The sequence below is a fragment of the Desulfovibrio simplex genome (assembly GCF_055387835.1).
Window position 1 is genome coordinate 1733015 of the sequence record NZ_AP042377.1, and the last position, 230686, is coordinate 1963700.

The following is a 230686-nucleotide window of genomic DNA, read 5'->3' on the forward strand; positions in this document are numbered from 1 at the left end:
TTGAATGGGTCTACAGCCATCGCCGCCAGCTTGGAGAAAGAAAGATTTTTTTCAACACTATCTCCACGCATTTTTTCAATCCGGCTAAATTGCGCACCATCCATCCGAAATATAAAGCCATATGCAAAAACATAGTCTTTGAAATCCTTGAAACGGCCACGGTGGAAAGCTCGCTGGCGCAGCAGGTCAAAGACTTTCGTACAGAAATGTCCACCCAGGTGGCCCTGGACGATTTTGGCTGCGGGCATTCAAACATCCTCAGGCTCATCAATCTTTCACCCGACATTCTGAAAATCGACCGGTTTTTTATCAAATCCATCCACAACACGTCAGCGTCGCAGAAAGACCTTCTCTCTGGCCTGCTGAACTATTGCCGTTCAAAAGGGATTCTGAGCCTTGCAGAGGGCGTGGAAACCTCTGATGAACTTGCCAGCGTCATGCGCATGGGCTTTGACTATGTACAGGGGTACTATCTTGGCCGCCCCGAGATGCACCTCAACGAGCTTGATATGAAAATCCAGGACGAAATAATGGATTTTCGTGAAAGATTTTCACCGCTTCGCCGTACCTGACGCGGCATGGCGGCGGATCTGCCGCTGTCCCCCCCAATTTTACGGCCCGAAACGCGCTGGCGTTCCGGTTTTTTTCATTGGCATGGTTCGAAGCGGCTTCACGTTGAAATGCTTTGCGGGAGAGAACCCTTTTGCAAAAGAGTCCCTCCCCCACGCCCCCACCCCCTAAAACTTTTAATGTATTTTAGAGCATTTTGATTTTGAAAAAGGTCAAATACTTTAAGGGCCACGGCGCGCCCGAAAACTTCCAGCAAGCCGCGAACCGCACCCTTTGTATATGTCTGGCCCCGCCGCTACCGTCAGATGACACCCAACCGCAAGGCGGCATCTTCAAGGCAGGTTTGCGCATAGGGCATCTTTTCCTTGATATGGGCCGTATACTGCGCCTTGACCGAAGCAGTAAGCGCCGGTGAAGCCACTGCGGGCGAACCGCTTGAAAATGGCGGAGCCGGATCGTACTCCAGAACCAGCTGTTTCGCTGCGGCAGCCTCCTGCCCGGCAATGAGCGAAAGCAGCGTCAATCCAAAGTCTATGCCCGACGTCACCCCGGCCCCGGTGACGCGGTTGCGGTCATGAACAACACGCGCGTTTTCAGGGATAGCCCCAAAATAAGACAGCTGATCCAAAAGCGTCCAGTGGGTCGTGGCCCTGTACCCCTTCAGCAGTCCGGCAGCGCCAAGCAGAAAAGATCCGGTGCAGACGCTGGTCACCCATGTGGCGTTGCGCCCCACAGCGGCCAGCCACTCCAGCATGTCTTTCTGCAACATCTGTTTGTACGGATCGCTCGTGCCGGGCACGCACAGAATGTCTGTTTCGCTGATGTCGGCAAAGGTGGCTGTGGGCAACAGGCGCAGCTCCTTGTCGGCCTGGCTTTCGGCTCGGACCGGGTCTTTGCTTCGCCAGACATAGTCGACCCTGAATTGCGCCCCGGCAAGCACCTCTGCCGGGCCGATCAGGTCCAGCGCGGTCATTCCGTCATAGAGCACGAAAGATATGTGCGGGAGCCTTGTCACGGCCTGAGAATCAGCGAAAAGCCGGCCTGCTTCACCTTGTGCGGCAGAAGCTCCCGGCAGGGACGTTTCTGTGCCAGGGGTTGTGGAAAGGGCAGCATCGTTTTTTGTCATGGGTCCTTCCTTTATTGGAGTAATGATTAAAGAAAATACCACAGGTTCGGGCATGAAAAAGCTCCTGTCGTGCCAATCAGCGACGGGATATTGCCACCGGCCGCCCCGCTGGTTGGCTTATTCCTTCTTCCGGAGTACAGAAGCAACGCTTTTACACACCGCACACCACCAGAGGCATTGCCATGAGACCACATTGCTCAAGACATCGCATAGGCATCCTTGCGCTTGATGGTTTTGTTCCTTTTGACTGCAGCGTTCCTTACGAAATGTTTTCCATGGCGACAGCAGCAGATGGAAAAGAAGCCTACGAAATATCGTTTGTTGGAGACAAGAAAGCCGTTGCCTCCGAACAATTCAACATCACAAGAATACTGTCGCTTTCTTCCATGCAGGATATGGATACCATTATCATTCCCGGCATTGTCCAGCCATTTTCCTTCAATAACCCTTCTGTGCTTGAGGCCCTCGGCCATGCGTATTCGGCAGGCGTCAGGCTGGCGTCCATCTGCACCGGGGCCTGTATTCTGGCTGCGGCGGGCCTGCTGAACGGCATATCCGCGACAACGCACTGGGCGCTTGTTAAAGAACTTGCCGCAAGATACCCGCTGGTAAAGGTTGAACCGGACATATTGTATTGCGATAACGGCCAGATACTTACATCAGCCGGGCTTTCTTCCGGCATTGATCTTTGTTTGCATATGGTACGAAAAGACTTGGGCGCCACTGCCGCGGAAAGACTTGCCACATTGTTTGTTGTGCCCATTGAAAGAGACGGCGGGCACCGGCAATTCATACGGCACGCCGCTCCGGATTCCGATGGCAGTCTGTCGGCCCTGTTGCTGTGGCTGCAGGAAAACATGCACCGGAATCTGACCGTGCGGCGGATATGCCGGGAGGCGCACATGAGCGCGAGAACCCTGAACAGAAAATTTCAGGAGCAGACAGGCGTACCGCCCATGGCCTGGCTGACCATGGCGCGCATCCGGCGCTCGCAGGTGCTTCTTGAATCAAGCGCGCTCTCTGTGGAAGAGATTGCTTCCATCACGGGGTTTGGTTCAGCAACATCACTTAGAGAGCACTTTCGCCGCATCGTGGGTACAAGCCCCACAGCCTGGAGAAAAACGCATGCCGTTTGCCCCACAGAGCCCAACCGGCCCCAGGCGTCCAGTGCAGCGCTGCCGCCGCCTGGACTTCTGCGGTCACGTTGAAATGGCTTGTGGGGGAGGAGACCCTTTTGCAAAAGGATCTCCTCCCCCATGCCCCCACCCTCTATAGCAGATTAACTTTTAATTGCTTCATATTCCAAAGTTTTCATCAGCCGAAAAATGCGATTTTCGGCTGAATCCACGCCACGTTGTGGCGCGCTGCACTCTCGTGCAGCGTCAGAGCATGTACACTTTTTCAAAGTTACAATGCTCTAAAATCTTTATTGTATGTCAGAGCAATGTAACTTTTAAATTGCTCTGACTGCTGCGTGAGCAGACGTTCGCTACGGAGGCGTAAGCGCAAGTTTATCTGCGCGGTTAAACGCCGAAGTGAGCGTGTCGTAAACTTTGAGAATGTATATTCGCAAAGGTAATCTGCTCCAGCAGTGTACAACGTGTTTTCTGATATGAAGCGGGGGTTCCAGGGCCAACGTCTTTCAGGCAGAACTCCATCGCGGAATGTATCTTATCTGGAGTGTGCACCTGCAATTGACAGATCCATAAATAAAACATGGCCCGCGGTGTCGCTACACCGCGGGCCACGAAGAGCATCTTGCGAAAAATGCCTATTTTGTGTCTTCCGTATCCCGCACCACTTCCAGAATGGGGGGCAGAGCCCTGATGGCCTCGATGAGCTGGTAGAGCTGCGTGGTGTCAAGCACCTCGACTGTGAACCGCAGTTTAGCGCGGCCATCCACCAGGTTGTCCATGCTCAGGCCGGTAATGTTCACGTTATTTTTGGCAAGTATCTGCGCCACCAGGGCCAGCACGCCATGTTCATTCTTGGCAATGATGAAGATACCGGATTCATAGGGCTTTTCTTCAGCACCGTCCCAATGGACGGAAATGAGCCGTTCCGGCTCCATATTGGCCACATTGGGGCAGTCCGCCCGGTGCACGCTGATGCCGAGCCCCCGGCTGATATAGCCTATGATGGGGTCGCCGGGCACAGGGTTACAGCACTTGGCAAAGCGCATGAGCACGCCGTCCACGCCGGAAATTCCCACGCCCTCGGTCTTGCGGGTCGCGGCCTCCTTGCTTTCCTTGACAGTGGGAGTGGCGGGCGCGGCTGCGACTTCATCAGGATGCAGAACAGCGTACAGCTTGTTGAGCACCTTGCGCGGCGTGGTGTGGGCGTAGCCCACCGAGGCCACCAGATCATCCACTCCTTCAAAATTCATTTCCTGGGCCACCAGGGCCATATGCCCTTCCTTGATGGCCTTGTTCACATTAAGGCTGACCTTGCGACCTTCTTTTTCCAGCATGTCACGCCCAAGGCTTACGGCATGGGCGCGTTCCTCGGTGCGCAGGTAGTGTTGAATACGGCTGCGCGCCCTGGCGGTCTTGACTATCTTGAGCCAGTCCCGGTTGGGATTACGGCTCGGGTCAGTAACAATTTCAACAATATCGCCGTTTTTCAGCTCCGTACCCAGAGGCATGAGACGGCCGTTGACCTTTGCGCCCGCACAGTGCTGCCCGACCTTGGAGTGGATGATAAAGGCAAAATCCAGAGGCGTCGCGCCTTCAGGCAGTTCCTTTACATCACCCGCCGGGGTATAGACATATACCTCGTCTTTAAAGAGATCCATTTTGAGCGAATGCATGAACTCGCGCGAGTCGGTTTCTTCGCTCTGCCGTTCAAAAATTTCTCGTAGCCAGCCAAACTGCTCCAGGTCTTTACTGTTGACGCGGCCTTTTTCCTTGTACAGCCAGTGCGCGGCCACACCGTGTTCAGCCTGTCGGTGCATGTCTTCAGTACGAATCTGGATTTCGATGCGCTCACCCTCGGGACCGATGACGGTTGTGTGCAGGCTCTGATATCCGTTGGTTTTGGGCATCGAGATATAGTCTTTGAACCGTCCGTGTACTGGCCGCCACTGCGAATGCACGAGCCCCAGCGCAGCGTAGCAGTCCTTGATATCCTTAACAAGCACACGAAACGCCATAATATCGTGCATTTCGTCCAGGCTGAGAGACTGCGACTGCATCTTTTTGTAGATGCTGTACTTGTGTTTGATGCGCCCGTACACCTGTCCATCAATGCCGTTGGAGGCCAACAGATCCCTGATGAGGTCAACAACCTTGGCAATGATCTGTTTTTCCACTACCTGATGCTTGTCCAGCCAGTGGTCGATCTGATTGTAAATGTCTGGCCGCAGATATTTGAAGCTCAGGTCTTCCAGGTCGCGTTTAAGAACATACAGCCCCAGGCGGTTGGCCAGCGGGGCGTAAATATCCATGGTTTCCTGGGCGATACGCTTTTGTTTGTGAGCTTTCTGAAAATCAAGGGTGCGCATGTTGTGCAGGCGGTCGGCAAGCTTGACCATGAGAACCCGCATGTCGTGGCTCATGGCCAGGATCATCTTGCGGATGTTCTCTGCCTGCGCTTCCTCCTTGTTTTCAAAGGGAATCATGCTGATCTTGGTGACGCCGTCAACAATATCGGCCACATCCTCGCCAAAATTTTCATCCAGCTCTTCGATGGTGGCCTTGGTGTCCTCCACCGTATCGTGCAGCAGGCCAGCGGCCACCGTGGCCTCGTCAAATCCCATTTCAGCCAGGGTATCGGCCACGGCCAGAGGATGGGACAGATAGGGCTCGCCGGAAAGGCGCGTCTGCCCGACATGGGCGGTAGCGGCAAACACGTAGGCCTTCTGGATAAGCTCCAGATCAGCGCTGGGGTTATGCGCCGCAACCTTGTCGAGAATTTCCTGTATACGAATCATGCGTAAGTCCCATCCGGGGCGTAATATCTTTATAATGTTTTTGACTATGTTCTTAGTTGCTCAGCCTTGTCAACGTCACAAGCGGCGCGAAAAAACGCGCGCTTCCTCAAACCCGGCTAAAAGCCCGGCAAGGTTGAAACCTTGCCGGGCCGAAATACAGTCGCGCTGTCACCGTACAGTCACAAAACAGGACTACTCTGGCGTCAGGCTGTACCCCTGCAATTTTTTGGGCACCCACCACTTTTCAAAGTTGTACATTATGCCTGCAAGCGCAGGTTTAACGCCCTGAAAGCGCTTTTGCACAACGGGCAGGGCATAGGGCACAAAGAGAAAACAGTAAGGCTGCTCCGCATCCAGTATTTCCTGCATGCGAAAATACAATTTCGCACGCGTATCCTGATCTGGCGTTGAACGCGCCTCTTCCAGCAGTCTGTCCACTTCGGGATTTTTGTAGTAGGTAAAGTTAAGGCCACCCTCAAAAGCCTGCGACGAATGCCAGACCTGATAGATATCCGGGTCCTGCGGGATGGTCCAGCCGAGGATTATGGCGTCAAAACGGCCTTTGTTGACAAACTCTCTGATAAATGCGGCCCATTCAACCGTGCGGATGCGCACGTCAATGCCCACGGCCCGCAACTGCGACTGCATGACCGTGGCGGTAAGGATACGCTGCTCGTTGCCCTGATTGGTCAGAATGGTGAAAGAAAAAGGCTTGCCGTCCTTGTCCAGCAGGCCGTCGCCGTCACTGTCCGTAAAACCGGCCTCGGCCAGCAGGGCGCGCGCGGCGGCGACATTTTGCGGCATGGGCTTCAGGGTGGGGTGGTAGGCCCAGACCCCGGGCTTGAAGGGCCCAAAGGCAGGTATGCCCTGCCCCATCAGCACACCCTGAATGATGCTCTCACGGTCGATGGCCTGCGATATGGCCCGGCGCACCCGCACATCCTTGAAAAAGGGATGTTGCAGGTTGAACCCCAAAAAAACATAAGAAGAATCCAGATAGCGGAATTTGTTGAACTCACGCTCAAAGACCGGGCCGGACGTCTGCCGCAGGTATTGCAGCGGCGAGAGGCCCATGACGTCAAGCCGCCCGGCGCGGGTTTCCATAAACATAGTGGCGTTGTCGGGAATGATGCGGTATACGACCTCGTTTATATGGGGCTTGCCCGCAAAATAGCTTGGCGAGGCTTCAAGAATGATGCGGCTGCCCGGTTCCCAGGATTTCAGGCGGTACGGCCCCGCCCCCACAGGCCTGCGCGAAAAGGGCGTATTGCGAATGTTCTGTCCTTCCAGCAAATGACGTGGCAGTATGGGTTGCATCCAGGTGGAGACGGAGCGCGCAAAAAAATGCTCATACTCGACCTCAAAGGTATACCGGTCGATAATGCGAAAATCCTTGATGCGTGAAAAATCTTCGGCGTACGGGCTGCCGGTGGCCGGATCAGCCACAACCTTGCAGGTATAGGCCACATCTGCGGTGGTGAGCTCCACGCCGTCTTCCCACAGGATGCCCCTACGCAGGGTAAACCGCATGAGCCTCCCCTCGTCTTCCATGCTCCAGCTCTCGGCGGCCCACGGCTCAACCTGAAGGTCTTTATTATAGCGCAGGGGCGCCACATAAATAAGGTCGGCCACCTCATGCGAGGCCGAATCCGCGGTAAGATACGGTATCAGATTCGAGGCTTCGCCTATGCTGCCAAAAAGGATGCGGCCGCCGTCAACAGGGCTGCCCCACTTGTTTTCTTCGGAAATGACTTCGTCCGCCAAGCAAGCCGAGGCAAAAAAAGATCCCGTGAAAACAGCTAGTAAGAATGCTCCCACAACCCTGGCAATTATACCCAACATACTGTTTGCCCACTCAAAATTTATTTTTTCCATAATCCTGAAGCTTCATATTGCTTTCGACCCCCCACCTGTGCTATTTATCGCAAACATCATAACAGCGCCCTGTCATTGAAAAATTCAAAATGTCTGACAGAGGTTTTTTGGGGAACGCATGAGCCGATCAGAACAAAGCGTCGTTCGCGAAATGTGCCAAGCTTTTTTGCACGACAGCGTGCCGGAATACATACGCGACGCAGCGTACTATATACTGTCCGAAGGCGAGGTGCAAAAAATAAATATTCAGGAAGGCGAGACCTGGGACGTGCAAGGCGTTATCCAGGGCGATGACCTGCAGGTCTACACGCCCAGCCTGAGCCTGACCATCACCGACCGCAGCACGCGCCACCAGTGCAACTGCTCCGACGCTTTCACCGGCATATGCCGTCATGTGGCGGCCCTCGGCCTGCGCCTTGTGGAAGAGCTGCGCAAAGAACAGGGCGACGCTGAAGAAAGCCCGCCGCCAAGCACAGACTGGAAGCAGAGCTTCCGGAACTTTTTTTCTACCGATATGGAGGCCGAGCCGGGCCGTCACTATCTGATCTTTCGCTTTGAACCGGAACAGGGCCGCCTTCTGGTGTCCTTCTTTCGCGGACGTCAGAACAAGTCCGGTTTGTCCAGCGTACACAATGAGGTGACGCTGGAGCAGATCATCAACAACCCCGAATGGTGCGAATTTTCCCCGCAATTGCCCCATGTGGCCCGCCAGATCGGCCAGCACCTCGACTATTACGGTCACAGGGTTGAAATTCCGCAGGGCCTTACCTCGTGGTTTTTCTGGTCAGTGCGCAAGGAATACTATCTGCTCTGGAAAGATACGGACATGCCCTGCCGCATAGAGAGCACGCCCTTTGCTCTCAAGCTCAAGCCCATTCTGGATGATTCGGGCTTCAGCTTTGAGGTGCTGCTCAAGCGTGAAGGCCGCCCCCCTCTGCCCATCCGGGCAGGCGCGGCCAGCCGCGCTGCCGCTGAAAGCCGCAACCCGCAGAACGAAAGCTCCGCCCCGGAAGACGCGCCCATCACGTTTCACGGGCAAATGCCCCTATGGGTCTGCTACCAGCACAATTTCTACCCTGTGCAGACGGGTCTTTACCCCTCGCTTGTGCGCAACCTCATCTATGAGCGCCCTGTTGTGCCGCACGAGGAAATTTCTGAATTTCTTGACCGCGTGTGGACGCGCCTGCCCGCTTCCGAGCTGTACGAGCCGCAGCAGTTCCTCACGCAGATGGAGCCGGTGTTTCAGCCCGCCACGTATAATCCCAAGCTCTTCCTGGATGAAGAAGGCAGCCTGCTCACGCTTGAGATCGACAATATCTATGAGACCCGCCACGGGGAATTCACGCTCAACGGGCCCAACCCCGACTTCCAGACCGGCAGTTATACCTATGACAGCCAGACCTTCCTGGTGCGCCGCCATCAGGATGAGGAAGCCCAGCTCATGTCGGACCTTGCGAGCATGGATTTTCAGGCCCGCTCCAGCAAGCTGTGGTTTCTTGAGCCGGAAGAAGCCATTGCCTTTCTGCTGGACCACTACCCAAAGCTGGTCGAAAACTACCGCGTTTACGGCGAAAAAGCGCTTTCGCGCTACAAGGTGCGCACGGCCACGTCCAATATTACTGCCGAAGTTGTCAGTAATGAAAAGGAAAAGTGGTTCTCGCTGGATATCACCGTTGATTACGAAGGCCAGTCCCTGCCCCTGGAAAAAATCTGGAAGGCATGGACGCGCGGCAAGCGCTATGTGCAGTTGAAGGACGGCTCCTACACAAGCCTGCCCGAAGCGTGGCTTGAAAAGCTTTCGCACAAGCTGACCGCCCTCGGCCTCGACCCCTCCAAGCCGCCGCAGCACAAATTCAAGCAGTTTGAAGCCCCGGTGCTGGACAGTCTGCTTGAAGACCTGCCCGGCGCTGCCACCGATTCCTTCTGGAACAACCTGCGGGAAAAGATACGCTCTTTCCGTGAGGTGCGTCCCATTGAACCGCCCAAGGGCCTCAACGCAAACCTGCGCGCCTATCAGGTGCAGGGCCTTTCGTACCTCAACTTTTTGTCGGAATACGGCTTTGGCGGCATCCTGGCTGACGAAATGGGCCTGGGCAAAACTGTGCAGACCCTCGCCTTCATTCAGCACATGGTGCAGCACAGCCACGGCGGCCCCAACCTCATTGTGGTGCCCACCTCCGTTTTGCCCAACTGGGAACGCGAAGCGGAAAAATTCGTACCCAGCCTCAAGCTTCTGACCATCTACGGCACGCGCCGCGAAGGCATGTTCAAGCATATCGCCGCATCTGACCTCGTCATCACCACCTACGCCCTGCTGCGTCGTGACCTTGAGGAGATGGAGAAGTACGAATTCAACACCGTCATTCTTGATGAAGCTCAAAATATCAAGAATCCCAATACGATAACTGCAAGAGCCGTGCGGCGGATCAACGCGCGCATGCGGTTGTGCCTGTCAGGCACGCCCATCGAGAACAACCTTTTCGAGCTGTGGTCCCTGTTCGAATTTCTCATGCCGGGCTTCCTCGGCTCGCAGCACGCATTCCAGCGCGGCATCGTCAAACCCATCAAGGATGGCGACGCGGAAACTCTGGATTACCTGCGCACCCGCGTACGCCCGTTCATTCTGCGCCGCACCAAGGCCGAAGTGGCCAAAGACCTGCCGCCCAAGGTCGAAAGCGTCACCTGCTGCGCCCTCGAAGACGCCCAGGCAGAACTGTACGCGGCTCTCGCCCGCAAGCTGCGCGCCCAGGTACTGGCGGATGTGGACGAAAAAGGCTTGGCCAAAAGCCAGATGTCCATTCTGGACGCCCTGCTCAAGCTCCGCCAGATCTGCTGCCACCCCCGGCTGCTCAAGCTGGATCTGCCCGGTTTTTCCAACAACCTGCCTTCCGGCAAGTTCGATGCTTTCAAGGACATGATTATGGAAATTGTGGAAGGCGGGCACAAGGTGCTGGTCTTCTCGCAGTTTGTCCAGATGTTGCAGATCATCAAGCAGTGGCTTGAGTTCTCGCAGGTGCCCTTCTGCTACCTCGACGGCGCGAGCAAGGACCGCTTTGACCAGGTGGACCGCTTCAACAACAGCCCCGACATCCCCATCTTTCTTATCTCGCTCAAGGCGGGTGGCACGGGCCTCAACCTTACCTCGGCGGACTACGTTATCCACTACGACCCGTGGTGGAACCCCGCTGTCGAAAGTCAGGCCACGGACCGTACCCACCGCATCGGCCAGACACGACAGGTCTTTTCCTACAAGCTCATCTGCCAGAACACGGTGGAGGAAAAGATACTCAAGCTTCAGGAAGCAAAGCGCGGCGTGGCCGAGGCCATTATTCCCGGCCAGGACACCTGGAAGTCCCTTACCCGCGAAGACCTGGAAATGCTGTTTGATGTCTAGAGCAGATTAACTTTGAAATGTTTCACATTTCAAAGTGTTCATTCAGCCGAAAAATGTGATTTTCGGCTGAATCCACGCCACGTTGTGGCGCGCTGCACTTTCGTGCAGCGTCAGAGCATTTACACTTTTTCAAAGTTGAAATGCTCTAACTGACCTGGAAATGCTTTGTGGGGGAGGGACCCTTTTGCAAAAGGGTCCCTCCCCCACGCCCCCACCCCCTAAAACCTTTATTGTTTTTTTGAGCATTCTATTTTGAAAAAGGTTAAATGCTCTGTGGCTTTTGCCCACGATCTGACGATACCTGTTCCGTAATAAAAGCCCCGGCCTTGCCGGGGCTTTTATTACATCCTGCACGTCTGGTATGTTTCAGGACCACGCCGCAGGCGTACGACCTGCAATCAGGCTGCCAGCGCAGAAAACCGGGCACCTCCTTTACTTTTCGCGTCAAATGTCGCATGGTACCCGGATTATAACAAACAGACTCAGGTATTCGCCGCATGATCCAGGTAAGCAATCTTCTCAAGCGCTACGGCAGCAATGTTGTTTTGCAGAACATCAACATGCAGGTACGGCAGGGCGAAATTTTCGGCATTGTCGGCCATTCCGGCGCTGGCAAATCCACACTGTTGCGGTGTCTCAACGGCCTTGAGGCCTATGATGAGGGAAGCGTCAGGGTTATGGACGTGGAAGTGGCCTCGCTTGAGCCCCGCGCCCTGCGCCTGCTGCAAAGCAAGATGGGCATGATCTTTCAGAATTTCAATCTGATGGCCCGCAAGAACGTTTTTGACAACGTGGCCTTTCCCCTCCAGCTCTGGCACAAATCCGACCGTGAGAAGCGCGTTATGGAACTGCTGGACCTCGTCGGCCTCACGGACAAGGCGCGCCAAAGGGTGCAAAGCCTGAGCGGCGGCCAGAAGCAGCGCGTGGGCATTGCCCGCGCCCTGGCCCTGAACCCCAGCATTCTGCTTTGCGACGAGGCAACCTCCGCCCTTGATCCCAAGACCACCTCATCCATCCTTGACCTGCTGGAAGACATCAACAAGCGGCTTAACCTGACCATCATCATGGTCACGCACCAGATGGAAGTGGTAAAACGCCTCTGCCACAGCCTGCTGCTGCTCGACGGCGGCAAAACCGTGGCCATGGGCAAGACCGAAGACCTTTTTCTTTCGCCCACCAAGGATATGCAGGCCATTGTGGAGAATGAGTACACGCTCATTCCCGGCGGCACCAACATCAGGCTCATGTTCCCGCGCGTCATCTCGCAGCAGAGCGTCATCACGCAGATGGCAAGGACCCTTGGCATCGATTTTTCCATTGTGGGCGGCAAGCTGGAGCGGTACCTGGACGATGTCTTCGGCTTTCTGATCATCAATGTGCAGGATCAGGACATTGAGGCCGTACTGCGCTACCTTGAAGAGCAGCACCTCTATTGGGAAATACTGGAATACCCGGTGAAACAAGCTTTGGATGCGAGCCATGAGTGATCTGAGTACCCTCGCGCAACTGGCGCAGGACTTCGCCCCCCTGTGGGATCGTCTTCAGGACAAAACGCCCGAAATTCTCCTGGCCACCTGGGAAACCCTCCAGATGGTGATGCTCTCCACGTTCTTTTCACTGCTCATCGGCTTTGCCCTGGCCATCCTCATGATCGTGACCAACCCCATTGGCCTGAGCCCCTGCCGCTCGGTTTACAGGGTGGTGGATTTTGTGGTGAACTTGGTGCGCTCCTTTCCCTTTATCATTCTGTTGATCGCCATCATCCCCTTTACCCGCCTTGTAGTGGGCACCTCCATCGGCAGCGCGGCGGCCATTGTACCCCTCACCATCGCGGCGGCCCCCTTTGTGGCCCGCCTCATCGAAACCTGCTTTCTTGAGGTGGACAGGGGCGTGATCGAAGCGGCCCGGTCCTTCGGAGCCAGCAATTCTCAGATCATTTTTCGCGTGCTCTTTCCCGAGGCGCTGCCTTCCATAGTGCTCAATATCGCGGTCATTGCCATTACCCTGCTTGGATATTCCGCCATGGCCGGCACCGTGGGCGGCGGCGGCCTGGGCGATCTGGCCGTAAAATACGGCTACAACCGCTTTCAGGTTGATATAATGGTCTATTCCGTTATCATTCTGTGTGTGCTGGTGCTGCTTATACAGGGCATCTGCAACGTTTTGTACAAGATACTGCGATAAAGCCCCGCCATTTCCATCGCGGGCCTTGATTCTTCAACCGGCACAGTCTTACCCAAGCGAGGAGCCATCATGAAACGCCTGCTTCTGTCTCTGGCCATGATTCTGACCCTGGCCGTTCCTTCCTTTGCCGCCGAAGACATCGTCATCGGCGTCACCCCCTTCCCGCACAAGGACATCATGCTTGTGGCCAAGCCCCTGCTGGCCAAGGACGGCTACAACCTGGTCATCAAGGAATTCACGGACTACGTGCAGCCCAACATGGCCCTGGCCAATGGTCAGCTCTTCGCCAACTTCTTCCAGCATGCCCCCTACCTCGACAACATGAACAAGGAAAAAAACCTCGGTCTTGTGTCCATCGGCAAGGTGCATATCGAACCGCTGGGCGTGTATTCCAAAAAAATCAAGAAGCTGGCCGACCTCAAGAAGGGTGACGCCGTTTCCGTGCCCAATGACCCCACCAACGAAGCCCGCGCCCTGCGCCTGCTTGAAGCCAACGGCATCATCAAGATCAAGCCCGGCGCTCTCGTGACCGTGGCCGACATCACTGAAAATCCCCTTGGCCTCAAGTTTCATGAACTTGACGCCGCGCAGCTGCCCCGCACGCTGGACGACGTGACCGCCTCCGTCATCAATACCAACTTTGCTGGCGAAGCCGGTCTTATCCCCGCGCGCGACGCCCTTGTTATTGAAGGCAGCGAATCGCCGTACGCCAACATCATCGTGGTGCGCGAAGCCGACAAGGACAGCCCCAAGGCCAAGGCCCTCATCAAGGCCGCCCAGTCGCCCGAAGTCAAGGCGTACATTGAAAAGGAACTGGTGGGCAAAGGCATCATGCCCTCGTTCTAGCACAGCGCTGTTTTGCGTCCTGGGGCCTCTGCGCGGGCAGCGCCCGCCAGGGCCTGGGACGACCTCCGGCACTGAAACAGGCAGTTTCAATGCTGGCGCGCTCAAAAAATTCTGCATGCCGCTACGGGCGCCTGTCTTGCCAGGCATGACATAACCCCAGGGAAGCCAAGACAAAAAAGCTTTCGTAGTGTTCAAAACGCATGACATCATAAAGACGGCTCAGACGGGATGTACCTTTTTCCGTCCGGGCCGTCTTTGCCTCGGGCTGCCGATGCGCTATCATAAACACATACGCCGACACGGCAGAAAGGATACAGAGGATACCCATGCTGACGATTGATACATGGCGAGGAAAAAAGGCCCCTGAAAATCAGAGAGCCTTTATGGGATGGGGCGGCCTGACGGTCAACGACAATACGGTTGATGTTCTTGACATGCTGCGCGCATATTATGCCGTGGCGTCGGGCGAATCCTGCGGCCAGTGCTTCCCCTGCCGTAGCGGTCTCAAACGCATTGCCGCGCGCCTTGACGATATGTGCCAGGGACAGGAACGCGCCGATGACCTGGAATATCTGCGCGAACTGGCCGCCATGGTTCGTGCCAGCGCCCGTTGCGACATAGGTCAGACCTCGCCCCAGCCCCTGCTGGATGTGCTGGAACAGGCCCCGCAACTGCTCAAGGCCAGAAAGACCTCTGGCGGCAACTATACAAGCATGGTTACCGCCCCCTGCGTCAACGCCTGCCCAGGGCACGTCACTATTCCTGATTATATTGAAGACATCCGTTTTCGCCGTTTTGACAAAGGTCTTGAGCGGGTTATGAACAACTGCCCCATGCCCGGCACCATTGGCCGCGTGTGTGAGCGCCCCTGTGAATCCGCCTGCAAGCGTGGCCTCAAGGGCAAGCCTGTGGCCATTCGCAACCTCAAGCGTTTTCTTTTTGACCACAACGCCGCGCTCAATCAGCCCTCTGTTTCCAAAAATCCCCCTGCCAGTGGCAAAAAAGTGGCCATCATCGGCGGCGGGCCTGCCGGGCTGTCCTGCGCGTACTACCTCGCCCATTTGGGAGCCGCGCCCACCATTTTCGAACGGCACGACGTCTGCGGCGGCATGGCCAAATTCGGCATTCCCGATTTTCGCCTGCCGCCATCCGTACTGACGCGGGAAATAAACGTGGTGGCTGCCGCCGGCAGTGAAATCCGCACCGGCGTTGAAATTGGACGCGACATTTCGGTAGACCAGTTGCACGATGAGGGTTTTGAAGCGGTCTTTATTGCAGCAGGCGCGCCCCACGCCCCCGGTATGCGTTGCGAAGGCGAAGATAGCTGCCCTCAGGGCTACCTCAGCGGCATCCATTACCTTCATGAAGCCACCATGGGCAGACAGGCCGTAAGCGGCACCCGCCTTGTGGTGGTGGGCGGCGGCAACGTGGCCATGGACTGCGCGCGCACGGCGCTGCGCCACGGCTTCAAGGAAGTGCGCGTGGTCTACCGCCGCACCGAGGCGGAAATGCCCGCCGACCCCGTGGAAATTGAAGAAGCCAAGGAAGAAGGCACTCTTTTCACCTTTCTGGCAGCCCCGCTGCGCATAGAAAACAGAGACGGCCGCGTTACCGGCCTTGTGTGTCAGAAAATGGAGCTTGGCCCTGCGGACGACTCCGGCCGCCGCCGCCCTGTTCCCGTTGAAGGGGCCGACTTTGAACTGCCCTGTGACGCCATTGTCTATGCCATCGGTCAGAAGGTGGCTCTGGAAGTGATTCTCAAAGGCAAGGACGGGGCCCTGAACAAGTACCGCACGCTGGACGCGCACGACATCACTGGCGAAGTCAGCGCCCTGCCCCGCTTTTTCGGCGGCGGAGACTGCGTTACAGGCCCAAGTTCGCTTATAGCCGCCCTTGCCGCCGGCAAACGTGCGGCCGCTCACATAGCCGCCCACCTGAACGGCACGGATGAAGGCCCCACCGTGCGTGAAAAGCTGGAACAGGCGCTCATGTCCATCAATATGCTGGATACGGAAGACTCCGTTCCCCTTGAAGACCCGACGCCGCCCATGCCCATTCACGCCATTCCCCTGCGCGAACGCCTGCACGGCTTTACAGAGGTGGAAACAGACCCGCTGGAGTGGGAAGCCGTACGCGAATCGTCGCGCTGCCTGCGCTGCCTGCGCGTCGTCATGACTGCACATTGAGTATGCGCGCAGAGTTCATTGATTTTTACAGATGCGCGCAAAACCTGCTGACGTAATTGTCCATAGTTATTCAGGCGCAAAACCCTGCGGGCCACGTGCCGGAAACGCACAGCCCAAGGGCAGGCCGCAAAAATTTAAATATAGAGCGTACGCGCCACTGGCCGCGTCGTGCAAATATGTAGGACGGGCCGACTCTGGCCCAAACGGGAGTTTCTATGTTTGTCACCATTAATGGAAAGCAGGCTGCCTTTCAGCCTGGGCAGACCATACTGGATGTCGCTGCGGCCCACGGCGTCTTTATTCCCACGCTGTGCTGGCTGCCCAAGACCGGTCACGGCAAGGTCTGCCGCATCTGCTCCGTCGAGGTAAAGGGGCGCGACCGTCTGCTGCCGGCCTGCTCTTCACCTGCCGAGGACGGCATGGTCATTGAGACGGATTCCCCGGTGGTGCTTGCCACGCGTAAGAACATTCTATCCCTGCTGGTGGCAGAAGGCCGTCACGACTGCTTTTTGCGCAAACTGCCTCCCGACCTCTGGCCCGCCTATCAAAAAGCCGCAGGGGCCATGCCCCATCGTGAGCATCCCTGCCCTGCCGAAGGCAAATGCCAGCTCCAGGCATTGACCATGAAGTGCAATGTGCCCGTCAAGGACCTTGTGCCGGAACCGGGGCATTTTCCCCTGGATGACGACCATCCGATGATCACGCGCGACTTCAGCCGCTGTGTGCAATGCGGACGCTGCGCCTCGGTCTGCTCGGCCATTCAGGTCAATGACGCCATCCCGCCGCAGTTCGGCCGCAGGGCTGAAAAAGAATCCTGGTGGCCCCTGGTGGACTACACACGCTGCACCCATTGCGGCGAGTGCGTTCAGGCATGCCCCACCGGGGCGCTTACGGCAAAGAAGTCCTATGGCCTTGCCGTGCGTGAAGACAAAATAGACACGGTGCGCACCACCTGCCCCTACTGCGGCGTGGGCTGCCAGCTGAACCTGTCCGTCAAGGACGGGCGCATAATTGAGGTCAACGGCGTTGAAGACGGCAGCCCCAACAAGGGCAGCCTGTGCGTCAAGGGGCGCTTCGGCTATGACTTCATCTACAGCAAGGAACGGCTCACCGAGCCCCTTATCCGCCGTCAGGACGGCTCGTTCAGGACGGCCTCATGGGACGAGGCTCTGGACCTCATAGCTGCCAAATTTTCTGAGGCGATTGAAAATCACGGCCCGGACTCTGTGGCCGGTGTGGCATGCGCCCGTAGTATCAACGAAGATAACTACCAGATGCAAAAACTCTTTCGCGCGGTGTTCAAGACCAATAATATTGATCACTGCGCGCGTACCTGACACGCCCCCACTGTGGCCGGTCTGGCCACATCGTTTGGTTCAGGTGCGATGACCAACAGCTTTGCCCACCTGGGCGAAGCCAAGATGATTCTACTCATTGGTTCCAATATCACGGAGGCGCATCCCGTGGCCGGAACCCTCGTCAAACGGGCCGTGCGCAATGGGTGCCGACTCATTGTCGTGGATCCGCGCCGCACCGACATCGCCAAGGAGGCGGAAACCCACCTGCAGCTGCGTGTGGGTTCGGATATCGCCCTGCTCAACGCCATCATGCATGTGCTCATCAGGGATGACCTGTATGACAAGCACTTTGTGGCGCGGCACACTCTGGGCTTTGAAGAACTGCGGCGCAACGTGGCCGACTGCACGCCGGAGCGGGCCGCGCCCATTTGCGGCATCGCGCCTGAAATCATTGAGCGTACCGCCCGCGACCTGGCCTCGGTTAAACCCGCCATGCTGGCCTATACCCTTGGCATTACAGAGCATACCTGCGGCGTTAACAACGTGCTGACCTGCGCGGCGCTGCAAATGCTTCTGGGCAATGTGGGCAAGCCATTGGGCGGCGTGAACCCTCTGCGCGGGCAGAACAATGTGCAGGGTTCCTGCGATATGGGCGCTCTGCCGGACACCTATCCCGGCTACGGCAAGGTTGCCGACAAGGCCGCCAGGGAAAGCCTGGAACGATTCTGGGGAACGTCCCTGCCCGCGGGCCCGGGCATGATGCTGCCCGACATGCTTGATGGCCTCAAATCAAAGAAAATCAGAGCGATGTATATATTTGGCGAAAACCTTGCCAATACGGAACCCGATATCGGCCATGTGGAAAGCTGCCTGGCCTCTGCGGAGTTTCTGGTGGTGCAGGATATTTTTCCCAACGAAACAACGCGCTTCGCCCATGTGATCCTGCCTGCCGCGGCCTGGGGCGAAAAGGACGGCACGTTCAGCAACAGCGAACGCCGCGTCAGCCGGGTACGCGCCGCCAGCACCGCGCCGGGGCAGGCCAGGATGGATTGGTGGATTTTCAGGCAACTGGCTGCCCGTTTTGGCCATCACTGGGAATCGGATTCTGCCCAGGACCTGTGGGACAACGAAATATCGGCAGTGGCCGAAATATTCCGCGGCATCAAGTATCACCGCATCGAGGGCGATGGCCTGCAATGGCCCTGCCCGCATGAAGACCATCCCGGAACCCCGGTGCTGCACTTGGACGGGGCATTCACACGCGGCAAAGGACTGTTTGTGTCCGTCAACTGGACACCGGCGGCAGAAGTCGCCGATGCGGAATACCCCTTTGTTCTCAGTTCCGGCAGGCGGCTCTACCACTACCACACCAGAACGCAAACGGGCCGCAGCAAGGGCCTCAACACGCTTATGGGCCACGACACGGCGGACATATCCACCGCAGACGCCGCCCGGTTGCAGATAGCCGACGGCGAGACCATCCGCGTGTCTTCACGCCGGGGATCAGTGACGGTGCGGGCAAAGGTCACGGACGACATGCCTGCCGGAATGGTCTGGATGGCCTTTCACTTCCGTGAAAGCAACGCCAACTGGCTTACCAACCCCGCCATGGACCCTGTTACCAAGACGGCTGAATACAAAGCCTGCGCCGTAAAGATCGAAAAAATCTGACACGGCCCGACAGCCCGATATAATCTGATCAACAAGATCAGACCCGACGAGATCATGCCGCGCACTCAGGCCACCCCTGAGTACTGTCGGCATGGTCTCGTCTTTTTTGCCGATGCTTTGCCGCCGCAGAGAAACAAAACCTGTTGCCGTAAAGAAAGCACGTTCACGTGAAATACTTTGTGGGGGAATGAGTTAAGGAAGCACTGATTAAAGATCCTCCTGGAAACGCGCAGTTGTTTCGTTTGGCAAGACGCGATCTTTTTTTGAAGCAGGAGTGGACTCTTCCGTCCTCGACTGTTTCAAAAAAAGTGAAGCAACGCCGCCAAACGGAATAAATCAGCGTTTCCTTAAATGCGCGCGGCATGCTTGCTATGGCAGCATTCCTGCCTGGCGTTGCCGGTGCTTGTATCGTTTCTGCCATTCAAGAACCTGGCGAAGGAGCAACCCTTCTGTTTGCTATGAAAAATTAGTAAATAAGCTCATATCATACCATAAATATTGTATTTTCACTTCGACTCCTAGCGTTTTGCCTAACTTTTCCACTAGCGATTTTTATTAACAATAGGTAATTTGGTTACTGCTATCCGTAAATCATCGCAGGTTCGCCCTGCCCTGGAGGACTCCTGATGCTGACATCACCCCACAAAGAATTTCATGACGCCATTTTGGCCTTTATCCCTAAAAATCGGATATATACTGATCCACTGCGCCTGTTTGCCTACGGCACAGACGCCAGCGTCTACCGCCTTACCCCCAAGCTTGTGGTGGACGTGCTTAATGAAGAAGAAATTATTGAGCTTATGGGCGTGGCGGATCGCATGCGTGTGCCCGTAACCTTTCGCGCGGCAGGCACCAGCCTTTCAGGCCAGGCCGTGACGGATTCCGTGCTGGTACGCATCAGCCAGGGCTGGCGCGACTGGCGCGTGGGTGAGCACGCCGAAAAAATCACGCTTCAGCCCGGCATAATCGGCTCCGGGGCCAACAAAATACTGGCGGAATTCGGCAAAAAAATCGGGCCGGACCCGGCCTCCATCGACAGCTGTTTTATCGGCGGCATTTTTGCCAACAACGCCAGCGGGATGTGCTGCGGAACTTCCGACAACTCATACAAAACAGTACTGTCCACCCGCATGGTCCTGTCAGACGGCACCCTGCTGGACACCGCCGACGCCAAGAGCCGCGCGGCCTTTGCCAGAACGCACGGGCACATCCTTGACGGCCTCGCCGCTCTCAGAAACAAGATCATGAGCGACGCAGCCCTGGCCGACCGCATCCGCCGCAAGTTCAAGATCAAAAACACCACGGGCTACAGCATCAACGCCCTGGTTGATTACGAAGACCCCTTTGAAATCCTGCAACACCTCATGGTGGGTTCTGAAGGCACCCTGGGCTTTATCGCCGAAGTGACCTACCGCACCGTGGAAGAAGCGCCGTTCAAGGCATCGGCCCTCATGCTGCTGCCCACGGTCAAGGATGCCTGTGACCTGGCTTCTGCCGTGGCCACCCTGCCCGTCTCCTCCGCCGAACTTATGGACAGGGCTTCTCTGCGCTCTGTTGAAGGCACGCCGGGCCTGCCCGACGGTCTTGATACCCTTGACGACAACGTCTGCTCCCTGCTGGTGGAGACGCGCGCTTCTACCCAGGAAGAGCTGGACAAAAACATCGCCACCATCAACGCCGCCTTCAAGGACGTAAAATTCGTGCGGCCGCACGCATTTACCGACAAGCCTGAAGAATACACCAAGCTGTGGCTGATCCGTAAGGGTATTCTGGCCTCCGTGGGCGGTATGCGCCCTGTGGGCACCTCCATTGTTATTGAAGACGTGGCCTTTCCCCTTGAGCGCCTGGGCGAAGCCGCCACTGACCTGCAAGCCCTGTTTGCCCGCCACGGGTATACAGTGGCCCCCCTGTTCGGCCATGCCAGGGACGGCAACCTGCATTTCGTTTTCTGGCAGGACTTTGGCTCGCCCACTGAAGTGGCCCGCTATGCTGCCTTTATGGACGATTTCTGCAAGCTTATCACCGAAAAATATGACGGTTCCCTCAAGGCCGAACACGGCACGGGCCGCAACGTGGCCCCCTTTGTCGAGCTCGAATGGGGCGCGGCCGCCTACAGCATCATGAAATCCGTCAAGGACCTGCTGGACCCCAAGAGCATTCTCAACCCCGGCGTGCTTATAAATCCCGATCCGCAGGGGCACATCAAGAACCTCAAGCCCCTGCATCCGGCTGACGAGCTTGTGGACAAGTGTATGGAGTGCGGTTTTTGCGAATCGGTCTGTCCGTCCCGCAATCTCACCCTTACCCCGCGCCAGCGCATCACGGCCTACCGCGAAATATGCCGCCTGCGTGAGGTTGCCCCTGGCGGCAAGGAACTCAAAAACCTTGAAAAGCAGTACGACTATATGGGCAACGCCACCTGCGCAACCGACAGCCTGTGCCGCCCCCGCTGCCCCGCTGGAGTGGATACCGGCGTCTTCATCAAGAGCCTGCGCAAAAGAGAGGCTGGCAACCTGAGCAAAAAAGTCGCCAACAGCATTGCCGACCACTTTGCCGGAACCTGCCGGGCCATGTCCTTTGCGCTCAACAGTGTGGACAAGCTGCACCGCGCCCTGGGCACCACCTTTATGGAAAACGGCTCCAGACTGCTGCGCTGCGTCACCTTCAACAAGGCTCCTCTCTGGAACAGGGACATGCCCAAGGGCGGCAGCAAGATACGCCTGCCTGAAACCCACAGCGCCAATCCCAAAAGAGTGGTGTACTTTCCAAGCTGCATAGCCCGCAACATGGGCCCCGGCGAAGAGCACACCGATCGCCGCACTGAGCCGGAAGCGGTCATCAGTGTTCTGCTCAAGGGCGGTTACGATGTCATTCTGCCCAAGGATATGGACAAGCTCTGCTGCGGCATGGCCTTTGCCAGCAAGGGGCTTGTCGACGCCGCCCACAAAAAGGAAAAGGAACTGGAGGCCGCCCTGAAGGAGGCCAGCAACAACGGGCAATACCCCGTGCTTTGCGAAACCAGCCCCTGCCTGCTGCACATGAAGCAAACCCTTGATCCGTCGCTGACCTTGATGGAGCCCATCGAGTTCATTCTTGAAAAGATGGATGGCTGCCTCAAGTTCACCAAGCTGCCCAAAACCATCGCCCTGCACGCCACCTGCTCGGTGCGCAAAATGGGCCTTGAGGGCAAACTTGAAAAGCTCGCCAAAATGTGCGCCGAAAACGTCATCGTTCCGGACGGCATCAATTGCTGCGGCTGGGCGGGCGACCGGGGCTTTACACACCCGGAACTCAATGAATCCGCGCTCAAGAGCCTGCGCATGCAGGTCAGCACGTGCGAGGTCGGGTACTCCTCAAGCCGTACATGCCAGATCGGCCTTTCGCTGCACGGCGGCATTCCCTACTATTCCATCGTCTTCCTGGTAGATGAGGCCAGCGCGTAAGCGCAACAGGCCACATAAGGCAAACAATATAAAAACGTCACAGGGACCGCCGCCAAACGCAGCGGTCCCTGTGACGTTTTTCGGGCCTTTTTAGCGAACCCTGGGCACGGTCAGCAGGAAAGTTACTCCGACGGCATCGGGGCCGCCCGCAAAGGCCCGCCAACGGCGGCGGCCAACAGATAACGGCCAGTGCCCCTGTTGTTGCACGGGGCTTTACTTTGCCACCCAATCACGTATGGTGCCGGGGACGTAACAGCCCGCGAAGATCATTCGCTGTCCGGCGTCCCGGCTTGCCGGGTTGCCGCAAGGGCCGGATGCCGGAAATAGCGGATGTGCGGATACTTTTTTAACCATATAATTTACTGTTATTTTATATGGTTATAAAAAAATATAAAAAAATTCCACACAACCCCTTTTCAACCCGCCAGCATGTCTTATTTCTATGCCGGTGCGGGGCCGGATTGGACAGTCTGTTCAACATGGCTTGTTACGCGCAATATTTCCAGCGTGTACGCTATTTTGCGTCCACAGCTGTGTCCCTGAGGGACGATAATAACATTTCCGGGAGGATCTGACGTCATGAAGCTGAAACCCCTCAACGACCGTGTTCTGGTCAAACGCCTTGAATCCGAAGAAAAGACCGCCGGTGGCCTGTTCATCCCTGATACGGCTAAAGAAAAGCCTTCCAAGGGTCAGGTTGTGGCTGTGGGTCCCGGCAAGGTAGGGGATAATGGCGAGCGCACCCCTCTGGCCGTCAAGGCTGGCGATGAAGTGCTGTTCAACAAGTACGCCGGTACTGAAGTGAAGCTTGACGGCGTTGACCATTTGGTCATGCGCGAAGAAGACATTCTCGCCATCATCGACTAACTCCCACCTTTGCCGAATTACCACTAGGAGGAAATGTCCCAATGTCTGCTAAAGAAATTTTTTTTGATGTTAAAGCCCGTGAAAAACTTTCCCGTGGCGTGGATAAGCTTGCCAATGCCGTCAAGGTCACCCTTGGCCCCAAAGGCCGCAACGTGGTCATTGAAAAGTCGTTTGGCGCTCCCGTCATCACCAAGGACGGCGTGACGGTTGCCAAGGAAATCGAACTGTCCGACAAGTTTGAAAACATGGGCGCTCAGCTCGTCAAGGAAGTGGCCTCCAAAACTTCCGATGCCGCTGGCGACGGTACCACCACCGCCACCATTCTGGCTCAGGCCATTTACCGCGAAGGCATCAAGCTTGTGGCCGCTGGCCGCAACCCCATGGCCATCAAGCGCGGCATCGACAAGGCTGTTGAAGGCCTGATCGCCGAACTGGCCAATCTTGCCAAGCCTACCCGCGACCAGAAAGAAATCGCCCAGATCGGCACCATTTCCGCCAACTCCGACACCACCATCGGCAACATCATTGCTGAAGCCATGTCCAAAGTGGGCAAGGAAGGCGTCATCACCGTTGAAGAAGCCAAGGGCCTCGAAACCACCATGGACGTGGTGGAAGGCATGCGCTTTGACCGCGGCTACCTTTCCCCCTATTTCGTGACCAATCCCGAAAAGATGGTTTGCGAAATGGACAATCCCTACATCCTCTGCACGGAAAAGAAAATCTCCAGCATGAAAGACATGCTGCCCGTGCTTGAGCAGGTTGCCAAGGTGAACCGTCCGCTCATGATCATCGCTGAAGACGTGGAAGGCGAAGCCCTGGCCACCCTGGTGGTCAACAAGCTGCGCGGCGCCCTCCAGGTTGTTGCCGTGAAGGCTCCTGGCTTTGGTGATCGCCGCAAGGCCATGCTTCAGGACATCGCCGTGCTGACCGGCGGCCAGGTGGCTTCCGACGACACCGGCTCCAAGCTTGAAAACATGAGCCTGGCCGAACTTGGCACCGCCAAGCGCATCGTCATCGACAAGGAAAACACCACTGTTGTTGACGGCGCTGGCAAGAGCGAAGACATCAAGGCCCGCGTGAAGCAGATCCGCGCCCAGATCGAAGACAGCACCTCTGACTATGACCGCGAAAAGCTGCAGGAACGCCTTGCCAAGCTGGTGGGCGGCGTGGCCGTGGTGCATGTGGGCGCTGCCACTGAAGTGGAAATGAAGGAAAAGAAAGACCGCGTTGAAGACGCCCTCAATGCCACCCGCGCTGCCGTGGAAGAAGGCATTGTGCCTGGCGGCGGTACCGCCCTCATCCGCGTGGCCAAGATTCTTTGCGACATCAAGCCCGCTGACGACGATGAACTGGCTGGCGTGAACATCATCCGCCGCGCCATTGAAGAACCCCTGCGCCAGATCGCCCACAATGCCGGATTTGAAGGCTCCATCGTGGTCGAAAGGGTGCGTGAAGGCAAGGACGGCTTCGGTTTCAACGCCGCCACCGGCGACTACGAAGACCTCATCAAGGCTGGCGTCATCGACCCCAAAAAGGTCACCCGTACGGCTCTGCAGAATGCCGCTTCCGTGGCTTCCCTGCTGCTGACCACCGAATGCGCCATTGCCGAAAAGCCCGAACCCAAGAAAGATGCTGCCATGCCTGACATGGGCGGCATGGGTGGAATGGGCGGCATGGGCGGCATGTACTAAGCCAGCCCGGCGCTTCCCGATTTGTAGAATGACAAAGCCCCCGCGCAAGCGGGGGCTTTTTTGCACCAGAGGTATTTTTATGATCCGCTACGGCTTTGCCTGCAAAACCATTGGCCTGCCCGGGGCGGCGCAAAGCAGCCTTACCCTGTCGCGCGCAAGCCGTGACAATCTCCTGGCCGTCAGCCGCAACAATCTGGGCGCGCTGGCAACCATGCTGCGCTATTGCCGCAGTGAGTCCCTTGCGCTCATGCGCATCAGCTCCGACTGTATCCCGCTGGCTTCGCATGAGGCGATTGATTTTGACTGGCAGGCCGAATTGCGGCCGGAGTTTGAAAACCTGGCCGCCCTTGCGCGCCAAAGTGGCGTGCGCCTTTCTATGCATCCCGGCCAGTACACGGTGCTCAACTCCCCTCGTGAGGATGTGGTGCGTAAGGCCGTGGCCGACCTTGCCTACCACGCGTCCTTTCTCGACGCTCTGCAAACCGGCCCTGAGTGCCGCATAATCCTGCACCTTGGCGGGGGCTATGGCGACAAAACCGCCGCGTTACAAAGGCTGCGCGACAATCTGTCTGCTTTGCCCGATGGTATCCTGCAACGACTGGCTCTGGAAAATGACGAGCGCATCTACACCATTGAAGATGTTCTGGCAGTGTGTCGAGACTTTGAACTGCCTGCCATTTTTGACGTCTTTCATCATGAGTTGAACCCGCCCCCGCACGGCGACATGCAGCACTGGCTTGACCGCGCAGGGGCCACCTGGAGCGCACGCAGCGGACGCCAGAAAATCCATTATTCGCAACAGCTCGCGGGCGGCAAACCGGGCATGCACTCCCTCACCATCGCCATGCGCCCCTTTATGCAGCTGCACAGCCTGCTTGAAAAGCGCGAGCTGGATGTCATGCTGGAGGTTAAGGACAAAAATCTCTCTGTGGTCAAATGCGCAAACCTGGCCCAGCCGTGCCTGCCGCGCAAAAACCTCACGGAAGAGTGGGCCCGCTACAAATATCTTGTGCTGGAACGCAGCCCGAGCGCATATACCGCCATACGCCGGTTGCTCAAAAATGAGAATCCGGCAGCGGAAGCGTTTTACGCGCTTCTCGAAGATGCCCTTACCTGCGACCTTGAGCCAGGCAAGGCCAGAAACGCCGCTGAGCACGTTTGGGGCTATGTAAGCAAAAAGGCGACGCCCGGCGAATCAGCCCGTATGCTCGACGACCTTGAACTTCTGGGCAATGATCTTGCGCCGCTGCCCCGCATCAAGCGCAAGATATTGGCTCTGGCGACGAGCAACGGCGAAGGATACCTGTTGCGCAGCCTCTATTTTTATTTGAACTGACTTAAACTCCCCTTTGAAAATGCATCTTCGCAAAGGTTGAAGATGCCCGCCTGGGCGTTTGCCACTACAAGAAATGCGCGCGTAACCCGCGCCCCCGCACCTTCATGGCGAGCGCCGTGTCACGCGGCCGCCAGAGTTCGTTCACAGCGAAATTCCCCGGCGTCTGCCGTTGCCGGAAAGAGCCGCCGGGCCAACAAACCCGGAAGCAGTTGCCGCATCCAGGGCAAAAAACGCTACAACGGCCCGAAACCAGACTGGTTTCGGGCCGTTGCGCTGTCCAGGCTCTAAAGCCCGCAAGGTATGTTGTTGCTAATCTTTTATCGAACGGGCGGCTTCAAGGGCCTTGGCCTGTTCCTCAAAGTTCTGGAAGCCGGCATGGTGCAGGGCGTCCAGCACGGTATCATCCCAGTTCCATGTGGCGTAGATCACAGGCTTGTGGAAGGTGGAGCGGAAGCTTTGCAGCTCCGACCGGTAGAAGTCTTCCTTGGGAGTGTCAAGATGCTCGCGGAACTGCTCGTGGCGGCGCTGCAACTCCCCTTCGTACCATTCCTGGATATCCTGCGGATTTTTGTATTTCTTGAGGATATGCCCGTAACCGGCCTTTTCCATAAGCGTCGCCAGACGCTGGTGGTGCTGCTGGCCGAGCCACTTGCCAAGATCGGAAGTGGGGATTTTTTCCTCTTCCACAGCGGCGATGTCGAACACGGTCTGGTAATAGGTGTCAGGCACCACCGAGGCGGACGTAATGCCCGCAATGGCAACCAGACCGCGCAGGATAAGGCTGTTGGACACGCCCTGACCGCAGAAGCCCACCTTCTTGCCGTATTTGAGGCCGGTGAAGATGCTCACCAGAATGGCCCAGACAACGGCGGGATCCTCTTCATCATAAATGTGCGCAAGGCGCGCATTATCGCGGTCGGTAGCCAGCACCATCTGTGTCATGTCATTGGAGCCGATGGAGAAACCGTCGAACTCCGAAATGAACTGCTTGGCCAGAATGGCGTTGGAAGGCAACTCGGACATGAGGATAATCTTGAGGCCGTCCTGGCCGCTCTTGAGCTTGTGTACCTGCTCCAGGTAGCTGCGCATGGAGCGGGCTTCTTCAAGGGTGCGCACAAAGGGCAGCATCATCCGCAGATTGGAGCCGCCGTATACGCCTCGCGCCAGCTTGAAGGACTCAATTTCCCAGTCATGGATGTTACGCGAAACGCCGCGATAGCCGAGCATGGGGTTGTCTTCAAAATGTTCGAAGAGGTTGCCGCCAAGCAGGTTGCGGTATTCGTTGCTCTTGAAGTCCGTCGTGCGGTAGGTGATGGGCTTGCCGTAGAAGGCCATGGCAAAGAGCGCCAGGTTCTGTGCAAGGGTTTGCACATAATGCTCCTTGCCGGTACGGAAGCCGCGAGCCTTGATGATGCTGTGGATTTTTGCCGGCAGGTTGCGCACATCGTCCATCTCTTTCTTGAGGCCGGAGCGCAGCCCCACCTCTTCACGCAGGTGGGCGATGTTGGCCATAAGGCGCGTCACGCCCGGCAGGTCCTGGATGCGCTTCACATGGGCTTCGACGCTGGCCTCAATTTCGGCAATGCGCTTGCCGGACTCGGGGTCATTGCTGTTTTGCAGGGCAAGTTCGTCGTCGTAGCCCATAATAATGCGCACATGGTCAGCCAGGTCGGGCGAGGTTTTAAGAACTTCGATACGGCGTGAGGCCATCTCCATGTGCTGGTCGATCTTGTGGTCCAGTTCGCGCATTTTGCGGTGCTGCAACAGCACGTCTTCGGCATTGAGATTTTTGCCGGAGTCGGCCAGGGCAGCCAGTTCGGCGGCAAGGCCTGTGACCTCGCCCACGTGTTCGCGCAGATTAAGATTAAAGACGATGAGCCCGGCGGACATCTGCTCGCGCAGGACCTTGGAAAGGCGGTCTTCCAGCTCCTTCAGCTTGGCATGCACCACCCCCTCAAGCTCGCCCTTGTCAAAGGCTTCCAGGGCTTGCGGGTGGATACTGATGTTGCCAAGCATGAATTCCGCGCGCAACAGGCCCACTTCAAACTGGTCGAAATTGCGCAGACGGGAAAGAAAGAGCGCCTGACCCACGTCGGCAAGCACAAGACCGACCTTGGTCTTGGTGGCAGGCAGCTTGGCCACGTCCATTTCGCCGCCAACCTCGTGCAGCGGCAACAGGCCGCGGTACACACGTCCGCGTGTGCCGTCAACCGTGATCTCGGCGCCGTCCAGGGCGCGCAGCACGTCAAGGCGCTGAATACCGATAACGGCGGCAATGCCAAGCTCACGCGAGGTGATGGCGGCGTGGCTTGTGTCGCCGCCCACATCGGCCATAATGGCGGAGGCCACGCGCATTCCCGGCACCATGTCCGGGTCGGTGCGCTCGGCGGCAAGCACGTCGCCCTTGGCTATCTTGTTCAGTTCCAGGGCCGAACGCAAAAAGCGCACCGTGCCCTGACCCGCCCCGCGTGAAGCCCCATTGCCCTCAACCAGCACTTCGGCTTCAGCGGCGGCCTTGGGATCAACTTCACGGCGACGCATGAAGATGGTCGTGGGGTGCATTTCCAGGTCTTCATTCCAGCGGGTTTCAGGCCGCGCCTGCACGAACCAGAGCTTGTCGTTGGCGTCAATGCAGAATTCCGTGTCCATGATCATGCCGTCGTAAGCCTTGCTTACGGCGCGCACGCCCTGGGCCACACGCTCTGCCTGGCTGAGCGAAAGCGCCCAGCGCAACGCCTCAAGCTCGGGCACTTCAACTTCCTTGGTGCCGCCCCTTTCGTCATAAACGATCTTCATATCCTTGCAGCCCATCTGACGGATGACAACCTCGCCGCCGTCGTCGCGCTGGAAGACATAAAGTTTGTCGGGCGTAACCTTGCCGCCCACCACGGCCTCACCAAGGCCGTAGCTGGCGTCAATGCTCACCAGATCCCTGCGGCTGGTGCCGCGGCATCCGGTTGCAGTGTCAGCGGAAAATGCCGTACCGGAAATGACGGGGTTGATCATCTGCATCATGCACACAGAAAGAGACGTGTGCTCGATGGCCCACTCTTTCTTGGCGCTTTCAGCAATGGACTCATCACCCGTTTCCTCGGCCTTGGCCAGCGCGTCCAGAATAGCCTCACGGCGATAGGTCATGGAGCGCAGGTTGTAGGCTGATGCACAGTCCCAGTGGTACGCTTCAACGACCTTGTCTTCGCCCACCATGTTCAGATAGGTGTCCTGAAGGCCGGCAAAAGCTTTTTTGCGCGAATCTTCGCCAGCGGCGGAAGAACGCACGGCCACAGGGGTCATGTCGTCGGAATTGTCCTGGCAGATCTCGCGGTAAGCCCCGCGCACGGCCTCACTGACCTCGGCGGGAACCTCCACGGAAAGAATGGCCGCCTGAACAATGACAGAGCGCTTGCGCAACTGGTCAATGCCCTCGGGAGAGGTGGCAAAGCCTTCAACGATATTATTGATAAAGGTACGCAGTTTGGTATGCGACTGCTCGCCTTCGGCCTTGGCGGCCTGATTAATCTGCTTGCCGAGCTGGCGCACAAATTTTTGCAGAAAGTCCGGGTCCTGGTTGATTTCGGGGTCGTTCCAGTCAATGCGTCCGTATTCACGGTCCACAACACTGCGTACCACGCGCCCGTTCACCTTGGTTTCATCCAGAAGCTGGTGAAAGGCCAGAGAGGATATGGCGCGAAAATAAGGCGCCTGAATGCCCTCGATCTGGCTGATTAACGCCGTGTTATAGTTTTTACCACCAACAAGCAATTCCGCTTCGGGTCCAAGCTGCACAATGTCGGCGCCGGTAAGCACCAGTTTTTTCTGAATGGCTTCAGGGGTATGCCCCTTGGCCTTGTTCTGCGCAGGTTTGGCGGCGGTACTCTTACCCATGTCTTCCTCCGGTTTGGGAAACAGAAGCATTGCAACCTAGGAAATTGTATATCGGCATCAGCAAACTGTCTACAAATTACCGCATGGCAGAAGGCCCTTCGGCGGTTAGGGCAGAATTACTGATGAGCCGGCGCATCGGGGTTGCCGGCATTAGCGGATTTGGCTTCCGGAAGACAACCCTCCGGAAGCCAAAAAGCGTCAATGTCGTGTCACCTAACTGACTTTTGAACCACAATAGGGGCAGAAGGTGATATTTTCCATGGGAATGGGCTGCCCGCAGGCTTCATTGGCGCACACACGCGGCACAGGGCCGAGCTCCACAATGAGTTCGCCCTCGCGCACAGAAACCATTTGCTTGCTTTCTTTGAAATCAGCGGTTTTCAGCACACGTTTGACCATGCCGTCCACAGGGGCGAGCACGGCTTTTTCCTGCTTCATGATGGACACGTTGAACAGTTCCTCGCCAGCCTTGACCACATCGCCGGGGTGCACATACATGACCCAGAGATCTCCATTGCTTGGCGCGGCCACATGGTACTGGTTGGAAGGATCGGCCATAAGAGCGCCCTTGGCGGCAGCCCCCACGTGTTGACGCACCTGCACCTCGCTGCTCATGAACTCGGAATCCAGCACATAGCGGCAGATGGATATCCCGGTCTCATTGGGCGAGGAGATGCTCAACAACTGGAGGTGATGCGGCTTGCCGCTGCTGTCATTGAAGTACAGGTCCTGACCTGCCTTCAACCCCTCAAACCACACGTGCAGGGGCAGGTTGTTGGGATCGCCGAACCTGGCCTTGAACTGTATGGTCTTGAGGGCGTCCGCCGGGTGATTGAGGTAGAGCACAAATTCTTCATCATTGGGCTTGCGCTTCAGAATGTCGGCGCAGGCCTTTTCTTCCGCAGACAGGTTTATATCCGTCAGCGATTCCAGAGGCGAAGCCTCGGTGCGGCTGGCAATGGCGTTTTTCCACTCCGCGCCGAAAGCGCTCATGTAGACCCAGTCCGCGGGGAAGCCCAGGGGCAGCTTGCCGAACTTGCCGAGCAGAAGATTGCGGAAGGCATCGTTGCAGTCACGGTAGATGTGCAGGCGGGCCTTCCGCATTTCCTGGGACAATTCTTCTTCGGGCGTGCGCGTCACTTCCGCAAGCACCTGAAGCAGGTAGCGCACTTCGTCTTCGCCGCCGCGCTTCCAGGCCCCGGTTACGGCCAGGAACGCCGTGTTCCAGGTAATCTGCGAACCGGGCGTCACGTCATGATACCGCACGATCTGGCGCGTGCTTTCAAGGAATTTGAGCATGTAGGGCAACAGGTGAATGTACCCCTGCTTCATGGCCCCTTCCTGCGAGGAAGAAGTGGCCCCGCCGGGCATGCCATGCAGGGTGACGTCATAGTCTATGCCCTGAAAGTACGGCGCGCAGTAGCGGTCATAGTACGGCATGATCTGCTTGCAGACGAAGTTGGCGTCACGGATGGCGCCCTTGTCCAGATGACACTTGAGCCCAAGTTCGTCCTCAATATAGGCCATGGTGGCCAGCACGTCGCCCTGGCCGTACGAACGCACGGCTGAACCCAGGCCCACATCTATAATATGGGCTCCGGCCTTGGCCGCCGCGCCGCAGGCGGGCACAAAAAGGCCGTCGGTGTAGTGGCGGTGATAGTGCAGCACAAGTTCGGGCCAGGCTTTGCGTATGGCCGTGACCAGTTCCGTCATGAAGCGCGGCGGGCATACTCCGGCCATGTCCTTGAGGCCCAGAATGATGTGCCGTGAAGCTTCCTTGGGGTCCACGCCCATGACGCTGCCAACCATGCGCATCATGGCTTCCGTGACGCCAAGGTAGTGCGGCACGTCAAAGCCCTTGGCCCAGGACATGGAAATGGCGGGCTCAAAAATGACGTCATTGCGGTTAAGAACCACTTCGGCCATGGGCCGCATGTTTTCAATATGGTTCAGGAAGTCAAAGCAGCGGATGATCTGGTAATGGTCGCAGATCATTTCCCCGGTCTTGAGCATGAGGTTGCGGGGCTGCGGCGTATACCCGAGCACGTTGGTGGAGCGCACCAGCAGCTGCTTCATGGTCTTGGGGGCAAAGCGGTTCCACTCCTTCGCCTCGGTGAAGGGGTACGTCATATTGGCCAGCATGGCCACGTGGAAGTGCGCGCCGCCGCCATTTTCGATGGAGAAATACCCCACGTTGTCCAGATACGGGCCAATGAGCCTGTCTTCGGCAAGACGGAAGCGGTTGCCGGAGTTGGACTGGGTGAAATCGCGCGGTGTGGTGTCGGTAAAATGCACCTTCCCGGAATCACGGATGTAATCCAGGGTGGCCAGACGGTCGCCCTGCGGATAGGGCGAAGGCTGCCGCCGCTGCGCCGAAGTGATGGCGGGCATTACCGGCTCAAAGGGGCCAAGACAAGGCGTGGTATCAGAGCGGTATTCCCCAAGCTGCACATAGGGATTGTAGCCCTTGGCGGATATTTCTGCCACCAGCTTGGACAGGCGTTCGCCCTCGGGAGCAAGGTCGGTATAAACCATGAGCTCCGGATGATCGGCGATAAAGTTGGTGTTGATGTTGCCCTGGCGGAACAGGGGATTCTTTATGACCTGACGGTAGAAAGGAATGGTGGTCTTGATGCCGCCGATGACATATTCGCTGAGCGCGCGCTCCATAATGCCAAGGGTCTTTTCCCAGTCATGGGCATAGGAAATGAGCAGAGCGCCAGCCGAGTCGTAGTTGGCAGGAAACTCGTACCCGGCGCTGATGTTGGAGTCCAGCCGGACGCCGGGGCCGCCGGGCGACACGTAGCGCGAAATAAGACCGGAATTGGGTGTGAAGTTGTCCTGTGGGTTCTCGCAGTTGATGCGCACCTGCATGGCGCAGTACGAAGGACGCAGATTTTCTTCGCGGTAGCGCAGTTCCGCGCCAAAGGCCACGGCGATCTGCTCTTCAACCAGGTCGATGCCGTAGCGGCATTCGGTGATGCCGTGCTCCACCTGAAGCCGGGTATTGACCTCAATAAGATAGGGCGTGCCGTCGGGCGTGACCAGAAACTCCACCGTTGCGAGGCTATGATAGCCCACCGCGCGCACCAGACGGCGCGAGTAGTCCTTGAGCCGCTCGCGCAGGTTGCGCGAAAGCCCCGGCCAGGGCGAGGGCGTTATCTCAATGAGCTTCTGGTGGTTGCGCTGCACGGTACAGTCGCGTTCATCAAATGCAAAGACATTACCGTACATATCGGCAATGACCTGGATTTCAATGTGCCGCACGTCAGCAAGGAATTTTTCCACAAACAGGCGCGGGTTGCCAAAAGAAGCCTGAGCCATGGTAGAAGCCTTGAAAAAAGCGTCCTCAAGCTCGGCTTCATTGTGAATGGCAAAAATACCGCGACCGCCGCCGCCGCCTTCAGCCTTGAGCATGATGGGCAGCCCCATCTCGCTGATGAGCTTTTTGGCAGTGGGAACATCAACTGCGCCGTCCGAACCGGGTACCACGGGAATGCCGAGCTTTCGTGCGACTTCCCGCGCCTGAACCTTGTTGCCGAGCAGGTTCATGGCTTCGGCGGTGGCGCCGATAAAGGTAATGCCCGCTTCCTTGCACCGCGCGGGAAAACGCGTGTCTTCAGAGGCGAATCCCCAGCCTGGATGGATGCCAACGACGCCGCGTTGCTTGGCCTTGGCAATGACTCCGTCTATGTCCAGATAGGCGCGCGGTTCCGCGCCGAGCAGGACCAATTCCTGGGCGGTGGAAGCCGCCGGAGCGGTTTTGTCCACATCAGTGGCGGTCATGGCTGCCACGGCGTCGAACCGTTCCCGGATGGAGCGGCAGATGCGCCTGCCCGGAATACCCCGGTTGGCGACAAGTATTACCTTACCCTTCAAAAAATCTTGCACTTCCGCGAATGTCTTGTTGCCCATGCCTTTTAACCCTTTACTGCTGCTCTGCCGGTTAGCAGAAGGCTTCCGCTGAAAAATTCCTCAAGCCGTCCGTTTTGGTTAAGACAAAGGCCGCCTGCCGGGCTCAAACCCGTCAACCAGCCGCGCACAATGCGCCCATCGTCGCGCAGCTCCACATCTTTTCCACGCCACAGCAAAAGACTGTCGGCGCGCTTTTTCCACTGCCCGGAAAATGAGTGGCAGTCAATATAAGCTGAATGCATGCGCATTACAAGCCGTTGCCATATGGCTTCCGCTGTAGAAATATACCGCCCCCCCGCATGCCCGAAAGCCTCACGCAGACAGGTGGCCTCCATGGCGGCGTCTGCCCGTAACATGGCGGCGGGCGGGGAAAATTCCACGTTGATGCCCATACCCGCCAGCAGTATGCCGCCGCGCTCTTCAAGCAGAATGCCAGCCAGTTTTTTGGGCTGCCCGTCAGTGTCCTCAATAACAATATCATTGGGCCACTTGAGTTGCACGGGCCAGCCCTCGCTCCGCAGGGCTTTTGCCAGTAAAAACGCTGTGGCCGGGGCCGCTGCGGAACCGTCAAAGGGCGGAGTCACAGGCATCCGCATGGCCACATAGACATTGCCCGGCGGCGAATACCAGGAACGCCGCAACTGACCACGCCCGGCAGTCTGGGCGGCGCACTGCACGCTGTCCCACGGCGCAAGCAGGCCATTGGCGGCCATATGCATGGCGGTATCAAGGCAAGAGACCAGATGTCCGAACCGCCAGATGACGGGCGAGCGCGAATCCGGCATTGAACAAGCCCTCTCGCTTCCCTCATGTGGATGACTGTGACATACTGTGACCATGGAACTTTACCTCGTTGGCGGCGCGGTGCGCGACATGCTGGTGGGCCGGACGCCCAAGGAACTGGATTTCGCCTTTGACGGCACTGTGGAAGATTTTCTGCATCTTCATCCTGATGCCCGGCGTGTGGGCAAAAGCGTGCACGTTTGCCTTTGGCGCGGGCGGGAATGCATGCCCCTGCGCGGCAGCAGCCCTGAAAACGACCTCATGGCGCGTGACCTCACGGTCAATGCCCTGGCGCTGGACAGCGCGGGAAGACTGTATGCGCACCCCCAGGCCCTTCACGATCTGCGACAGCGTGTTCTGCGTCCGGCCTCTCCCATTTCTTTTGCCAGTGATCCCACAAGAATCTTCCGACTAGCGCGCTTTGCAGCCGCCTGGCCTGACTGGAGCATCGACAGAAGCGCCTTTGAGCAGATGCGCGCCCTTTCGACAGCGGATCTTGCCGCTCTGCCCGCCGAACGTGTGGGGCGCGAAATCATCAAGGCTCTGGGGGCTCCGGCTCCTGCACGCTTTTTTCGCGTGCTGGCCCAGGGGCAAGCCTTGCGCCCCTGGCTGGCGGAACTGGACGAAGCAAGTCGAATTCCGGCGGGCCCAGAGCAATGGCACAGCAATTCGGTTCTCGGCCACAGCCTGCGTATTATGGACATGGTCGCTGGCGACGCTTTGACGGCCTGGATGGCCCTTTGTCATGATCTGGGAAAAATCCAGACCGATCCCGCCCTGTTGCCGCATCACTACGGCCATGAAAAACGCGGTATTGCCCTGAGCGCGGAACTGGCGCGCCGCCTGCGCCTGCCAGCCCGTTTTGCCAAGGCCGGAGTGCTTGCGGCGGCGGAACATATGAAAGGCGGCATGTACTCAATGCTCCGTCCCGGAACCCGCCGCGACCTGCTCTGGCGGGTTCACGCATCAGGCCTTGACCAGCGCTTCTGGCGTCTGGTGGACGCGGACAGCGGCAGTCCTGTCAGCACTGTGGCTCTTGCGCATCTGGCTGTGCTTCTTGGTTTGCGTCTGCCCGATGCGTGGCGCGACAAAGGGGAAATTTCAGCCCGAAAGCTGCGAGACATGCATTGCCGTGCACTGGCAAAACTCTAGAGCATTTACACTTGAAATGCTCGTGTAACGGCAGGCAAAAGCCCGCCTGCTCGCATTTCGTGGCAAGGATTTTCAGGAAAATCCTTGCAGAGCAGGTAACTCATTTCATTCGTAAACTGCTCTGGGGCAGATTAGAGCATTTTAACTTTGAAAAAGTGTAACTGCTCTAGTATTCAGTAGTACGGATATCCCCAGGGTCACGGCACACTCGCGACAACGTTTTTCCGCACAAACAAGCTGCGCTTGCGCCTTCACCGGCAGGCGTCCGCCCACGAGCCGCAGCTCATATCAAAAAAACACGGCGCAAGCAGGCTCCGCTCCCTTTAACTGCACAAAGCGGCACAGCCCGCGTCCATGTAGCGTTCACAGAGGGCGTCCATGGCCGGGCCATGATCCAGTCCGCTCAGATGCCCCATACCGTGGGCCAGAAGCCGCACGGCGTGCTCAGCCGGGTCCTGCCCGTACAGCAGGCATTCCCTGCGCAGCGTGTCCAGCGAAAGCAGTAAAACTCCGGGAGCGTCCGCTCCGCCGGGAAAGGAAAGAATATTGGTGGGGCCTGAGCAGCCGAGATGGCTGGCATTGGCGCCCGCAATGGCGGCATCGTCCAGCAAAAAAAGCTCCACTTCCGCCGGAACCTGAAGTTCTTCAGCGACACGCAGGGCCGCATCCGGAGACACTTCAAGCATGGCCTCAAGAGCTGTTTTCATCTGACGCCAGTGGAGCGGCGTGAAGGCAGCGCCCTGAGGGTAATGGCAGAAGACGCGAACCCGTCCGCCGCCTTTTGCGCGCGCGAGGAATGAAGAAAACGATGTCACCGTGCGTCGTTGCCCGAAGTTTTTTGCGACGCGCCCTGCCCTGGCTGACCTGTGCGGCCGTCCTGGCCCGATTGTCCCGCTTGGCCTGCCTGCTCTGGCTGGCCCGACTGCCCCGCCTGCGGCCCAGTGGCGGAAAAACCCGAAGTATTGCCGTTTGTGGGCGTATCGGACATCTTTTCAGATTTCACATTTTCCGTACCGCCGTTTTTCGCCCCGCCCTGCGCCGCGGAATAGGGCGCAACAACGGGAACATAAGGAAGCACAGGCATAACCGCAGCCGGGGAAGCAGCGCCGCCGGCCGCGCCCCTGGGTTCCTCGGTGCCAACCCTATTTTCCGACCGGGCTTCAGCTTTGCCATTGGGCTTGCCGTCAGATTTGGCGTCCGGCTTGCCGTCAACCTTGCCCCCGACCTTGCTGGCGACGTCACGGATCTTGGCGTCGGGATAGGCAATGCGCTGGTGAAAAATGCCAGTAAGGATGCGCTGGAAATTCTCGCTGAGATAATGCAGATCCTTGAACGTCAGTTCAGATTCGTCCAGCTGCCCTTCGGAGAAAATCCCCTTGATTATGGCGTCAATATGGCTCTTGATGCGCGCCGGGGTGGGGTCGGTGAGCGTGCGGCTTGAAGCCTCCACCGAGTCGGCCAGCATGAGAATGGCGGCTTCCTTGGTCTGCGGCCTTGGCCCCAGGTAGCTGTAATCGGACTCTCTGGGCTTTTCGCCCATATTGAGGGCTTTCTGGTAGAAATAGCGAATGATGCGCGTACCGTGGTGCTGGCTGATAATATCCACAATATCCTGCCCCAGCTTGTAGCGTTCGGCCAGTTCCGTGCCTTTTTTGACATGGGACAGCAGGATGAGCGCGCTCATGGACGGCGCGAGCTTGTCGTGCTTGTTGGGACCGCCAAACTGGTTTTCGATGAAATATTCGGGATAGGACAGTTTGCCCACGTCATGATAGAGCGCGGCCACCTTGCACAGCAGGCTGTTGGCGCCGATGGCCTTGGCCCCGGCCTCCACCATGTTGGATACCACCAGGGAATGGTGATAGGTGCCGGGCACCGTCACCATGAGCTCCTGCATGAGCGGCTGCTCAAGACTCATGAGTTCCATCAGGCGGAAGCGCGTACTGTAGCCAAAGCTCAGTTCCAGCACGGGGCTGACGGCAAAAAGCAGGATGAGCGACAGCAGGCTGTTGATGGCCACAGCGGCAAGCTGTACAGGCAGTTCGGCCGGGGCCGTCTGCGACAGCAGGGCCGTGCCGAACCAGATGAGCGACTGGCCTATGGTCAGGGGCACGATGCTCCACACCACGTCCTGACGGCTCTGGGCATTGGTCACAAGCCATGTGGCCAGCATGCCCCCAAGAAACTGGAACAGAAAGAAGTAAAAATCTTCCTGAAACATGAGCATGGTGAAGAACGACAGCAACAGCCCCATGGTGCAGTAGCGCCGGGCCGCAAAGACCATGGCCACAAGCCCCACGGCGCCCGCCACGGGAAAGCCCAGGCACAGGGTATTGAGAAAGGTCACGCTGTCCATGCGCAGGCCCAGCACATAAACAATCTTCGCCCCTGCGCCAAAAAGCAGAAGCAGCAGCGAAATCAGCAGCATATCCTTACAGCGCAACGGTGTTCCGGGTTTGCCGCTTGGCGCGACAAAAAAACCGACGCTCAGGACCAGGGAACACAAAAAGGCTCCCATTGCCGTGCCCCAATGCATGGGGTCAGACGCGGATTTATACAGGGTTTGCAGTTTTATCTGCTGCTCGCGGCTGACGCGCTCACCCTTGCGTATCAGCAGTTCACCCTTGAGAATTTGATAGTATACCGGCTCCACCATGCTCATGACGGCGTTACCGCGCTTTTGCGTGGCTTCGCGGTTAAGCGTGAGCGAGGCGGGCACGGTGGCGGAAAGCAGAATATTGATGGCCCGCCGTGACTGCGCGTTCAGGGAGGGAACCTGCCGGACAATGGAGGAAACCTCGGCCAGAAACGATTGCACGTCTGGCAGACTGGTCACTTCGGGGCGCAGGATTTCCGTATTATTATCAAGATTGCGGATGATGACGCCGCTGCGTCCGACCCTGGCCGAACGGATATCGCCCACAAGCCCTTCGGCCATGTGCTCGCGGATGCTGGGCAGCAGTGTTTTCAGCAGATAGGACTGAACCTCGGGATGCGACAGTTCAGGCAGCACTTCATCAGCCACGGGCGGGGTCAGCTCGTCCGCCAGACGTTGCAGGGGGCCCTCATGGGTTTTGTAGTCCACCCCGTTATTCAGGCTGCGCAAAATCTCCACAATGCGGTTTTGAAAAGCCACATAGGGTTCCAGGCTCAGGTCATACACAGGAGGCTGCAAGAACAGCACCTGCTTACGGCGCGCCTTGGTGGCCTGCGTATCTTCCACCAGAATGTCGCGGTCGGCGATAACATCCGAATCCGCCACCTGCCCGGCCACGTAGATCCTGGGCACCACTTCAAAATTGGCCCCGACCAGAAGCGACAGGGCAAAAAAAGTAATGATGAGGGCCGCTAGCCCCCAACCGCAGTGATGCCGCGCCCTCAACGCATGGATGAGCGCCAGGAAGCTAGCTGGCCGTGCCGTCTTTTTCTGCGTTATCATAAGCGTTTACAATGGCTCCCACCAAAGGATGGCGCACAACGTCAGCTTTGCTGAAGCGGTGTACGGCCAAGCCAGGCACATCAGGAAGAATATTCAGCGCATGAATGAGCCCTGAACGCGGACGCTGGCCCCCAGGCTGCATAGGCAGATCAATCTGCGTAATATCGCCGGTGACGACCATCCGCGAGCCAAAACCCATGCGCGTGAGAAACATTTTCATCTGTTCCTGAGTGGTGTTCTGGGCTTCGTCCAAAATTATGAAGGCGTCATTGAGTGTACGCCCCCGCATAAAGGCAAGGGGGGCCACTTCAATGGAGCCAACCTCCATCATGGAAGCTACCTTGGGCTGGGGCATCATATCGTGCAGGGCGTCATAGAGAGGCCTAAGGTAGGGATTGACTTTTTCCGCCAGATCGCCGGGCAGAAAACCCAGACGTTCCCCCGCTTCCACCGCCGGACGGGTAAGCACAATACGTTTGACCTTGTGCTGCTGGAACATGGACAGGGCCATGGCCACAGCCAGATAGGTTTTGCCCGTGCCGGCCGGGCCAACGGCAAAAACCAGCTCATGACGCCGTAAAAGATCAAGATAGGTGCGCTGGGCCACATTGCGGGCTGTGACCGTTTTGCGGGGCGTATTCACAAAAACCGCATCACGAAAAATCTGCGACAGATTCAGCCCAGGGTCTGCCCCGAGCATCTCATACGCGCGCGTAAAGTCCTGCTGGCTCAGAACAAGACCGCCCCGCAGCAATTCATACAGTTGCACAAAAACATTGCACAATACCTGACGAACATCCGCGTCTGGCGATTCGATCAGAATACGGGCCCCACGACTTGTGATGCGCGCCCCGCTGGCGACCGCCAGCAGGTCAAGATGCGCATTGTGTGGCCCAAATAGCTGATTTGCCAGGGTTGAATCGTCAAATTCAACGGTTTCATTCATGGACGATCGTACTGCCATGCTCGCTCTCTAGCCTATTTTATGTGGGCTGTCCATCATTGCAACGGGTACGTGCCATCATCTCTTTCGGCAAGTTTTTCCCGCACGTGCGCGCACCCTTCCATTGGTGGACCGGGCGGAGTGAAAACTCAATATGGCCCATATATTGCAAAAGCGCAGGCAGATATTTTACGGCAATTATTGCCGGGAGGAACCATGAGCATATCCAGCGTCAACAGCTATAGTACAGCCCAGTTGCAATGGCAGGGGCAGCAGTTGAAGAGCACGGGAACCGGCAGCGCCTCCAGCAGTTCGTCCAATAGCCTGAGCACCCTCTTCAACTCCAGCACGTCCATGACCAGCCAGCTTTCCAGCATGGTTGAACTGACCAAGTACGCCATGGAATCCATGGGACTTTCCGACAACAGCCGCGTGACGTTCAGCCAGATCACCAAATATCGGGAACAGCTGCTTACAGGCTTTAATGACAGCGTCAAGAGCGGCCTTTCCAAGATCGGGGTCAGCAATCCTCAAGACATCACCTTCGCACTGGACAAGGACGGCAAACTGACCGCCTCAAGCTCCAACGCCGCCGACCAGAAAACAGCCCAGGCATGGCTTGACTCCAACCCCAGCCTCGGCAAGGATCTGCGCGCGTCCCTCACATCTGCCGGTATTGACTCCGGCACGACCGTGAGCATGAAAGTAAGCAGCACGGGCAAGCTCAGCGTGGTCAACACCGCGCAGATCGCCATACAGGACGGTCTTGACGCAAGCAGCGACCAGAGCGCGAAACTGCGCGCCGCCTTGAGCGAAATAGGCGTTGACCTGTCCACACCCATGAATTTTACGCTTACCGCCGAAGGACGCCTTGTGGTCAGCGGCGAAGGCGAACAGACCTCTGCGGTCAACAAATGGCTTGAGGAAAATACGGCTCTGGCCGATAACCTCACGGCTCAACTGAAAAAACAGAATGTGGATTCTTCTGCCGTCAGCCTCAGGCTGGGCGCAACGGGCAATGTTCAGGTTACGGTCAACAACAGCGATCTCACAGACGCCCAGGAAGCACTCAACAAAAGCAGCCTGGGGCAGACCCTGTACAGTGGCCTGAACAGTCTTGGCGTGGACGCCAACGTAAAATTCACCCTTCAGGTCAATACCGACGGCAGCGTCACCGTCATCAGCGACAGCGCAGACCAGGCCAAGATACAGCAGTTTTTTGACGACAACCCCAGTCTGGTCAAACAATACCAGCAGATCGAGGCTCTTTCCGGCCTTGATGATGCGCGCAAGGCCATGCAGATATCGCCGTCAGAAATGCGCAAACGCATACAGGTGGAGTCCATGGCCGCCTGGTGGTCTGGTTCTGATAACGCCAGTTCATATTTCGGCAGTTATTCAGAAGGCAATATGAGCATTCTTGCGGGCCTCAATCGCAGCGTGTGACAAAAAAATCCCCTGCCGTCTTTCAGGCAGCAGCGCCAGACTTTTTGCCTGGCGCTTTTTTATGGCGTGAGGCACGCTGTCGCCCCATGCGCAGTCTGGTTTTCTTGCACTTTACTGGATAATTACGGCCCGTTTTGCGGCAATTTCATAACCTGTTGACAAGAAGTTCATTATTTATAAAACTAGCAGAGTTATAAGGGGCAATAACATAAATTTCATGCCAAATCACTGGTTCTCTTCATGAGCGGCAGCCTACCCCCCAAACAAGCCGTCGAGCAATGAGGCCATGTCGACAGTCCCGCCACAGGCGCGCTGTCGGCAGCGGACGTCTTTCCTTTTTTGGAAACATCTTCAGCGCTTGGCCATGCAGGTCGGCTGCCCTCTATTTTGTTAATTTCCGCCAGGTTTCGGTCCCGCGCCGATGCTGACGGTTTACATTGGTTAAGGACCACAACCTTTCCCGCAAGGGACTTTGGGGACGTTTATCGAACAAATCCAAAAGTTTGCTCCCTGCAATGCACCTTTTTAGGAGGAAACCATGACCCTGAAAAAAACCATTTTGTCCGCGCTGGCAGGCCTGCTGCTGCTTACCTCCGCCCATTCAGTTGCCCAAGCAGAAGAACTGACCGGCACGCTGAAAAAAATTAAGGAAACCGGCGTAATCGTTGTAGGGCATCGCGAATCCTCCGTACCTTTTTCGTACTATGACTTGCAGCAAAACGTCATCGGGTATGCGCAAGACTACTCCAACAAGATTGTTGACGCTGTGAAAAAGCAGCTTAACATGCCCGACCTGAAAGTGCGTTTTGTGCCCATTACCTCGCAAAACCGCATTCCCCTTCTCCAGAACGGCACCTATGACTTTGAGTGTGGTTCAACCACCAACAATCTTGACCGTCAACAGCAGGTGGACTTTTCCAACACGTTCTTTGTTGTCGGCACCCGCCTGCTTACGCATAAAAACTCCGGCATCAAAGATTTTGACGACCTCAAGGGCAAAAATGTGGCCGTCACCGCCGGAACCACTTCCGAAATGCTGCTGAACAAGATGAACGACGAAAAGAAGCTCGGCGTCAACGTCATCAGCGTTAAAGACCATGGCGATGCCTTCCGCACTGTGGAATCGGGCCGCGCCGTAGCGTTCTTTATTGACGACGCCCTGTTGGCTGGCGAACGCGCCAAGGCCAAAAAACCCGCCGACTGGGTTATCGTGGGCACCCCCCAGAGCTTTGAAGCCTACGGCTGCATGGTTCGCAAGGGTGACGCCCCCTTCAAGAAGCTGGTGGACGGCACCATTGCCGAACTGCAACTGAGCGGCGAAGCTGAAAAGTCCTATGAGCGCTGGTTCAAACAGCCCATCCCCCCCAAGGGCATGAACATGAACTTTGACATGTCCGACGAAATGAAGAACCTGTTCAAGGCCCCCAACGACAAGGCCCTGAATTAATCTTTATTTGACATTGGGTTGCAATGCGGAGCGCCAGCCGAACAGCCGCTGGCGCTTCGCCATCAGACATGCCATACGCTACGAGGCATAATGAATCACGCTTTATCTTTATGGATGGAACTTTCTGATGCAGGCTAACTGGAACTGGGGCATTTTCTTTGAACAAGCGCCGTTCGGAAACGTCACCTACCTTAACTGGTTGATTGACGGCTTTCTCACTACCGCGGCACTTTTTATCTGTGCCTGGATTGTAGCCTTCATTACAGGCTCATTTTTCGGTATCTTGCGTACGTTGCCCAACAAATTCCTGCGGGCCGTGGGCGCCACGTACGTTGCCATTTTTCGAAACATTCCCCTTATAGTACAGTTTTTTATCTGGTATCTGGCGGCCCCCGATCTTCTGCCGCGCGACCTCAGTGTCTGGTTCAAATCCGAGCTGAATCCCAATGCGCAGTTTTTCATTCTTTCCACCTGTGCGCTCGGGCTGTTTACAGGCGCGCGCGTCTGTGAGCAGGTACGGTCGGGCATTCTGGCTCTTTCACGCGGGCAGCGCTATGCGGCCCTTGCCCTGGGCCTCACCCTGCCCCAGACCTACTTTCACGTGCTGCTTCCCAATGCCTACCGCATTATCATACCCCCACTGACCTCAGAAATGCTCAATATGGTCAAGAACACGGCTGTGGCCTCCACTATCGGACTGGTGGAACTCACGTCGCAGGCAAACCGTCTGCTGGAATTTTCGGGTTTTGCCTACGAATCCTTCATTGCCGTTACCCTGGCCTATGTATTTCTGAACTTCGTCGTCATGCGTCTCATGAAGATGCTTGAAAAGAAAATGCGGCTGCCCTCCACAGGCATGGGAGGCAAAAATGTTTGATTTTGACTGGAGCATCATTGACCAGAGCCTGCCCCTGCTGAGCCAGGGCGTTATGGTCACGCTCAAGATAACGCTGACTTCCATTGTACTTGGCATGGCGATTGGCACCATTTTGGCCGTGGCGCGCATATCCGTTTATGCCCCCTTGCGCTGGCTTTCAGCGGCGTACGTCAACTGTTTCCGCTCTGTGCCGCTGGTCATGGTTCTGTTGTGGTTTTATCTTATTGTGCCACAATTTCTGACCAAATTTCTCAATCTTTCGCCTTTGACGGACATACGCCTTGTTTCGGCCATGGTTGCCTTTACCGCGTTTGAGGCCGCCTATTACGCTGAAATCATACGCGCGGGCATGAACAGCGTGTCCAGAGGGCAGAACTATGCGGCCCTTGCCTTGGGCATGACCAAGTCGCAAACCCTCATCTATGTCATCCTGCCGCAGGCTTTTCGCGTTATGACGCCCCTGCTGCTGACGCAGGGCGTGATTCTGTTTCAGGATACGGCCCTCGTATACATCATAGGCCTTGCAGATTTTTTCCGCACCGCCACCAATATTGGCAAGACCACCGGCTATGAAATAGAAATGGTGCTCTTTGCGGGCGCTGGCTACTTCGTGGTCTGCTTCTGCGTTTCCCTGGCCGTAACCGTGGTAAAAAAGAGACTCAAGCTATGAATACCCCTACCGAAGATCCAATGATTATTCTGAACAACGTATCCAAGTGGTACGGTGATTTTAATGTGCTGCGCGACTGCACCACCAGCATCCACAAGGGCGAAGTGGTGATTGTATGCGGGCCTTCCGGGTCGGGTAAGTCAACGCTTATCAAGACCGTCAACGGCCTTGAACGCGTGCAGAGCGGCCAGATATTCGTCAATGGCACAGAAGTGACCAGCAAGCATACCAACCTTGCGGAGCTTCGCAGCCGTGTGGGTATGGTCTTTCAGCACTTTGAACTTTTTCCCCATCTGAACATCATTCATAACCTTGTTCTCGCGCAGGAAAAAGTACTTAAAAGAAATCATGAGGAAGCCAGAGAAAAGGCCCTCGCTCTGCTGCGCCGGGTAGGACTTGACCAGCATACGGAAAAGTACCCCTCGCAGCTTTCAGGCGGCCAGCAGCAGCGTGTGGCCATTGCCCGCGCTTTGTGCATGGATCCCGTGGCCATGCTTTTTGACGAACCCACCTCCGCCCTTGATCCGGAAATGATCAATGAAGTTCTGGATGTTATGGTGGAGCTCGCCTACGAGGGCATGACCATGATGGTGGTCTCGCACGAAATGGGCTTTGCCCGCAAGGTTGCGCACAGGGTGCTCTTTATGGAAGAAGGACTTATTCTTGAAGACACTCCCAAGGAGCAGTTCTTCGACAGCCCGCAGACCCAGCGCGCCAAAGAATTTCTGGCCAGCATCATCTCACACTGATTTTCGCTGGGGCACAGCCCGCTCATGATGGAATGCGTCATGAGTTCAAGATGTTCTGTCCACTGCAAGAAGGCCGCCCCTCACGGGGCGGCCTTCTTGCAGTCTGGTCGCGACGCGCTGCACTCTTGTACAGCGCAAAACCACAATAAGAATTTTAGGGGGGGCGTGGGGGAGAAGACCCTTTTGCAAAAGGGTCTTCTCCCCCACCAAGCCTCGATTTTCAATGTGAAGCTAAGCTACACCACGCTGGGTTTGCGCGCCTGGGGATTCAGGCAGTCTTGCGGCATCCTGCCTTCCAGAGCGTCAAATATTTTTCGCGCCGAGGACTCTCCCATATCAATATGTGAATCAATGGTGGCAACACCCCGGTGGGGAGTCATGAGCACAGTGTTCATGGTCCGCAACTCCGGATGCGCATGCGGCTCGTGCTCAAAAACATCCAGCCCTGCCCCGGCAATGCGGCCCTCTTTCAGGGCGACCACCAGGGCTTCTTCATCCACTACCGGGCCGCGCGCGGTATTGATCAAAATGGCGTTGGGACGCATGAGCGACAGCTCCGACGTGCTGATGTAGTGCCGCGTAGCATCAGTCAAGGGAATGTGCAGACTCACAAAGTCAGAAGAAGCCAGCAGTTCTTCCTTGCTCAGGTACTGCGCACCAGTGGCTGCCTCAAATACTTCATTTCTATGCCGACTCGTATAACTGAGACGCATGTTAAAACCCTGAGCGCGCTTTGCCACAGCAAGGGCTATGCGCCCGCTGCCCACAATCCCCAGGTTTTTGCCACTCACCCGCAAGCCCATATGAACCGTGACACCCCACGGGGTCACGTCATTGCGTACCGTCAGATCGCACTCACGCATTTTGCGGGCCACGCCAAGCATCAATGCCCAGGCAAGATCAGCCGTATCAGTTGTGACTGCATCAGGATTGTGCGTCACCCACATGCCAAGGCGTGTGGCCTCTGCCACCGGGATATGGTCATAGCCGACGCCATAGCTGGAAATGATCTTGCAAGTGGGGGCAAGGGCTTCCAAAACCGCAGAGTCCAGTTGCAGCAATGTGGCCACAACGGCATCTGCCCCTCGTACGGCCTCGATCAAATCTGTTCCGGACAATCCGTCCGTCGGTCCCACATCCACATGGCAACGTGAACGCAAAAGGGTCAGGGCTTCAGGCAGCACACTACGTGTTACGTATACGCGAGGCTTGGTCATAATTTCTCCATTCATGCAAAACAAGCATGGAATACCGTATTAGGCAGCTTTCTGAGGAAATGCAAGATTTGGAGACGGTGCCCGCCAGCAATGCTGCACCCGGCAATCAGGCAGTGGCGTGACGGCAGCAGGAAATTTACGGCGTTTTTCGGGGCGTATCCGTGTTGCGCACGGCCGGCAACGCCAGGAACGGCAGTTGCCTCGCCCCAAAAGCGGCCAAACGTCTATGTGCCAGGGACATGGCAGTTTTATTTGGAATGGTACGCTGCCTGAACGACGCGGCTTCTTGGCCCGCGCCTCAGCTTATACTATATTAAGAAGTAATAAAGATTTCAGGGGGGCGTGGGGGAGGAGACCCTTTTGCAAAAGGGTCCCTCCCCCACAAAAAAACTGTTTATCCACGCAGTACGTCCTAGAGCATTTTAACTTTGAAAAAGTGTAAATGCTCTAACGCTGCACGAACGTGCAGCGCGCCACAACGTGGCGTGGATTCAGCCGAAAATCACATTTTTCGGCTGAATGAAAACTTTGAAATGTGAAGCATTTCAAAGTTAATCTACTCTAAAGAGCACACCCCATAAGCGGCTTGGCGTTTAACGATTCCATATCCGCCACCATTTTATTTTTTAACGCCGTTGCCCTTTCTGTCTCCAGCATGACCATATCCACCTGGCGGGTATGGATGAGCAGGTAGCCCAAGAGGCGCGTTTTCAGCAGTGTTTCTGTGGCGCTGTAGCCTTCGGCAACGGCAAAGACCGAGTCGTCCTTCACATCCGCGCGGAACCCATGCTGCTCCAGCAGGTCAGCCACCATGCGGGCGCGCAGCCGACGGCGCTCCCTGTCTGCTGCTCCGCCCTTGAACTGAAAGTTCACGAAGTTTTCGTGGCTGTTCTCGCCCGCAAGACTTTCCACAGTGCAGAAGTGATAGCCATAGCGAGCCTGTAATATCATATAGATATCAGAAATTATAAAAAAGTTCTTGTTGGACATGCTATTGGGCGCGGTACTTTCAAGCTCGGGCTTCATCGTGCTCTCAAGCATGATGGTCATAAAACCCGATGCGCTGGCCGCAGGCGGCCCGGCCCAGGGCACTGCGACCATACCGTCCCAAAGGGCAAGCATGGGCGCACTGGCGATCACATCCAGGTCCACTATGGGGCCCGTCACACGGTGACGAAATCCGCCGCCCATATCCACAATCCAGTATTGCAGCTTGGCTCCGGCCCGCAGTTGTTTGCCCATGCGTCTGCTGGCGTCGGCGTCTTCCTCTTCAAACATAAGCCGTACGGACTTTTCGTGGCAGAAGCGGGTAATGTCGTGCAGGGTGCGGCAATGGGCAGGCGTGAACTCCGGCGCGTCGGGATCCAGAAGATTCAGGGGCACCATAAGCTGGCTCAAAGCCTGAAGCCTCTGATGCACGGGACTGCCAGCCATAAGATTGGTCGGCTCCACGGCTGTGGACGCAAGTTGCGGCTGCCGCCCGGCAAAAACGGCGCAACGCCCGGCATCAAGCGTGGCTTCGCCAGCTCCGTTCAACAGCAGGCAGGCGTCGGGCAGACTGAAGACGGCTGGCAGCCGGTATTCACGCGCCACTGAAGCCAGATGCCCGGCCATGCCCCCTGTTTGACTCACGAGTCCGGAGGCGCGCGAAAGCAGCGGAGCCCAGCGCGGCAAAGCCCGCTCCACCACCAAAATGCCGTCCTCAGGAAAGGAGAGCATGTCCGCTTCCTTGCGCGCCACAAAGATCGGCCCCATGCCAACACCGGGGCTTACGGCCACGCCGCCGGCCGCCAGCACCTTGAGCCCGGCAGGCAGGTCGGCAAGCAAAAAGGCTTCGCCCCCGTCCTCCCCTGCCCTCTGATGCTCAGTATGGCTCTGCTCCGTGGCAGAGTTCGCCTCACGCAGGGGGCGGCTCTGCAAAACCACGATGCGCCCGTCTTCGGCATCAAGGGCCCACTCCACGTCCTGGGGCTCGGTATAATACGTTTCAAGGGCTATGGCCACTTTTGCGAGATCTGCCGCCTGCCTGTCGGTAAGACTTGGGGGCGTTCCCTCGGGACCGGCCAACCGTTTGTGGAGCAGTTCAGGCGGAATCTTACGGCTGAAAATATACACGTCGGGGGTAACCACGCCGTCCACAACCGCTTGCGGCAAGCCGGGAACGGCATTGAGCAGAATCTGCTCAATGCCACGGCTGGCGGCCACGGGATCACGGCTGTACGCCACGCCCCCGGCTGCGGCGGGCACCATGGCCAGCACCCCCACGCACATGGGTGCGGCATCGTCAGGAATGCCGTGCTGGTAACGGTAGCTCATGGCCGTTACCGCATACTTGCTGGCGATGATCTCCTTCCACACTTCACAGGCTTCTTCAGGCGGCACGTTGAGTTCGGACCTGTACTGCCCGGCAAACGTAACTCCCAGGGAATCTTCGCCCACGGCGCTGCTGCGCAGGGCCAGTTTGAGCCCTGGTCCGGCCTTGGCGCGCATGGCTTCCACGGCTTCGGTGATGCTTTTTTCAAGCTCGGGCGGCAGCGGGGCCGTGAGCACAGCCTTTTGCAGGGCGGCGGCAAGGCTGAAGACTTCGTCCAGGCTCTGCATGTCCGTTGCCTGAATGCGCCGGTTCAGTTCGCTCTGCAGGCCGTTATATTCCATAAACCGGTAATAGGCGCTGACGGTCACGGCAAAACCGTCCGGCACGGTAAGACCCGCATTGGCGGCGACTTCACCAAGATTGGCCATTTTACCGCCAACCAGGGTGAGGTCGCTTAGGCTGATCTGGTCAAGATGCAGGATGAGGGGGCCGTCCTGATGGGGCATTTCCTCCAGCATGGATTCCATTTCCGCACGGATGCGGTCAAAGGAATCCTGCAGGACGGCATAGGCGTTGTCGGAAAGCGCGTTCAGGTCACGCACCATCTGAAAGACGGCGGTGACGGCGCGCGTGCTGACGGCATGCACGTAGTCCATGCCAAACGGCCTCGTGCCCGTAAGGCGGTCTTCCACCTCACTCATGGCTTCAAGGGCGCGCTTGTTGGCTGAAAGCAGACGGCGGAACCGGGCGCAACGCTCGCGCAGCCGGGCCTTCAACTCTTCCTCCCGGACCAGTACCGCCGGATCCGGCTCAGAGGGCTGCTCGCGCCCCAGCCAGTGTCGCAAGTATTTGAGCAGGGCCATGCTACACAGCGGAACGAACCGCTTCCTCCATCTTGATGATGAGCTCACTGATGGCAACGGGCTTGAGCATGTAGTCGTATGCACCAAGGTCCAGCCCTTCCACGGCCACTCCCATACAGGCATGGCCGGTCAGCAGAAGGACAGGCAGCCTGGGCGCTTTCTGCTTCATGTGGCGCAGGGTTTCAAGGCCGTCCATACCGGGCATGCGCACGTCCATAACCACGATATTGAACGGCTCCCCGCCTGGGGCCAGCGCCTCATCGACCATATTGAGGGCGGTCTGTCCGTCGGGCGCGGTGGCAATCTCCATTCCGCGCCTGACAAGACGCTTCTGCATCAATTCCAAAAATTCCAGCTCGTCGTCCACAAACAATGCGCGCATGGGGCCTCCTCGGTTACAGGCAGTGCCGCGGCCAGGCCGGGCAGGTTGCCGATGCGTTGTTTCTTGCCGCCGGTGGCCGCCGGAGTGATAAATTTTGCCGCGCGGCCATTTAATCAGTACATTGAACGGACAGCCTACTGGTGGCTGTCGCTATCCGTAAGCGGCAAAGACCCGCTAACGGTTACCGCAAATCGCATTTTTCGGCAGAATGACAACTTGAAATGTGAAGCATTTCAACGTCAATCTGTTCTAGACCGCTCCCCCGTCTTCCGGCGGCAGTTGCGGTGGTTCTGGAGGCAGGGTTACGCTGAACGTGGTGCCCTGCCCGAGTTGGCTCTGCACTTCAATGCGCCCGCCCAGTTTTTCAAGTATCGTATAGCAGATGGCCAGCCCAAGCCCTGTGCCCTCGCCAACCTTCTTGGTGGTGAAGAAAGGATCGAAAATACGCGACATGGTTTCCTGATCCATGCCGGGGCCGGTGTCTGTAAACAATATGCGAACGCCCTTCTTCCACGCAAGCGTGCGGATGGTCAAAGTGCCGTTTTTGCCAATGGCGTCGACGGCATTGTCGATGATATTGATAAATATCTGCTCAAGCTGCGCCGGATCGGACAGGATGACCGGAACTTGCGGGTCGTATTCCCTGACAATGGAAATATTGCGGTTGGTGGCTTCGGTTTTGAGCATCTCCGCAGCCTGGTCTGTCAGGGAATTGATGAGAATCTCGGTGCGCCCCGGATTCATGCGGCGGCCAAAGCCCAGCATGCGTTGCGTAATTCCCTTGGCCCTTTTGACATGCTGGTCTATTTTCTCAGTACTTTCGAGGATTTCCTGATAATTTTTCATGGTTGTGGCGTCTTCGTCGTCCAGCAGATCGCGTATCCAGCCGGCATTTTCCTGAATGAGCATCAGAGGATTGTTCACCTCGTGCGCCACGCCAGCGGCCATCTTGCCGAGAGCCGCCATCTTGCTGGACTGGAGCATGCGGGCATCAATATGGGCCTGCTTCTGGTCCGACTCTTCCAGCGAGGCCACGAGCCGCCGCGTACAGAGGTCAGCCCCCATACAGACAAGCCCGCTGCCCAGAACCATAAAGAAAAGGATGAGCGCCTTGAGCTGGCGCAGGGGCCGCAGGCTGTCGCGCACATCATCCAGCACCACCAGCCGCCAGGGCATGGATTCCAGCGACATGACGGCGGCCAGCATTTCCTGCCCCTCGGGCGTCTTGAGGTACTGGGTAACGACGTTTTTGCGCGTCATGTCGGGCAGGGCAACGTTGAACATTTCCAGGCTCTTGCCGTGATAGCGCGAATTTGTTTGCAGTTCGCCCTTGGCGTTGACCAGAAACGCATCGCTGTGCGGCCCGGAATACACGCGGCGCAGCAGAGCGACCACGGCGTCCATATCAATGGTGGCCCGCACTATGTAACTGCGCCCCCCTTCATGCCGCAGCACGGCAATGATGAAGTGCGGCTCGTTTCTGTAGCCCATGAAAACATCGCTGACATGCACGCCTTTCCGCAACACCTCCCTGAACCAGGGAGTATCGGAATAGTTGTTGTCCCTGAGGTCGTAAGGCCCCACATAGGAGACGTGCCGCCCGTCCATGCCGATAACGCCCACATCCACAAAGGAACGGCTGTTATTCTGCATGACGCTGAAAATTTCACTCAGGCGCGCGGGGTCGCTCAGTTCGGCATACGGATGAGTAAAGGCCAGATTCTTGATCTGGGCCACACGCTCCACCATAAAAGTGTCCAGCGCGCGATGCTTGCTGCTGGCCACAGCCTCAATGCCCGCGCTGATCTTCTCGTCATAGATAACGCTCAGCCTGTCTATGCAAAAAAGGCCCAAGGCCACCAGCGGCGTCAGCGCCATGAGCAGCAGGGTAGTCAACAGGCGGCGGTAGATGACCTTGTAGCCACGATGTGGTGCGGGCGCTGTTACGGACATGTTTGCTTTTCCTCCACACCGGGCGAGTCCTGCGCCAGACTCTCCCCTCTGAACAGCATGCGGCAGTGGTTCAGCATTTCTTCACGCCTTGCAGCCACTTGCGCTGCATCCTGCATGATCATGTCCAATTGCCGGGTGTGGATTGTCATGTACCCGGCAATGGCCAGCAGCAGTTCGCCTTCCTCGCGGTCCATACCCTTGAGCGTGGCGCTGACGGCATCGTTGCGCACCATGGGGGCGAACCCGAATTCCCACAGGATTTCAGACACAAAGCGCACGCGCAGGATGCGTCGTTCAATATTGGCCGCCCCGCCGCGCAGATGAAAGGTGAGGTAGTTTTCCGGGGTGCGCTCGCCAAGGCGCGCCTCCACGGACACAAAATGAAAACCAAAGCGCGAATGCAGACTGCAATAATCGCGTGAAATCATGAAGTAATTTTTTTCTGAAAAATACGCCGTCTGCGCCGCAGGGTCCAGATTGGGATTGGCCGTGGCTTCAAAGAGCACGGACAAAAATCCTTTGCCGTCCACTGGCGGCGGCCCCTGCCAGGGATAGGCGTTCATGCCGCGCCAGAGCGCGCGCATGGGCACGGACGCTATCTGGTCAATATCGATCACAGGGCCGGGAGGGGTCACGGCAAAGCCGTCACTCAGATTAACCACCCAGAATTGCTTGAGTACCTTGTCGCGCAGCTGTTTTACCCGCTGCGGCGCGTACTTTTTTTCCGCACCAAGGGAGAACATGGCGCTCACGGCCCTTTCATGACAATAACGGGCAATGTCGTGATAGGTCTGGCAATTGGCCGCCTTGAATTCCGGGCTGTCCACGTCCATGGTCAGGGGCAGGATGCGGGCCGAGGCTTTTTGCAGGATGCGGTACACGGGGCTGCCCGGCATATAGTCGCGCCCGGGCGGCACGTTGGGCAAAAGCGACTCCTGCCTGTCCGCATACACCTGGCAGATGTCTGAACACAGGGTGATGCTCTGCCCGTTTTCCAGCGTGTCCAGCGCTCCGGCCATGCCAAAAATGGCTGGCTTGCCGAATTCCCGCGCCAGCGAGGCCAGGCGCGAACCGGCCAGCCCCTCTCTGGCGATGATGCCAGCGACGCGGTCCATCAAGGCTCCCCAACGATAATTATCATCAGGCACAACCAAAATGCCGCCAGGCGGAAACCGTCGGGCATCCTCCCAGCGGCGCGCCACGCAGACAGGCCCCGCCACCCTGCCGGGACTGACGGTATACCCGCCCGAAAGGCGCAGGCTGGAACCGACTTCAGGCAGCACGGGCGGCATGTCCACGGCGTCCACTGGCAGAGGAATGGGCCGCACCAGCAGCAAACGCAATTCCCCTTGCGGCGTCCGCACCCAGGAAAGGGAAACCGAACACCCCAACAATTCTTCAAGCTCAAGGGCCAGAGCAGCCACATCCCTGGCCGTATCGGCATCAAGAACAAGGCATGCCGCGTCATCGGGACCGGCAAGACTGACGATTTCATGGGGCGGCCGTCTGTCCACGGTGGCGTGATCAGCAGGCAGCACCGTGTAATCCAGTTCTTGCGGCAGGCCCTGGCAGGCATAGACGTGAACCAGTTCGCCGTGCGCGCGCACAGGGCTGCACGAATGGGCAAGACCGCCCCAGGAACCTTCTTCCACCGCCATGCAGGTGATGCATACGCCCGCCCCCGCATCGGTAAGGCCCCGCGCCCGGCGGTACACAAGAGCCTGGGCGCGCTGCTTGCGCGCCAGCGTCAGCTGTACCGCGTGCAATATTTCCTCGTCAGACGCATTCAGAGGGACGGAAGGTCCCCAAAGAATCAGGCCGGGATCATCGCTGCCACGGGCTTCGGGCGGCCACAGTCGCCCACGCAGCACCAGCCGCATGGATTCGTGCCGGCAGGAGGCGCGCAAATGCGCCAACGCGGAACAGATTTCCTGCACCAGAGCAGGCGGCAAGGGCGTGTCTTCAACCAGTTGGCCGAGACTGCGCGACAGCTTGGCCAGATGTTTGGGCGCAAGCCCCCCTGCCGCCTGAATACGGCGGTTGATCTCGCTTTGCAGGTCGCCGCTCTGCAAAAAATGCTGACAGCCAGCCATGGTGATGGCAAAGCCCCGGGGCACCAACTGGGGATGACGCCGCCGCACCTCTTCAAGCCGCAGGGTTGCCGGATCCACCAGAGGAAAGTCACCCTGGCCGGAAAGCGCCTCAAGATCGGAATCTTCACCAAGCGGCAGCACCAGCGGGCCAAGAAGACACGCCTCCGGCTCGTACACATCCTCGGCCACCTTTTTCTGAAGCTCGGCAAAACGGGCGTACAAGGCTTCACACGGGGCCGGATCGAGCCTTTCAAGCTGCTTGACGCACTGAAAAACCTGGGTGGCCATGCTGGTGCACAGGGCGCGCACCCGATACAGCCCGAAGGGATGGTCGCAACACAAGGTGTATTCAAGGGCGGTCATGGTTTCCTGAAAAGTGTTCCATGCCGTTAAGAAGAGCTTGAAGGAATGGTGCCGCAGTGCAAAGAAGTGCTCGGCCTCGCTGTCGGAAGCCGTGACACTGGCGGCGGCGCGCCTGGCGGACCGCGTAAAAAAGCCCAGAAGGCGTGAGAGTGACATGTCGGCTCCAGAACTCGTGAAAAGCCCCGGATACGTAACTACGGGGCCTGTGCGCCAGCGGCGTTATCGCCGGACCGCGGACACGGAAATACGCCATGTGCCGGAATGCCGCCCCGATGCGGACGCCCTCCCCGGCTGTTGCCGCTGCCAGACGGCAACACTGGCAGGCGAGGACGTGCCATATCCAAAGACATGCCGGACACCGCCGCAAACCGGGCGCGGTCCAGCCCTTCGGGCATTCTGCGGATTCCGGCTTTGGCAAAAGCAAACGTTCTTTTAGGAAAAGCGTGCTTTATTGTCGCCTTACAGAAATAAAAAACAACGTTTTTTGCGTCGCAAGCCAAAAACGCACATGTCGATTCAGCCTAGCATAAGCACATACAGCCTTCAAGCCGCATGTGACAGAATTCGCAAATATAATCCGCAGGCTGTGACCAGGCGTCAAGCCCGCTGCGGCACAGTGCCGTTCTGGCCGGAAGGCATGGGGGAAGCGCCCTGCTGGGCTGCCGCCCCTTCCGCCAGTTGGGCCAGGGCGCGCAGTTGCTGCATGCTCTGTTCCAGAAACTGCGGGTCGCCAACGTCCTGCCGTAAAAAATTGTTAATGGCGGGCATGCTGGTGATGGCGGCGTCGATTTCAGCATTGGTGCCTTGCGCGTAGGCACCTATATTGACCATATCTTCAACCTTGCGAAAGGTACTCATATTTCGGGTGATCACGCGCCCGGCCAGGATGTCCTGTCGCTCGCAGATGTCCGAACGCAGACGGCTGATGGAGCGCAGCACGTCAATGGCGGGAAAGTGCCCCTGGTCCGCCAGATCACGGGTAAGCACAATGTGGCCGTCAAGAATGGAGCGCACGGCGTCGGCAATGGGTTCGTTAAAATCGTCGCCGTCCACAAGGACGGTGTAAATGCCTGTAATGGTTCCCCTGGCGGAGCGTCCGGCCCGCTCAAGCAGCTTTGGCAACTGGGCGAAAACTGTGGGCGTATAGCCCTTTGTGGTCGGCGGTTCGCCCACGGCCAGGCCAACCTCGCGGGCGGCCATGGCAAAGCGCGTGACCGAATCCATCATGAGCAGCACGTCCATGCTCTTGTCGCGGAAATATTCGGCCACTGCCGTGGCTGCGTAGGCCGCGCGCATACGCACCAGCGGCGACTGGTCGGAAGTGGCAATGACCAGCACCGAGCGGGCCATGCCCTCGGGGCCGAGGTCGCGCTCCATAAATTCCACAACTTCGCGGCCGCGTTCGCCTATGAGCGCTATGACGTTGACGTCGGCGCGCGTGTACCGTGCCATCATGCCCATCAGGGTGGACTTGCCGACGCCGGAACCGGCCATGATGCCCACGCGCTGCCCCTTGCCAAGAGTGAGCAGGCTGTTGACCGACCGAACGCCGACATCAAGGATGTCCGTAATGCGGGGGCGCTGCAAAGGGCTGGGCGGATCGGCGTAAATGGGCGCAAGCTCGGGATGCCACTGCTGGCGGGCCGCCTCCGCCCATTCCGGCACAAAGGGGATCTGCTCTTCCACCTGACGGGCAAAATCGGCCTTGGCATTGTCGCCCATGGGCAAGGGAGAGGAATAGAGTTCCGTACTGACGGGCGGTCCCGCATCCAGGGGCGTGCCAAAAGCGTCAAAGGCGCGACCCAGAAGTTCCGGCCCTACGGGAAAAACCGGCGGCAGGCTGGTATTGCGGATGCGGCTGCCGGGGCGGATGCCGCGCATATCGCCATAGGGCATGAAGAGCAGGTTGCCGTCGCGAAATCCCACCACTTCGGCAGCGATTCCCTCGTCCCCATCATCGGGCAGCATGTGGCAGACAGCCCCCAGAGGCGCGCGCAGGCCGCTGCCTTCGGCCACAAGGCCCACGACCTTGTTGACCTTTCCGTAAAGGCGGACCGGGTTGCTGGTTTGCAGCAGCTTGATGCAGGATTGCGGGTCAAGTTTCATAACAGAGCCCAGGATCAGCGGCCTTTATCCGCACCGGGCAGAAAACCGCCCTGCGAAAAAACGTCATGGTCGTCATGACCGCCCGTTCCACCCAGCCCGCCCGGTCTGGAAATTCCAGAGCCGTCAGGGGAGGCAACAGCCTGGGCAGAAAGATGTTCCATCAGGCCGGATTCCTCCTCCGCTTCGATTTCAAGGGGAAAAAGCTCGTCTTCCAGTTCCGCCAGCGTCGGGTTTTCAGCTTGCACGGGCGTGCGGACCTTGGCGGCAGGCGTCATTTCCTGGCCCACCTGTTCCTGGCCCGCATGTTCTCCCCCAGCCGGAGATTGCACCGGGGCAGCGCCGTGAGCGGGTTCGGAGACCTGCGCGGGTGCGGCAGAGGCAGGGGCTTCGCTTTGCTGTCCGTCCGCCGCAGGGGCAGAAGCGCCGACCTGCGCGTCAGGGGCAGCCGTGGATGAAGAAGCGGGAGCGGAAGATATTGGGGGCTCGCCATGCTCAGAACCGGGTGCTGAACCAGGCGCAGAGCCGGGCAAGGATTCAGGCGGCTCAGTGACAAGCGCAGGGTCAGACACAGAGCCGGGCATAGAGCCGGGCGCAGTGGCAGGCCATTCCGGCTCCTCCACCATCAGGGCTTCGGTGTCTGGTATGGGGCCTTGGTGATCCTCCGTCAGCGCCGGTTCGTCCGTGGCCGGCAATTCCGTATCTCGCGCATCCTGCCCCTGCGGCGCGGCAGCAGTTCCGCCAGCCGGGTCACCTGCCACGTCGTCTGCCATGTCAGGGGGCAGCCCAGCGGGCAAGCCATTTTCCAAATCAGGGAGCAGGTCTGCATCCAGAGGGTCAGCATGGGCAGCGCCCGCGGGCTGTTCAACGTATCCCGCAGCGTCCGACTGCTCCGTATGCGCCCCATGCGCGGATGCCTGCTCCGGCTCGGGGGACAGGGCCGCAATGCGTTCGGCCTCCTGACGCACCAGCTGGCTGACAGCCTCGCCATGGCGCTGGTCATCCTGACATGGCCCCAGAGTGAGGCAGGACAGAACGCCGTTGACCAGTTCCGTATAAAGTTCGCGGCGGCAATCGACGCTGCCGCTGACGCTTTCGGCCAGCAGACCGCCCCGCTCCACCGAGGGATCGCCGTTGACGATCCACTGTTGCAGTTCGGGCACGCGTTCGCGCGCTGCCATAAACATGTCGCTGACGGTATCTTCGTCGTCGGGGTGCACGCGCAGAGTGACAGTGGCGCGGTCTTCGAGGAGATTAAGCGCCTCAAAAACCAGAGACTGCAATATTTTCTTGTGCTCTTTTTCCAGCACCCACCCGGTGCCGGCGGTAACGGCCTCCTGTGTGAGCAGGGCCAGTTGCCCACGCCAGGACTCGCAAATGGCGTGACGCTGACTGTCCAGAGCATGAAGCACCGTGCCAAGAGCCTGCCCTATTTCAGCGCGAAATTCCTTGAGTTCCTGCCCGGCCTGATCCATTCCGGCCTGAAAGCCATCGGCCCGGCCGTCTTCGCGCAAGGCTTGCGCTTCTTGCCGCAACGTCTGCGCCTGCGCCAGTTCCGCCTGCGCCTGGTTTCTTTCTTCCTGGGCCTGCGCCTTCAAGGCTTCGCTTTCGTGCGTGAGCCGCTTATTCAGTTCATGCGCCTCGGCCCTGGCTTCCTCCAGCACTTTCTGGCGCTCGGCATAGGCCGCACCAAGTATTTCACGCGCGCGCTCCTCGGCCTTGGCCCGCACCCGGTCAAAATAGTCTTCCTGCTGCTGTTGCTGCATGCGTTCGCGGCGCAGGGGCTCCTGCATGGCGTCAATCTGCTCCACGGTGGCTTCGCGCTCACCCATGAAGACAGTTCCCCATTTTTTGCGCAACTGATCTGACGCCATGACTTTTTCCAACTTGCAGTTTCTACGGAAAACGCGGTTCGGGCAATAGTGCCGTGACATCTCCCAAGGGGATCAGGCCATCAGCCCCAGAGCATGTAACACTTGAAATGCTCGTGCACGGCAGGCAAAAGCCTGCCTGCTCGCATTTCGTGGCAAGGATTTTCCTGAAAATCCTTGCAGAGCAGTTTACGAATGAAATGAGTTAACTGCTCTTAGACGAAGACTTCGCCCGCGCCCCTGCTGACAACCAGCTTGCTCTCGGCCTCAAGGCGACGCACGATCTTCACGATATTCTGCTGCGCGGCTTCCACGTCCGAAAGCTTTGTGGGACCCATGTACTCCAGTTCTTCGCGAATCATGTTGCCCGCGCGCTCGGACATGTTCTTGAAGAACTTTTCCTTGAGATCATCACTGGCGCCACGCAGGGCCAGGGTAAGATCTTCGTTGGAAATCTCCTTGAGCATTTCCCGCACGCCCCTGTCGTCAATATTCTTGCAGTCCTCGAACACGAACATGAGGTTGCGGATATCTTCGGCCATCTGGGCGGAGTCTTCTTCGATCTCGGACAGGACTTCTTCTTCGGTGGCGCGGTCCACGGCATTGAGGATTTCGGCCACAGACTGGACGCCGCCCACTTTTTTGCCTTCCTTGCCGCCCATGGCGATAAGCTGGCTTGTGAGCACCTTGTCCACTTCCATAAGCATGTCTTCAGGCACAGCCTCAAGGCGCGCCAAACGCATGAGCACTTCGGCGCGCACGCCCGCGGGCAGGCTTGTCAATAAATTGGCAGCCTGATCGGGGTGCAGGTGGCCGAGAATGAGCGCCAGGGTCTGCGGATGCTCATTACGCAAAATCTGTGAAAGAAGGCGGGGGCTCACCTGCTCGAGTTCGCGGAAGGGCGCTGGCCCGGTTTCAAGGCTGAGCGAGTCCATAATGTACTTGGCGGTTTCAGGATCAAGGTTCTTGACCAGCAGGCGCTTGAGAATATCACTGCCGCCCGCGATCATGTCCACGCCCTCCACCAGGGACTCATGAAATTCGCGCAACACTTCCTCGACATCTTCACGCGGCACGGGCTCCAAGTCCACAATGGCTTTGGAGATTTCGGCTATTTCCTGCCTGTCCATGCGCTTGAACACGTCGGCCGTGAACTTGTCGCCCATGGCGAGCAGCAGCACGGCTATGCGCTGTTTGCCGGTCAGCTCCATCCTCAACTCCTTCACCTCGGCCCAGGGGCAGAGGGATTTTAGAAAACACTGATTAAAGAGCCCCTTGGAAACGCGCAGTTATTTCGTTTGGCAAGGCGCGATCTTTTTTTGAAGCAGGAGTGGACTCTTCCGTCCTCAACTGTTTCAAGAAAAGTGAAGCAACGCCGCCAAACGGAATAAATCAGCGTTTCCTTTAATCCTTGTCAGAAAGCCAGCGCCTGATAAGCCGCACGGCCTGATCCATATGCTGCTCCGTAATGCGGAACAGCCGCAGCTTCAATTCTTCAACCCGCTGGTTTGTCTCTTTCTGCGCCCGGCGCAAGGTCTTGAGCTGGGTGAGAGAAGACGACGCGAGGCCGTTTTCTTTCCCTGTCAGCAGGCCTGTTTGTGACGGACTAGGCTTTAACTGTTTCATCTCTCTTCATCCAGCCGCGCACCAGGGTCACCACCTGTTCCATATGGTTGTCCGACAGGCTGAAGATGTGCGCTTTCAGTGCTTCAATGTCCTTGAACATCAGATCGTCCTCATCATCGGCATTGTCCAGCGACGATTCGTCCTCAGCTCTGGCGGCTTCTTCCAGAGCCTCATAAAGAGCAAGCTGCTCTTCGGCGGCAGGCAGACCTTCCAGGCCTTCGACCATTTCACCCGCTTCGACCTTGGGGCGGATAAGCGCCAGCACCACGGGACGCACGATGAGCATCAGGAACAGGAACGCCAGCAGCGCGTTGAGCAGGGGCTTGCCCAGGCGCTCGGCGTAGTCGGCCAGCATGTCGGCGAAGTTGGGGTCCTTGGGCGGCTCCGAGTCGGTAAAGGGCGCGGAGCTGACCTCCAAAGCATCGCCGCGGGCCGTGTCCAGCCCCACAGCGTTGTGCACCAGCTGGCGCACCCGCTCAAGCTCTTCGCTCTTGCGCGGCATAAAGGTCCAGATGCCATCGGTCTTTACATACGTGCCATCAATGAGGACTGCAACCGTCAAACGGCGCAATTCACCCACATTTGAAACAATCTGCTGTTCTTCCTTGTTGATTTCATAGTTGGTGGTACGCGATTCACGTGTGCCACTCTGGTCTGAAACCGACCCGGTGATGCCGTCACCACGAAAATTTACATCCGGCGCGCCCGCTTCAAGATTGGCGCGGCCCTGCTGGCTTTCTTCCTGACGGTATTCGCTGCGAACCGCTGTTTTTTCAGGATCAAAAAGTTCGCGGCGTATGGTTTTCTGGCTGAAATCCATATCGGCATTGACCTTGGCGATGACACGGCCAGAGCCGAAAAGGGGCTGCAGCATTTCTTCAATGCGCCGTTCAAGGTTGCGCTGCACGGTCTGGCGGTATTCCATCTGGGTGGTGGTGATGCCCGCAAGGCTGTCTTCTTCCGGCTGGTAAAGGACCTTGCCGCTGGTGTCGGTGATGGAAACATGGGCTCTGTCCAGACCTTCAACGGACATGAGCATCATATTGAGAATGGCGTTGATTTCTTTCTGGTCGATCTTGATGTTGGCCCGGGTAAGCTTGAGAACCACCGAGGCCGAAGGAGACTGGCGTTCTTCGACAAAAAGGCTGCGGCGCGGGATGACCAGGTGCACGCGGGCGCTTTCAACACTGGGGAACTGGCTGATGGTGCGGGCCAGCTCACCCTGGAGCGCACGTGAGTAGTTGATCTTCTGCACAAAGTCGGTCTGGCCGACCTTGACCTTGTCAAAAATCTCAAACCCTATGCCCTGCCCCACCAGGCCGCCTTCGCCAGCGATCTTGATACGCTGGTCGTAAACCACTTCCTGCGGCACCATGATGGTGGCGCCGTTGTCGGTGATGCGGTAGGCCACCTTGTCGCCCTGCAGGGCCTTGATGACCACGCTGGCGTCTTCCGGGCCAAGGTTGGAATAAAGAACCCGGTATTCGGGGCGGCTCAGCCAGATGGACAGACCAATGACCGCAGCCAGCAGCCCGACAGCCCCGCCAACGGAAGCAATGCGTTGCAGTGGGCTCATCTTGGCCCATATCGCCGTAAGGGAGTTGACGAATTGTTGAATGAATGCAGGCATGTTCCGCTCCTGTGCGCTTGAGCGCTGGTTTTCCGACGCCAGGGCCGGGCTTCACTAGCCATAGCAAGAGCTATGCCACCATATAGCATACGGTTTTGACAGGATGCCAACAGGCAGCATGACCTGCCGCAAGGCGCTCAAATTTGTGACGCAAAAAAAACCTTTCCCCAGCGGCAGGGCCATATGAGGAAAGGTCGTTCAGGAGCGCGAGTTGTGCAGGTGAGAGAATTTTGCAGGCCAGAGAGTTGTGCAGGCCAGATATGAACTGTCAGGCAGTCAGGCCGTAAAAGGTAATCCCTGCGGCAGACATTATCTAGGGAAGCACTGATTAAAGAGCCTCCTGGAAACGCGCAGTTATTTCGTTTGGCAAGGCGCGATCTTTTTTTGAAGCAGGAGTGGACTCTTCCGTCCTCGACTGTTTCAAAAAAAGTGAAGCAACACAGCCAAACGGAATAAATCAGCGTTTCCCTAGAACTGCATCTTTGAAATTTCTTTATACGCTTCCAGAACCTTGCCGCGCACAGCGGTGGTCAGCTTCATGGCAAGACTCGATTTCTGCATGGTGATCATGAGTTCCTGTACATTTTGCGTGCGCCCGGAAGCGAAGTCATCGATGGCATTATCCTTCACGCTCTGCAGCTGATTGACCTTGTTGAGCGAGTCTTTGAGCGTTCCCGTAAAGCCGTTTTCGGGCATCACCGGCGTTGAGGCCTTGCCGGGGAACTGCATCTTGTCTATCTGGGCGCCGAAGTTTTCGCCGGTATCCACCTGGCTGCGGGCAAGGCTCTGATCCAGAGTGCGGGAAAAAAGCGTTTGACCGCTGACCGCCGACCCTTGCTGCAAGCTGCCTGAAACCTTGCTGAAATGTTGTACGGCTTCGCTATAGGCGCGCATACCCGTTGCCTGAATGCTCATGATGTTCTCCTGACGCTACTCGCTGGTTCCATATGTCTTTGCAGACGAATGCACTGTGCTATTTGCCGATCTCAAGAGCTTTGACGTACATGCCCTTGACGGCGTCCACGGTGGTGACGTTGGCTTCAAAATTGCGCTGGGCCGTCATGAGGTTTGCCATTTCCTCCACCACGTTGATGTCGGGATACATCACGTAGCCCTCGGCGTTGGCATCGGGGTTGCCCGGCTCATACACGCGCTTGAAGGGGCGGTTGTCCATTGTCACGGCCATGACGCGCACCCCCTTGACCGAGCGGTCGAGGGCCGACTGCATGTGCACGGAAAAAGGATCGTCCACATCGGCCGTCTGCTGCACGACGGAACGCCTGCGGTAAGGACCGCCCAAGGGCGTGCGCGTGGTCTTGGCATTGGCCAGGTTCATTGAAATTGTATTGATGCGCGTACGGTCGGCCGCGAGGCCCGATGCGCTTATGTCAAATGCTGTCATGAAATCCATGACGTCCTCCTGATGCTCAAAAATCCCTCAAGGCCGTCCGGCCTGCCCCGCATTTCCTGCACGACGAGCCGGGGAAGCGCTGCCCTTTGACCGGGCGGCGCTTCTTACGCCTGTTTGCCGTCCTGTATGACGGTATGTATGCCTTCAAACGTTTTTGTCAGAATTTGGGCCAGCGCCGTAAACTGCAACTGGTTCTTAGAGTGCTTGGCCATTTCCTTATCAAGGTTCACGCGGTCTTCACCGTGAATAAGTCTGGGCTTGAACGCCTCCGACCACTCGGGCCTGAAGGACGCAGGATCAAAGGTCGAGGGAATGTGCTCCTCGCTGGTGCGGCTCATCTGCCCTTCCATATTCTGCCCGAGGGCGGTCTGAAGCTCTTTTTCAAAGCTCAATTCACGCGGCTTGTAGTTGGGGGTGTCAATGTTGGCCAGGTTGCCGGCAATGACATTCTGCCTTTGAAGCTGCATATTCATGACCGTGCCGACCAGGCCGACCTGACTGCTGAACAAACTTTTCATGATGCCTCCCGCAGTCCTTATGGATTGCTGACAAGGGGCAAGCAAAACCTGTTCCATTTTTATTTACACAAATAAAAACATATTGTTATGTGAAAATACACACAACAAAAAAACCTCTGGCCCGGACCTCGTCAACAAAATGGCGATGTCCGGGCCAGAGGTTTTCAGTCACCGGTGTACCCGGGACAGACAGGTTTGGGACAAATGAATATGGGTCAATGCATTGGATCCAATGGGCCTGGGTCCAACGAAACCAATAACCTTGAAACAAAAAACTTGAGGCAAGTCCGATCAGGGCCGTGAAACCATCGCGCCGGATAGATATTGCGCCGTACGCGGCCTGTAAGCCCAGCACAGACAGCGCTCGGAAAGCGCGCCGGCTATTGCCGCGCCGGACTCCTCTTTTTATTACGGTCAGTCGACAAGCAGGCGTGCCTTTTCCATAAAAGCCCCTGCTTCACTGGCATGACAGAAAAAGGCATGGCTGCGGACACCGCCTACAGACGCATCTGGCCGTCAGTGACGCCCAAGGCCCGCAAATGCAGATAGACCTCGGCGCAGGCTGCGGCATCCGACCCGGCGTTGTGGTGGTCAAGGGGTATGCCGAAGTGCTCGCAGACATGGTTGAGCTTTTTGGAGGGCAGGGGCAGGCTGCGCCGTGCGCCCTTGAGCGTACATAAAAAATGGTGTCTGGGGACCTCGGCCCCGGCCTCGCGGCAGCAGGCCTGCAACACGCGCCTGTCAAAAGAGGCGTTGTGCGCCAGCAAGGCGTCGGCCCCGTCCATGAATGTTTCCATTTGAGGCCAGACTTCGGCGAAGGTGGGCGCGTCTTTGAGCATGGACCAGGTGAGCCCGTGGATTTCCGTAAACATGACCCGTGAAGACGGCGGGCGTATCAGGCTGTAAAGCCGGTCCACAACGTGCCCATCCTCTATACGGGCAAGGCCCACAGCACAGGCGCTGTGGGCCGCGTACCCGGAGGTTTCAAAATCTATGGCCACGCAGGGCGCGGCATGTACAGCGAGCATATTATTCCACGTTTTTTTCGGCGTTGCGAGCGGCTTCGGCCAGACGGGCCATGATGTAGTCACGCATGTGGGCGTCGTCGTCTTCAAGGTTGAAGCAGCGGGCGTCCTCGTCCATCAGTCCATCGGGCACAAAGTCGCCCTTGTCTTCAGCGTCCGTGACCATGTTGTTGTAAAAGCAGACAGACAGCCAGCGGTTATTCGGTTCATCGTCCACCACGTCAAGCAGCACAAAGAGTTCGCGCTTACTCTGGGCGGCATGCCGGGCGCGCAATGAGTAGCTCACGCCGGGTCTGGCCTTGAAGGTAAAACTCATGCCGCTGTGCGCGGCCAGAAAATCCATATAGGCTGTAAAAGCCGCCTTGGCATTCTGGGGGTCGATTTTCCAGCCATCAAGAAATTCCCGCAACTCCTGCGAACCCGTGACGTTCATATCTGCTCCCGTTGTTTTATCTGCCCCACTGCCAGGGCGGGGTGCCTATTTTCAGGCCCCATACACCCCTTTTCTCCACTACGGCCTGATGTTCCTGTATCATCCAGCGGCGGCAAAAGATAGCCCTGCAATTTTGTCTGTCAATCCAGGCCAGCCCTTCCATCACCAGTTGGTAGTTGACGGATGCGCCCCCGACCTGGATGAGTGCGCTTATGGTGCCCGACTCACTCTCGCCCACGGGCTCCACCGTCACCCGTGTGCCACGCGGCATGATCTCGGCAAGGCGTTGGCGGGCTTCCGGCCCGAAGGGCTGATTCAGGGTCGGGGCCTCAATGCCATAAAACCGCAGCACCACCTCGACATCATCGCTCTTGCCAGCCTTGCTGACGGAAATGGTATTGCCATCCTCCACACGAACAACCCTGGCGTCCCAGGCAAGGGCCGGAAGGCTCCCCCAGGCAAGGCACATGGTCAGGCAAAGACAAATGATCCGGATCAGCATACACCCCCCGGTGCGCGTCTTGAGTACTTTCACGTTGCAATGCCCAGGCATCTGCATGGGCGGTAACCGCGCCAAAGCCGCAAACGCAGCCTGATCGTTTCGGCATTTTACCTTTGAAAAAGGTCACATGCTCCACTGCTGCACGAGAGTGCGGCGCGCCGCAGCGTGGCGTGGATTCGGACGAAAGTAGCATTTTTCGAAGGTAAAATTGCTCCACCCTTGAGGATGTATCCCCCCAAGAGTGCTCTGAACAAAAATCCAAAAGTGAAAGCCTGTTATACAGGGACCGATAACCCAAAAACAATGCCCGTGCCGCAAGCCCTTTGTCAAGGCACGGCACGGGCATATATTGAAAGGCTGACGCTTTGTTACAAAGGTTTTTGCCTTTGTGCGGCGCGGGTTGCGCCCCGCCCGATGCCGTGCAAAAGGCTCAAACGGCCCTGGCGCGGCAGGCAGGCAAAACGAGCCCGCACATGCGCACTATCCCCAGACGGAACGGCCCACCTGATAGGCCACCAGGGAGACAACGTAGGCCACGCCAGTATTGAAGACCATGCTGAAAATCAGCCAGCCCCAGCTGCCCGCTTCCTGCTTGATGACCACGAGCGCCACAAAGCAGGGAGAATACATAAGCACGAACAGCATGAGGGAAAGCGCCGTAGCCTTTGACCAGTTGCTGTCGCTCTTCAGGCGTTCGGCCAGGGGAGCGGCGTCTTCGGGGTCCTGCGCGCCAATGGCGTAGGCCGTGCCAAGGGTAGACACAATGGCTTCCTTGGCGGCAACGCCTGCCAGCAGGGCAATATCGGTGCGCCAGTCAAAACCCACGGGCATGGTGGCAGGCTCGATGGCCTTGCCCAGACGTCCGGCAATGGAGTAGGCCAGCTCCTCCTCACCCAGTTCGTCGCGCACGCCGGTCAGTTCTTCCTCAAGGGGGGCACGCTCTTCAGCGCCTTCGGGGAAGGCGGCGATCTGCGCTTCAAGCTGTTCGATCTTCTGCTCAAAGGGCGCGGCCATATCTTCGGGCATCTTGGGGAAGGTCATGCCCGCCCAGATGATGATGGAAATGGCCACCAGCACGGTACCGGCCTTTTTAAGGTACATCCAGGCGCGTTCCCAGCAGTGCAGCAGCAGACTGAACAGGGTGGGCATGCGGTACGGCGGCAGTTCCATAACAAAGGGCGTCGCTTCGCCCTTGACGATGGAAGAACGCAGCAGGCGCGCCACCAGCAGGGCCATAACCCAGCCCACAAGCATGATGATGAACATGACAGTGGGCGCATCATCGGGGAAGAAGGCGCCAGCCAGCATCAGAAAGACCGGCAGTTTCGCGCCGCAGGCCATGTAGGGCAGGGTCAGCAGGGTCGCCAGCTTTTCCTTGGGGCTGCGCAGGGTACGGGTGGCCATGGCCCCAGGGATGGCGCAACCGCCGGCAATGCCGCCGGAAATGATGTAGGGCATAACCGAAGCGCCGTGCAGGCCGAAGAAGCGGAAGATGCGGTCCATCATGTAGGCCACGCGGGCCATGTAGCCGCTGTCTTCCATAAAGGAAATGAGAACAAACATAATGAGGATCAGCGGCACAAAGCTGATGACGCCGCCCACACCGGCAATGATGCCGTCCACGACCAGGGACTTGGCAAGACCGTCAGGCATGACGTCGCCCAAAAATCCGCCAAGCCAGGCAAAGCCGTCTTCAACCCAGCCCTGGGGATACGCGCCTACCTCAAAGGTGACGTAGAACATGAAGTACAGCACGCCAATCATGATCAGCGGGCCGAACAGCGCGTTGGTGAGCACTTTGTCCAGCTTGTCGGAAAGGGCCAGGCGATCCTTGCCGGGGTCCTGCTGGAAAACGCCGTCACGCAGGATGCTGCGGATGTAGCCATAGCGGTGGTCAGTGATGAGGGACTCAAGACTGGCATTAAGGGTAACGCGCGTATGGTCGGCAATTTTTTTGCGCAGTCCCTCAAGTTCGGCGGCGGTTTTTGGGTCGGCCTTGCGAACTTCGTTCAATATGACGTCATCGCCTTCCAGCAGCTTGAGGGCAACCCAGCTTGGCAGGTAGCGGTCAGTGAGCAGTTTGGCGGCCACAATGCGCTTTTCAAGCTCAAGCAGCGCCTCATCAAGCTCAGCGCCGTACGAAATACGCATGGGTTCGCGTTTACCCTTGCCGCTCAGTTCAACTGCGGCCTCCATGGCTTCTTTGAGGCCTTCGCCGGTGCGGGCCACCATGGGCAGCACGGGAATGTCAAGAAGGGCGCTCAGGCGATCCATAGCGATATGCACGCCCGAATTACGCGCTTCGTCCATCATGTTGCAGGACAGCACCACAGGAGTGCCCATTTCAAGCATCTGCACAGTGAGAAGCAGGTTACGCTCAAGGGCCGAGGCGTCGACCACGTTGATGACCGCCTGCACGTTGTCGCCGGCAAGTTCCTGACGGGCCACAAGCTCTTCCTGCGAATAGGCAGTCAAAGAGTAGGTGCCGGGCAGGTCCACCACGATTACACGCGTGCCATTTACATTAATGTGGCCTTCTTTCTTATCAACGGTGACGCCCGGGTAGTTGCCCACATGCTGGCGAGCGCCGGTATAGCCGTTGAACACCGTGGTTTTGCCGCAGTTGGGATTGCCAGCCAGGGCAATACGCAGGGCATGGCCGTGGTGGCCATGCTGTTCATGCTGACCGTGCGCTCCCACGCCATTATCCAAATCTTTCGTCTCACTCATGCAAGTGCCCTCCCGCTCCGCTAAAGACGCAAAAAAATCCATGCAGATCACTGACCATGATCATGCCGGAAAAATTGCTCATACTAGCCGTCCTGGAGCTTCTGATTGTGACAGTTCCTGGGCGGGCACCATTACTGTCCTGCGCACGCCCGCCACCGCCATTGAATGACGTCTGGGTTCCCCGAAAAAAATGAAAATGAATTCCAAAGTCCTAGCGGGTTTAAATGGTTGCTGCGAAAAAGTCAAGCGGCCAGGAATCTTTTTTGCTCGTTCGCCACCTATCTTACAAAAACATAAGAACATTTTTACTGTGCATAAAACATTCGCCCGACTGTGGAGTCTACTTCCACAGTCGGGCGATTCACTGGAGCCATGAGGACTCTCCTCTTCGGTGACACAGTCAAACTCTGAAATCACCTCTGCCTACGAGCCACGCAAACATTCACGCAGGGAGGAGACGCCGCACGAATGTACCATTTGCAGGGGAATATTGCGCGAACGCGCAACCTGCACGGCCTTGCGCTTGGCTTCATGAGAAATCTTGTTGGTAAAAACGATCATGGCATCGGGATTGCCGATCTTGTCAGTGAAGTTCCGCTCATTGCGGCTGATGCACTTGAGGGAATGCCCGTTTTCCTTGGCCGCAGCTATGTAATCTTTTTGCAACCTGTCCATGCCGCCTATAAGTGTTACGCACATGTTCTGCTCCTTGCTATGTCGGGCCCGCCGAAGCGGTAAGCGCCGGTAGGGGTGAATCGCGTTGACTTATTTGTAATTGAAATTCAATTTCATTGTCAAGCGCATTTCCTCTTTTTCCCCAACATTTTAAAATTTAATTTCATTAATACAATAACAGATTAATATTATATACTATTTTAAACATAAAAAAGCCCCCTTCCGTTGGAGGGGGCCTTGTGGCAAAAAAACGCGGATAGAGCAGGTAGCCTTTGGAAGTGTACAATGCCTGTGGTGTGCTGCCTGGAAGGCGCTGTCTCTGGATCCGAATACCTTTTACCTGCTTAGAGCATTTCGCATTGAGAATGGATATTCTCAATGCTTCCAAGACGCCCGCTTCGGCGCGTAACCGCACAAATAAATTGCGCTTGCGCCTCCGCTGCGGGCGTCTGCCCACGCAGACGCCAGAGCAATTTCAAAGTAAACTTGCTCTAATATTTCACTTTGTCCTTCTGCAAAAACGTGATTATCGGCAGAATTCACGCCACGTTGCGGCTCTGCATGCTCGCGCAGCGTTGGAGTGTGTACCTTTTTTCAAAGGGAGCAGACTCTACCCTCCCCCGCTTCCGATCAGAAAAACTCTTTGTACCACACCCACACACAATAAGAGTTTTAGGGGGTGGGGGCGTGGGGGAGGAGACCCTTTTGCAAAAGGGGCCCACCCCCACAAAGCATTTTAAAATGAAGTTGCGCTAAAAGTGACATTTCTCCAGCCATAGGGCTGGCGGTGTTATTTCCAGCGGGCCATGAATTCTTCAGCGCTCTTGCCTTCGTCAAGGTGTTTGAGCAAGGCGCTGCCAAAAACCACGGCATCGGGCCGGGCGTCGGCCGGCAGCGCTTCCAGCTGCGCCGGTTCGCGCAGACCGAATCCCAGGGCAAGAGGCAGCTTGAAGACAGAGCGCGCCCGGCGCACAGTTTCCGCAACCTGGGGGGCCACATTGCCGCGTTCACCGGTAATGCCCATAACCGAGACCACATAGACGTAGCCCTCGCCTTCGGCCGCGTACAGAGCCATGCGTTCGGCGCTGGTGTTGGGACCAACCAGGGGGATAAGCGCTATGCCCTGCTTTTTCAGGGCGAGGCGCAGCGGCTCTGCCTCCTCATGGGGCAGGTCCGGCACGATAAATCCGTGAACGCCGCCCCTGGCCGCGTCCTGCGCCAACTTTTCATAGCCATACTGCAAAAAGGGATTGAGGTAGCCCATCAGCACCACGCCAGCCTGAATCAGACCCTTGCGCTGTATGAGATCCGCCAGGATGCCGCGCAGGTTTACGCCGTCGCTCAGGGCGCGGCGTGATGCTTCTTCAACCACAGGGCCGTCAGCCACCGGATCAGAAAAAGGCACGCCGATTTCAATGATGTCCGCGCCGTTTTCATCCAGTTCCATCAATGTGGGCCAAAAGTCCGTCTGGTTGGGGAACCCGGCAGTGAGAAAGGGAATCAGAGCCGGACGTCCATCAGCATTTGCCTTACGTATTTTTTCTTCAAGCAGGTTCATGACTACACCTCGCCCTGCCCCTGGGCAAAACCCAGGGCCTTGTTGATGATGCCAAGGTCTTTGTCTCCCCGGCCTGAAAGATTGACCACCACCTGCTGCCCCGGCTTGAATTCGTGCGGATGGTCCAGCACCCAGGCCAGCGCATGAGAAGACTCCAGAGCGGGCAGGATGCCCTCGGCGCGGCACAGGCGCTGGAACGCGGTCAGGGCGTTGGCGTCCTTGACCATGCCGTACTGTGCGCGGCCGGTCTTGTGCAGCCAGGAATGCTCGGGACCCACACCCGGATAGTCCAGACCGGCGGAAATGGAATGCGAAGGTTCCACCTGACCGTCGTTGTTCTGCAAAAGCATGCTGTACGCGCCATGCAGCACGCCGGGCGTGCCCAGGTTGAGGGGGGCGGAGTTGAAGCAGCCCGGTTCGCCGGTGCCTGCCGCCTCCACGCCGATAATGCGCACGCTTGCATCTTCAAGGAAGGGATGGAACATGCCTATGGAGTTGGAACCGCCGCCAACGCAGGCCACCACCGCATCTGGCAGCCTGCCGGTTTTTTCAAGCATCTGCGCGCGGGTTTCGCGGCCAATGACGCTTTGCAGTTCGCGCACCAGCAGGGGGAAGGGATGCGGCCCGGCAGCCGTGCCAAAGCAGTAGTGGGTGGTTTCCTGGCTGCTGATCCACGCGCGCAGGGCTTCATTAATGGCGTCCTTGAGGGTACGTGTCCCGCTTTCAACAGGGTGGACGGTAGCGCCCAGAAGCTTCATGCGCATGACGTTGGGGGACTGTCGCTCCACGTCTTCAGCTCCCATATAGACCGTGCATTCCATCCCCAGACGGGCGGCGGCGGCAGCCGTAGCCACGCCGTGCTGCCCGGCGCCGGTTTCGGCCACAAGGGCCGTCTTGCCCATATGCCTGGCAAGCAGCGCCTGGCCCAGCGTATTGTTCACCTTGTGCGCACCCGTGTGCAGCAGATCTTCCCGCTTGAGCCAGAGGTCGAAACCCAGCTCACGCGACAGCGTGGGACAATGGGTCAGAGGGGTTTCACGTCCGGCATAATTGTGCAGCAGATCATGCAACTCGGCCTGAAAGGCCTCGGTGGGATAGATGCTGTGCATGGCCGCTTCCACTTCCATAAGTGGCGGCATGAGCAGCTCGGGCACAAAGCAGCCGCCGAAATCGCCAAAATATCTGTTTTTCATGACAAATACCCATTGCCTTTCTGTTTGGAGGCAGCCACCAGAGCGGCTGCCAGCTTTTGCGCATTTTTCAGGCCAGGCGCATCTTCAACGCCGGAATTCAAATCTATGCCGTCAGGTGAGCAGAGGCGTATCGCCTGTCCCACAGTATCCGCACTTAAGCCCCCTGCCAACAGCCACGGATGCGGGGCAGGCAGATGGCTCAAATCCTGCCAGTCCAGGCGGGTACCACTGCCGCCCCCAGTGAGGCCAGCGTCAAGCAGATAGCAGGCGCAGGCTCCGGCATGTTTTTGCAGTTCATTGTAGAGCAGCGCCCTGTGACAATAACGGCCCGGCCAGATGACCCGTATGACCCTTTGCACTCCCACGACCCTGGCGCAGTCCTCATCCTGCTTGCCGTGCAATTGGGCCATGTCCAGTCGCGCCTCAGCCATTATGCGGCATATCTCGTCCGCTGCCTGGTTCACAAAAACACCCACGCGCAGCATTTTTCCACTTTCAAGGGACGCCACATGGGCCGGAGTCACGTTCCGTGGGCTGGTGGCATGAAAGATGAAGCCGCACATGCCCGCCCCCAATGAGGACGCCGTATCCAGATCCTGCTGGCGGGTGAGGCCGCATACCTTAATGAGCATGACCGCCGACCTCCCCCGGCTTTTCCCGCCTTTCGCCAAGGGCGCGCCCCTCGTTCACCGCTTCTTCCAGCAGCCTGGACAGCGCGCGTCCCGGCTGCGCTCCCTCCATAAGGGAACTGCCCACAAGGGCGGCGCTGAAACCAGCCTGCGCGGCTGCCAGCAGGTGTTCACCCCTGCCGATGCCGCTGGCGGCTATCCAGGTCTCGCCTTCCTGTGGGGGGCAGGCGCGGGCCAGATCCAGAGCCGCCTCCCTGTCTGTCTTCAGCGTTTCCAGATCGCGGGCATTGACCTGTATGATGCGCGCCCCGCTTTCACGCGCGAGCCGCAGGTCTTCACGGTCAAAAACCTCTACCACTGCCTGGATGCCGTGGCTTTCAGCCTGTTCACGCAGATCCCGCAACGTGGCTGCATCCGGCGTAAGACGCACAATAAGCAGAAGGGCCGATGCCGGGGTAGCCGCCGTGGCAGCCACCTGCAAGGGATCAAAGATGAAATCCTTACGCAGCAGCGGCGGCCGCGCCCCCGCGTACAGACCAGCGTCCGCCGCCCGGGTCAGATACTCCAGGCAACCCCTGAAATGCGCGGCTTCCGTCAGGATGGAGAGGCAGGCGGCTCCTGCCGCGGCATACTGGCGCGCCACCTCTTCCACCTCAAGGCTTTCGCAGATAATGCCGCGCGAAGGCGAAGCCCTTTTGTATTCCGCCACCACCGTCAAGGCGCGGCCTTCAATGACAAGGGGAGAACCGGATTCGCCGCGCAGGGCCGCCAGAAAATCCGGTCGCGGCCCCTCAAGAGGCGCGGGCATGCCGCCATGATCCGCCAGCAAACGCAGGGCGTCCACCTCTGCCTGTTTGGCCGTACGAAAACGCTCAAGCAGCATGCAGCACCTTCCTGCCGAAACCTCCGCTCACGGCTTCGCGGGCACGGGCCATGCACAGGGCCATGTCCATATTTTCTTCCAGCAGATAGATGGCCAGGCCCACGTTGAGCGTGACCATGTCCATCATGGCGCGTGGCCCGTTGCCTTCCAGAATGTCCTTGAGCACTGCCACGGCCTCATCCTTGCCGTTGACCGACAGGTCTTCCACCGTGCAGGCTTCGATGCCGAAGTCCGCAGGATCAAGGGTCATCTGCGTCATTGTGCCCGCGTGCAGCACGGCCATCCGGGCAGGGCCAATGGGTGTTATTTCATCATAGTTGCCAGCTCCGCAGACCACGGCGGCCCGGTAAAGCGGCGACTGAAGAAGGGTTTCGGCCACAAGGTTCACCAGTTCCGGGCGAGCCACCCCCATGAGCAGGTGGCTGGGTCGGGCCGGATTGATCATGGGGCCGAGGATGTTGAAAAGCGTACGCACGCCGAGTTCCTTGCGCACAGGGCCGATGTTGGCGAAAGACGGGTGAAAGTACGGCGCGAACAGGAAGGCGAAATTGCGCCGCCTGACCATTTCGGCCACAGAAGCCGGATTGTTGTCCAGAGCGATGCCCAGGGCCTCCAAAGCGTCGGCGCTGCCGCACTTGGAAGAAACGGCACGCCCGCCGTGCTTTACAACCCTGTAGCCCATCCCCGCCAGTACGAGGGACGTGGCCGTGGAGCAGTTGAAAGAATTGCGCCCGTCGCCGCCGGTGCCCACCACGTCAATGGTCGTGCCGGAGATGCCGTCCACGCGCACGGATCGGGCCAAGGCGGCGCGGGTGGCGTGGGCCAGCTCAAGGGCGCTTTCGCCCTTCATGCGAAGCCCGATGAGAAAGCTGCCTGCCTGAGCCGGGCTCATTTTTCCGTCCATAAGGGCGGCAAAACCGGCTGCCGCCATCTCCGCACTGAGGTCTTCTCCACGGGCCAGCGTGTCCAGAATGGTCGCAAAGTCGCTGGCGTCGCTCCCCGTGCCCATGACGGACTGGGGGAAATTGCCGAGCAGACGCAGGCCATCGGGCGTCAGCACCGATTCGGGATGGAACTGCACCCCGACCCAGGGGCGGTCATTGTAGCGCAGGGCCATGACTTCGCCTTCCGGAGCGCGAGCCGTCACCGTGAACCGGGGATTTTCAGCGTCCTCATCGGCCCGCACCACCAGCGAATGGTAGCGCCCCACCCGCATGGGGTTGGGCAGGCCCGAAAACAGGCCCGTACCGTCGTGCACTATTTCCGACTGTTTGCCGTGCATGATGCAGGGGCCGACCTCTACCCGCGCCCCGGCGTGCAGGCCGAGCAGCTGATGGCCCAGGCACACGCCCAGCACAGGAATCTTCGGGCTCAGGCGCTTGAGGAATTCAGGACAAAAACCCGCATTGGCAGGATGCCCCGGCCCCGGTGAGATGCAGACCATGGCAAGTTCCGGGTTCGTGGCCATTTCCAGCACAGCCGGGTCGTCATTGTGCACCACCACAGGCTTGTGCCCAAGGGCGTAGAACGCCTGCACAAGATTGTAGGTGAAGGAATCGTAGTTATCTATGAGCAAGAACATTTTCTTCGTCCTCCGCACGCAGGGCCAGGCGCATAATGGCTGATTTATTGCACACTTCTTTCCATTCCATATCCGGGTCCGAGTCGTGGACGATGCCCCCTCCCGCCTGCCAGAAAAGCCTGTTGTCACGCAGCCACATACTGCGGATGGTGATGCCCATATCCAGATTCACGCTGTCCTTGTCGAGTCCCAGCCAGCCGATGCAGCCCGCGTAGGGGCCACGGCTGCGTCCTTCAAGCTCGCGGATGATCTGCATGGCGCGGATCTTGGGCGCGCCGGAAACCGTGCCCGCCGGAAAGGTGGCCGCCAGCACGTCCAGAGCGTCCAGCCCCGCATCCAGACGGGCCGAAACCCGGCTCGTGAGGTGCATCACGTGGGAGTACCGCTCCACTTCCATGTAGCGCTCCAGAGTCACCGTACCGGGACGGGCCACGCGGCCAAGGTCGTTGCGGCCCAGATCCACCAGCATGACATGCTCCGCGCGCTCCTTGGGGTCATCGCGAAGCTCTGCGGCAAGACGGGCGTCTTCCAGATCATCCGCCCCGCGCTTGCGCGTGCCGGCGATGGGCGAAAGTTGCAGGCAACCCGCAGTGCAGCGCACCATGACCTCAGGCGAAGAGCCGAAAAGCGTCAACTCGGGAAAAGACATATAGAACATGTAGGGCGAAGCGTTGAAACGGCGCATGCGCCTGTAGAGCTCAAAGGGATTGCCCATGAAGGGGGTGGAGAACCGCACCGAGGGCACGACCTGGATGGCTTCTCCCTGGCGCAGCATCTCCTTGATCCTGCGCACGAAGTCCTTGTAGCCTTCTTCGCCGGGTTCGGCGCACACCTTGTCCGGGTCGATGTCCGGCCCGGGGCCCCTGGTTCCGGCGCGCGGCTCCAGAGACTGGCGGGCGCTTTGCAGGGCGCGGTGTTCGCCAAGGCTTACCTGACAGAGCCGGTTGTACAGATGGTCAAAGACCAGCACCGTGGCAGGCAGCATGAGTATGCAGTCGCCCTCGTTTTCGGGCATGATGCTGGCAAGGCTGGGATTGAACAGCCCGGCCATGCCAAAGCCAAGGTAGCCGTACAGGGCGCGGGTAATAGGCGGCAGGCCGGCGATATTATCCGCCGGCGCAATTTCAAGGCGGCCCATAAGTTCCCGCAATCCCTCCACAAAGGGACGGCTCTCAAGATCTGCGAGGGAGGCCAGCCTCCGGTCCTTAACGTCCACAACCAGCTTGCCCTCGCGGCAGAAGATAAAGAGGGCCGGGTCGCAGGCAAGGATGCTGTAGCGGCCCCAACGGCCATCGACCTCAGCGCTTTCCAGCAAAATACCGTTGCCCGCGCCCACCATGCCCATAAACAGGCTGATGGGCGTATCCATATCCGCTGGCAACCAGCGGGCAGACTGGCGCAGCGTAAGCGAGTGCAACTTGTCACCGTTCTCTTTCATCTGCCGCATCCTTTGGGTTTTAAACATACGAAAAAAGGCGCCGTCTCCTGTGGGGAGACGGCGCCTGAATACAGCTATGCCAACGTATCGGAACTATTTAGCCCGCACGTCTCCCCCACGCAGTTGATTGCGCCACCACCAGCCCTGATAGCTGCAAGAAATGGTGTTGGGGAAAGAGTTCATGCGAATACCCGAGTCCTTTATTTTTTTGTAAACCTACGCATGTCCCCGCCTGCTGTCAACAGAAACATGCCGCTTTTATGCGCAAAACCGCAGGCGGGTTCAATGCCGCCACAAAGCGCCTACTTGCCGAACAGGATTTCCTGGTAGTTGGGCAGCGCCCACAAATCGTCCGCCACGCGGGTTTCCAGCATGTCCGCATGGCTGCGCACCCTGGCCATGTGCGGCAGCACTTCGCTGCAATAGCGATGGGCGGCCTCAAAGCCCACACCGAGGGCGTCAGCCGCGGCCAGCACATTCTCAAGCGCTGCAATCGCAGTCTGCATCTGACGAAGCTGCTCGGTCACCTCTTCAAGAGTGATGGTTTTGGCTTCCAGCCCCAGAGACCGCATGCTGGCGGCGGTGCTCGCAAGCTCGCCCTGATAGCGCATGGCGGCGGGAAATATGATTGTGCGGGCCATGCGGATAATCAGGTTGGCCTCTGTGCGCACGGTCTTGCAGTACTGCTCCACATAGATGTCCTGCCGCGCCCTGAGTTCCGCCCTGTTGAGCACGCCCGCCTTTTCATAGACTTCCACCACTTCGGGGCTGACAAGCACGGGCAGCGCTTCAGGGGTGGTGCGCAGGTTGGGCAGGCCACGGCGTACCGCCTCTTTGTGCCAGATTTCGGAGTAGCCGTCGCCGTTGAAAATGACGGCGCTGTGCTCCTCAATGACATGGCTGATGAAGGATTCCAGAGCTTCAGTGAAGCTGCGGCCCTCACCTATTTCCTTTTCAAGCCAGTCGGCGGCAAAGCCCAGTGAATCCGTCATGATGACGTTGAGCGCCGTAATGGAACCCGCCGCAGACTGGCTGGACCCAAGGGCGCGGAACTCAAAGCGGTTGCCGGTGAAGGCCACGGGGCTTGTGCGGTTGCGGTCGCCGGGGTCGGCGGGCAGCGGAGGCAGGGTGTCCACGCCGATGTTGAGCGCCCCGCGTTTTTTGCCGTTGGCGGCATCGTCAATGCGCCCGGCGCGAAAAGCCTCGAATACTTCGGTGAGCATGTCGCCGAGGAAGATGGACATGATGGCCGGGGGGGCTTCATTGGCGCCCAGGCGGTGGTCATTGCTGGCGCTGGCCACAGTGGCGCGCAGCAGGCCGCCGAACTTGTGCACGCCGCGGATCATGGCCGCGCAGAATACCAGAAACTTGGCATTGGCGTGCGGCGTTTCACCGGGATCAAAGAGCGAGCCGAGATCCGCGTTGCCGATGGAATAGTTGACATGCTTGCCCGAACCGTTGACCCCGGCAAAGGGCTTTTCGTGCAGCAGGCACTTGAGCCCGTAGCGCTTGGCAACGTTGCGCAGGGTGGACATGATGATGTGGTTGTGGTCCACGGCCAGGTTGCTGACCTCGTACAGGGGCGCTATCTCGTACTGGCTGGGGGCCACTTCATTGTGGCGGCAGCGCACGGGCACGCCCAGCTTGTAAAGCTCGCGCTCCACTTCCATCATATAGGAAAGCACACGCTGGGGAATGACGCCAAAATACTGGTCGCTGAATTCCTGCCCCTTGGCCGGACGCGCGCCAAAAAGGGTGCGACCGGCTATCTGTATGTCGGGCCGGGCAAAATTGAAGTTGTGGTCAATGGCGAAGTATTCCTGCTCAAGTCCGGCATACGCCACCACCGGCAGTTCCGTTTCCTGCCCGAACAGGCGCAGCACGCGCTTGGCTTCGCGATTGAGCGCCTGGCTGGAGCGCAGCAGCGGCGTTTTTTTGTCCAGAGCCACGCCCGTCCACGAAAGGAACATGGTGGGGATGCACAAAAAGGTGCCGTTGGGGTTTTCCATAATATAGGCGGGGCTGGTCACATCCCATGCCGTGTAGCCGCGCGCTTCGAACGTCGAGCGCAGGCCGCCGGACGGAAAGGAAGAGGCGTCGGGTTCGCCGCGAATGAGCATGGAGCCGGAAAATTCGGCAATCACCCCGCCAGAGCCGTCGGGCATGAGAAAGCTGTCGTGCTTCTCGGCGGTCTGCCCGGTAAGAGGATAGAAAATGTGGGTAAAGTGAGTGGCCCCTTTTTCAATGGCCCAATCCTTCATGACCGCGGCCACGGTGTCGGCGATGGAAGGATCCATGCGCTGGCCGAACTCAATGGTTTTGCGCAGGGAGCGGTACACGCTCTTGGGCAGCCGTTCGCGCATGACGCGGTCATTGAAAACATTGCAGCCAAAAATGTCTGTGGGCCTGGTGTCGGCGAAATTGAGAGGGGCCGCTTCAGGCTTGTAGGTGGTGATGGCCTGAATGGCATTGTGTCTGGCGGTCTTGCTGCTCATATACAACCTCGCGTCGAAAAAGGGGCTGACGCACCAAAAAAATCGTTCTGAAACTCTTTCGCCCACGGGCCGGGCCGCAAAAACGGCAAACAGCCACATGGCGCAAAGCCTTGAAAAAGGCCGGCAGACTGTCGCCCGCCGGCCTCACGTCATATGCTATTTGACGCCGACGATTTCTATTTCAAATGTGAGGGACTTGCCCGCCAGGGGATGGTTGGCGTCAAGGGTCACTTCATCGGCGGTAACTTCAGTAATGGTCACATCCATCTGGCCCTGTTCATTGGACAGTTGCAGGGGCACGCCCACATTGAGGGGGATGTGATCCGGCACCTGGGCGCGGGCCACGGTAAACACCAGTTCCGGGTCGGCTTCGCCATAGGCTTCGGCCGGAGCGATGGTCACGGTGACGGTGTCACCGGCTTCGCGCCCTTCCACGGCAGACTCAAAGCCGGGAATAAGCATGCCTTTGCCCATGACGAATTCCAGGGGGTCGCGCTCGCGCGAAGAGTCAAATATTGTGCCGTCTTCCAGGGTTCCCGTATAGTGCGCGCGCACCGTGTCGCCGTTCTTGATGGGCATAACTACTCCAAATGGTGGTCTTGTGGGCGATTTGGCGGGTGCCCTGCCGCATGGTTTCCTCTGCGCGGTCCTGCGGCACAAGCGCATGAAAAGCGCCCGTTAGCAAAAAAGGAAGCAAAACACGGCGCGCTTTTTATGTCAATGCGCCAGCGCGCACGGGCGCCCCCGCGCAGGGGCAAGGCTTGACAGTGCATACCATGACCGGGATAATTATAAATTCCCCCCAGAGGTGAACTACTGCCCGGGCGCGGGCAGCAACAGAAATTTTCGAGGCATCCCCAGAGGTATCTATGTCCGACATCCGCTCCAGCTACACTGATAATCTGCACTTTTACGGCCGCCACACTCCGCGCGAACTGGCAGAAACCTTCGGCACTCCGCTCTATGTGTATAATGAGGACGTGCTGCGCCAGAGGTGCCGCGACCTCATGGGCCTTTCGAGCCATCCGGGTTTTGGCGTCAACTATTCCATCAAGGCCAACGCCAACCCCGTGCTTTTGCGCATGGTGCGCGAAGAAGGCCTGGTGGTGGATGCCATGAGCCCCGGCGAACTGTACATGGATCAGCTCGCCGGCTTCAAGCCCGAATATATCCTGTATATTTCCAATAACAATTCGCGCCAGGAGCTGCAAAACGCCCTTGGCCACAACCTGCTTGTGAGCGTGGACTCGCTCTCCCAACTTGACGACCTCGGCGCCATCAACAAGGGCGGCAAGGTTATGGTGCGCTTCAATCCCGGCATCGGCGCGGGCCACCACGCCAAGGTCGTGACCGCAGGCAAGGAGACGAAGTTTGGCGTCAACCCCGGCCAGATGGACGAGGTCTTCGCCCTGCTGAAAAAACACGACATGACCCTGGCGGGCGTCAACCAGCACATAGGTTCCCTCTTTATGGAGGCCGAAGGCTACCTCAACGCCGCGGAAGTGCTGCTGCACCTGGCCGAGCAGCTGCCCGAAGGCGCACTGGACACGCTTGAAATCATCGACTTCGGCGGCGGTTTCGGCATCCCCTACCACAAGTACGAAGGGCAGTCACGTCTGGACATGGCCGAACTCGGCAGCCGCCTGCACGCCCTCATCAGCAAATGGGCCGAAAAAACCGGCTACGCCGGGCGCTTTCTTGTTGAGCCGGGCCGCTATGTCGTCGCAGAATGCAGCGTGCTGCTTGGCTGCGTGCACGCCGTAAAAAACAACGGCGAAAAGCGATATATCGGCACTGACCTGGGCTTCAACGTTCTGGTGCGCCCAGCCATGTACGATTCCTTCCACGATGTTGAAATCTACGGCGAACCCGGCGGAACCCCTCGCAAAAACATGGTGCAGACCGTGGTGGGCAATATCTGCGAAAGCGGCGACATCCTTGCCAAGGATCGCGAACTTCCGGAAATATGTGAGGGAGATGTGCTTGGCATACTTGACGCGGGCGCATATGGTTTTACTATGAGTTCCAATTACAACCAGCGCCAGCGCCCGGCCGAAGTGCTCATACAGAGCGACGGCACGGCAAGGCTCATCAGGCGGCGCGAATCTCTTGAAGACCTGGCCCGCTGCCTTGAGGGCCTCGAATAGAGCATTTTACACTTGAAATAGTCGCTTTACGGCGAGCAAAGCTCGCCTGCGACTATTTCGTGGCAAGAATTTGCACGCAAATCCTTGCAGAACAATTGACTCATTTCATTCGTAAATTGCTCTAACCACATATAACTTCGTAACGGACTGCCGTGACGGAACTGCGATTCTGCCGTGATTGAACAACGCGGTCTGTCCGCTCTTCAGAGTCGGCCCACACCCGATCTGAGCACCTCGCCCCGCGCCGTATGGCGCCTCACATGGCCCCAAATGCTCATGATGTACCTTGTGTTCTTCATGGGCCTTGTGGCCGTGTGGGTCGCGGGGCAGATCAGCGCCGAAGTACAGGCCGCCCTGGGCATGGTCAACCAGTGCGGCATCCTGCTCATGGTGGTTGCCATGGCCATTTCCAGCGGGGCCACCGCCGCCGTCAGCCAGTCGCTTGGCGCGCTCAAAGTGACGCGCGCGCAGCGGTACGTGGGCACGACCGTTTTGGGCTGTTTTGCCCTGGGCTTCGTGGTGGCGTTGTTTGGCTGGTATTTTGGCGATGCCATTCTGGGCATGCTCATGGTCCCGGACAGCATCAAGCCCCTCACAAAAGAGCTCTGGCAGGTCGGCATGCTGGCCCTGCCCGCCCAGTACGTATACGCGGCCACGGGCGTCATGTTTCGCGCAACGCGCCAGGTTATCCCGCCCCTGTGGGTGGCGGCCATTGTCTGCGTTGTCAACCTGTTGGCCTGCCTTGGCTTTGGCCTGGGCTGGTTTGGCCTGCCCAACTGGGGCTATATGGGCCTCGCGTGGGCCACTGTGGGCTCGCAATGCCTCGGCGCCATCTGCAACTGCGCCCTGCTCATGCATTCCGGCTATCTGCAACGCCGCACCCTGCCCACGCTGCGCTGGCTCAAGGCAGGGCTGCCCTATCTCCTCAAGGTGGCACTGCCCGCCGGGGCCGCACAGATTGTCTGGCAATCCGGCTACCTGACCCTTTTCGTACTGGTGGCCTCCCTGCCTTTTGACAGCGTCAACGCCCTGGCCGGGCTCACCGCCGGCCTGCGCGTGGAAGCCCTGTTATTTCTGCCCGGCATGGCGTTCAACATGAGCGTGGCCGTTCTTGTGGGCAACAGCCTTGGCGCGGGCAAACCAAAAGAAGCAAAAAAGGTCGCCCTTACAATGGTGACCATTTCAGCCCTGGGCATGAGCCTTATTGCCGCCCTGCTCTGGCCTTTCAGGCAGGATATCGCCCTGTTGCTGTCGCAGGAGCCGGGCACCCAAGCCCAGATTGTCAACTACCTGACCTATAACCTGCTCTCCACCCCCTTTTCCATCGCCAGCACCGTTATGGGCGGCGTCATGACCGGGGCTGGAGCAACCAAGTACAATCTGATGATATTTGGCGGCACCTTCTGGCTGGTACGCCTTCCCCTCGGCTGGCTGCTTGGTCATATCCTGTGGGGCACGGCCTCTGGCGTCTTTGTGGCCATGCTTGTTTCCCAATGCCTGCAAACCAGCATCATGCTTTACGTGGTGCTTCGCCGCGACTGGATGCGCTTTGCCATGAACCGCAGCCGCCAGCCCAACCATGCCTAGAGCATTGACACTTTGAAAAAGTGTCAATGCTCAAAATTAATCTGCTCTAAGACGCCCGAAAGGGTTCCCCGGCAGCTGACACTGCCCCTTTCAAGGAGAATATCGTGAGTAAAACTTTTGTTCCCGTAAGCCTGGACGACAGCCAGGCATACTATGATCTCTGGCAGCGCACCCCCCAGCGCTCGCTGGACTATACTCTGGCCAATCTCTGGGGCTGGCAGGATTATTACGGTCTTGAATGGTGCTTTGACGATACCTTGTGCTGGATACGCCAGACCCGCCCGCATCAGGTCTGCTGGGCCCCTGTGGGCGACTGGAATGCCGTGGACTGGAAAAGCCTTCTGCCCTGCTCCTTCAGTGAAACCGCCCATGACGTGGTGCGCGTACCGGAAAAGCTTCTGCACACATGGCAGGAACACCTGCCCGGCCTCGTGGACCCGGAAGAAGACAGGGGGCAGTGGGAGTATCTTTACAAGCAGGAAGAACTGGCGGAACTGCCGGGCAACCGCTATCACAAAAAGCGTAATCATTATAACAGCTATATCAAAACCTACGGCGAACCAGACTATCGCAGCCTTGACGACGCCATGGTGGAAGACGTGCTGGCCGTGCAGGACGACTGGTGCCAGTGGCATGAATGCGAGGGTTCCCCGTCCCTGATGGCCGAAAATGAGGCCATTAACCGCGTGCTGAGCCATTGGAACAGCTTTCGCGGGCTTGTGGGCGGTTCCCTCTATGTAGATGGAAAAATGGTGGCCTTCAGCGTTGGCGAAAACCTGGACGGTGAGAGCCTCGGCGTTCACTATGAAAAAGGTCTCAGCGGGTTCAAGGGCGTATACCAGACCATTAACTGCACATTCTCCCGCCGTGCCGGGGACGGATTCACCTACATTAACCGCGCGCAGGACCTGGACGAAGAAGGCTTGCGTCAGGCCAAAATGACCTATTTGCCCGCCGATTTTCTACGCAAGTACAAGGTTCGCATCCGCAAAGCCTGATGTCCGGGCTTTTTGCCAACACCTGATGGAATGTCCCGATCTTTGGGGACACTGCCAGGGGAGACCATCCCCCGTGGCCCACATTACGCGGGGCACGGGGGTTTTATGCTTCTGCCCGGCGGGACAATGACACTTTGAAATGCTTGTGGGAAATACTTTGAGGGAATGCTTTGTGGGGGAGGGACCCTTTTGCAAAAGGGTCCCTCCCCCACGCCCCACCCCCTATAGCATTTTCGCGTTGAGAATATCCATTCTCACTGCTTCCAGGACGCCCGCATCGGCGCGCGACAGCGCAAATAAATTGCGCCTGCGCCTCCGCGGCGGGCGTCTGTTCACGCAGCCGCCAGAGCAATTTCAAAGTGAAATTGCTCTAAAACCTTTATCACCTTTTGGTATGGTATGAAGTGTTGTTTGGTTTTAAACAGGTGTTCCTGAGACAGCGTCTTTTAGGTCACACCGTCTCAAAGGGTTAGACAAGCCGCCGCGATGCGCCCTCCAGCAGCGCAAATGCCTGTGGGCATATCTCTATGTTTTGAGCACGGCCGGTGGAACCGGCTTTTCCGCACGCCAGAGCAGCGCCTGCGAAACCGCTGCGGCTCTCGACCATTGCCCCGCATTCTGTCATGCTGGCCGTCGAGGGGTTCCACCAACCGCGCAGCGCGCAAGACACGGTAAAGAGACACATGATCCTGAAAACATTTTTTTTGTTTGTGGTAACGGCCATTGCTGAAATTGTGGGCTGCTATCTGCCCTATGTATGGCTGCGCAAGGGTGGTTCCCCCTGGTTGCTTGTCCCGGCGGCGCTGAGTCTTGCCATATTCGCCTGGCTGCTGACCATGCACCCGGCCGCCAGTGGCCGCGTATACGCGGCCTACGGCTGCGTATATGTCGCCACGGCCCTCTCATGGCTCAAATTTGTTGACGGAGTGTCCCTTTCAACAACAGATTTGCTGGGCGGTGCAGTGGCTCTTGCCGGCATGCTCATCATTGTTTCCGGCTGGGGCAGTCCTGCCTGATCTTGTTGTTTTCGGCAAGGCAGACCAGCCTGCCCCTCAACGGCGGGTATCACGCTGCAATGCCCAAGACGCCAGGATTGCAGCCTGCATCGTGCACTGGCCCGGAAGCCCCGCATGCCTGACGGCGCGCCTTTTAGAGCAGATTAACTTTGAGAATATACATTCTCAAAGTTTAAGGCACGCTCACTTCGGCGTTTAACCGCGCAGATAAGCTGCGCTTACGCCTCCGTAGCGAACGTCTGCTCACGCAGCCGTTAGAGCAATTTAAAAGTTAAATTGCTCTAATCGCAAAAGAGCACAGAGAAGAAAAGCCGGTGGGAGCCGGCTTTTCAAAAGGAAGAAGAAAGGAGTGGGATGCGAGAGGCTAAACGTCTGCAGGAAAGGTTCCGGCATGGGGGTACCGGATGACTGCAATATACTGTCAACGCTAAATTTTCTTGTTCCGCCGCAGCAACTTTTGTGTGACAAAACGGCGACGCGGCCCCGCGCAGATCTTCCGCGGCGGGCAAGATTCGCCGGAAAGGGAGTCATGACCATTCACGGGTTCAGAAGCATGGCCTCTATATTATCAACGTCAAAATGCTCTACCGCTGTACGAGAGGCAGCGCGCCATAACACGGTGTGGATTATGCCGAAAATTGCATTTTTCGGCATAATGACAAATTAAAATGTGAAGCATTTCAAAGCTAATCTGCTCTATATCTGAAAGATAGTCTGAAGCGCAGGGCGCTCTCGGCGGACGGCCAAAAATATCTTCGCATTGAGAACCTCTTCTCAATGCGAAGATTTTTGGGGCAAGCGCCGTGTAACGCCTGCTACAACCCGTTTATTTCCCGTGCAAAGTGGCACGCAACCGCATGCCCCGGGCTGACATCCTCCAGAGGAGGCTGGCTGTTGAAGCATTTTTCCTTGGCATAGTTGCAGCGCGGAGCGAACCGGCACATGGGGGGCGGCTCTATGGGCGAAGTCAGCTCGCCCCGGAGCAGGATGCGCTCTTGCTTATATTGCAGGTTTGCCCGTGGAATGGCCGACAACAGGGCCTTGGTGTAGGGGTGGTACTGGTGGATGAACAGTTCTTCCGTTGTGGTCTTTTCTGCGGCGACGCCAAGGTACATGACCAGAATAGTATTCGAGATATGCCGCACCACAGACAGATCATGGGTAATAAAGAGATAGGTAAGATCGCGATCTCGCTGCAAGTCTTGCATGAGATTCAAAATCTGCGCCTGAATGGAAACGTCCAGGGCGGAAACCGGCTCATCACAAACGATGAACTTGGGATTAAGAGCCAGCGCCCTGCCGATGCCTATGCGCTGTCGGCGTCCGCCGTCCAGTTCGTGCGGGTAGGCATTGGAAAGCCTCTCCGCAAGACCGACCGTATCCATAATTTCCCTGATGCGCGCCCGATACTCGTGTTTGTTGGCGCAGACCTTGTAAATCTGAAGAGGTTCTCCGATGATTTCGCTGACGCATTGTCGTGGGTTGAGCGAGGCGAAGGAGTCTTGAAAGATCATCTGCATGTTTTTTCTGAGCTCATGCAGACGCTGGGGCGTGGGGGCGGAGATGTCTTCATTTTCAAAAACAAGAGTTCCGCTCGTAGCGGGCATGAGGTGCAGCACCACGCGGCCCAGAGTGGATTTACCGCAACCGGATTCGCCCACAATACCCAGGGTTTTTCCGCGTTCCAGCGTAAAGCTGATATCGTCCACCGCGTGAAGCCTTCCCGACTTTGTCGAAAAGTACTTTTTGAGATTGGCAACGTGCAAGAGCGTGTTCACAGCAGTTTCCTACCCCCCTCATAACGAAGGCATTTCACAAAATGTCCCGGCCTGATTTCCACCGGGTCCGGATTGCGCCTGCGGCACTCGTCCACAGCAAACGTGCAACGAGTGTGAAATTTACATCCTTCGGGCAGATCGGAAGGATCGGGCACCAGGCCGGGTATGGTCTTGAGGCACGCCACCTTGGTGTCCGGACTGGGCAGCGAATCGAAGAGGCCGCGCGTATAGGGGTGCGCGGTGTGGTTGAACACGTCTTCCAGCATTCCCGATTCCACAATCTCACCTGCATACATGGTGTACACTTCGTCGCAGGTTTCCGCGACCACGCCGAGATCGTGGGTGATGAGCAGCATGGACGTGTTCAGCTCATCCTTCAGTTTTCGCATCAGCGCCAGAACTTGCGCCTGAATGGTCACGTCCAGCGCGGTGGTGGGTTCGTCGGCGATGAGCAGCTTGGGATTACAGGAAAGAGCAATGGCAATGCCCACGCGTTGCTTCATGCCGCCGGAAAATTGCCAGGGATATTCCTCGTAACGGTTGCCCGGGATGCCCACCATTTCCAGCATTTCCTTGGCCTTGTCCGCAGCCGCCTCCCTGGATAGACTGCTGTGCAGCAGAATGGCTTCCGCTATCTGGTCGCCGACGGCCAACACCGGATTGAGTGAAGTCATGGGGTCCTGAAAAATCATGGCGATTTCCTTGCCCCTGATTTCTCGCATCTCCTTTGTGTTCTTGAGCAGCAGATCCGCATTTTCGTAAAAAATCTCACCCCCGACTATCTTCCCCGGAGGGTGGGGAACAAGCCCCATGATGCTGAGCGCCGTGGATGTTTTTCCCGCCCCGGTTTCGCCCACAAGGCCAACGGTGCTGCCGTTGCGGATGGTGAACGAGATGCCGTTTATGGCCTCCACGGTTTCTTCATCAGTGACATATTGCAAGACAAGGTCTTTTATGCATAACAGTTCGTTGCTCATGGCCTCCCCCTACTGCTTCAGGCGCGGATCAAGCGCGTCGCGCAATCCATCGCCAAGCAGATTCAGGGCAATGGTTGTCACCACAATGGCCAGACCGGGTAGAATGCAGACGTACCAATGCCCGCGCAGATAGGCGCGTCCGGCGGAAATCATCAATCCCCATTCCGGCGTCGGCGGCTGCACCCCCATGCCGATAAAGCTTAGGGAGGCGCTCATCAGGATAATGTTGACCATACCCAACGTGAACTGCACGATGGCAGGAGCCACCGCATTCGGCAGGATATGCTTCAGCATGATGCGTAGATTGCTTGAACCGATGCAACGGGCGGCTTCAATATATTCCTGATCCTTCACCATCATGACCTGAGCGCGCATGATGCGGGCAAAGGGGGGAATGGCCGTCACGGACAAGGCCACCATCATGTTGCCCATACTGCTGCCAAGGGCGGCGACAATGCTCAGGCACATGCACATCATGGGAATGCCCATGATGATGTCTATGCCGCGCATGATCACGTTATCCAGCCTGGAATAAAACCCAGCCAGAAGCCCGAGCAGGGAGCCGATGAAGGCGGCTACGGAAATACAGACAATGCCGATAAACAGCGTGTAGCGGGCGCCGTAAACAACACGGCTAAATATGTCGCGGCCGAAGTTGTCGGTACCGAACCAGTGCTCCGCGCCGGGGGACTTGAGAATGGAGGAATAGTCCTGCTCGGCATAGTCATATGGCGTGATGTAGGGTGCAAAAATGGCTGCGAGAATAAGCAGAACCAGCACAATCAGCCCGCCCATAGCCATTTTGTTCTTCTTCAGATTCCGCCAGACCTCGCTGCGTTGTGTATTTTTTTTACGGATTTGGGCTGTTTTTTTAGTCATTTGCAGCCTCCTGGTCGGGCAGACACCGAGGCTTTTTAGCCTTGGTCCGGCTGTACTGGCCTTTGATACGCGGATCGACAAAACAGTAGACGACATCCACGCACAGGTTGATCAGCACGCAGTTCAGGCCGATCCAGAATACAGCGCCCTGCACCACCGCGTAATCCTTGAAGTTGACGCTGTCTACAATGAATTTGCCCACCCCGGGGATGGCAAAGACCGTTTCCACTAGCACCGCACCGGCCAGAAATCCGCAAATCTGGATGCCGATAACCGTGATGATGGGCACAAGGGCATTGCGGAAGGCGTGCCGCATGATGGTCAGAAGCTCCGTCTGGCCTTTGGCCCGGCTTGTGCGGATGTAATCCTGACGGATGACTTCAAGCATGCTTGAACGCGTCATGCGCATGATGGATGCGCTGGCTTGAAGGCCCAGCGTAAATACGGGCAGAATCCAGTACTTGAAGCTCGAATTGCCCGTGGCCGGCAGCCAGCGCAGTTCGACGGAAAAAATAACCACAAGCACCATGGCTATCCAGAAGGAGGGCGCGGAAACTCCCAGCAGTGACACGACGGTGCATATCTTGTCCAGAAACGAATACTGCTTCACTGCGGAAATGATTCCTGCGGCCACGCCGACCACAACGCCAAAGGCAACGCTGGAAAAGGCAAGGATAAGTGTGTTGGGGTATCGGGAAAGGATTTCTTCCAGAACCGGGCGCCCGCTTCTGTACGAAATGCCGAAATCGCCCTGAAGCAGGTTGAAAAAAAACCGTCCCAGCCTGATAATATATGGATCATCCAATCCCAGGCTCTTGTGCAGGGCCGCAAGCTGTTCCGGGGTGGCATTGTCCCCGAGGATGGCCATGGCGGGGTCGCCGGGCGTCACATACATCAGGGTGAAGATGATAACGACGACGCCAAGCAGCACAGGGATAAAAAGTAGAATACGATTGGCTATATACCTGAACATGGACATGCACCAACCTTGCAGAAGCGGCATGGGAAGCGCGGGCTGTGGACAGCCCGCGCTTCCCATGCCTTGTTATTTCACAAAATAGACATGTTGCAACAAATGGTGCTCATACGAGGGCATGAGCCGGAAACCCCTGACCTTGAGGGTACAGGCGGCGTTGAGTTCCTTGTGCCAATAAGGCAGAACCACATAGTTTTGCATCAGCATTTCCTGGCACTTGTAGTACAGCTTGTTGCGGGCCTCTCTGTCTACCGTGGCCAGAGCCTTGTTGATGGTGTCAAAGTATTCCTGATTGTTCCAGGAGAAGATGGGATATTCGGACATGGTCGGGAGCCAGCGGAACAGGACGCGGCCGGCTTCACCGGTGGAGGCGGTCTGGCCCCAGGCCGAGATACTGCTTGAAGTGATGGTGGACGCAAAGGTGGTGGAGTCCACAACCTTAATCTTGAGCTTGATGCCGACCTTGGCCAGCTGGGCCTGCATGAGTTCACCCAGGTCCTTTCTCTGCTGGTCAGAATCCATGCACATGTATTCCGTTTCAAAGCCGTTTTCGTAGCCGGCTTCCTTCAGCAGGCTCTTGGCCTTGGCTATGTCGTGCTTGGGCAGGAAAGGCGCCAGGTCAGGGTGGCGGCCGTCAATGCCGGGGGCCAGCATGCCCGAGGCCAGCTGGCCATAGTTGCCGTAGGCCACTTTGACCGCCTGCGGAATGTCGAGCGCGTACCAGATGGCTTGGCGCACACGAATGTCGTCAAAGGGCTTGATACGTTGGTTGAAGGTCAGAGAAAAGGTGATGGCGCCAAGGCCGGAAACCAGATTGATGTCCGGATTGGCGCGGATCCTGTCGATATCATTGGCGTTGATTTCATACACGATGTCGGAACCGCCCGATTCCGCTTCCATGGCCCGCGATGAAGAGTCTGCGATATAGCGGATGGTAACGGTCTTCACATAGGGCTGACCGGGGATCCAGTACTGATCAAAAGCCTCCAGTCTCAGGCTGTCGCCGGGGCGGAACTGCACAGCCTTGTACGGGCCGGTGCCCACAGGGGCCTTGTTGAAATCCTTGTTGGATTCCTTGTAGGAGCGCTCGTTGATGATGGCGCAAAGCGGACTTTCAAGCATGGGCAGTTGCAGGGCATACGGCTCTGTGGTGACCAGCTTGAGGGTGTAATCGTCGATCACCTTGCTTTTGTCAAAGTCCAGGCGGCTCACCAGCGCGGCGCCGGGAGTGTTGTCCAGGCGCACCCGCTGCAGAGAAAACAGCACATCGCTGGCCTTGAGCGTATCGCCGTTATGAAATTTGACGCCCTTGCGGAGGGACACCACCAGCGTCACGTCGTTTTCATATTCCCATTTTTCTGCGAGCCAGGGCGAAAGAGTGCGGTTTTCGTCAAAGGCGAACAACGTCTCATAAATCTGACGCGTGGTCTGGGTTGCGCCTTGCATGATGTTGCTGTGGGGATCAAGGGAACCCGGGTCGTACGGCATGACGACAACCATGGAATCCTTGGCCGAAACGATTTTGTCAGGAGTTGCTTCCGCCGCGTACGCCGGAATAACGGAGAAGAAAAGCAGCCCGGCAGCACTCAATAAAAGGTGCATGACATATTTCATCATTATTTCTCCCGTTTTTTGTTTCGACAAAATGGGCAAGTCCCTGCTTTTATGCAATTTATTAATCTTTATATTATCCATCTTAAAAATCAATATTTCTCTCTGTAAAGCATGTTATATACCTTGCACTATAGTCATGGTTATACATTTACCCTTCCATTCATCCAGGCAATGCTGCCTCGCAATACTTTTGCAGCACCACAGGGCGCAGAGGTTGCCGTATGTTCAATACGCCTACATCGGCTGGAGAGCGCCCCTGCGCCGCCGCAGCGATTTCCGCAAGACCGGGGCCGCACATACGGCCTTGGCAGGAGCCCATGCCGCAACGGGTAACCCGTTTGATGGCATTGACCTCATGGTAGCCATCGCCCACCGCCCTACGGATGGCGCCGGCGGTCACGCATTCGCAGCGGCAGACCAGCGTCTCGTCCGGCAGGGAATATATTGCAGGGTTGGGAGCAAAGACATAGCGCAAAAAGGCGCGGGCCGCACACATGGTCCGCAGCTTTTTGCGTATGGGCGCGCTGCGGCACACGGCTTCCTCCCTGGAAAGAACCCCCAGGCTGTGGGCAACGGCTATGCCTGTCAGGGTTCCCTTCAGGCGCGCGGCATCGCCGCCATGGGCAAAAGCCCCGTCGCCAGCCATGTATACGCCGGCGATACTGGTTTCTCCGTTTTCTCCCGTGACGGGGCACCAGCAACGTTGCACCTTGTCCCAATAATGCCTGGCCTTCATAGACGTCAGGATATGCGTGCGGGGAATGACGCCCTCATGACGCAAAAGCAGGCCGGCCGGTAACTCGTGCGTTTTGCCGCCGGCCTGCCAGCGTACCGCCTCCAGGCGGTCCGTACCTATGGCCTGAATGTTCGTGACGCCGCTCAATATTTTGATCTTGCTTTTCAAGACACCCATGCCAAGGCCAAGCCCTTTTGCCAGATAAGCGCGGTCCAGGATGCCCGCAGGCAGCATGCCCGCGCCAAGCAGACGTTTCGGCCAATTGCCCGTATCGAGCCATGCCGCTACCGGAACGCCCGCCTCGAGCAGGTGCTGTGCGAGCAGCAACAGCAAGGGGCCGTTGCCCGCGAGAATGACCGGTGCATCGTGCGTGACCGGCAATGAGCCGCCCGAGCGCAAAAGGATGTCCGCTCCTCCCGCGCCCATGACGCCGGGCAGCGTCCATCCCGGGAACGGCACTGGCCGCTCCATAGCTCCGGAGGCGGTGGCCAGACGCGCGGTGGTTATGGTTGTGGCCTTGTCGCCAATGCTGCACAAGATAGAGCGCGGTTCGCATCCCCATACCGTCGTTTCAGGAAAGTAGCGGGCTCCGGACTTGTAAAAATCCTCTAACAACTGCATGCCGGCCACGTATTCACTGTTGTCAAGAAGGGCCTTGGCCATGGGCGTTTCGATGTTGCGCAGCAATTGCCCGCCGGGGGCGGGCTGATCATCAACCACCACCACGTCAAGCCCACAGGCACGGGCGGCGCATGCCGCCGACAACCCGGCCGGCCCGGCGCCGATTATAAGAAGATCTCCGTGATTGCTCATTCCTCCATCTCCTCAACAGGAAACTGTCGCCTGATGACCATGCCTTCCCGCACGGGGGTGAGGCAGGCCTGAATGTTGGGTACGCCGTCTATCTCCATGAGGCATTCAAAGCAGACGCCCATGAGGCAGTACGGAGCGCGCGCAGATCCATCAACCGGATGCGTCATCGTGTGCCCCGGATGCGCGCTGCCGAGAACAGCTGCCGCGACGCTGATGCCTGCGGGAACCCGCAGGGCTTTTTCTTCAAAAATAATTGAGATCATGTTGTTCACAGGTGGCTCCATGACAATTCTCCTGTTCAGTTGAACTGTCCGAAACGGTTGAGGGTCATACCCCGGGCTGGCTCCGGAAGTTCGCCTCCCAGCAGAAAATCCGACAAGAGACGGCTATGGGCCGCCGCCATGGTCACCGCGCTGTGCGTGTTGACGAGTGTGGCCGTCTCGTGGTTGGGCAGACGGCTGTAAATGGCCATATTGTCGTCGGGCATGACACGCAGGGCGGACCATGCCCGAATGATGCGAAGCCGACTGAGGAACGGCCAGACCTCCATTGCCCACTTGCCCTCGCTGGCTACTTTGTCCGGAATAACCTTGGTGTCGTATCCGGCTTTTTCGTGGCGGAAGCCCACAATGACCGTGCCGTCGAACGTCTGGGTGGCCCCCAGAATGGGGATGGGCATGACGTTGGGAATGCGCTCCACAAGGAGAACCTGTCCCTTGTCCGGAAAAATCGGAATGGACGGCATGGCAAACTGCGCCAGTCTGCGGTTGCCGAGTCCCGCGGCCAGCACAATCCGTCCGCAACTCATGGGGCCGCGGCTGGTCTGCAGAAGATACCCATCCCCCTGTGGTTCGACGGAGTAAACGTAGGTTCCTCCGAAGTAATCCACGCCGAGGCGCGGTAGAGCCCTGCGGTAGGCCTTGACCAGCGCGATGGGATCGACGAGACCGTCGTTCTCACACCAGGCCGCGCCCACAACCTTGGGGCCGAATCCTATCTTGGGCAGTTTTTTCTCCAAAGCGGCCCGATCTATCATGCAGCCGTTGTATTCCCCCAGCGCCTCCCGCAAGCCCTCGATGTAGACGCGGCGTCTTTCATACTCTTCCTCACCAAGCACCGGGATAAGGCCGCCCTTGTAGCTCACGGGCACGGCAACGCCCGAAACTTCCGTCAGTTCGCGGACCAGATCGGGAAACAGGGAGGCAGAAATGAAGGCCCAGCGCGCATAGTGCGGCAAATGCAGGAATTTCGACTGGCACCAGATGAGACCGCAGTTGGAGAAAGAGGCGTTGTCGGCCGGCGTCAGACCGTCCAACACCGCCACCCGGTGTTTTTTCCCGGCCAGACCGTAGGCCAGGGCAGTGCCGCTGATACCCCCGCCGACGATGATTATATCGTGCTCTGTAACGCGTGTGTTCAATGGCGTTCTCCGCAACATCATTTGTTCGCATGGATGCAAATACGTAGCCCTGCCACCATAAAAACTGCCTGCTCCTGAGCGCCTTTCCGCCGCACGGGGCAGGCGGAAAAACACATCCCGCCGCTTCCCGCGGACGCGGCCCGGACGACAGAACAGCTTTAAAGTAACCTCGCTAGATTCCGCCTTTGGCGGCCTTGTATGCGACGCACTCAACCTCAACCCGCAGATCGCTCATCATGGAAGCTTGCACCGTGGTGCGCGCCGGGGCGTGTTCCGTGCTGAAAAATTCTGCGTATGCCTTGTTGAACTCGGAAAAATCCCGTGGATCGTCGATATACACCCCCACGCGCACCACGTCATTGAGGGTGAAGCCCGCGCTTTCAAGCACTTTTTGCAAATTGCCGAGGGTTATCCTGGCCTGGGTGAGCATGGTTCCGGAAATGATGTTTCCTTCAGCGTCGCGGGGAACCTGCCCACTTACGTATAGCCAGCCCTCCGCCTCCACAGCCCTGGAAAAAGGAAGCGCCCCTGGACCCGGCGTTCCATATCGAACAATGGACATGATGAACCTCCTTTATGAAATAGCGGTATAACAGTGATGCCGTCTCCAAGCATAAACCGTGCAAATCCTGTAACCTCCAATAAAATGTGAGGGTTTGGCATAATTATTTCATGATACTGGACATGGGTGTCCTTTTGTGTAATGGAATTTTACACTCGAACAGTTCTAAGGTGTATGCTCCATCACGGGCGGCAAGGCCTTGTCTGACACTCTCTCCTGGCTCTGGCCGGGATATGGCCGCATGCCTCTGCTGTGCGGCTGTCCGAACGGAGTTCAACAAGAAAGCCGCGGAGGTTCGCGCAAAAGCCCCCCGAGCGGGAGCGTTTCAATGAAACAGCGCAGTTCAGTAAAGTTCACGGCATGCCTGAAGGGGAAATATGTAACAATTCTTTACAGTGTATTATTTCGTTGCGGGGGCTCAGATGAATTCTCGACAGAACCTTCCGAATCTCAAACAGGCCATCAAGCGCTCGCTTGAGCGCTCCGCGAGCTACGGCCTTGACCCCTTTCTCAACGGCGCGCCCGAATCCACACGCCTGAGCGACGCGGCGCTCAAGGAACGCATCCGCTCCCAGTCGCCCTTCTATTCTCTGGCAAAAACACAATTGGACACGCTGTACGGGCTGCTGCGAAACACGGGTTTTTGCATGGCTCTTGCCGACAGGGATGGCTACGTGCTGTACGTGGTGGGAGATTCCGACCTTGTGGAGCATTTCAAACGGCGGCGCTGCGTTCCCGGCTACCGCTGGACTGAGCGCGACTTGGGCACGTGCGCCATTGGCCTGGTTCTTGAAGAGAGAATACCGGTGTTCCTGCCGGGAGATAAAATGTACGCGGCTCAGGCAAAAGCCATCAGCAATGCGGGAGCGCCCGTGTTTTCACCTGCGGGAGAATTACTGGGGGTCGTTTCGCTGAGCGGGCTTTCCGACAAAATGCACGTGCACACGCTTGGCCTTGTGCGCCAGGCGGCGGAAACTGTGACAGCGCAATTGTGCGAACGTGAAAGCACCCGTGAACTGGCTGTCAAAAATCAATATATGGTCGCGCTGCTGGAGTCGGATTCGCGCGGCATTGTGACCCTTGATCAGGCGGGACACATTGTGCATGCCAATCGCAAGGCGCTGGTCTTGTTCAATATTCCCCAGAACTATCAGGGCATGGATTTTGGCGAAAGCCTTGAGGAGCGGCAGGTGTACATCCGCAGCTACCTTGCTCGGGGCAAGAGCTTCAGGGCCAGGGAATTTCGCGCCCGATGCAGCGGGGTCAGCCACTTCGCGTCTCTGGACCCCATTCGCATGCCTTCGGGCGAACTGGTGGGCGGGCTGTTTTCCGTGCTGGAAAAAAAAGAGATGATGCGCATGGCTGTTCAGGTGACGGGGGCGCGCGCTCATTTTACCTTTGAAGACATTCTGGGCAAGAGCGACCCCCTGAAGGCCGCCCTGCATCTGGCCCGCATTGCGGCGGGAAGCAATGCCACCGTATTGATCACCGGCGAAACGGGAACCGGCAAGGAGCTGTTCGCACAGGCGATCCACAATGGCGGTGAGCGGCGGCAGCGCCCCTTTGTGGCCATCAACTGCGGCGCCATTCCGAAGGAACTGCTTGAAAGCGAACTGTTTGGCTACGAGGAGGGATCTTTTACCGGGGCGCAAAAAGGCGGGCGTCCGGGCAAGCTGGAACTTGCCGACACAGGCACGCTGTTTCTGGACGAAATAGGTGACATGCCCTTTGACATGCAGGTCAAACTGTTGCGCGTGCTTCAGACCGGCGAATTGCAACGTGTTGGCGGTTTGCGGGTGGTTCCGGTGGATTTGCGCATCATCTCCGCAACTAACAGGGACTTGTCACAGGCCATTAAGGAGCACCAGTTCCGGGCGGATCTGTATTACCGCATAAGCGTTCTGGGCATCCATGTGCCCGCGCTGCGCCACCGGCCCACGGACATTCTTCCGCTGGCCCAGTATTTTCTGAACCGCCAGGAACAAATGCTGGGGCGGCCCCCGCACAAACTCTCACGCCAGTGCGCTGAAGCCCTGCGCCGGTACTGCTGGCCCGGAAACGTGCGACAGCTCGAAAGCGCAATGGAATGCGCCGTGCACCTGGCCCAGGGAGGAGAACTCCTGCTGGAGCACTGCAATATTGCCGATCTTCAAAGCCCGCAGGAGCTTTCGCCCCTGCCGGAAAACGGCGGACACAGGATCAGGGACATGGAGAGAAAACTTATTATGGAAACCCTAACCAGACTCAACGGCAATATCTTTCAGACTGCTCGCTCGCTGGGCATCAGCCGTCCCTCCCTGTACAGGAAGCTTCGCGTGTACAATATCTCCCACACGCAGGGCGGTTAAGGCGCTCAAGGCGTTCGTCAAGGCGTTGCAGAATCTTACGGCAACCATGCTGTCATCCGGGCCATGCCCCACGAGGAGAACATCATGATCAAAGGCGGCCACCTGCATTATGGCATTCCCATCGGCGTGCTCTGTCTTGAATCCTATTTTGCCAAGCCCGCGGGGCACGTGCGCAATCCGTTAAGTTTTCGCTTTCCCGTGGTCTGTCACGTGGTCAGGGGCATTGACGTGCCGCGCCTTTTGTTCAACCCCACGCCGGACCTTATGGAACCGTTCATACAGGCCGCCCGCCAGTTGGAAAAGGACGGCGTCAAGGGCATTGTGGGCAGTTGCGGCTTCATGGCCCTGTTTCAGAAAGAATTGAGCCAATGTGTTCGCATTCCCATTCTGGCGTCAAGCCTTGCACAACTGCCCTTACTGCGTCTGGCGCATGGCCCCGAGGCGCGCATCGGCGTTCTCACAGCCAGCGCCGGGGCGCTTACGCGGGCGCATTTCGCCGGCGTGGGTGAAGACAGGAACAATTATGTGGTTCAGGGCATGGAAGCAAGCAAGGTCTTTTCTGACACCATCCTCACCGGACTTGCGCCGGATATGGACGAGGACGCCATGCGGGAGGACATCTGCGCCACGGCGGAACGCTTGCACGCCGACCACGCATTGGACGCGCTGCTGCTGGAGTGTACGGATCTGTCGGCCTTTGCTCGAGCAGTGCAGCAACGCATCAACATCCCGGTATATGACATCAATTCCCTGGCGGAATACCTGGCATACAGTGTATGCCGTGCCGCCTACCCTGTATGCCGGGGATAGAAGCGCTCTGACGGCGCAAAACGCGGGGGACAAAACGCCAGCCGCCGGAAGCGGTCCCTGCGGCTTGCGTCTTATTCCTGTGGACATCATCCAGGGCTCGGCCAAAATCGTGCCTTGCGACACTACCCATCAGTACCTGCAAATCAAAATCATTTTCCATAGGCCGGTTCAGAATAAAATCGCGCATGCAACAATAAACGTGCTTCATCCCTTTCTGTGAATGAGGACCCAAGCCTCTAATTTTTTATACAGTCTGTTTCGGGAGATTCCCAGAACGCGGGCAGCCAGCGTTTTGTTGTACCGGCTATCGAAGATCATTAACGAATTTTTTCCTTTTAGATACTCCCTTAAAACTCGGCACACTGATTTTTGGCGGGATACTCACCAGCGTGTAGATATGATCTGGCATCAAATGCCCTTCTAAAATCTCTACCCTTTTGTACGTACAAAGACTTTGCATGATTTCTTTTATGCTGCCGCGAATCTGTGCGAATATTATTTTTCTTCAGTACTTAGGCGTAAACACTATATGATACTTGCATACCATTTTGTGTGAGCTAAACCTTGGGGCTTGGTTCCCATAACAAAAATACCCTTCTTTAAAAATTACGATGGGCTTGAACAACTTCATCGTACAGGAAGGATGTTTTTGTACGTATGACACATTGTTTCCCCCCGCTATGCGGGTGGTTCTTTATTTCGCGCGATGACCGCGCTCAACTGGCTAAAGCCAGAAAAAAAGGCACTCACAGCTACAAACTGTAAGTGCCTGGGAATCTGGCGTCACCAACGGGATTTGAACCCGTCTTAACGGCTTGAGAGGCCGCCGTCCTAACCGGATAGACGATGGTGACAGCGAGACTCTTTTAAGAAGGTAATGAAGCAATGTCAATACGGCGGCCCGCTAAAAAGAATGCGTTGCCGACTATATATTTGAAGTGTTAGTATGAAAAAAGACCGGATGTTCCCGGCCAATTCCGCCCGGAGGACCCTCCATGTTTTCCCGCCTTCGTCTGCTTTGCCTCGCATCTCTTCTGCTTCTGACAGCCGCATGTGGCGGCAAAAACGTCCCTCCCAGGGATGGCGCAGCCCCCTCATGGATGGGCACCATCGCCGATCTGCGCCAATTCCCGCAGAATCTTGACGTTTACGCAAAAAATTCCGGGCAAAATAAACGGCTCATTTCCCAGGATGAACAGAGCCGCCAGGTAGCCCGTTTCGACCGCATTTTCTTCGGCCCATGGGAGATGCGCAAAACATCCATGCGCAAGCGCGACGTGGCCGCCGTTTTTGGCAAGGCCAGAGGCTACAAACAGGGCAACGAGCGCTGGACGCAGGTAGAATGGGACGCCATGGCCCGCAACGCCAACCTCAAAAATTTCCCCTCGCGGGCGCAGGCCGCCATTACGGTGCGCAATACCGACCTGAGGGAAATGCCCACGCACCTGGCGCGCTTTTCAGAGCCAACTCCGGACCCACGCGCCAATCCCTTTGACTATTTTCAGTATTCTTTGCTGCCCCTGGGAACGCCCGTACTTATTGCCCACACCTCCAGCGATGGCAGGTGGCACTTTGTGGAATGCCCCATTGCCGGCGGATGGGTTGATGCCGAAGACCTGGCCCTTGTTGACAACAGTTTCGCCTCTCTGTACCGCAGCGCCTCGTTTGCGGCCATCGTGCGCGACAACGTGCCCCTTGCCGGTCAGCCCAGCCAATATGGCGCTTCGGCCCCGGCACAGCAGAGCGTGAGCATCGGCACCATATTGCCCATGCTCGCCGGCGGCGCCGCCGAAGGCTCGGTGGTTGCCGGCAAGACTGACGCGCCCCCGGTAACCCTGCTGGCTCCGGTCAAGGATGCCAGCGGCATGGCCAGTACGGCTCCGGTCACCGTTTCCTCCGCAGACGTTGTTGCCCGCCCCTTGCCCCTGACGCCGGACAACGTGGCCGCCGTGGGCAACGTCATGATGGGCCAGCGCTATGGCTGGGGGGGCATGTTCGGCGAAAGGGACTGCTCGGCCCTCACCCGTGACCTGCTCACGCCATTCGGCCTCTGGCTGCCGCGCAACTCCGGCGGCCAGGCCCGCGTCGGATCCGTCAGTTCCCTCGAGGGCATGACGGCCAGGGAAAAAGAAGAAACCATCATGCGCTACGGTGTGCCCTTCCTGAGTCTTGTGGGCATGCGCGGGCACATCATGCTCTATGTGGGCAAATACAATGGCCGCCCCGCCATCTTCCATAATGTCTGGGGCGTCCGCACGGTGGAGGGCAATGACAATAACGCGCGTTTTGTCGTCGGCAGAGCGGTGGTCACGTCCATCACGCCCGGCGACGAGTTGAAAAACCTGTACAGGGGCACAACCTTTGTGGACAGGCTGCGCACGCTTTCCACCCCGGCGGACACGCTCCAGTGAACCGTCTGCAACTGGAAATCACAGCCGCGCAGGCAGGCCAGAGGCTTGACCGCATACTGAGCGCCGCGCAGCCGGACCTGTCACGGGCGGCTTTGCAGAAAGCCATTCAGTCCGGCCACTGCACTGTGGATGACCAGATCGAAACCAAACCGGCAGCCAAGGTGAAAACCGGGCAGGTGGTTGTGCTCCTGCTGCCGGAAGTATCGGGCCGGCTTGAGCCTGAGGACGGGGAACTGGAAGTGCTCTGGCAGGACGAGCACCTGGTGGTTTGCAACAAGCCCGCGGGTCTCACCGTGCACCCCTGCCCCTCCTGCCCGGAACAAACCCTGGTGCAACGGCTTCTTGCACGTTTTCCACAACTGGGTAAGATTGAAGGACAGCGCCCTGGTATTGTGCACCGGCTGGACAAGGATACCAGCGGCCTGCTGGTTGTGGCCCTTACCGAAACTGACCGGCTCAGCCTCAGCCAGGCTTTTGCCGAGCGTCAGGTTCACAAGGAATACCTGGCTCTTGTGGCGGGTCTTGCCCCTTTGAACGGTCAATGCCTTGAACCTGTGGGGCGCCACCCTACGGCCAAGGTTAAAATGGCGGTTGTTCCAGAAAACAGAGGCGGCAGACACGCCCATACGGAATGGCGACGGCTCTGGCATTCGGAAGACAGCAGCGTTTCACTGCTGGCTGTGCGCATCCATACCGGCCGCACCCATCAGATACGGGTGCATATGGCCCATCTGGGATACCCCTTGCTGGGCGACAAGCTCTACGCCCCCAAGACTGTGCAGGCTATGGCCCCTCGCCAGATGCTGCACGCTTGGCGGCTGACATTCACCCACCCTGTCAGCAATGAAGCCATGAACTTTGCCTGCCCGCCGCCGCAAGACATGCCCGATGCGGCCCTGAAGGCCAATCTGCGCATGCAGCGACTGGTCATTACCGGCAACCCCGGCAGCGGCAAATCTGCCCTCACTGCCCATCTGGGCCAGATGGGCGTGCCCGTTATCAGCGCCGATGCAATTGTGGCTGACCTCTATGCTCCCGGCGGCGCCGGCAGCCTGTGGATAGGGCGTCTGCACGGCGGCAGCCTGCTGGAGGCGGACGGAGCGGTGAACAGAAAGGCGCTTCTGGCCGCCATGCAACAAGATGCAGTGTTGCGCCGCGATGTGGAACAGGCCGTTCATGCCCTGACCCGGCAAGCCATAGAGGACTTCTGGCTGCGCATGGAAGCGGCAGGAGCGCCTCTGGCCGCTGCGGAGATTCCCCTGTATTTCGAAAGCGGCTGGCAGCAGTGTTTTTCTCCGCCGCCCCTGACCGTGGGCGTCTCCTGCCCGCTACCCTCAAGAACCACGCGCACAGTGGAAACCAGAGGGTGGAATAAGGAAAAAATGGCCGCGCTCGAGGCGTGGCAATGGCCTGAAGAACGCAAGATGGCTGCCTGCGACATGGTGATAAAAAATGACAAAGACTTGCACCATCTTCAAGATGAAGCAGCCCGCCTGCTCGAAAGGCTGCGGACCCATGACCGAAAAAAACGCCAAGAACAGTCCCAACTCCTGAATTTTATTTGGGTTTGAACCTCGCCAAATGGGGCTCTATAGAGCCTCTTTCATTGACACTTCTTACTCCAAGTGGATATGCTGGTTTCTTATCCTAAGAATTTGCTAACCTTTTTGGAGCGCGCCGCATGTCAGTCCCTCTCAAGGCCTCTGACGGCCCTTTTGCCAATCCCTTGATTCTGGCACTGGAAATTTCCAGTTCAGCGCTCCTGCATGACCGCAAGGAACCTTTCCTGCGGGCCAGCCTGTCCAGTATCGGCGAAACCCTGCACTGCGGCCAGATACTCCTCGTTGAGCACGTCAACGGCCAGTGGACAGAGCCCTATGTATGGACAAGCTCCTTGCTGCGCGCGGCCTGCGACCTGCTCCCGCCTACGCTTGACGACATGGCCCCCATACTGCAAGCCTTTGCTGAACACAGAAGCCTTTGCATCGCCGATGTTGAAGACCTGCCCGAAGGGCCGCAGAAAACAAACTTTCAGGCCCGCCAGATCAAGTCCGCATTCTGCATACCCATTTTGCATGAAGGCCAGCTTTGTGGCGGCCTTTGCCTTGCCCGGCGCGCCCCCGACCAACAATGGGCGCTGGAAGAAACCAGCGTCTGCCACCTGCTTGGAAACATCCTGGGCATGGTGCTGATGCATTTTCGCCTTTACGGGCAGTTGCAGCTAAAACACAAACAACTGCACGATATTCTGGACGCTTTTTCCAATCCCGTCTGTATTATCGACATGGAAACCAATAAGATACTGTTTTCCAACAAAAGCGTGCAGGATAATTTTCCCGATTCGGACGATCCGGAAAACGACTTCTGCTACAGCAAACTCATGGGCCGCGACAGTCCATGCCCCTACTGCACCAACGCCATCATTCGCGGAACGAGCGAACCCTATCAGTGGACCTACCAGAATGAGCTGTCCAAACGCACCTATTCTGTGGTGGACAAGGTCATCAACTGGGACAACGACAAGCTCGTGCGTCTGTCCATTGCCACGGACGTCACCGATATTCTGCGCACCAGGCATGAAAAGCAGTCGGCCGTCATAGCGTCCCAGGCCAAAAGCGAGTTTCTGGCCCACATGAGCCACGAAATACGCACGCCGCTCAATGGCATCATCGGTCTGACCCACCTGGCCCTGCAAAGCGCCCCCGCCGGAGAACTCAAAGAATATCTGCTCAAAATCCGTTCTTCTTCCACCAATCTGCTCGCCATCATCAACGACATCCTCGATCTCTCAAAAATCGAGGCCAACAAAATGGTGCTGGAAAATGTCAACTTCATGGTCGAGGAAGTCCTGGACTTTGTACACACCTCAATACGTTTTCCCCTGGAACAAAAGGGGCTTGAGTACAAATGTGAACTGGCGGACGATGTCCCCCTCAAGCTCTGGGGCGATGGTTTGCGGCTCAAACAGGTGCTGCTCAACCTCATGAACAACGCCGTCAAGTTCACTGCCAGAGGCAGCGTGGGCCTGAGGATCACCAGAGAACAAATCCAGGCAGACGATTGCCTGCACTTTGTGGTTTCTGACACTGGCATGGGCATCAGCCGCGAATACCAGAAACATCTTTTCGATCCGTACACTCAGGCCAGTTCCAGCATCAGTCGACGCTTCGGGGGCACGGGGCTTGGGTTGACCATCTGCAAACGCATAGCGGAGCTCATGAAGGGCAGCCTGTGGTGCGAGAGCGATCTCGGAACTGGTTCACGGTTCCACCTGTGTATCCCCTGCGTGCCAGCCCGTAATATTTTTTGCCAGACAGACGATGAGTCGCACAACGTGCCGCCTCTGGAAAACACACAGAGTCTCAGGATACTCCTGGTGGAAGACAATGAGATCAACCAGGAAATTGCCAAGGCCATGCTGCGCCACCTCAACATTGAGCACGACCTGGCCCAGAACGGGCGCGAAGGCGTGCGCATGGCTTTGGAAGGCTCCTACGATGCCATCCTTATGGACGTGTATATGCCTGTTATGGATGGCATGAGCGCCGCCAAAGAAATCCGGCAGCGCATGAAAATCGGTAAAAAAACCTTGCCCATTATTGCCATGACCGCCGTGACCCTGCCTGAAACTGTAGACGAAATCATGCGTTCCGGCATGAACGACCACATAGCCAAACCCGTCAACCTGGCTGCCTTGCGAAAAAAACTGGCGTACTGGCTCAACCGCCCCTGACCGTTCCGCGCAGCCGCCGCAATAACACTGTAATGGCACCAAAAATCAGCAAAACCAATGCCGCCCGGCAACTGGAAAGTCTGGGCATAGCCCACACCCTGCATCAGGTCGCCGTGGACGAAAACGACCTCTCCGGTGTTGCCATGGCACGCCGGCTGGGGGTAGAACCGGATATTGTATTCAAAACCCTTGTGGCACGGGGCGATAAAACAGGCGTACTCATGGCGTGCATTCCCGCCGATGCCGAACTGAATCTCAAGGCTCTGGCCGCCGCTTCCGGCAACAAGCATGTGGAAATGACGCCCCTCAAGGACGTGCGTCCCCTTACAGGCTACGTGCGGGGCGGTTGCTCCCCTCTGGGAGGCAAGAAGAACTACCCTGTATACCTGGATGCCAGCGCCCTTGCGCAGCCAAAAATCTACATAAGCGCAGGGTTGCGCGGCGTACAGATTTTTCTGAACCCCGAAGACCTTTTGCGGGCCGTGAGCGGCGTTGTGGCTGAGCTGACCCGCCACCCCGGCGCGTAGAGCATTTGCACTTTGAAAAAGTGCAAATGCTCTACCACTGCACGAAAGTGCAGCGCGCCACAACGTGGCGTGGACTGAGCCGAGCTTCAGCCGTTGCGACGCAGGCTTAAAGCGTTGTGACGCAGGCTTAAAGCGTTGTGACGCAGGAAACTACGCTTGAAGACAACATGCGTAACGACACGGCTTGTCCCTTGCAATCGCTGTCGCCATCCGTACACCCTGCGGGCAACGGCTGCCGCGAAACTACGCTTGAAGACAGCGTGCGTAACGGCTGTGTTTATTCGTTGCAATCGCTGTCGCTATCCGTAAGCGGCAAAGATCCGCTGACGGCTACCGCGAATCGCATTTTTCGGCTGAATGAAAACGTTGAAATGTGGAATATTTCAGCGTTAATCTGCCCTAGACCAGATTAACTTTGAGAATGGACATTCTCAAAGTTTAAGACACGCATGCTTCGGCGCTTAACAGCGCAAATAAATTGCGCTTACGCCTTCGCTGCGGGCGCCTGCTCACGCAGTCGCCAGAGCAATTTCAAAGTGAAAATACTCTAGTTGCCGCCGCCCTTCATCAAATCGCGCCAGAGGGAGAAAAGCATGCCCAAACCCCGCATTCTCGTTACAGACTTTGACGGCACCATAACCGCGCACGATTTTTACAAGCTGGTGGTCGGCAGCCTGCTGACACCCAAGGATATTGCCCCCTGGCAGGAATACCGGGATGGCAAAATTACGCATTTGGCCGCCCTGCAACAGATTTTTGCCAAAATCCGCGCCTCTGAAGCCGAACTGACCGGTCTTGCTCTGGCCATGCAGCCCGATCCACGCCTCAGCAGCGCTGTTGCCAGTCTGCGTGAGGCTGGCTGGGAAATCGTGGTGGCTTCAGCCGGATGTGACTGGTACATCCGGCGTGTGCTGGACGCCGCCGGAGTCAGCCTGCCTGTTCATACTAACCCCACAAGCTATGAGCCCGACGGCAGCCTGCGCATGCTGGCCCCCACAGATTCCCCCTTTTATTGCGCTGAAACAGGAGTGGACAAGGCGGGCATTGTGCGGTCATACGCGCGCCGTGGCTATATGGTCGCCTTTGCTGGCGACGGCTTCGCCGACCTGCCCGCAGCCCTTGGCGTATCCCCTGAGCTGCGCTTTGCGCGTGCGGACCTGGCTACGGCTCTGGGCCGCTACCATGAAGATTTTCACGGCTTCTCCGTTTGGTCGGATGTGGCCGACGCCCTGCTTGCCATGGAAAATCAGGGTAAATTCCAATGAACAACAGCCAGATCCGCGTGCCCAGTCTTGTCCGCATCAAGCCGGGCGCGCTGCCGCGCCTTGGCATCTACCTGAGCCGCTCCGGCTTTACCGATGTTCTTGTGGTGTCCGGGCAACTTCCCGAAACGGTCACCCAAATGGCCCGACAAGGGCTGGACAACAACGGCATACACACCGGTCCCTGGGTAGAAGTGGACGACAACAGCTTTGAAAACGTGGTGGAACTGTTCGCCCTGCTGCCCAAAAAAACCATGGCCATTGTGGGCCTTGGCGGCGGCAAGGCGCTGGACATGGCGAAGTATCTGGCCTTTCTGGCCCGTCTTCCCTATCTGGCCGTGCCCACATCCCTTTCCAATGACGGTTTTTGCAGCCCGCAATCCAGCCTGACCATGCACGGCAAACGCCGCTCCCTGGCCGCCACCCTGCCCCAGGGCGTCATTATTGACGTGGACGTGTGCCTTTCCGCTCCGCGCGCGCTCTGGCTGTCCGGCGTCGGCGACCTCGTAGCCAAGCTCACCGCGGTGCATGACTGGAAGCTGGCCTTTCACAACACGGGAGAGCCGGTCAACGACCTGGCGGCCCTGCTTTCTGACGCCACGGTACACCAGTTTCTGGCCAATCCTACCCACGACGCCGCGGGTATGGCCCTGCTGGGAACGGCCCTCATGCTTAATGGCATAGCTATGGAAATTTGCGGCAGCTCGCGCCCGACCAGCGGCAGCGAGCACCTCATCTCGCACGCCCTGGACGCCACGTCCGCCCATCCTCGCCTGCACGGACTCCAGGTGGGTATGGCCGCTTACTTTGTCAGCCAGTTTCAGGAGCGGAACACAGAGCTTCTGGCCCATGTCTTTACCAAGACCGGATTTTGGGATGCCGTGCGCGCCACCCCCTTCTCGAGGCAGGAGTGGCTCCACGCCATAGGCCTCGCGCCCGGCATGAAGGAAAATTTTTTCACCGTGCTTTCGTTGCGGGACTGCCTGCCAGAGGCGCGCCGCATCCTGGACAACGACCCCTTGCTGCGCGGCTGTTTTGTTTAGAGCATTTTACCTTTGAAAAAATGTAACTGCCCCAACGTCACACGAGAGTGCATCGCGCCACAACGTGGCGTGGATTAAGCCGAAAATTATATTTTCTGGCTTAACGACACATTGAAATACGAAAAATTTCATCGGTAATCATATCCGAAGCAAACAAGCATTTCCAATATTGATCCGCACTGGCGCGCAGGCAGAATCTGCTGCCAAAAACTATGCAGCATGCTTTTTTTTGCGCTGCCTTTGCCATTTTTGGCAATAGCCGGCACGCAAGGCAACAGGGTATCTGTCCGTCACTCCTTCTGGTTTCCCTCAAGTTGCCAATCCCCTAAAGCAGTTAACACTTGAAATGCTCGCGTACGGCAGGCAAAAGTCTGCCTGACATCCTCTGAGGCAAGGCGATTCCGCCGCCCGTGCCCACGGTAATCCGCTTGTCCCCAAAACCCTGTCAGACTTGACTTGAGGGCTTAGTGCGCTACCTTTTTACACAGTAACGCCTCTATGCTCCTTTTTCCCCTTGAGCAATTTCATGCAGAGCGGCCTTTTCGCTCAATTCGCGTTCCTCTGCCCTACGGCCCACATTGCAAACGGGACATGCCGATGACAATGACAAAAAACACCGCAGCGTCCATGCCGGACATACAGCCCGCCCTGGATGCAACCCTTGAAAAAATACCCTCCTTTCCCAAGGATTTTGCCCAGCACCGCCAGTTGCTTTCTGACCTGAAGGAAGAGCTTGTGGACCTTTGCGCCGCAAAGGCCGCCAGCGCCGATATTCCGGAAGACCTCCGCTGGAGCCTGGCCCGCGACATGCCCGATTTTTCCACCGATGCCCTGTATGTGAAGCGCTATTCCCTACCGAGCATGGCAGGCATTGTTTTTCTTGGCTTTTTTATTGGCGGCCTGCTGTCAAAGCTGCTCGGCCTCATTGATATGGGCGGGGAAATCATAAGGGTGGCCACGGTGCTCGGCATGCTTTACGGCGCGGAGTTTCTGGCGGGCAACCCCAGGGCGCGCGCCCGTCTTTTACTCTTTCTTGGTCTGGGCACGCTGACCGCCTTTGCCGCCAGCATGGTGGCTGGCGTTTTACGGCTGGCCTCCTGGGCGGATTTCAAAAATGCCGTTTTTGGATCAAGCGGCGCTCCGGGCCTGCTCAAACGCGTGTACCTCCTGCTTGGCGCGGCCTTTCTTTTTGTGCTGCTCGCCAAAAAAACAACCGCGCTTGATATGGCGGCTTTCAGGGTTTCTCTGGAGCAACAGGCCCAGGCCCGCGCGCGGAATCTCATGACCTTCTTTTCCGCCTGGGACCAGTTGCGCACAGAACTGGACAGCCTCAAAGAACAGGGCCAGGCAGATACGCAAACAGGCAAATGCCCCAGAAGCGACTGCCCGCTGGCGCTTGGCGTCATTCATCTGCTGGACGGCATGAATGGGGAAACAAGGCGCTTTCTCTCAGAACAGCTTGTTTTTATGGGCTACAATCCCGGTGAAGGCGACAGCCACATCGTGTGGGACGACGCCCTGCATGCCGAACTTTACGATACCGTCGGGCTTGTGCACGACGGCGACCGCTGCCGCGTCCTGCGCCGCTATTCCCGTTCCGGCGATACTATCGTCAAGGGGCACGTGCAGAAAGAACTCCCATTGGCCGAGGGAGCATCCGCCGGGGAGGGCACAGCATGAAGATACTGGGCATCGACCTCGGCACCAGCAATACCTACATCTATGGCGCGCACAAAAGCTCCACGGCTCCGCAGCCGGTGCTGCTGCCCCGCGTCAGCGCGCCGGACGGCTGCGTCGAAACCGCCATCCTTTATGAAAACGGTTCGCCCCTGCTTATAGGGCATCTGGCTGAGAGCGAGTATTACGCCAGTCCCGGCATGCGGGCGCGCCGCAGCCTGCGCTGCCAGTTCAAACCCGAAATCGGTGAAGAAAATGCCGAAGCGGTTGGCTGGATGACGGACTTTCTGCGCATGCTCCGCGAGGCCTTGCCGCAGGACACGCTTGAGCCTGACAGCCAGATATATGTGGGCATTCCCGCCCGCACGCGCGAAAGCTTCGGCATACAGCTCGCGCAATGCTTCAGGGATGCGGGCTGGCCCGCGCCCTCTCTTATCAAGGAATCCGACGCGGCCATGATCTCCTGCCTCCAGTCCGGGGCCATTGAACTGGATGATCTGGAACACAGCCTGCTTATTCTGGACTTTGGCGGCGGCACCTGCGACTTCACCCTGGCGGAAAACTCCAACATACTGCACAGCGGCGGCGACCGGCTTTTGGGCGGGCGCCTTTTCGACGATCTGTTCTTTCAGCTTTTCTGCCGTCAGAATCCCCACTTGCAGAAGCAGGTGAAGGCCGACAATTGCGAGTATTATGTCCACTGGGTCTTGTGCAAGGCGGAAAAAGAACGGTTTTCCAAAATATTGCAGAAGGATGTCGACAGCGCCGTAAGCCTGCACCTTTCGTGGTATGACGCCGCGGGCACGCAAAAACACGCATATCTGCACGAACTCACCTGGCAGCAGGTGGTCAGCGCGGCGGAAAGCTATGTGGCTTCTGAAGCCCTGCTGGGCATGCTCAGCCAGTACGCCAACAGGGGATCGCTGGGCGCTGTGGCCGGAGAAATGCTGCAAGGCCGTCAGGTGGGCCTCATCTCCTGGTTCAAGGACGTGCTTTACGACATACGGCGGCAAAAAAGCGTCGACAAGGTCATCCTCACGGGCGGCAGCAGCGGCTGGTTTTTCGCCAGCGAGGCAGTGCGCGATGTTTTCGGCACAGACAATATCGTCATGAGCCCGCGCACCTATGAGGATATCGCCTTCGGTCTGGCCCTCTACCCCATGCTGCTGCATACCCACCTCAAGATAAAAAACCTGCTTGAGAAACAGAGCGAAGATTTCTGCTTGCGCGTTGCCGACCTCGCGCAGGGCATCTTTGAAAAACACACAAAGATGGCCGCCAAAACCTGCGCCGAGCGCATCGCCGTCAAGGATATTCTGAGCGTTCTTGAGGCCGCCCAGGAGGACAGAAAAACCGTTGAAGAGATCGAGCGGGAGATCAGTGAAAAAATCCAGAATGATTCCGGCCTGCTGGCTATTGTTCAGGAGCGTACGGAAGCCGCCCGCAAGGAAATAGAAAGGGAACTGCGCCTGCAGTTCAGCCGCTGGCTGCGTGAAAATGGCGTGCACCTTGTGCCGAGGCTGAATTTTTCCGCCCGCACGCTCAGCACCAGTTTTTTCGACGCGGTGCAGGTAAAAGTTTCGCGCCTTACCCTGCTCAACACTATGGATGTGATGGCTGTGGCCGTGCTGCCGGGCATTGCGGCCCTTGCCATTGGGGAAAAAATGTTGCTCACCACGGCTGAACCTGTTTCCGCCGTCATCGGCGGCGCGGCGGCTTTTGCGGGCACATGGGCGCTGGGCAAATTCGGCAAGAATTTTCTCCGGCGGCAAAAGCTGCCCAAATTTCTTCTCAATGAAAAAAACCGTGAAAAAATCACGGCGAAAAACAGGGAATATATTGAAGAAATTCTGGAACAGTCCTTTCAGGATATCCGACAGGACCTTATGGAAGATGCCAGGGGCAAGATACGGTATTCCCTCAAAGCCCTGCTGCAAAGGCTTACGGTATTGAATCATATCCGCGTGGAACGCGGCGCGCCCCCGGCCGGCCAATGAAGCCCCGGAGCGGGCTTTTCAACGTGTTGCTGCGCGTCAGCAGGAGCATTGCACCGTTGCGATGAGGCAGTGTCTTGAAGCCACTGCCTCTGCCCCCCGCTTCAGATCATAACACTCACAGTACTATGCCGAACTATAATAAGAGATTTGGACAGTGTCGTCACGAATGGGGGCGTGGGGGAGGCTACCCTTTTGCAAAAGGGTCCCTCACCCACAAGGCCATGTCAAAATGACATTATGACATGGCCGCCCCCCCCAATACGAACAAATATGGCCGCTTCCTTGGGGGAGCGGCCATATCTGTTCGTAGCAAATCCGGGGAAAAGGCGGCTTTTTACCGCCGCGCGTGTCGAGACGCGTCGTCAGCGCAAAGCCGGGGCCTTTCCCGCAGAATATCCTGTGCCCCGAAGTCGATGCCCTGATGGAAATTTGCGCCGTGGCGGCGCTCCATCAGGCATTACGGCATGCTGTACTCACGCACAAAATTGAACACGTTGCCCTCCACTTCCAGACCCTGCGCCCTGGCCTTGCCATACCAGACCTGCGCTTCGGTCTTGTTTTCCGGCACGCCCACGCCATAGTCATAGCAGGCCCCCACGTAACGCTCGGCCTGCGCGTAGCCCTGGTCGGCCGCCAGCTTGGCCAGGCGGAAGCTTTCAGCGGGGTCTTTGGCAAAACCATACTTGCCCTGGCCGTGATACAAAGCCAGGTTAAACAGGGCCTCGGCATTGCCCGCGTTGGCCGCGCGGGTCATAAGGTCCAACACTGTCGCGTCGTTTCTGGGCACGCCAATGCCCAGTTCATACTGGTAGGCCAGAAGCACCTGAGCTTCACTGTTATTCTGTTCCGCTGCAAGACGGAACCACTTGGCGGCCATTTCCATATCCTGCGGCACGCCAAGGCCATTCTCGTAGCAGCGGCCAAGGATGATCTGGGCACGGGCATTGCCGTCCGAGGCCAGGGGCTGCACCAGTTGCAGGACTTTCTGGTATTGGCCGATATTGTAGGCTGTCCATGCCTCGTTAAGCTTCTGTTCCACCTTGTCCGCTGGTTGCGGTTGCGCGCCCACAGTCAGGGCCGAAAACAGAAAAAACGTCATTGTCAGAAAAATCGCGGCAAAATTTTTTTTCATAAGAACCTCCTCGGTCGCGGCCAGACGGCCACACCTGCTACCTGATGCCTGATACCTGATGCAAAAAAGAATAGCGCCGCGAAAAAGACTTGGCAAGGTGGCGCCAGGTTCGTCACCCAGGCTCGTCGCCCAGTTGCGGCGTCGCCACGCTCTTCAGCCCGCCCCCGGGCATGCCCTTGACGCACCGCCATCGAGCAGGCACAACCACGGCAAGCCCTTATTCATTCCTCTCAATAATCCGCCCCCAAGGCTGGCATACATCAGGAGGCCGAGCATGAGCCACCCCCCGCACAAGCCCCCCCAAGGCTCCGACAACCCACATACGCCGCACGATGCCAATCTGCCCGTGCCCTCGGGGCAACAGCAGGGCGGCGAAGGCTCCGGGGAAGAGCAACGGCGTGTGCTCAACGCCGAAGTGGTTTATATGTCGGACCAGCAACAAAACGAAGAGCAGCAACAGGATACCTATGGCCGCAACAGCCGTCAGGACGGATCTGAAGGATACGGCCAGACCGGCGGGCAGGGCCGTTTTTATCAACGAACCTTTGGCGGGAGCAACTTTGGCGGTTTTCAGGCCGGATCGCCCCTGGGCCGGATATGGATTACCAGCCGGGACAGCTCCAACGCCTGCCTCGCCCCCTGCATCACCTTTGCCATTTTCCTTGTCTGCCTTGCGCAGTTCGGCTTTCTGGCGGGACTTGGCTTTGTGTTCTTTCACACCATTGGGTCACTGGCGGGGACGCTGCGGCAAATGCGCCTCATGACGGTTGGCGTCATGCCCAACCCCTGGCTGTGGCGCATGGGCAACTGGATACTGTCTTTTCTTGTTACCATCTGGCTTGCCGGAGGGTTTGACTGATTCAGTTTCGGAGTAAAAGCGCCCAGGCATCCGCGGGGGCAGGCGCGCGCCGTGAAGGCGCGAACGGGTTCAGGCGCGCTGCAAAACGCCGTAACAGGCGCGCCGTAATGTTGCGGGCGTATATTTGCAAAAGTAACCGGTCAAGGTCTGGCAGCGCGCCAAGACAACGCTGCAAACCCTTCCGGGCTGCATCATGACACTGTGGAGAACGCCAATGAGGCCTGACATCTGGCAGGTCTACCTGCTGGAATGCGCCGACGGCACCCTGTACTGCGGCATCACCTGCGATATGGAGCGGCGTCTTGCGCAACACAACGGCGCAGCGCCGGGCGGCGCGCGCTATACACGCGGCAGACGTCCGGTACGCCTGCTGGCCAGCCGGGCATGTTCCAGCAAGGCGGACGCCCTGCGTCTGGAATGCGCGGTAAAGGCCAGACCGCGCCACGCAAAAATCACTTTTTTGCTTGAGGGAGAAAAAAAGCAATGCTGACTGTGGACATAGCTCTGGCTTTCTTTGCGGCGTCTCTTCTGCTTGGCATTGCTCCGGGGCCGGACAATATTTTTGTGCTCACCCAGTCCGCCGTCTATGGCGCGGGCGCAGGCATGGTCACAACCCTTGGCCTCGTCACGGGGCTCTGTGTGCACACCACCGCCGTCGCGCTGGGCGTGGCCGCCATTTTTCAGAGTTCGCCCCTGGCCTTCACCATACTCAAGACCGTGGGCGCGGCGTACCTGTTATGGCTGGCCTGGCTGTCGTTCAGGGCAGGCGCTGCGCTGGCCGTCACCAAGGGCGACGGCGCGCCCTTTCCCGGCTATGCCCCGCTGTACCGGCGCGGCATTGTCATGAACGTGACGAACCCCAAGGTTTCGCTTTTTTTTCTCGCATTTCTGCCACAGTTCTGCGACCCGGCAAGGGGCAGCGTGGCCATGCAGGTTCTCAGCCTGGGTCTGTTGTTCATGCTGGCCACCATTATCGTTTTTTTCAGCGTGGCCCTGCTTGGCGGCAAACTGGCCGTGTGGTTCAACAGGTCTCCGGGCGGACAGGTGTTCATTCACCGGGCCGCCGGACTCGTTTTTGCGGGTCTGGCGCTGGCCCTGCTTTTTACCACGCGCTAATGAAGCCACATGTTAGAGCATTTTAACTTTGAAAAAGTGTAAATGCTCTAACGCTGCACGAAAGTGCAGCGCGCCACAACGTGGCGTGGATTCAGCCGAAAATCGCATTTTTCGGCTGAATGAAAACTTTGAAATGTAAAGCATTTCAAAGTTAATCTGCTCTAGTGCCTGCCGTCAGCGCTCAACGGGAGGCTTCGCGGAAGGGATCACTTGCCATCAGCCGCTTGAGCCATAGATTGTTGACTGAGACGTTGTGGATACGGCACAGGTTGCCCACTGACGGAGCCGTAGGCCCGGCATAGAGCGATTCACGGTGCCACAGACAAGTCAGGATCAAGGGACTCGCTGCGCCGCGGACATGGCCGGAACGTGCGTGTTTACGGCCTTTCACCCGCAATCGCAGGGCTTTTTGACAAAAAACCGGGGCTGCCTGCCCTGCCCCGTTGCCGGCCATGTCCGGCAGGGGCGTGGACACAACTTTTACCGCTTTTCTTGACAACTGTTATGGGCAAGGGTATGTAGCCAGACTTTCGAGGTACAGCATGCAGAATTACCGCATATTACTCAACGATCTGCCCCCCGAGGGCAGAGAGTTTCATCTGGACGATCAGGCCATCTGGCAGAACTCCATTGAGGAGTTTCATATGGACTGCCGGATTACCAAACCCCTGAGCGCCAGTATCAGCGTGCTGCCCACTGACGGCGGCTGGCTTGTGCGCGGCAGCCTGACGGGCGAGGTGGTTCTGCCGTGCAGTCGCTGCACCGAGGATGCCACGGCTGTGGTCAACGCGCGCTTTGAAGATTTTGAGGAACTGCCGGAGAGCGACGAACTTGACGAAGCTGCCGGGTCTTCCGCCGTGCGCTCGCAGGACGAAACCCCGGAAAGTCGCCTTGTTTTTGTGAACAACGCGCCCCTGCTGGACCTTGCGGCCATTTGCTGGGAGGAGCTTATGCTCGCCCTGCCCGTGACGCCCCTGTGCGACGCGACATGCAAGGGACTTTGCCCAAGCTGCGGCGCCAACCTCAATGAGGGGCTCTGCGCGTGCGAGCATGAAGAGCTTGATCCACGCATGGCTGTTTTGCGCGGGCTCACGCTGCACAAGAACTGAATGCGCGCCACAGGCCGCATGCCAGAACCCAGAGCATTTAACACTTGAAATGAGTTAACTGCTCTAGCATGGCGGCTTTGAAAAAATGGTTTCCGCTGATGGATTGCCGCAGACGGAGTCTGGACATTTCTAAAGTTTTTTACTAAACTGCTGAGTCTTGCGGGCAAGCCCTATTTCTGGTCCTGCCCGCCATATCTTTGCCTTACGTGTCCGCAAGGACTGAAAAGGAGAACACCATGGCTGTGCAACAGAATAAAAAATCCCGCTCCCGCAAGGGGATGCGCCGCTCTCACGATCGTGTGGCCATTCCCGCCGTCATTTACTGCTCCTGCGGCGAGCCCACCGTGCCCCATTGCGTCTGCCCCAGCTGCGGTACGTACAAGGGCCGTCAGGTGGTCGCCAAGACCGATAGCGAGTAATGAACGAGCGCCCCATTATCGCCGTGGACGCCATGGGCGGGGACTTTGGCCCCTCCGTGGTAGTGCCGGGTGCCGTCGCGGCCGCCCGACTTCATGATCTGCATGTCCAGCTTGTGGGCGACACCCCCAAGCTGGAGGCCGAGCTGGACAAGCTTGACCTTAAAAATGTGCATTATGATATCGTTCAGGCTGATGATGTGGTGCACATGAATGAAAAACCCTCGGACATTCTGCGCCGCAAAAAAAACGCCTCTATCCAGGTGGCCTGCCGCCTGGTCAAGGACGGCGCCGCGGACGCTGTGGTAAGTGCCGGACATTCCGGCGCCACAGTGGCTTGTGGCATGTTCATTATGGGCCGCCTTCCCGGAGTGGAGCGTCCTGCTCTGGCCGCGTTGCTGCCTACGGAAAAAGATCCCGTAGTTGTGCTCGACGCCGGAGCCAATGTGGATTGCCGCCCCTATCACCTCTTTCAGTTCGGCCTTATGGGCGACGCTTTCGCCAGGGACCTTTTGAGCTATCCCTCGCCCCGCGTCAGCCTGCTGAGCATCGGTGAAGAAGAAGGCAAGGGCAACTCTCAGGTCAAGGAAGCCTACGAACTGCTAAAGATGGCCCAAAACCTCAATTTTGTGGGGAATGCCGAAGGGCGGGACATTTTTACCGGTGATCTTGATGTCGTGGTCTGTGACGGTTTTGTGGGCAACGTTGTGGTCAAGATGAGTGAAGGCCTTGCTTCATCGCTGGTGCGCATGCTCAAGAAAGTCTTTACCTCCGGCGTACTGCCCGCTCTTGGCGGCATGCTGGCCAAGGGCGCTTTCAAAAAATTTGCCAGCACCATTGACTATGCCGAATATGGCGGCGCACCGCTGTTGGGTCTTCAGGGCCTGGCTATAGTCTGTCATGGCCGTTCCAGTTCGCTTGCCATGACGAATGCCATCAAAATGAGCGGTACCTTTGTTCGCAAAGGCACCAACAGCCACCTTGCCGAGACCATCCTGGCCAACGAGGAGCTCACGCGCTTCTCACGCGCCATCTAACCGGCGGTACTACAGAATGAATCCTCTCTGCCATTTGCTTGCGCTGAGCGCCCATGTGCCGGACGCGGTCCTGACCAACGAAGACCTCGCCAAGGTGGTTGACACCAACGAAGAATGGATCGTTACCCGTACTGGCATAAAGCAGCGGCACAAGCTGGCTGATGACGAACACACTTCCGACCTTGGCCTCAAGGCCGCCCGCAAGGTTCTTGCCGAAGCGGGTATGGAAGCTTCTGAACTCACCCACGTTATCGCGGCCACCTGCACTCCTGACGTGCTTTCGCCTTCCGTGGCCTGCATCATGGCAGGGCAGCTCGGAACAGGGCCTGTTATGGCCTTTGACTTTGGCGCTGCCTGCTCCGGCTTTATCTACGGTCTTTCCATTTGCCGCAGCCTTCTGGCCCAGCAGCCCGACGCCAAAATTCTTTTTGTCTGCACAGAGGCCCTGACCCGCCGCGTGAACTGGGCAGACAGAAGCACCTGCGTTCTTTTCGGCGATGCGGCCACGGCCTGCATTGTTACCGGTTCGTCGGGCAATGTCATGGCCGGCCTTGAGGACGTCATCTGCCAGAGCGACGGCACGCAGCGCGACCTTATTGTGGTGGGCGGCGGGACCAGCAGCCGCTACGCCAAGGGCGATCCCGTCGGCGATGACTTTTTCATTACCATGCAAGGCCGCGAGACCTATAAGCACGCCGTGCGCAACATGGTGCATATCTGCGAAGACGTTCTGGCCCGCAACGGCCTTTCCGCCAGCGACGTGAACCTGCTTGTGCCCCATCAGGCCAATATGCGCATCATCGAGGCCGTGGGCAGCCGCCTGGACATGACCGGCGACCGCGTCTTTGTCAATGTTGACAAGTACGGCAACACTTCCTCGGCCTCCATTCCCCTGGCCATTACGGAAGCCCGCGCCGCCGGACGCATCAAGACCGGCGACCGTATGCTTGTCACCGCCTTTGGCGCGGGATTGACCTGGGGCGCGGCCCTGCTGCGGTTTTAATCTTTTCCGGGCTGTCCGCGCTCAGGCCGCCAACCTGTAACCACTTTGCCGCGCGGATTTTACACAGGCGTCGCGGGACGGAGTCAAACTCCATCAAACGATGCCGTGCAGGCCAGAGCACAGCCCGTCGCGCAAGTTCTTTTTTCTTGTGCAGCGGCATTGAAATGAGCGCACGGTCACGCTATAAACAGCACTCTCAAGCAAAGGCAGAACGAGCATGAGTACAGAGCATTCCGCACCCACCGCTACGCCCACCGCCATTGTGACGGGCGGCTCGCGCGGCATCGGGCGGGCCATTGCCCAAACCCTTGCCCGCGACGGTTTTCAGGTTTTTCTTACCTATGTGAGCCGCCCCGCTGAAGCGGAACAGGTGGTAGCCGAAATCAGGGCAACGGGCGGCCACGCCAGGGCTTTTGCCCTGAATGTCAGCGACAGTGCCGCTGTTTCTGATTTTTTTGCCAATGAAATCAAAGATAAAGTCAACCTTGCCGTATTGGTCAACAATGCGGGCATCACCAAGGATGGCTTTCTTATCCGCATGAAAGACGAAGATTTTGATCAGGTCATCAACGTCAATCTGCGCGGCGCTTTCATCTGCACCCGCGAAGCCGCCAAAATCATGAGCAAAGCCCGCAAGGGCCGCATTGTGAATATTTCTTCGGTGGTGGGTCAGACAGGCAACGCCGGCCAGGCCAACTACGCCTCGGCCAAGGCCGCCCTGTTGGGCCTTACCAAGTCCTGCGCCAAAGAACTGGCCACCCGGCAGATCACGGTTAACGCCGTGGCCCCCGGGTTCATCGAAACGGACATGACCGCCGCCCTCAGCGACGAAGTGCGCAAAAGCTATGAAGAATCTATTCCTCTCAAGCGTATGGGCACTGCTCAGGATGTGGCCGAAACCGTCGCCTTTCTCGCGTCGGACAAAGCTGCCTATATCACCGGGCAGGTGCTCGGGGTGAATGGGGGCATGCACTGTTAGGTGGAAAGTCCGAAGACTCTCCCGGCGCACCCCTGAGGCCGGGTTTGGAAGTGATCATTAAATTACCTGGAGGATACTATGTCTGATGTCGCTGAAAAAGTTAAAAAAATTATTGTAGACCAGCTTGGCGTGAGCGCTGATGAAGTAAAGCCCGAAGCCAGCTTTGTGGAAGACCTGGGCGCTGACTCCCTTGACCTGACCGAACTGATCATGGCCATGGAAGAAGAATTTGAAGTCGAGATCGCTGATGACGATGCTCAGAAACTTCTGAAGGTTCAGGACGCCATTTCCTATATCGAAGAAAAGAAATAGCCAGAGTTTGATCGCCAGATCTGCTGCGTGTGAGGGGGCCTGCAAACCCCCTCCCGCATCAAAGGAGCATGCATGACCCGTCCCCGCGTAGTAATCACTGGTGTTGGCGGCGTTACGCCCCTCGCCAACGATATTGAGAGCACCTGGAAAAAACTGCTCGCAGGCGAGTCGGGCATCGCGCCCATCACGCTTTTTGATGCCTCGGCCTATGATTCCCGGATCGCGGGCGAGGTGAAAAATTTTGCGCCCGAAGAGTTCATGCCCGCCAAGCAGGTGCGACGCATGGACCGTTTCACCCAGTTTGCCGTGGCTTCGGCCCAGATGCTGCTCAAGGACGCGGGCTATGAAGTGACGGACGCCAATGCCTATGACACCGCCGTAATTCTCGGCATCGGCCTTGGCGGCCTGCATACCATTGAGACGTACCATGCCAAGCTGCTGGAGTCTGGCCCCAACAAAATTTCGCCCTTCATGATCCCCATGCTCATTTCCAATATGGGGCCGGGGCAGATATCCATCTTCACAGGGGCCAAGGGGCCCAACATCGTCACGACCACTGCCTGCGCCTCGGCCATTCACGCCATGGGCACCGCCTTCAGCGAACTTTTGCTCGGCAGGGTCACGGCCGTTATTACCGGCGGCGTCGAAGCCACGGTCACGCCTCTTGGCGTGGCGGGCTTTACGGCCCTCAAGGCGCTTTCAACGCAGCACAACGATGAGCCCACCAAGGCTTCGCGGCCCTTTGACGCCAACCGCGACGGTTTTGTCATTGGTGAAGGCGCGGGACTGCTGCTGCTTGAAACACTGGAATCGGCCCGGGAGCGCGGCGCGAAGATTTACGCTGAAATGGTGGGGTACGGCGCTTCCGGCGACGCCTACCATATGACCGCCCCCTGTGAAAACGGCGAAGGCATGGCGCACGCCATGCAGAACGCCCTGCGCGAGGCGGGCATTGCTCCCTCGGCCATCGGTCACATCAATGCCCACGCCACGTCGACGATGCTCAATGACAGCATTGAAACCAAGGCCATCAAACTGGTTTTTGGCGACCATGCCCAAAAAATCAAAATCTCGGCCACAAAATCCATGACGGGGCATCTGCTTGGCGCTGCCGGGGGCATCGAATCCGTGTTTACGGCTCTGGCGCTCCATGACGAAATGCTGCCCGGCACCATCAACCTCGACACCCCCGACCCGGCCTGCGACCTTGATTACATGGCCGATGGATCAAAGCACATCGCCTGCGAGTATGCCATGTGCAACTCCTTCGGCTTTGGCGGCACCAATGCCAGCCTGATTTTGAAGAAATGGAATAAATAGCGCCCTGGCGGCACCTTGCCTGAACCAGCAGGAACGCCCGGGAAGCGCGTTGCCCACAGATCCGCCCCCCCTTCGCGCCGGGTCCAGCCTATTCACAACACTGCCCGCCACTGTGGCGGGCAGTATATTTCACTGAGGACCAAGTTCATGGATGAAATTCTCCTTCAGGACCCGGAAATCGCACGGGCCATCGCTCTGGAATCGCAAAGGCAGATGGGTAAACTTGAGCTTATCGCTTCGGAAAACATCGTTTCCACTGCCGTGAGGCAGGCACAGGGCAGCATACTCACCAACAAGTATGCTGAAGGCTATCCCGGCAAGCGCTATTACGGCGGCTGCGAATATGTGGATATGGTCGAAATCCTTGCCCAGGAACGCGCAAAGCTACTTTTTGACGCCCAGTACGTCAACGTGCAGCCCCACTCCGGCTCTCAGGCCAACATGGCCGCCTATCTTGCTTTTCTCAAGCCTGGCGACACCATTCTTGGTATGGACCTTTCCCACGGCGGGCACCTCACCCATGGCAGCCCGGTGAACTTTTCCGGCCGTCTCTTCAACATCGTGTCCTACGGCGTGCAGCGTGAAACCGGCCGCATTGATTATGACGCGGTGGCGGCCAAAGCGCGTGAACACAAGCCCAAGGTGATTGTGGCTGGCGCCAGCGCCTACCCCCGAGCCATTGACTTTGCCCGCTTCCGGGCCATTGCCGATGAAGTTGACGCCAAACTGGTGGTCGACATGGCGCATATCGCCGGTCTCGTGGCCGCAGGTCTGCACCAGAGCCCCGTGCCCTACGCCCACGTCACCACAACGACCACGCACAAAACTCTGCGCGGCCCCCGAGGCGGCATGATCCTGTCCACAGAAGACATGTCCAAAACGCTGAACAGCCAGATTTTCCCCGGCATTCAGGGCGGCCCCCTGATGCACGTGGTGGCCGCCAAGGCCGTGGCCCTGGGCGAGGCGCTGCATCCCTCCTTCAAGGCCTACCAGCAGCAGGTGATGGACAATGCCGCCACCCTGGCAGCATGCCTGACCGATGCCGGGTACGATCTTGTTTCTGGCGGCACCGACAACCACCTCATGCTGGTGGACCTGACCCGCAAGGACATCACCGGCAAGGACGCTGAAATAGCTCTGGATACCGCGGGCATCACGGTCAACAAGAACACTGTTCCTTTTGAAACGCGCTCTCCCTTTGTGACGTCGGGCGTGCGCCTGGGCGCTGCGGCCCTCACCACGCGCGGCATGAAGCAGGACCACATGCGCACTGTGAGCCAGTTCATTGTTACGGCTCTTGAAAACCGCAACGACACTGCAGCCCTTGAAAAAATCCGCGCGGAAGTTGAAGAGTTCGCCCTTCAGTTTCCCCTGTTTGCCCATAGAACATCTTAACTTTGAAATAAAGCTGCATGCTCTGATGCTGCACGAGAGCGCAGCGCGCCGCAGCGTGGCGTGGCATGGATTCAGCCGAAAATGCGATTTTCGGCTGAATGAAAACTTTGAAATGTGAAGCATTTCAAAGTTAATCTGCTCTAGTGACGGCTTTCGGCGGCCCGAAGGCTCACCACCTTCGGGCCGCCCTTGCTGCATGGTACATGCGGCCTCCGTGCAGGGCACGCCGCAACGTGGCGTGGATTTTGTCATAAAACATATTTTTTGGCAGGACGAAAAATTGAAATGCGAAGCATTTCAAAGCTGATCTGATCCAGATTCGCAAAGGTGTCTGCTGAAGACGCGGGCAACGGCCGGGCAAGGCCAAAAGTCGCCGCGCTGACGGAGCACCCGGCTTGCGGAGCGTACACGCGGCCCTTACTCCCTTACGCGAACACCGTGTTTTTTCGCCTTCAAGGCCCCGGCTCCCTGGCTTGGCTTTTGTGTCTCCACTATGTACACTGTGTGAAATTTTAACGGGTGTCTTATGCAACGTCTGCCTTGGCCTGAATATTTCATGAACATCACCTACCTTGTGAGCGGACGCTCCACGTGCACGCGTCGCAAGGTCGGCGCTGTCGCCGTGAAGGACAAGCGCATTCTCGCGACCGGGTATAACGGCGCCCCCGCTGGTGTTCCGCACTGTCTTGACGTCGGCTGCCTGCGTGAGCAGATGGGCATTCCCTCTGGCCAGCGGCATGAAATCTGCCGGGGCCTGCATGCGGAACAAAATGTCATTATTCAGGCCGCTGTGCATGGCATCAATATCAGCGGCGCTGAACTGTACTGCACAACCCATCCGTGCGTTCAGTGCAGCAAGATGCTTATCAACTGCGGCATACGGCATATTTATTACGCTGAACACTACCCTGACGAACTTGCCACCACCATGCTTGATGAAGCGGGGGTACATGTGGAAAGACTGAACTTCGTTCCACCCGTCATCAGCCCCCAGCCGGAGTAGACCCCATGTCTGAACTGGATTACGCCCCCTTCATGCGTGAAGCTATCGCCCTGGCGCGGAAGGGCCGCTGGAAAACCTGCCCCAACCCCATGGTGGGCGCGGTGCTTGTGCGTGACGGCCATGTCGTGGCCAGGGGCTGGCACCATGCCGCGGGGCTTGACCATGCCGAGGTGGACTGCCTGAAAGACGCCGCTGTCAAAGGAGTGGATCCGTCCCAGTGCGCCCTCGTTGTCACGCTCGAACCCTGCTGCCACCAGGGCAAGACGCCTCCCTGCACCGATGCCGTGCGTCAGGCGGGGATCAAAAAAATCGTGGTGGGCTTCGCCGACCCCAATCCCGAAGCCTGCGGCGGCGCGTGCCAACTACGCGAAAGCGGTCTGGAAGTTATTGAGGGCGTATGCGCTGACGCCTGCCGCGACCTTGTGGCCGACTTTCTGGTCTGGCAGCAAAAGCAGCGGCCCTATGTCATTCTGAAGATGGCTGCCACTCTTGATGGCCGCATTGCCACACGCCGGGGCGAGTCCCAGTGGATCAGTTCCGAAGAATCACGGCAGGAAGTGCAGCAACTGCGGGCTGGCATCGGCCATTGCGGCGGCGCTGTGCTTGTGGGCGGCGGCACCTTTCGCGCGGACAACCCGCGCCTCACCGTGCGCCCCATCAGCGAGGACGAGCCCGACTGCCGCCAGCCTCTGGCGTGCGTGCTTACCTCACGCCTGCCGCAGCCCGACGCGGATTTTTACCTGCTGAAAGAGCGGCCGGAGCAGACCGTATTTCTGGCTTCGCCCGCTGCCGCCGCTTCAACCACGGCCAAAGCCCTGCGCGACATCGGCGTGCGTGTGTTGTCCCTTGGACCGGCGCTGCGTGGCGGCCCCGACCTGACCCACATGCTCAAAGCCCTGAGGGAAGAACTGCACTGCCCCTACCTTTTGTGCGAAGGGGGCGGCCATCTGGCTCTCAGCCTGCTGGAAGCCGGTGTTGTTGACGAATTTCGCCTGCACATGGCACCCATGATTCTGGGTGATGAAGACGCGCACCCGCTTTTTTCCGGCCGGGCTCCCTTGAGTCTGGACGAAGCGCTGCGCATGCGCGTTATGGGAACCCATACCAGCGGCGGCGACATCCATATAGAACTGCGCCCCCTGCACACTGCGGAAACAAAGTAGGACCACATGTTTACTGGCATCATTCAGGGTCAGGGCGAGGTGCGCTCGTTGCGCAGAACCGGCGGCGAGTGCCGCATTTGTCTGCGCCCTCTTTTTACCCTGCCTGATCTTGTCGATGGCGAATCCATTGCTGTCAACGGCGCCTGTCTTTCCGTGGAAGAGCACGGGGCGGATTCCTTTACGGCCTACGCATCCGGTGAGACGCTTTCGCGCACCACCCTGGGGGCACTGCAAACAGGGCATCTCGTCAATCTTGAACGGGCTCTGGCCCTGGGCGACCGCCTGGGCGGCCACCTTGTGAGCGGCCACGTGGATTGCGTCGCCACTGTGCGCGAGGTGCGCCAGGCGGGCCAGTCTCTGCGCTGCCGCCTTGCCTTTCCCGCCGAATTTGGCGTCGAAGTTATTTCCAAGGGCTCTGTAACCCTTGACGGCATCAGCCTTACAGTCAATGATTGCGGCCCGGATTTTCTTGAGGTCAACATCATACCCGACACCCAGAAGCGCACCACAATGCTGCATTGGCGTCCGGGTGTGGCCGTTAATATGGAAACAGACCTCATTGGCAAGTACGTGCGCAACCTGTTGCGTCCGTGGGCTGCCGCCGCAAGCGGCGATACCGCTGCGCCCAAAGCCTCCGGGCTGAACATGGATTTTCTGCTGCGCCAGGGTTTTTTATAGGCATGCCCCGGGGTCGTGCCTTCTGTCGTTTTTTGCAATCGTATTACTATAGAATGAACAGCGCACATTTTGCGCCGAGGAGTTGCCATGAGCACTATGACAACCATTGCGGGCCAGTTGGACGCCAAGGGCCTTAAAGTGGCCATTGTGGCCACCCGCTTCAACGACTTCATCGTGGACCGCCTGGTGGGCGGCGCTCTCGACTATCTCGAACGCCACGGCCTTGCCACTGAAAACGTCACCCTTGTACGTATTCCCGGCGCTTTCGAGATCCCCCTGATTTGCAAGAAGCTCGCTGCCTCCGGCAAGTACGACGGCATTCTCGCCCTTGGCGCTGTCATCCGTGGCGGCACCCCGCACTTTGACTATGTCTGCGCCGAAGCCACCAAGGGCATTGCCCACTGCATGCTTGAGCACACCACGCCCATCGGCTTTGGTCTGCTCACCTGCGACAATATCGAGCAGGCCATTGAGCGTGCCGGTTCCAAGGCTGGCAACAAGGGCGTGGAAGCTGCCGCCGCCATGCTGGAAACCATCCGCGTCATGGAGCAGTTGTAAACCATGGCCAAGGCCAAAAATGCAACACGGCGCGGCGAACGCGAACTGGCTTTTCAGGTTTTGTACGGCCTTTCCTTCACGCCGGCCAATACTCTTGAAGAGTTGCGCCGCAGTTTCCGCACCTCGCCGGACAACCTCGCGCGCAGTGAAGAAAGCGGCGTCCCCGTTGAGGCCAGCGGCTTTTCCTGGGAACTGGTGCAGGGGGTGTGGAGCAACAGTGCAGCCCTGGACGACGCCATCACCCGCTTTTCGCACAACTGGCGCGTGGACCGCATGGGCCGGGTGGAGCTGACGCTGCTGCGTCTGGCCGTGTATGAACTTTTGTTCCGCAACGACGTGCCGCCAAAGGTCTCCATCAATGAGGCCCTGGAACTAAGCCGCCAGTTCGGCGAAGGCAATGCCAAGAATTTTATCAACGGCATTCTCGACGCCGTCGCCAAGGCCCTTGATGCAGGCGAACTGCAAAGGCTCGCCACGTCCGCCAATCCTTCCATCTGAACCGGTATGCCCCATGACACAAGAACGCTACAATCCCCAAGCTATAGAAGAAAAATGGCAGGCCCGCTGGCAGGCTGAAGATTCTTTTGCCTGCAGCCATGAAAGCAGCAAGCCCAAGTACTATGTGCTGGAGATGTTCCCCTACCCTTCGGGCAACATCCACATGGGGCACGTGCGCAATTATTCCATTGGCGACGTGGTGGCGCGCAGCAAACGCATGCAGGGTTTCAACGTGCTGCACCCAATGGGCTGGGACGCCTTTGGCCTGCCCGCTGAAAACGCGGCCATAAAAAACAATACCCACCCCGCCGAGTGGACCTACGCCAACATACGCAATATGCGCGCTCAGCAGAAACGCCTGGGGTATTCCTACGACTGGTCCCGCGAAATCGCCACCTGCCGTCCCGAATACTACCGCTGGGAGCAGATGTTCTTTGTGCGCATGTTTGAAAAGGGCCTTGTCTACCGCAAAAAAGCCCCGCAGAACTGGTGCCCTTCCTGTCATACCGTGCTGGCCAACGAACAGGTCATTGACGGCCTGTGCTGGCGTTGCGACAGCCGTGTGGAGCAGAAAGACCTGACGCAGTGGTTTCTCAAAATCACCGCCTATGGCGACGAACTGCTGGAAGATCTCAACAAGCTTGAGGGCGACTGGCCTGACCGCGTCATTGCCATGCAGCGCAACTGGATCGGCAAGTCCACAGGCGCTGCCATTACCTTTGACCTTGAGAAAGCCATTGAAGGCATACAGGGCATAGACGTCTTTACAACCAGGCCCGACACAGTGTTTGGCGTCACCTTCATGACGCTGGCTCCCGAGCATCCCCTGGTGGAAAAGCTTATTGCGGACTATCCCAACGCTGCGGAAGTACGCGCCTTTGTGGAGCGCATCCGCAACATGGACCGCCTTGATCGCCAGTCCGACGGGGTGGAAAAAGAAGGCATCTTCACCGGCGCCTATGTCATACACCCGTTCACGGGGCAGCGCGTGCCGCTGTGGCTCGGCAACTTTGTCCTGGCCGACTACGGCACGGGAGCGGTCATGGGCGTACCCGCCCACGATCAGCGCGATTTTGAATTCGCCCGCAAATACGCCCTGCCCCTGCGCGTGGTCATAAGCCCAGCAGGCGAAGAACTGGACCCGGAAAGCATGGCCGAGGCTTTCACCACTGACGGCGTCATGGTCAATTCCGGCCCCTTTGACGGCATGCCCAATGAAGACGGCAAAAAGGCTGTGGCCCAGAGCCTTGAAAAAAAAGGCAAGGGCAAGGCCACCGTGCAGTTTCGCCTGCGCGACTGGAACATCTCGCGCCAGCGTTACTGGGGCTCGCCAATCCCCATGATCTACTGCGATACGTGCGGCGTTGTTCCCGAAAAGGAAGAAAACCTCCCAGTGCTCCTTCCTCTGGACGTAAAAACGCACAGCGACGGGCGCTCGCCTCTGGCCGACACCCCCTCGTTCGTGAACTGCGCGTGCCCCAAGTGCGGCGGCCATGCCCGGCGCGAAACTGACACCATGGACACCTTTGTGGAGTCGTCCTGGTATTTCGCCCGTTACACCAGCGCCCGCGACACAGAAGCGCCTTTTGATACGGACGCCATTAAATACTGGCTGCCCGTGGACCAGTATATCGGCGGCGTGGAGCACGCCATCTTGCACCTGCTCTACTCCCGCTTTTTTACCAAGGTGCTCCGCGACATGGGCTTCTTCCCGGCGGACCTTGCCGAACCTTTCAAGAACCTGCTCACTCAGGGCATGGTGCTCAAAGACGGCGGCAAGATGTCCAAATCCAAGGGCAACGTGGTTGATCCCACGATCATGATCCAGAAATACGGCGCGGATACCGTGCGCCTGTTCTGCCTTTTTGCCGCTCCTGCCGAGCGGGACTTTGACTGGTCCGATTCCGGCATCGAGGGAGCCTCGCGCTTTATTGGCCGCGTATGGCGACTGTTTATGGAAGAACAGGAACGCCTGCTGCCTCTCACGGCCTGCGCCGCCACCGATCAGGACGCCACAAGCCCTGAAGCCCGCGACCTGCGCCGCCGCGAGCACCTCACGGTGAAGAAGGTCAGGGAAGACATGGGCGACCGCTTCCAGTTCAACACGGCCATCGCCGCTGTTATGGAACTGGTCAATGCCATGTACCTTTCGCGGGAAAAACTGAGCATGAGCGAGGCTGATCGGCGTGTATTCTCTTCTGCCATGAGCACGGCCATAACCCTGCTCGCACCCATTACGCCGCACATTTGCGAAGAACTTTGGCAACGCCTTGGTCACAAGACCACTGTTTCCGAAGAACTCTGGCCGGAATGGAACGAGACCGCCATGGCCCAGGACATGCTTACCGTGGCGCTCCAGGTCAATGGAAAGCTGCGCGGCACGGTGGAAGTTCCCGCTGGGGCGGACAAGGCCGCCATGGAAGCTGCGGCTCTGGCCGACAGTTCGGTACAGCGCCATCTTGCCGGCCTCACCGTGCGCAAGGTGGTGGTGGTGCCGGGCAAACTGGTCAATATCGTGGCCAACTAGGGCGTAGCAGCTTTGAAATGCTTTGTGGGGAGGAAGGTTTTGTGGGGGAGGGCCCCCTCCCCCTAAAACTCTTAGTATAGTACAAAGCGTTTTCTGATCTGAGGCGGGAATTTCGACAGCAGCGTCTACCAGACATCACGCCGTATCAAAGTTTATCCTCTCTGGTCAGGCCAGTCCGGCCACGCAAAACGTACCTGGAAAGGGGCGCTTTTTGAAAAAAGCGCCCCTTCTCCTTTCCCCTTCCCTGAAAAAGCGTTTATCGGTATGGTGCTGTCTTGGCCGCTTTCTTTCTTACACCATGGTTCAATCCCGACCGTCGGGATTGATAAGGAAGCACTGATTAGAGCAATTTAATTTTTAGAGCAATTTCTCTTTGAAATTGCTCTGGCGGATGCGGGAGCAGACGCCCGCCGCGGAGGCGTAAGCGCAGTTTACCTGCGCGGTTAAACGCCGTAGTGAGCGTGCCTTAAACTTTGATAATGTACATTCTCAAAGTTAATCTGCTCTAAAGAGCCTCCTGGAAACGCGCAGTTATTTCGTTTGGCAAGGCGCGATCTTTTTTTGAAGCAGGAGTGGACTCTTCCGTCCTCGACTGTTTCAAAAAAAGTGAAGCAACGCCGCCAAACGAAATAGATCAGCGTTTCCATAACTGTACGGCATACAAACATGAGCACTCCCCATCCAGGATTTTCCTTTCTCGCCTGCCCTGACGGGCAGCTGCTGCGCGCCCATCTGAACAGGCTGCTGGCTGCCCATCCTCCGACGGCCAGTGGCGGCCTCATGCCCCAGGCCGCTCCCGCGCAGTGGGAACGGCACATATACTGGGGTGATGAAGAGCCGCCGCAGCGCTTCTGGGAGCAACTGACGCTTCAGGGGCTCTTTGGCGCGCCGCGCGCTCTGATCGTCCGGCAGGCCAATCAGTGGCCGGCGGCAATATGGAAAAAAATCTCCCACACGCTGGCCCGCCCCTCGGACCAGTGCTGGCCCTTTTTCTGCCTTGAGGTCAACTGGGAACGGGGTCAGCCCAAAATTCCGGCCCATCTCGGCAAATTGCCCTGCATGGCCTTTGCCGACAAACAGGGCTGGATATGGCGTCATGAGGGGCTCAATGAACGCACGCTGAAAAAACACGTGCTGCAACGCTGTCAGGCGCTGAATCTGCGCTTTGAACCTGATGCCCTTGAGCAGTTCTGCGCCTCTGTCCCGCCCGACGCTCTGGCTATTGAAAACGAACTGGAAAAGCTGCTTCTGCTCCGCGCCGCCATGCTGGACGCTGATGATTCCACAAGTGCTGCCGCTGGCGCTGTTTCCGGCAGCCGTGGGCAGGACATAAGCCTGGCTATGATCTCCACGGCCTCGTGGAGCCCGGAATGTGACGTTTTCGCCTGCATCCGCCACATGCAGGCAGGCAATCTGCCCGCCGTATGGAGAGAACTTGCGCGCAGCAAGGACGGAGACAGCCTGCTGTTTTCGCTTCTGGCCCTGCTGGCCCGTGAACTGCGCCTGTTATGGCAATGCCAGGCTGGCGAAAATCCGCGCATGCGCCCCCAGGAAGCCGGGGCCAAAAAACAGCTTGCCCAGCGCCTCGGGGCGGAAGGCATCGCGCAGGGCATGACCCTTGTGGTGGACGCCGAACTGCACGTCAAAAGCGGCCGCCGCAGTCCCGAGCAGAGTCTGGATTTTCTGGCCACGCGCATGACGGCCCTTTTTGCCCGGGCACAAGGCCGGACATGACCGGCATGCTGACAGAACACCCTTTATTTATTGGCCCAAAGCGGGCAAAATCCCTATAGTCACATCCCTGCCTCTTGCATAACCTCCAAGACTGCTTACATTATGACAGCAAAGCCAGGCCCCATACAACTGCACGCAGGGCACAGAGCCCGGCTGCGTGAGCGTTTCGAGCATGAACCCGCCGCTGTGGCTGACTATGAGGTTCTGGAACTGCTGTTGGGCTACGGGCTCACACGCAAGGACACCAAACCTCTGGCCAAGGAATTGCTGCAACGCTTTGGCAGCATCCGGGGCGTCATGGACGCCCGGCCCGACGAACTTCTTGCAGTGCCCGGTTTCGGATCAGGACTGATGACCTATTTTCAGGTCTTGCGCGAAGTCCGCAGCCGCTATGTGGCTTCGGCCTTGCGCAAAAGAGAAATCCTGGTCACGCCGGAAGCCGTGGCCCGCATGGCCCAGAGCCGGTTGGCGGGCTGCCCGCACGAGGAGTGCTGGCTGGCGCTGGTGGACCAGCGCAACAGGCTTACCGCCTGGGAATGTCTGCGGCGCGGCGGTGTTGCGGAGGTTTCAATGCAACCCAGAGAAGTATTCGAGGCCGCGCTGCTGCGCAAGGCCAGCGGCATCATAATGGTGCACAACCATCCCGGCGGCAACCCCGCGCCTTCTGAAGCGGACAAAGCTTTCACCGCCGAACTGCAAAGACTGGCACCGCAACTGGGCCTGCGCTTTCTGGATCACGTTATCGTTACTGAGGGAGACTGCTACAGCATCACACAGATGCAGACCATATAGGCAGTCAGGGAGAGTATATGGCTGATTACAATGACAAGAACCATTTGTTGCACCTGGATGGAACCGATTCCACCGCGGGTCCGGACGTTGAAAACGAAGAACAACGGGACGCCAACCCGCTCGCGCAGGATGTGGCCGAAGGCGAAGGCAGCCTGGCCGCCGCCATGCAGAGCATACCCGACACCTTGCCGGTTCTGCCCGTGCGCGACGTGGTTATTTTTAACTACATGATTTTGCCCCTCTTCATCGGGCGTGAAAAATCGGTTCAGGCTGTGGACGCCGCTCTCAAGAACGGACGGCATCTGCTCGTCTGCGCCCAAAAAGAAGAAGCCACTGAAGACCCCGGCCCGGACGACCTGTATAAGGTGGGCACTGTGGTGCAGGTTATGCGCATGCTCAAGATGCCCGACTCACGGGTGAAGATTCTTGTGCAGGGCGTGAGCCGTGCCCGTGTGCGCAGCTTCAGCCAGGTTGAACCCTTCCTTGAGGCGCATATTGAAACCCTGCCCGAAACCACGCCCAAGGTAGACCCCACCGTGGAGGCGCTGTTGCGCTCCGTGCGCGAGCAAAGCGAAAAGGTGCTTTCTCTGCGCGGGCTCTCCTCGCCTGATGTGCTGGCTGTCTTGCAGGGCGTGGACGACCCCGGCCGTCTGGCTGACCTCATTGCCGCCAACATGCGCATGAAGACGGCTGACGCCCAGCGCATTCTGGAGGCTGAAGACCCGCTGGACCGCCTTATGCTGGTCAACACCCAGCTGCAGCGTGAGGTCGAGGTGGCCACCGTCCAGGCGCGCATCCAGAGCTCTGCCCGCGAGGGCATGGACAAGGCCCAGAAGGACTACTTCCTGCGTGAGCAGCTCAAGGCCATTCGCAATGAGCTTGGCGACAAGGAAGAAGAGGGCGAAGAAGAACTGGAAAACCTCAAGGCCGCCCTGGACAAGGCAGGCCTGCCCAAGGACGTGCGCAAGGAAGCCGACAAGCAACTGCGCCGCCTGGCGGGCATGCATGCGGACTCCTCCGAGGCCAACGTGGTTCGTACCTACCTGGACTGGATGGTGGAACTGCCGTGGAAGAAGCTTTCACGCGACAGGCTCGACATAGCCTACGCCAAGCAGATTCTGGACGAAGACCACTGCGGACTGGAAAAGGTCAAGGACCGCATTCTTGAATTCCTGAGCGTGCGCAAGCTTAATCCGCAGTCCAAGGGCCCCATTCTCTGCTTCGCAGGCCCTCCAGGCGTTGGCAAAACGTCCCTTGGACGCTCCATCGCCCGCGCTTTGGGGCGCAAGTTCCAGAGGCTTTCACTGGGCGGCATGCATGACGAAGCTGAAATACGCGGACACAGGCGCACCTATATCGGGGCCATGCCTGGTCGCATCATCCAGAGCCTCAAGCAGGCGGGCACACGCAACCCGGTCATTGTGCTGGACGAAGTGGACAAGCTCGGCTCGGACTTCAGGGGCGATCCGTCTTCGGCCCTGCTGGAAGTGCTGGACCCGGAACAGAACCATACCTTCAGCGACCACTATCTGAATGTGCCCTTTGACCTTTCAAAGGTTATGTTCCTGTGCACGGCCAACCACCTTGAGACCATCCCGGCGGCCCTGCGCGACCGTATGGAAGTCATTACCCTGCCGGGCTACACCATGCAGGAAAAGGCTGAAATAGCGCGCAAGCATCTGCTGCCCAAAAAGATCAAGGAAAACGGCCTGGAAGAAAAGGACGTGATTCTGGAAGCAGCGGCCCTTGAAAAGGTCATCAAGGAGTACACGCGCGAAGCGGGCCTGCGCAACCTTGAACGCGAACTGTCGTCCATCTGCCGCAAGCTGGCCCGTCGCAAGGCCGAAGGCAAGAAGGGCCCCTTCAGGGTGGACGCGGCCGATGTGGAAAAACTGCTGGGTGCACCGCGCTTTATTGAAGACGAAAAGGAAAAGAAACTCATGCCCGGCATGGCTCTTGGCCTGGCCTGGACTCCCGCGGGCGGCGAAGTGCTCACCGTGGAAGCTACCGTCATGAAGGGCAAGGGCGGCCTTACCCTGACCGGCCAGCTCGGCGACGTCATGAAGGAAAGCGCCCAGGCTGCCCTGAGCTACATCCGCAGTCGGGCCGACGATCTGGGCGTGAACCCGTCCTTTGTGTCCGAGTTTGACATCCATGTGCACGTGCCGGCCGGCGCTACGCCCAAGGATGGCCCTTCGGCGGGCGTTACGCTCACCACGGCCCTCATATCGGCCCTCAGTGGACGTCGCGTACGCGCAGACCTGTGCATGACCGGTGAAATCACCCTTCAGGGCCGGGTGCTGCCCGTGGGCGGCATCAAGGAAAAAATTCTGGCGGGAGTGGCGCGCGGCCTCAAGCACGTGATCATTCCCTGGCAGAACACCAAGGATCTTGAAGACGTGCCCAAGGAACTGCTCAAGCGCATCACCGTGCATCCTGTGCACCACTACGACGAACTGCTGCCCCTGGTCTTTGAGGGCAAGAGCGGCCGTGGCGGAGCCTCAGGCACGGACAGGAACAGCAAGAACAAGGAAGAAAGCAAGAAGGAAACCGTGGCGGCCCGTCCGCGCAAGCCTGCCGCCACTGCAGGCGGCAGCCGCAAGGCCGGACGGCCCCAGCCCGAAGCCGGAGCCTGAGTCCTGTGAAGCTGCGCCAGTATCTTGCTGAATCCGCGCAAAAAATGACAAAGGCGGGGGTGGACAGCCCCCGCCTTTGCGCGCATGTGCTGGTGCGTCAGGTACTCGGTCTTGACCGCATAGCCTGCGTCACGCAGGCCGACCGCGAACTGTCGGCCTGCGAACTGGAAGCCCTCGACGCCCTCGTCGCCCGGCGCGCCGCAGGGGAACCGCTGGCGCATATAACGGGCAGCAGGGAGTTCTATGGGCGTGATTTTCTGGTAACGCCCCACACGCTCATTCCCCGTCCAGAAACGGAACTGCTTGTTGAAAAAGCTCTTGAGGCGGCAGCAAGGCTTGAATCCGTGGGCGGGGTTACGCAACATGCCCCGTATTTCGCTGATCTTGGCACTGGCTCAGGCTGCATCGGCATTACCCTTGCCCTTGAGCTCCCCCGCTGGCGCGGCCTGCTCATGGACATCAGCGGCGAGGCCGTGAACACGGCGCGGCAAAATGCCCGTATGCTGGGAGCCCAGGATCGAGTTGTCTGCATTGAGGGCGATCTGTACAAACCGCCTTTGATGCCCGGCGCATATGCCCTGCTGGCCAGCAACCCCCCGTATGTTGCCGAAGATGAGCGCCCCATGGTAATGCCCGAAGTGCTGGCGCACGAACCCCATGGCGCGCTTTTTTCGCCTGCCGGGGGACTTGCCCACCTTGAGGCTGTCATCGGGGCAGCGGCCGGAGCGCTTGCGCCCGGCGGCTGTCTGTTGCTGGAACATGGCGCGGCACAGGGCGCGCAGACACGCCGCCTCCTGCGTGCGCACAGTCTTTTTGAGGCTCCTGTGACCCACAGGGACATGGCTGGCCTTGAACGCTGCACAGTGGCCTGCCGGGCCCGTTGAGGTATTTTCAGCGGGGGAGTGCCGCAAAAGCGGCGGTTTACGCGGCTCTGCCCATAATTCAGGGGACTTGCGCGCGACGGTGAGTCAGTGAAATTTACAAAAAAATGCGCGAAAATGCATTTTTTACTTGCCAAGCAGGTCGGAAGTGGCTAAATAGCACTCTTGCCGCTGGCGTAGCTCAACTGGCAGAGCAGCTGATTTGTAATCAGCAGGTTGCGGGTTCAAGTCCCATCGCCAGCTCCAGAATTACGCCGGTCAAAGGAAGGACACTTGCCCTGCCTTAGCGGCACGAGTGGAGGGGTTCCCGAGTGGCCAAAGGGAACAGACTGTAAATCTGTCGTCGTAAGACTTCGGTGGTTCAAATCCACCCCCCTCCACCACCACTTTTCCGTCTTCCATAGAATTCAGACGGGTGGTGGCTGGTTACAAAAAACTGCCTTGGCTGTAGGAGACAGGGAGCCTGTCGGGGAACTACGGTAGCGTGCGGGAATAGCTCAACGGCTAGAGCATCAGCCTTCCAAGCTGAGGGTTGCGGGTTCGAATCCCGTTTCCCGCTCCATTCCTGCTGAATTCCTCCCCCTCAGTCAACCCGTCCGCCAAAGCACGTTCCCTGGTGTCCAGGGACTGAATGCGGACAGCGGGCCGCCCAACGGTTTTTTTCCACTGCCGCAGCCGTTACGCGAGGAGCAGGCGTTACACACGCAAAGCTTGAAGCACTTTTTTGTAACGCAGGTAAAACGCAAACATTATTTTCTCCAGGGAGACGTACAATGGGCAAGGAAAAATTTGAACGCAAAAAGCCCCATGTAAACATCGGCACCATCGGCCACATCGACCATGGTAAGACCACGCTGACCGCCGCCATCACCAAGGTGGCGAACATGAAGAACGGCGGCAAGTTCATTTCGTATGACGAAATCGACAAGGCCCCCGAAGAAAAGGAACGTGGTATCACCATCTCCACCTCGCATGTTGAGTACGAGACCCCCAATCGTCACTATGCGCACGTGGACTGCCCCGGCCACGCCGACTACATCAAGAACATGATCACCGGCGCCGCCCAGATGGACGGCGGCATCCTGGTGGTGGCCGCCACTGACGGTCCCATGCCCCAGACCCGTGAGCACATCCTGCTCGCCCGTCAGGTCGGCGTGCCCCAGCTCGTGGTGTTCCTGAACAAGTGCGACCTCGTTGACGACGAAGAACTGCTCGAACTGGTGGAACTGGAAGTGCGCGAACTGCTGTCTTCCTACGACTTCCCCGGCGACGACGTTCCCGTGATCCGTGGCTCCGCCCTGAAGGCTCTGGAAACCGACAGCCCCGATTCCGCTGAAGCCAAGTGCATCATCGATCTGCTGGAAGCTTGCGATACCTTCATTCCCACGCCTGAGCGCGACATCGACAAGCCCTTCCTTATGCCCATCGAAGACGTGTTCTCCATCTCCGGTCGTGGCACCGTTGTGACCGGTCGTGTGGAACGCGGCGTGATCAAGGTCGGCGAAGAAGTGGAAATCGTGGGTATCAAGCCCACCGTAAAGACCACCTGCACCGGCGTTGAAATGTTCCGCAAGCTGCTCGACCAAGGCGAAGCCGGCGACAACATCGGCGCCCTGCTGCGCGGCGTCAAGCGTGACGACGTGGAACGCGGCCAGGTTCTTGCCGCTCCCAAGAGCATCACGCCCCACAAGAAGTTCAAGGCTGAAGTGTACGTGCTCTCCAAGGAAGAAGGCGGCCGTCATACCCCCTTCTTCACCGGCTACCGTCCTCAGTTCTACTTCCGTACCACGGACATCACCGGCGTTATCGGTCTGCCCGAAGGCGTGGAAATGGTTATGCCCGGCGACAACTCGCAGTTCCTGGTTGAACTCATCGCTCCCATCGCCATGGAAGTTGGCCTGCGCTTCGCTATCCGCGAAGGTGGCCGCACCGTTGGTTCGGGCGTGGTGACTGAAATCACCGAGTAGGCTTATGAGAGTCAACATACTTCTGGCTTGCACCGAGTGCAAACGCCGCAACTACAGCACCCGGAAGAACAAGAAAAACACTACCGGTCGGCTGGAAATGAAAAAATATTGCCCCTGGGACAAGAAGCATACTCTGCATCGCGAAACCAGGTAACATAATTCCGCCGGGGGGCTTCAAGCCCCCCGGACGGCACGCAGGGCAGTAGCTCTAACGGCTAGAGCGGCGGTCTCCAAAACCGCATGTTGGGGGTTCGAATCCCTCCTGCCCTGCCATTTTTTATCTCCGGACAACACCATGGCAAAAAAACAAGCTCAGGCTGGCGACCCTAAGGCCGACAAAGCCCCTAACATTTTCGTGCGCTTCGCGCGCTACGTCGAGGATGCCAAGGCAGAGTTGCGCAAGGTGACGTGGCCCACGGTGAAAGAAACACGCAAGGCCACTCTGGCCGTGTTGGGCTTTGTCGCCGTGATGGCCGTTATTCTTGGGCTGGTTGACCTTGGTCTGTCATCACTGATCAAGACCATACTGTCCTGAAGGCCTATATGAAAGACCCCGCTATCGACGAAACTTCCGAGCTCTCTTCAAAAGCTCGTTGGTATATTGTGCACACCTACTCGGGTTTCGAGCAGCGTGTGCAAAAGACCATTAACGAGTTGCGCCGCACCGGGCAGGAACAGGGCCTTATTGAGGAAGTGGTGGTTCCCACCGAAAAGGTTATCGAACCCACCAAGGGTGGACAACAGCGCACATCCACGCGCAAGTTCTACCCCGGCTATGTCATGGTTCGCATGGTCATGACCGACCTGTCCTGGCATCTGGTGCAGTCTATCCCCAAGGTTACAGGCTTTGTGGGCGGCAAAAACCGTCCCACGCCCATGCGTGACGGTGAAGCCGAACGCATCCTGGAACTGATGGAAACGCGTCAGGAAACCCCGAGACCCAAGTTCAATTTTGACAGGGGCGACGAAGTGCGTGTCATTGAAGGACCCTTTGGGGGCTTTAATGGCGTGGTTGAAGACGTTAACTACGACAAGGGAAAGCTGCGCGTTTCCGTTTCCATCTTCGGGCGTCAAACGCCGGTGGAGCTGGATTTCGCTCAGGTTTCCAAAGGCTAGGACCCTTTCGCACTGAAGGGTTTTGCGGACAGGATTGCTCTTTGTCCGCACGGCACGTTTGTATACCCGTACAAAACTTGCCGGGGCAAATATCACCTAACCTTGCTTAATGACTTGCCCCCGCGCGGCGGCCAAAGGCCGGTCAGCGCGAGCAGCGATGAAGGATAAAGCAAATGGCCAAAAAAGAAGTTGCCAAGATCAAATTGCAGATTCCTGCGGGTGCGGCCAACCCCTCCCCGCCGGTAGGTCCCGCCCTGGGTCAGCACGGCCTGAACATCATGGGCTTCTGCAAAGAGTTCAATGCCCGCACCCAGGACCAGAAAGGCATGATCATCCCCGTGGTTATCACGGTGTATGCCGACCGCTCCTTTACCTTCATCACCAAGACCCCTCCGGCCTCGGTGCTGATCATGAAGGCGGCCAAGCTTGAAAAAGGTTCTGGCGAGCCCAACCGCAACAAGGTGGGCAGCCTTACCATGGCTCAGGTGGAAGAAATCGCCAAGCTGAAGCTTCCCGATCTCAACGCCGCCACCCTTGAATCCGCGGTGAAGTCCATTGCGGGCACAGCTCGCAGCATGGGCGTTGACGTTAAGTAAGGCCTTGCCGCAGCGCGGGGCTCACGGGCTTTCCGCAGTTTGCAGGTTTATCGGTCTTGAGGCGACAGCCGGGTGGTTCCGCCATAACCCGCCGCAGCCGCCATCGTTGAAATCAATTGTACTGCCGCCTTCGCGCAAGACGATGCGTGGCAGGAGATGCAAAACGACAAGGATTATCTCATGCCTAAACATGGCAAAAATTTTCGCAAGGCTCTCGAAGGCACCGACCTTCAGGAGCGCTTCAGCGTTGAAGACGCTGTGAGCAAGTCGCTTGGCGCGGCCTTTGCCAAATTTGACGAAACCGTAGATGTGGCCATTCGCCTTGGCGTTGACCCCAAGTACTCCGACCAGATGGTGCGCGGCGCTGTCACGCTGCCCCACGGGCTTGGCAAGACTGTGCGCGTTGCCGTGTTCTGTAAGGGCGAAAAGCAGGCCGAGGCCCGCGAAGCCGGCGCTGACGTGGTTGGTGCGGAAGATCTGGTCGCTCAGGTCAAGGAAGGCAACCTGAACTTTGACGCCGCCGTGGCCACCCCCGATGTCATGGCCCTTGTGGGTCAGATTGGTCGCGTGCTTGGCCCCCGTGGTCTCATGCCCAACGCCAAGACCGGCTCGGTTACGTTTGACGTGGCCAAGGCCGTGACCGAGCTCAAGGCTGGCCGCGTGGACTTCAAGGTTGACAAGGCTGGCGTGCTGCACGCTCCTCTGGGCAAGGCCTCTTTTGGCGCCGAGAAAATTCTTGGCAACCTCAAGGCCCTGCTTGACGCGGTAAACCGCCTCAAGCCCTCGGCCGCCAAGGGCGCCTACCTGGTTTCCATGGCTGTTTCCACCACCATGGGCCCCGGCTTCAAGGTCGACATGTCCCAGGTCAAAAAATTTCTTGAGGGATAAACTCTCAAGTATGATGGCGGCCTGGTTTGCAGGCCGCCATCATAATGTCTGAGGAACGGAATACGAGTCGAAGACGGCAGGTGGGTTAACCCCCTTAATTGCCCTGCCCAGACGCTTCTACTTTGGCTCGGCATTCCACCTGGCAACCCCGAACGTGAGAGGTATCACGTGAACAGGTCTGAAAAAGCCGCAGTTATCGGAGCCATCAAGGCCAAGGCCGACAGTGCTTCCTTTGCTGTGCTGACGGACTTCAAGGGTATGACGGTGGAAGAGCTGACGAACCTGCGTGTAAGCCTTCGCAAGGCTGGCGGCGAATATCTCGTCGTTAAAAACACGTTGGCGCGTATAGCTCTGACCGACGGCACGCACGATGTCATCAAGGATAACTTCCATGAGAACATCGGCGTGGCCTTTGGGTTCGATGACCCCGTGGCGGTGGCCAAGGCGTTGAGTGATTTTGCCAAGCAAAGCAAGCTCTTTGAGCTTCGCTGCGCCAGCCTGGACGGTAAGGCTCTGAATGCCGCCCAGTTGGACGCACTGGCCAAGCTGCCCGGAAGGGAACAGCTTCTCGGTCAGCTGCTCGGCACCATGAACGCCGTGCCCACCAACTTTGTGTCGCTGTTTGCCAACATGCTGCGTGGCCTGCTCTATGCCCTCAAGGGCATCGAAGAGCAGAAGTCCAATGCCGCCTAGTTGGCCATCACCGCAATCATCCGAATTTAAGCCAAAGATCAGGAGACTATCATGGCCGTTACGAAAGAAGAAGTTGTTGAATTTATCTCCAGCATGACCGTTCTTGAACTTTCCGAGTTCATCAAAGAACTGGAAGAAAAGTTTGGCGTGTCCGCCGCTGCCCCCGCCGCTGCCATGATGGTGGCCGCTCCCGCCGCTGCTGCTGAAGCTGCTGAAGAAAAGACCGAGTTCGACGTTATCCTGAAGGAAGCCGGCGCCAACAAGATCGGCGTCATCAAGGTCGTGCGCGCTCTGACCAGCCTGGGCCTCAAGGAAGCCAAGGAAAAGGTCGACGGCTGCCCCTCCACCCTGAAGGAAGGCGTGTCCAAGGAAGAAGCCGAAGACGCCAAGAAGCAGCTGACCGAAGCCGGCGCTGTTGTCGAAGTGAAGTAAGTTCGGTTCTACCGTGCTTTATGGCGGGGCCTCTGGCCCCGCTTTTTTTTGAGCCTTTAGACCAGATTAACTTTGAGAATGGACATCCTCAAAGTTTAAGACACGCATGCTTCGGCGCTTAACAGCGCAAATAAATAGCGGTGCTGTCTTCATCCGTAAGCCCTGCGGGCAACGGCTGAAGCTGCGCTTACGCCTTCGCTGCGGGCGCCTGCTCACGCAGTCGCCAGAGCAATTTCAAAGTGAAAATGCTCTAGGCTATTAAATAGTGTCAACAGGACCTAGAGCATGTCCCACCTTTGAAAAAGGTACCCTGCTCTGGCGCTGCGTACGCGCGCAGCGAGACGCAACGTGCCGTGGATTTTGCCAAAAACCGCATTTTATGCAGACTGACAGGTTGAAATGTGAAGCCTTTCATGGCTGCTCTGGTCTGGAAATTTCCCGTGGTTCAGGGGCAAATTCTTTTTGCCATTACCGCCGGTATTGTTTATGCTTAACAAGCGGTAAAAAAACAGATCAAAAAAAGGCTTGCCAAAACTTAAAATTCTCATTATGTATCCTCTTTCATGAACGGCTTAGGAGGCCTTTTTCTGTTTAATATAACTTACTGCATAAGTACATATTTTTAAGGTTGACGCCTGAACCCAAGCCCTGTTTACCCAGACAGGGATGGGTTTTTTTCGCCTTCCCCGCGCAGTAAGCAATACCTCCCACCGTGATTTACGCTTTCAGGGTGCAGTGACAACAAGTTTTTGCCCGCCGGCTTCGGCAGATGCTTCACTTGTCGCTCCGCCGGGGCGCAACCGCTACCTATCTTGAGGTACCCATGGGCCAGCTCACCAAACAGTTCGGCAAGATCAAGATTTCCCTCCCTATTCCCCATCTGCTCAATCTGCAGATAGATTCATATGAAAAGTTTCTTCAGGAAGGCGTTCCGGAAGCCGATCGCCGTCCTGATGAAGGGCTCGAAGGCGTTTTTCATACCGTTTTTCCCATTGAAGACTTTAACAAGACCGCCAGCCTGGAATTTGTCAGCTATGAAGTTGGCGAACCCAAGTACGATCAGGCGGAATGTATCTCAAAGGGACTGACATACGAAGCCCCCATGCGCATCAAGGTGCGCCTTGTAGTCTATGATGCCGATGAAGCGTCGGGCAACCGTACCATTCGCGACATCAAGGAGCAGGATATCTATTTTGGCACCCTGCCCCTCATGACAGAAAAAGGCACCTTCATCATAAACGGCACCGAACGTGTCATCGTTAACCAGTTGCAGCGCTCGCCGGGCATCATTTTCGAGCATGACGGCGGAAAGACGCATACAAGCCGCAAGGTGCTGTATTCGTGCCGCGTCATTCCCATGCGCGGTTCCTGGCTGGACTTTGACTTTGACCACAAGGACATACTCTACGTCCGTATTGACCGCCGCCGCAAAATGCCCGCCACGATTCTCTTCAAGGCCATGGGCATGAGCAAGGAACAGATCCTCGACTACTTCTACTCGCGCGAAACATACCGTCTCGAAGACCGTAACGCGATTTACTGGGAAGTGCGCAAGGACCTGTACCGCAAGGACAATGCCTACGCCGACATCGTTGACGGCGAAGGCAACGTCATTGTCAAGGCCGGCAAGCCCATTACCAAACGTAGTTGGCGTCTTATCTGCGAATCGGGCATTGAAGCCATTGAAATGCGTCCTGACACCCTGGACAGCATGTTTCTGGCTGTGGATGTGGCCGATCCCAAAACCGGCGAACTTCTGGCCGAGGCCGCGGATGAAATCACTCCGGGTCTGCTGGACCGCATGCGCGAAGCCGGCATTAACCGCGTCAGCGTGCTGCACACCAAGGGCACCGACACTTCGTCTTCCATCCGCGACACCCTCATGCTGGACCGTATCCCGGACCAGCAGAAGGCGCAGGAAGAGATCTACCGTCGTCTGCGTCCCTCTTCGCCGCCCACTGCCGAGATTGCCGCCAGCTTCTTTGACAACCTGTTCCGCAACGGCGACTACTATGACCTGTCGCCCGTGGGCCGGTACAAGCTCAACCAGCGCCTCGGGCTGGACGAGTCTTCGGACCTGCGCACCCTGACGGACAATGATATTCTCACGGCCATCAAGGTGCTGGTGCACCTCAAGGACAGCCATGGCCCGGCCGACGACATCGACCATCTGGGCAACCGCCGCGTTCGCCTTGTGGGCGAACTGGTGGAAAACCAGTATCGCATCGGCCTTGTGCGCATGGAGCGCGCCATCAAGGAACGCATGAGCCTGCAGGAAATTTCCACGCTCATGCCGCATGACCTTATCAACCCCAAGCCCGTGGCGGCCGTGCTCAAGGAATTCTTTGGCACATCCCAGCTGTCGCAGTTTATGGACCAGACCAACTCCCTGTCCGAAGTGACGCACAAGCGCCGCCTTTCGGCCTTGGGCCCCGGCGGTCTGACCCGTGAACGCGCGGGCTTTGAGGTGCGCGACGTGCACACGTCGCACTATGGCCGCATCTGCCCCATTGAAACGCCTGAAGGCCCGAACATCGGCCTTATCGTTTCCCTGACCACCTTTGCCAAGGTCAATGACTACGGCTTTATTGAAACGCCGTATCGCGTTGTCCGCGAAGGCCGCGTTACCGAAGAAGTGGTGCACCTCGACGCTTCGCGTGAAGGCGATCAGGTCATCGCCCAGGCCAACGCCCTTGTGGACGAGCACGGCAACCTGCTGGACGAGTTCGTCACCGTGCGCGTCAAGGGCGAAGTGGAAATGCGCCACCGCGACGAAGTGAGCCTTATGGACATCTCGCCCAGCCAGATGGTCTCCATCTCCGCGGCGCTCATCCCCTTCCTGGAACACGACGACGCCAACCGCGCGCTCATGGGTTCCAACATGCAGCGCCAGGCTGTGCCTCTGCTGCGTTCTGAAAAGCCCCTTGTGGGCACTGGCATGGAAGTGGACGTGGCCCGCGACTCCGGCGCCTGCATCGTTGCTCCTGCCGACGGTAAGGTGAACTATGTGGACGCCGACCGCATCGTGGTGGCCTACGAGGGCGATGTGTACAAAAAGCAGGGCGGCGTGCGCGCCTATGACCTGCTCAAGTACCACAAGTCCAACCAGAACTCCTGCTTCGGGCAGAAGCCCAGCTGCTATCCTGGTCAGATTGTCAAAAAAGGCCAGATACTTGCTGACGGTCCCGGCATCGACGACGGCGAACTGGCTTTGGGCAAAAACCTCGTGGTAGCCTTTATGCCCTGGTGCGGCTACAACTACGAAGACTCCATCCTGATCTCCGAACGCACGGTGAAGGAAGACGTCTTCACCTCCATCCACATCGAAGAATTCGAAGTGGTGGCGCGTGACACCAAGCTTGGACCCGAAGAAATCACCCGCGACATCCCCAACGTCAGCGAAGACATGCTGCGTAACCTGGATGAAAGCGGCATCATTCGCATTGGCGCGGCGGTCAAGCCCGACGACATCCTCGTGGGCAAAATCACCCCCAAGGGCGAAACCCAGCTTACTCCTGAAGAAAAACTGCTGCGCGCCATTTTCGGTGAAAAGGCCCGGGACGTGAAAAACACCTCCCTCAAGGTCCCGCCGGGAGTGGAAGGCACCATTATTGACGTCAAGGTCTTCAACCGCCGCTCCGGCGAGAAAGACGACCGCACTCTGGCCATTGAGGTTCATGACACTGCGGTGCTTGACCAGAAAGAATCCGACCACATGCGCGCCCTCACGGACAGTACCCGCGCGCTGCTGGCCCCGCATGTCTGCGGCAAGCAGGTCGCAACCTCCGTGCCCGGCAAAAAGAAGGGTGAGGTGCTGGTGGAAGCCGGCGCGGCCCTCACTGAAGAAATGCTTGACGAACTGCCCGTGAAAAAGCTCGCTGGCCTTTTCAAGAGCAAGGAAGTCAACGATGCCGTGGCCGACATTCTCAAGTCGTATGACCAGCAGATTGATTATCTGCGCGCCATTTACGACTCCAAACGCGAAAAGGTCACCGAAGGGGACGATCTGCCCCCCGGCGTCATCAAGATGGTCAAGGTTCACATTGCCATCAAGCGCAAGCTCTCGGTGGGCGACAAAATGGCGGGCCGCCATGGTAACAAGGGCGTTGTTTCCTGCATCCTGCCGGAAGAAGACATGCCCTTCTTCGCCGACGGTCGTCCCGTTGACATTGTGCTCAACCCCCTGGGCGTGCCTTCGCGAATGAATATAGGCCAGATCATGGAAACCCACCTTGGTTGGGGAGCCAAAGAACTGGGCCGCCAACTGGCCGAACTGCTGGATTCCGGCGCGGCCATGCAGGTGCTGCGTGATGAAGTCAAGAGTGTTTACAACTCTGAAGACATCAGCAAGCTCGTGGACGCTATGGACGACGAAGAATTCAAGGCTTCCGTCCACAAGCTGCGCAACGGCATTGTGACCAAAACCCCTGTGTTCGACGGCGCGACCGAAGAGGAAATCTGGGGCTGGATGGAAAGGGCTGGCCTTGCCAACGACGGCAAGACGACCCTTTACGACGGCCGCACGGGTGAGCCCTTCAAGAACCGCGTGACCACAGGCGTCATGTATATGCTCAAGCTGCACCATCTGGTTGACGAAAAAATCCACGCCCGCTCAACGGGCCCCTACTCCCTGGTGACCCAGCAGCCCCTCGGCGGAAAGGCCCAGTTCGGTGGGCAGCGTCTGGGTGAAATGGAAGTGTGGGCGCTGGAAGCGTACGGCGCCGCGTACCTGCTGCAGGAATTCCTCACGGTCAAGTCCGACGACGTGACCGGGCGCGTGAAGATGTACGAAAAAATAGTCAAGGGCGACAACTTCCTTGAAGCCGGTCTGCCCGAGTCCTTCAACGTTCTGGTCAAGGAACTCATGAGCCTTGGGCTCAACGTCACCCTGCACCAGGAAGAAGGCAAAAAGAAGCCCAAGCGCGTGGGTTATATGAGAGATCGCGAGGATGAGGCGTAAGCCGCCCGTTCTGGCGGACCCGGACATTCGTTGCGTCACCCGCAAATGGCGATCCCACTGGCGGGTGGCGCGACATAGCTAACGATTCCAACGAGCTTTTACCAAAGCAAGGTATTATATATGAGCCTGGACGATCTTTTCACCGCACGCGGCACGTCGGCCAACGTGACCAATATCCGCAATCTGAAAGCCATCCAGATTTCCATCGCCTCTCCTGAAGCCATTCGCGAATGGTCCTACGGCGAGGTGAAAAAACCGGAAACCATCAATTACCGTACCTTCAAGCCGGAACGTGACGGCCTTTTTTGCGCCAAAATTTTCGGCCCCGTGAAGGACTATGAATGCAACTGCGGCAAGTACAAGCGCATGAAGCACCGCGGTATCGTCTGCGAAAAATGCGGCGTTGAAGTCATTGCCTCCAAGGTGCGCCGTGAACGCATGGGCCATATCGAACTGGCCGCGCCGGTGGCGCACATCTGGTTTCTGAAGACCCTGCCTTCCAAGATCGGCACGCTCCTTGACATGACCATGGCTGATCTTGAAAAGGTGCTGTACTTCGACTCCTACATCGTTCTTGATCCGGGCCAGACCAACCTGCAGAAGCGTCAGGTCATTTCTGAAGATCAGTATCTTCAGATTCTTGACCATTACGGCAGCGACGAAGTGCTCACTGTGGGCATGGGCGCGGAAGCCGTGCGCAGCCTGCTGGAAGAACTGGATCTCGAAAAGCTCCGTACCGAACTGCGTGAGGAAGGCGAAGCCACCAAGAGCCAGACCAAGAAGAAAAAACTCACCAAGCGCCTCAAGATCATTGAGGCTTTTCTTGAGTCGGACAACAAGCCCGAATGGATGATCATGGAAGTTGTTCCTGTCATTCCGCCGGAACTGCGTCCTCTCGTGCCCCTGGACGGCGGGCGTTTCGCCACGTCCGACCTCAACGACCTGTACCGCCGCGTCATCAACCGTAACAACCGCTTGAAGCGGCTTATGGAACTCGGCGCGCCCGAGATCATCATCCGCAACGAAAAGCGCATGCTGCAGGAAGCCGTTGACGCCCTGTTCGACAACGGTCGTCGTGGCCGCGCCATCGCCGGCACCAATGGCCGCCCCCTCAAGTCCCTTTCGGACATGATCAAGGGCAAGCAGGGCCGTTTCCGTCAGAACCTGCTGGGCAAGCGCGTGGACTATTCCGGCCGCTCGGTCATCACCGTGGGCCCCTACCTCAAGCTGCACCAGTGCGGTCTGCCCAAGAAGATGGCGCTTGAACTCTTCAAGCCCTTCATCTACTCGGAGCTGGAAAAACGCGGTCATGCCTCCACCATCAAGAGCGCCAAAAAAATGGTGGAGCGCGAAGAACTGGTGGTTTGGGATATCCTTTCGGAAGTGGTGCGCGAATACCCCATTCTGCTGAACCGCGCGCCTACCCTGCACCGCCTCGGCATTCAGGCTTTTGAACCCCTGCTGGTTGAAGGCAAGGCCATCCGGCTGCACCCGCTGGTCTGCTCCGCCTACAACGCCGACTTCGACGGTGACCAGATGGCCGTGCACATCCCGCTGTCTGTGGAAGCGCAGATTGAATGCCGCGTGCTCATGATGAGCACCAACAACATTCTGTCGCCTGCCAACGGCGGCCCTGTCATCGTTCCCTCGCAGGACATCGTGCTTGGCCTCTACTACATGACCGCCGAGCGTAGTTTTGAAAAGGGCGAGGGCATGTCCTTCTGCGCCCCCTGGGAAGTCGAGAGCGCGCACGATGCGGGTGTCGTCTCCCTGCACGCCCGTGTCAAGGTGCGTATGCCCGACGGGTACACCTACGACACGACTCCCGGCCGCGTGCTGGTCAGCGACATCCTGCCCGAAAAGCTGCCCTTTGACTTTGTAAACTGCGTGCTGACCAAGAAAAACATCGCCCGCCTCGTGGGCGCTGCGTATCGCGAATGCGGCATCAAGGCCACAGTCATTCTGTGCGACAAGCTCAAGGATATGGGCTACGAGTTCGCAACCCGGGCCGGCGTGACCATCGGCGTCAAAGACCTGACCATTCCCGCCACCAAGAAGGGTATTCTTGCGGCGTCGCAGGCTGAAGTGGACGACATCGAACACCAGTACCGCGACGGTATCATCACCCGTACCGAAAAGTACAACAAGGTGGTGGACGTGTGGACCAAGGCCACTCAGGACGTTTCCACTGAAATGATCAAGGAAATCTCCTACGATGTCCTCACTGATCCCAAGACTGGCAAGCAGGAAAAGAACCAGAGCTTCAACCCCATCTTCATGATGTCCAACTCGGGCGCGCGAGGCAATCAGGACCAGATGCGTCAGCTTGCCGGTATGCGCGGCCTGATGGCCAAGCCTTCGGGTGAAATTATTGAAACGCCCATCACGTCTTCCTTCCGCGAAGGCCTGTCGGTGTTGCAGTACTTCACCTCCACACACGGCGCTCGTAAAGGTCTCGCGGACACGGCCCTCAAGACGGCCAACTCCGGTTACCTCACCCGCCGTCTGGTGGACGTGGTGCAAGACGTCATTGTGTCCGAACACGACTGCGGCACGGTGGATGGCATCGAGCTCACCCACCTCAAGGACGGCGGCGACATCAAGACGCCGCTGGCTGAACGCATCATCGGTCGCGCCCTGCTCTACCCGGTGTACGATCCCGATGATCCGGAAAAAATCCTGCTGCCCGAAAACACCATTATTGCGGAAGAAGAAGCCCAGATCATCAGCGACAAGGGCATTTCCTCCGTCATGGTGCGCTCGCCCCTTACCTGCCAGGCCGAACGCGGCATATGCGCCCTCTGCTATGGGCGTGACCTTGGCCGCGGGCACCTGGTGAACACGGGTGAAACCGTGGGCATTATCGCCGCCCAGTCCATCGGTGAACCGGGCACGCAGTTGACCATGCGTACCTTCCATATCGGTGGCACGGCTTCAAGCACCATTGAAAAGAACAAGTTCGAAGCCCTCAACACGGGCCGCGTCATCCTCAACCGGGTCAAGGCCGTCACCAACAGGGACGGCGTGCATCTGGTGCTGGGCAAGAGCGGCCAGTTGACCATTGTTGACGCCCAGGGCCGCGAACGCGAAAAATACATCCTGCCCAACGGCGCCCGCCTGCTGGTGCATGATGGCCAGGAAGTGAACAAGGGCACAGTGCTGGCCGAATGGGACCCCTTCAACGAACCCTTTGTGTGCGAAGAAGAAGGCACCCTGCGCTTTACGGACATCGTCGACGGCAAGACCGTTCAGGAAAAAGTGGACGATATCACCCGTCAGGCCAGCTTGACCATTATGGAATACCGCACCACCAACTTCCGCCCGTCCATCTCCATCTGCGATGACAACGGCAACGTGAAGAAGCGCAGCCACGGCGGCGCGGCGGCCATTTACAGCCTGCCGGTGGGCTCGATCATCATGGTCAAGGACGGCGACAACATCCAGGCCGGTGACATCATCGCCCGTAAGCCGCGCGAAACCGCAAAAACCAAGGACATCGTGGGTGGTCTTCCCCGCGTGGCCGAGCTCTTTGAAGTGCGCAAGCCCAAGGACATGGCCGTTGTTTCCGAAATATCCGGCACAGTCACCTACGCTGGCGAATCCAAGGGCAAGCGCAAGCTTGTGGTGACGCCTGAAATCGGTGAAGCCAAGGAATACCTGGTTCCCAAGGGCAAACACATCACCGCTGCCGATGGCGACTTTGTTGAAGCCGGCGACCCGCTGACCGAAGGTTACCCCGAACTGCACGACATCCTGCGCACCAAGGGCGAGAAATACCTGGCCCGTTACCTGGTGGACGAAATTCAGGAAGTCTACCGCTTCCAGGGCGTGGGCATTGACGACAAGCATATTGAAGTCATTGTGCGCCAGATGCTCAAAAAGGTTACGGTTCTGGATTCGGGCGGCACCAGCTTCCTGGTGGGCGAACAGGTCGACAAGGGCGAGTTCAAGCTGGAAAACCAGAGGGTCATTGCGGAAGGGCGTCAGCCCGCCACTGCGGAACCGCTGGTGCTGGGCATCACCCAGGCCTCTTTGACCACCTCCTCCTTCATCTCCGCGGCTTCCTTCCAGGAAACCACCAAGGTGCTGACCGAGGCTTCGCTCAAAGGCAAGATGGACTATCTGCGCGGTCTCAAGGAAAACGTCATTGTTGGCCGCCTGATCCCCGCCGGAACAGGCTACCGCGAATACGTCAATGGCGACATCGTGGTGCCGGATCAGAAAGAGCGTCCCGACAAGTTCCTTGAAGAGCTTGAAGATAACCCCATACTGGTTGATTTGAACGGCTAGAACAGCCGCACATACCATACAAGAAGCGCAGGGAACTCCCTGCGCTTCTTTTTATTCCGCCCCGCGCCAGCCCGCGCCGGCCTGCCCCTCGCTCGCCTGCAGCCCCGCAGCCCTCCTCACGCCCCCCCAGGAAACCTTCAGGAACACGCGCACCGGCAGAAGCCGATGCCAGAAATGCCTCACACGCTGTGGCAGTAATCAATCCCGCATGCCGCACAGCCATATCCAGGGCGCTTCAGTGACGCGGCTGTGGCGCTGGATACTGCCACGCGCGCCGCGGACAACGCCGCCTGCCCACGCGATCGCTTTCACCGTTCGTTTGCCTCTGCCCCCACCAGCAACCATCCCTGCTCCTGCTGTCACGCACGGAGGTCAAGAAGCGTCCGGGTCTGCTGCCATCCCAACGATATCTCACAAAAAAAGTGACGGCAGGCCTTTAAAAATTTGGGGAGGGGCGGGCAAGGAGGCTCGGCGACGCGGCATCCACGCCCCACGGAACGATCCGGTTCAGGCCAATGCGAGCCCTTTGCTTGTGAAAACCATAACAATAAAAAAATACTTATATTTCAGAAAAGTAAAAACCTCATTTTATGTTGGTTTTCATCTCCGTCAGGCTTCATAACAGCCGTTTCTGGCAATAGCGTACGGTAAAAAACAAATATAGCTGAAACGCTTACTGCTTCTCGCCGTAGGCATCCCCAAAGTTGTAAAAATTTATCAATATATTTAGATAAATACAAAAACTACTAATTTAGTAAGTAAAAATTGAATGTTCAACCGATAATTGGAGTAAAAAAATATGATTTGTGTCTGCAAAAAAGCTCCAGAACTCTCATACAACAGTATGATTGTGACAAAAATACTATATCTTTTGAGTCAACTTTTATCTTTAACAAGTCAAATTAGTTATAATTTTTTATCACAAAAAAATAGAAACTTAATTGACGCAGTATTTTTTATATAATAATGTTTTGGTAGTGATTAAGTAGATCAAGAATAAGAATGTTTAATTGCTCTTTATAAGTGCCTCATGTATCATGAGGCGTAACCGCGCGTGACGCAAGGGGGTTGCCATGTCTGCCTTATCAGAACGTGAGTACCTGGCGGAAGAAATTTGCGAACTGTATTCCAAGCTTGCCGGTGATGCGTATGCGGAAGACCTCAATCGTGCCCGAGATCTTGCACAAAGTGACGCGCCTCATGATCACTGGTTGCAAACCAACAGGCTGGACTATGAATCCCGCCTTTTCCTCTATCTCTCGGCAGCTTTTGCCATGAGGTGTATGAAGAATGAGCCTTACAAGTGCGCTGTTTTCATGCGCAACGCGGCTGAGGCGCTTCACGGGGCCAAGTCGTAGCTAAGCACAAAACCAGGGGAAATCCCGATGCGTGGGCTCGGGATTTCCTTATAATTTGCGCCGGCCTGGTTCATACCGGAGCAACATCATAAGGATTATGCCAGGAAGTAAGGATTCACCATGCAGGAAAAACACATCGGACTCAGGATCATTCTCCCCTGCCTGTTGTTTTTGACCTTCGGCTTGGTGCTGTCTTCGGGCGAGGCCTACGGTGAGGAGCGCATTCCCTTCACCTACCCGCCATTCAGTGCCAAAAAAATGCCGCCGGTCTTCTTCACTCACGATCAACACATTGCCTATCTGGCAGACAAAGGGCAGGACTGCACAACCTGCCACCACATGACGGACGAAGGCCTAGCCGAATCGTTCGCGAATGTCAGAAACGTCGCTCCAAGCAAACAGATGGACTATCTGCACGCTACCTGTACCGAATGTCACGTCAAACTTGCCAAGGGGCCCCGCCTTGTTGACTGCCGGACCTGTCATAGCGAGCGCATTGCATCTGAGAATGCCGCCAAGAATTAACTGGTTGTCACGTACAAGGTAGAAAGAAAGTAGGAGGCAAAATCAGATGGTTGATTTTATTACCGGACCCCTTTTTGTCGTTTCACTTGTGATCTTTGTGGTAGGCATGCTGGCCCGCGTTTTTTGGTATGTAAACGGTCTGGACTGGCGCCTTGAACGCGTGGCCTACCGGTACCATGCCAACCGCTCCATAGCGGGCATCTTTGCGTCAATCTTCAAATGGCTGATTCCTGGTGGAACCGACGGCTGGAGAACACAGCCCGTTGCCGCTGTTTTATTTTTCCTTCTGCACTTTGGTGCTGTGCTTGTTCCGCTCTTTCTGCTTGGCCATACTGTGCTGCTTGAGCGCTATGTCGGCATAACACTGCCTTCGCTGCCCGGCACCCTGGCCGATATTTTTTCCGTCATGAGCATTGTGGCCATCGTTCTGCTGGCCGTACGCCGCATGATTTCGCCTGCGCTGCGCCAACTCAACAGCGGCGGGGACTGGCTCGTACTGCTTTTGACATTTCTGCCCTTTGCCACAGGGCTTATGGCGCGGCTGGACATGTCCGCCTACCAAAGCTGGATGCTGGCGCACGTTCTGAGCGGCGAGCTTTTCCTTATTCTGGCTCCCTTCACCAAGCTTTCACACATAGTTCTCTTCTTCATGTCACGTGCTCAGCTCGGCATGGACTTCGCCATTAAAAGGGGCGGAGCCACCCGCGGCGGCGCTTTTCCCTGGTAAACGGGAACCTGTATCATTATTTTTTCGTCTGAAAGGAGCGGATTATGTCCGAATTGCTTTGCACCCCTACCCCAGTCACCACCAAAGAAGGCATTCTTGACCTGCTGAAGGACAAGGCCGGGGCGCAATATTATAGCCAGATGAAGGAAATGAAAGTGGACCAGGAAGCTCTGGCCCGCGACCTTGAACAGACCTGTAAATCGCGCACCCGCACATGGCTTAGTGTTTGCGCGCATTGCGCCATGTGCGCGGACAGTTGCTTTTTTTACAGAACCAACAACAATGATCCCACCCAGATTCCGTCGTACAAGATACAGGCCACTCTCGGCGAGCTTTTGCGCCGTAAGGGCAAGGTCGACGCCGAATTCATGATCAAGTGCATGGACGCGGCCTGGGGCAAGTGCACCTGCTGCAACCGTTGCGGCGTCTATTGCCCCCACGGCATCGACACGGGCGTCATGTTCAGTTACCTGCGCGGCATACTGTTCAAGCACGGCTTCATTCCCTGGGAAATGAAGATCGGTTCCGGCATGCACCGCGTGTACGGCGCGCAGATGGACGTGACCGAAGAAGACTGGCTGGAAACCTGTGAATGGATGGTGGAAGAACAGCAGGAAGAATGGCCTGATCTTGAAATCCCTGTGGAAAAAGAAAATGCCGACGTCATGTATGTTCTTAACGCCCGTGAGGTAAAGCACTATCCTGAAGACATCGCCCTGGCCGCGATTCTCTTCAGCGTGACCGACACCAACTGGACGGTGCCCAGCGAAGGATGGGAAAACACCTCCTTAAGCATGTTCGCCGGCGACTGGGAAGGCTGCGCGCAAAATGTCAAGCGCATCTATGCCGCTGTGGACCGCCTCAAACCCAAGGTGGTTGTGGGAACGGAATGCGGCCACGCCCACCGCGCCACCGTGGTTGAAGGCCCCTATTGGGCCGGGCGTGAAAGCGGGGATCCGCCGGTGCGCTTCATGCACTATGTGGAGTGGGTGGCAGAAATGCTGCGCACAGGCAAACTCAAGATTGATCCCGCGAAAAAAATCAAGGTTCCCTGCACGTTGCAAGATTCTTGCAACTATGTGCGCAACCATGGCCTCGGCATGGCCACCCGTGAGATCATGAGTTATATCGCGGAAGATTTCAGAGAGATGGACCCCAAGAGCGACCATAACTTCTGTTGCGGCGGCGGGGGCGGCCTTAACGGCATTGGCAAATACCGCCAGGAACGCAACGTAGGCCTCAAAAACAAGCTGGACCAGATCAAGGCCACCGGTGCGGAGATGGTTATCACCCCCTGCCATAACTGCTGGGACGCCATCCGTGATATGATGGAAGTGTACGAAGAACACAAGATCAAATGGTCTTTCTTGAAGCCCCTGCTGGCAGAGATGATCATTGTGCCGCCGCACATCCGGCATAACGAACCGGAGTAGGGCAAAATCAGCAGAACGACGTCGCTTTGTCCTTTGCCGACCGCAGTTCTGCTTTGCAAGGGCGCAACCAGCCCGTTGGCCGGGCAACGATCCCATTGCCCGGCCAACAAAAAATTCCAACGCGGTGCATCGCACGCAAAGGCCGATGCGGGCCCAACGCCGTGAAACGTTGTGCCGTGGCAGCGTACTAACAGGCTATAGCGGCGGAAACAGCACCCAGTAGCACGTCACCTGGACAGTTTTTGCTCAAAACCGGAACGCCAGTTCCGAAGCAAACGGGTCTCGGTCCTACGTTTGTACAGACAATGGCAGGAATATCACGCGTCTGCGAATTCCTGCGAAGGCGGCTGTACAAGATGGTGCCCGAAGTGCCCTGCAGTTCGACATCAAAAATGATGCAGTCCGGTTTGCAACTGTTGGCAAGCCGCAGGCTTTCATCACAGTTGGACGCTACGCTTACCTGATAGTTAGATTGACGTAAGACTTGCGACATCCTGTTTAGGCTTTCGGCATCGCTGTCTACCAAGAGAATATGCTTTTGCATTGGTGCCTCCGGGTTCTGATTCTGGTCGTCTGTTGACTAAATGGCCCTGTTTGCGATGAGCAGCACGACGCGGCGAAAACCCTGCGCTCTGACGAACGGAGCTGAGCGTCACCGCATCCAAAGAGTTCTGCAATGTCATGGCGGCCTTGTCCCAAACGTCAAAGGCGGCTTTGCCGGCTGGGGCTTCGCTGTTAACGCCGGGCAAGGTAATGCCGCCTTCCACCGCGCTGATTATGTCCGCCAGAGTTATGGAATCAGGGCTGCGGGCGAGCATGTGCCCCCCGGCGATGCCCCGTACGCTCTTGATAATGTTCTCAGATTGAAGCAAGCGCATGATTTTTTGCACAAACTTTTCAGAAATACCCGTACACGTCGCCAGTTCGGAAGCGGATGCCGGAATGTCCTGATCTTGTTCAGAAAGGCACAACAGCAAATGCAGCGCGTGACAGGACATTGTGGAAATACGCATAGTTATTCCTTATTTAAGGGAGACGATAACGTTGACTATACTTGATGCATCTAATTTAGACTGCTTTACTCATGATTCTTAGCTCAAGCCACTTGGGTCGTCAAGCGGGCTTAAAAGATTGTTTCTTGAGGCGTGCCCTGCGTAAAGGACGCTGGCATCGACTGTGAATGTTTTCTCAAGCCACACGACAAACTGAAAAAAGTTGTATCATAATTGCTACGTTGATGTTACTATTTGCCACACGCGCTTGTGCTTCGGATGTCGAACTTTTGTCTCAGCGTGATGAGGCCATAGGTTCCTTTTGATCTCCCCTTTTACCACTGTTCCACGGGGGATACGCAATGAAGCTTTCAGCCAAAACGCGCTATGCAGCTCGTATTTTACTGTATTTGGCAAACAATGGCTTTGAAACACCGGTTTCCTCAAGCCTGCTCGCAAGTAAGACAGGCATCAGCTCTCAGTTTATTGAACAAATTTTGCGCCAGCTTCGGTTGGCGGGCATCACCGGTAGCGTCCGCGGCGCCAAGGGTGGCCATGTCCTTTTGCGCAAACCGGAAGATCTTACTTTTGGTTGTATAGTGCGCCTGATGGAAGGAGGCATTGAGTTGAGCGGTTGCCTTGAAAAGCCCGGCAACTGTTCACGCTTTGACGCCTGCGAAGTGCGCAAAGCCTGGGAAAGCCTCCAGTCTACGCTGGATGGCGTGTTTGAATCCATTACCCTGCGTGACCTCATGCACGATGACCGGCTTTTGCTTTGAACAACGAGGCCTGTCCTCTTTCATTCCGCTTTCACAGGTATGCGCATACCACACGAGCGACAGGACAAGGGGCGGTTTGAGGCTTTTATTGTTGCAGTAACGGAATCCTGCACACACAGTGCGGAATTCCCATGCAACTACCTGTTCGCATGACAGCACACCTTTCCAAAGAGTACGCTACGTTTGTACGGCGTTTATCACTGCCCTGCGCCGTATATACTTGCAGGCCATCGCCCGCCCGCGTAACTTGAACCGTTTCAAAGTGAACGGGCCGTAAGCTGCAGCGCTGCTCCCATACATCTGCTGGCTTTTGCGCGTACATCGTTCCCGCACCAGTGCCTGCTGTCCTGTCACACTCGGAGTCTGGAGACTCCGCCAGCTCGCCCGTGGGCCCCGCTTCCACTCTTCTGCCCCTGCTGCCCTGACCCGCCGAAATCCGACAACGCGCCTGTTTCCCTATTGAACATCCCCCAACGCCTGCGGCCATGCCCCCGGTGTCTTGCCATTACGGCCAGTTCTTTCTTAAGCCACCTTGCGCTCGCCAACCCTGCTGTTCTGCACTCCCGCAGTCTGCACTCCGGCTGTTCCCACCTTCAGCAAACCTCCCAGGTTGGTATTTGACCTGCCCCTCAGCACCCTGCAATCGCGCCATTCCCGTCTGAACATTCCATCTTCCGCTTGCCCACATTGCAGGGCCATTTTACCAAACAATAATAACCATTGATTATCATTGCCTGTTATCTATCCTTGGCGTGGAGCCTGGTTAATCCCGTCTCTTTAACCGACTCTATTGGCAGGCAATTTACATGAATTGATCATTCATTCAACGTATTTCATAGTTTTTAAGTATTATTTCAACAGTCAGATAGCACCCGGAACAGCTGCTTTCACTCTTGCTGCAGAAAAAAAATTTTGGGGCTTGCTTAAAGCAGACTTTTGGGCTTAATCTTGCTGATTTACTTAAATAAAATTATTTTAATCTTGATTAAAATTGTCATAATGAATCATCATGAAATCTTTGCATTTTTTTATATTTGAGGTATCAGGAGTGCCACCGGGCAACTTGACTTCATGGCTTATCGTGATCAGTTCTCAACAGAGGCTGTCCGCCATAATCGCATACCCGGTACCTTTTAAGGAGAGGTTGCAGGCAAGCAGACGCATGCCGGGCTGTTAGCGGCGCACGGCTGGGCCGGGCCCGCCGAACCCATGTTTCAGCGGCATCTTGACCCTACGGGAGAAAACGCATGACCATTTTGTTTTACATCTTGGGCTATTTGGCGGTAGCCGGCTTTATTTGCATGGCATACTTGAAAATCAGGTCCTATATGGCCGCCAGCCCCTTGCATGTGCGCTGGGAACTTTACCCCGTTCCGCATGAAGGCAGCAAAACCGTCTACGGCGGCAGCTTCATGGAAGAAAAGGACTGGTGGACCAAGCCGCGTCACATTTCACATTGGGGCGACATCAAGGCACTGCTCACTGAAGTGCTTTTTCTGCATGCCACGTTTGAACACAACATCAAGCTGTGGGTGCGCTCGTATCCCTTCCATGTGGGCATGTACATGCTCATGGGAGGCACGATAATTGTGCTTTGCGCTGTCTTTGCCCAGCTTTTTGGCCTGAACCCCCAGGGCGGATTGATGCTCTTTGTGGGCAACGTCATCAATGCCATGGTGCTGGTCGGCACGCTGTGCATCATCATCGGCGGCATCGGCCTTATCGAGAGGCGCCGCAACGACGAAGGCCTGCGCCGCTACAGCACGCCCGAGCACTACTTCAACCTGATCATTTTCATAGTTTTCGGCCTTCTTGGCCTGGCCGCCTGGGCCTTCTCTCCTTCGTATTTCGAACTGGCCCGTACCTTTATTTACAACCTGATCACCTTCAACTTTGCACCGCAGACAAGCGTGCTGTTCAGCCTGCACCTGCTGGTGGGCTTCTTCCTGCTCATCTGGATTCCCATGACGCACATGGGGCACGTTTTCATGAAGTACTTCACCTATCATGACATCCGCTGGGGCGATGAACCCACCAGCTACAGCGAGAAGAACAAGCAGAAAATCCTTGAGGCCCTCAAGTTCAATGTGACCTGGTCGGCCAAGCATATCTCAGGCGATGGCGCCCCCAAAAGCTGGGTAGACGTTGCCACGACCAACCCCACAGAAAAGAAAGAAGACTAGGGAGAGTCCAGACATGAAAGACAACCTCCGTTTGACTGACGTTTCCACCGTCGACGGGCAGATGGTCAGCATTGACCTGAAGGAAATCCCCGATCTGGCGGTGGATATGCATACCATGCCATGGAAACCCTTCACTGACGAGCAAAAGGAAAACACAGCCTGTATTCTTGATGAAGTCTGTGTACTGAATATCCCCAAGCCCAAAAACCGTGAAGAAGAGGAAGAGCTGGTCAACAAGTTCCTTGATGGCATGCGCAAGCTTTTCACCAAGGAAAACAACTGGACCTTCCTGCCCATGCTTGAAACCAGCATGGACTACTGCGCCCAGTGCAACTCCTGCTCCGAAGCCTGTCATCTCTATGAAATGTCAGGCGAAAATGAAATGTACCGTCCCAATTTCCGTTCCGAGATCTTCCGCCGCATCTACAAGCAGTATGTGAAGAAGGAACCTCTGGCAAAATGGCGCTACGGCGACATGGACCTGAACTGGAAGACCGTGGCGCGCCTGGGCGAACTGGCCTACCGCTGCAACCTTTGCCGCCGCTGCGCCCAGACCTGTCCCATCGGCGTTGACAACGGCCTGCTGGCCCGCGAAATCCGCAAGCTGTTCAGCCAGGAAATGGGCATCTACCCGCGTGAACTGCACGAACGCGGCACCATGAATCACATGAAGGCCGGTTCTTCCACGGGCATGACGCCCGAAGTGGTGAAAGAAAACGTCGAATTCATCGACGAAGACTACACTGAAATCACCGGCGTGGGCATTCATACGCCCTTTGACGTGCAGGGCGCGGACATAATGCTGCTGCACAATGCCGGTGAAATCATGGCCTGGCCTGAAAACATCGCTTCCTTCTCCCTTATCTTCCAGGAAGCCGGCCTTTCATGGACGCTTTCCAGCAAGGCCCTTGCCTATGACGGCGTGAACTACGGCGTGTTCTACGACGACGCGCAGACCGCCCGCATCGCCCTGCAGCACATGATGGCCGCCAAGGAACTTGGCGTGAAAAAGATCGTCATCGGCGAGTGCGGCCATGCCCACAAAGCCCTTACGGTTATTGCCGACCGCGTCATTCCCTTTGAATACCAGGTTCCGCGCGAAAGCTGCTACGTCACCCTGCGTGACATCGTCATGAGCGGCCGCCTCAAGCTTGACCCCTCGCGCAATGACTTCCCCGTGACCCTGCACGACCCCTGCAACGTGGTGCGCCTTATGGGCATTGTTGAGCCACAGCGCGAAATTATCCGCAAGATCGCGCCCCAGTTCCGCGAAATGCCCCACCACGGTGTGGACAACTACTGCTGCGGCGGTGGTTCCGGCTTTGCCATCATGACCCGCAACAACATCGAACAATGGCGCGGCAACATCTCCGGCCGTAAAAAGATGTGGCAGATCAGCGAAGCCTTCAAGGATTGCCTTGGACCCGAAACCCGCAAGTACATCTGCGCCCCCTGCTCCAACTGCAAGGGCCAGATTCGCGAAATCCTTGAGCACAACGACCTGTACACCAAGAACAACTTCGCCTACGGCGGCCTGGTGGAACTGATTGTCAACGCCATGACCAACGTGGAGCCCGGCTTCATCAAGTTTGAAGGTGAAGAAGGCGCTGAAGATTAATACCCCTGAATGGGGACAGCGCACAGGCACCCACAATTGCCTGTGCTGATCAGGGGGGCTTAGGCCCCCCTTTTTTTGCGGCGCAAACACCAGCCTGCACCGCATAGATTCATTTATATACGATTAAATATTTACTTATTTTATTGCGGCGTACCCTTTGGAAAAATCTTTCATTAAAGTCGCAAGTCTGCAAAATCATTTTTCTCTTGCCTTTGGGCAAGTGGAACTATAACCTTATCAATAGCTTTTATGACATAGGGAAGCCGGACCGCTTCCCTCCTTTGCTGCATAACGCACCCCTCACGGCTCACTTCCAACCAGCAAGCGTTGAGGTAACTATGGCACGTCTTGAAACAACCGCCGAGGTTTTACGAAATAAGGGCGTAAGTCGCAGAGATTTTATGAAATTCTGCGCACTCACCGCCGTTGCCATGGGGCTTGGCCCCGGCGCGGATCTGGCCATTGCCCAGGCCCTTTCCACCAAACCTCGTCTGCCGGTGCTCTGGATCAACGGACTTTCCTGTTCCTGCTGCACCGAATCTTTTTTGCGAACCGCCCACCCTCTTGCGGCGGACATCATCCTTTCAATGATTGCTCTGGACTATCAGGACACCATCATGGCGGCCGCTGGCGACCAGGCCAACGCCGCGTACGAGCAGGCCATCGAAAAGTACAAGGGGCAGTATATTCTGGCCCTTGAAGGCAATGTGCCCCTGAACGCACAGGGCATGTACTGCATTGACGGCGGCAAGCCCTTTTATGAAAAGCTCAAGCAGGGTGTGGAACATGCCAAGGCCGTTGTGGCCTGGGGCACGTGCGCATCCTGGGGCTGCGTGCAGGCGGCCTCGCCCAATCCCACCGGCGCCACCCCCTTGCACAAGCTTTTTCCCAACAAACCGCAGATCAAGGTTCCCGGCTGCCCGGCCATTCCCGAGGTCATGAGTTCCATCCTGACCTACATCATTACCTATGACCGCCTGCCGAGCCTTGATTCACAGGGGCGGCCCGAAATGTTCTACGGCGTGCGCGTGCATGACCAGTGCTACCGCCGCGCCCACTTCGACGCCGGGCAGTTTGTCGAGTCGTGGGATGACGAGGGCGCGCGCTCCGGCCTGTGCCTGTACAAAATGGGCTGCAAAGGGCCCACCACGTACAATGCCTGCCCTTCCACCCGCTGGAACAACGGCGTTTCCTTCCCCATCCAGTCCGGGCACGGCTGCATCGGCTGCTCGGAACAGAACTTCTGGGATCAGCAGTCCTTCTATGACCGCATCACCACCATCCCGCACATGGGCACCAACTCCACGGCCGAAACCGTGGGTGTTGCCGCTGTGGCCGGTGTGGCGGCAGGCGTGGCCATTCACGGCGCGGCAACCATGGTCCGCCATGCCTGCTGCGACAAGAAAAAAGCCCCGGAAGCTAACGACGACACCAGCAAGAGCTAAGGAACGCACCCATGTCCTACGAATACAATACGCAAGGATATACTGTTGTTGACGCGGGCCGCCGCCTCGTTGTGGACCCTGTGACCCGCATTGAGGGGCACCTGCGCTGCGAGGTGAACATCAATGATGACAACGTCATCACCAATGCCGTTTCCTGCGGCACCATCTTTCGCGGCATAGAAATCATCCTTAAAGGCCGCGACCCGCGCGATGCCTGGGCCTTTACCGAGCGCATCTGCGGCGTGTGCACGGGCACCCATGCCCTGTCTTCCGTGCAGGCCGTTGAAAACGCCCTGGGCATTGATATCCCCGATAACGCCAATATCATCCGCAATCTTATGCAGCTCTGCCTCATGTACCACGACCATCTGGTGCATCTGTACCATCTGACGGGGCTCGACTGGGTGGACGTGGTTTCGGCCTCCACCGCCGATCCCAAGGCCACCTCGGAGCTGGCGCAAAAACTGTCGCCCTGGCCCAATTCTTCGCCGGGCTACTTCAAATCCGTCAAGGACAAACTGCTCAAGCTCATCAATTCCAACCAGCTTGGCATCTTTACCAACGGCTACTGGGGCCACCCTGCCTACAAGCTCCCGCCCGAAGCCAACCTGATGGTTGTCGCCCACTATATTGAAGCCCTGGATTTCCAGAAAGACGTGGTGCACATTCACACCATCTTTGGCGGCAAAAACCCGCATCCCAACTGGCTGGTGGGCGGCGTACCCTGTTCGCTCAACATTGACGGCGTGGGCGCTGCCGACGTCATCAACCAGGAACGCCTGGATTTCATCCTCCAGGTCATCGAACGCTGCCGCACCTTTGCCCAGCAGGTGGTGATTCCCGACACGCTGGCCCTGGCCAGCTTCTATGGGGACTGGCTCAACATCGGCGGCGGGCTGTCCAAGCTCTCGGTACTGGCGTACGGCGGCATTCCCAGCATTGCCAATGATTACACAGATAAAAGCCTGCTTTTGCCCCCCGGTGCCATCATCAACGGCAAATTCGATCAGGTTTTTCCCGTTAACCTCACCAATCCCGAAGAAATTCAGGAAACGGTCAACCACTCGTGGTACAAGACCTACCCTGCGGGCAAGACAGGCCTGCACCCCTGGGAAGGCATCACCGAGCCTCACTACAACCCCGGACCCAACATCAAGGGAACGCCCACAGACCTCAAGCAGGTGGACGAAAGGGACCGCTACTCCTGGCTCAAGACGCCCCTGTGGCGCGGACACCAGATGGAAGTCGGCCCTCTGGCCCGCATGCTCATCGGCTACGCCCGCAAGAATGACGAAATCAAGGGCCTGGTTGACGACTTTCTGGGCCGTGCGGGTGGCGTGCCCGTCACCGTGCTTCAGTCCACCCTGGGCCGCATCGCCGCCCGCTCTCTGGAGCTGGCCTGGTCCGCGGAAAAGATGCGCTATTTCTATGACAGGCTTATTGCCAACCTCAAGAACGGCATACGCACCACGGCCAATACCGCCAAGTGGAAGCCCGAAACCTGGCCCGCCACCGAACTGCGGGGCGTGGGCTTTACCGAAGCTCCGCGCGGCGCGCTTGGCCACTGGGTCAAGATCAAGAACAGAAAAATTGAAAACTATCAGTGCGTGGTGCCCACCACATGGAACGGCGCGCCCCGCAGCCCCGACGGCCAGCTGAGCGCCTACGAAGCCTCGCTTATGAACACGCATATGGATATTCCGGAGCAACCTCTGGAAATCCTGCGCACGCTCCACAGCTTTGACCCGTGCCTGGCCTGCTCGACCCACATTATCGGGCCTGACGGCAAAGATCTGCTCACCGTGCGCATGGATCGGGGCATGTAGCTTCGCCCATTGACGCCCGGCGCACCAGCGCCCCAAGCGTAGGAGAACCATCATGAGCGAGATGAAAAAAAATCCGCCTGAAATGCCTTTGGGCAAGAGCATATATGTGTACCAGCTGCCCATCCGCATCTGGCACTGGGTCATGGTCATCTGCGTGTGCGTGCTCATTGTCACGGGCTATATCATTGGCAAACCCTGGCTTTCCGTGGCAGGCACCTCCGCCTACGACACCTTTTACATGGGCTATACCCGCATGGCGCACTTCATCGCGGGTTTTGTGCTCATCATATCAACTGTGCTGCGCTACATATACGGCATCTTCGGCAACCGCTACTCGCGCGAGCTGATCATCCTGCCGGTCTGGAGCAAAACCTGGTGGAATGAACTGTGGCACGACATACGCTGGTACCTTTTTCTGGACAAGGAACCACGCGCCTATATCGGGCACAACCCCCTTGCCCAGGCCGGAATGGCCGTGGGCATGGTCTTCATGCTTGTCATCATGCTTACAGGCCTTGGCATGTACGCTGAAAGCAGCCATCAGGCCTTTTTCAGGCCCTTCCTCTTCGTGCTGGACTTCGCCTACTGGATCGGCGGCAATGACCAGGAGCTGCGCAGCCTGCACCGCCTTGGCATGCTGCTGCTGGTCACCTTTGTGACCGTGCATATCTACATGGTCATACGCGAAGAAATCATGGGCAAAACCACTCTGGTTTCCGGCATGTTCAGCGGATACAGGGAGCGGCGCAAGCCTTAAGCCCTTTCAGACCACACATCAGGGCGGCCCCGCACGAGTGGGGCCGCCCTCTGCTTGAGCATTTAACACTAGAAATGCTCGCATACGGCAGGCAAAAGCCCGCCTACTCGCATTTCGTGGCAAGGATTTTCAGAAAAATCCTTGCAGAGCAATTAACTCATTTCATTCGTAAACTGCTCTTGCAGGCGCAACCTGCACCGTAACAGGACATTTCATGAAAGCGGTAGTAATCATCGGACTGGGCAATATTCTTTACGGCGACGAAGGCTACGGCGTCAGGCTGGCGCAAAATCTCTACTCCCACTGGGACTTTCCCGACCATGTGGACATTGTTGATGGCGGCACCCAGGGGCAAACCCTGCTGACCCACGTTGAACGCGCGGACAAGCTGCTGGTGCTGGATGCTGTGGATTTTGGCCTGGAGCCGGGGCAGATGGTCTTGCGGGACCAGATGCCCGCCTATCTCACAGCCCAAAAGATCGGCCCGCACCAGAACAGCTTTTCTGAAGTTCTCGGTCTTGCCACGCTGCGCGGCAACATGCCCGAGCAGTGCGCCCTCATTGGAGCGCAGCCTGCGGCCATGACCCTGGGCGCGCCTCTGTCGCCCGCCGTGGCCCAATGCCTTGACAAGGGTGAAGACATGGCGCTGGATATTCTGCGGCGCTGGGGCGTTGAGCCCGCCCGGCGGAATGAACCGCGCCGCCTGTCGGCCTCCGCGCTGGACGCATTGCTGCGGTAGGGCGCAGCAGGCACTGTTGCGTTGAAATATTTTGTGGGGGAGGGGCGCGGCTGCCGCGCTTTTCGCAATGCTGATGCACGTGCTGAAATGCTTTGTGGGGGAGGGACCCTTTTGCAAAAGGGTCTCCTCCCCCACGCCCCCACCCCCTAAAACCTTTATTGTTGTTTAGAGCATTTTCACTTTGAAATTGCTCTGGCGACTGCGTGAGCAGGCGCCCGCAGCGAAGGCGTAAGCGCAGCTTCAGCCGTTGCCCGCAGGGCTTACGGATGAAGACAGCACCGCTATTTATTTGCGCTGTTAAGCGCCGAAGCATGCGTGTCTTAAACTTTGAGAATGTCCATTCTCAAAGTTAATCTGGTCTAGAGCATTCTAACTTTGAAATAAGTTAAAATGCTTTAGCCCTGCAGTGGTATTTGCACTCGTTGCGAGTATATATTCCCAGCGGCACGGTATCCGACACTCTGCATTCACAAGCAAAAGGCCACCTGCCAGGCAGGTGGCCTTTTGCTTTGCGCTTGCGCCCTTGACTGGCTGAAGCCATAAAAAGACGGCCCGCTCCTTGGAGAACGGGCCGCAATTTTTTCAGCAGGCAGGGCTATATAGTGCGTGGCTGCATGATCTGCAGCTTACATGGCGTGAGCGCTTGCAAGACCGGCATTGCGCTCGATCAGCGACACCGCGCGGGCAATACGCCGCCCTTCGGTGGACTGCTTGGAAAGCTCACGTTCCAGAGAAGTAATGCCCTTGATGACAGTGGAATGACGGCGATTGAATTTTTCGCCAATCTCTTCCAGGGTCATTTCCGTATGCTTGCGGGCCAGATAAAAGGCTGTATTACGGCCTGTGACGCATTCCTTGCGGCGCGACTTGGAGGCCAGCTGGCGCTCGTTAAGGCCATAACTTTCACACACAAGCCGCAGAATGGTGGAAAAATCCGGGCCGCAAGCCACGTCCGCATACTGACTCAGCACTTCCATGGCCAGATCAAGATTCAGGCCGCAGTTAAGCAGACGCGCCTTGAAAATAAGGCTGTTGAGACAGGACTCCATCTGGCGCACATCGCCATTGAGGCGACTGGCGAGCAATTCACAAACCGAGTCCGGCAAAAGCACCTGAAAACTTCTGGCTTTCTGCCCAAGGATGTCGCAGCGCATGTCCTTGGTGGGACGGCCCATGTCTGTCAAAATGCCCGAACAGAAGTGTGATACAAGCTGGCTGTCCACACGCTGCAACTCGCGCGGCGAAAAGGACGATGTAAATATGGCGCGCCCGCCCTTGGCCTGAAGGTTTTTGACAACGGCCAGAGCCATGTCCTGCATTTTTTCCTTACCCTGGAAAAAGTGCACGTCCTCCATAAGCAGCACATCAAGCTCGCGAAAGCGGGCTTTAAAGCCTTCAATGTCCTGAGCGCGCAGCGCGGTCACAAAGCGCGAGGCAAACTCCTCGGCGGTGAGATAGCCCACGCGCACATTGCCGCTCTCTTCGTTGATGGCGCGGCCCACGGCCTGGGCAAGATGTGTTTTGCCAAGACCGGATGCGGAGTTTACAAACAGGGTACGCACACAGCCATGCCTGCGGCTGACGTCCTGCGCTGCGGCCACGGCCATGTTATTGGTGGGGCCCACAACAAAATCCGCGAAGGAATAGCGCCAGTTCTGCGTGCTGCGAAATATGACGGGCGCCGCAAGGGGGAGTGATGCCTGCTGCAAGGCGGGCGCCGCAACCGCAGCGGGCTCAGGCCGAACCTTGGGCGTCGCCAGCGCAACCTGCGGTTCTTCCGCAGGAGCCCTGGACTCCTGAGCAGGCACTTCGGTCTCCTGACCGGCCGCCGTGATGCACACGCTGACCTGTCCCGGTTCAAGGCCCAATACAGGAGCGGCGGCCTCTTTCAAGGTCGTCAGCATCATGCTTTCCAGCCTGCTGGCCACATAGGCGTTGGGGGCCACAAGGTGCAGCCCTTTTTCGTCCACGCTGGCATGCAAAGGAGCAATCCAGACTTTGAAAAGCCCGGATTTAAGCATTTTTTTGAGATTTTCAGAAATTTCAGCCCATTTTTCTCGCATGAGGCTTTGTAGCGTAAAACGAGGTGGCCGGGCAATTGATGAATAATGGCAGTTTGAGGCAGAACGCTTATTTGCTTTCCCCAATAGCAACACTGGATAATCGGCAGAAATGCTTTATGTTTTTATAATTAGTGGTCTGCTGGGGCCGTGCTGAAAAGCCTTACCCCTCAAGGGTTTTTAAAATCTAATAAGCTATATTAACAAATACTGACATTGCAATTAACATTTATAGTTTAAATTTACTCTTGTTTTCTCATGCATACTCCATTTTTTGAGCATGTTCATTAAAAGTTCCGAACCATAAGGGCAGGCTGATTGTCAAGGGGGAAAAAAGTTTTTTTTCCTTTTTTTCACTCCGTCCGAGCCATGCAATTTTTCATTTTTCACGTCAAAGCAAACTAAAATTATATAGATTTTCTTGATGCCCTCTAGTTTGTCATTAAAGCAATTCCAGACAGTTTCAGTGTGAAATCGCTATTGCGGCAACGGAGGCAGGCGCACGTTCTTCAGAGCCTCCTGGACGAGAAACGCGCGGGGCCAGCACAGGCTGATGCCCGCCATAGGAATGCAACAGGCAAATGCTGTTCAGCCAGTCGCATGTCGGGTGTTGCGGTGAGAAGCGTTAGAGCATTTTAACTTTGAAAAAGTGTAAATGCTCTAACGCTGCACGAAAGTGCAGCGCGCCACAACATGGCGTGGATTCAGCCGAAAATCGCATTTTTCGGCTGAATGAACACTTTGAAATGTGAAGCATTTCAAAGTTAATCTGCTCTAGTACGATGTGGAGTTACCATGGCCTGTACCAGCCAAACATCCTTCTGAGGGCACACAACGTGAAAGCCCCCCGGAAAAATCCGAGGGGCTTCCAAAACCGGTGGCATTGCGGCCAGAAGCCGCGACTGAAAAAACGGTCTACACCTCCGGCAGAGATGCAGGCATTCAGCCTTACAAAGCGCTGCCTGCTGCAAAATGGGGCAGGCTACCAGGACTTGCGAGTCCTGGTTAGCGCTGATTGACCCTAGAAGCCGTAGCGCAGGCCAAGCAGGAATTCGTTGTTGTAGGGGCGGTTGCCAATTTCGTACTTGACGCCGCCAACAGTCGAGCTCACTTCATTGTAGCCAAGGCTCACGAAGCGGTAAGAAGCGTCAACGGTAAAGTTTTCGTTGATGTTGTAAGCAACACCGGCGCCTGCGTTCCAGGCGAAGTTGGTGAAGCGGTCATCAGCTTCAAACTTGCTGCCGTCATTGCCCCTGAGGGTGTAGCCGGTGTAGTTGAACGCCATGCCAAGACCACCGCCCACGTAGGGGGTGAAGGCGCTGTCGTTATGAAAATCCCAGAACACGTTGGCGAACAGGGTGGAATTGTTCCACACGCCCTTGATATCACGCACGTTCGCGCCGCCATCACTCCAGCTTTTTTCGCTGTTGCCGCGCAGGGCAAATTCGATTTCAGCACGGATGGGCAGCATCTGCTGGGGCCAGAAATCGTACCCAAGGGCCAGAGCGCCACCCAGGGTAAACTGACTGTAGTCGTCCACACCACTGCCGGCCAGACCGCTGCTGCGTTCCATCTGTCCGGTGCTCTGGATGCTCATAAGAAATTTGGGGGCCAGGTACATGCCGGTGCCTTCGGCAGCGGCCAAGCCGGGCAATGCCAACGAAAGGGCAAGTGCCATAGCAACTATAAAACGTTTCATGACAGTCCTCCTAGTACTTACCCTCAGTTTTTTTCGAGGGCAGCCTCAAATTTCGGACATTCATTAGAAAATGTCAATAAATTTTCTACATTTTTACTTCCGCAAGCCCGGATATCAAGGAATTCCTGCCCCTCAGCACGGGGAGTGCCGTGCCCTCCCCAAAGCCCGCATGCTGCCGCGCGGCGCGACGAACCGCATCCAGCCTGCCGCATTCCCAGGCCATGCCCATCATGTCGTTGGCGCTTTTCGCCGTTTTCGCCTGGCACGCTACACTTGCCAGAATGACCGCCTCAGAACCCGCCGGGAACCGGCCGCAACACGGGCTGCCCACAACACGGACACGGCAACACACGTGTCCGTAAAATATCGGAACACTCTTGCGGGCACGTTTGTCGAACCAGCGCAGGTTGAGGCTCCGGGCACAGGGAAGGCCAGCGCGCATGGTAATCTGGCACGGACACAGGAGCTCACCCTGCCGAGAGCGGACAAGGCCGGTAATGCTGCAAATACAGGATGGAGTGGACGCAGGAGCTGTGCAGGCGCATCGGCCAGGTATCAGGATTTACAAGTGAAAAGGTTGAAAAAAGATGCTTCCGGCTATTTTTTGACCATCAGCCATGTCTGTATGGGCAGGCGTGCCTCTGTCCAGTGGGCCTTGTAGCCCATACGCGGGCCGGTCAGCGGCCCCATGTCGTAACGGGTTGCCCCTTGCTCGCACAGCCAGGCCACCTGCTCGATCTGCAGCAGATTGCCGATGCCCGCGTCCCTCCAGTCCTGATCATAGCTGAACTGCTGCCCCCGGTACACATCGCCCGCCATACCGCCAAAAATGAAGCCCACATCGCGGCCCTCATGCACGGCAAACATGACGCGCGCCCCGCGTACAGGAGCAAGCCGCCGCAACATCGCATCATAAAAGCTGCGGGCAGGCTCTTCGGCCATGCCGCACTGCCCCGTGCCCTTCCAGCTTTTATTCTCTACCGCCAGCATACGTGCAAAAACGGCCCGCGCTTCTGAAGCCGAGGCGGGCACGTGCCGTTCATACCCAATGCCGCGATTCTGGGCGCGCCGCCGCCCCTTGGATATTTTGGCCCTGTGGTTGGCGGATCTGCGAGACAAAAAGCCGTCCAGTCCGCCCTGAAGAGACGCTGCGCACTGTACGGTTTCGGAATGCATAAAAAAATCATACCTGAGCCCGAAAGTCCGCAGCAAGCGGCGTGGCAAAACGCCGCCCGGCTGCAAACCACTGATGACAATACGCGGAAAGAACGGTTTGTTACGGCCGGCAAGTTCGTCCAGCAGCCGGCTCAGCATGTCCACGGCATGTGGGCCGAGCAGGGGCGAACTAAAAAACCACAACGTGTCGATGGGCGTCAGCAGCACTGATTCGGCTGAAAATGCCTGTTCGGCGAACACCAGAATGCTGTCAGCGTCATGCCTGTTCGTATGCCGCACAAGCAGGCGGCGCTCGGGGGCAAAAACCTCATGAAAGGAAAGCTGCCAGGCGGGCGTACAGCAGAAGGGGTCTGCCTGTCCTGAATACAGGGCAGCCCGCTGCCACCCGGCGTGACCCTCAAGCTCATGAAACGAAAGCTGTTCCATAGGGCCCATGTCCCGAAAATACCATCATGACGTTAGCTCTTACCTGACTTCTGTGGGGCACTGTTCACTACGGCTGGCGTAAAAAAACCAGCCCGCATCCGAATCCTGCGTGCGTTCAAAACAGAAGTTCCCGACCACTCGCCAGAGGGTGGCGGGCTGCACCGTGGCAAAGGCCGCACTGACGGCCTCCGCCTGGGGATACTGCCCGGCAAGAACCTTGATGGTCTGCGCTATGCCCGCAAAATAACGGGCAGAAGACGCGGCCGTATTAACCACAACGGCGCGCTCGACCAGATCGTCCGTGTTCAAAAAAAACGTGGCCGTAACCCCTTCTTCCAACGTGCATATTTTTACCTGCCCCTGATCCTGAACGGTAACGGAACCGGGGGCAAAAGCCTTCATCCATCTGGCTTCAAACTCTTTCCAGACCAGTTCGCCTCCCTCCGCGCCAACAGGGACGGCCAGAAGCAAAAGAAAAAGGCAGAGCAGCAGTTTTTTCATGATAATGTCTCCTTTTTCAAAAAATTCAAGGTGTGGCATACGAATATCCAGTGTGCCACTCATTTATGTATATGTGAGCAAGCGGGTAATGAAAAGCTTCCTTTTTCGCGCGATCTTCATTCCCGGCAATCCATGACCGGTATTCTGGCAGCCGCACAAAAAACACGCAAACCTCGCAGCTGGCTAAAATTGCCCCATTGCGCTTGTTTTTCAACGCATTTTGGCTGAAGCTGGAAGCGCCGTATCAAGGCGCTGATAAAATTTGGTCAGGGTATTTTCATTCCCCCATCCGCCCTGCAATCATTACCGGAGACCACAGCCAGCATGCCCGTTTTCCCGCCTTCACCAGCCTGTGTTTTGCGCGTCATTACCCGTATCAACCATACGGGCAGGCATGAGGTGGAGGATGTGCTTCTGCGTGAAGAAGCCTATGACCTCATCTGTGACGGCCAGACCGTGGCCCGCATGCACTGCATGCCCACCAGCCTTGAAGAACTGGCCGTCGGGAGGCTTTTCACCCTGGGATTGCTGCGTGATGCGCGCCAGATTTCATCCCTGACGATCCGGCATCCTGCGGGGCAGGACGCCGACCGCATGCCGCCCCCGGATCCGCGTCTTGCGGCCGAAAGCGCCCATGGGCAGGACTCTCTGGCCGACGCCTCCACGGCATCAGCTGCCGAGTCGCCATTTTCTCCTGCGAGCCAGCGTGCCGCTGCCCTGCCCTCTCTCAAGCTCCGCTCCGCCGGAAGCATCCGCGTCAGCCTTGCCCCGCCGCCCGCTCTGGACGATGCGGCAAAACTGGCGGACGTGCGGCTTGACGCCGCCCAGGTACACAGTCTTCAGGCGGCCTTTGAAGAGCGCTGCGCACTTTTCCGGCAAACAGGGGCCGCCCATAGCTGCGCTCTGGCGACGCCTGAAGGCATTTTGCTGTTTTATGAAGACATCGCCAGGCACAACGCTCTGGACAAGCTCATAGGGGCCATGCAGCTTCAAAACGTGCCCCCTGAGGGCAAGCTCATGATCTTCAGCGGGCGTCTGGCGGTGGACATGCTTGAAAAGGCCGCTGTCAGCGGCGTGCGTCTGCTTATGGCCCCGGGCGCTCCTTCGCTGGCCTCTGTGGAACTGGCCGAAGCCATGCGGATAAGCCTTCTGGGCTTCGTGCGCAAAGACAACATCAACATTTATACCTGCCCGCACCGGATAGTCTGACATGTCTTTTGGTTCTTCTCACGCCTGCCCTCGCTTTTCTGCCCGACAGACCATCCTGCCGCTGGAAAAAGCTTTGGCGGCCCTGCTGGCCTGCGTCCGTCCCACGGCGCAGACCCTCCGTCTGCCCCTGCTTGAGGCCGACGGGCGGGTAAACGCCGCCGACATATTCGCCAGCCTGCCGCAGCCGCCATTTGACCGCGCCCAGGTGGACGGCTACGCCCTGCGCAGCGCCGACATCGCCCAGGCGCGCCCGGATTGTCCCGTCACCCTGCCTGTGGTTCAATACCTGTACGCGGGTGGAGGGCCGGGCGTCCCCCTGCCGCGCCGGCAGGCCGCGCGTATAACCACCGGAGCCATGATGCCGCCGGGGGCGGACTGCGTCATGTGGCAGGAAGACACAATGGCTGAGGCAAGCCGCATCACCGTGCGCCACAGCCTGACGCCGGGTCGCAACTACCGCCCCTGTGGACATGACGTGGCCGTGGGCCAGCCCCTGGCACGGCGCGGGGACGTGCTGCACAGCGGTACACTCGGCCTGCTGGCCGGGCAAGGGCACACCCATGTTCGTGTGTTCGACAAGCCCACGGCAAGCATGCTTGCAACCGGAGATGAACTGTGCCCGCCAGGCCATCCGCTTTCAGAAGACGGCATATACAACATCAGCGGCACGCTGCTGGGCGTACGACTGCAAAATATGGGAGCACGCATTCTGCGCATGGAAACCTGCGCCGACAGCTACGACAGGCTGCGGCTGCGTGTGGAGGCCATGCTTGAGCACAGCCGCCTGATTATTACCACAGGCGGCGTGTCCTTTGGCCCACGTGACCTGATCTCGCGCGTGGCGGAGGATCTGGCAGCCCGTCACGGCGGCCGCCTGCTGTTTCGCGGTCTGCACATGAAGCCCGGCGCCATGACCCTGGGCGCGGCCATAGGCGACAGCATACTGCTCGGCCTTTCCGGCAATCCCGTGGCGGCCGCTGCGGCCTTTGGCCTGCTGGCGGGGCCCCTCATACGCAAAATGTCTGGACGTGCGCACTACGGTCTGAGGCGCCTGCGCGGCGTCATGCGCAATGACTTCGGCTCCTGCAGCAAGGATGCGCGCCGTCTCATGATGGCGAGACTTGAAGGCTCCGAGGTCTTCATGCGCCCTGAAAATGGGGGCATAGGCCAGCCAGCCCTGCGGGACGACTACAACTGCTTTGTGGATATTCCCGCTGGATATCCGCCACTGCGGCGCGGTATGAAAGTGGACATCATTCTGGCATAGCCCGACTGTGACGCCCCTTCACCAGAATGCACGTGGGCCGCTTGCCGCGCCGGAAGAGTGTCACCTTGAAATGCTTTGTGGGGGAGGGACCCTTTTGCAAAAGGGTCCCTCCCCCACGCCCCTACCCCCTAAAATTTTTTACCGGACAGACAGCTAAACAGACTGACAAAACAGCAGAACAAAAGCCGCCCTTGATTTGCATAGATTTTTACTTTATTGTCACAAAAAATTCATACAAAATATACTTATTTTTCTCATTTCAGGATTATGAAAATAATACTGCCACGTAATCTCCTGTTAATTTTTTTCATAGCGGCTTACCGCGTGCAGAGTATCAAAACATACCGCTGGTAAAATATATTTTTACCACAAGGTGTATTTCAAAAAATTCACTATTTTCCCAAACAGCTTGCGCTGTAGTATGCCCACTTCCACCACACAACCTCTGCAATCCCGGCCAGGGGCCATTGCATCCGGCTCTGGCCTGCCCCTGCGCAACACGGAGGAAAAAAGACGCCAAAACAAGCTTTGTATGATGGCACTGTTTATTTTAACAGCAATTATTTACACACTTTATGGAAGTTCGGTATATACCGAGGAGGCGTTCATCTGCTGGTGCCCTCAACGCTGATGACTCCAGCAAGTTCGTTTTGACGGTCACACTCTGATCGTCCTTCCATATACTCGCCCGGTTACGGGCTACACCCGCGGCGTATCGCGCCACGGCAGAAGGAGGGTATATGGCAAAAATTTCCATCCAAAATGTTTCAAAAGTCTTCGGTCCACACCCGAAGCAGGCTCTCACGCTGGCGGCCAAAGGCGTTTCGCGCGCTGATATTCTACGCCAGACCCGCACCACTGTTGCTCTGTTCGACATATCCATCGACATCACAGACAGCCAGCTACTGGTTATTATGGGACTTTCCGGCAGCGGAAAATCCACGCTGCTGCGTTGCCTCAACGGTCTTGTCATGCCCACCACCGGGCGCATTCTTGTGGACGGCGAAGACATCACGAGCATGAGCAGCAAAAAACTGCGGCGCGTGCGTCAGCGCTGCTTTGGCATGGTGTTTCAGAATTTCGCGCTTTTCCCCCACAGAACGGTGCTGCAAAACACGGCCTTCGGCCTTGAGGTCATGGGCGTGCCAGAATCCACCCGTCTGAAAAAATGCAAGGAAGTTCTGGAGCGCGTGGGGCTGGCACAATGGCAAAGCTCCTATCCCGGCCAGCTCTCCGGCGGCATGAAACAGCGCGTGGGCCTTGCCAGGGCCCTTGCCCTGGAACCCGAAATCCTGCTTATGGATGAAGCCTTCAGCGCGCTCGACCCCCTTATCAGACAGGAAATGCAGGACGAGCTGCTGGCGCTTCAGGAAGACATACACAAAACCATAGTCTTCATCACGCATGATCTTAACGAAGCCTTCAAGCTCGGCGACAGCATCGTCCTGCTGCAGGACGGAGCCATCGTACAGACCGGCACGCCGGAAGAAATCCTGCATGCCCCGGCCAACGAACATGTGGCCCGCTTTGTTGCCTCGGCAGACGCCTCGCAGGTGCTCACGGCGGCCAGCGTCATGAAACGTTCCGAAGACGCCGCCGTGCTGGGGCTGGACGGCCCGCGCGCAGCCCTGCGCAAGATGCGCGTGCACTCCATCGCCTCGCTCTTCGTGTTGGACAGACACCGCCGCTTTGTGGGCATTATCAACGCCGCCGATGCGGAGCGCATGGTCAGTGAAGGGCGTTCGGATCTGACGGAAATAACCAGTTCGGACATCACCACCGTCAGACCAGACACCCCCGTTACCGAAATTGTGCCCCTTATGGCCGACCTGCCCTACCCCCTGGCCGTGGTGGACGAACGCCAACGCTTGCAGGGCGTCATTGTGCGGGGATTGCTGCTGGGCGCCCTGGTGGAGCACAACCGGGGAGGCGTCCATGCTGCCTAGACTGCCCCTGGCCAGTTATGTTGACAGTGCCATAGATGTTCTGGTCGAGCGTTTTTCCGGCGTTACCCGCACCGGTTCAGCCATCATGCTCAACCTGCTGGATCGCTTTGAAGAGACGCTTCTAATGCCGCCGCCATGGCTTTTTATCCTGCTGCTGGCCGCTCTGGCCTGGCGCGTGACACGCCGCCCCGGTCTGCCCGTATTTGTGGTTCTGGGGTTTTCCCTCTTGTGGAACCTGGGCTTGTGGACGCCCACCATCAGCACCCTGGCCCTCGTGCTCTCGGCCACGCTGCTTTCCGTACTGATTGGCGTGCCTTGCGGCATTCTGGCGGCCATGTCCCCCACGACGCGCAAAATCGTCATGCCTGTGCTGGACGTCATGCAGACCATGCCCGCCTTCGTCTACCTTATCCCGGCCATTCCCTTCTTTGGCATAGGAAAGGTCAGCGCTGTGGTCGCCACGGTCATTTTTTCCGTGCCTCCCGCAATCCGCCTGACCTGCCTGGGCATTCAGCAGGTCCCCAGCGATCTTGTGGAGTGCTCCGAAGCTTTTGGGGCCACGCGCGTGCAGCGCCTCTACAAGCTTGAACTGCCGCTGGCCATGCCCACCATTGTGGCTGGCGTAAACCAGACCATCATGCTGGCCCTCTCCATGGCTGTCATTGCGGCCATGATCGGCGCGCGCGGCCTTGGCGGCGAGGTATGGAAGGCCATTCAGCGGCTCAACATCGGCATGGGCTTCGAGGCGGGCCTCGGCATCGTCATTGTGGCCATCACCCTTGACCGTATGTTCCGCGCTCTGGCGCAAAAGAGCTCCGGCAAGACCCATTAACGGGCTGAACCCTTTGAGAAGTAACATCCACAAAGGGTTGCAGCCCAGCGTCCACGCTTGCGCTTCTGTAATTACCTGCACGCGCAGTGGCGGACAGTATACCCATACGCCGGCTCAAGACACCCTCGCCAGCCGTCACCAGTTCAGGGCAATTTCGCCAGCGCTGCCGTCGCCAGCCGTAAGGCTTCTCCATAGCCTGACGCTGCCTGAAATTTGCTCCGACGGCTGCGGGGGCAGGCGCCCGCCGCGAAGGCGCCAGCGCGGTTCATCGCGCTGCCACGCGACGCGGCGGCGTGTTCCCCACTTTACGGATGTACGTTCGCAAAGCGAAACATTCCCGAACAACCTTTTAAAAAGGAGCCCTCATGAAATTTCGCATACTGGGCATTGCCCTGGCCGCCGTCATGCTGCTGGCCGTCTGCGCCACAGCCAAAGACACGAAGGAGGACAAAACCCTCAAGATCGTCTACGTGGAATGGGACTGCGCCACCGCCTCAAGCAATCTGGCCAAGGCGGTGCTTGAAGACAGGTTGGGCTACAAGGTTGAACTGCTGCCCGTCACGGTTCCCATACTCTGGACCAGCATGGCCACGGGCGACTCAGACGCCATGGTCACCGCATGGCTGCCCAATACCAACAAGGATGTGTACGAGAAATACAGGGACAAGCTGGAAATTCTGGGCAAGCTTACTGACGGCGCACGACTGGGGCTTGTGGTGCCCGACTATGTGCCCCTGAAATCTGTCGAGGAACTGAAAGCCAACGCGGATAAATTCCAGAACCGGGTAATAGGCATCGACGCTGGCGCGGTGTATATGGGTCTGACCGAAAAGCTCCTGAAAGACTATGGCATAGACAATATGGAGTTGATTGACGGGAGCGACGCCATCATGACCTCCAGTCTGGCGGAGGCCATCCGCAGAAAGCAGTGGATTGTTGTCACAGGCTGGTCGCCCCACTGGATCTTTGGCCGCTGGAACCTGCACTATCTGGACGAACCCAGGGGCATCCTCGGCACTGAAGAGGCCATTTACAATGTTGCGCGCAAGGGTTTGAAAAAGGATCATCCTGACGCGCACGCCTTCCTGTCCAGGTTCTCCTACACCGGGGCGGACCAGTTGCAGCGGCTCATGGCCAAGAATCAGGAAAAAGGCGCGGATCCGCTGGAAAACGCCCGCCAGTTCATGAAGGACCATCCTGAACAGGTCGAAGCGTGGCTGCAGAAATAGGCTTCAGCCAGCTACTGCGCCGTACAGGCGGGCGCTGACCGGTCTGCCCTGCACTGGTCTGCACAGACCATATCTGGCGGAACGGACCTGCTCTGCCGTAACTGGGCTGCTCTGGCTTACTCGCATCACAACGCGAAAGACGCCGACCATGCTTTGGGCGGGTCCAGCAGGCAGGCAAAATAAAAATGCCCCCAGGCCGGAAGAGTGCGACCAGGGGGCATATCAGGAACGCTGGCGTTTTTCAGGGTATTTTCACCCTTGAGCCTGCCCCGCGCTTGGCGTCAGGCTCGTCAGGCGAGCCTTTCAACGCCAAAAGGCATCACAGTCCTCGCACAGGGGGGATGGCCGTTGCATCGGCTATCCCCCCTTAAACCAGATTAACTTTGAAAGGCTTCACATATCAATTTGTCATTCTGCAGAAAAATACGATCTCCGGCAGAATCCACGCCACATTGCGGCGCGCTGCATTCTCGTGCGGCCTGAGAGCATGTGACTTTTTTCAAAGTCACATGCTCTCATTATGCGAACGCCATCAGGCCTTTTTCATATTCTCGATAAGCGCGCTCAGACGATGCGCCTGCTGCGCGAGATCGTTCACCGCATGGCTCGCCTCGCTCATGGCCTGGGCGGTCTGCCCGGACATGTCGTTGACCTGCACGATGGACTCGTTGATCTCCTCACTGGCGGCAGACTGCTCTTCACTGGCCGTGGCGATGGCCCGCACCTGATCCGCCGTGGTTTCCACATTATGAACAATCTGACGCAGGGCTTCGCCAGACTGGCGGGCAAAGCCGGTGGCGGTTTCAACTTCTGCAAGCGCCTTGTCCATGCCGCTGACACTCTTGGCCGTACTTTCCTGAATCGCCTTGATGGCATTGCCCACATCCTGGGTGGACGCCATGGTCTTTTCAGCCAGCTTGCGCACCTCATCGGCAACCACGGCAAAGCCCCGCCCCGCGTCACCGGCACGGGCGGCCTCAATGGCGGCATTGAGCGCCAGCAGGTTGGTCTGGTCCGCGATATCTGAAATGACGCCCATGATGCGGTTGATGGCCAGGGCGTGCTCATTCAGCTGGGCCATGTCGTCCTTGAGTTCCATTGAGACGCTGTGAACCTGATCAATGCTCTTCAGAGCCTGAAGCACAATCTGCGCGCCGTTTTCGGCATTGCCCCGCGTCTCGTCCGACATGGCCGATGCGGAAGAAGCATTGCCCGCCACTTCACGCACGGTGGCATTCATCTGGTTCATGGCCGTGGCGGCCTCGCCAAGACGATTGGCGGATTCCGTCGATATATGGCTTGACTGGTCGATACGGGCCGAAAGCTCATTGGACACGGATGAGACGATGGACACCACCTCTTCCAGCTGACTCGCGGCAGCAAGCATGCCGTCGCGCCTGGCGCTCTCAGCCTGATGCCGCGCAGCTTCGGCCTGTTCTGTGGCGGCCTTGGCCAGCAGGGCCTGTTCTTCAGCCTCTTTGCTCTTTTGCTGCGCGGTTTCAATCATATTTTGCAGATTACTGACCATATTCAGCAGCGAATGCCGCAATTCGGCCAGTTCTCCGTAAAAATCACGAGGTTCAAGGTGCACATCAAGGTCGCCCTGGGCAATCTTGTCCGCCTCCATAACGATCAGGCGCAGAGGACGGTTGATGGACCGCACGATGCCCCAGCCCACAACCAGCATGATGAGCGTCACGATTCCATAGATGATGGACACGGAACGGATGGCCTCGTCGGCGCTGGCGAAAATTTCGCTCTCATCCTGAATAACGACAATCTTCCAGCCAAAGCGGGTGGTAAACACATTGGCGCGAACCGGCACATCCTTTATGCGCGTGAGCACAAGACCATCCGTGGTCTTGAACACCTGTTCAAGCCCCGGATCCTTGACCTCCTTGCCGATAATCTTGCCGGTAAGCTCCTTGTCTCTGGGATCGCAAAGAATGCGCCCCGTATTTTCAATGAGCATAAAGTAACCGGTACGGCCGAAATTCAGCGCGGTAAACTTGTCTGAAAGCCCCTTGAGTGAGACATCGGCTCCCAGTACGCCCTTGATTTCGCCATTGGGGCCGCGCATGCTGTGCGTGACGGCCAGCACCAGTTCGCCTGAAATGGACAGATAACTGTCGGCAAGGCCCACATCCTTGTCCGAGTTCATACGGCTTACATACCAGGGCCGTTTGGAAGAATTGTATCCACCGGGTACCGGCCCTTCCTTCATTGACGTCCCGTAGCTGCCGTCAGGGTATCCCACGTAAATTTCCGCGTAGGCGGGGTTCACCTCGGCCAGGCGCACTATGGGCCTGACGGCCCTGGCGGCCTCCGGGCCAAGGTCCGAGCGCTTATAGAGGGTCTCGCTCGTTTTGTTCACGTAGAGGGGAAAAAGCCCCTCCGCATTGATCAGCATCTCATTGGCCGACAGAACCGCAAGGTTGCGCTCGGCTTCGCCAAGGAATCCCTCGATATAGCTGCCCATGATCTGCAACTGTTCCCCAGAGGCTTCCAGATACGCCTGTTCGGCGTTGTCACGCATTTTACTGGTTACATAGGGTATCGTGCTGCCCGCCATGATCACAATAGTCAGCAGCAATCCCAGGATAACCCTTACTTTGATAGTCATATATAACCTCCTCTGCCTGTTCTCACCCTGCAGACGCGTTCAGATTGCACACCAAGATCCGGTTGCCCCATCATGCGCCAACGGTATGTCAGCATATACAATTAATCGCCAGTCCGGCCCTATTCTTAAGAGCACAGAAAACGACCGGCTTTCGGCCCATTCCAATATGGCAGGAGTAGCACATTTTCAGATTGTTCAGCAGTTGCCAAAAAGACAAGGAGGAGCAGCGTGCGATTTCCACGCGCTGGCGGCCCCAAACTCCGCCCTGTGCCGGCAACAAAAGGGTAACCGCACGGCCATAATTACGCAACCTGGGCAATCCTGGGCATGCGCGGCGCATTTGACCTTTGTACGCTTGCCTATATACCATATGAAAAATAGTTATCAAAACTCAATGCAACCATTTTCGCCGATCCCACCGGAGCTTGCATGCCCATTTCCCCGCAAACACGTGATTTCATGGTCCGAGGCGTTCTTTACCTGCTGGCCATGTGCATACCCATTGCCGTCAGCCGGGCCTGGAACAAGCCGGACATCGCCCTGCTGGGCGCGCTGGGAGCGCTGTTTGCCCTGTTCATTGCACCACGGTACACGGCCATACCGCGCGTGCTGTGTATCGGCGCGGGAGGGCTGCTTGTGTGCCTGGCAGCCGCTGTGGGCGTTTTTACACAGGGCAATAACAACCTCGCCCTTGTTCCCCTGATAATCTTCAGCTGGATTGCCGCCCTGCCGCGCCCCGATCAGGCTTACCTCAGCCTTGTGGTCAAAAATATGGCCGCCGCCGCCCTGCTGACCCATTTTGGCATGACCAATTCTCTGACTGCGGCGGGCATCTACATGTCCGGGCTTGCCCTGGGCGCGACGCTCAGCGTGCTGGGCATCCCGTTTGGCAGCGGGCAGGGGCACGGAGCAAGCCCTTTTGAAGAATTCAGGGCTTTCACGAGCGGGGCCACCAATGACCGCCTTTATGGCGTGGCGGTTCCCCTTACGGTGCTGCTCTGCACACTGGCTGCGCGCAATCTGAATTTCAGCCATCCTGCATGGGTGGGACTGACCGTACTCTTTGTCATGCACAGTGATGGCGCGACCGAGCTGCGCCGCATACGCGACCGGGCTCTGGGCACGGTACTTGGCGTTACCGCAGCGGCTCCGGTGGTATTCAACATACAAGCCCCCCTGCCCCTTGCTGGCTGCATCGGCCTGGCCGCCCTTTTCATCCCCTACGCCCAAGCCGGACACTATATGCAGTTCAGCTTCATCATCACCTTCATCGTGCTCCTGCTGGTGGATATGGCCATGCTGACGACGGGTGGCGACATATCCCTGCTCGGCTGGCGGCTGATCGACACGATCCTGGCCTGCGGCGGCGTTCTTGTGGCCAACCTGACCCTCAGACTGATCGCGCGAGCAAAACAACAGACTGTGATCAAACAAAACTGACGCGACACAGCAAAAAACAATTACATATTTCATCAATCATTTTCTACTTACTCATGAAAAACATTTATCAACTTAAAGTTGATAAAATCCTTGCCAGCCTGCATCAAGGTTGATAGCCTGACCCTGGCATATACGTTTCCAGTGGGCATGCAGCCCGCCAGAACCATTGCCAGCCCTCACAAAAACCCACAGCCCTTATTGCACGGGCTGATCAAGTCCCGCCGCGCGGCATGCCCAGGTTGATGGCACGGCTGACGCGGCTCCGCGAGGTGTGCCATGACCGAAAAATCCGGCTTCGAAGCGACCCTGCAAAGGCTCATGCTGGCCCTGAACGCCTCCAGTGACGCTGAATTGGCGCGCGCTCTGGGCATCACCCCCCAGTCTGTCAGCGGAGCGCGTAAGCGCGGCGAAGTGCCGCCAGCCTGGATACAGGAATGCGCGGCGGAAACCGGCGTAAACGCCCACTGGCTCTTCTTTGGCAGCGGGCCCATGCGCCTTCCCGAAGCGGCTGAGGGTGAACTTCCCGCAGCTTCGCCAGACAGCGAAGCAGAACTTATCCATATTCCGCTGGCTGAAGCCCGGCTTTCCGCTGGTACGGGCAGCCTTGAAGTCAGCGAGCGCAGTGATGACAGTTATGCCTTCAGAGGAGATTTTTTGCGCCGCAAGGGCAATCCCAGGCGTATGGTTCTGATGCGCGTATCCGGCGACAGCATGGTGCCTGAAATCTTTGACAACGACCTGGTGCTGCTGGACAAGGGACAGACGGAAATCAGCCCCGGCCGCCTGTACGCTGTCGGTTTTGAGGATGCCATCTATATCAAACGTATTGACAAGGTTCCTGGCAAGATCATACTGCACAGCGTCAATCCGGCATATCCCCCCGTCAGTCTGGACTTGCGCGGCGACATGGCCGACCAGTTCAGGGTTATTGGCCGGGTTCTCTGGTCTGGGCGCGAATACCGTTAGGGCGTTATACCTTTGAAAAAGGGTGACGCTCTAACGCTGTACGACAGTGCAGCGCAACGCAACATGGCGTGGATTCAGCCGAGCTTCAGCCGTTGCGACGAAGGAAACTACGGCTAAAGCAACGGCTGCCGTAAAGACAGCATTGGTTATCCGTAAGCGGCAAAGACCCGCTAACGGCTACCGCAAGTCGCAGTTTTCGGCTGAATGCCAAATTGAAATGTGAAACATTTCAAAGGTAATCCGATCCGGTGCAAGGTCAACGTGAACATGCTCTCGCGGCCAGACAAACCTTGCGCACGTAAATGTTGTGGCGCTGAATCAACGCTCCGGCCTCTTGCGCCCCTCTGGCCCTGCGCGTACACTGAAGCTGCTGTTTGCTTATTCATCAAGGAGTCCAGGATGTTGCGAAGCTGTCTGAAATCATTTCGCGTAATTTTGCCTGCGCTGACCATGCTGGCTCTACTGTCCACTGCCCCGCCCGCATTCAGCGCAGAGCGCCGCGCTGAAGCCCAGCCCGCACAGACGAACGGCTCCGGCACTTCTTCGGCAAAAAACGCCCAGACAAACGCAGTTGGCAATACGCCTGCCACGGTGAATCCGCCGACAGGCAGCCAGAGCACTCACCCGGATGCGGATCAGGACGATTTTTCCCCAGCACAGGCTGACAGTCTGTTCAGCCCCGGCTACCAGGCATGCATGGACCGCGCGGCTGGCGTGACCACTGAAATGCAGGACTGCATTGCCGCGGAACTGGAGCGGCTGGAAAAGACCATCGCCCTCAAGCAGGTCGCCCTGGCCCCTGTTTTGGGAGAAGAGCGCGCCAAATCACTACATGAAGCTGTCGCCGCATGGGAAAGCCTGCGCAAGCACGGCTCCACCGCCATGTATGACCCTGACGGTGGTACGCTTTCGCCGCTTATTGCTTCGCTGTGGTATCTGGAACAGACCGCTCGCATGGCGCAATGGCTGAACAACCTTGGCGAGAACGCCGAGTAGCCCTTGCCGGAGTGCGCATAACCCGCAGCCAGCCACGTGTTGCCGCCTGAGGCCAAAGACGGGGCGCACGGCAGCGCATGCGAGCAGTGGCTTGCGCCGCGATGGTGGCGGACTGCCCCAGCGGCTGCGGCTTTTGCAAAGCCAAGGCAGCGGCCAGGCGCCTACTGCAAAAACGGCTGCGCCAGTAGTCCGCTGCGAAGGCGTACGGCAAACGTCAGCCGCATCGCCCGCGGATATCTGCCTGGGCCGTTAGAGCAGAGTAACTTTGAAAAAAGGACATTCTCTGACGCTGCACGAAAGCGCAGCGCGCCGCAACATGGCGTAGATTCAGCCAACAGTCATTTTTTTCAACAGAATGACAACGCTGAAATGCGAGGTCTTTCAACGGTCATCTTTTCTCATGACATGGCCCGACAGACGGCAGCGCTGCGGATAAGGCTGTAAATAAAAAATCCCGGTTCATGCCGGGATTTTTTATTTACGCATTGAGCGCGTCAACGCCACCGGGGGCGGCCGTCAAAGGCCGCCGCCCGGAGAGCGGTCGCCCGCAGCCTGACCGGTGGCTGAGGGCATTTGCGCCAAGGGGAGACTGAGGCAGAAGACTGCCCCGCCTTCCTGGCTGTTTGCGGCGGAGAGTTCACCGCCACGCGCGTGCGCCAGTGAACGGGCCACGGCAAGACCGAGACCCGCATAGCGGCCCAGATGGGATTGTGCTGCAGAACCGGGGCGCATGGCGCTGCCGCTGTGACTGTCATGGTATTGGTCATGACTGTCGCATCCGCTTTGAAGGGCACGCGAACTGAAGAATGGTTCAAAAATATGGGGCATTATGTCCGGCGCTATGCCAGGGCCGGTGTCAGCCACCAGCAAATCATACCAGCTCCTGCCCTGGCCGTCACGCCTTACCTTGGCAGTTACGCGCACAACCCCACCATGGGGCATGGCATCCAGAGCATTTTCAAACAGATGTAAAAATATCTGCCGTAACTCCGGCGCGGATCCCCAGGGCCGCAAAGCACCCTCAACGGCCAGATCGTCTGCCATGCGTTGCCCCTCAGGCAGGCGGGCTCCTGAAAGATCAACCAGGCACTGCAAGCCGGTCGCATCAAACCTGTGGCGCAGCAGATCTATAACTTCGTCAACGATCGCCGCGACGTCCAGCGGGCCTGTGCGCGCGTCCAGCCCATGCCCGACCATGAGCAGTTTGCGGGTTATCTCGCGCACGCGCAGGCTTTGCGTGCGGATGGTGTTGACGGCCTCGCGCAGTTCGTCAATATCCGGCAGGGACTGCGCCTCGGGCTCCTCCAGGCAGTCGCGTATGAGCCCGGCGGCCTGCACCACGATATTCAGCGGATTGTTCACCTCGTGGGCCACGCCTTCCGCCACGCGGCCCAGGCTGCGCCAGCGCGCGGCTTCCGCCAGCCGGGCTGCTTCCTGCCGGACAGCTGCGCGCTCCCGCGCCTTGCGGCACTCTTCCAGCACCTGTTCAAGGTCCACCGGCTTGGAAAGCCAGTTGAAAGCCCCCCGGCGCATGGCCTGCACCGCCTTGCCCATATCTGCCGCACCGGAGAGCATGACCACATCCGTCTGCGGATGCGTTTCGCGCATGATCTTGAGCAGCGCCACACCGTCCATGCCGGGCAGGCCCACATCAAGAAACACCAGTTCCGCAGGCCAGTCGTGTAAAACCTTCAGGGCTTCACCGGCATCATGGGCCGTGCGCGTTTCCATGCCGCGCAGGCTCAGACGCTGGGCCAGGGGCCCGGCAAACGCCGGTTCGTCATCAACAATCAGCACGCGCATGGCCGCTCCCGCACGGCGGTCAGTTCAGACCGCCGTCACCTGTCTATTTTTCGTGATCCTGCATAATGTCCTTTTCATTCATGACGTCGCGGGCGGAATCAAAATCGCCGCCTTCTGCCAGTGATACCGCCACCATGGCATTTTCCAGCTTGTCGCGGTAGGCCATGCGGATGCTGCTGAGCAGTTCGTCAATATCCATAGGCTTGCGCAGGAAATTATACGCGCCCATACGGTAGGCGGTCTGCTCTTCGGCATCGCCGCCATGTCCGGTCAGGATGATCACCTGCACCTGCGGGTTGCTCTTTTTCACATTGCGCAGCACTTCAAAACCGTCCATGCCGGGCATGCGCAGGTCAAGCACTATGACGTCCGTGGGCTGTTCCACAGCTTGCAGGGCTTCAGGACCATCATAAGCCACCCTTGCCGCAAAGCCACGCATGGCAAGGCGCTCGGCCAGCGTATCCACGAACTGCTTTTCATCGTCCACCAGCAGAATCTTGATGTCTTCCTTGGTCATGGAACTCTCCTTGAAGGCCCGGGCATCAGCCGGAACCGGTTATGCTGCATCTGAGTCGCAGGCGGAAAGTGAAAGAAAGAAGCGCGGCCCCTGCTCTCGCCAGGGCATGAGCGCGGCCCGCCAGCCTGGGCGCATGCCGCTGAGCATGGGACTGCCCGTCATGGCAGCCAGAGCCAATTCCCGGTTGGCTCCTTCCAGCACTTCCACCACAATGCCTTCTTCCTTCTGGCGACGTCCGGCGGTGAAACGCAGTTGCACCTGACCGCCCACCGAGGCGCAGAGGTCGAAAATCTCAAGCAGGGCGCGCAGCACGTCCATGGGTGGCACAGACGCCCAGACAGGCTCGGCGCTTTCGCCGCTCACAAGGCCTATCTGCGCCGCGCGGGCCTGACGGGCTGCCAGCAGGCAAAAACTGCGGTTCACACGGGCCAGGTCGCACGGGCCGCCGTGTTCGCCGCTTTCCGCGCCGCCGGACTGGGCCAGATAGTCCATGGCCTCTGCCAGGGCGGCTCCCTGACCTACAGAGCGCTGCGCTTCGGCCAGGGCGGCTTCGAGCCTCTGTTTACCCGCCAAAGCGCCGCTCACGTTCCTGGCGGCGGGCGCGTCAGCCATGGCCGCCAGATCCTGCGCAAGGCCGGCAGATTCACGAATCACCGCAAGCACGTTGCGCATGTCGTGCACTGCTGACGCCAGCAGGCGGGCCGTACATTGACTGGTATTCATGAGCGGCCTCCTTCGCGGGACGCGGTCTCGCGGCACTCACGGACTGCGGCCTCCAAAGTTTCAAGAAAAACATTGAAACTCAGGGGCTTGGTCAGGCAGGCGTAGGCCTGGCATGCGGGCGAAAGCCCGGTGTCATCCACAACTTCGTGCCCTGTAAGCAGAATGACCGGCAGATCAGGCTGTGCTGCCTTGAGGCGGTGCAAAACCTCATCGCCAGACAGGCCCGGCATGAGCAGATCAAGCACCACCACGTCGGGCGTTTCTTCAGCGACGGCGCCGAGCGCCGCAAGGCCGTCAAAAACCACGCGCACGCTGTGCCCGCGCAGCTCAAGCCTCTCCGCCAGGGTTTCAACAAAATCCTTTTCATCATCAGCCAGAAGTATACGCAAGGCCATCACTATACCTCCACAGAGCCGTCGGGCGGGGTCAAAGGCAGGGTCACGCGCACGGTGCTGCCGCGACCCTCTTCACTTTCCACACGGATTTCGCCGCCAAGGCGACGTACGATACCGTAGGTGATAAACATGCCAAGCCCGGTGCCCTTGTCCTTTTTGGTGGAATAGAACGGCTCGAAAATGTGCCGCAACACCTCTGGAGGCATACCCTTGCCATTATCGCACACGGTGACCTCAAGCGCTTGTCCGCCTGAGGGAACGCACCGCACTTTCACAAAGCGTTCCTGTCCGTTCTTCACATCACCGGGAGGCGGGCTGCCCGTCACGGCATCCAGCGCGTTGCCCACGATATTCAGAAAAATCTGTTGCAACTGACCACGGTCGGAAACAATTTCGGGCAGATTGTCATCAAGTTCCATTTGCAGGCTGACGCCCCTGTTCTTGGCCTCACGCTCGAGAAAAGACAGGGTTTCAGCAATAACTTCCTCAATATGCAGGCTCTGGCGATTGGCCTCCATGCGCCGGGCAAAGCCCAGCAGCCTGTGGGTAATGCCGCGTGCCCTCTCCACCGTGCTTTCAATGCCTTCGAGCAGGGTATTGAGCCTTTCCTTGTCCTTGGTTTCGCCGCCCACCTGCCCCAAGCTGATCAGGTCGCGCGCCAGCCCGGCCTTTTCGTAAATGACGGCCAGGGGATTGTTGACCTCATGGGCCACTCCCGCAGCCAGCCGCCCTATGGATGAAAGCTTCTGGTTATGCTCCATCTGGGCAAAAACGGCCACCCGGCGTTCGTCGCTGGCCTGAAGCCTGTTGACGAGCTGCTTCATGAGCAGGTGCGACACGAGGACAATAAGCGCCACGCCGCCGCCCAGAACAATCAGCAGTTCCGTACGCAGGGCCGTCCAGGGACGAAAGGCGTCAGCCATGGGCTTGACTGCCAGCAGCGTGAAATCCGTGCCCGCCAGCCCGCATGAGGCAACCATGAGCTTGCTCCCGGACGGATCGGTAATGGTGCGCACCACGGTTTCGGCCGTGGCCTGGGGCGCGGCAAGGGGGCAGGATTCCAGGGCTTTGCCGTAGAGGTGGGAATCTGTCTGCAACACTCCCTCTCTGTCCAGCAAAAAAACGTCGGTATCCTGCTCCGGCCCCACTGCGGAAAGCACCTGCTGCAGGCGCAGCGTGTCCACAGCCACGCGCAGGGTCCATGAAATGCCGCTTTCTTCCATCCTGTGAACGGCTATGACCATATGCGGATAGCCACGGTAGCCCAGAAAAACATTGCTCATATAGCGGCTTTTGATTTCCGTTTCGCGCAGCCAGGGCTTGCCCGCATAGTCCACGCCCTTGAGCTTGTACGGCCCGACGTAGGAAATCTGCATGCCATCGGAATTGACCAGCCCCATGTCCACGAAGCCCTGGAACTCGCTTCTTAGGGACAGAAAAATCCGGTTAAGTGTGCGCTCATCCGCCAGATCCTTGAACGTATAGGCATGGGCGATGAAGCTCACGGTGGATTCACGCTCGCCAAGATACAGTTCCAGAGCGGCCTGCGACTTGCGGGCCAGCGCGTAGATGGGGCCTTCCACCTCACGCTCGAGGGTTCTGGTATACTGCACATGGCTTATGCCCGAGAGCAGCAGCAACGGCGTTACAGACACCGCCACCATCAGCATGGTCATAAGCCGCCGGAGTGAACGATACCGCGCCGGCGACACGGCATCGGGCACTTCCAGCAGGTGTGCGAACGTGTTTTTTATGACAGCAAACATGGTTTCCTCCGAGGTCTGCGCCGCAAGGCGCACCGGGGCTTTGAGCCGTGCGTTTTTGCCGCGCAGACCTTGGCGGGCAGGCTAGTGCGCCCCGGCCACCAACACGCCGGACGCAGCCAGACTCAGAACCAGCACTTCAGCAATGGCGATACACATCATGAGCCACTGCTTATGACTGGCCAGGCTCCAGGCAAGCTGCACAAAGCAGAAAATCGTCAAGGCCGCAAGAAAGGCAATGCCCAGGAAGTTGCATATATCCCCCTTGCCCACGAGCGCAAGCCAGCCCCACCCCTGGGGAATGTTCCCCGCCTCACGATAGGCGGCGGCGCTGTGCGTCCAAAGGCGCGGCATTTCATCAAGGGGAATCTGCGGTTCAAGCACGCCGAACACATAGAGGGCATACGTGACCAGCATCATCACAAAGCCGATGAGTGAACCGTAAAACAGCGTATCGGCGTAACGCAACTGCGCCGGTGAAGCCTTGATGTTGTTTTTAACATCCACAGTATTCATACTATCCTCCCAAAAAGTCCAGTCCGGGCGTGAAACTACCAGCCCAAGCCCTTCATGAGGGCTTTGACGCCGGAGAAAAGAAGCACAAAAATCACCATGTAGCGGATGAACTTCGGCTTGGCCACGGCAAGCAGGCGCACACCGACCACGGAACCGAGCATGAGGCCCACAATGGAGGGAATCGCCATAAGGGGAATGACGCAGCCCTGGTTGAGATAAACCCAGGCGGCGGAGGTGTCTGTAATGGAAAGAAGGAACTTGGATGTGCCCACGCTCACCTTGAGCGGCGCGCCCATGAGCAGGTTGAGCACAGGCACGTTGGCCCACCCGGCTCCAAGGCCGAACATGCCCGCCATGATGCCGATGACGATAAAAAGCAGAAGGCCCGCCAGCGTGCGGTGGGTTTTCCATTCCACCACTTCGCCAGTGCTGGGCTCAAGAAAAACGCCGTCCATGCCCAGAGCCATGCCAATGGCGTCCTGCTTGTTCACCACGGGCCGCACGGAGTTTTTGGAAAGCAGCAAAAGCACGGCAATGGCCAGAATGGTAGCGCCAAGGCAGGTCTGAATGACATTGGTGGGCAAAGCCAGACCCAGCATGGCTCCGACGATGGCGCAGGCTGAAGCGATCAGCGCCACGGGCAGGGCAAGACGCAGGTTGGCGAAATTACGGCGCAGCAGACCGGGACCGGCTGCCAGTGCGCCCGCCAGGGCAACCAGCAGGCCCGCTCCGCGTACGAAGTCGAGATGAAAGGGAAAGAAGCCGCTGACCAGCGGCACAAAGAGCACGCCGCCGCCAACGCCAGCCATGACGGCGATGATGCCGAGAATAAAACAGAACCCCAGCAGGGCAAGGGGCCAGAACCACCAGGGGTGATTATCGATGGGGGTCATGTCAACCGGTTGCGCGGAAGCCTGTTCCAGAGCCTGGGCAGGAGGCTGCACTGTTGACGACGCGACCAGAAGGGCCGATCCATCCACAAAAGTGGCGGTCGCAGCGCCAACAGAACCGGAAGCGGGAGCCGAACTCTGAGCGACGGGCCGGGTCTGCTCCCCGTTCTGGGCCAGAGCCGCCATGGGCGCGGCTAAAAACAGAAAAAGCATGACGGGCAACAGCACGAGCCTTGCCGTATAGTCCCTTGCGCCTCTTTTGAAGCATTCACGAAAAACACAGGCCATTGTCTCCCCCTTGCGCCCTTGACCGACGCATTTGTTTTTTCGGTTAGGGCAAGACTAGGATGAGGAACAGGCGCACACCATCGGGAGAATCCTGATTTGTGAAAGAAAGTTCTAAGGATTTTCCCCAGGCGAAAACCACCCCGTGTTGTTGCGGACGCATTTAGCCCAGAGGCTGCCTGTGCGAAAGACAAAAAGGAAAGGGGCGAACCCGACTCTTGGCGCGGTTCAGCGGCGGTGTGGGAAAAGGTCAGACCTTGAGCAGGCCGTGACGGATGGCGATTTTGACCAGATCCCCCACAGACCCGGCCTGAAGTTTGGTAAGGAGGTTGTACTTGTGGGTTTCAACCGTTTTTGGGCTGATGTGCAGATCACCGGCAATGGCCTTGACGCTCCAGCCGTCGGCCAGAAGGCGGAATATTTCCTTTTCGCGGGGTGAAAGAGCGCTCAAATCGCCTCCCCCTTCGCCACCCGTTTCGTCGGCGGCCTGTCGGCGCGCGCGCAGCAGGGCCGCCAGCCGCCCCCCAGGGTCGGAAAAACTCAAAAAAATGTTGCCCTGACGCACGCTTTCAATGGCGCGCAGCAGCACGCCAGGCGGTTCAGACTTGCGCACATGGCCCATTATGCCGATGTCGATAAGTTCCGGCAACCAGCGTTGGTCTTCATGCCCTGTGTAAATAAGAATGCGCGTGCCGGGGCGTACCTCCAGCACGGCGCGTCCTGTTTCAACGCCGTTCATGCCGGGCATGCCGAGGTCCAGCACCATCAGGTGCGGCGACATGGATGCGGCCAGGGCAACGGCCTCCCCTCCGGAAAGCGCCATGCCCACAACCCGCAGATGGGCGTAAGGCGCCAGCAGGCTGCGCACGCCCTCCATCAGTAATTTGTGGTCATCCACCAGCAGGATGCGGCAGATTTCGCCTTGCGTCTGTGTCATATGCCTGTCCGGGCGCTCCCGGCTGTCCATGCCAACCTGCCCCCCTGGGTTCGGCGGCCTGAAACGGGAGGTTCAGGGTATGCAGAGCAGACCAGAGTACCTTTGAAACGCTTCACATTTCAATGTGTCATTCAGCCGAAAACGCGATGCGAGACAGAATCCACGCCACATTGCGGCGCGCTGCACTCTCGCGCAGCGTTGAGCATTTGCCCTTTTTCAAGGGTAAAATGCCCTATAAGAGAAAAAGCGACGCCAGCCCGAGAAAAATGAAAAAGCCCGCTCCGTCTGTAATTGTGGTAAGAAAAATGCTGGATGCGTGCGCCGGATCACGCCCGAGGGCTCGAAAAATAAGCGGTATCGAACCGCCGGAAACAGCGCCCAGGAGCATGTCGCACATAAGCGCGCCGCCCATGACAGCGCCGATGGCGGCCACGCCCGTGAACATCCACGCACCCACAAAGGCTGTTAAAGCCATTACACAGCCAGTCACAATGCCGATTTTGCCTTCGCGCACAACGGCCATCCAGGCTTTTTTCTGGTCAAAACGGTCTGTGGCCAACTGGCGGATCATGACGGCCAGAGCCTGCTGCCCCGTATTGCCCGCCTGATTGGCCACCATGGGCATGAGCACGGCCAGCACCGCCATTTCGGCTATGCTGCCTTCAAACATGTACACCACCGAAGCAGAGAGGGCCGAGTTGAACATGTTCACGAACAGCCAGGGCAGGCGTTTTCGCACGCTCTCCTTCCAGGGCGTGTCCACGCTTTCTTCCGGGTCGGCACCCACCATGCCCAGCATGTCGGCGCTGGCCTCTTCATGCATGATGTCCATGATGTCGTCATAGGTGATGACGCCCATGATGTGCCCGTCATTATCCACAACGGGCATGGCCATGAAGTTGTAGTGCGAAAGCAGGCTGGCCACTTCGCGCCTGTCCGTGTCATACGTGACGCTGATGACGCTCTGCCCGGCCGCCGCGTCGCCTACGATGGTTCCGGGACGGGCCAGCATGAGGTCGCGCAGGGAAAGCACGCCCACAAGCACGTCGTGCGAATCCACCACATAGCCGTAATAGGGGCTTTCTTTTTCAGCCATTTCAGCACGGATATGGGCTATGGCCTCATCCACGGTCTGGTTGCATTCCAGCAGGATGAGCTCGGTGTTCATGGCTCCGCCCGCGGAATCCGGGTCAAAATTGAGCAGGCTGCGCAATTCGTCGGAGTCTTCGCGGGTCAGCTTTTCCAGCAGGGCGTCGCGGTGGTCCTCGTCCAACTCGTCCAGCACGTCGGCTGCGTCGTCCGGGGACATTTCGGCAATAATCTGGGCGGCCACATCCGTATCCAGATTTTCCAGCACGTCAACGGCCACATTGCCGTCAAGCTCGGCCAGAGCCTCGGCGGCCTCTTCCTTGGGCATGCTGGCAAGCGTGCTCACCTGCTTTTCAAGGCTCAGATTTTCCAGATGATCGGCCATATCGGCCGGGTGCATAAACTCCTGATCCGAATATTCGGCGTCGTAGGCATCGTCACTGAAAGAGGAGCCCTCGGCAGCCGCGTCCTGCAGTGGGGCGATCTCAGGGGCCGTCGCGGGATCGGCCCCGGCGCCGGCACGGCCTTCAACGCGGTCTTCAGCGCGGTCGGCATTCGTATTCACGGCTGCTGCGCGGTCGCTGTCGCCCGACGCGGAATTTACGGACGCGGGCCTTTCAGACACGGAATCTGAGGGCACGGAATCTGAGGGCGCGGGGCTTGGGGACGCGTCCGGCCGCAGGTCCGGCCGCGAAACCGCAGCCTGAACTCCACGGGCGTCGTCCTGCCCCATGCCCTCCTGGGCCCTGATGTGCTGTTTATCTTTGTAGTCTGCCATGGCGCGCCTTTCATCCAAAAAAATACGTCCCGAAGGAGCAATGATGCCGGAAAACGCGCCTCGCAGAGGACATGGCGCATATGTGAAAATGCTCTCGAGGATCACGCGGCTTGACGCGACGCACTGGGCATTCTATCTACTTCAAAACACCCGCACATCGGCGCAGTCCGCCGTGTAAGGGCCAACACGCCGCGCGTGGCGTCTGGCCACATCGGGCGCCCTCTCACTTAGCATGCGTAAGAAATGGGGACAAGCGCAATGTATACGCCATGGGCCGCTTTTTTTTCACCTGAAGGACAGCGGCTTCTCCAACAATGTATAGACCTCGCCCTGGAAGAAGACGGCCCCGAACTGACCGCCATGGGCCTTTTTGCTCCCGACGCGTATCTGAACGCAGCCATACGCGCCAAACAGGACACCCTGGTGGTGGGGCTACCCGTCATCGGCCCGGTGTTCCGCGGTATGGGCTCACCCTTCAGATGGCAGGCGCTCGCCGCCGAGGCGGCCCCTGTGCCCGCCATGACGGAGGTGGCCCGCATCACGGCTCCAGCCGTGGCCATGCTCAAGGCCGAGCGCGTCATCCTCAACTTTATAACCCATCTTTCGGGCATAGCCAACCTTACGGCCCGTTACGTGCGCGAGCTTGAAGGCACGGGCGTGCGTCTGCTCGACACCCGCAAGACCACTCCCGGCATGCGCTGGCCTGAAAAGTACGCCGTTCAGGCGGGCGGCGCCTGCAATCACCGCAAAAATCTTGCGGAGATGCTCATGCTCAAGGACAACCACGTTGACGCCGCGGGCTCCATCACGGCGGCAGTGGCCACCCTGCGTGCCCGCTACACCCCCTGCCCGCCCATTGAGGTTGAGTGCCGCACCCTTGAACATGTGCGCGAAGCCATAGCGGCGCGCGCCGACCGCATTATGATGGACAATATGGAAGGCCCGCTTCTGAGCGAGGCCCTGGCTCTGGTGCCGGCGGACATTGAAACCGAGGTGAGCGGCGGCGTCCGCCTGGAAAATATCCGCGAGCTCGCTCTTACAGCCCCCCGCAGGCCAGACTTCATCTCCGTGGGGCGGCTTACCCACTCCGCGGTGGCGGCGGACTTCAGCATGACGCTGCTACCGGCCTGAGGCCTCCCAGGGCCGCATCTTTTCAGCGCAGGAAAATGACCATGCAAAATATCAGTGCCGAAATTCAGGCTATCAAGCGACAATTGGGCGACAAACTCTGCATCATGGGGCACCATTACCAGAATGACGCCGTGGTGCAACACTGCGACATTACGGGAGACTCACTGGAGCTGGCCCGGCGCGTGCCCCAGGTTGACGCGGATTTCATTGTTTTTTGCGGTGTTTATTTTATGGGCGAATCCGCCGCGCTTCTGGCCAAACCGGGGCAATCCGTCTATCTGCCAAGCCTGGACGCGGACTGCCTCATGTCGCAAATGACGCCCGCCCCCCTGGCCCGCAAGGTTCTGGAACAACTCTACGCGGCCGGGCGCAAGATCATTCCCCTGGCCTACGTCAACACTGATCTGGCCCTCAAGGCCGTCGTGGGCGAGTACGGCGGCGCGGTGTGCACTTCGGCCAACGCGGGCGTCATGCTGCAATGGGCCATGAAACAGGGAGACGGCGTGCTCTTTTTGCCCGACAGACATCTGGGCAACAACACGGCCACGGCCCTTGGCATACCGCCGCACGACCGCCATGTGCTGCGCATAGGTTCCAAAGGACTGGTCGAGCCGGAAAGCCAGGCGCTGGACAGAAAGCTGCTGCTCTGGCCCGGCTGCTGCGCCATCCATGCCCGCTTTGACCCCGACGACGTGCGCGAAATGCGCGCCGCTCACCCCGGCTGTCGCGTCATTGCGCACCCCGAATGCCGCGAAGACGTCATCGCCGTCTGTGACGGCGCGGGCTCCACATCCTTTCTCATCAAGGACGCAGCCCGTGTGGCTGCCGAAGCGCCGGGTTCCACCCTTATCGTGGGCACAGAGAACAACCTTGTTCACCGCCTGGCCGACCGCTTTAAGGGCCAGTGCCGCATTATACCCCTGGGCCACGCCATTTGCGGCAATATGGCCAAGGTGACGGAAAAGAAGCTTTGGACTATATTGACTGAAATTGTTTCACAAAAAGCCACCCCTCTGGAGATTGAGGCGCAACTCTGCCCCCCCGCCCGTCTTTCGTTAACCCGCATGCTTGAAGCATGCGGCCTGTGAGGTTTGCCCAGTGAATGCCAGTCGCCGTCATGTGCCCGTATTGATAATCGGTTCGGGCATTGCCGGATGCACCGCCGCCCTTACCCTGGCCGACGCCGGTTATGAAGTGCTTCTCATCAATGCCGGAGCCCAACTGGCCGACGGCAATTCCGAACTGGCGCAAGGGGGTATCATCTACCGCGCCGATCCCACCGCGCACGCGGCTGCCGACACTGCCAGCAGCCCGGACAAGCAGAAGGCCGGACCTCAGGGCGATGCCCTGGCCCTGGAAAAAGACATCCTGGTCGCGGGCCATAATTACAATTATGAAAAAGCCGTGCGCTTTCTTTGCAGTCAGGGCCCCACGTGCGTCGATAACATCCTCATCGAGCGCTCCAAGGTTCCCTTTGACCGCAATGACGACGGCAGCTTCAACCTCACGCGCGAAGGCGGGCACTCCGCCCCCCGCATCCTGCACTGCCGTGACTATTCCGGTCGCGCCATGATGGACGGCCTGACGGCGCAGGTTATGGAGCATCCGCGCATCACGCGGCTGCACCGTCGCGCCGCCATTGACCTTCTTACAAGCCACCACCACGCCAAAAGTTCGCAACTGCGCTACGAAGTCGATAACCGCTGCCTGGGAGCCTATGTGCTCAACGAGGAAAGCGGCGAACCCGAAACCATCCTGGCCGACTGGACAGTGCTGGCCACAGGCGGCGTGGGTCAGGTCTTTTTGCATTCAACCAACTCGGCCGGTTGCGTGGGTACGGGCGTGTCCATGGCCTTTCGGGCCGGCGTGTCGCTGGCCAATCTGGAATTCATGCAGTTTCACCCCACCGCCCTGTATGAGGAACGCAGCAGCCGCCGCTCCCTCATCACCGAGGCCATGCGCGGCGAGGGCGCGCGTCTGCTCAATCACAAGGGACAGCCCTTCATGAAAGACTACGACCCGCGCGCGGATCTCGCCCCGCGTGACGTGGTGTCGCAGGCCATGATGGACGAAATGCTGCACAACGGCGCGCCCTGCCTTTTTCTGGATGTAAGCGGCGTGCAGCAGGACCTGCCCACGCGCTTTCCCACCGTGTTCCAGAAATGCCTTGAGGCGGGCATCGACATACGCCGCGAACCCATCCCCGTAGTCCCGGCCGCCCACTACTTCTGCGGCGGCGTACTTACGGATATACGCGGGCGCACGTCCATGCGCGGACTTTACGCCATAGGCGAATGCGCCTGCACGGGCCTGCACGGGGCCAACCGCCTTGCCAGCACGTCTCTGCTTGAGGCCCTTGTGTGGGGCGTCAGTTGCGGCAAGGACCTGTCCCGCCGCCTGAACAGCGAGCGCGGCCTTTCCAAAAGCCTCGCCGCCTCCATCCCCGACTGGCTGCATGAAGGCGACGAGAGGCGCGACGACCCGGCCCTGGTGGCGCAGGACTGGGCCAACATCCGCAATACCATGTGGAACTATGTGGGCATATCGCGCACTGAGGCCCGTCTGCGCCGGGCCTTTGAAGACATGCGCGACCTCGTGCGCCATATACACGACTTTTACAAGCATTCACGCATTTCCCGCCGTCTGGTGGATCTTTTTCACGGTTCACAGACGGCTTACGTCATCACCCAGGCAGCCATGCGCAACCGCACAAGCATGGGCTGCCACCACCGGGTGGACTGACAGCAAAACCCATAAAGCGCCGCCAAGGCTGGCGCGGCTGAACCGCCCGCCATGCCAGCACATAAAGGAAAAAAACCGTCATGGAAAAATTGCTGAAAGCATTGATCATACTGGCCGTTCTGGTCGTTGGCGGCCTGACCGCTCTGGGGTTCGGGCTGCGCTCATCCATACAGGAGCAGGTTCTCAATGGGCTCAGCAACATGTCCCGGAGTCCCCAGGGCAAGCCCTATGCCGCTTCGGCCGATCAGGTGGAGTTTTCGCCCCTTACGCGCGAAATTTTCATCCGGGGCCTGGCCTTGCGTGGCGAGCAGGCAAACGGGCCGGAAACATGGCTTGCCTCCGAAATCTCCTTCCGGCTGCCCCTGCGCATGCTGCTGGCCCTCACGCCTTTGAGGGTCATGATCCTCAAGGGCAATGAGCCTATGAACATTGCCGAAAATGTGGTGGTGCGCAATATCGCCATGACAACCCCCAACAGCAGGGTTCTGGTGCAGCGTGAAGAGATGGACGTTATCCGCGCCACGCCCTTTGTCATAGGTCAGGCTCTTGAAGGGCACGAGCCCATCGACATGATCACCGCCACCTACGACATGGGGGCGGACAATACCAGCGCCCACTTTGTCAGCGCGGACATCATCGACGCCAACGGCTCCGTCAGGGTGGCCTTCAAGGAAATGCGCATGTCCGGCTGGAAGGGGCGCTCCATAGCAAGCCTTGCCATCGACGATATGGAAATCCGCATAGGCGGGGCGCAGACCATGGCCGTCGGCCGTATGGTTCAGGAAGGAATAGCCCTGCCTGAAGAAGACATGATGCGTCAGCTTGTGGCCCTCAGTGAAAATCCCGAGGCAAAGGAAACTCAGGAGCAGCTGATACCGCTTATGGAAACCATTCTCAACCTCGAGCCGCCCCTGCTGCGCAAATTTCAGGCCGCCGACATGACCTTTGCCGTGGATACAAGCGCCGTGCAGGTCAAGGAAACCCAGTTCGAGTGGTTCTCAAATTCGCCCACGCACACCAAAAGCAGCATTACCGGCCTTACCGCACCTTCCAACCTGCTCCACGCTGCGTTGGACATGACCCTGCCCCCCCTGAATGTGGATATGGTCTTTGAATCCCGCACCACAGGCACTGTCAGCCATAAAACAGCCGACGTGCGCGCTCTGGGGCTGGGGCAGGTCGTCTGCTCGCTGAACATGAATGACAAGCCCGGTTCCCGCATGGCCGAGGAACTTTTCACCCAGAGTTTCAGTGATTTTACGCTGAGCTACAAGGATGACGGCGCTGTCGCATGGATGGGGCTGAACCTTTTCCCAGACGTGCCGCAGGCGGCGGCCACCATTAAAGCCCTCGCCGCTTTGCCCGGCATCAGGGACACCCCGCAGAACGCGGTCATACGCCAAAACCTGCAAGCCTTCGCGGCCAGACCCGGCAGCCTTGACATCAAGACCACTCCCGGGCGCACGGTGCTTGTGCTTGACCTCATTGCCATGCTGGACAATCCCGGCATGCTGCTTACGTTAGCAGCCAGACCGGGGGATCACGCCCTTGTGGAGCAGATGGAGACACTGCGCCTGACATTTGAGGCCATACGGGTCATGAACGCGCAGCAACAGCAGCAATAGGGTATTTGCGTAACAAAGCCCGCTGGTTGCAAGGCAAAAACAGTTGGGCAAGCGCGCCGGGCGTCGTGTGCGTCCGGCTGACATGGCGCTTCCTGGCCGCGACCATGCTGCCAACCCGGCCGGCAATCCGGGTTGGCAACCGGTCTGTCAACCATACAAGCAATCTGGCCAGCAACCCGGAAAGCCCGCAGGGGAACAAGAGGGGCAGCCTTGCCGCGTGCGCCGCAAAGGCTTGACGCCGGAGGCTCGCGGGCGCAAACTGCTGGCCTGCAATACTTCATGATGTCGCTCTCCAACGGACGGCACGGCAACCGTATAACTACGGCGCGACAGGAACACGCATCATCCGGCGCATAAACCACGAGGAACAGCCACATGCTCAACAAGTTTCGCCTGCTCACCCCCGGTCCCACGCCTCTGCCGGAGCGCGTGCGCCTTGTTCTGGCCAGGGATATGATCCACCACCGCAAGGGCGAATTCAAAGAAATCATGGCGCAGGTACAGGTAGGCCTCAAGACGCTTTTTGGCACAGCCAGCACGGTGCTGCCCCTGTCCTGTTCCGGCACGGGCGCCATGACGGCGGCTGTCTACAACCTCTTTGCCCCCGGCCAGAAGGTTCTGGTGATCGAAGGCGGCAAGTTCGGCCAGCGCTGGCGCGAAATCGCCCTTTCGCACGGCCTTGAGGTGCAGTCCATCATCGTGCCCTGGGGCGAGGCTGTCACGGCTGAAGCCGTGGAAACGGCCTTGAAGGCCGATCCGTCCATTGCGGGCGTGCTCATACAGCTTTCCGAAACGTCCACGGGCGTTCTGCACCCGGTGGAAGAAGTGGCCCACATCACGCGCGAAAGCCAGGCCCTGCTGCTGGTGGACGGCATCTCCGCGGTGGGCCTTTCCCCCTGCCCCATGGATGAATGGGGGGTGGACTGCCTGCTCACGGGTTCGCAAAAAGGCCTTATGCTGCCGCCCGGCCTGGCCCTGCTCGCCCTGTCCGAACGGGCCTGGGCCTGCGCTGAAAAACAGACTCCGGGCTGCTTCTACTTCAATCTGATAAAAGAGCGGGAGTACGTCCACAAGGGGCAGACCCTCTTTACGTCCCCCGTGGGACTTATCCTTGGCCTCAAGGAAAGCCTGGACATGCTGTTGGAAAACGGCCTCAAGGCCCTGTACGCCAAGCAGTGGGCGCTGACCATGCTGACCCGCGCCAGCCTTACGGCCATGGGTCTGGAACTTTTTGCCAAGGAACACTTTGCCTGGGGCATCACCAGCGTGCTGCTGCCTGAAGGCGTCGACGGCGTCGAGGTTCTGCGCATGGCGCAGGAAAAGCACGGCGTGTCCATGGCTGGCGGGCAGGACCACTTCAAGGGGCGTATGGCCCGCGTCGGGCATATGGGCTGGGTGGACTGGGCCGATGTGGTCGCTGGCATTTATGCCCTCAACGACTGCCTGTGCGCTGTGGGCGGATACTGCGGTTCGCGCGACTATCTGGAACAGGGGCTGGCCGCATACCAGGCCGCTCTGGCGGGAGAACCGGGCGAACCCTTGCCCCTGGTGTACAACAGCTAGGGAAACGCTGATTTATTTCGGTTGACGGCGTTGCTTCACTTTTTTTGAAACAGTCGAGGACGGAAGAGTCCACTCCTGCTTCAAAAAAAGATCGCGCCTTGCCAAACGAAATAACTGCGCGTTTCCAGGAGGCTCTTTAGACCAGATTAACTTTGAGAATGAACATTCTCAAAGTTTAAGACACGCATGCTTCGGCGCTTAACAGCGCAAATAAATTGCGCTTACGCCTTCGCTGCGGGCGCCTGCTCACGCAGTCGCCAGAGCAATTTCAAAGTGAAAATGCTCTAATCAGTACTTCCCTAGGGCAGATTACCCTTGAGGATGTGCATTCTCAGATGTATGTACAGTTATAAACGGTGCGGCACGCCCTGAGGCGCCTGTCAGTGCGGGCAAGCCGCGCCATCGCCGTCATGACGCGAGCCCGCACGCGCAGCCAGAACCGTTTCAAGGTGAGATCGCCCTGAAACGTGCCCTCAACCGATTACCATGGCGCGACTTGCCGCGCCAGCCAAGCCGGGCGCAGTGCGCCACGAGGTCACCATGAGCCAGAAACCCTGTGGATGCTCATCCGGGCCTATGCCTGAAGTGACGTTTTCTACCTTTGTACTTTCGCTGGCCTCATCCGCGCTGGTGCATCTGGGCGAAGTTCCCAGCCCTGACACCGGAACCACGGAGGCCAATCTGCCTCTGGCCAAGCACAGCATTGACGTGCTTGATATGCTGCACGCCAAAACGCAGAACTGCCTCGACGATCAGGAGCGAAAGCTGCTTGAAAGCATACTCTACGAGTTGCGCTTGAAGTTTGTCATAAAGTGCGGGCCCAACTGCGAATGCCTGTCCGGCAAAGAGCGGAAACCCGCGTAACACCCGCGTGAGCGCCCTTTCGGCGTTTGCCGCAGCGGTGATATGGCCACGGGGCGCGCCTGCCCAGGGCGGCGGGCGTTCTATGTACTTTTTTCAGATGCCTTTGCGGCGTGTTATAAGGACTGGGCATGAAGACATTCAAAGCGGGTCTGGTGGGCATTACGGGATATGCGGGCATGGAACTGGCGCGGCTTTTGGCGAGCCATCCGTTCATGCGCCTCAGCATGGCCTGCTCGCGGGCCGAGGCGGGCAAACGCCTTGGCGAATACTATCCTTTTCTGGAGCACATGCCCGGTTCGGACGTTGTCATAAGCGTTTTTGACCCGGATCTGGCAGCCAGGGAATGCGACGTGGTCTTTCTTGCCGTGCCCGCGGGCACCGCCATGGGCATGGCCGCGCCTCTGATCAAGGCCGGAACCAGGGTCGTGGACCTTTCAGCCGACTTTCGCCTGCGCGACCCCGAAATCTACACGGCCTGGTACAGGCAGGAACACTCGCACAAGGACATCCTGCACAAGGCCGTGTACGGCCTGCCCGAGCTCTATGCGGCCGAGGTGTCTCGCGCCAGCCTTATCGCCAACCCCGGTTGCTATCCGACCTCGGTAATTCTGGGCCTGTACGCCGCAATCAAGAACGGCCTTGTCCATACGGACGACATTGTGGTGGACGCCAAATCCGGCGCTACAGGCGCGGGGCGCAAGGCCGCCGTTGGCACGCTTTTTTGCGAGGTGTCGGACAACTTCCGCGCCTATGGCCTGCCCACCCACAGACATACTCCGGAAATTGAGCAGGAAATTTCCCTGCTGGCCGGGCATGACGTGCGCCTCTCGTTCAATACCCACATCCTGCCGCTCAACCGGGGCATTTTGTCCACCATCTATACAAAACTGAAAGACCCTGCCACCACGCTGAATCAGGTGCGCGAGGTCTTCATGAGCACCTGGGCGCACAGCCCCTGGATACGCGTGTTGCCCAAGGGCTCACTGCCCGAAACCCGTTTTGTGCGCGGCAGCATGTTCTGCGATCTTGGTCTTGTGGTAGACCCGCGTACGGGCAGGCTCACCATTTTGTCGGCCATCGACAACCTGTGCCGTGGCGCTTCGGGGCAGGCCCTGGCCAACGCCAACCTCATGTGCGGCCTGCCTGTGGGCACCGGCCTCGACATGCTGGCTCCCCTGCCCTGAGGCGGGGACTGATAGAGATTTTTCACCCGGCAGGGAGAAAGCCCGTACGCCCGACGGATGCCGCAGTCTGTCCATACCGCATAAACCCTTGTGTGCGGCTGACAGAGGTGACGGCACGTCTTGCGTAACTGCTTCTCCCTGCCGGAAAACACGAATTTCATGGTCATACAGTTTGTTTCGGGCATTTACCCTTGGAAAAAGAGTAAATGCTCTAACGCTGCACGAGCGATCAACGCGCCGCAACGTGGCGTGGATTCAACTGAAAACCGCATTTCAGCTGAACGACAAATTGAACTGTGAACCATTTCAACATTGATCTGATCCAGCTGAATGCACTGAGTCTAACGTACACAGCCACCAAGGGAGCATCATGCAACTGGAACAAGCCTTTCAGGACCCCCAGCTCTGCCGCGGCCTGCTGGACCGCCTCAACCGGGCGTTGGACGGACGCTCCATGCGCTTTATGGAAGTGTGCGGCACTCATACGGTATCCATTTTTCAGAGCGGTCTGCGCTCTCTGTTGCCCGATACGGTGGCCCATCTTTCCGGGCCGGGCTGTCCCGTCTGTGTCACGCATGACGCTGAAGTGGCCGCCTTTCTTGATCTGGCGGAGCGCGAGAGAGTCATTATAGCCACCTTTGGGGACCTGTTGCGTGTTCCCGGTCCCGGCGGGCGCAGCCTCAAACACGCGCAGGCCCAGGGCGCACGCGTGGAGATCGTCTATTCCCCCCTGGACGCCCTGACCCTCGCGGCGGAAAATCCCGGCGATACCGTGGTTTTTCTGGGCATAGGCTTTGAGACCACGGCCCCCACCGTGGCCGCCACCCTGCTGACGGCCCGCCAGAGAAAGCTCGAGAATTTCTGCGTGCTTTCCCTGCACAAACTGGTTCCCCCCGCGCTGCGCGCCCTGCTGGACGACAGCCAGTGTGCTGTGGAAGCCTTTTTGCTGCCGGGGCACGTGTCCACCATCCTTGGGCTGGAACCTTACGCCTTTCTCGCGGAAAAATATCGTGTGCCCGGCGTGGTGGGCGGCTTTCAGCCCGCCGACATCCTTCTTGCCCTGTGCATGATGGCCGAACAGATACGCGACAATGCCCCGGCTGTGGTCAATGCCTATCCCCGGGCTGTGGGTGATGCGGGCAATCCCCGCGCCCGCGCGCTGCTGGAACAGTTTTTCACCCCTGCGGACGCCCTCTGGCGCGGCATTGGCAGCATTCCGATGAGCGGCCTCACCCTGCGGCCGGAATACCAGGATCTGGACGCCATGGTTCGCCTTGACCTCAAACTGCCCCATGTGCCCCCCCTGCCCGGCTGTCGCTGCGGGGACGTGCTCAAGGGCCGCATGGCGCCGCCGGACTGTCCCCTGTTTGGTAAAAAGTGTACCCCCGCCACGCCTGTGGGACCGTGCATGGTGTCAACCGAGGGCAGCTGCGCCGCCTACTTCAAATATTCGGAGAGATAATGGAAGACTGTCTTCTTCTGGATGCGGGCAGCGGTGGCCGCGCCTCGCAGCGTCTTGTGTCCCAGTGCTTTTTTCACCACTTCGCCAACCCCCTGCTGGAGCGCATGGATGACGCGGCCCTGCTGACCGACATTCGCGGCCCTTTGGCCATGAGCACGGACTCCTACACCGTGACGCCCCTGTTTTTTCCCGGCGGCAGCATCGGCAGCCTCGCCGTGCACGGAACCGTCAATGACGTGGCCATGCTGGGCGCTCGCCCCCGCTACCTCAGCTGCGCCTTCATCCTTGAAGAGGGCCTTGCGCTGGAAACGCTTGAGCGCGTCACCGCCGACATGGCGGCAGCGGCCCGCGAAGCCGGGGTGCTCATCGTCACTGGCGACACCAAGGTGGTCCCCAGGGGAGCCTGCGACAAAATATTTATCAATACCACCGGCATAGGTGAAGTTTTCGCCAATCCCGCCCCGTCCGGGCACAGCGCGCGCCCCGGTGACGCGGTGCTGGTGAGCGGAGCCATGGGCGACCATGGCCTTACGGTTATGGGCAGCCGCGAAGGGCTGTCATTTCTCACGGACGTGGCTTCGGATTCCGCGCCTCTTAACCATATGATCGCGGACATTTTCGAAGCTGCCGGCGAAGTGCATGTACTGCGCGACCCCACACGCGGAGGCCTTGCCACCACGCTGAACGAGATTGCCGAGCAGTCTCAGGTGGGCATTCTTCTGGATGAAACAGCCATTCCCGTGCACGAGGCCGTGCGGAACGGTTGTTCGTTTTTGGGTCTGGACCCCCTGTACCTGGCCAATGAGGGCAAATGCATCTGCATAGCGCCCGAAGACAGGGCCGAAGCCGCCCTGGAGGCCATGCGCCGCTCCCCCTATGGCAAGGAAGCCGCGCGCGTGGGCACGGTCACGGAGGGCAAGGCGCAGGTGAGCCTGCAAACCCGCATCGGCGGCCGCCGTTTGCTGGGCATGCTTGAAGGGGCGCAATTGCCGCGCATCTGCTGATGGCGAGGATGCTTCGCGCATAATGGCGCACATGAATGCCGCACACAAATGATGCGGCATACGGTTGCGCCGCGTGCGCAAATCAGCCGCCTCCACAACTGCAAAAGCCAGCAGTTCCCGATCATGCGGGAATTGCTGGCTTTACTTTTTACATATATCTGTTTCGCCTTGAAATTGCCTGCTGCAGATAACTTTTGAAGTGCTGTGATGCCAGGAAGGCACCGCCTCTAACATCCCATTTTATATGAGAGTATTTTTTCTAGAGCATTTTGCTTTTGAAACACTCCCTGTTTCAACGCATCATTCTGGCGAAAAACGTGGTTTTCGCCAGAATACACGCCACTTCGTGGCAGCTGCCGCCTTCACGTCAGCAGAGCAATTTCAAAGTTAAAATGCTCTAATACACCAAAATACAATAAAAGTTTTAGGGGGTGGGAGCGTGGGGGAGGAGACCCCTTTTTCAAAAGGGTCCCTCCCCCACAAAGTATTACTTCTTTCCCCTCCCCAAAAAACATTTCAACGTACTGCCCAGACCTAGCCCTTCCCCGGTTTTCTGCTGATGATCAGTGACATATAGGGTGGTGTGCCTTCTTCCAGGTCTATGCCATGGCGCAGCTTTTCGGCGGGCTGCTCCACGTGGCTGGCCAGAATACAGGAATCCAGCCGCCCTGTGGCGCGCAGGGCGTCCGTAATAGCCGGAAGGTTGCGGTACGCCTTGAGAATAACGGCGGTATCAGCTCCATCGAGGGCGTTTTCAAGCTCGTCGCGGCTGTTGATGCCGGGAATGATGCGCAGGGTTTCGCTGTTCTCGCACAAAATGACGCCCGCACGCGCGGCTGCCGCCTGAATGGAGGTAATGCCGGGGATGATCTCAATGGGCAGGTGCGGCGCGCACTCCCTGAGCGTCTTCATCAGGTAGCCGAAGGTGCTGTAGACAAGCGGATCGCCAATGGTCAGAAAGGCCGCATTTTCGCCGCTCTCCAGCACTTGCTGCGTTTTTTCGGCGGCCACGCGCCACGCCTCGCGCAGCACGGCGCGGTCCCGCGTCATTGGAAATTCCAGACGCAGCATGCGCGCGTCAGGCTGTAAATGCGGTCGGGCGGTTTCCAGCGCGGCGGAATAGTCATTTTTGGGCGAAGCCGCCGCCAGAATCACGTCCACCTTGCCAAGGGCGTTCACCGCCCGCAGCGTCAGCAGGTCCGAAGCGCCGGGCCCCACGCCCACGCCGTACAAAACTCCTGTCATGCTCAGCTCTCTTATCCTGTGGTCAGAATCTCAGGTTGAAGGAAAATCAAGGAAAATCAGCGCGCCGCACCGGGATGCAAAAAATGCCCCAGCTCTTCGGCGGCGTCCACAGAGCGCGGCCCCGGACGGGCAAAAAGGTCTTCATCCACCGTCAACACCCTGCCTTCGCGCACGGCGCGCAGATCCCTGTAATGCGGACGCTGGTCCAATGGCTGGGGGTCGGGGTTCATAGGGCCGCTCTGAATGATGTACACATCCGGGTCAGAGGCCAGCAGGGCTTCTTCATTGAAGCGCACCAGTTTTTTTTCGTCCGCGACCACATTCCGCCCGCCAGCGCGGGATATGATGTGATCCACAATGCCGCCCCGCCCCGCTGCCAGCAGATTGGGGTACCGCACCTCATAAAAAACGCGTACCGGCTTCTGAGCCTTGTAGCGGGCCTCAAGGTCAACGAGCCGCGCCTGCCACGCGCCTGTCAGACGGGCGGCTTCAGCCTCGCGCCCGGTGAGCTGTCCGAGCTTTTGCAGCACGCCAAACATCTGCTCAAAAGAATTCATTTCAAAAACAAGCACGTTCAGGCCGAGGGCGCGCAAGGCTTCGGTCTGCAACAGCGCTTCGTTGCGCCCGGCAAGCTGGATGACCAGGTCGGGCGACTGTTGCACGATAAGCTCGGCATTGGGGCGCATATGGGTGCCTATGGCGGGCAGATGCTCCAGACCGGGGATGTTCGCGTCAGCCACGGTGCGGGCCGCAAGGCTGTCACCAGCGCCCAGCGCCAGCAAAAGCTCGTTGAAGGCTCCGTACAGGGCTATGATGCGCTTTGCCGGAGCGTCCAGACGCACCTCATGCCCCGTATCGTCACGGACGCTGACCGGGACAAAGGCGGACGCGGACGCCGAAGCTGACCCTGCCGCTGGCGCTGCCGACCCCGACGCACCGGCGGCCACGGCGGCCGCGGTAAACACAGTGGGCGCAGCGGCAGCGGCGGGAGCTGGGGCAGAGGCAGGAGCGGACAATTGCCCGGGTTCAGCGGCCAGCGTCGCGGATGCCAAAGCCAGAGGCAGAGCCAAAACCAGGGCCAGCGCCAGCGTGGGCAGAACATGCGTCGCCTGGGCATGCGGCAAAGCCGTCATGACTGCGGGGGCCATGCGCCCGCGCCAGCAGGGCCTGAGGCAGGCCCCAAAGCGGGTGCGGCAAAACGCCGATAGGGATATCATAAAGGGCACTGAGCTTCTCCTCGGTAAAAACCGCATCCACCGGGCCGTCAAAAACAAGCCTTCCGGCCTTGAGGCCCAACAGTCTCGTGGCATAGATGGCCGCCAGATTACAGTCGTGCACGGCCATGAGCACGCAGGCCCCGGCAGCGCGGCGGCGTTCCAGCAGGTCGAAAAGTCCGGCCATGCGGGCCATATCCAGCCCCGCGGCCAGTTCGTCCAGCAACAGGAGCGGACTTTCCTGCGCCAGGGCGCGGGCCAGAAGCACCCGTTGCAGTTCGCCGCCCGACAGTTCCGCAAGACGGCGCGGAGCCAGCATGGCAGCGCCGCAGGCTTCCAGGGCCTCGTCCACCGCCGCGTAATCCCTGCTGCCGTAACAGCCCAGCCACGAAAGGTGCGGATACCGCCCAAGCAGCGCCATCTGCCGCGCCGTGAGCTCGCGCGGATATTCCCCGCCCTGCGGCACCACAGCCGCCAGCCGCGCGCGCTGGCGCGGCTTCATGTCCACGAGCGACCTGCCCTGAAGAAAAATCTCCCCTTCCTGCGCGTGCAGCACGCCGGAAAGGCTGCGCAACAACGTGGTTTTGCCGCTGCCGTTGGGGCCAAGCAGGGCCAGACATTCACCGCCACGCGCCGCAAAACTCACGCCCTGCAATACCGGCCGCCCCCTGTAGCCGGAGCGCAGGTTGCGCACCTCGAGCATGGGCGGGGTCGCCGTGGCGGACGGGCCGCTGGTGGCGGGCCTGGCTGCGGACGGTGCGGCGGAAAATCTGGCGGGCGGTTCTGCAAACGCCCCAACGGGTTCCGCCACACAACCATCTGCTGACTGCGCAAACTGCCCTGCTGACTCCACCAACTGGCTTGCGGCCTGCTCTGGCTCGGAGCCAGCGGGCGCAATATTGGGCGCGTGCGTTCTCTGCTTCATGGCCGCCTCCGCACCAGCAGGGCAAAAAATGGACCGCCAAGAAGCGCGGTAACCACGCCCACGGGCAGTTCCTGCCCGCCGTCCAGCACACTGCGGGCCAGCACGTCGGCCCATACCAGCAGCACGCCGCCGCCAAAAAACGCTCCGGCCAGCAGGGGGCCGTGACCGCAGCCCAGCACAAGGCGCAGCACATGCGGCACCACCAGTCCCACAAAGCCGATCACTCCGGCAACGGCCACGCACCCCGCCGTCATACAGCTTGCCCCGGCCAGCAGCCAAAGCCGTGCGCGGCCCACATTCAGCCCGAGCTGGGCGGCCTGCTCGTCGCCCAGGGTCAGTACGTCCAGCGCGCGCCAGCCCAAAGCCACAGCCAGCAGACCAGGCACGAACGTTGCCAGCAACAGGGGCAGGCTGTCCCATCCACGCCCCTGAAACGACCCCATAATCCAGAAAACAATGCTGGTTACGGATTCTTCATTGAGCGCCTTGATCAATGCCACCAGCGCCCCCAGAAAGGCCGCCACGGCAATGCCCGCAAGTATGACGCTCTCGCGCCTGAAGCCGCCGTCGCCCCTGCCGAGCCACAAGGCTCCGGCCAGGGCCAGCAGCGCGCCCGCCAGAGCCGCCGGGGCCACCAGAGCCGCCGGTCCCGGCAGGGAAAGATGCACTGCCGCCAAAAGTCCGCTCAGGGCTCTGCCCGCAACGCCGCCAAGGGCAATGGCAATGCTTGCCCCGCACGCCGCGCCCGCCGAAATCCCCAGAGTAAAAGGGTCGGCCAGAGGGTTGCGCAAGACCCCTTGCAGGGCCACACCCGCCACGGCCAAAGCGCCGCCGCACAGGGTCGCAAGGCACACGCGGGCAAGGCGTATCTGCCCCACCACCAGCATGAGCGACGTATCCTGTGGTGGCGCGGCCAGCCCGAGTTGCACCGCCAGAGCGTGAAAAACCTGACCAGCCGCCAGCGGAACCGGGCCGGGCAGACAGGCCAGAGGCAGGGAAACAAGCCACAGCGTCGCCAAAGCCGCGAACGCGGGCCACAGGCGCACGGATGACAACCCGGAGGGAGAGGAGGAATGTGATGTCGCGGTCATGCCCGCCCTTTGAAGACCCAGCGCGGGGCGCATGGGCATAAAAAAGGCCTCTTCCCGCATGAAACAGATGTTGCTTCATGAAGGAAGAGGCCCGTATTTCCTCAGTCCTGCCGACAAAGTCCCGTTGCCGTGGCGGCTCATGCCGCTGCCATGCACCCTGGAGCAGATCAACTTTGAGAATGTACATTCTCAAAGTTCAAGATACGCTCGCCTTGGCGCTTAACCGCGCAAGTAAATGATAGTGCTGTCTTCATTCGTAGCGCTGCTGTCCTGACCCGTAAGACGATTCCGTCAACGGTTCAGGCAAGCCCTGCGGGCAACGACTGAAGCTGCGCGTGCACCTTTGCGGCGGGCGTCTGCTCACGCAATCGCCAGAGCAATTTCAAAGTGAAATTGCTCCAGCCAAAAGCGGGGCCATGGGGCAAGGCAGGTCTTCCGGCTTGGCTCCCTCTCACCGGCCTTCCCGTTTCCAGTGGCACTGCGTGGTGCGAGGTTGGCGAGCCTTACGGCGGCGGGTCCGCTCCCGCATCTAACGGGATTCCCTTTTCAAGCCGGGCAACCCGGCTACCATTGCCGCGCCTACTGTAGGCGGGGGCGGCAGGCCTGTCAATGCCGGGCGGACTCGCCAAAACCGCAGGCCGGGCGGCCTGCGCCATTGTTTTTGTTTTTCCACCGGGCTAGCATGCGCGAACTATCCACCGACGCAGCAAGGAACGTGCATGAATATCGCGTATGACGGTTTTTTTCTCAAAGAAGGTCTGCTGAGCCTGGGACATACGGTGATTGATCTGGCGCCGTACCAGGAAAAAGACGTCACCGATGCACTTGCGGAACTTGATATGCCGGTAGATGTCGTGCTGGTGGAACTTTTTGGCGCGAAAAAACTCCCTGCCGGTCTGCACCGGTGCCAGGCCCGTCTGGCGGCATACTGCATCGACTCAAGCATCAACGCGTTCTGGCTTGAACACGCCTGCAAGGTCTTTGACGACGTCTTCGTGGACCAGATGGAAACCGTATCGACGCTTCGCAAAGCCGGAATCAGGGCTTCGTGGCTGCCGCTCTGCGCCCAGAAGCATGAATTTCGCGCTCCCACCCCGTGCAAAAAGTACGACATCTCCTTTGTGGGGGTCACTACGCCGCAGCGCCTCAAAAGAAGCAACATTCTCAACCTGCTGATGCAGCGCTACAGCGTGCATGTCCGCCAGGACGTCGGCAACAGGGAAATGATTGATATTTTCTCAGAATCCCGAATAGTTCTGAATGAAAACCTTTTTGACGGACTGACCCTGCGCGTTTTCCAGGCCCTGGCCTCAGGCGGCCTGCTGTTCACCGAAGCACGGGGCCGTGGTACGCAACAGCATTTTACAGACGGGCGGCACCTTGTCTGCTACACGCCGCAAACGCTTCTGCCCCTGGCAGACCGCATCCTGAAACAGCCCGAAGCATACGCGCCCATAGCTCTGGCGGGACAAAACCTTTGCCGCAAAAATCACACATCCGAGGCGCGCGCCGCCCAGATGCTGTCCGCTCTTGAAAACAACAGCGCGCGCACCGCGCGGCGTGATGGAGCAGAACGACACTGTAGCGAGGCCAAGGCGCATTGCCTGCGCTGCCTGCGTTTCGGCGGCCATGCTTCACAAGCCGTTCAAAACCTGAAGCAGGCGGCAATACAGGCACAAAGCGGCCTTCCCCACCAGACACGCTTCGCGGCCGAGGCGCTTCGCACCCTGGCAGACATGAACATGCGCCTGGGACGCGCCGCGTCGGCCAAGGAGATATACCATGCCGCGCGCCAGGCGGGTGATGTCGTTCTTGCCGATCTTAAACTGGGTATGGCCCTTCTGGCCGAACATGATGTGGCGCAGGCCAAAGCCTCCGTCATGCAAGCTGTCGCAAATATGCCCAAGGCACGCTTGCTGCGGCACAGGCACATACTGCCCCTGCTGGCCGCAGCTCGTACCGGGGCTGACATGCTTCTGGTTATGGCCCATATCTTCAATGCGCTGGGCAGACGCATGGTCAGCGGATTCTGGAAGCAGATACCGGACCCCTGCCCTGATACGGCCATGGAGCTGGCATACATGTCCTGGAACCTGTCACACAGCCCAGAAAGTATGGACCTTTTGCTGGAGACCGCAGGAGACCTCGCCGGAGAACTGTTGCCCGAGCTGCTGGACGCCGTGCGCAAAGGGTTACTGGAGGACCGCCATATCACACACACGGCGGCCCTCGCCGAATCCTATTACGCTTCGGAAGCAGCGGCCCATTTGCTGTCCGGGCTTAAATGCAGAAGACAGATGGAGGAAACCCGACCCGCCCCCGGCAATGGCGTCGGCTGACCCTTTGACCCGAAGAAAAAGAAGCGCCCTTGGTGTGTCCGCGAACGTGCCGGTGACACCTCCTGGCGCTCCAAAACATCCCGCCAGTCTACGCCGATGCCGGAACACCCATCAGCTTTTCTGAATCCAGATGATGCTGGCCTGGCGGCCCGAAGCCCTGGCGCAACGGTAAGAGAAAAACTGGTCGTTGTTGCTGGCTGTGCAGATATCCAGACCAAAAATATTACGTCCCGGAATACCGGCCTGCGCAAGCTGATGGCGGGTCAATCCCCAAAGATCCATGGTGCGGCTTTCTTCGTCAAACCAGGGCACGAACTGCGGCCCCCATTCCTTGTCAAAATTGATGAATTCCGCCTTGCCGGGGCCAAGACTCGGCCCCCGGACGGCAAAAACGTCCCGCGGCCTGAGGTCGTAGCGCTCGCAAAAGCGCACCACGCCTGTAAGGGGAAAGTCGCAGCGGTTGCCGCGCCAGCCAGCGTGCATGGCCGCCACGTACCTGCCGCTTTTATGCGCCAGCAAAATGGGCTGGCAGTCCGCCGTCTTGATAAGCAGGCCCAGGCCGGGTTCGGCCGTGGCCATGCCGTCTCCCTCTTCCACCGCCACCGCATCGCAGGCCACAGGGGTCGGCTCAAAGGCCATGACGTCGCCGTGCACCTGCTGCAACTCCGCCCAACGGCGCAAACCCCGGGGCTGCAGACCCGCCAGCAGGCTCTCACGGTTGGCCGCCACCAGGGCCGCGTCATCCCCCACACTGAAGGAAATATTGCCGCCGCCGTACTCTCCACGGCACACGCCGCCGGGGCGGGTCTGAAAGGCGCAACGCACGGAATCCAGGCCGGGAAACACAAATGGGATATAGCTTATAGGCACAACAGACGCTCTTCGGTGCATAGATGGTGAACCCGCTGATCCCAGGGGGCCAGGGGCAAGGGAGGGACAAGCTGAAAATCGAAACAGAACCCCACGCGCGGGCACGCAAGTCCGGCCTGTAAAAACCGGTCGTAATACCCGCCGCCGTATCCGAGGCGGCCGCCTTTAAGATCAAAAGCCAGACCGGGCAGCACCATCAACGAGGGGGCAAAGGTCATGCCGCCCGCCGGAGAGCAGGCCCTGCCCGCGCCAGCTGACACATCTTCGGGACCAAAACCCGGCAGGTCCGCTTCCGGCTCAACAAGGCCAAAGGGGCCGGGCCGCAACTGCTCGCGGCTGACGCAAGCCACAAAGTCCATAAAGCCGGGTTGTCCGCGCCGCACACGCGGCAGCCAGAGGGTGCGCCCCTCACGCCATGCCGCCTCCAGCAACAGGCTGGTGCCAATCTCATCCTTGACGCCCACGTAAAGCGCCACTGACTCTGCCTGAAGCCAGCAGTCCGCCCGGAGCAGATTCTCCTGCGCCGCCACTGCCCGCTCCCTGGCAAGGTGTGGGGGCTGCTCACGGCGAAGTCTGGTCATGCGCTCGCGCAGCGCCTGCTTGCGAACGGCCACCGCGTCCGGCGATTGCGGCCGTACGGCCTGCACAGGGGGGTTTTCACTCATGCCGGGCCTTTCCTTATGTACTGAAGTATGGCAGCATTATTGCAGCGTCAATATAACAAAGGATACGCCACCATGCCAAGCTCTACCACCCAGGATTACCTCTGGATCGCCGTTGGCGATATACATGATGAAACCGGGCGTTTTGCCAAGATTCCTGAACTGAGTCAGGCCGACGGCATCATCGTCACCGGCGACCTTACGGTGACAGGCGGCGTCAAGCAGGCGGAACAGGTCATGGACGTCTTACGCGGCTATAATTCGATGATTCTCGCGCAGATAGGCAACATGGACCGCCCTGAAGTGGACCAGTGGCTCAGCGAAAAGGGCTGGAACCTGCACACCGTAACGCGCGAACTCACGCCGGACACGGCCATCTTCGGGGTTGGCGCTTCCACCTTCACGCCCTTTGGCACCCCCAGCGAATTTCCTGAATCCGCTTTCGCCGCATGGCTTGAAGCCTGCTGGCAAAAAGCCCGCGCCTATCCGCACAGCGTTCTTGTGTCGCACAACCCGCCCAAGGATACGGCGTGCGACGTCATACCCGGCGGCGTGCACGTGGGCTCCACCGCGGTACGCGAATTTCTTGAAGAAGCCCAGCCGGACATCTGCCTGTGCGGGCACATTCACGAGGCACGGGCCGTAGACCGCGTGGGGCGCACCATTGTGGTCAACCCCGGCGCCCTGGCGCAAGGGGGCTATGTTCTTTTGCGCTACAATTCCGGCCAGTTGTCCGCTGAACTCAAGGTGCTGGAAGAAGAGTAGCGCAAACTCGGGGTAGATGACGCTGATGGCCGCGCACAGGCATTCGCCGTGGCGGCCTTTGTCTTTTTTTGGTGTCGCCAGTGCTGACGGGGCGACCACAGCCTCACTCCGTCGCAAGAACAGCCTCGGCATGTCCCTGCAAAAACTCGGGCAGCCGGGCCAGCAATTGGGCCACCTGCGTGCCCGGGTCGGGAGAACAGTACCGCGCCAGAAGCCGCGCCAGACGCGCGGCGGCAAGGCTGGCCCTGCACAGGGGAATCCCCCCCGCCAGCAGGGCCGTCACAAGGCCCGTCACGAGGTCGCCCGTACCGCCGATGCACTCCATGGCCGGTTCCGAGGGTTCCTCGATGGTCGCGGCAAGGCGTCCTTCGCAGACGATATGATCGGCGCGACCCTTGATGATGAGGTTGGCCGGACAGTTGCCGTGCGCCTGGGCGCGGGCCAGCAGACCGGGAATATCCTCTTCCTCGGCCAGTAAAAATCCTCTGGTGTAAAAAGGGTGCGGCGCTTTTTCGTCAGCCAGAAAGGCCATTTCGCCCAGGTCGGGCGTGAAAAGATCGTAGACGTCGGCGTAACCGCTCATCTTGGCCACGTACATGAAGCCCGCGTCGGCCACCAGCAGGGGTGGCGACGGCAAGGCCTGTATGGCCATGAGCACGCGGTTGTGCCAATCCACATCCGGGAAAAGGTAGTGGAATGTCATCCCCCTGGGGGCCAGACTTGCCACATGCTCCGTGAGCCATGCGTAAAGGGCGCGGCTGCCCGCTCCGGAACCGGTGTCACCAGCCAGCAGGAGGCGGGGCGGTTCAAAGCCCAATGCCTCGCAGGCCAGAAGAGCCGTGGCCGCCAGGGCCGCTGTGCCGCGCTGCACGGGGACGGCGCTTCCGTCCGGCAGGTGCAGCATGCCGTCGCGCACCGACGCCGGAGCCTGTGTTACAGCCCCGCAAAGCCCCATATCCTTATCAGGCAAAGTTCCCGTTATATACCACACGGATATTGCCTCCGCAGTTCTTCATAGGCCCTTTGCAGGCTGTAGCAGCAGAGCGTCTGCCCCAGGCTCCGGGGCTCCGGCGCTTCATCCAGCCGCATGCCGCACAGGCAATGCGCAAGCCACGGCACATCCGGGCAGCCGCCACCGGAAATATTCACAATGCGCCCGTCGCGCGTGTCCAGGGTAATCTTCATATTGGCGGCGCGCACCATGAGCCAGTGGTCCAGACGCTTGACCTGATACAGGGATACGGGCTCAAGCAGCACATCATGGGCGGTGACGACTTTTTCCGGACGGATGCCGGCCTTATGGAGAACTTCCAGCACAGCGGCCTGGCTGACCAGCTCAAAAACCACCACCATGTCGCAGCCAGTACGCAATTGCGGCGGCGGCCCCTTGACCTCAACGGCAAGCCCGGCCTGGCGAAGCAGGCTCTCGGCCTTGATGACCTCTCCCGTATGGGAAAAGACCAGCAACCCCCTGTCGCTGAGCGCTCTGGCAGCGCCAGCCGTACCGGGGTTTCTGTCCGGAACGGGCGGCCCCTTTTTGTCGCGCCATCCACGCAGAAGACTACCCATCCTGCCCAGCAGCCCGCCGGAAGGCTTGTTGGCCGAATTCGGCATCTTGTCCATAGCTCTATCCCGCCGGGCGGGCGGCAAAGCCCGCCCGACTGTTTTTCGCATGCAGTACTGCGGATTGTATGTCAGGACGACTTTTCTATTTCCAGCCGGGTGACGCCCTGCCCTTCGTCAGAGGTCTTCACGCTGAAGCCCCGATTGCGGGCCGCGCGGCTGACGTTTTCAAGACTGGCGTCATTGTCCACCAGCACGCTGAACGAGCTGGCGGCATCGCCCTTGAGGGCATTGAGAAAAAGCAGCACCGGCTGCGGGCAGGAAAGGCCACGGGTATCAATGAGTTCGGACATTACGCGCCTCGCTTGCAGTTGAAAAATCCAATGCACAGACAAATCCCAAGCCCGGCCAGTGTGGCTGCCATGCCGTGGGGGCCGATGCCCGCGGTGCTGGAGGCCATGCCGAAGTTGTGGGCCATGGCCGTGCCGACGATAAGCCCCACCGCGAAGACGGCGGCATCATTGTCGCCTTCTCCAGCCATGAACAGCTGGCGGCCAGGGCAGCCGCCCGCGAGAGCAAAGGCAAGCCCCGCCGTAACCATGCCCATAAAATTCCAGAGGTCGTCGGGCTGGGCAACGGGCTGGTTTTCAAAGCCCCAATGGAAGGAACCCAGGCTGAGATTCATGACCAGGGCCGCCGCGAACATGGCGATAAAGCCCAGGGCCAGATACCACTGATTGAAAAGGATGACGTCGCGCAGTGCGCCCATGGTGCAGAAACGGCTGCGCTGGGCCAGAAAGCCCACGGCGAGGCCTGCGCACACAGAGAAGATAAAGGGCGCGTGCTGTGAGCCCGGCCCCTTGATGGAATAAAAGAGCACGCCGCTCTTGAGTTCGCCTATGACCTGTGGATCGGCAAGATACAAGGCCACAAGGCCGAGCATGAGCGCGGGAAGCAGCAGGCCCGATATCTTGCCCTGGTTCTGGCTGCGGCCCAGTGAAAAACCCCTGCGGAAGAAGATGGTGCCAACGCCGACGCCTGCTATAAGGCCCGCAAGCCCGAAGAGAGCATGGGCGTCGCCGCCGGCAAGGCGCAGGATGACGCGCCAGGGGCAGCCCAGAAAAACCAGCGCGCCGATACCGGCGATGGCTCCGAGGAAAAACCGGGTGATGGGGGCGGAACCGCCACGGGGCTTGTATTCGCCAAAGAGCATGGCCGCCGCAAAAGCTCCCAGCACCATGCCCATAATTTCAGGGCGCAGGTACTGCACAATTTCAGCCCTGTGCAGACCGACAGCCCCGGCGATGTCGCGGTTGAAGCAAACCACGCAGATGCCCATATTGCCCGGATTGCCAGCCTGTTGCAGCAATACTGCCAAGACGCCGAAAATAAGGCCCACCACAACTATGCCGGTAGTGGTGGAAAGGATGTTGAAATACTGTTTCATCGGTATCCTCCTGTCCTTTTTATGGGCTTGCGCCCGTTGCGTTGACGGCCATAAAGGCCGACAGAACGCGGACGGAGGATTACCTCTTGCTCAGGTTTGTCGCGTCATGCCCCTGTGCCGCAAAACGCGCCGCCGCCCGCATACACTCCACACCGTGAAGCTGCCGGGGTTGCGTCAGGTCTTGCGCTTGGGCATGTGCGCTCCTTGATTTGCGCCGCACGGACTGTATCCGTGGGGAGGGGTGAGGGCCGCGCGCGGCGACCGGATGATTCATGCGGGCGGGCGGCGTTTCTGCCGGCCGCCGGCCGCCATCACATACTATACGGGACTTGCCGTCAGGTGTACGGCGTCCTGCCCGTCCCGTTCAGCCAGCAGCACGTCAACGCGCTCCTGGCGGCTGGTATTGACCGTGCGGCCCACATAATCCGCGTGGATGGGCAACTCGCGGTGCCCCCTGTCAATGAGGGCCAGCAACTCCACCGCCATAGGGCGTCCGTAGTCCAGCAGGGCTTCCAGGGCGGCACGTATGGTGCGCCCGGTGTAAAGTACGTCATCAACAAGAATGATGACGCGCCCGTCAACACTGGCCGGTATGCGCGACTGCCCGATGTGGGGCTTGCCCTCAAGGCTTGTCCAGTCGTCACGGTAGAGGTTTATGTCCAGCGTGCCCAACAGCACGGGATGCCCAAGGCGATCCTCAAGCAGGGCGGACAGGCGGCGGGCGATATCCGCACCGCGCCGTTCAATACCGACCAGCATGACGTGGTCACACTTGGCGTGGCGCTCCATAATCTGGGACGCCAGGCGTTCCAGCATACGCGCCATTTCGTGCTGCTCAAGCAGCAGGGTTGTGTTCATATTTCCTCCCGTGGCATCTGCCTGGGCCAAACCCTAACGCTTTTTGTGGTTGAAGAAAAGTCCCCTGACAATTGACAAGCCAGAAGCATGGCCTTAGTTACTATGGGCACCAGAAATATGGAGGACATTATGATTCAGTTGACCGACAATGCCCGCAAGGAGCTTGATACCTTCTTTGCGGACAAGAAAAAAGATCCGATTCGGATTTACCTCTCGGCTGGTTGAGGCGGCCCGCGCCTCGCTCTGGCTCTGGATGAGCCGAATGACCAGGATGTAACCGAAGAACAGGCTGGGTACACCTTCTGCATGAGCAAATCTTTGCTGGATGAAGTGAAGGGAGTTTCCGTTGATTTAACCTACATGGGTTTCACGCTCACCCCCGACGTGCCCTTTGCTTCGCAAGGCGATGGTTGCAGCAGCTGCTCAAGCTGCGGAAGCCACTAACAGAAACGGGCCTGGTTCCCCGTCAGCCGATGAAGCATTTCAGCCTGTTTTTCGGAATATAAAATATACCCGAAAAAATCATGGAGGAACCATGCTCGAACTTACCGAAAGCGCTCAAAAAGAACTGGCAGCCTACTTTGAAGGCAAGGAAAAAAGCGATATCCGCGTATACCTTGCCCCCGGCGGTTGCAGCGGCCCGCGCCTTGCGCTGGCCCTTGACGCCACCACAGATGAGGACCAGAGCGAAGAACAGGGCGGCTTTACCTTCTGCATCAACAAAGATCTGCTGGCTCAGGTTGAAGGCGTGAAAATCGACCTCAATCATATGGGCTTTATGGTGGAACCCAACGTGCCCCTGCCCCAGAGCGGGGGTGGTTGCTCCGGCTGCTCCGGCGGTTGCGGCACCAACTAGAGCAGATTAACTTTGAGAATATACATTCTCAAAGTTTAAGGCACGCTCACTTCGGCGTTTAACCGCGCAGATAAACTGCGCTTACGCCTCCGTAGCGAACGTCTGCTCACGCAGCCTCCAGAGCAATTTAAAAATTAAATTGCTCTAAAAGGCAAACAGATGCGGTTGACCGGGGGCGGCTTTAGGGCCGCCCCCTTGTCACTTTGTGGCGGGACTCATTTTCGGGCTTCATAGCCACGCTTCATATAAACTTCGTGCGGATCGTTCGCGCGCGTCATGGCCGTGCAAGAAGAACGGTCAGGTCATTGGAACGGGTTAATGAACAGTTTTAACGCAGTACTGGCAAGTCAGGAAAATCAGATATATATTGAGCGCAGCGGCATGGCCACGCGCTGCCGTCTCGCCGTTGAGGCCATGGCCCGTGGGCGCACAGTGGTTCTGGTGGCCCGCGAACGTGAAGAGTATACGCTTGCCCGCGCACTGCTGACGCTCTTTACACCGGAACTTTCCCTTGGCGAAAAGCCCCTGTCCGAACCCCTGTGGCGCAGCCCCTGCCTGGCCTTGCCCGCCTTGAGCCAGCGGCAGGACAGAGCCTCGTGGGCAGCGCGCCTGGCCGCCCTGTATGGCCTTGGCCTCGGACAGCCGCGCTGTCTGGTTTGCAGCGTTGAAAGCCTTCTGCTGCGTCATGTGCCCCTCAATTTCTTCGCTTCACGCAACCTTGACCTGCGCAAGGGCAGCGATTACGCGCCCGAACTGCTGCTCGATCAGGCCGTGGAATGGGGCTACGAGCGCGTGACCATGGTCACCCGGCCCGGAGAAATGGCGCGCCGGGGCGATATTCTGGATATTTTTCCCGCTGGCTATGTCAAACCCGTGCGCCTGGAGTTTTTTGGCGACACCCTGGATGAGATGCGCGTTTTTGACGCTGAAAGCCAGCGTTCCCTGCAGGGCTGCGACGAGCTGACGCTCCTTCCGGCCAGCCCGCTGGCCCTGGACGCCAAAGCTCTGGCAGCGGCGCGAGAGCGTTGCGACCGCATGTTCGCCGAAGGCCGCATCGGCGAAAACGAATGCTATTCCTTCAAAAAATCTCTGGACAGCGGCGGTCCGGGGCTTTTGCCCGGCAGCGTGCTTGAAACAACGAGTTTCATCGAAGACTGGTTGCCCAAGGACAGTCTGTGGCTGTTGCCCGGCGAGGCCGACAGCGCCGACGCCTTGCGCGATGGCCGCCTGAGCCTCAAAGAAAGGCTGGAAGCCCCGGACTCTCCCCTGCCCCAACCCGCTACGCTCACATTGCGCAAAAGCTCGCAGCCCGCGCCCTGGAACGGTTTTCAGCGTATTTACGCCGAACCGCTGGTCATGGGCGTCGAAGAGCGCGGCCTTGACCTGGCCGAACGCCCACTGCACTCCTTTATCGACCTCTTTCCTCTGCCGGGCGCGCAGGACCGCCCCTGGCAGCACCTCTCCGCGGCTCTCAAGGAGTGGCGCAACAGCCGCCGTCAGGTGGTTCTCAGTTTTTCTTCAGGCAGAAGCCGGGCGAAATTCCTGAAGCTGGCCGAGCAGGACGGCATTGTGCCTGCCCTGCGCTACGCGCCGGAACAAAAGGGAATTTTTGCGCTTGTTTCGCCCTTCAGGTCAGGGGCGGACCTTGTCTGGGACGACACCCTGGTGCTTGGCGAGGACATCCTGTACCCCAAGGCCGAAAAAACGCCCCGGGTTTCCTCCCGCGTGTTCAAGGGCCTGGACACTTTTGACGACCTCAAGCCCGGCGATCTTCTGGTACACCGCGATTACGGCATCGGACGCTTTGCGGGTCTGCACCACCTGGACCTCAACGCGGCGGCCAACGATTTTCTGCTGGTGGAGTATTCCGGCAAGGACAAGCTCTACGTGCCCGCGGACAGGCTGGGGCTTATCCAGCGCTTCAAGGGCACCGAAGGCGTGGAGCCCGCCCTTGACCGCCTGGGCGGCGCTGCCTGGGTGGTCGGCAAGGAAAAAGCCCGCAAGGCCATTGAAAAAATAGCCGCCGACCTGGTGGAGATGTACGCCTACCGCAAGGTCACCAAGGGCTTCCGCTACGACCCGCCCGGCGAGCTGTATCACGAATTCGAGGCCACCTTCGGCTTTGAGGAAACCCCGGATCAGGCCAAGGCCATCCAGGACGTGCTGGACGATATGGACAAGCCGAGCCCCATGGATCGCCTTGTCTGCGGCGACGTGGGCTTCGGCAAAACAGAGGTGGCCCTGCGCGCCGCCTTCCGCGCCGCCTCCGAGGGGCGGCAGGTGGCCATGCTCTGCCCCACCACCGTGCTGGCCGAACAGCATTACCAGACCTTCAGGGCGCGCCTGGCGGGCTTTCCCGTCAATGTGGGCCTGCTCAGCCGTTTTGTGACGCGCCCCAAACAAAAAGAAGTGCTCAAGGCCGCTGCCGCCGGGCAGGTGGACATTCTCATCGGTACCCACCGCATTTTGTCCACCGACGTGAAGCTGCCCAATTTGACCCTGCTCATCCTCGATGAAGAACAGCGGTTTGGCGTGCGCCACAAAGAAAAGCTCAAAGCCCTCAAAAAAAACGTGGATGTGCTGACGCTCACGGCCACGCCCATTCCGCGTACCCTGCAGCTCTCCATGTCGGGTATCCGCGAGCTTTCCATCATCGAAACAGCGCCGCAGGACCGCAAGCCCGTGGCCAGCGCCGTGCTGCGCAGGGACGACAACGTGCTGCGCAAGGTGATGGAACGCGAAATGGAACGCGAAGGGCAGATCTTCTGGGTATACAACCGCGTGCAGGGGCTGGAGCGTGTGGCGGAATACGTGCGCGGGCTTGTTCCGGCGGCCCGTGTGGGCATGGCTCATGGCCAGATGTCCGAAACCGAGCTTGAAGACACCATGCACAAGTTCTGGCATGGCGAACTGGATGTGCTGGTATGCACGTCCATTGTGGAGTCCGGCCTGGACTTTCCCCGCGCCAACACCCTGGTGGTGGATCAGGCCCAGATGTTCGGCCTTGGGCAACTGTACCAGCTGCGTGGCCGCGTGGGCCGCAGCGACAGGCAGGCATACGCCTTTTTTGTGGTGCCCGACGCCGAACGCCTGACTGCCGTGGCCGAAGAGCGCCTGCGCATCATTATGGACATGGACTACCTGGGCGCTGGTTTTCAGGTGGCCATGGAAGACCTGCGCCTGCGCGGCGCGGGCAATATACTGGGCGAAGTCCAGTCGGGCCACATGTGCCGCGTGGGCCTTGACCTGTACCTCGAAATGCTTGAAGAAGCCGTGGGCCGCCTCAAGGGCATGCCCGAAAGCATCGTCGCAGAGACGGAACTGACGCTGGGTCTTCCGGCGCATATCCCCGCATCGTACATTGACGACGGCCGCGAGCGGCTGCGCTGCTACAAGGCCCTCACCTCGGCTTCAGGCGGGGCCGCGCGTGAAGAAACGGCCCTGTCCATCCGCGACCGCTTCGGGCCATTCCCCGAAGAGCTGGCAAACTTTCTGGCCGTGCTGGATTTCAAGCAGTTTCTTACGGAACTTCAGGTGCAGAAGGCCGAAGTGCGCCGCGAATCCGTACGCCTGATCTGGCCGGACGGGCAGACGGCCGTGCAGCCAGAACGCATTGTGGCTCTTGCCGCGTCCCTGCCGGGCGCGCGCGTGCAGCCCCCGGCGGGCCTTGCGCTGACGCTGGGAAAAGACGTCCCCTTTGCGCAGGGGCTTGACAGATTGCGTCAGGCGCTGGAAGACATACGCATACCAGTTGCGGGACAGGTTTCAGCCTGACCTGGCCAGAAGGCCAGGCCGCTCCGGCTGCGTTTCGTCCCGGCTGCATTTCGCTTCGGCCGACGTCAAAAGAGGATGCCCATGCCCCTGTTTTTTTCAGCCACGCCCGGCCAGCATAACACACTGCCGTTCCCGGTTTCCGGCTGCGCCCCCGTAGCGTCGGGGCATCCGGGGCACAGGGCGGCTTTTGCCCCGGAGCCGGGACAAAAGGGCGTATTCCGGGCGGCGCGTCTGGCGTTGCTGGCCTGCTGCCTTCTGCTGTGCGCCTGCTTCGAGGCCCGCCTGCCCGAAGGCGTGGTGGCCACTGTCAACGGAGAGCCCATCTACCTGCGCACTGTGCAGGCCCTGCTGGACAGCCGCTCCGCAGCCCTGGGCACGCTACAGCGCCCTTCGCTCGAAAACATGAAACGCCAGTACGGCGACGCTCTGGGCACGCTGATCATTTACGCACTGGTACGCCAGGATTTGCGTGATCTGCATATTCCCGTCACGGACGCCGCCCTTGAAGCCGCGGTGGCGGCCATCAGGGCGGACTACGGCGGAGAGGAAGGGCTGGCGCGTTTTCTGGCCGACGAATCACTGGACGAAAATGAATGGCGCGTGCTCATGCGCGACCATCTGGCCATGCAGAGCTTTGAAAAGCGCATTCTGCTGCCCGGCATCCGCATTTCTCTGAACGATGTGCGCTCCTATTACAAGGAACACGAAGCAGATTTCGCTTTGCCCGAAATTCTGGACCTTTGTCTGATTTCCGCCGTAGAACCCCAACTTGTTGACGCATTTTGCAGCGCCTTCACCTCTGGCCGTCCGGCAGGGAATGAGCCGTCCGAAAATCTCATGGTGCAGTGCCAGGAAGTCAGCGCGGCCCAGTTGCCGTCCAACTGGCAGAAAAAGGCTGAAAAACTCGCGCCCGGGCAGTGCGCCGCCCCCGTTCAGGAAGACGGGCGCTGGTACGGCCTTGCCCTGAAGGAGCGCAACGCCGCCCATATCATGGGTATGGCCGAGGCCTACCCGCTCATTGAAAACATATTGCAGCAGCAGCGCAAGGATGCCGCGTTTGAAAGCTGGCTGACCACGACGCTGGGCCGGGCGCAGGTTCGCGTCAATCCGAATCTCATGGCCGACCTGCTTACGCCGCCCTCCGCCAGACCATCCATGCGTGATGACGGCCCCGGCGATGCGTCTGGCCCGGCCGTGCGTGGCGGGGTCAACGGCTCCGGCGATGTCGGCTCCGCTCCGGCGGACGGCGATGACGGAATGAATGCCCCTGAGGGCGGGGGCGAAACATACGGACCACAGGAAAAAACGGGGGCGTCCGGCAGGCTTGACCGGCAGGGGCCATAAGCCCGTCAGGCGGTCATTGCATGTCGTGCTGTTTTGGGCTAAAAATTGGTAGATAAACAGGCGCACCGCGCTTTGTACGAGGGAGAATCTCTGTGAGGAAAACACTTGTTTTGCTGCTGGCGATCATGCTTACGACCGCATGCAGCGTGCAGGCCGCCCAGCTCAATAAGGTGGCTGCTGTTGTCAACGGACAAGTCATCACCATGTTTGACCTGCAAAAAAATGCGTTGCCTGACATTATCCGGTCCGGGCTTAACCCCGAAAATCCGGCCAACGCCAAGCAGGTGGACACGGTTTTCCGCAAGGTTCTGGATCTGATGATTATGGATATTCTCATCGCCCAGGAAGCCAAAAGGCTGAAGGTAAGCATTTCCCCTTCGGAAATCGACAATGAGATCGCCAAGCTGATGCAGGGCCGCAATATGACCAAGCCGCAGTTTGAAGAACAGCTGGCGCGCCAGAAGAGCAGCGTGGCCGAATTGCGCGGCAATATCGAAAAAACGCTGTTGCGGCAGAAGATCATGAGCATGGAGGTGGGCCGCAAGGTTGTGGTCACGCCAGAGGAAATTCAGGCGTACTACGAGGCTCACAAATCCACCATGTATGACCGCACCGGTCTGCACATGGGTGTTCTGGTCTATTCGCCCAAGGTCAATGCCGCCTCCATTGCCGCCCAGATACGCTCCGGGGCGCTGACCTTTGAAGAAGCCGCGCTGAAGTATTCCATCGCGCCCAACAAGGAAAAGGGCGGCGACATGGGCCCGGTGGAATGGGACCGCCTGAACCCCGAATGGGAAGCGCGGCTCACCAAGATGAAGCCCGGCGATGTGACGGAACTTTTTGACCTTCAGGGGCACAAGGCGCAGGTGCATCTTTTTCGCCCTGGCGGCGGCGGCGAGTTGAGAATACTCACCCTTGAAGAGGCCAAACCGCAGATCGATGCCATACTGCGCCAGCCCAAGGCCATGGAACGCTTTGACGACTATACGGGACAATTGCGCAAAAAAGCGGTAATCGATATCCGGTTGTAGCATAACCGTTCAGGCGTACGCGCGGCTCCGCCCGCGCTGCGCCCTTCCGGCGGCGTATCGTCTTCGGCCTCAGGGCGGGGATAGCCACCGGCAACAGCCGCCCACGGGGCGGCAAAGACCTTTATCGAGGCTTTGCATGACCTTAGAGGAACTGGGCGCGGTCCTTCGCGCGGAGCGCGAAAAAAGGGGCCTCAGCATTGAAGATGCGGCCAACCACCTGAAGATAGGCGCGCGCCTTTTGCGCGCGCTCGAGGCGGGGGACTCCTCTTCTTTGCCCCATCTGGCGTATACCAAGGGTTTCATTCGTTCCTACTCCGCATATGTGGGGCTTTCAACTGAAGAAGTCAGCGCGGCCCTGTCCGCTCTGGAGGCTGAAAACGAAGAGGCTTCCATACAGCAGACGCCCCTGCCGGACGTCATTCTGACCCCACGGCGCAGTTTCAAACCCTTTCTGTCCGTCTTTGTCGTGGTGCTGCTGTGTATTGGCGTCTACCTGGTCTGGCAGCACGGCGCGCTGGATGTTCTGACCAGCCAGACACGCCGCCAGGCGCAACCCGCCCCCATGCAAAGCCCGGACAGCGCGGAAACGCCGTCTGTTGGAGCTGAAGCCCGCAATCTTGTGCCAGGGCGTGAAGCACGCCAGAACGGCACTGCCGGACAACCCGCCGCAGCCGCCACAGACAGCGGGCCGCAGACTGGCCGCCCCGCAGCGCCTGCCGCTTCCGGTGCGCAGCAGACCCCTGGCGCGCAGGGCACCATACCGGCGGCCCCCCCCACAACATCTGGCCCCGCCACAACGCCCGGCACTGCCGCAGCCACCCCCGCCGCATCGGCGCAGACGCCTGTGACTGGCCCCCACAAGGTCATCATTACGGCCACGGAAGAATGCTGGGTGCATTCCAATGCCGATCATACCGATACGAGGCAGTTTTCCCTGCGCAAGGGCGATACCTTTGCCCTTACGTTCACCAAGAGCCTGGAACTGAAGCTCGGCAACGCGGGCGGAGTACGCCTGCGCTATGATGGCGAGGAGCTTCCCCCCGTGGGTGCAAGCGGTCAGGTGCGCACGCTGACCTTTCCTCCGGCGCTCCCATGACGGAATGGGCCGATCACGCGCTTGTGCTGCGGATGGGGCACTTTCGTGAGTCGGACCTCTGGCTGAAAACCCTTTGTCGCAAGCACGGCCTGCTGACGCTGTTCGCCTTTGGCGGAAGCAGAAGCAGGCGTCGCTTTTGCGGCTGCCTTGACGTGCTCAACAGCCTGCACTGCCGGGTGAAAACTTCGCCGCGCGGCGGATTTCTCAACCTGGAAGAAGCCGTGCTGCTGAACGGCCCCCAGGCGCTTCGGCGTGACTGGCGGCGTATGGGTCTTGCCGCCAATTGCCTGCGCTTTGTGGAGGCCCTTGGGGTGGGAGACGAAGGAGCCGACGAGGCCTTTGTGCTGGTGGAAGACATGCGGCGAACCCTTGAGGAGGCCGCGACATTGCCCGCGCTTTTTCCCCTTTTCTTCCGCTTGCGTCTGGCGGGCGCGCTGGGCTTCGCGCCAAGCCTTGACGTGTGCGGGCTGTGCGGCTGCGAACTGAACGGCCCCGGACAGTTTGTGGTGGACGAAGGGCACGTACGCTGCCCTTCCTGCCGTGCCGAGGCCGGACCAGTGCGTTATGGCGTGGAACTGAGCGCCGACGGACTTGACCTTTTGCGCCATGTACAGCAAGAATTGCCATCCGGCTGGCACGCGGAGGAACTGCCTCCAGCGGACCGGCGGGCCTGCTCACGGGTTATTGACGGTTTTGTGCAATACCACCTGGGGCTGGCGTGGGAGGGGGGCTTTTTTCGCCGTGTATGACAAGAACGGTTCGTCTGGCTTGTGGTTTTGCGGTTTTACTGGTCTGGTCCAAGCAAATTTTTTGCCAGACCACGGGGCACTGCATAACAGGGAAACATTGACTGGCGGCTTTCTGTCTTCGACTCCGCTGCCCTGCGCACAGTGGCGGACGTTTAAGGTTTCGGGGGTGCGCGCTGTGCGCGCCCTGTCATGACAACAGCCCGCAAGTCGTTTCAATCAGCGTTTTCTGGAGCAATTTCACTTTGAAATTGCTCTGGCGGCTGCGTGAGCAGACGCCCGCCGCAAAGGTGTAAGCGCAGCTTCAGTCGTTGCTTTAGCCGTTGTGACGCAGGAAGCTACGGATGCTTCAAGCGTTGTGACACAGGCTTAAAGCATTGTGACGCAGGCTTAAAGCGTTGTGACGCAGGAAACTACGCTTGAAGACAGCATGCGTAACGACACGGTTTGTCCCTTACAATCGCTGTCGCCATCCGTAGCGATGCTGTCCTGCCCCGTAAGACGGTTCCGTCAACGGTTCAGGCAAGCCCTGCGGGCAACGGCTGCCGCAAAGACGGCAATGAGTTACGCAAAAATCTTACCCAAAGAGTCGCTGTCGTTATCCGTAAGCCGCTGACGCTGCAACGGCTAACGCGCCCGAAGGGCTTACGAATGAAGACAGCACCGCTATTTACTTGCGCGGTTGAGCGCCGAAGCGAGCGTATCTTAAACGTTGAGAATATATATTCTCAACGTTAATCTGCTATAAAGGACAGCACATGTATTTTCAGGACGTGATACTCACCCTACAAGATTACTGGGCCAGGCAGGGCTGCGTCATTGAGCAGCCCTCCGGTGTGGAATGCGGGGCAGGCACCTTTAACCCCCATACCTTTTTGCGGGTTATCGGTCCCGAACCCTGGAGCGTGGCCTATGTGGAGCCTTCGCGGCGTCCGACGGACGGGCGCTACGGCGAAAATCCCAACCGCTTGCAGCGCTATTTCCAGTTTCAGGTCATCATGAAGCCCTCGCCGGACAATGTGCAGGATCTCTATCTGCAAAGTCTCAATGCCCTTGGCATCAATCCCGCACAGCACGACATCCGCTTTGTGGAAGACGACTGGGAATCCCCCACCCTCGGCGCCTGGGGGCTCGGCTGGGAAGTGTGGCTTAACGGTATGGAAGTAAGCCAGTTCACCTACTTCCAGCAGGTGGGCGGTATTGACCTTTCGCCCGTGAGCGTTGAACTGACCTACGGTCTTGAACGCCTGACCATGTATCTTCAGGGTGTGGAATCCGTTTACGATCTGGCCTGGAACAAGAATGTGACCTACGGCCACATCTACCACCAGAACGAAGTGGAACAGTCACGCCACAATTTTGAAGCCAGCGACGCGCAAATGCTGCTGCGCCATTTCAGTGATTTTGAAGGCCAGTGCAAGGCCATGCTGGAACTGGGGCTGCCCTGGCCCGCCTACGATTACTGTCTGAAATGTTCGCATACCTTCAACCTGCTGGATGCGCGCGGGGCCATATCCATCACTGAACGCACCGGCTATATCGGCCGGGTGCGGGCTTTGGCGGCGGGCGTGGCCCGTCTGTACGCGGCTCAGCGCGAAGAACTGGGCTATCCCATGCTCAAAAAGGATGCGAGGTAAAGCCGTGGCCACCTTTGTGCTTGAAATTGGCAGCGAAGAACTGCCCTCCCGTTTTCTGGCTCCCGAAGAGGCGGAACTCTCCGCAAGATTTGCCGCGGCTCTTGGTGACGCCGGTCTGGAGTATGGCGATTTGCGCGTCATGAGCACGCCGCGCCGCGCCGTGGTCATGATTGAAAATCTTAATCCCGTGCAGGTTGAGCGCGAAGACATCGTGGCTGGTCCGCCCGTTCGCGTGGCCTACGATGCCGACGGCAAGGCCACCAAGGCCCTTGAAGGCTTTGTGCGCACCAATGGCTGCACCCTGGACGATGTTTTTCAGCAGGAGACCGAAAAAGGCGTCTATGTCGCCGTGCGCAAGCACACCGGCGGCGCGCACGCCAGCGGCCTGCTGACGGCCATATGCCCGGCCGTCATCACGGCCCTGCCCTTTGCCAAGCGCATGCGCTGGGGCGATTACTCCCTGGCCTATGCCCGCCCCTTGCGCTGGATACTGGCCCTGCTGGACAGCGAGGTCATCCCCTTTGAGGTCGGCCCCGTGACCTCCGGGCGCGAAACCTGCGGCCACCGCATCCACGGCCCCGGCCCCTTTGCCGTGGCCCATGCCGACGATTTTCTGAAAACCCTGGCCGGGCCCTGCGCCATCACCCTTGATCCCGCGCAGCGCCGCACGATCATTATCGAGGGCGGCAATGTCCAGGCCGTGGCCGCCAGGGGCAAGGTTCTGTGGAAAGACAGCCTCCTTGACGAAGTGCAGGGGCTTTCCGAGCATCCCGTGCCCCTGCTGGCGGATTTTGATCCGGCCTACCTTGAGGTTCCGCGCGAGGTGCTGCTGACCAGTATGGAAAGCCACCAGAAAAGCTTTGGCATTGAAGACGCCCAGGGCCAGTTGCTGCCGCATTTTCTGACGGTTCTCAACATCACCCCCGAGGACATGGATATTGTCAAACGCGGATGGGAACGAGTGCTGCGAGCCCGCCTCGACGACGCCCGTTTCTTCTGGCGCGCCGACCTGCGCGATACTTTTGACCACTGGCTGCAAAAGCTTGATACGGTCATCTTTATCGGCGGCCTCGGCAGCATGGGCGACAAGACGCGCCGTCTTGAAGCGCTGTGCCAATGGCTGGCTGAAACCTGCGCGCCCGACCTCGCTTCCGACGCCGCGCGCGCCGGACGGCTTTCCAAGGCCGACCTGGTCAGCGGGCTTGTTGGCGAATTTGATACGCTTCAGGGCATCATGGGCGGCATCTACGCCGGGCGTAAAGGCGAAAACGCCACGGTGGCCCAGGCCGTTGCCGAGCAGTACCTTCCCGCCGGGCCGGATTCTCCCCTGCCGGGCAGCATGGCCGGAGCGCTTTTGTCTCTGGCCGACAAGGCCGACACCCTCGCGGGCTGCTTCGGCCTTGGCATGATACCCACCGGCGCGGCAGACCCCAACGGCCTTCGCCGTTGCGCGTTGGGCATCATACGTATTGTGCTGGATTTCGGCCTGTCGCTGGACATGCGTCAGGTTTTCGCCAAGGCTCAGGAATTGTATGGCGACAGGCAGTGGAAATTGCCCCCGGCCGAAGCCCTCGACAAACTGATGGAATTTTTCGCTGCCCGGCTGCGTAACCATTTCATGAGTCAGGGGCAGGACACCCTGCTGGTGGACGCCGTGCTTGGCGCGGGTTCCGCACAGGTGACGGAATGCGGCGCACGCCTGAGCGCTCTGGCGGCCTTCAGCCGTGAGGCCGGCTTTGCCGAGGCTGCCCAGACCTTCAAGCGCGTGGCCAACATCCTGCGCAAGCAGGGTCAGGCTGAAGAAATTCCCGCCCAGTGGGCCGCGGAGCTCTTGCAGGAAGATGCGGAAAAGGCCCTGGCCGCCACGCTGGATCAACTCCTGCCGAGGCTTGACCAGATGTGGATTGCGCAGGATCACGCTGGCGCTCTGGCCTGCCTCAGCCAAGTGCGACCGGCAGTGGACGCGTTTTTTGACGGCGTTATGGTCATGTGCGATGACCCGGCCCTGCGACGCAACCGTCTGGCCATGTTGCAGGCCCTTGGGGGTCGCTTTGCCCGTCTGGCCGATTTTGCGGCCTTGCAAATGTAACCTTGTCCGGGTATGTTCCGTTTCCGGTTGTTCCGGTTCCGCCCATCGGCAAGCCGGAACAACCGGAATAGTTGAAAAAAAGAAAGTATGCCGCCGGAAATCCGGCACAGCGCTTGACAGCCATACGGGGCTGTGCTAACAACCCGTCTTCGCGATAGCGCATCAGAATTCAGACTCATGGCTTGCCAGCGCAAGCCCAACATAGTGGAGGATACCGTGGCCAACCATAAGTCAGCCATCAAGCGTCACAGGCAGAGCTTGCAGAGGGCCGGTCGTAACCGCGCCGCCCGTACCCGCGTGAAGAACGCCATCAAACAGGTGCGTTCCGCCATCACGGCCACCGACAAGGCTCAGGCCAATGAAGCTCTGGTGGCCGCCACTTCCGTGCTTTCCAAGGCCGCCGGCAAGGGCGCCATGCACTGGAAGAAGGCCGCGCGCAAGATTTCGCGTCTGGCTCGTGCCGTTAACGGCATCGAAGCCTAGTGCCTTTGAGGACAGATTTTTCTGTCAACGGTTTATTGTGTCTTGACAACGCATCGCGTTGTCTGTAATCACTCCCCCGGGGTGAATACTGTTTGAAAATTTCAACTAAGTTCGCAGATTTTCAAAAAATATTTTGAAAAAAGCTTGACGGCCACTGCGACTTAATATAGATTCCCCTTCGTTGCGCGCTCGTAGCTCAGCTGGATAGAGCAACAGGCTACGAACCTGTAGGTCAGGAGTTCGAATCTCTTCGGGCGCACCACTAAAAATCAAAGGCTTATAGCAAAAACTGCTATAAGCCTTTTTTGTTTGGTGACCGCTTGGTGACCAGGCCCCTCAAAATATTTTCCCCCTTCTTCTCCTTCCTCCCGGAGGGCCGTATAATGCTGCCCTCATATCTCAGCCGCTATGTAATCCCTCTGCGCCTCATTATGAAAGGATATAAAGTAATTTAGTCAGAAGTCGATAAATCAACCAATGGCACTCTAACGCGAACGAGGCCCAGCATGAGCATATCTATTGGTTCAGATGGCATGATGGCTCAAAATTTTTTCAGCATGGATAATGAACAGTCACGCTATATCAAAGCCAAACATGTTGCTGCTCAAAGTGATGTGAGCCTGATGGCCAGCAGACAAAACGCCATCTTGTCTGCTGGTATGGCTGCATGCGCTTCGGCCAAGTCTATGGCTGAACTCGTCCGCGAAGGTAAAAAAGCCGCGCGTCAGGTAGGATTTGATATGCAGCAAAGTGTATCTGAGACTTCAGAAAGAAATTTGAAGGAACTCAAGCGCCGTCTTGAAAAAAAGGCTCAAAAAACTCAAAAAGACGATGACGGACAGGCGAAAGGCGCTGCCGACGCACCTCAAGGCGACGCATCTCAAGCTGAAGCAAATTCAGCAGCGGCATCCGTTACCATTTCAGCGCCAGTCGCCTCCACGTCCTCTGTAAGCGTCGCTCCTGTTGACACTCCGGCCCCCGGCAGCACCGCGAATGTGCAGTCCGTACGGCAAAACATTTCCATTACGGTATGATTCTGGCTGCATAGATGGACTAAGATATTCCAATCCCAGCCCCCCAAGCTGCTGGCGGCAAGTTTTATTCTTGTGTGGCGCACCCAAATTCCAAGAGTGTACTGAAATTCCGTGCGTCCTTTTTTGTTCTGCTACGCACCCGCCCCATACCTATCCCACACAGGCCGCCTCCCACAGCCAACAGCCCGATGTGGCGCGCAATCACGCAATTGACACTCTGCCCCTATGACCGCATTCAAACCTGCGCCCCCACGAGAACGTCGGGAACTGTATGGAACACGGCATGATGATACTCCAACGCTCTTTGCCGTAGCCTCCCGGGCACACAGGGCCACGGCACCATGCTTACGGCGTTGTGTCCGCCTGCTCCCAACCTTGCCCCGGGCCAAGCCAGTGATCCGACCGTTATTGTCTTGTGAGGAATCATCCTTAACATCTCTGCAGCATTGCGCATTATTTATTATTGAAGAACCATGCAATCTGCTTTACTACTAAAAAAACAACTACACATAGTCGCTGTTTTACTGTCTGGCGTATTGCACTTTTTATAAAAATTTTTGTATTTTATAATTTTTGTTTGTACGTTGAAGCATTCTACAATGCCTGTTAATTTCAATTTTTCTTGATATTGATATATACACTGCTATGAGTAAAAACATTTAAAAATATATAACGACATAGAATCATTGCTTTCTTTGTGGCCTTTGTTATTTGCTGCCATCGAAACCTGTGCGTACTGTATTTTAACGGCTTCAATACAGTATTGCGTAAAATTCACAGTGGCTGACTTTTTTCTGCACATCATCAACCCTGAACCTCTTCTTATAAATGTTTTATGCCATTTTCCAAGGAACGCCATCTGGTCTTTTGCTTTAACGGAACAAAAAACCGCGCTGTCGGTCCGATTTCCGCCTGCCTTGCCGCACCGGGCAGATGTGGCGGAGCCATCTGCGGTAGCGGAGAACAAGCACTCTTGTCTTCA

The 230686-nt window shown here is 58.2% G+C and carries 177 protein-coding genes, 6 tRNA genes, 1 pseudogene and 1 riboswitch (1 of these 185 only partly in view); of the genes and pseudogenes, 110 read left to right on the forward strand and 74 right to left on the reverse strand.

All coding sequences use genetic code 11. From position 1 onward, the window contains the following. Positions 1–572: the 3' portion of an EAL domain-containing protein gene (locus tag ACZ5DH_RS07105; protein WP_464256373.1), read on the forward strand. 1105 nt of this gene lie to the left of the window's left edge; 572 of the gene's 1677 nt are visible here — the last part of the coding sequence; the start codon falls outside the window, past its left edge; the stop codon is at positions 570–572. 299 nt (positions 573–871) lie between these two features. Here the strand turns inward: ACZ5DH_RS07105 and ACZ5DH_RS07110 are convergent, their stop codons facing one another. Continuing rightward, a complete protein-coding gene (locus ACZ5DH_RS07110; RefSeq protein WP_464256374.1) occupies positions 872–1696 on the reverse strand; it encodes a DJ-1/PfpI family protein in 825 nt (274 codons plus the stop codon). 182 nt (positions 1697–1878) lie between these two features. Between ACZ5DH_RS07110 and ACZ5DH_RS07115 the strand changes: the two genes are divergently transcribed. Next, complete coding sequence (locus ACZ5DH_RS07115) at positions 1879–2904, forward strand: GlxA family transcriptional regulator (protein ID WP_464256375.1); 1026 nt, start codon at positions 1879–1881, stop codon at positions 2902–2904. Between the two features lie 563 nt (positions 2905–3467). Here ACZ5DH_RS07115 and ACZ5DH_RS07120 read toward each other — a convergent pair. Both ACZ5DH_RS07120 and ACZ5DH_RS07125 read right to left on the reverse strand, forming a co-directional pair. After that, a complete protein-coding gene (locus ACZ5DH_RS07120; protein ID WP_464256376.1) occupies positions 3468–5627 on the reverse strand; it encodes a RelA/SpoT family protein in 2160 nt (719 codons plus the stop codon). 192 nt (positions 5628–5819) lie between these two features. Then, entirely contained in the window at positions 5820–7469 is a 1650-nt protein-coding gene (locus tag ACZ5DH_RS07125; RefSeq protein WP_464256377.1) for a peptide-binding protein, read from the reverse strand. Positions 7470–7620: 151 nt separating this feature from the next. On the opposite strand from ACZ5DH_RS07125, the gene ACZ5DH_RS07130 reads away from it, so the two are divergent. From ACZ5DH_RS07130 to uvsE, 10 genes are all read left to right on the forward strand, one after another. Then, on the forward strand, positions 7621–10896 hold the full coding sequence (locus tag ACZ5DH_RS07130) for an SNF2-related protein (protein WP_464256378.1): 3276 nt from the start codon (positions 7621–7623) through the stop codon (positions 10894–10896). A 497-nt stretch (positions 10897–11393) separates the two neighbouring features. Then, positions 11394–12383 (forward strand): methionine ABC transporter ATP-binding protein, encoded by a 990-nt coding sequence (locus ACZ5DH_RS07135; protein WP_464256379.1) that lies wholly within the window; start codon positions 11394–11396, stop codon positions 12381–12383. After that, positions 12376–13080, forward strand: coding sequence for a methionine ABC transporter permease (locus tag ACZ5DH_RS07140; RefSeq protein WP_464256380.1), 705 nt, complete (start codon positions 12376–12378; stop codon positions 13078–13080). The genes ACZ5DH_RS07135 and ACZ5DH_RS07140 overlap by 8 nt, the downstream gene beginning before the upstream one ends. A gap of 69 nt (positions 13081–13149) precedes the next feature. Next, complete coding sequence (locus ACZ5DH_RS07145; RefSeq protein ID WP_464256381.1) at positions 13150–13926, forward strand: MetQ/NlpA family ABC transporter substrate-binding protein; 777 nt, start codon at positions 13150–13152, stop codon at positions 13924–13926. Positions 13927–14252: 326 nt separating this feature from the next. Beyond that, entirely contained in the window at positions 14253–16112 is a 1860-nt protein-coding gene (locus ACZ5DH_RS07150) for an FAD-dependent oxidoreductase (protein ID WP_464256382.1), read from the forward strand. Between the two features lie 215 nt (positions 16113–16327). Beyond that, positions 16328–19081, forward strand: coding sequence for a formate dehydrogenase subunit alpha (gene fdhF / locus ACZ5DH_RS07155; protein ID WP_464256383.1), 2754 nt, complete (start codon positions 16328–16330; stop codon positions 19079–19081). A gap of 626 nt (positions 19082–19707) precedes the next feature. After that, positions 19708–22524: an FAD-binding and (Fe-S)-binding domain-containing protein gene (locus tag ACZ5DH_RS07160; protein WP_464256384.1), complete on the forward strand. Its 2817-nt coding sequence runs from the start codon at positions 19708–19710 to the stop codon at positions 22522–22524. A gap of 579 nt (positions 22525–23103) precedes the next feature. Further along, positions 23104–23391 carry a co-chaperone GroES gene (gene groES, locus ACZ5DH_RS07165; protein WP_179981316.1) on the forward strand — a complete coding sequence of 96 codons (288 nt, stop codon included), beginning with the start codon at positions 23104–23106 and terminating at the stop codon, positions 23389–23391. A gap of 41 nt (positions 23392–23432) precedes the next feature. Next, positions 23433–25082 carry a chaperonin GroEL gene (gene groL, locus ACZ5DH_RS07170; RefSeq protein WP_291301594.1) on the forward strand — a complete coding sequence of 550 codons (1650 nt, stop codon included), beginning with the start codon at positions 23433–23435 and terminating at the stop codon, positions 25080–25082. A gap of 79 nt (positions 25083–25161) precedes the next feature. After that, a complete protein-coding gene (gene uvsE / locus ACZ5DH_RS07175; RefSeq protein WP_464256385.1) occupies positions 25162–26418 on the forward strand; it encodes a UV DNA damage repair endonuclease UvsE in 1257 nt (418 codons plus the stop codon). Positions 26419–26727: 309 nt separating this feature from the next. Here uvsE and ACZ5DH_RS07180 read toward each other — a convergent pair whose 3' ends face one another. From ACZ5DH_RS07180 to ACZ5DH_RS07190, 3 genes are all read right to left on the reverse strand, one after another. Continuing rightward, positions 26728–30303 (reverse strand): PEP/pyruvate-binding domain-containing protein, encoded by a 3576-nt coding sequence (locus tag ACZ5DH_RS07180; protein WP_464256386.1) that lies wholly within the window; start codon positions 30301–30303, stop codon positions 26728–26730. A gap of 213 nt (positions 30304–30516) precedes the next feature. Further along, complete coding sequence (locus ACZ5DH_RS07185; RefSeq protein WP_464256387.1) at positions 30517–34218, reverse strand: pyruvate carboxylase; 3702 nt, start codon at positions 34216–34218, stop codon at positions 30517–30519. Between the two features lie 5 nt (positions 34219–34223). Then, entirely contained in the window at positions 34224–35003 is a 780-nt protein-coding gene (locus ACZ5DH_RS07190) for a biotin--[acetyl-CoA-carboxylase] ligase (protein WP_464256388.1), read from the reverse strand. A 52-nt stretch (positions 35004–35055) separates the two neighbouring features. Here ACZ5DH_RS07190 and ACZ5DH_RS07195 point away from each other — a divergent pair, with 52 nt between their 5' ends. Beyond that, positions 35056–36153, forward strand: coding sequence for an HD domain-containing protein (locus ACZ5DH_RS07195; protein ID WP_464256522.1), 1098 nt, complete (start codon positions 35056–35058; stop codon positions 36151–36153). 323 nt (positions 36154–36476) lie between these two features. On the opposite strand, the gene ybeY is transcribed toward ACZ5DH_RS07195, so the two are convergent. The 3 genes from ybeY to ACZ5DH_RS07210 all read right to left on the reverse strand — a co-directional run bounded on the left by ybeY (position 36477) and on the right by ACZ5DH_RS07210 (position 40556). Then, positions 36477–36860 (reverse strand): rRNA maturation RNase YbeY, encoded by a 384-nt coding sequence (gene ybeY, locus ACZ5DH_RS07200; RefSeq protein ID WP_464256389.1) that lies wholly within the window; start codon positions 36858–36860, stop codon positions 36477–36479. A gap of 104 nt (positions 36861–36964) precedes the next feature. Next, positions 36965–39592 carry an HD family phosphohydrolase gene (locus ACZ5DH_RS07205; RefSeq protein WP_464256390.1) on the reverse strand — a complete coding sequence of 876 codons (2628 nt, stop codon included), beginning with the start codon at positions 39590–39592 and terminating at the stop codon, positions 36965–36967. Further along, positions 39558–40556, reverse strand: coding sequence for a PhoH family protein (locus ACZ5DH_RS07210; protein ID WP_464256391.1), 999 nt, complete (start codon positions 40554–40556; stop codon positions 39558–39560). Before ACZ5DH_RS07210 ends, ACZ5DH_RS07205 begins: the two co-directional genes overlap by 35 nt. A gap of 195 nt (positions 40557–40751) precedes the next feature. On the opposite strand from ACZ5DH_RS07210, the gene ACZ5DH_RS07215 reads away from it, so the two are divergent. From ACZ5DH_RS07215 to ACZ5DH_RS07235, 5 genes are all read left to right on the forward strand, one after another. Then, positions 40752–41981 carry a hypothetical protein gene (locus ACZ5DH_RS07215; RefSeq protein WP_464256392.1) on the forward strand — a complete coding sequence of 410 codons (1230 nt, stop codon included), beginning with the start codon at positions 40752–40754 and terminating at the stop codon, positions 41979–41981. A 538-nt stretch (positions 41982–42519) separates the two neighbouring features. After that, entirely contained in the window at positions 42520–43428 is a 909-nt protein-coding gene (locus tag ACZ5DH_RS07220; protein WP_464256393.1) for a glutamate/aspartate ABC transporter substrate-binding protein, read from the forward strand. Positions 43429–43555: 127 nt separating this feature from the next. Beyond that, positions 43556–44305, forward strand: a complete 750-nt coding sequence (locus ACZ5DH_RS07225; RefSeq protein WP_464256394.1) for an amino acid ABC transporter permease — start codon at positions 43556–43558, stop codon at positions 44303–44305. Next, on the forward strand, positions 44298–44975 hold the full coding sequence (gltK, locus tag ACZ5DH_RS07230) for a glutamate/aspartate ABC transporter permease GltK (protein ID WP_464256395.1): 678 nt from the start codon (positions 44298–44300) through the stop codon (positions 44973–44975). The genes ACZ5DH_RS07225 and gltK overlap by 8 nt, the downstream gene beginning before the upstream one ends. Before the next feature lie 20 nt (positions 44976–44995). Then, the gene (locus tag ACZ5DH_RS07235; protein WP_464256523.1) at positions 44996–45724 is read left to right on the forward strand and encodes an amino acid ABC transporter ATP-binding protein; all 729 of its coding nucleotides are present in this window, start codon (positions 44996–44998) and stop codon (positions 45722–45724) included. Positions 45725–45960: 236 nt separating this feature from the next. Here the strand turns inward: ACZ5DH_RS07235 and ACZ5DH_RS07240 are convergent, their stop codons facing one another. The 26 genes from ACZ5DH_RS07240 to ACZ5DH_RS07365 all read right to left on the reverse strand — a co-directional run bounded on the left by ACZ5DH_RS07240 (position 45961) and on the right by ACZ5DH_RS07365 (position 79790). Continuing rightward, the gene (locus ACZ5DH_RS07240) at positions 45961–46941 is read right to left on the reverse strand and encodes a 2-hydroxyacid dehydrogenase (RefSeq protein WP_464256396.1); all 981 of its coding nucleotides are present in this window, start codon (positions 46939–46941) and stop codon (positions 45961–45963) included. 561 nt (positions 46942–47502) lie between these two features. Continuing rightward, a complete protein-coding gene (locus ACZ5DH_RS07245; RefSeq protein ID WP_464256397.1) occupies positions 47503–50118 on the reverse strand; it encodes a PEP/pyruvate-binding domain-containing protein in 2616 nt (871 codons plus the stop codon). Position 50119: 1 nt separating this feature from the next. Next, a complete protein-coding gene (locus ACZ5DH_RS07250; RefSeq protein ID WP_464256398.1) occupies positions 50120–50500 on the reverse strand; it encodes a response regulator in 381 nt (126 codons plus the stop codon). Positions 50501–50749: 249 nt separating this feature from the next. Further along, positions 50750–52453 (reverse strand): sensor histidine kinase, encoded by a 1704-nt coding sequence (locus ACZ5DH_RS07255; RefSeq protein WP_464256399.1) that lies wholly within the window; start codon positions 52451–52453, stop codon positions 50750–50752. Continuing rightward, positions 52444–55065: a PEP/pyruvate-binding domain-containing protein gene (locus tag ACZ5DH_RS07260; protein WP_464256400.1), complete on the reverse strand. Its 2622-nt coding sequence runs from the start codon at positions 55063–55065 to the stop codon at positions 52444–52446. Before ACZ5DH_RS07260 ends, ACZ5DH_RS07255 begins: the two co-directional genes overlap by 10 nt. Positions 55066–55506: 441 nt before the next feature. Beyond that, positions 55507–57015 carry a FliI/YscN family ATPase gene (locus ACZ5DH_RS07265; RefSeq protein ID WP_464256401.1) on the reverse strand — a complete coding sequence of 503 codons (1509 nt, stop codon included), beginning with the start codon at positions 57013–57015 and terminating at the stop codon, positions 55507–55509. A 14-nt stretch (positions 57016–57029) separates the two neighbouring features. Continuing rightward, positions 57030–58886, reverse strand: a complete 1857-nt coding sequence (locus ACZ5DH_RS07270) for a FliH/SctL family protein (protein ID WP_464256402.1) — start codon at positions 58884–58886, stop codon at positions 57030–57032. A 212-nt stretch (positions 58887–59098) separates the two neighbouring features. Then, entirely contained in the window at positions 59099–60094 is a 996-nt protein-coding gene (gene fliG / locus ACZ5DH_RS07275; protein ID WP_464256403.1) for a flagellar motor switch protein FliG, read from the reverse strand. Positions 60095–60287: 193 nt separating this feature from the next. Continuing rightward, positions 60288–60509 carry a flagellar M-ring protein FliF gene (locus ACZ5DH_RS07280; protein WP_464256404.1) on the reverse strand — a complete coding sequence of 74 codons (222 nt, stop codon included), beginning with the start codon at positions 60507–60509 and terminating at the stop codon, positions 60288–60290. After that, on the reverse strand, positions 60490–62139 hold the full coding sequence (gene fliF, locus ACZ5DH_RS07285) for a flagellar basal-body MS-ring/collar protein FliF (protein ID WP_464256405.1): 1650 nt from the start codon (positions 62137–62139) through the stop codon (positions 60490–60492). Before fliF ends, ACZ5DH_RS07280 begins: the two co-directional genes overlap by 20 nt. Before the next feature lie 468 nt (positions 62140–62607). Then, positions 62608–63054: a flagellar hook-basal body complex protein FliE gene (gene fliE, locus ACZ5DH_RS07290; RefSeq protein WP_464256406.1), complete on the reverse strand. Its 447-nt coding sequence runs from the start codon at positions 63052–63054 to the stop codon at positions 62608–62610. 58 nt (positions 63055–63112) lie between these two features. Further along, complete coding sequence (gene flgC / locus ACZ5DH_RS07295; protein ID WP_464256407.1) at positions 63113–63550, reverse strand: flagellar basal body rod protein FlgC; 438 nt, start codon at positions 63548–63550, stop codon at positions 63113–63115. Between the two features lie 104 nt (positions 63551–63654). Then, positions 63655–64068 (reverse strand): flagellar basal body rod protein FlgB, encoded by a 414-nt coding sequence (gene flgB, locus ACZ5DH_RS07300; RefSeq protein WP_464256408.1) that lies wholly within the window; start codon positions 64066–64068, stop codon positions 63655–63657. A gap of 497 nt (positions 64069–64565) precedes the next feature. Then, entirely contained in the window at positions 64566–65096 is a 531-nt protein-coding gene (locus ACZ5DH_RS07305) for a 3'-5' exonuclease (RefSeq protein ID WP_464256409.1), read from the reverse strand. Position 65097: 1 nt separating this feature from the next. After that, positions 65098–65526: a hypothetical protein gene (locus ACZ5DH_RS07310; protein WP_464256410.1), complete on the reverse strand. Its 429-nt coding sequence runs from the start codon at positions 65524–65526 to the stop codon at positions 65098–65100. A 16-nt stretch (positions 65527–65542) separates the two neighbouring features. Continuing rightward, entirely contained in the window at positions 65543–66028 is a 486-nt protein-coding gene (locus tag ACZ5DH_RS07315; RefSeq protein ID WP_464256411.1) for a thermonuclease family protein, read from the reverse strand. 480 nt (positions 66029–66508) lie between these two features. Beyond that, positions 66509–68758, reverse strand: a complete 2250-nt coding sequence (feoB, locus tag ACZ5DH_RS07320; RefSeq protein WP_464256412.1) for a ferrous iron transport protein B — start codon at positions 68756–68758, stop codon at positions 66509–66511. 423 nt (positions 68759–69181) lie between these two features. Next, positions 69182–69457 carry a DUF2325 domain-containing protein gene (locus ACZ5DH_RS07325; RefSeq protein ID WP_464256413.1) on the reverse strand — a complete coding sequence of 92 codons (276 nt, stop codon included), beginning with the start codon at positions 69455–69457 and terminating at the stop codon, positions 69182–69184. Positions 69458–70223: 766 nt separating this feature from the next. Beyond that, on the reverse strand, positions 70224–70991 hold the full coding sequence (trpA, locus tag ACZ5DH_RS07330; protein ID WP_464256414.1) for a tryptophan synthase subunit alpha: 768 nt from the start codon (positions 70989–70991) through the stop codon (positions 70224–70226). 2 nt (positions 70992–70993) lie between these two features. Then, positions 70994–72184: a tryptophan synthase subunit beta gene (trpB, locus tag ACZ5DH_RS07335; protein WP_464256415.1), complete on the reverse strand. Its 1191-nt coding sequence runs from the start codon at positions 72182–72184 to the stop codon at positions 70994–70996. Continuing rightward, positions 72181–72816: a phosphoribosylanthranilate isomerase gene (locus tag ACZ5DH_RS07340; RefSeq protein ID WP_464256416.1), complete on the reverse strand. Its 636-nt coding sequence runs from the start codon at positions 72814–72816 to the stop codon at positions 72181–72183. Before ACZ5DH_RS07340 ends, trpB begins: the two co-directional genes overlap by 4 nt. Continuing rightward, a complete protein-coding gene (locus tag ACZ5DH_RS07345) occupies positions 72806–73696 on the reverse strand; it encodes an indole-3-glycerol-phosphate synthase (RefSeq protein WP_464256417.1) in 891 nt (296 codons plus the stop codon). Before ACZ5DH_RS07345 ends, ACZ5DH_RS07340 begins: the two co-directional genes overlap by 11 nt. After that, on the reverse strand, positions 73686–75278 hold the full coding sequence (gene trpD / locus ACZ5DH_RS07350; protein WP_464256418.1) for an anthranilate phosphoribosyltransferase: 1593 nt from the start codon (positions 75276–75278) through the stop codon (positions 73686–73688). Before trpD ends, ACZ5DH_RS07345 begins: the two co-directional genes overlap by 11 nt. Beyond that, positions 75259–76716: an anthranilate synthase component I family protein gene (locus tag ACZ5DH_RS07355; RefSeq protein WP_464256419.1), complete on the reverse strand. Its 1458-nt coding sequence runs from the start codon at positions 76714–76716 to the stop codon at positions 75259–75261. Before ACZ5DH_RS07355 ends, trpD begins: the two co-directional genes overlap by 20 nt. A gap of 302 nt (positions 76717–77018) precedes the next feature. After that, positions 77019–79211, reverse strand: a complete 2193-nt coding sequence (locus ACZ5DH_RS07360) for a glutamine synthetase III family protein (RefSeq protein ID WP_464256420.1) — start codon at positions 79209–79211, stop codon at positions 77019–77021. Positions 79212–79367: 156 nt separating this feature from the next. Beyond that, positions 79368–79790 carry an FKBP-type peptidyl-prolyl cis-trans isomerase gene (locus tag ACZ5DH_RS07365; protein ID WP_464256421.1) on the reverse strand — a complete coding sequence of 141 codons (423 nt, stop codon included), beginning with the start codon at positions 79788–79790 and terminating at the stop codon, positions 79368–79370. Positions 79791–80080: 290 nt separating this feature from the next. Here ACZ5DH_RS07365 and lysA point away from each other — a divergent pair, with 290 nt between their 5' ends. The 4 genes from lysA to ACZ5DH_RS07385 all read left to right on the forward strand — a co-directional run bounded on the left by lysA (position 80081) and on the right by ACZ5DH_RS07385 (position 84959). Next, positions 80081–81358, forward strand: coding sequence for a diaminopimelate decarboxylase (lysA, locus tag ACZ5DH_RS07370; RefSeq protein ID WP_464256422.1), 1278 nt, complete (start codon positions 80081–80083; stop codon positions 81356–81358). Positions 81359–81532: 174 nt separating this feature from the next. Continuing rightward, on the forward strand, positions 81533–82945 hold the full coding sequence (locus tag ACZ5DH_RS07375; RefSeq protein WP_464256423.1) for an MATE family efflux transporter: 1413 nt from the start codon (positions 81533–81535) through the stop codon (positions 82943–82945). A 104-nt stretch (positions 82946–83049) separates the two neighbouring features. Beyond that, positions 83050–83943, forward strand: coding sequence for a DUF2156 domain-containing protein (locus ACZ5DH_RS07380; protein WP_464256424.1), 894 nt, complete (start codon positions 83050–83052; stop codon positions 83941–83943). Positions 83944–84626: 683 nt separating this feature from the next. Continuing rightward, the gene (locus tag ACZ5DH_RS07385) at positions 84627–84959 is read left to right on the forward strand and encodes a YnfA family protein (RefSeq protein WP_464256425.1); all 333 of its coding nucleotides are present in this window, start codon (positions 84627–84629) and stop codon (positions 84957–84959) included. Between the two features lie 815 nt (positions 84960–85774). On the opposite strand, the gene ACZ5DH_RS07390 is transcribed toward ACZ5DH_RS07385, so the two are convergent. From ACZ5DH_RS07390 to ACZ5DH_RS07430, 9 genes are all read right to left on the reverse strand, one after another. Beyond that, positions 85775–86737, reverse strand: a complete 963-nt coding sequence (locus ACZ5DH_RS07390) for an ABC transporter ATP-binding protein (protein WP_464256426.1) — start codon at positions 86735–86737, stop codon at positions 85775–85777. After that, positions 86734–87714, reverse strand: a complete 981-nt coding sequence (locus ACZ5DH_RS07395; protein ID WP_464256427.1) for an ABC transporter ATP-binding protein — start codon at positions 87712–87714, stop codon at positions 86734–86736. The genes ACZ5DH_RS07390 and ACZ5DH_RS07395 overlap by 4 nt, the downstream gene beginning before the upstream one ends. A 9-nt stretch (positions 87715–87723) precedes the next feature. Continuing rightward, positions 87724–88593, reverse strand: coding sequence for an ABC transporter permease (locus ACZ5DH_RS07400; RefSeq protein ID WP_464256428.1), 870 nt, complete (start codon positions 88591–88593; stop codon positions 87724–87726). Beyond that, positions 88586–89566 carry an ABC transporter permease gene (locus ACZ5DH_RS07405; RefSeq protein WP_464256429.1) on the reverse strand — a complete coding sequence of 327 codons (981 nt, stop codon included), beginning with the start codon at positions 89564–89566 and terminating at the stop codon, positions 88586–88588. Before ACZ5DH_RS07405 ends, ACZ5DH_RS07400 begins: the two co-directional genes overlap by 8 nt. A 72-nt stretch (positions 89567–89638) precedes the next feature. After that, complete coding sequence (locus ACZ5DH_RS07410) at positions 89639–91186, reverse strand: ABC transporter substrate-binding protein (RefSeq protein ID WP_464256430.1); 1548 nt, start codon at positions 91184–91186, stop codon at positions 89639–89641. A 157-nt stretch (positions 91187–91343) separates the two neighbouring features. Further along, positions 91344–92732 (reverse strand): FAD-dependent oxidoreductase, encoded by a 1389-nt coding sequence (locus ACZ5DH_RS07415; RefSeq protein ID WP_464256431.1) that lies wholly within the window; start codon positions 92730–92732, stop codon positions 91344–91346. Beyond that, on the reverse strand, positions 92729–93016 hold the full coding sequence (locus ACZ5DH_RS07420; RefSeq protein WP_464256432.1) for a (2Fe-2S)-binding protein: 288 nt from the start codon (positions 93014–93016) through the stop codon (positions 92729–92731). Before ACZ5DH_RS07420 ends, ACZ5DH_RS07415 begins: the two co-directional genes overlap by 4 nt. Positions 93017–93030: 14 nt before the next feature. Beyond that, complete coding sequence (locus ACZ5DH_RS07425; protein ID WP_464256433.1) at positions 93031–94152, reverse strand: NAD(P)/FAD-dependent oxidoreductase; 1122 nt, start codon at positions 94150–94152, stop codon at positions 93031–93033. 172 nt (positions 94153–94324) lie between these two features. Next, positions 94325–94714, reverse strand: a complete 390-nt coding sequence (locus tag ACZ5DH_RS07430) for a RidA family protein (protein WP_464256434.1) — start codon at positions 94712–94714, stop codon at positions 94325–94327. Positions 94715–95136: 422 nt separating this feature from the next. Between ACZ5DH_RS07430 and ACZ5DH_RS07435 the strand changes: the two genes are divergently transcribed. Both ACZ5DH_RS07435 and ACZ5DH_RS07440 read left to right on the forward strand, forming a co-directional pair. Beyond that, on the forward strand, positions 95137–97062 hold the full coding sequence (locus ACZ5DH_RS07435) for a sigma-54-dependent Fis family transcriptional regulator (protein WP_464256435.1): 1926 nt from the start codon (positions 95137–95139) through the stop codon (positions 97060–97062). An 84-nt stretch (positions 97063–97146) separates the two neighbouring features. Then, complete coding sequence (locus ACZ5DH_RS07440; RefSeq protein ID WP_464256436.1) at positions 97147–97872, forward strand: aspartate/glutamate racemase family protein; 726 nt, start codon at positions 97147–97149, stop codon at positions 97870–97872. Positions 97873–98076: 204 nt separating this feature from the next. On the opposite strand, the pseudogene tnpA reads toward ACZ5DH_RS07440, so the two are convergent. Further along, a pseudogene (gene tnpA / locus ACZ5DH_RS07445) lies at positions 98077–98454 on the reverse strand (IS200/IS605 family transposase). Positions 98455–98650: 196 nt separating this feature from the next. Next, positions 98651–98726, reverse strand: a tRNA-Glu gene (locus ACZ5DH_RS07450). A gap of 141 nt (positions 98727–98867) precedes the next feature. Here ACZ5DH_RS07450 and ACZ5DH_RS07455 point away from each other — a divergent pair. The 9 genes from ACZ5DH_RS07455 (at position 98868) to ACZ5DH_RS07495 (ending at position 110522) form a co-directional block, all read left to right on the forward strand. Beyond that, positions 98868–100283, forward strand: coding sequence for an NlpC/P60 family N-terminal domain-containing protein (locus ACZ5DH_RS07455; RefSeq protein ID WP_464256437.1), 1416 nt, complete (start codon positions 98868–98870; stop codon positions 100281–100283). Further along, positions 100280–101854, forward strand: a complete 1575-nt coding sequence (locus tag ACZ5DH_RS07460) for a dephospho-CoA kinase (protein WP_464256438.1) — start codon at positions 100280–100282, stop codon at positions 101852–101854. The genes ACZ5DH_RS07455 and ACZ5DH_RS07460 overlap by 4 nt, the downstream gene beginning before the upstream one ends. Before the next feature lie 110 nt (positions 101855–101964). Then, positions 101965–104016: an ATP-binding protein gene (locus ACZ5DH_RS07465; protein ID WP_464256439.1), complete on the forward strand. Its 2052-nt coding sequence runs from the start codon at positions 101965–101967 to the stop codon at positions 104014–104016. Between the two features lie 32 nt (positions 104017–104048). Further along, positions 104049–104543, forward strand: coding sequence for a Cys-tRNA(Pro) deacylase (gene ybaK / locus ACZ5DH_RS07470; protein WP_464256440.1), 495 nt, complete (start codon positions 104049–104051; stop codon positions 104541–104543). A gap of 137 nt (positions 104544–104680) precedes the next feature. Then, positions 104681–104956 carry a hypothetical protein gene (locus ACZ5DH_RS07475; RefSeq protein ID WP_464256441.1) on the forward strand — a complete coding sequence of 92 codons (276 nt, stop codon included), beginning with the start codon at positions 104681–104683 and terminating at the stop codon, positions 104954–104956. A 180-nt stretch (positions 104957–105136) separates the two neighbouring features. Continuing rightward, positions 105137–105808 carry an HAD-IB family phosphatase gene (locus ACZ5DH_RS07480; protein WP_464256442.1) on the forward strand — a complete coding sequence of 224 codons (672 nt, stop codon included), beginning with the start codon at positions 105137–105139 and terminating at the stop codon, positions 105806–105808. Then, on the forward strand, positions 105805–106848 hold the full coding sequence (locus ACZ5DH_RS07485; protein WP_464256443.1) for an iron-containing alcohol dehydrogenase family protein: 1044 nt from the start codon (positions 105805–105807) through the stop codon (positions 106846–106848). The genes ACZ5DH_RS07480 and ACZ5DH_RS07485 overlap by 4 nt, the downstream gene beginning before the upstream one ends. A 597-nt stretch (positions 106849–107445) precedes the next feature. Further along, on the forward strand, positions 107446–108528 hold the full coding sequence (locus ACZ5DH_RS07490) for an adenosine deaminase (RefSeq protein ID WP_464256444.1): 1083 nt from the start codon (positions 107446–107448) through the stop codon (positions 108526–108528). Then, complete coding sequence (locus tag ACZ5DH_RS07495) at positions 108525–110522, forward strand: Hsp70 family protein (protein ID WP_464256445.1); 1998 nt, start codon at positions 108525–108527, stop codon at positions 110520–110522. The genes ACZ5DH_RS07490 and ACZ5DH_RS07495 overlap by 4 nt, the downstream gene beginning before the upstream one ends. Before the next feature lie 457 nt (positions 110523–110979). Here ACZ5DH_RS07495 and ACZ5DH_RS07500 read toward each other — a convergent pair whose 3' ends face one another. After that, the gene (locus ACZ5DH_RS07500) at positions 110980–111654 is read right to left on the reverse strand and encodes a tetratricopeptide repeat protein (protein ID WP_464256446.1); all 675 of its coding nucleotides are present in this window, start codon (positions 111652–111654) and stop codon (positions 110980–110982) included. Positions 111655–111928: 274 nt separating this feature from the next. On the opposite strand from ACZ5DH_RS07500, the gene ACZ5DH_RS07505 reads away from it, so the two are divergent. From ACZ5DH_RS07505 to hmcF, 39 genes are all read left to right on the forward strand, one after another. Continuing rightward, on the forward strand, positions 111929–112513 hold the full coding sequence (locus ACZ5DH_RS07505; RefSeq protein WP_464256447.1) for a hypothetical protein: 585 nt from the start codon (positions 111929–111931) through the stop codon (positions 112511–112513). Positions 112514–112727: 214 nt separating this feature from the next. After that, entirely contained in the window at positions 112728–113003 is a 276-nt protein-coding gene (locus ACZ5DH_RS07510) for a GIY-YIG nuclease family protein (RefSeq protein ID WP_464256448.1), read from the forward strand. After that, positions 112997–113629: a LysE family translocator gene (locus ACZ5DH_RS07515; RefSeq protein WP_464256449.1), complete on the forward strand. Its 633-nt coding sequence runs from the start codon at positions 112997–112999 to the stop codon at positions 113627–113629. Before ACZ5DH_RS07510 ends, ACZ5DH_RS07515 begins: the two co-directional genes overlap by 7 nt. A 542-nt stretch (positions 113630–114171) precedes the next feature. After that, on the forward strand, positions 114172–114738 hold the full coding sequence (locus ACZ5DH_RS07520; RefSeq protein WP_464256450.1) for a YceD family protein: 567 nt from the start codon (positions 114172–114174) through the stop codon (positions 114736–114738). 236 nt (positions 114739–114974) lie between these two features. Continuing rightward, positions 114975–115157 (forward strand): 50S ribosomal protein L32, encoded by a 183-nt coding sequence (gene rpmF, locus ACZ5DH_RS07525; protein WP_179981261.1) that lies wholly within the window; start codon positions 114975–114977, stop codon positions 115155–115157. Further along, on the forward strand, positions 115157–116191 hold the full coding sequence (gene plsX / locus ACZ5DH_RS07530; RefSeq protein WP_464256451.1) for a phosphate acyltransferase PlsX: 1035 nt from the start codon (positions 115157–115159) through the stop codon (positions 116189–116191). Before rpmF ends, plsX begins: the two co-directional genes overlap by 1 nt. 16 nt (positions 116192–116207) lie before the next feature. After that, the gene (locus ACZ5DH_RS07535; protein WP_464256452.1) at positions 116208–117194 is read left to right on the forward strand and encodes a beta-ketoacyl-ACP synthase III; all 987 of its coding nucleotides are present in this window, start codon (positions 116208–116210) and stop codon (positions 117192–117194) included. 217 nt (positions 117195–117411) lie between these two features. Beyond that, positions 117412–118173, forward strand: coding sequence for a 3-oxoacyl-[acyl-carrier-protein] reductase (gene fabG, locus ACZ5DH_RS07540; protein WP_464256453.1), 762 nt, complete (start codon positions 117412–117414; stop codon positions 118171–118173). A 78-nt stretch (positions 118174–118251) separates the two neighbouring features. Continuing rightward, positions 118252–118485 (forward strand): acyl carrier protein, encoded by a 234-nt coding sequence (locus ACZ5DH_RS07545; protein ID WP_179981257.1) that lies wholly within the window; start codon positions 118252–118254, stop codon positions 118483–118485. Positions 118486–118557: 72 nt separating this feature from the next. Continuing rightward, positions 118558–119805 (forward strand): beta-ketoacyl-ACP synthase II, encoded by a 1248-nt coding sequence (gene fabF, locus ACZ5DH_RS07550; protein ID WP_464256454.1) that lies wholly within the window; start codon positions 118558–118560, stop codon positions 119803–119805. 147 nt (positions 119806–119952) lie between these two features. Then, positions 119953–121200, forward strand: coding sequence for a serine hydroxymethyltransferase (gene glyA, locus ACZ5DH_RS07555; protein WP_464256455.1), 1248 nt, complete (start codon positions 119953–119955; stop codon positions 121198–121200). A gap of 526 nt (positions 121201–121726) precedes the next feature. Further along, positions 121727–122203, forward strand: coding sequence for a deoxycytidylate deaminase (locus ACZ5DH_RS07560; protein ID WP_464256456.1), 477 nt, complete (start codon positions 121727–121729; stop codon positions 122201–122203). Positions 122204–122208: 5 nt separating this feature from the next. Continuing rightward, entirely contained in the window at positions 122209–123366 is a 1158-nt protein-coding gene (gene ribD, locus ACZ5DH_RS07565; RefSeq protein WP_464256457.1) for a bifunctional diaminohydroxyphosphoribosylaminopyrimidine deaminase/5-amino-6-(5-phosphoribosylamino)uracil reductase RibD, read from the forward strand. Between the two features lie 6 nt (positions 123367–123372). Next, positions 123373–124044, forward strand: a complete 672-nt coding sequence (locus tag ACZ5DH_RS07570) for a riboflavin synthase (protein ID WP_464256458.1) — start codon at positions 123373–123375, stop codon at positions 124042–124044. 87 nt (positions 124045–124131) lie between these two features. Next, positions 124132–124602, forward strand: a complete 471-nt coding sequence (ribH, locus tag ACZ5DH_RS07575; RefSeq protein ID WP_464256459.1) for a 6,7-dimethyl-8-ribityllumazine synthase — start codon at positions 124132–124134, stop codon at positions 124600–124602. 3 nt (positions 124603–124605) lie between these two features. Continuing rightward, the gene (gene nusB / locus ACZ5DH_RS07580; protein ID WP_464256460.1) at positions 124606–125100 is read left to right on the forward strand and encodes a transcription antitermination factor NusB; all 495 of its coding nucleotides are present in this window, start codon (positions 124606–124608) and stop codon (positions 125098–125100) included. A gap of 13 nt (positions 125101–125113) precedes the next feature. Then, positions 125114–127627, forward strand: a complete 2514-nt coding sequence (leuS, locus tag ACZ5DH_RS07585; protein WP_464256461.1) for a leucine--tRNA ligase — start codon at positions 125114–125116, stop codon at positions 127625–127627. Positions 127628–128293: 666 nt separating this feature from the next. Continuing rightward, positions 128294–129361: a DNA polymerase III subunit delta gene (locus tag ACZ5DH_RS07590; RefSeq protein WP_464256462.1), complete on the forward strand. Its 1068-nt coding sequence runs from the start codon at positions 128294–128296 to the stop codon at positions 129359–129361. Between the two features lie 102 nt (positions 129362–129463). Beyond that, entirely contained in the window at positions 129464–130153 is a 690-nt protein-coding gene (locus ACZ5DH_RS07595; protein WP_464256463.1) for a JAB domain-containing protein, read from the forward strand. A 17-nt stretch (positions 130154–130170) separates the two neighbouring features. Then, positions 130171–132789, forward strand: a complete 2619-nt coding sequence (gene lon / locus ACZ5DH_RS07600; protein WP_464256464.1) for an endopeptidase La — start codon at positions 130171–130173, stop codon at positions 132787–132789. A gap of 5 nt (positions 132790–132794) precedes the next feature. Then, the gene (prmC, locus tag ACZ5DH_RS07605; protein WP_464256465.1) at positions 132795–133673 is read left to right on the forward strand and encodes a peptide chain release factor N(5)-glutamine methyltransferase; all 879 of its coding nucleotides are present in this window, start codon (positions 132795–132797) and stop codon (positions 133671–133673) included. Between the two features lie 167 nt (positions 133674–133840). Then, positions 133841–133916: transfer RNA gene (locus tag ACZ5DH_RS07610), tRNA-Thr, on the forward strand. Positions 133917–133967: 51 nt separating this feature from the next. Further along, positions 133968–134053: transfer RNA gene (locus ACZ5DH_RS07615), tRNA-Tyr, on the forward strand. Between the two features lie 103 nt (positions 134054–134156). After that, a tRNA-Gly gene (locus ACZ5DH_RS07620) sits at positions 134157–134232 on the forward strand. A gap of 211 nt (positions 134233–134443) precedes the next feature. Continuing rightward, positions 134444–135637, forward strand: coding sequence for an elongation factor Tu (gene tuf, locus ACZ5DH_RS07625; protein ID WP_464256466.1), 1194 nt, complete (start codon positions 134444–134446; stop codon positions 135635–135637). Positions 135638–135641: 4 nt separating this feature from the next. Continuing rightward, on the forward strand, positions 135642–135791 hold the full coding sequence (rpmG, locus tag ACZ5DH_RS07630; protein ID WP_291302016.1) for a 50S ribosomal protein L33: 150 nt from the start codon (positions 135642–135644) through the stop codon (positions 135789–135791). A gap of 42 nt (positions 135792–135833) precedes the next feature. After that, positions 135834–135910, forward strand: a tRNA-Trp gene (locus ACZ5DH_RS07635). Positions 135911–135932: 22 nt separating this feature from the next. Further along, complete coding sequence (gene secE / locus ACZ5DH_RS07640) at positions 135933–136172, forward strand: preprotein translocase subunit SecE (protein ID WP_464256467.1); 240 nt, start codon at positions 135933–135935, stop codon at positions 136170–136172. A gap of 8 nt (positions 136173–136180) precedes the next feature. After that, complete coding sequence (gene nusG, locus ACZ5DH_RS07645; RefSeq protein ID WP_291302018.1) at positions 136181–136753, forward strand: transcription termination/antitermination protein NusG; 573 nt, start codon at positions 136181–136183, stop codon at positions 136751–136753. A 173-nt stretch (positions 136754–136926) separates the two neighbouring features. Beyond that, positions 136927–137349, forward strand: coding sequence for a 50S ribosomal protein L11 (gene rplK / locus ACZ5DH_RS07650; RefSeq protein ID WP_464256468.1), 423 nt, complete (start codon positions 136927–136929; stop codon positions 137347–137349). Positions 137350–137529: 180 nt separating this feature from the next. Next, positions 137530–138237: a 50S ribosomal protein L1 gene (gene rplA / locus ACZ5DH_RS07655; protein WP_464256469.1), complete on the forward strand. Its 708-nt coding sequence runs from the start codon at positions 137530–137532 to the stop codon at positions 138235–138237. Positions 138238–138405: 168 nt separating this feature from the next. Further along, positions 138406–138930 (forward strand): 50S ribosomal protein L10, encoded by a 525-nt coding sequence (rplJ, locus tag ACZ5DH_RS07660; RefSeq protein ID WP_464256470.1) that lies wholly within the window; start codon positions 138406–138408, stop codon positions 138928–138930. A 51-nt stretch (positions 138931–138981) separates the two neighbouring features. Further along, the gene (rplL, locus tag ACZ5DH_RS07665; protein WP_464256471.1) at positions 138982–139362 is read left to right on the forward strand and encodes a 50S ribosomal protein L7/L12; all 381 of its coding nucleotides are present in this window, start codon (positions 138982–138984) and stop codon (positions 139360–139362) included. A gap of 823 nt (positions 139363–140185) precedes the next feature. Continuing rightward, the gene (rpoB, locus tag ACZ5DH_RS07670; RefSeq protein WP_464256472.1) at positions 140186–144322 is read left to right on the forward strand and encodes a DNA-directed RNA polymerase subunit beta; all 4137 of its coding nucleotides are present in this window, start codon (positions 140186–140188) and stop codon (positions 144320–144322) included. 120 nt (positions 144323–144442) lie between these two features. After that, entirely contained in the window at positions 144443–148612 is a 4170-nt protein-coding gene (gene rpoC, locus ACZ5DH_RS07675; protein WP_464256473.1) for a DNA-directed RNA polymerase subunit beta', read from the forward strand. 1073 nt (positions 148613–149685) lie between these two features. Beyond that, positions 149686–149970, forward strand: a complete 285-nt coding sequence (locus tag ACZ5DH_RS07680; RefSeq protein WP_464256474.1) for a hypothetical protein — start codon at positions 149686–149688, stop codon at positions 149968–149970. 120 nt (positions 149971–150090) lie between these two features. Continuing rightward, positions 150091–150495 (forward strand): cytochrome c3 family protein, encoded by a 405-nt coding sequence (locus ACZ5DH_RS07685; RefSeq protein WP_464256475.1) that lies wholly within the window; start codon positions 150091–150093, stop codon positions 150493–150495. Positions 150496–150541: 46 nt separating this feature from the next. Continuing rightward, a complete protein-coding gene (gene hmcE, locus ACZ5DH_RS07690; RefSeq protein WP_464256476.1) occupies positions 150542–151222 on the forward strand; it encodes a sulfate respiration complex protein HmcE in 681 nt (226 codons plus the stop codon). A gap of 44 nt (positions 151223–151266) precedes the next feature. Next, positions 151267–152655 carry a sulfate respiration complex iron-sulfur protein HmcF gene (gene hmcF, locus ACZ5DH_RS07695; RefSeq protein ID WP_464256477.1) on the forward strand — a complete coding sequence of 463 codons (1389 nt, stop codon included), beginning with the start codon at positions 151267–151269 and terminating at the stop codon, positions 152653–152655. Positions 152656–152842: 187 nt separating this feature from the next. Here the strand turns inward: hmcF and ACZ5DH_RS07700 are convergent, their stop codons facing one another. Together ACZ5DH_RS07700 and ACZ5DH_RS07705 are read right to left on the reverse strand one after the other, a co-directional pair. Then, the gene (locus tag ACZ5DH_RS07700; RefSeq protein WP_464256478.1) at positions 152843–153199 is read right to left on the reverse strand and encodes a response regulator; all 357 of its coding nucleotides are present in this window, start codon (positions 153197–153199) and stop codon (positions 152843–152845) included. Next, the gene (locus tag ACZ5DH_RS07705) at positions 153123–153668 is read right to left on the reverse strand and encodes an RrF2 family transcriptional regulator (RefSeq protein ID WP_464256479.1); all 546 of its coding nucleotides are present in this window, start codon (positions 153666–153668) and stop codon (positions 153123–153125) included. The genes ACZ5DH_RS07700 and ACZ5DH_RS07705 overlap by 77 nt, the downstream gene beginning before the upstream one ends. Before the next feature lie 341 nt (positions 153669–154009). On the opposite strand from ACZ5DH_RS07705, the gene ACZ5DH_RS07710 reads away from it, so the two are divergent. From ACZ5DH_RS07710 to ACZ5DH_RS07740, 7 genes are all read left to right on the forward strand, one after another. Next, complete coding sequence (locus ACZ5DH_RS07710) at positions 154010–154426, forward strand: RrF2 family transcriptional regulator (RefSeq protein ID WP_464256480.1); 417 nt, start codon at positions 154010–154012, stop codon at positions 154424–154426. Positions 154427–155754: 1328 nt separating this feature from the next. After that, positions 155755–156609 carry a respiratory nitrate reductase subunit gamma gene (locus ACZ5DH_RS07715; protein WP_464256481.1) on the forward strand — a complete coding sequence of 285 codons (855 nt, stop codon included), beginning with the start codon at positions 155755–155757 and terminating at the stop codon, positions 156607–156609. Positions 156610–156622: 13 nt separating this feature from the next. Next, positions 156623–158227, forward strand: a complete 1605-nt coding sequence (locus ACZ5DH_RS07720) for a (Fe-S)-binding protein (RefSeq protein WP_464256482.1) — start codon at positions 156623–156625, stop codon at positions 158225–158227. A gap of 338 nt (positions 158228–158565) precedes the next feature. Further along, positions 158566–159672, forward strand: coding sequence for a hydrogenase small subunit (locus ACZ5DH_RS07725; protein ID WP_464256483.1), 1107 nt, complete (start codon positions 158566–158568; stop codon positions 159670–159672). 11 nt (positions 159673–159683) lie between these two features. Next, a complete protein-coding gene (locus tag ACZ5DH_RS07730; RefSeq protein WP_464256484.1) occupies positions 159684–161498 on the forward strand; it encodes a nickel-dependent hydrogenase large subunit in 1815 nt (604 codons plus the stop codon). 52 nt (positions 161499–161550) lie between these two features. Then, positions 161551–162255, forward strand: a complete 705-nt coding sequence (gene cybH, locus ACZ5DH_RS07735; protein WP_464256485.1) for a Ni/Fe-hydrogenase, b-type cytochrome subunit — start codon at positions 161551–161553, stop codon at positions 162253–162255. Positions 162256–162469: 214 nt separating this feature from the next. Then, positions 162470–162994: a hydrogenase maturation protease gene (locus ACZ5DH_RS07740; protein WP_464256486.1), complete on the forward strand. Its 525-nt coding sequence runs from the start codon at positions 162470–162472 to the stop codon at positions 162992–162994. 626 nt (positions 162995–163620) lie between these two features. Here ACZ5DH_RS07740 and ACZ5DH_RS07745 read toward each other — a convergent pair. The 4 genes from ACZ5DH_RS07745 to ACZ5DH_RS07760 all read right to left on the reverse strand — a co-directional run bounded on the left by ACZ5DH_RS07745 (position 163621) and on the right by ACZ5DH_RS07760 (position 168856). Further along, on the reverse strand, positions 163621–165057 hold the full coding sequence (locus ACZ5DH_RS07745; protein WP_464256487.1) for a DnaA ATPase domain-containing protein: 1437 nt from the start codon (positions 165055–165057) through the stop codon (positions 163621–163623). Between the two features lie 1018 nt (positions 165058–166075). After that, entirely contained in the window at positions 166076–166753 is a 678-nt protein-coding gene (locus ACZ5DH_RS07750; protein ID WP_464256488.1) for an outer membrane protein, read from the reverse strand. A 597-nt stretch (positions 166754–167350) separates the two neighbouring features. After that, positions 167351–168355, reverse strand: coding sequence for a GNAT family N-acetyltransferase (locus tag ACZ5DH_RS07755; protein WP_464256489.1), 1005 nt, complete (start codon positions 168353–168355; stop codon positions 167351–167353). A gap of 39 nt (positions 168356–168394) precedes the next feature. Next, positions 168395–168856 (reverse strand): hypothetical protein, encoded by a 462-nt coding sequence (locus ACZ5DH_RS07760; protein ID WP_464256490.1) that lies wholly within the window; start codon positions 168854–168856, stop codon positions 168395–168397. Between the two features lie 324 nt (positions 168857–169180). On the opposite strand from ACZ5DH_RS07760, the gene ACZ5DH_RS07765 reads away from it, so the two are divergent. The 5 genes from ACZ5DH_RS07765 to ACZ5DH_RS07785 all read left to right on the forward strand — a co-directional run bounded on the left by ACZ5DH_RS07765 (position 169181) and on the right by ACZ5DH_RS07785 (position 175339). After that, entirely contained in the window at positions 169181–170065 is an 885-nt protein-coding gene (locus ACZ5DH_RS07765; RefSeq protein WP_464253762.1) for a formate dehydrogenase accessory sulfurtransferase FdhD, read from the forward strand. 1 nt (position 170066) lies between these two features. Then, a complete protein-coding gene (locus tag ACZ5DH_RS07770) occupies positions 170067–171332 on the forward strand; it encodes a molybdopterin molybdotransferase MoeA (protein WP_464253763.1) in 1266 nt (421 codons plus the stop codon). A 740-nt stretch (positions 171333–172072) separates the two neighbouring features. Further along, positions 172073–173278, forward strand: coding sequence for a quaternary amine ABC transporter ATP-binding protein (locus tag ACZ5DH_RS07775; RefSeq protein WP_464253764.1), 1206 nt, complete (start codon positions 172073–172075; stop codon positions 173276–173278). Further along, a complete protein-coding gene (locus ACZ5DH_RS07780) occupies positions 173268–174110 on the forward strand; it encodes an ABC transporter permease (protein WP_464253765.1) in 843 nt (280 codons plus the stop codon). Before ACZ5DH_RS07775 ends, ACZ5DH_RS07780 begins: the two co-directional genes overlap by 11 nt. 365 nt (positions 174111–174475) lie before the next feature. Continuing rightward, entirely contained in the window at positions 174476–175339 is an 864-nt protein-coding gene (locus ACZ5DH_RS07785; RefSeq protein ID WP_464253766.1) for a glycine betaine ABC transporter substrate-binding protein, read from the forward strand. 532 nt (positions 175340–175871) lie between these two features. Here the strand turns inward: ACZ5DH_RS07785 and ACZ5DH_RS07790 are convergent. Continuing rightward, positions 175872–177962: a methyl-accepting chemotaxis protein gene (locus tag ACZ5DH_RS07790; protein ID WP_464253767.1), complete on the reverse strand. Its 2091-nt coding sequence runs from the start codon at positions 177960–177962 to the stop codon at positions 175872–175874. 429 nt (positions 177963–178391) lie between these two features. On the opposite strand from ACZ5DH_RS07790, the gene ACZ5DH_RS07795 reads away from it, so the two are divergent. The 3 genes from ACZ5DH_RS07795 (at position 178392) to ACZ5DH_RS07805 (ending at position 181364) form a co-directional block, all read left to right on the forward strand. Next, positions 178392–179402 carry an FUSC family protein gene (locus tag ACZ5DH_RS07795; protein WP_464253768.1) on the forward strand — a complete coding sequence of 337 codons (1011 nt, stop codon included), beginning with the start codon at positions 178392–178394 and terminating at the stop codon, positions 179400–179402. Positions 179403–179678: 276 nt separating this feature from the next. Then, positions 179679–180368, forward strand: a complete 690-nt coding sequence (locus tag ACZ5DH_RS07800) for a LexA family transcriptional regulator (protein WP_464253769.1) — start codon at positions 179679–179681, stop codon at positions 180366–180368. Between the two features lie 399 nt (positions 180369–180767). Further along, positions 180768–181364: a lysozyme inhibitor LprI family protein gene (locus ACZ5DH_RS07805; RefSeq protein ID WP_464253770.1), complete on the forward strand. Its 597-nt coding sequence runs from the start codon at positions 180768–180770 to the stop codon at positions 181362–181364. A 516-nt stretch (positions 181365–181880) separates the two neighbouring features. On the opposite strand, the gene ACZ5DH_RS07810 is transcribed toward ACZ5DH_RS07805, so the two are convergent. From ACZ5DH_RS07810 to mgtE, 9 genes are all read right to left on the reverse strand, one after another. Beyond that, positions 181881–183167: a sensor histidine kinase gene (locus tag ACZ5DH_RS07810; protein ID WP_464253771.1), complete on the reverse strand. Its 1287-nt coding sequence runs from the start codon at positions 183165–183167 to the stop codon at positions 181881–181883. Between the two features lie 43 nt (positions 183168–183210). Continuing rightward, a complete protein-coding gene (locus ACZ5DH_RS07815; RefSeq protein WP_179981210.1) occupies positions 183211–183684 on the reverse strand; it encodes a response regulator in 474 nt (157 codons plus the stop codon). A 39-nt stretch (positions 183685–183723) separates the two neighbouring features. Then, on the reverse strand, positions 183724–184407 hold the full coding sequence (locus ACZ5DH_RS07820; protein WP_464253772.1) for a sensor histidine kinase: 684 nt from the start codon (positions 184405–184407) through the stop codon (positions 183724–183726). Continuing rightward, on the reverse strand, positions 184404–184802 hold the full coding sequence (locus ACZ5DH_RS07825) for a response regulator transcription factor (RefSeq protein WP_464253773.1): 399 nt from the start codon (positions 184800–184802) through the stop codon (positions 184404–184406). The genes ACZ5DH_RS07820 and ACZ5DH_RS07825 overlap by 4 nt, the downstream gene beginning before the upstream one ends. Positions 184803–184804: 2 nt before the next feature. Beyond that, positions 184805–186568, reverse strand: coding sequence for a sensor histidine kinase (locus ACZ5DH_RS07830; protein WP_464253774.1), 1764 nt, complete (start codon positions 186566–186568; stop codon positions 184805–184807). An 81-nt stretch (positions 186569–186649) separates the two neighbouring features. Next, a complete protein-coding gene (locus ACZ5DH_RS07835; protein ID WP_464253775.1) occupies positions 186650–187081 on the reverse strand; it encodes a DUF1634 domain-containing protein in 432 nt (143 codons plus the stop codon). A 35-nt stretch (positions 187082–187116) separates the two neighbouring features. Next, on the reverse strand, positions 187117–188259 hold the full coding sequence (locus tag ACZ5DH_RS07840; protein WP_464253776.1) for a sulfite exporter TauE/SafE family protein: 1143 nt from the start codon (positions 188257–188259) through the stop codon (positions 187117–187119). Positions 188260–188506: 247 nt separating this feature from the next. Continuing rightward, on the reverse strand, positions 188507–189193 hold the full coding sequence (locus ACZ5DH_RS07845) for a response regulator (RefSeq protein ID WP_464253777.1): 687 nt from the start codon (positions 189191–189193) through the stop codon (positions 188507–188509). A 232-nt stretch (positions 189194–189425) separates the two neighbouring features. Continuing rightward, entirely contained in the window at positions 189426–191060 is a 1635-nt protein-coding gene (gene mgtE / locus ACZ5DH_RS07850; protein ID WP_464253778.1) for a magnesium transporter, read from the reverse strand. A gap of 258 nt (positions 191061–191318) precedes the next feature. On the opposite strand from mgtE, the gene nadC reads away from it, so the two are divergent. From nadC to hypE, 9 genes are all read left to right on the forward strand, one after another. Next, entirely contained in the window at positions 191319–192191 is an 873-nt protein-coding gene (nadC, locus tag ACZ5DH_RS07855; RefSeq protein WP_464253779.1) for a carboxylating nicotinate-nucleotide diphosphorylase, read from the forward strand. A gap of 35 nt (positions 192192–192226) precedes the next feature. Next, the gene (gene nadA / locus ACZ5DH_RS07860; protein ID WP_464253780.1) at positions 192227–193279 is read left to right on the forward strand and encodes a quinolinate synthase NadA; all 1053 of its coding nucleotides are present in this window, start codon (positions 192227–192229) and stop codon (positions 193277–193279) included. Positions 193280–193289: 10 nt separating this feature from the next. Beyond that, positions 193290–194933: an L-aspartate oxidase gene (gene nadB, locus ACZ5DH_RS07865; RefSeq protein WP_464253781.1), complete on the forward strand. Its 1644-nt coding sequence runs from the start codon at positions 193290–193292 to the stop codon at positions 194931–194933. Between the two features lie 80 nt (positions 194934–195013). Beyond that, positions 195014–196558, forward strand: a complete 1545-nt coding sequence (locus tag ACZ5DH_RS07870) for a hypothetical protein (RefSeq protein WP_464253782.1) — start codon at positions 195014–195016, stop codon at positions 196556–196558. A gap of 375 nt (positions 196559–196933) precedes the next feature. Beyond that, positions 196934–198121: a pyridoxal-phosphate-dependent aminotransferase family protein gene (locus ACZ5DH_RS07875; protein ID WP_464253783.1), complete on the forward strand. Its 1188-nt coding sequence runs from the start codon at positions 196934–196936 to the stop codon at positions 198119–198121. Between the two features lie 540 nt (positions 198122–198661). Next, the gene (locus ACZ5DH_RS07880; protein WP_464253784.1) at positions 198662–198985 is read left to right on the forward strand and encodes a DUF1844 domain-containing protein; all 324 of its coding nucleotides are present in this window, start codon (positions 198662–198664) and stop codon (positions 198983–198985) included. 128 nt (positions 198986–199113) lie between these two features. Then, positions 199114–200169, forward strand: coding sequence for an N-acetyl-gamma-glutamyl-phosphate reductase (gene argC, locus ACZ5DH_RS07885; protein ID WP_464253785.1), 1056 nt, complete (start codon positions 199114–199116; stop codon positions 200167–200169). Positions 200170–200539: 370 nt separating this feature from the next. Next, positions 200540–201631 carry a hydrogenase formation protein HypD gene (hypD, locus tag ACZ5DH_RS07890; RefSeq protein WP_464253786.1) on the forward strand — a complete coding sequence of 364 codons (1092 nt, stop codon included), beginning with the start codon at positions 200540–200542 and terminating at the stop codon, positions 201629–201631. Next, positions 201631–202635 carry a hydrogenase expression/formation protein HypE gene (hypE, locus tag ACZ5DH_RS07895; RefSeq protein ID WP_464253787.1) on the forward strand — a complete coding sequence of 335 codons (1005 nt, stop codon included), beginning with the start codon at positions 201631–201633 and terminating at the stop codon, positions 202633–202635. The genes hypD and hypE overlap by 1 nt, the downstream gene beginning before the upstream one ends. A 534-nt stretch (positions 202636–203169) precedes the next feature. Here hypE and cobI read toward each other — a convergent pair. The 4 genes from cobI to ACZ5DH_RS07915 are packed head-to-tail and all read right to left on the reverse strand — an operon-like array spanning position 203170 to position 207110. Then, the gene (gene cobI / locus ACZ5DH_RS07900; RefSeq protein ID WP_464253788.1) at positions 203170–203880 is read right to left on the reverse strand and encodes a precorrin-2 C(20)-methyltransferase; all 711 of its coding nucleotides are present in this window, start codon (positions 203878–203880) and stop codon (positions 203170–203172) included. Positions 203881–203936: 56 nt separating this feature from the next. Next, positions 203937–205013 (reverse strand): ABC transporter substrate-binding protein, encoded by a 1077-nt coding sequence (locus ACZ5DH_RS07905; RefSeq protein WP_464256524.1) that lies wholly within the window; start codon positions 205011–205013, stop codon positions 203937–203939. Continuing rightward, positions 204907–206019 (reverse strand): ABC transporter ATP-binding protein, encoded by a 1113-nt coding sequence (locus ACZ5DH_RS07910; protein WP_464253789.1) that lies wholly within the window; start codon positions 206017–206019, stop codon positions 204907–204909. Before ACZ5DH_RS07910 ends, ACZ5DH_RS07905 begins: the two co-directional genes overlap by 107 nt. After that, on the reverse strand, positions 206016–207110 hold the full coding sequence (locus ACZ5DH_RS07915; protein WP_464256525.1) for a FecCD family ABC transporter permease: 1095 nt from the start codon (positions 207108–207110) through the stop codon (positions 206016–206018). The genes ACZ5DH_RS07910 and ACZ5DH_RS07915 overlap by 4 nt, the downstream gene beginning before the upstream one ends. Positions 207111–207518: 408 nt before the next feature. Beyond that, positions 207519–207698, reverse strand: a riboswitch (cobalamin riboswitch). A 131-nt stretch (positions 207699–207829) separates the two neighbouring features. Here ACZ5DH_RS07915 and ACZ5DH_RS07920 point away from each other — a divergent pair. Beyond that, complete coding sequence (locus tag ACZ5DH_RS07920) at positions 207830–209449, forward strand: glycosyltransferase family protein (RefSeq protein WP_464253790.1); 1620 nt, start codon at positions 207830–207832, stop codon at positions 209447–209449. 111 nt (positions 209450–209560) lie between these two features. Here ACZ5DH_RS07920 and ACZ5DH_RS07925 read toward each other — a convergent pair whose 3' ends face one another. Together ACZ5DH_RS07925 and ACZ5DH_RS07930 are read right to left on the reverse strand one after the other, a co-directional pair. Further along, positions 209561–210319, reverse strand: a complete 759-nt coding sequence (locus ACZ5DH_RS07925) for a purine nucleoside phosphorylase YfiH/LACC1 family protein (protein ID WP_464253791.1) — start codon at positions 210317–210319, stop codon at positions 209561–209563. After that, complete coding sequence (locus ACZ5DH_RS07930; protein WP_464253792.1) at positions 210310–210984, reverse strand: 5-formyltetrahydrofolate cyclo-ligase; 675 nt, start codon at positions 210982–210984, stop codon at positions 210310–210312. The genes ACZ5DH_RS07925 and ACZ5DH_RS07930 overlap by 10 nt, the downstream gene beginning before the upstream one ends. 72 nt (positions 210985–211056) lie before the next feature. Between ACZ5DH_RS07930 and ACZ5DH_RS07935 the strand changes: the two genes are divergently transcribed. Next, positions 211057–211746, forward strand: coding sequence for a metallophosphoesterase family protein (locus ACZ5DH_RS07935; RefSeq protein ID WP_464253793.1), 690 nt, complete (start codon positions 211057–211059; stop codon positions 211744–211746). Positions 211747–211849: 103 nt separating this feature from the next. On the opposite strand, the gene ACZ5DH_RS07940 is transcribed toward ACZ5DH_RS07935, so the two are convergent. The 5 genes from ACZ5DH_RS07940 to pyrR form a co-directional block, all read right to left on the reverse strand. Next, positions 211850–212737 (reverse strand): carbohydrate kinase family protein, encoded by an 888-nt coding sequence (locus tag ACZ5DH_RS07940; protein WP_464253794.1) that lies wholly within the window; start codon positions 212735–212737, stop codon positions 211850–211852. After that, positions 212725–213369, reverse strand: a complete 645-nt coding sequence (locus ACZ5DH_RS07945) for a putative Se/S carrier protein (protein ID WP_464253795.1) — start codon at positions 213367–213369, stop codon at positions 212725–212727. Before ACZ5DH_RS07945 ends, ACZ5DH_RS07940 begins: the two co-directional genes overlap by 13 nt. Positions 213370–213440: 71 nt before the next feature. Continuing rightward, on the reverse strand, positions 213441–213662 hold the full coding sequence (locus ACZ5DH_RS07950) for a sulfurtransferase TusA family protein (RefSeq protein ID WP_464253796.1): 222 nt from the start codon (positions 213660–213662) through the stop codon (positions 213441–213443). Next, the gene (gene yedE / locus ACZ5DH_RS07955; RefSeq protein WP_464253797.1) at positions 213662–214756 is read right to left on the reverse strand and encodes a YedE family putative selenium transporter; all 1095 of its coding nucleotides are present in this window, start codon (positions 214754–214756) and stop codon (positions 213662–213664) included. The genes ACZ5DH_RS07950 and yedE overlap by 1 nt, the downstream gene beginning before the upstream one ends. A 318-nt stretch (positions 214757–215074) precedes the next feature. Beyond that, the gene (gene pyrR / locus ACZ5DH_RS07960; protein WP_464253798.1) at positions 215075–215614 is read right to left on the reverse strand and encodes a bifunctional pyr operon transcriptional regulator/uracil phosphoribosyltransferase PyrR; all 540 of its coding nucleotides are present in this window, start codon (positions 215612–215614) and stop codon (positions 215075–215077) included. 129 nt (positions 215615–215743) lie between these two features. On the opposite strand from pyrR, the gene ACZ5DH_RS07965 reads away from it, so the two are divergent. From ACZ5DH_RS07965 to ACZ5DH_RS08020, 12 genes are all read left to right on the forward strand, one after another. Next, positions 215744–216058 (forward strand): IscA/HesB family protein, encoded by a 315-nt coding sequence (locus ACZ5DH_RS07965; RefSeq protein ID WP_464253799.1) that lies wholly within the window; start codon positions 215744–215746, stop codon positions 216056–216058. Positions 216059–216149: 91 nt separating this feature from the next. Continuing rightward, positions 216150–216470, forward strand: coding sequence for an IscA/HesB family protein (locus ACZ5DH_RS07970; protein ID WP_464253800.1), 321 nt, complete (start codon positions 216150–216152; stop codon positions 216468–216470). Between the two features lie 318 nt (positions 216471–216788). After that, entirely contained in the window at positions 216789–220244 is a 3456-nt protein-coding gene (gene mfd / locus ACZ5DH_RS07975; protein ID WP_464253801.1) for a transcription-repair coupling factor, read from the forward strand. Between the two features lie 81 nt (positions 220245–220325). Beyond that, positions 220326–221588: a peptidylprolyl isomerase gene (locus ACZ5DH_RS07980; RefSeq protein WP_464253802.1), complete on the forward strand. Its 1263-nt coding sequence runs from the start codon at positions 220326–220328 to the stop codon at positions 221586–221588. A 92-nt stretch (positions 221589–221680) separates the two neighbouring features. Then, positions 221681–222619, forward strand: coding sequence for a SurA N-terminal domain-containing protein (locus tag ACZ5DH_RS07985; protein WP_464253803.1), 939 nt, complete (start codon positions 221681–221683; stop codon positions 222617–222619). Positions 222620–222755: 136 nt separating this feature from the next. Next, complete coding sequence (locus ACZ5DH_RS07990) at positions 222756–223715, forward strand: RodZ domain-containing protein (RefSeq protein WP_464253804.1); 960 nt, start codon at positions 222756–222758, stop codon at positions 223713–223715. Then, positions 223712–224464 carry a DNA repair protein RecO gene (gene recO / locus ACZ5DH_RS07995; protein WP_464253805.1) on the forward strand — a complete coding sequence of 251 codons (753 nt, stop codon included), beginning with the start codon at positions 223712–223714 and terminating at the stop codon, positions 224462–224464. The genes ACZ5DH_RS07990 and recO overlap by 4 nt, the downstream gene beginning before the upstream one ends. 755 nt (positions 224465–225219) lie before the next feature. After that, positions 225220–226098: a glycine--tRNA ligase subunit alpha gene (gene glyQ / locus ACZ5DH_RS08000; RefSeq protein ID WP_291300885.1), complete on the forward strand. Its 879-nt coding sequence runs from the start codon at positions 225220–225222 to the stop codon at positions 226096–226098. 4 nt (positions 226099–226102) lie between these two features. Then, complete coding sequence (glyS, locus tag ACZ5DH_RS08005; protein ID WP_464253806.1) at positions 226103–228187, forward strand: glycine--tRNA ligase subunit beta; 2085 nt, start codon at positions 226103–226105, stop codon at positions 228185–228187. A gap of 216 nt (positions 228188–228403) precedes the next feature. Next, positions 228404–228670, forward strand: a complete 267-nt coding sequence (gene rpsT / locus ACZ5DH_RS08010) for a 30S ribosomal protein S20 (protein WP_464253807.1) — start codon at positions 228404–228406, stop codon at positions 228668–228670. A 185-nt stretch (positions 228671–228855) separates the two neighbouring features. Next, positions 228856–228932: transfer RNA gene (locus ACZ5DH_RS08015), tRNA-Arg, on the forward strand. A 244-nt stretch (positions 228933–229176) separates the two neighbouring features. Beyond that, entirely contained in the window at positions 229177–229704 is a 528-nt protein-coding gene (locus ACZ5DH_RS08020) for a hypothetical protein (RefSeq protein WP_464253808.1), read from the forward strand. Positions 229705–230686: the final 982 nt, after the last annotated feature.

What these genes read in the sequence shown, in the direction of transcription:
- rpoC (WP_464256473.1), top strand. Translation starts at nt 144,443, where the DNA reads ATGAGCCTGGACGATCTTTTCACCGCACGCGGCACGTCGGCCAACGTG.
- ACZ5DH_RS07520 (WP_464256450.1), top strand. Translation starts at nt 114,172, where the DNA reads ATGCAGAATTACCGCATATTACTCAACGATCTGCCCCCCGAGGGCAGA.
- ACZ5DH_RS07485 (WP_464256443.1), top strand. Translation starts at nt 105,805, where the DNA reads ATGAACAACAGCCAGATCCGCGTGCCCAGTCTTGTCCGCATCAAGCCG.
- recO (WP_464253805.1), top strand. Translation starts at nt 223,712, where the DNA reads ATGACGGAATGGGCCGATCACGCGCTTGTGCTGCGGATGGGGCACTTT.
- nadA (WP_464253780.1), top strand. Translation starts at nt 192,227, where the DNA reads ATGACCATGCAAAATATCAGTGCCGAAATTCAGGCTATCAAGCGACAA.
- rpoB (WP_464256472.1), top strand. Translation starts at nt 140,186, where the DNA reads ATGGGCCAGCTCACCAAACAGTTCGGCAAGATCAAGATTTCCCTCCCT.
- ACZ5DH_RS07945 (WP_464253795.1), bottom strand. Translation starts at nt 213,369, where the DNA reads ATGGACAAGATGCCGAATTCGGCCAACAAGCCTTCCGGCGGGCTGCTG.
- ACZ5DH_RS07440 (WP_464256436.1), top strand. Translation starts at nt 97,147, where the DNA reads ATGATCAAAGGCGGCCACCTGCATTATGGCATTCCCATCGGCGTGCTC.
- ACZ5DH_RS07770 (WP_464253763.1), top strand. Translation starts at nt 170,067, where the DNA reads ATGTCTTTTGGTTCTTCTCACGCCTGCCCTCGCTTTTCTGCCCGACAG.
- ACZ5DH_RS07225 (WP_464256394.1), top strand. Translation starts at nt 43,556, where the DNA reads ATGCAGGCTAACTGGAACTGGGGCATTTTCTTTGAACAAGCGCCGTTC.
- ACZ5DH_RS07340 (WP_464256416.1), bottom strand. Translation starts at nt 72,816, where the DNA reads ATGCTCATTAAGGTATGCGGCCTCACCCGCCAGCAGGATCTGGATACG.
- ACZ5DH_RS07710 (WP_464256480.1), top strand. Translation starts at nt 154,010, where the DNA reads ATGAAGCTTTCAGCCAAAACGCGCTATGCAGCTCGTATTTTACTGTAT.
- ribH (WP_464256459.1), top strand. Translation starts at nt 124,132, where the DNA reads ATGAGCACTATGACAACCATTGCGGGCCAGTTGGACGCCAAGGGCCTT.
- ACZ5DH_RS07705 (WP_464256479.1), bottom strand. Translation starts at nt 153,668, where the DNA reads ATGCGTATTTCCACAATGTCCTGTCACGCGCTGCATTTGCTGTTGTGC.
- ACZ5DH_RS07480 (WP_464256442.1), top strand. Translation starts at nt 105,137, where the DNA reads ATGCCCAAACCCCGCATTCTCGTTACAGACTTTGACGGCACCATAACC.
- ACZ5DH_RS07775 (WP_464253764.1), top strand. Translation starts at nt 172,073, where the DNA reads ATGGCAAAAATTTCCATCCAAAATGTTTCAAAAGTCTTCGGTCCACAC.
- ribD (WP_464256457.1), top strand. Translation starts at nt 122,209, where the DNA reads ATGTCTGAACTGGATTACGCCCCCTTCATGCGTGAAGCTATCGCCCTG.
- ACZ5DH_RS07355 (WP_464256419.1), bottom strand. Translation starts at nt 76,716, where the DNA reads ATGAAAGAGAACGGTGACAAGTTGCACTCGCTTACGCTGCGCCAGTCT.
- ACZ5DH_RS07680 (WP_464256474.1), top strand. Translation starts at nt 149,686, where the DNA reads ATGTCTGCCTTATCAGAACGTGAGTACCTGGCGGAAGAAATTTGCGAA.
- ACZ5DH_RS07385 (WP_464256425.1), top strand. Translation starts at nt 84,627, where the DNA reads ATGATCCTGAAAACATTTTTTTTGTTTGTGGTAACGGCCATTGCTGAA.
- ACZ5DH_RS07685 (WP_464256475.1), top strand. Translation starts at nt 150,091, where the DNA reads ATGCAGGAAAAACACATCGGACTCAGGATCATTCTCCCCTGCCTGTTG.
- ACZ5DH_RS07835 (WP_464253775.1), bottom strand. Translation starts at nt 187,081, where the DNA reads ATGAATACTGTGGATGTTAAAAACAACATCAAGGCTTCACCGGCGCAG.
- trpD (WP_464256418.1), bottom strand. Translation starts at nt 75,278, where the DNA reads ATGTTCTTGCTCATAGATAACTACGATTCCTTCACCTACAATCTTGTG.
- ACZ5DH_RS07130 (WP_464256378.1), top strand. Translation starts at nt 7,621, where the DNA reads ATGAGCCGATCAGAACAAAGCGTCGTTCGCGAAATGTGCCAAGCTTTT.
- ACZ5DH_RS07235 (WP_464256523.1), top strand. Translation starts at nt 44,996, where the DNA reads ATGATTATTCTGAACAACGTATCCAAGTGGTACGGTGATTTTAATGTG.
- ACZ5DH_RS07150 (WP_464256382.1), top strand. Translation starts at nt 14,253, where the DNA reads ATGCTGACGATTGATACATGGCGAGGAAAAAAGGCCCCTGAAAATCAG.
- ACZ5DH_RS07920 (WP_464253790.1), top strand. Translation starts at nt 207,830, where the DNA reads ATGAATATCGCGTATGACGGTTTTTTTCTCAAAGAAGGTCTGCTGAGC.
- ACZ5DH_RS07935 (WP_464253793.1), top strand. Translation starts at nt 211,057, where the DNA reads ATGCCAAGCTCTACCACCCAGGATTACCTCTGGATCGCCGTTGGCGAT.
- ACZ5DH_RS07725 (WP_464256483.1), top strand. Translation starts at nt 158,566, where the DNA reads ATGGCACGTCTTGAAACAACCGCCGAGGTTTTACGAAATAAGGGCGTA.
- ACZ5DH_RS07515 (WP_464256449.1), top strand. Translation starts at nt 112,997, where the DNA reads ATGCTGACTGTGGACATAGCTCTGGCTTTCTTTGCGGCGTCTCTTCTG.
- ACZ5DH_RS07270 (WP_464256402.1), bottom strand. Translation starts at nt 58,886, where the DNA reads ATGGCGTCAGATCAGTTGCGCAAAAAATGGGGAACTGTCTTCATGGGT.
- glyQ (WP_291300885.1), top strand. Translation starts at nt 225,220, where the DNA reads ATGTATTTTCAGGACGTGATACTCACCCTACAAGATTACTGGGCCAGG.
- ybeY (WP_464256389.1), bottom strand. Translation starts at nt 36,860, where the DNA reads ATGAAAACAGCTCTTGAGGCCATGCTTGAAGTGTCTCCGGATGCGGCC.
- ACZ5DH_RS07840 (WP_464253776.1), bottom strand. Translation starts at nt 188,259, where the DNA reads ATGGCCTGTGTTTTTCGTGAATGCTTCAAAAGAGGCGCAAGGGACTAT.
- ACZ5DH_RS07825 (WP_464253773.1), bottom strand. Translation starts at nt 184,802, where the DNA reads ATGGCCTTGCGTATACTTCTGGCTGATGATGAAAAGGATTTTGTTGAA.
- ACZ5DH_RS07195 (WP_464256522.1), top strand. Translation starts at nt 35,056, where the DNA reads ATGGAACTTTACCTCGTTGGCGGCGCGGTGCGCGACATGCTGGTGGGC.
- ACZ5DH_RS07435 (WP_464256435.1), top strand. Translation starts at nt 95,137, where the DNA reads ATGAATTCTCGACAGAACCTTCCGAATCTCAAACAGGCCATCAAGCGC.
- lysA (WP_464256422.1), top strand. Translation starts at nt 80,081, where the DNA reads ATGTCCGACATCCGCTCCAGCTACACTGATAATCTGCACTTTTACGGC.
- gltK (WP_464256395.1), top strand. Translation starts at nt 44,298, where the DNA reads ATGTTTGATTTTGACTGGAGCATCATTGACCAGAGCCTGCCCCTGCTG.
- trpA (WP_464256414.1), bottom strand. Translation starts at nt 70,991, where the DNA reads ATGAACCTGCTTGAAGAAAAAATACGTAAGGCAAATGCTGATGGACGT.
- rpmF (WP_179981261.1), top strand. Translation starts at nt 114,975, where the DNA reads ATGGCTGTGCAACAGAATAAAAAATCCCGCTCCCGCAAGGGGATGCGC.
- ACZ5DH_RS07870 (WP_464253782.1), top strand. Translation starts at nt 195,014, where the DNA reads ATGGAAAAATTGCTGAAAGCATTGATCATACTGGCCGTTCTGGTCGTT.
- flgB (WP_464256408.1), bottom strand. Translation starts at nt 64,068, where the DNA reads ATGAAAAGTTTGTTCAGCAGTCAGGTCGGCCTGGTCGGCACGGTCATG.
- ACZ5DH_RS07215 (WP_464256392.1), top strand. Translation starts at nt 40,752, where the DNA reads ATGAGCATATCCAGCGTCAACAGCTATAGTACAGCCCAGTTGCAATGG.
- ACZ5DH_RS07505 (WP_464256447.1), top strand. Translation starts at nt 111,929, where the DNA reads ATGAGCCACCCCCCGCACAAGCCCCCCCAAGGCTCCGACAACCCACAT.
- uvsE (WP_464256385.1), top strand. Translation starts at nt 25,162, where the DNA reads ATGATCCGCTACGGCTTTGCCTGCAAAACCATTGGCCTGCCCGGGGCG.
- leuS (WP_464256461.1), top strand. Translation starts at nt 125,114, where the DNA reads ATGACACAAGAACGCTACAATCCCCAAGCTATAGAAGAAAAATGGCAG.
- ACZ5DH_RS07430 (WP_464256434.1), bottom strand. Translation starts at nt 94,714, where the DNA reads ATGTCCATTGTTCGATATGGAACGCCGGGTCCAGGGGCGCTTCCTTTT.
- ACZ5DH_RS07745 (WP_464256487.1), bottom strand. Translation starts at nt 165,057, where the DNA reads ATGCGAGAAAAATGGGCTGAAATTTCTGAAAATCTCAAAAAAATGCTT.
- ACZ5DH_RS07205 (WP_464256390.1), bottom strand. Translation starts at nt 39,592, where the DNA reads ATGATAACGCAGAAAAAGACGGCACGGCCAGCTAGCTTCCTGGCGCTC.
- ACZ5DH_RS07915 (WP_464256525.1), bottom strand. Translation starts at nt 207,110, where the DNA reads ATGACCGCGACATCACATTCCTCCTCTCCCTCCGGGTTGTCATCCGTG.
- ACZ5DH_RS07240 (WP_464256396.1), bottom strand. Translation starts at nt 46,941, where the DNA reads ATGACCAAGCCTCGCGTATACGTAACACGTAGTGTGCTGCCTGAAGCC.
- ACZ5DH_RS07190 (WP_464256388.1), bottom strand. Translation starts at nt 35,003, where the DNA reads ATGCCGGATTCGCGCTCGCCCGTCATCTGGCGGTTCGGACATCTGGTC.
- hypE (WP_464253787.1), top strand. Translation starts at nt 201,631, where the DNA reads ATGGAAGACTGTCTTCTTCTGGATGCGGGCAGCGGTGGCCGCGCCTCG.
- ACZ5DH_RS07210 (WP_464256391.1), bottom strand. Translation starts at nt 40,556, where the DNA reads ATGGCAGTACGATCGTCCATGAATGAAACCGTTGAATTTGACGATTCA.
- rpmG (WP_291302016.1), top strand. Translation starts at nt 135,642, where the DNA reads ATGAGAGTCAACATACTTCTGGCTTGCACCGAGTGCAAACGCCGCAAC.
- ACZ5DH_RS07810 (WP_464253771.1), bottom strand. Translation starts at nt 183,167, where the DNA reads ATGCGCGTGCTGATTGTTGATGACGAACCGGCGTTTGCCGGGCCCCTG.
- plsX (WP_464256451.1), top strand. Translation starts at nt 115,157, where the DNA reads ATGAACGAGCGCCCCATTATCGCCGTGGACGCCATGGGCGGGGACTTT.
- pyrR (WP_464253798.1), bottom strand. Translation starts at nt 215,614, where the DNA reads ATGAACACAACCCTGCTGCTTGAGCAGCACGAAATGGCGCGTATGCTG.
- ACZ5DH_RS07185 (WP_464256387.1), bottom strand. Translation starts at nt 34,218, where the DNA reads ATGGGCAACAAGACATTCGCGGAAGTGCAAGATTTTTTGAAGGGTAAG.
- hmcE (WP_464256476.1), top strand. Translation starts at nt 150,542, where the DNA reads ATGGTTGATTTTATTACCGGACCCCTTTTTGTCGTTTCACTTGTGATC.
- ACZ5DH_RS07780 (WP_464253765.1), top strand. Translation starts at nt 173,268, where the DNA reads ATGCTGCCTAGACTGCCCCTGGCCAGTTATGTTGACAGTGCCATAGAT.
- ACZ5DH_RS07405 (WP_464256429.1), bottom strand. Translation starts at nt 89,566, where the DNA reads ATGTTCAGGTATATAGCCAATCGTATTCTACTTTTTATCCCTGTGCTG.
- ACZ5DH_RS07400 (WP_464256428.1), bottom strand. Translation starts at nt 88,593, where the DNA reads ATGACTAAAAAAACAGCCCAAATCCGTAAAAAAAATACACAACGCAGC.
- ACZ5DH_RS07905 (WP_464256524.1), bottom strand. Translation starts at nt 205,013, where the DNA reads ATGACGGCTTTGCCGCATGCCCAGGCGACGCATGTTCTGCCCACGCTG.
- ACZ5DH_RS07805 (WP_464253770.1), top strand. Translation starts at nt 180,768, where the DNA reads ATGTTGCGAAGCTGTCTGAAATCATTTCGCGTAATTTTGCCTGCGCTG.
- ACZ5DH_RS07465 (WP_464256439.1), top strand. Translation starts at nt 101,965, where the DNA reads ATGTCAGTCCCTCTCAAGGCCTCTGACGGCCCTTTTGCCAATCCCTTG.
- ACZ5DH_RS07560 (WP_464256456.1), top strand. Translation starts at nt 121,727, where the DNA reads ATGCAACGTCTGCCTTGGCCTGAATATTTCATGAACATCACCTACCTT.
- yedE (WP_464253797.1), bottom strand. Translation starts at nt 214,756, where the DNA reads ATGAAACAGTATTTCAACATCCTTTCCACCACTACCGGCATAGTTGTG.
- ACZ5DH_RS07720 (WP_464256482.1), top strand. Translation starts at nt 156,623, where the DNA reads ATGAAAGACAACCTCCGTTTGACTGACGTTTCCACCGTCGACGGGCAG.
- rplK (WP_464256468.1), top strand. Translation starts at nt 136,927, where the DNA reads ATGGCCAAAAAAGAAGTTGCCAAGATCAAATTGCAGATTCCTGCGGGT.
- ACZ5DH_RS07950 (WP_464253796.1), bottom strand. Translation starts at nt 213,662, where the DNA reads ATGTCCGAACTCATTGATACCCGTGGCCTTTCCTGCCCGCAGCCGGTG.
- ACZ5DH_RS07420 (WP_464256432.1), bottom strand. Translation starts at nt 93,016, where the DNA reads ATGGAGCCACCTGTGAACAACATGATCTCAATTATTTTTGAAGAAAAA.
- ACZ5DH_RS07545 (WP_179981257.1), top strand. Translation starts at nt 118,252, where the DNA reads ATGTCTGATGTCGCTGAAAAAGTTAAAAAAATTATTGTAGACCAGCTT.
- ACZ5DH_RS07125 (WP_464256377.1), bottom strand. Translation starts at nt 7,469, where the DNA reads ATGTTGGGTATAATTGCCAGGGTTGTGGGAGCATTCTTACTAGCTGTT.
- glyA (WP_464256455.1), top strand. Translation starts at nt 119,953, where the DNA reads ATGGATGAAATTCTCCTTCAGGACCCGGAAATCGCACGGGCCATCGCT.
- hmcF (WP_464256477.1), top strand. Translation starts at nt 151,267, where the DNA reads ATGTCCGAATTGCTTTGCACCCCTACCCCAGTCACCACCAAAGAAGGC.
- ACZ5DH_RS07315 (WP_464256411.1), bottom strand. Translation starts at nt 66,028, where the DNA reads ATGCTGATCCGGATCATTTGTCTTTGCCTGACCATGTGCCTTGCCTGG.
- fliE (WP_464256406.1), bottom strand. Translation starts at nt 63,054, where the DNA reads ATGAGCATTCAGGCAACGGGTATGCGCGCCTATAGCGAAGCCGTACAA.
- ACZ5DH_RS07455 (WP_464256437.1), top strand. Translation starts at nt 98,868, where the DNA reads ATGTTTTCCCGCCTTCGTCTGCTTTGCCTCGCATCTCTTCTGCTTCTG.
- cobI (WP_464253788.1), bottom strand. Translation starts at nt 203,880, where the DNA reads ATGACAGGAGTTTTGTACGGCGTGGGCGTGGGGCCCGGCGCTTCGGAC.
- groES (WP_179981316.1), top strand. Translation starts at nt 23,104, where the DNA reads ATGAAGCTGAAACCCCTCAACGACCGTGTTCTGGTCAAACGCCTTGAA.
- argC (WP_464253785.1), top strand. Translation starts at nt 199,114, where the DNA reads ATGAAGACATTCAAAGCGGGTCTGGTGGGCATTACGGGATATGCGGGC.
- rplA (WP_464256469.1), top strand. Translation starts at nt 137,530, where the DNA reads ATGCCTAAACATGGCAAAAATTTTCGCAAGGCTCTCGAAGGCACCGAC.
- ACZ5DH_RS07755 (WP_464256489.1), bottom strand. Translation starts at nt 168,355, where the DNA reads ATGGAACAGCTTTCGTTTCATGAGCTTGAGGGTCACGCCGGGTGGCAG.
- ACZ5DH_RS07490 (WP_464256444.1), top strand. Translation starts at nt 107,446, where the DNA reads ATGACAATGACAAAAAACACCGCAGCGTCCATGCCGGACATACAGCCC.
- flgC (WP_464256407.1), bottom strand. Translation starts at nt 63,550, where the DNA reads ATGGATTTCATGACAGCATTTGACATAAGCGCATCGGGCCTCGCGGCC.
- ACZ5DH_RS07255 (WP_464256399.1), bottom strand. Translation starts at nt 52,453, where the DNA reads ATGTCCGTAACAGCGCCCGCACCACATCGTGGCTACAAGGTCATCTAC.
- ACZ5DH_RS07160 (WP_464256384.1), top strand. Translation starts at nt 19,708, where the DNA reads ATGCTGACATCACCCCACAAAGAATTTCATGACGCCATTTTGGCCTTT.
- mgtE (WP_464253778.1), bottom strand. Translation starts at nt 191,060, where the DNA reads ATGGCAGACTACAAAGATAAACAGCACATCAGGGCCCAGGAGGGCATG.
- ybaK (WP_464256440.1), top strand. Translation starts at nt 104,049, where the DNA reads ATGGCACCAAAAATCAGCAAAACCAATGCCGCCCGGCAACTGGAAAGT.
- nusB (WP_464256460.1), top strand. Translation starts at nt 124,606, where the DNA reads ATGGCCAAGGCCAAAAATGCAACACGGCGCGGCGAACGCGAACTGGCT.
- ACZ5DH_RS07980 (WP_464253802.1), top strand. Translation starts at nt 220,326, where the DNA reads ATGCCCCTGTTTTTTTCAGCCACGCCCGGCCAGCATAACACACTGCCG.
- ACZ5DH_RS07880 (WP_464253784.1), top strand. Translation starts at nt 198,662, where the DNA reads ATGAGCCAGAAACCCTGTGGATGCTCATCCGGGCCTATGCCTGAAGTG.
- mfd (WP_464253801.1), top strand. Translation starts at nt 216,789, where the DNA reads ATGAACAGTTTTAACGCAGTACTGGCAAGTCAGGAAAATCAGATATAT.
- ACZ5DH_RS07910 (WP_464253789.1), bottom strand. Translation starts at nt 206,019, where the DNA reads ATGAAGCAGAGAACGCACGCGCCCAATATTGCGCCCGCTGGCTCCGAG.
- ACZ5DH_RS07410 (WP_464256430.1), bottom strand. Translation starts at nt 91,186, where the DNA reads ATGATGAAATATGTCATGCACCTTTTATTGAGTGCTGCCGGGCTGCTT.
- ACZ5DH_RS07590 (WP_464256462.1), top strand. Translation starts at nt 128,294, where the DNA reads ATGAGCACTCCCCATCCAGGATTTTCCTTTCTCGCCTGCCCTGACGGG.
- ACZ5DH_RS07415 (WP_464256431.1), bottom strand. Translation starts at nt 92,732, where the DNA reads ATGAGCAATCACGGAGATCTTCTTATAATCGGCGCCGGGCCGGCCGGG.
- nusG (WP_291302018.1), top strand. Translation starts at nt 136,181, where the DNA reads ATGAAAGACCCCGCTATCGACGAAACTTCCGAGCTCTCTTCAAAAGCT.
- ACZ5DH_RS07845 (WP_464253777.1), bottom strand. Translation starts at nt 189,193, where the DNA reads ATGACACAGACGCAAGGCGAAATCTGCCGCATCCTGCTGGTGGATGAC.
- ACZ5DH_RS07145 (WP_464256381.1), top strand. Translation starts at nt 13,150, where the DNA reads ATGAAACGCCTGCTTCTGTCTCTGGCCATGATTCTGACCCTGGCCGTT.
- ACZ5DH_RS07180 (WP_464256386.1), bottom strand. Translation starts at nt 30,303, where the DNA reads ATGGGTAAGAGTACCGCCGCCAAACCTGCGCAGAACAAGGCCAAGGGG.
- ACZ5DH_RS07970 (WP_464253800.1), top strand. Translation starts at nt 216,150, where the DNA reads ATGCTCGAACTTACCGAAAGCGCTCAAAAAGAACTGGCAGCCTACTTT.
- ACZ5DH_RS07570 (WP_464256458.1), top strand. Translation starts at nt 123,373, where the DNA reads ATGTTTACTGGCATCATTCAGGGTCAGGGCGAGGTGCGCTCGTTGCGC.
- ACZ5DH_RS07790 (WP_464253767.1), bottom strand. Translation starts at nt 177,962, where the DNA reads ATGACTATCAAAGTAAGGGTTATCCTGGGATTGCTGCTGACTATTGTG.
- ACZ5DH_RS07220 (WP_464256393.1), top strand. Translation starts at nt 42,520, where the DNA reads ATGACCCTGAAAAAAACCATTTTGTCCGCGCTGGCAGGCCTGCTGCTG.
- rplL (WP_464256471.1), top strand. Translation starts at nt 138,982, where the DNA reads ATGGCCGTTACGAAAGAAGAAGTTGTTGAATTTATCTCCAGCATGACC.
- ACZ5DH_RS07360 (WP_464256420.1), bottom strand. Translation starts at nt 79,211, where the DNA reads ATGAGCAGCAAGACCGCCAGACACAATGCCATTCAGGCCATCACCACC.
- ACZ5DH_RS07110 (WP_464256374.1), bottom strand. Translation starts at nt 1,696, where the DNA reads ATGACAAAAAACGATGCTGCCCTTTCCACAACCCCTGGCACAGAAACG.
- ACZ5DH_RS07595 (WP_464256463.1), top strand. Translation starts at nt 129,464, where the DNA reads ATGACAGCAAAGCCAGGCCCCATACAACTGCACGCAGGGCACAGAGCC.
- fliG (WP_464256403.1), bottom strand. Translation starts at nt 60,094, where the DNA reads ATGGAGCTGACCGGCAAACAGCGCATAGCCGTGCTGCTGCTCGCCATG.
- ACZ5DH_RS07280 (WP_464256404.1), bottom strand. Translation starts at nt 60,509, where the DNA reads ATGAAACAGTTAAAGCCTAGTCCGTCACAAACAGGCCTGCTGACAGGG.
- ACZ5DH_RS07245 (WP_464256397.1), bottom strand. Translation starts at nt 50,118, where the DNA reads ATGGCCCTGCTCAAATACTTGCGACACTGGCTGGGGCGCGAGCAGCCC.
- ACZ5DH_RS07395 (WP_464256427.1), bottom strand. Translation starts at nt 87,714, where the DNA reads ATGAGCAACGAACTGTTATGCATAAAAGACCTTGTCTTGCAATATGTC.
- ACZ5DH_RS07730 (WP_464256484.1), top strand. Translation starts at nt 159,684, where the DNA reads ATGTCCTACGAATACAATACGCAAGGATATACTGTTGTTGACGCGGGC.
- ACZ5DH_RS07715 (WP_464256481.1), top strand. Translation starts at nt 155,755, where the DNA reads ATGGCCGCCAGCCCCTTGCATGTGCGCTGGGAACTTTACCCCGTTCCG.
- ACZ5DH_RS07700 (WP_464256478.1), bottom strand. Translation starts at nt 153,199, where the DNA reads ATGCAAAAGCATATTCTCTTGGTAGACAGCGATGCCGAAAGCCTAAAC.
- ACZ5DH_RS07250 (WP_464256398.1), bottom strand. Translation starts at nt 50,500, where the DNA reads ATGCGCGCATTGTTTGTGGACGACGAGCTGGAATTTTTGGAATTGATG.
- cybH (WP_464256485.1), top strand. Translation starts at nt 161,551, where the DNA reads ATGAGCGAGATGAAAAAAAATCCGCCTGAAATGCCTTTGGGCAAGAGC.
- ACZ5DH_RS07765 (WP_464253762.1), top strand. Translation starts at nt 169,181, where the DNA reads ATGCCCGTTTTCCCGCCTTCACCAGCCTGTGTTTTGCGCGTCATTACC.
- ACZ5DH_RS07535 (WP_464256452.1), top strand. Translation starts at nt 116,208, where the DNA reads ATGAATCCTCTCTGCCATTTGCTTGCGCTGAGCGCCCATGTGCCGGAC.
- ACZ5DH_RS07795 (WP_464253768.1), top strand. Translation starts at nt 178,392, where the DNA reads ATGCCCATTTCCCCGCAAACACGTGATTTCATGGTCCGAGGCGTTCTT.
- ACZ5DH_RS07135 (WP_464256379.1), top strand. Translation starts at nt 11,394, where the DNA reads ATGATCCAGGTAAGCAATCTTCTCAAGCGCTACGGCAGCAATGTTGTT.
- ACZ5DH_RS07830 (WP_464253774.1), bottom strand. Translation starts at nt 186,568, where the DNA reads ATGTTTGCTGTCATAAAAAACACGTTCGCACACCTGCTGGAAGTGCCC.
- ACZ5DH_RS07115 (WP_464256375.1), top strand. Translation starts at nt 1,879, where the DNA reads ATGAGACCACATTGCTCAAGACATCGCATAGGCATCCTTGCGCTTGAT.
- ACZ5DH_RS07815 (WP_179981210.1), bottom strand. Translation starts at nt 183,684, where the DNA reads ATGACCAAGGAAGACATCAAGATTCTGCTGGTGGACGATGAAAAGCAG.
- ACZ5DH_RS07305 (WP_464256409.1), bottom strand. Translation starts at nt 65,096, where the DNA reads ATGCTCGCTGTACATGCCGCGCCCTGCGTGGCCATAGATTTTGAAACC.
- ACZ5DH_RS07800 (WP_464253769.1), top strand. Translation starts at nt 179,679, where the DNA reads ATGACCGAAAAATCCGGCTTCGAAGCGACCCTGCAAAGGCTCATGCTG.
- ACZ5DH_RS07740 (WP_464256486.1), top strand. Translation starts at nt 162,470, where the DNA reads ATGAAAGCGGTAGTAATCATCGGACTGGGCAATATTCTTTACGGCGAC.
- ACZ5DH_RS07785 (WP_464253766.1), top strand. Translation starts at nt 174,476, where the DNA reads ATGAAATTTCGCATACTGGGCATTGCCCTGGCCGCCGTCATGCTGCTG.
- ACZ5DH_RS07325 (WP_464256413.1), bottom strand. Translation starts at nt 69,457, where the DNA reads ATGTGCGTAACACTTATAGGCGGCATGGACAGGTTGCAAAAAGATTAC.
- ACZ5DH_RS07510 (WP_464256448.1), top strand. Translation starts at nt 112,728, where the DNA reads ATGAGGCCTGACATCTGGCAGGTCTACCTGCTGGAATGCGCCGACGGC.
- ACZ5DH_RS07500 (WP_464256446.1), bottom strand. Translation starts at nt 111,654, where the DNA reads ATGAAAAAAAATTTTGCCGCGATTTTTCTGACAATGACGTTTTTTCTG.
- lon (WP_464256464.1), top strand. Translation starts at nt 130,171, where the DNA reads ATGGCTGATTACAATGACAAGAACCATTTGTTGCACCTGGATGGAACC.
- ACZ5DH_RS08020 (WP_464253808.1), top strand. Translation starts at nt 229,177, where the DNA reads ATGAGCATATCTATTGGTTCAGATGGCATGATGGCTCAAAATTTTTTC.
- ACZ5DH_RS07345 (WP_464256417.1), bottom strand. Translation starts at nt 73,696, where the DNA reads ATGCTGCTTGAGCGTTTTCGTACGGCCAAACAGGCAGAGGTGGACGCC.
- ACZ5DH_RS07310 (WP_464256410.1), bottom strand. Translation starts at nt 65,526, where the DNA reads ATGAACGTCACGGGTTCGCAGGAGTTGCGGGAATTTCTTGATGGCTGG.
- fliF (WP_464256405.1), bottom strand. Translation starts at nt 62,139, where the DNA reads ATGCCTGCATTCATTCAACAATTCGTCAACTCCCTTACGGCGATATGG.
- hypD (WP_464253786.1), top strand. Translation starts at nt 200,540, where the DNA reads ATGCAACTGGAACAAGCCTTTCAGGACCCCCAGCTCTGCCGCGGCCTG.
- ACZ5DH_RS07990 (WP_464253804.1), top strand. Translation starts at nt 222,756, where the DNA reads ATGACCTTAGAGGAACTGGGCGCGGTCCTTCGCGCGGAGCGCGAAAAA.
- fabF (WP_464256454.1), top strand. Translation starts at nt 118,558, where the DNA reads ATGACCCGTCCCCGCGTAGTAATCACTGGTGTTGGCGGCGTTACGCCC.
- groL (WP_291301594.1), top strand. Translation starts at nt 23,433, where the DNA reads ATGTCTGCTAAAGAAATTTTTTTTGATGTTAAAGCCCGTGAAAAACTT.
- ACZ5DH_RS07760 (WP_464256490.1), bottom strand. Translation starts at nt 168,856, where the DNA reads ATGAAAAAACTGCTGCTCTGCCTTTTTCTTTTGCTTCTGGCCGTCCCT.
- ACZ5DH_RS07930 (WP_464253792.1), bottom strand. Translation starts at nt 210,984, where the DNA reads ATGAGTGAAAACCCCCCTGTGCAGGCCGTACGGCCGCAATCGCCGGAC.
- feoB (WP_464256412.1), bottom strand. Translation starts at nt 68,758, where the DNA reads ATGAGTGAGACGAAAGATTTGGATAATGGCGTGGGAGCGCACGGTCAG.
- secE (WP_464256467.1), top strand. Translation starts at nt 135,933, where the DNA reads ATGGCAAAAAAACAAGCTCAGGCTGGCGACCCTAAGGCCGACAAAGCC.
- ACZ5DH_RS07265 (WP_464256401.1), bottom strand. Translation starts at nt 57,015, where the DNA reads ATGAAACTTGACCCGCAATCCTGCATCAAGCTGCTGCAAACCAGCAAC.
- ACZ5DH_RS07260 (WP_464256400.1), bottom strand. Translation starts at nt 55,065, where the DNA reads ATGTCACTCTCACGCCTTCTGGGCTTTTTTACGCGGTCCGCCAGGCGC.
- nadC (WP_464253779.1), top strand. Translation starts at nt 191,319, where the DNA reads ATGTATACGCCATGGGCCGCTTTTTTTTCACCTGAAGGACAGCGGCTT.
- ACZ5DH_RS07120 (WP_464256376.1), bottom strand. Translation starts at nt 5,627, where the DNA reads ATGATTCGTATACAGGAAATTCTCGACAAGGTTGCGGCGCATAACCCC.
- ACZ5DH_RS07875 (WP_464253783.1), top strand. Translation starts at nt 196,934, where the DNA reads ATGCTCAACAAGTTTCGCCTGCTCACCCCCGGTCCCACGCCTCTGCCG.
- tuf (WP_464256466.1), top strand. Translation starts at nt 134,444, where the DNA reads ATGGGCAAGGAAAAATTTGAACGCAAAAAGCCCCATGTAAACATCGGC.
- ACZ5DH_RS07820 (WP_464253772.1), bottom strand. Translation starts at nt 184,407, where the DNA reads ATGAATACCAGTCAATGTACGGCCCGCCTGCTGGCGTCAGCAGTGCAC.
- trpB (WP_464256415.1), bottom strand. Translation starts at nt 72,184, where the DNA reads ATGAAAAACAGATATTTTGGCGATTTCGGCGGCTGCTTTGTGCCCGAG.
- ACZ5DH_RS07365 (WP_464256421.1), bottom strand. Translation starts at nt 79,790, where the DNA reads ATGCCCATCAAGAACGGCGACACGGTGCGCGCGCACTATACGGGAACC.
- ACZ5DH_RS07750 (WP_464256488.1), bottom strand. Translation starts at nt 166,753, where the DNA reads ATGAAACGTTTTATAGTTGCTATGGCACTTGCCCTTTCGTTGGCATTG.
- fabG (WP_464256453.1), top strand. Translation starts at nt 117,412, where the DNA reads ATGAGTACAGAGCATTCCGCACCCACCGCTACGCCCACCGCCATTGTG.
- ACZ5DH_RS07140 (WP_464256380.1), top strand. Translation starts at nt 12,376, where the DNA reads ATGAGTGATCTGAGTACCCTCGCGCAACTGGCGCAGGACTTCGCCCCC.
- ACZ5DH_RS07495 (WP_464256445.1), top strand. Translation starts at nt 108,525, where the DNA reads ATGAAGATACTGGGCATCGACCTCGGCACCAGCAATACCTACATCTAT.